The sequence below is a fragment of the Acinetobacter sp. Marseille-Q1623 genome, assembly GCF_902809895.1.
Taxonomy (GTDB): domain Bacteria; phylum Pseudomonadota; class Gammaproteobacteria; order Pseudomonadales; family Moraxellaceae; genus Acinetobacter; species Acinetobacter piscicola_A.
The window spans coordinates 288,358-519,043 of the sequence record NZ_CADDWG010000001.1; the positions used below are offsets into that span (position 1 = coordinate 288,358).

General features: G+C 37.7%; 201 protein-coding genes, 6 tRNA genes and 3 pseudogenes (2 of these 210 running past the window's edge). 104 read left to right on the forward strand and 106 right to left on the reverse strand.

The annotated features are described in order from the left end of the window. On the forward strand, positions 1-308 hold the 3' portion of the coding sequence (locus HUV91_RS01370; RefSeq protein ID WP_174492285.1) for a LysR family transcriptional regulator. It extends 625 nt beyond the left edge of the window; the window shows 308 of its 933 coding nt (coding positions 626-933); its start codon lies beyond the left edge, outside the window; the stop codon is at positions 306-308. Between the two features lie 176 nt (positions 309-484). Here the strand turns inward: HUV91_RS01370 and HUV91_RS01375 are convergent, their stop codons facing one another. Beyond that, positions 485-1,696, reverse strand: a complete 1,212-nt coding sequence (locus HUV91_RS01375; RefSeq protein WP_174492286.1) for an aspartate aminotransferase family protein — start codon at positions 1,694-1,696, stop codon at positions 485-487. 162 nt (positions 1,697-1,858) lie between these two features. On the opposite strand from HUV91_RS01375, the gene grxD reads away from it, so the two are divergent. Together grxD and sohB are read left to right on the forward strand one after the other, a co-directional pair. Further along, positions 1,859-2,200 (forward strand): Grx4 family monothiol glutaredoxin, encoded by a 342-nt coding sequence (gene grxD / locus HUV91_RS01380; RefSeq protein WP_130074744.1) that lies wholly within the window; start codon positions 1,859-1,861, stop codon positions 2,198-2,200. Between the two features lie 511 nt (positions 2,201-2,711). Then, on the forward strand, positions 2,712-3,674 hold the full coding sequence (sohB, locus tag HUV91_RS01385) for a protease SohB (RefSeq protein WP_174493568.1): 963 nt from the start codon (positions 2,712-2,714) through the stop codon (positions 3,672-3,674). A gap of 62 nt (positions 3,675-3,736) precedes the next feature. On the opposite strand, the gene HUV91_RS01390 is transcribed toward sohB, so the two are convergent. Next, the gene (locus tag HUV91_RS01390) at positions 3,737-4,381 is read right to left on the reverse strand and encodes a DUF2238 domain-containing protein (RefSeq protein ID WP_174492287.1); all 645 of its coding nucleotides are present in this window, start codon (positions 4,379-4,381) and stop codon (positions 3,737-3,739) included. Between the two features lie 178 nt (positions 4,382-4,559). On the opposite strand from HUV91_RS01390, the gene HUV91_RS01395 reads away from it, so the two are divergent. Both HUV91_RS01395 and HUV91_RS01400 read left to right on the forward strand, forming a co-directional pair. Continuing rightward, positions 4,560-6,737 (forward strand): Ig-like domain-containing protein, encoded by a 2,178-nt coding sequence (locus HUV91_RS01395; RefSeq protein WP_174492288.1) that lies wholly within the window; start codon positions 4,560-4,562, stop codon positions 6,735-6,737. Between the two features lie 88 nt (positions 6,738-6,825). Next, the gene (locus tag HUV91_RS01400) at positions 6,826-7,068 is read left to right on the forward strand and encodes a hypothetical protein (protein ID WP_130074747.1); all 243 of its coding nucleotides are present in this window, start codon (positions 6,826-6,828) and stop codon (positions 7,066-7,068) included. Positions 7,069-7,132: 64 nt separating this feature from the next. Here the strand turns inward: HUV91_RS01400 and purB are convergent, their stop codons facing one another. The 9 genes from purB to lipA form a co-directional block, all read right to left on the reverse strand. After that, positions 7,133-8,521, reverse strand: a complete 1,389-nt coding sequence (gene purB, locus HUV91_RS01405) for an adenylosuccinate lyase (protein WP_130074748.1) — start codon at positions 8,519-8,521, stop codon at positions 7,133-7,135. Between the two features lie 59 nt (positions 8,522-8,580). After that, on the reverse strand, positions 8,581-9,312 hold the full coding sequence (gene hflD / locus HUV91_RS01410; protein WP_130074749.1) for a high frequency lysogenization protein HflD: 732 nt from the start codon (positions 9,310-9,312) through the stop codon (positions 8,581-8,583). A gap of 30 nt (positions 9,313-9,342) precedes the next feature. Next, positions 9,343-10,479 (reverse strand): tRNA 2-thiouridine(34) synthase MnmA, encoded by a 1,137-nt coding sequence (gene mnmA, locus HUV91_RS01415; RefSeq protein ID WP_174492289.1) that lies wholly within the window; start codon positions 10,477-10,479, stop codon positions 9,343-9,345. A gap of 4 nt (positions 10,480-10,483) precedes the next feature. Then, positions 10,484-10,969, reverse strand: a complete 486-nt coding sequence (locus tag HUV91_RS01420) for an NUDIX hydrolase (protein ID WP_174492290.1) — start codon at positions 10,967-10,969, stop codon at positions 10,484-10,486. Between the two features lie 174 nt (positions 10,970-11,143). Then, positions 11,144-12,562 (reverse strand): amino acid permease, encoded by a 1,419-nt coding sequence (locus tag HUV91_RS01425; RefSeq protein ID WP_174492291.1) that lies wholly within the window; start codon positions 12,560-12,562, stop codon positions 11,144-11,146. A gap of 253 nt (positions 12,563-12,815) precedes the next feature. After that, positions 12,816-12,891, reverse strand: a tRNA-Glu gene (locus HUV91_RS01430). Between the two features lie 48 nt (positions 12,892-12,939). Further along, a tRNA-Glu gene (locus HUV91_RS01435) sits at positions 12,940-13,015 on the reverse strand. Between the two features lie 430 nt (positions 13,016-13,445). Further along, positions 13,446-14,633, reverse strand: a complete 1,188-nt coding sequence (locus tag HUV91_RS01440; protein ID WP_174492292.1) for a sensor domain-containing diguanylate cyclase — start codon at positions 14,631-14,633, stop codon at positions 13,446-13,448. Positions 14,634-14,965: 332 nt separating this feature from the next. Then, positions 14,966-15,979, reverse strand: coding sequence for a lipoyl synthase (gene lipA, locus HUV91_RS01445; protein WP_130074754.1), 1,014 nt, complete (start codon positions 15,977-15,979; stop codon positions 14,966-14,968). 194 nt (positions 15,980-16,173) lie between these two features. Here lipA and sthA point away from each other — a divergent pair, with 194 nt between their 5' ends. Together sthA and HUV91_RS01455 are read left to right on the forward strand one after the other, a co-directional pair. After that, a complete protein-coding gene (sthA, locus tag HUV91_RS01450) occupies positions 16,174-17,589 on the forward strand; it encodes a Si-specific NAD(P)(+) transhydrogenase (protein WP_130074755.1) in 1,416 nt (471 codons plus the stop codon). Positions 17,590-17,704: 115 nt separating this feature from the next. Beyond that, positions 17,705-18,805, forward strand: a complete 1,101-nt coding sequence (locus HUV91_RS01455; protein ID WP_174492293.1) for an AAA family ATPase — start codon at positions 17,705-17,707, stop codon at positions 18,803-18,805. Between the two features lie 50 nt (positions 18,806-18,855). Here the strand turns inward: HUV91_RS01455 and HUV91_RS01460 are convergent, their stop codons facing one another. Beyond that, complete coding sequence (locus HUV91_RS01460) at positions 18,856-19,719, reverse strand: pirin family protein (protein WP_174492294.1); 864 nt, start codon at positions 19,717-19,719, stop codon at positions 18,856-18,858. Positions 19,720-19,825: 106 nt separating this feature from the next. On the opposite strand from HUV91_RS01460, the gene HUV91_RS01465 reads away from it, so the two are divergent. Continuing rightward, positions 19,826-20,737 (forward strand): LysR substrate-binding domain-containing protein, encoded by a 912-nt coding sequence (locus HUV91_RS01465; RefSeq protein ID WP_174492295.1) that lies wholly within the window; start codon positions 19,826-19,828, stop codon positions 20,735-20,737. 200 nt (positions 20,738-20,937) lie between these two features. Here the strand turns inward: HUV91_RS01465 and HUV91_RS01470 are convergent, their stop codons facing one another. From HUV91_RS01470 to map, 3 genes are all read right to left on the reverse strand, one after another. Continuing rightward, positions 20,938-22,167 carry an MFS transporter gene (locus tag HUV91_RS01470; protein WP_174492296.1) on the reverse strand — a complete coding sequence of 410 codons (1,230 nt, stop codon included), beginning with the start codon at positions 22,165-22,167 and terminating at the stop codon, positions 20,938-20,940. Positions 22,168-22,482: 315 nt separating this feature from the next. Then, the gene (locus HUV91_RS01475; RefSeq protein ID WP_174492297.1) at positions 22,483-23,562 is read right to left on the reverse strand and encodes an OmpW/AlkL family protein; all 1,080 of its coding nucleotides are present in this window, start codon (positions 23,560-23,562) and stop codon (positions 22,483-22,485) included. Positions 23,563-23,895: 333 nt separating this feature from the next. After that, on the reverse strand, positions 23,896-24,723 hold the full coding sequence (map, locus tag HUV91_RS01480; protein WP_130074761.1) for a type I methionyl aminopeptidase: 828 nt from the start codon (positions 24,721-24,723) through the stop codon (positions 23,896-23,898). 230 nt (positions 24,724-24,953) lie between these two features. Here map and rpsB point away from each other — a divergent pair, with 230 nt between their 5' ends. Together rpsB and tsf are read left to right on the forward strand one after the other, a co-directional pair. Continuing rightward, on the forward strand, positions 24,954-25,706 hold the full coding sequence (rpsB, locus tag HUV91_RS01485; RefSeq protein WP_130074762.1) for a 30S ribosomal protein S2: 753 nt from the start codon (positions 24,954-24,956) through the stop codon (positions 25,704-25,706). Positions 25,707-25,848: 142 nt separating this feature from the next. Further along, complete coding sequence (gene tsf / locus HUV91_RS01490) at positions 25,849-26,727, forward strand: translation elongation factor Ts (RefSeq protein WP_130074763.1); 879 nt, start codon at positions 25,849-25,851, stop codon at positions 26,725-26,727. Between the two features lie 58 nt (positions 26,728-26,785). On the opposite strand, the gene HUV91_RS01495 is transcribed toward tsf, so the two are convergent. Next, positions 26,786-27,391, reverse strand: a complete 606-nt coding sequence (locus tag HUV91_RS01495; RefSeq protein ID WP_174492298.1) for a hypothetical protein — start codon at positions 27,389-27,391, stop codon at positions 26,786-26,788. 68 nt (positions 27,392-27,459) lie between these two features. Between HUV91_RS01495 and HUV91_RS01500 the strand changes: the two genes are divergently transcribed. Further along, positions 27,460-28,011, forward strand: a complete 552-nt coding sequence (locus HUV91_RS01500) for a DUF3465 domain-containing protein (RefSeq protein ID WP_174492299.1) — start codon at positions 27,460-27,462, stop codon at positions 28,009-28,011. A gap of 245 nt (positions 28,012-28,256) precedes the next feature. On the opposite strand, the gene HUV91_RS01505 is transcribed toward HUV91_RS01500, so the two are convergent. The 8 genes from HUV91_RS01505 to HUV91_RS01540 form a co-directional block, all read right to left on the reverse strand. Then, a complete protein-coding gene (locus HUV91_RS01505; RefSeq protein WP_130074766.1) occupies positions 28,257-28,703 on the reverse strand; it encodes a DUF962 domain-containing protein in 447 nt (148 codons plus the stop codon). A gap of 295 nt (positions 28,704-28,998) precedes the next feature. After that, the gene (locus HUV91_RS01510) at positions 28,999-29,610 is read right to left on the reverse strand and encodes a septal ring lytic transglycosylase RlpA family protein (RefSeq protein ID WP_130074767.1); all 612 of its coding nucleotides are present in this window, start codon (positions 29,608-29,610) and stop codon (positions 28,999-29,001) included. A 283-nt stretch (positions 29,611-29,893) separates the two neighbouring features. Beyond that, entirely contained in the window at positions 29,894-30,895 is a 1,002-nt protein-coding gene (mltB, locus tag HUV91_RS01515) for a lytic murein transglycosylase B (RefSeq protein ID WP_174492300.1), read from the reverse strand. A 656-nt stretch (positions 30,896-31,551) separates the two neighbouring features. Then, positions 31,552-32,400 (reverse strand): metal-dependent hydrolase, encoded by an 849-nt coding sequence (locus HUV91_RS01520; RefSeq protein ID WP_373687876.1) that lies wholly within the window; start codon positions 32,398-32,400, stop codon positions 31,552-31,554. A 265-nt stretch (positions 32,401-32,665) separates the two neighbouring features. Continuing rightward, positions 32,666-33,316, reverse strand: a complete 651-nt coding sequence (locus HUV91_RS01525) for a hypothetical protein (RefSeq protein ID WP_130074769.1) — start codon at positions 33,314-33,316, stop codon at positions 32,666-32,668. Between the two features lie 22 nt (positions 33,317-33,338). Beyond that, positions 33,339-34,151, reverse strand: a complete 813-nt coding sequence (gene queF, locus HUV91_RS01530) for an NADPH-dependent 7-cyano-7-deazaguanine reductase QueF (protein ID WP_174492301.1) — start codon at positions 34,149-34,151, stop codon at positions 33,339-33,341. After that, positions 34,151-34,924 (reverse strand): ABC transporter permease, encoded by a 774-nt coding sequence (locus tag HUV91_RS01535; RefSeq protein ID WP_130074771.1) that lies wholly within the window; start codon positions 34,922-34,924, stop codon positions 34,151-34,153. Before HUV91_RS01535 ends, queF begins: the two co-directional genes overlap by 1 nt. Next, a complete protein-coding gene (locus HUV91_RS01540) occupies positions 34,921-35,856 on the reverse strand; it encodes an ABC transporter ATP-binding protein (RefSeq protein WP_130074772.1) in 936 nt (311 codons plus the stop codon). The genes HUV91_RS01535 and HUV91_RS01540 overlap by 4 nt, the downstream gene beginning before the upstream one ends. A gap of 187 nt (positions 35,857-36,043) precedes the next feature. Between HUV91_RS01540 and HUV91_RS01545 the strand changes: the two genes are divergently transcribed. Together HUV91_RS01545 and HUV91_RS01550 are read left to right on the forward strand one after the other, a co-directional pair. Next, positions 36,044-36,119: transfer RNA gene (locus tag HUV91_RS01545), tRNA-Arg, on the forward strand. A gap of 78 nt (positions 36,120-36,197) precedes the next feature. Continuing rightward, complete coding sequence (locus tag HUV91_RS01550) at positions 36,198-36,917, forward strand: hypothetical protein (RefSeq protein ID WP_174492302.1); 720 nt, start codon at positions 36,198-36,200, stop codon at positions 36,915-36,917. Positions 36,918-37,249: 332 nt separating this feature from the next. Here the strand turns inward: HUV91_RS01550 and HUV91_RS01555 are convergent, their stop codons facing one another. The 3 genes from HUV91_RS01555 to HUV91_RS01565 all read right to left on the reverse strand — a co-directional run bounded on the left by HUV91_RS01555 (position 37,250) and on the right by HUV91_RS01565 (position 39,181). Next, on the reverse strand, positions 37,250-37,597 hold the full coding sequence (locus tag HUV91_RS01555; protein ID WP_130074774.1) for a hypothetical protein: 348 nt from the start codon (positions 37,595-37,597) through the stop codon (positions 37,250-37,252). A 204-nt stretch (positions 37,598-37,801) separates the two neighbouring features. Further along, positions 37,802-38,395, reverse strand: coding sequence for a hypothetical protein (locus tag HUV91_RS01560; protein ID WP_174492303.1), 594 nt, complete (start codon positions 38,393-38,395; stop codon positions 37,802-37,804). 84 nt (positions 38,396-38,479) lie between these two features. Further along, entirely contained in the window at positions 38,480-39,181 is a 702-nt protein-coding gene (locus HUV91_RS01565; RefSeq protein WP_174492304.1) for a PolC-type DNA polymerase III, read from the reverse strand. Between the two features lie 571 nt (positions 39,182-39,752). Here HUV91_RS01565 and lldP point away from each other — a divergent pair. The 4 genes from lldP (at position 39,753) to dld (ending at position 45,348) form a co-directional block, all read left to right on the forward strand. Continuing rightward, positions 39,753-41,423, forward strand: coding sequence for an L-lactate permease (lldP, locus tag HUV91_RS01570; RefSeq protein WP_174492305.1), 1,671 nt, complete (start codon positions 39,753-39,755; stop codon positions 41,421-41,423). A 31-nt stretch (positions 41,424-41,454) separates the two neighbouring features. After that, positions 41,455-42,198, forward strand: coding sequence for a transcriptional regulator LldR (gene lldR / locus HUV91_RS01575; protein WP_174492306.1), 744 nt, complete (start codon positions 41,455-41,457; stop codon positions 42,196-42,198). A gap of 3 nt (positions 42,199-42,201) precedes the next feature. Beyond that, entirely contained in the window at positions 42,202-43,356 is a 1,155-nt protein-coding gene (lldD, locus tag HUV91_RS01580) for an FMN-dependent L-lactate dehydrogenase LldD (protein WP_130074779.1), read from the forward strand. A gap of 294 nt (positions 43,357-43,650) precedes the next feature. Then, the gene (dld, locus tag HUV91_RS01585; RefSeq protein ID WP_174492307.1) at positions 43,651-45,348 is read left to right on the forward strand and encodes a D-lactate dehydrogenase; all 1,698 of its coding nucleotides are present in this window, start codon (positions 43,651-43,653) and stop codon (positions 45,346-45,348) included. Between the two features lie 52 nt (positions 45,349-45,400). Here dld and HUV91_RS01590 read toward each other — a convergent pair whose 3' ends face one another. Further along, the gene (locus tag HUV91_RS01590; RefSeq protein ID WP_174492308.1) at positions 45,401-46,402 is read right to left on the reverse strand and encodes a hypothetical protein; all 1,002 of its coding nucleotides are present in this window, start codon (positions 46,400-46,402) and stop codon (positions 45,401-45,403) included. A 91-nt stretch (positions 46,403-46,493) separates the two neighbouring features. After that, a complete protein-coding gene (locus HUV91_RS01595) occupies positions 46,494-47,318 on the reverse strand; it encodes a hypothetical protein (protein WP_174492309.1) in 825 nt (274 codons plus the stop codon). 241 nt (positions 47,319-47,559) lie between these two features. On the opposite strand from HUV91_RS01595, the gene HUV91_RS01600 reads away from it, so the two are divergent. Both HUV91_RS01600 and HUV91_RS01605 read left to right on the forward strand, forming a co-directional pair. Further along, entirely contained in the window at positions 47,560-49,593 is a 2,034-nt protein-coding gene (locus HUV91_RS01600; RefSeq protein WP_174493570.1) for an NADPH-dependent 2,4-dienoyl-CoA reductase, read from the forward strand. A gap of 98 nt (positions 49,594-49,691) precedes the next feature. After that, positions 49,692-49,781: transfer RNA gene (locus HUV91_RS01605), tRNA-Ser, on the forward strand. A gap of 64 nt (positions 49,782-49,845) precedes the next feature. Here the strand turns inward: HUV91_RS01605 and HUV91_RS01610 are convergent. Continuing rightward, positions 49,846-50,742: pseudogene (locus tag HUV91_RS01610) on the reverse strand (IS5 family transposase); the annotation flags it as partial. 77 nt (positions 50,743-50,819) lie between these two features. Here HUV91_RS01610 and HUV91_RS01615 point away from each other — a divergent pair. The 15 genes and pseudogenes from HUV91_RS01615 to HUV91_RS01680 all read left to right on the forward strand — a co-directional run bounded on the left by HUV91_RS01615 (position 50,820) and on the right by HUV91_RS01680 (position 73,186). After that, positions 50,820-52,556 (forward strand): ShlB/FhaC/HecB family hemolysin secretion/activation protein, encoded by a 1,737-nt coding sequence (locus HUV91_RS01615; protein WP_174492310.1) that lies wholly within the window; start codon positions 50,820-50,822, stop codon positions 52,554-52,556. A 31-nt stretch (positions 52,557-52,587) separates the two neighbouring features. Then, positions 52,588-53,115 carry a toxin-activating lysine-acyltransferase gene (locus tag HUV91_RS01620; RefSeq protein WP_174492311.1) on the forward strand — a complete coding sequence of 176 codons (528 nt, stop codon included), beginning with the start codon at positions 52,588-52,590 and terminating at the stop codon, positions 53,113-53,115. Positions 53,116-53,150: 35 nt separating this feature from the next. Further along, positions 53,151-65,549, forward strand: coding sequence for a hemagglutinin repeat-containing protein (locus HUV91_RS01625; protein ID WP_174492312.1), 12,399 nt, complete (start codon positions 53,151-53,153; stop codon positions 65,547-65,549). Between the two features lie 9 nt (positions 65,550-65,558). Beyond that, positions 65,559-66,002, forward strand: coding sequence for a hypothetical protein (locus HUV91_RS01630; protein WP_174492313.1), 444 nt, complete (start codon positions 65,559-65,561; stop codon positions 66,000-66,002). Positions 66,003-66,069: 67 nt separating this feature from the next. Next, on the forward strand, positions 66,070-66,444 hold the full coding sequence (locus HUV91_RS01635; RefSeq protein WP_174492314.1) for a hypothetical protein: 375 nt from the start codon (positions 66,070-66,072) through the stop codon (positions 66,442-66,444). Positions 66,445-66,639: 195 nt separating this feature from the next. Then, positions 66,640-68,008, forward strand: a pseudogene (locus HUV91_RS16560) (polymorphic toxin-type HINT domain-containing protein); the annotation flags it as partial. 113 nt (positions 68,009-68,121) lie between these two features. Further along, a pseudogene (locus HUV91_RS16710) lies at positions 68,122-68,538 on the forward strand (DNA/RNA non-specific endonuclease); the annotation flags it as partial. A 3-nt stretch (positions 68,539-68,541) separates the two neighbouring features. Continuing rightward, positions 68,542-68,988, forward strand: a complete 447-nt coding sequence (locus HUV91_RS01645) for a hypothetical protein (RefSeq protein WP_174492316.1) — start codon at positions 68,542-68,544, stop codon at positions 68,986-68,988. Between the two features lie 379 nt (positions 68,989-69,367). Continuing rightward, positions 69,368-69,565, forward strand: a complete 198-nt coding sequence (locus tag HUV91_RS01650) for a hypothetical protein (RefSeq protein WP_174492121.1) — start codon at positions 69,368-69,370, stop codon at positions 69,563-69,565. 70 nt (positions 69,566-69,635) lie between these two features. Further along, positions 69,636-69,971: a hypothetical protein gene (locus HUV91_RS01655; RefSeq protein ID WP_174492317.1), complete on the forward strand. Its 336-nt coding sequence runs from the start codon at positions 69,636-69,638 to the stop codon at positions 69,969-69,971. A 68-nt stretch (positions 69,972-70,039) separates the two neighbouring features. After that, positions 70,040-71,199 (forward strand): IS3 family transposase gene (locus HUV91_RS01660; RefSeq protein ID WP_174492318.1). Its coding sequence is split into 2 segments (ribosomal slippage): positions 70,040-70,286 and positions 70,286-71,199, totalling 1,161 coding nucleotides; the frame shifts between segments, so codons are not numbered across the junction. A 12-nt stretch (positions 71,200-71,211) separates the two neighbouring features. Beyond that, entirely contained in the window at positions 71,212-71,427 is a 216-nt protein-coding gene (locus HUV91_RS01665) for a hypothetical protein (protein WP_174492319.1), read from the forward strand. Next, positions 71,424-71,864 carry a hypothetical protein gene (locus tag HUV91_RS01670; RefSeq protein ID WP_174492320.1) on the forward strand — a complete coding sequence of 147 codons (441 nt, stop codon included), beginning with the start codon at positions 71,424-71,426 and terminating at the stop codon, positions 71,862-71,864. The genes HUV91_RS01665 and HUV91_RS01670 overlap by 4 nt, the downstream gene beginning before the upstream one ends. 143 nt (positions 71,865-72,007) lie before the next feature. Beyond that, positions 72,008-72,463 carry a hypothetical protein gene (locus HUV91_RS01675; RefSeq protein ID WP_174492321.1) on the forward strand — a complete coding sequence of 152 codons (456 nt, stop codon included), beginning with the start codon at positions 72,008-72,010 and terminating at the stop codon, positions 72,461-72,463. A gap of 111 nt (positions 72,464-72,574) precedes the next feature. Beyond that, the gene (locus tag HUV91_RS01680) at positions 72,575-73,186 is read left to right on the forward strand and encodes a hypothetical protein (protein ID WP_174492322.1); all 612 of its coding nucleotides are present in this window, start codon (positions 72,575-72,577) and stop codon (positions 73,184-73,186) included. Positions 73,187-73,322: 136 nt separating this feature from the next. On the opposite strand, the gene HUV91_RS01685 is transcribed toward HUV91_RS01680, so the two are convergent. After that, complete coding sequence (locus HUV91_RS01685; protein WP_174492323.1) at positions 73,323-74,255, reverse strand: helix-turn-helix domain-containing protein; 933 nt, start codon at positions 74,253-74,255, stop codon at positions 73,323-73,325. A 158-nt stretch (positions 74,256-74,413) separates the two neighbouring features. Here HUV91_RS01685 and HUV91_RS01690 point away from each other — a divergent pair, with 158 nt between their 5' ends. From HUV91_RS01690 to HUV91_RS01700, 3 genes are all read left to right on the forward strand, one after another. Further along, positions 74,414-75,652: an acyl-CoA dehydrogenase family protein gene (locus HUV91_RS01690; protein ID WP_217431184.1), complete on the forward strand. Its 1,239-nt coding sequence runs from the start codon at positions 74,414-74,416 to the stop codon at positions 75,650-75,652. Positions 75,653-75,763: 111 nt separating this feature from the next. Then, positions 75,764-76,627 carry a transporter gene (locus tag HUV91_RS01695; protein ID WP_174492324.1) on the forward strand — a complete coding sequence of 288 codons (864 nt, stop codon included), beginning with the start codon at positions 75,764-75,766 and terminating at the stop codon, positions 76,625-76,627. A gap of 213 nt (positions 76,628-76,840) precedes the next feature. Beyond that, positions 76,841-78,253: an aldehyde dehydrogenase family protein gene (locus HUV91_RS01700; protein WP_174492325.1), complete on the forward strand. Its 1,413-nt coding sequence runs from the start codon at positions 76,841-76,843 to the stop codon at positions 78,251-78,253. A gap of 130 nt (positions 78,254-78,383) precedes the next feature. On the opposite strand, the gene HUV91_RS01705 is transcribed toward HUV91_RS01700, so the two are convergent. Beyond that, on the reverse strand, positions 78,384-78,590 hold the full coding sequence (locus tag HUV91_RS01705; RefSeq protein ID WP_174492326.1) for a tautomerase family protein: 207 nt from the start codon (positions 78,588-78,590) through the stop codon (positions 78,384-78,386). A 21-nt stretch (positions 78,591-78,611) separates the two neighbouring features. Then, the gene (locus HUV91_RS01710) at positions 78,612-79,349 is read right to left on the reverse strand and encodes an SDR family NAD(P)-dependent oxidoreductase (RefSeq protein WP_130073063.1); all 738 of its coding nucleotides are present in this window, start codon (positions 79,347-79,349) and stop codon (positions 78,612-78,614) included. A gap of 108 nt (positions 79,350-79,457) precedes the next feature. Here HUV91_RS01710 and HUV91_RS01715 point away from each other — a divergent pair, with 108 nt between their 5' ends. Next, positions 79,458-80,366 carry a LysR family transcriptional regulator gene (locus tag HUV91_RS01715; RefSeq protein ID WP_174492327.1) on the forward strand — a complete coding sequence of 303 codons (909 nt, stop codon included), beginning with the start codon at positions 79,458-79,460 and terminating at the stop codon, positions 80,364-80,366. Here the strand turns inward: HUV91_RS01715 and HUV91_RS01720 are convergent. Next, the gene (locus HUV91_RS01720; protein ID WP_174492328.1) at positions 80,342-81,562 is read right to left on the reverse strand and encodes a Bcr/CflA family multidrug efflux MFS transporter; all 1,221 of its coding nucleotides are present in this window, start codon (positions 81,560-81,562) and stop codon (positions 80,342-80,344) included. The genes HUV91_RS01715 and HUV91_RS01720 overlap by 25 nt on opposite strands. Continuing rightward, positions 81,555-82,460 carry a 4-hydroxyphenylacetate catabolism regulatory protein HpaA gene (gene hpaA / locus HUV91_RS01725; protein WP_174492329.1) on the reverse strand — a complete coding sequence of 302 codons (906 nt, stop codon included), beginning with the start codon at positions 82,458-82,460 and terminating at the stop codon, positions 81,555-81,557. Before hpaA ends, HUV91_RS01720 begins: the two co-directional genes overlap by 8 nt. Before the next feature lie 435 nt (positions 82,461-82,895). Between hpaA and HUV91_RS01730 the strand changes: the two genes are divergently transcribed. Beyond that, complete coding sequence (locus tag HUV91_RS01730; RefSeq protein ID WP_174492330.1) at positions 82,896-84,164, forward strand: p-hydroxyphenylacetate 3-hydroxylase oxygenase component; 1,269 nt, start codon at positions 82,896-82,898, stop codon at positions 84,162-84,164. 14 nt (positions 84,165-84,178) lie between these two features. Further along, positions 84,179-85,120, forward strand: a complete 942-nt coding sequence (locus HUV91_RS01735) for a p-hydroxyphenylacetate 3-hydroxylase reductase component (protein WP_174492331.1) — start codon at positions 84,179-84,181, stop codon at positions 85,118-85,120. Positions 85,121-85,446: 326 nt separating this feature from the next. Here the strand turns inward: HUV91_RS01735 and HUV91_RS01740 are convergent, their stop codons facing one another. Then, complete coding sequence (locus tag HUV91_RS01740; RefSeq protein WP_130073068.1) at positions 85,447-85,839, reverse strand: DUF4440 domain-containing protein; 393 nt, start codon at positions 85,837-85,839, stop codon at positions 85,447-85,449. Between the two features lie 480 nt (positions 85,840-86,319). Between HUV91_RS01740 and HUV91_RS01745 the strand changes: the two genes are divergently transcribed. The 4 genes from HUV91_RS01745 (at position 86,320) to HUV91_RS01760 (ending at position 91,009) form a co-directional block, all read left to right on the forward strand. Beyond that, the gene (locus HUV91_RS01745; protein ID WP_130073069.1) at positions 86,320-87,678 is read left to right on the forward strand and encodes a spinster family MFS transporter; all 1,359 of its coding nucleotides are present in this window, start codon (positions 86,320-86,322) and stop codon (positions 87,676-87,678) included. Between the two features lie 142 nt (positions 87,679-87,820). Further along, positions 87,821-88,831 (forward strand): AraC family transcriptional regulator, encoded by a 1,011-nt coding sequence (locus tag HUV91_RS01750; RefSeq protein WP_130073070.1) that lies wholly within the window; start codon positions 87,821-87,823, stop codon positions 88,829-88,831. 83 nt (positions 88,832-88,914) lie between these two features. Then, on the forward strand, positions 88,915-90,021 hold the full coding sequence (locus tag HUV91_RS01755; protein ID WP_174492332.1) for an NAD/NADP-dependent octopine/nopaline dehydrogenase family protein: 1,107 nt from the start codon (positions 88,915-88,917) through the stop codon (positions 90,019-90,021). A 1-nt stretch (position 90,022) separates the two neighbouring features. Then, a complete protein-coding gene (locus HUV91_RS01760) occupies positions 90,023-91,009 on the forward strand; it encodes a 3-hydroxybutyryl-CoA dehydrogenase (RefSeq protein ID WP_174492333.1) in 987 nt (328 codons plus the stop codon). Positions 91,010-91,109: 100 nt separating this feature from the next. Here HUV91_RS01760 and HUV91_RS01765 read toward each other — a convergent pair whose 3' ends face one another. Next, positions 91,110-91,577 (reverse strand): MarR family winged helix-turn-helix transcriptional regulator, encoded by a 468-nt coding sequence (locus tag HUV91_RS01765; RefSeq protein ID WP_130073073.1) that lies wholly within the window; start codon positions 91,575-91,577, stop codon positions 91,110-91,112. Between the two features lie 146 nt (positions 91,578-91,723). Here HUV91_RS01765 and HUV91_RS01770 point away from each other — a divergent pair, with 146 nt between their 5' ends. The 10 genes from HUV91_RS01770 (at position 91,724) to HUV91_RS01815 (ending at position 101,899) form a co-directional block, all read left to right on the forward strand. Beyond that, complete coding sequence (locus tag HUV91_RS01770) at positions 91,724-92,833, forward strand: amidase (RefSeq protein WP_130073074.1); 1,110 nt, start codon at positions 91,724-91,726, stop codon at positions 92,831-92,833. Positions 92,834-92,852: 19 nt separating this feature from the next. Continuing rightward, positions 92,853-94,013, forward strand: a complete 1,161-nt coding sequence (locus HUV91_RS01775) for an acyl-CoA dehydrogenase family protein (RefSeq protein ID WP_174492334.1) — start codon at positions 92,853-92,855, stop codon at positions 94,011-94,013. Between the two features lie 35 nt (positions 94,014-94,048). Continuing rightward, positions 94,049-94,579: a nuclear transport factor 2 family protein gene (locus HUV91_RS01780; RefSeq protein ID WP_130073076.1), complete on the forward strand. Its 531-nt coding sequence runs from the start codon at positions 94,049-94,051 to the stop codon at positions 94,577-94,579. Positions 94,580-94,603: 24 nt separating this feature from the next. Beyond that, a complete protein-coding gene (locus HUV91_RS01785) occupies positions 94,604-95,881 on the forward strand; it encodes an aromatic ring-hydroxylating oxygenase subunit alpha (RefSeq protein ID WP_174492335.1) in 1,278 nt (425 codons plus the stop codon). A gap of 11 nt (positions 95,882-95,892) precedes the next feature. Beyond that, a complete protein-coding gene (locus tag HUV91_RS01790; RefSeq protein ID WP_130073078.1) occupies positions 95,893-96,378 on the forward strand; it encodes an aromatic-ring-hydroxylating dioxygenase subunit beta in 486 nt (161 codons plus the stop codon). A 9-nt stretch (positions 96,379-96,387) separates the two neighbouring features. After that, positions 96,388-97,125, forward strand: coding sequence for an SDR family NAD(P)-dependent oxidoreductase (locus HUV91_RS01795; protein ID WP_130073079.1), 738 nt, complete (start codon positions 96,388-96,390; stop codon positions 97,123-97,125). Between the two features lie 33 nt (positions 97,126-97,158). After that, positions 97,159-98,112 carry a PDR/VanB family oxidoreductase gene (locus HUV91_RS01800; RefSeq protein ID WP_174492336.1) on the forward strand — a complete coding sequence of 318 codons (954 nt, stop codon included), beginning with the start codon at positions 97,159-97,161 and terminating at the stop codon, positions 98,110-98,112. 56 nt (positions 98,113-98,168) lie between these two features. Then, a complete protein-coding gene (locus HUV91_RS01805) occupies positions 98,169-99,131 on the forward strand; it encodes a p-hydroxyphenylacetate 3-hydroxylase reductase component (protein ID WP_130073081.1) in 963 nt (320 codons plus the stop codon). Between the two features lie 499 nt (positions 99,132-99,630). Next, positions 99,631-100,914, forward strand: coding sequence for a Rieske 2Fe-2S domain-containing protein (locus tag HUV91_RS01810; RefSeq protein WP_174492337.1), 1,284 nt, complete (start codon positions 99,631-99,633; stop codon positions 100,912-100,914). A gap of 52 nt (positions 100,915-100,966) precedes the next feature. After that, entirely contained in the window at positions 100,967-101,899 is a 933-nt protein-coding gene (locus HUV91_RS01815) for a PDR/VanB family oxidoreductase (RefSeq protein ID WP_174492338.1), read from the forward strand. 150 nt (positions 101,900-102,049) lie between these two features. On the opposite strand, the gene HUV91_RS01820 is transcribed toward HUV91_RS01815, so the two are convergent. Both HUV91_RS01820 and HUV91_RS16530 read right to left on the reverse strand, forming a co-directional pair. After that, on the reverse strand, positions 102,050-102,955 hold the full coding sequence (locus HUV91_RS01820) for a helix-turn-helix transcriptional regulator (RefSeq protein WP_174492339.1): 906 nt from the start codon (positions 102,953-102,955) through the stop codon (positions 102,050-102,052). Further along, positions 102,948-103,466, reverse strand: coding sequence for a hypothetical protein (locus HUV91_RS16530; RefSeq protein ID WP_217431185.1), 519 nt, complete (start codon positions 103,464-103,466; stop codon positions 102,948-102,950). Before HUV91_RS16530 ends, HUV91_RS01820 begins: the two co-directional genes overlap by 8 nt. Before the next feature lie 558 nt (positions 103,467-104,024). Here HUV91_RS16530 and HUV91_RS01825 point away from each other — a divergent pair. The 11 genes from HUV91_RS01825 to hpaR all read left to right on the forward strand — a co-directional run bounded on the left by HUV91_RS01825 (position 104,025) and on the right by hpaR (position 115,069). Continuing rightward, complete coding sequence (locus tag HUV91_RS01825; protein WP_174492340.1) at positions 104,025-104,684, forward strand: fumarylacetoacetate hydrolase family protein; 660 nt, start codon at positions 104,025-104,027, stop codon at positions 104,682-104,684. A gap of 2 nt (positions 104,685-104,686) precedes the next feature. Next, complete coding sequence (locus HUV91_RS01830; RefSeq protein WP_174492341.1) at positions 104,687-105,451, forward strand: fumarylacetoacetate hydrolase family protein; 765 nt, start codon at positions 104,687-104,689, stop codon at positions 105,449-105,451. A gap of 15 nt (positions 105,452-105,466) precedes the next feature. Continuing rightward, on the forward strand, positions 105,467-106,927 hold the full coding sequence (hpaE, locus tag HUV91_RS01835; RefSeq protein WP_130073087.1) for a 5-carboxymethyl-2-hydroxymuconate semialdehyde dehydrogenase: 1,461 nt from the start codon (positions 105,467-105,469) through the stop codon (positions 106,925-106,927). A 53-nt stretch (positions 106,928-106,980) separates the two neighbouring features. Continuing rightward, positions 106,981-107,841, forward strand: a complete 861-nt coding sequence (gene hpaD, locus HUV91_RS01840) for a 3,4-dihydroxyphenylacetate 2,3-dioxygenase (RefSeq protein ID WP_174492342.1) — start codon at positions 106,981-106,983, stop codon at positions 107,839-107,841. Positions 107,842-107,862: 21 nt separating this feature from the next. Then, a complete protein-coding gene (locus tag HUV91_RS01845; protein ID WP_130073089.1) occupies positions 107,863-108,252 on the forward strand; it encodes a 5-carboxymethyl-2-hydroxymuconate Delta-isomerase in 390 nt (129 codons plus the stop codon). A 14-nt stretch (positions 108,253-108,266) separates the two neighbouring features. Then, positions 108,267-109,070: a 2-oxo-hept-4-ene-1,7-dioate hydratase gene (gene hpaH, locus HUV91_RS01850; RefSeq protein WP_130073090.1), complete on the forward strand. Its 804-nt coding sequence runs from the start codon at positions 108,267-108,269 to the stop codon at positions 109,068-109,070. A gap of 26 nt (positions 109,071-109,096) precedes the next feature. Next, entirely contained in the window at positions 109,097-109,897 is an 801-nt protein-coding gene (gene hpaI, locus HUV91_RS01855) for a 4-hydroxy-2-oxoheptanedioate aldolase (RefSeq protein ID WP_174492343.1), read from the forward strand. A gap of 11 nt (positions 109,898-109,908) precedes the next feature. Then, positions 109,909-111,357: an NAD-dependent succinate-semialdehyde dehydrogenase gene (locus HUV91_RS01860; RefSeq protein WP_130073092.1), complete on the forward strand. Its 1,449-nt coding sequence runs from the start codon at positions 109,909-109,911 to the stop codon at positions 111,355-111,357. 355 nt (positions 111,358-111,712) lie between these two features. Continuing rightward, the gene (locus tag HUV91_RS01865; RefSeq protein ID WP_174492344.1) at positions 111,713-113,086 is read left to right on the forward strand and encodes an MFS transporter; all 1,374 of its coding nucleotides are present in this window, start codon (positions 111,713-111,715) and stop codon (positions 113,084-113,086) included. Positions 113,087-113,237: 151 nt separating this feature from the next. Beyond that, positions 113,238-114,470 carry an OprD family outer membrane porin gene (locus HUV91_RS01870; RefSeq protein WP_174492345.1) on the forward strand — a complete coding sequence of 411 codons (1,233 nt, stop codon included), beginning with the start codon at positions 113,238-113,240 and terminating at the stop codon, positions 114,468-114,470. A gap of 170 nt (positions 114,471-114,640) precedes the next feature. Beyond that, the gene (gene hpaR / locus HUV91_RS01875; RefSeq protein ID WP_130073095.1) at positions 114,641-115,069 is read left to right on the forward strand and encodes a homoprotocatechuate degradation operon regulator HpaR; all 429 of its coding nucleotides are present in this window, start codon (positions 114,641-114,643) and stop codon (positions 115,067-115,069) included. Here the strand turns inward: hpaR and HUV91_RS01880 are convergent. The 11 genes from HUV91_RS01880 to HUV91_RS01930 all read right to left on the reverse strand — a co-directional run bounded on the left by HUV91_RS01880 (position 115,053) and on the right by HUV91_RS01930 (position 124,728). Beyond that, positions 115,053-116,258 (reverse strand): MFS transporter, encoded by a 1,206-nt coding sequence (locus tag HUV91_RS01880; RefSeq protein ID WP_174492346.1) that lies wholly within the window; start codon positions 116,256-116,258, stop codon positions 115,053-115,055. The genes hpaR and HUV91_RS01880 overlap by 17 nt on opposite strands. Positions 116,259-116,591: 333 nt before the next feature. Further along, positions 116,592-117,065: a cell envelope integrity protein TolA gene (locus HUV91_RS16715; RefSeq protein ID WP_372403277.1), complete on the reverse strand. Its 474-nt coding sequence runs from the start codon at positions 117,063-117,065 to the stop codon at positions 116,592-116,594. A 58-nt stretch (positions 117,066-117,123) separates the two neighbouring features. After that, the gene (tolA, locus tag HUV91_RS01890) at positions 117,124-118,575 is read right to left on the reverse strand and encodes a cell envelope integrity protein TolA (RefSeq protein WP_174492347.1); all 1,452 of its coding nucleotides are present in this window, start codon (positions 118,573-118,575) and stop codon (positions 117,124-117,126) included. A gap of 3 nt (positions 118,576-118,578) precedes the next feature. Next, positions 118,579-119,028 (reverse strand): protein TolR, encoded by a 450-nt coding sequence (gene tolR, locus HUV91_RS01895; protein WP_107007768.1) that lies wholly within the window; start codon positions 119,026-119,028, stop codon positions 118,579-118,581. Continuing rightward, the gene (gene tolQ, locus HUV91_RS01900) at positions 119,028-119,726 is read right to left on the reverse strand and encodes a protein TolQ (protein WP_130073099.1); all 699 of its coding nucleotides are present in this window, start codon (positions 119,724-119,726) and stop codon (positions 119,028-119,030) included. Before tolQ ends, tolR begins: the two co-directional genes overlap by 1 nt. Before the next feature lie 26 nt (positions 119,727-119,752). Continuing rightward, a complete protein-coding gene (gene ybgC / locus HUV91_RS01905; RefSeq protein ID WP_130073100.1) occupies positions 119,753-120,160 on the reverse strand; it encodes a tol-pal system-associated acyl-CoA thioesterase in 408 nt (135 codons plus the stop codon). Between the two features lie 452 nt (positions 120,161-120,612). Then, a complete protein-coding gene (locus HUV91_RS01910; RefSeq protein WP_174492348.1) occupies positions 120,613-120,873 on the reverse strand; it encodes a hypothetical protein in 261 nt (86 codons plus the stop codon). A gap of 248 nt (positions 120,874-121,121) precedes the next feature. Further along, entirely contained in the window at positions 121,122-122,126 is a 1,005-nt protein-coding gene (gene ruvB, locus HUV91_RS01915) for a Holliday junction branch migration DNA helicase RuvB (RefSeq protein WP_130073102.1), read from the reverse strand. A 45-nt stretch (positions 122,127-122,171) separates the two neighbouring features. Further along, positions 122,172-122,774 (reverse strand): Holliday junction branch migration protein RuvA, encoded by a 603-nt coding sequence (ruvA, locus tag HUV91_RS01920; RefSeq protein WP_174492349.1) that lies wholly within the window; start codon positions 122,772-122,774, stop codon positions 122,172-122,174. A 77-nt stretch (positions 122,775-122,851) separates the two neighbouring features. Next, positions 122,852-123,352, reverse strand: coding sequence for a hypothetical protein (locus HUV91_RS01925; protein WP_174492350.1), 501 nt, complete (start codon positions 123,350-123,352; stop codon positions 122,852-122,854). Positions 123,353-123,387: 35 nt separating this feature from the next. After that, entirely contained in the window at positions 123,388-124,728 is a 1,341-nt protein-coding gene (locus HUV91_RS01930; RefSeq protein ID WP_174492351.1) for a deoxyguanosinetriphosphate triphosphohydrolase, read from the reverse strand. 211 nt (positions 124,729-124,939) lie between these two features. Here HUV91_RS01930 and HUV91_RS01935 point away from each other — a divergent pair, with 211 nt between their 5' ends. From HUV91_RS01935 to HUV91_RS01955, 6 genes are all read left to right on the forward strand, one after another. Next, positions 124,940-126,079, forward strand: a complete 1,140-nt coding sequence (locus tag HUV91_RS01935) for a hypothetical protein (RefSeq protein WP_174492352.1) — start codon at positions 124,940-124,942, stop codon at positions 126,077-126,079. A gap of 482 nt (positions 126,080-126,561) precedes the next feature. Further along, entirely contained in the window at positions 126,562-130,398 is a 3,837-nt protein-coding gene (purL, locus tag HUV91_RS01940) for a phosphoribosylformylglycinamidine synthase (RefSeq protein WP_174492353.1), read from the forward strand. A gap of 80 nt (positions 130,399-130,478) precedes the next feature. After that, the gene (locus HUV91_RS01945; protein ID WP_174492354.1) at positions 130,479-130,931 is read left to right on the forward strand and encodes a hypothetical protein; all 453 of its coding nucleotides are present in this window, start codon (positions 130,479-130,481) and stop codon (positions 130,929-130,931) included. A gap of 164 nt (positions 130,932-131,095) precedes the next feature. Beyond that, a complete protein-coding gene (locus HUV91_RS16675; RefSeq protein ID WP_267313464.1) occupies positions 131,096-131,221 on the forward strand; it encodes a KGW motif small protein in 126 nt (41 codons plus the stop codon). A gap of 77 nt (positions 131,222-131,298) precedes the next feature. Further along, positions 131,299-131,796: a hypothetical protein gene (locus tag HUV91_RS01950; RefSeq protein WP_174492355.1), complete on the forward strand. Its 498-nt coding sequence runs from the start codon at positions 131,299-131,301 to the stop codon at positions 131,794-131,796. Between the two features lie 3 nt (positions 131,797-131,799). Further along, positions 131,800-132,243 carry a hypothetical protein gene (locus tag HUV91_RS01955; RefSeq protein WP_174492356.1) on the forward strand — a complete coding sequence of 148 codons (444 nt, stop codon included), beginning with the start codon at positions 131,800-131,802 and terminating at the stop codon, positions 132,241-132,243. Positions 132,244-132,279: 36 nt separating this feature from the next. On the opposite strand, the gene gltP is transcribed toward HUV91_RS01955, so the two are convergent. The 5 genes from gltP to HUV91_RS01980 all read right to left on the reverse strand — a co-directional run bounded on the left by gltP (position 132,280) and on the right by HUV91_RS01980 (position 138,721). Beyond that, on the reverse strand, positions 132,280-133,569 hold the full coding sequence (gene gltP, locus HUV91_RS01960; protein ID WP_130073111.1) for a glutamate/aspartate:proton symporter GltP: 1,290 nt from the start codon (positions 133,567-133,569) through the stop codon (positions 132,280-132,282). A 277-nt stretch (positions 133,570-133,846) separates the two neighbouring features. Further along, positions 133,847-134,965, reverse strand: coding sequence for an ABC transporter permease (locus HUV91_RS01965; RefSeq protein WP_130073112.1), 1,119 nt, complete (start codon positions 134,963-134,965; stop codon positions 133,847-133,849). Beyond that, complete coding sequence (locus HUV91_RS01970; protein WP_174492357.1) at positions 134,958-136,103, reverse strand: ABC transporter permease; 1,146 nt, start codon at positions 136,101-136,103, stop codon at positions 134,958-134,960. The genes HUV91_RS01965 and HUV91_RS01970 overlap by 8 nt, the downstream gene beginning before the upstream one ends. A 1-nt stretch (position 136,104) precedes the next feature. Then, on the reverse strand, positions 136,105-137,259 hold the full coding sequence (locus HUV91_RS01975; protein WP_174492358.1) for an HlyD family secretion protein: 1,155 nt from the start codon (positions 137,257-137,259) through the stop codon (positions 136,105-136,107). A gap of 13 nt (positions 137,260-137,272) precedes the next feature. Then, positions 137,273-138,721: a TolC family protein gene (locus HUV91_RS01980; RefSeq protein WP_228721862.1), complete on the reverse strand. Its 1,449-nt coding sequence runs from the start codon at positions 138,719-138,721 to the stop codon at positions 137,273-137,275. A 398-nt stretch (positions 138,722-139,119) separates the two neighbouring features. Here HUV91_RS01980 and serC point away from each other — a divergent pair, with 398 nt between their 5' ends. Next, complete coding sequence (serC, locus tag HUV91_RS01985) at positions 139,120-140,199, forward strand: 3-phosphoserine/phosphohydroxythreonine transaminase (RefSeq protein WP_174492360.1); 1,080 nt, start codon at positions 139,120-139,122, stop codon at positions 140,197-140,199. An 88-nt stretch (positions 140,200-140,287) separates the two neighbouring features. On the opposite strand, the gene HUV91_RS01990 is transcribed toward serC, so the two are convergent. From HUV91_RS01990 to pyrC, 5 genes are all read right to left on the reverse strand, one after another. Next, on the reverse strand, positions 140,288-140,440 hold the full coding sequence (locus HUV91_RS01990; RefSeq protein ID WP_174492361.1) for a hypothetical protein: 153 nt from the start codon (positions 140,438-140,440) through the stop codon (positions 140,288-140,290). 485 nt (positions 140,441-140,925) lie between these two features. Further along, positions 140,926-141,861 carry a hypothetical protein gene (locus tag HUV91_RS01995; RefSeq protein ID WP_130073117.1) on the reverse strand — a complete coding sequence of 312 codons (936 nt, stop codon included), beginning with the start codon at positions 141,859-141,861 and terminating at the stop codon, positions 140,926-140,928. Positions 141,862-142,060: 199 nt separating this feature from the next. Beyond that, positions 142,061-142,136 (reverse strand) — tRNA-Glu (locus HUV91_RS02000). A gap of 20 nt (positions 142,137-142,156) precedes the next feature. Beyond that, positions 142,157-142,816, reverse strand: coding sequence for a ribonuclease T (gene rnt / locus HUV91_RS02005; protein ID WP_130073118.1), 660 nt, complete (start codon positions 142,814-142,816; stop codon positions 142,157-142,159). Further along, positions 142,801-143,835, reverse strand: a complete 1,035-nt coding sequence (gene pyrC / locus HUV91_RS02010; protein ID WP_130073119.1) for a dihydroorotase — start codon at positions 143,833-143,835, stop codon at positions 142,801-142,803. The genes rnt and pyrC overlap by 16 nt, the downstream gene beginning before the upstream one ends. 570 nt (positions 143,836-144,405) lie before the next feature. On the opposite strand from pyrC, the gene HUV91_RS02015 reads away from it, so the two are divergent. From HUV91_RS02015 to epmA, 4 genes are all read left to right on the forward strand, one after another. Then, complete coding sequence (locus HUV91_RS02015) at positions 144,406-145,437, forward strand: L,D-transpeptidase family protein (protein ID WP_130073120.1); 1,032 nt, start codon at positions 144,406-144,408, stop codon at positions 145,435-145,437. 277 nt (positions 145,438-145,714) lie between these two features. Then, positions 145,715-147,022: a diguanylate cyclase gene (locus tag HUV91_RS02020; RefSeq protein ID WP_174492362.1), complete on the forward strand. Its 1,308-nt coding sequence runs from the start codon at positions 145,715-145,717 to the stop codon at positions 147,020-147,022. An 89-nt stretch (positions 147,023-147,111) separates the two neighbouring features. Then, on the forward strand, positions 147,112-148,179 hold the full coding sequence (locus HUV91_RS02025; protein ID WP_174492363.1) for a 4-phosphoerythronate dehydrogenase: 1,068 nt from the start codon (positions 147,112-147,114) through the stop codon (positions 148,177-148,179). A gap of 8 nt (positions 148,180-148,187) precedes the next feature. Next, the gene (gene epmA / locus HUV91_RS02030; RefSeq protein ID WP_416377012.1) at positions 148,188-149,159 is read left to right on the forward strand and encodes an EF-P lysine aminoacylase EpmA; all 972 of its coding nucleotides are present in this window, start codon (positions 148,188-148,190) and stop codon (positions 149,157-149,159) included. 129 nt (positions 149,160-149,288) lie between these two features. Here epmA and HUV91_RS02035 read toward each other — a convergent pair whose 3' ends face one another. The 13 genes from HUV91_RS02035 to HUV91_RS02095 all read right to left on the reverse strand — a co-directional run bounded on the left by HUV91_RS02035 (position 149,289) and on the right by HUV91_RS02095 (position 163,894). Then, positions 149,289-149,999, reverse strand: a complete 711-nt coding sequence (locus tag HUV91_RS02035; protein ID WP_174492365.1) for a hypothetical protein — start codon at positions 149,997-149,999, stop codon at positions 149,289-149,291. Positions 150,000-150,017: 18 nt separating this feature from the next. Then, a complete protein-coding gene (locus HUV91_RS02040; RefSeq protein ID WP_174492366.1) occupies positions 150,018-150,440 on the reverse strand; it encodes a hypothetical protein in 423 nt (140 codons plus the stop codon). An 11-nt stretch (positions 150,441-150,451) separates the two neighbouring features. Then, on the reverse strand, positions 150,452-150,661 hold the full coding sequence (locus HUV91_RS02045; RefSeq protein WP_174492367.1) for a hypothetical protein: 210 nt from the start codon (positions 150,659-150,661) through the stop codon (positions 150,452-150,454). Between the two features lie 56 nt (positions 150,662-150,717). After that, entirely contained in the window at positions 150,718-151,959 is a 1,242-nt protein-coding gene (locus HUV91_RS02050) for a multifunctional CCA addition/repair protein (protein WP_174492368.1), read from the reverse strand. A 79-nt stretch (positions 151,960-152,038) separates the two neighbouring features. Beyond that, on the reverse strand, positions 152,039-154,318 hold the full coding sequence (locus HUV91_RS02055) for an NADP-dependent malic enzyme (RefSeq protein ID WP_130073127.1): 2,280 nt from the start codon (positions 154,316-154,318) through the stop codon (positions 152,039-152,041). Between the two features lie 135 nt (positions 154,319-154,453). Beyond that, positions 154,454-157,312, reverse strand: coding sequence for an EAL and GGDEF domain-containing protein (locus HUV91_RS02060; protein ID WP_228721825.1), 2,859 nt, complete (start codon positions 157,310-157,312; stop codon positions 154,454-154,456). 161 nt (positions 157,313-157,473) lie between these two features. Continuing rightward, complete coding sequence (locus HUV91_RS02065) at positions 157,474-158,187, reverse strand: 16S rRNA (uracil(1498)-N(3))-methyltransferase (RefSeq protein WP_174492369.1); 714 nt, start codon at positions 158,185-158,187, stop codon at positions 157,474-157,476. Between the two features lie 138 nt (positions 158,188-158,325). Beyond that, the gene (metF, locus tag HUV91_RS02070) at positions 158,326-159,162 is read right to left on the reverse strand and encodes a methylenetetrahydrofolate reductase [NAD(P)H] (protein WP_174492370.1); all 837 of its coding nucleotides are present in this window, start codon (positions 159,160-159,162) and stop codon (positions 158,326-158,328) included. 186 nt (positions 159,163-159,348) lie between these two features. Continuing rightward, positions 159,349-160,731, reverse strand: a complete 1,383-nt coding sequence (gene ahcY, locus HUV91_RS02075) for an adenosylhomocysteinase (protein WP_174492371.1) — start codon at positions 160,729-160,731, stop codon at positions 159,349-159,351. Between the two features lie 391 nt (positions 160,732-161,122). Further along, the gene (locus HUV91_RS02080; RefSeq protein ID WP_174492372.1) at positions 161,123-161,632 is read right to left on the reverse strand and encodes a tetratricopeptide repeat protein; all 510 of its coding nucleotides are present in this window, start codon (positions 161,630-161,632) and stop codon (positions 161,123-161,125) included. Positions 161,633-161,930: 298 nt separating this feature from the next. After that, a complete protein-coding gene (locus tag HUV91_RS02085) occupies positions 161,931-162,317 on the reverse strand; it encodes a carboxymuconolactone decarboxylase family protein (protein WP_130073132.1) in 387 nt (128 codons plus the stop codon). 175 nt (positions 162,318-162,492) lie between these two features. Further along, positions 162,493-162,897: a hydroxyphenylacetyl-CoA thioesterase PaaI gene (paaI, locus tag HUV91_RS02090; RefSeq protein ID WP_174492373.1), complete on the reverse strand. Its 405-nt coding sequence runs from the start codon at positions 162,895-162,897 to the stop codon at positions 162,493-162,495. Between the two features lie 208 nt (positions 162,898-163,105). Further along, a complete protein-coding gene (locus HUV91_RS02095) occupies positions 163,106-163,894 on the reverse strand; it encodes a pseudouridine synthase (RefSeq protein WP_130073134.1) in 789 nt (262 codons plus the stop codon). A 453-nt stretch (positions 163,895-164,347) separates the two neighbouring features. Between HUV91_RS02095 and icd the strand changes: the two genes are divergently transcribed. Then, positions 164,348-165,601 carry an NADP-dependent isocitrate dehydrogenase gene (gene icd, locus HUV91_RS02100; RefSeq protein WP_174492374.1) on the forward strand — a complete coding sequence of 418 codons (1,254 nt, stop codon included), beginning with the start codon at positions 164,348-164,350 and terminating at the stop codon, positions 165,599-165,601. Positions 165,602-165,959: 358 nt separating this feature from the next. Beyond that, a complete protein-coding gene (locus tag HUV91_RS16720; protein ID WP_416377013.1) occupies positions 165,960-166,085 on the forward strand; it encodes a hypothetical protein in 126 nt (41 codons plus the stop codon). A 55-nt stretch (positions 166,086-166,140) separates the two neighbouring features. On the opposite strand, the gene HUV91_RS02110 is transcribed toward HUV91_RS16720, so the two are convergent. Next, on the reverse strand, positions 166,141-167,328 hold the full coding sequence (locus tag HUV91_RS02110; protein WP_174492376.1) for a YbfB/YjiJ family MFS transporter: 1,188 nt from the start codon (positions 167,326-167,328) through the stop codon (positions 166,141-166,143). A gap of 373 nt (positions 167,329-167,701) precedes the next feature. Here HUV91_RS02110 and HUV91_RS02115 point away from each other — a divergent pair, with 373 nt between their 5' ends. Further along, entirely contained in the window at positions 167,702-169,093 is a 1,392-nt protein-coding gene (locus HUV91_RS02115) for an L-cystine transporter (protein WP_130073138.1), read from the forward strand. A 69-nt stretch (positions 169,094-169,162) separates the two neighbouring features. On the opposite strand, the gene HUV91_RS02120 is transcribed toward HUV91_RS02115, so the two are convergent. Beyond that, positions 169,163-169,456, reverse strand: a complete 294-nt coding sequence (locus HUV91_RS02120) for a hypothetical protein (protein WP_174492377.1) — start codon at positions 169,454-169,456, stop codon at positions 169,163-169,165. A 231-nt stretch (positions 169,457-169,687) separates the two neighbouring features. On the opposite strand from HUV91_RS02120, the gene HUV91_RS02125 reads away from it, so the two are divergent. Together HUV91_RS02125 and HUV91_RS02130 are read left to right on the forward strand one after the other, a co-directional pair. Beyond that, positions 169,688-170,518, forward strand: coding sequence for a PhzF family phenazine biosynthesis protein (locus HUV91_RS02125; protein ID WP_130073139.1), 831 nt, complete (start codon positions 169,688-169,690; stop codon positions 170,516-170,518). Positions 170,519-170,670: 152 nt separating this feature from the next. Continuing rightward, a complete protein-coding gene (locus tag HUV91_RS02130; RefSeq protein ID WP_174492378.1) occupies positions 170,671-173,439 on the forward strand; it encodes a M16 family metallopeptidase in 2,769 nt (922 codons plus the stop codon). 117 nt (positions 173,440-173,556) lie between these two features. Here the strand turns inward: HUV91_RS02130 and HUV91_RS02135 are convergent, their stop codons facing one another. Together HUV91_RS02135 and HUV91_RS02140 are read right to left on the reverse strand one after the other, a co-directional pair. Next, positions 173,557-174,009 (reverse strand): DUF2726 domain-containing protein, encoded by a 453-nt coding sequence (locus tag HUV91_RS02135; RefSeq protein WP_130073141.1) that lies wholly within the window; start codon positions 174,007-174,009, stop codon positions 173,557-173,559. A gap of 57 nt (positions 174,010-174,066) precedes the next feature. Next, positions 174,067-174,142: transfer RNA gene (locus HUV91_RS02140), tRNA-Asn, on the reverse strand. A gap of 535 nt (positions 174,143-174,677) precedes the next feature. On the opposite strand from HUV91_RS02140, the gene mhpT reads away from it, so the two are divergent. After that, on the forward strand, positions 174,678-175,880 hold the full coding sequence (gene mhpT / locus HUV91_RS02145; RefSeq protein ID WP_174492379.1) for a 3-(3-hydroxy-phenyl)propionate transporter MhpT: 1,203 nt from the start codon (positions 174,678-174,680) through the stop codon (positions 175,878-175,880). A gap of 356 nt (positions 175,881-176,236) precedes the next feature. Here mhpT and HUV91_RS16535 read toward each other — a convergent pair whose 3' ends face one another. Then, the gene (locus HUV91_RS16535; protein ID WP_217431186.1) at positions 176,237-177,232 is read right to left on the reverse strand and encodes a helix-turn-helix transcriptional regulator; all 996 of its coding nucleotides are present in this window, start codon (positions 177,230-177,232) and stop codon (positions 176,237-176,239) included. A 234-nt stretch (positions 177,233-177,466) separates the two neighbouring features. Here HUV91_RS16535 and HUV91_RS02155 point away from each other — a divergent pair, with 234 nt between their 5' ends. Genes HUV91_RS02155 through HUV91_RS02170 form a run of 4 tightly spaced genes read left to right on the forward strand, consistent with a single transcriptional unit; the run spans position 177,467 to position 181,205 of the window. Then, positions 177,467-179,026: a circularly permuted type 2 ATP-grasp protein gene (locus HUV91_RS02155; protein ID WP_174492380.1), complete on the forward strand. Its 1,560-nt coding sequence runs from the start codon at positions 177,467-177,469 to the stop codon at positions 179,024-179,026. Between the two features lie 22 nt (positions 179,027-179,048). Continuing rightward, positions 179,049-179,657, forward strand: a complete 609-nt coding sequence (locus tag HUV91_RS02160; protein WP_174492381.1) for an alpha-E domain-containing protein — start codon at positions 179,049-179,051, stop codon at positions 179,655-179,657. Then, complete coding sequence (locus tag HUV91_RS02165) at positions 179,654-180,436, forward strand: transglutaminase family protein (protein ID WP_130073146.1); 783 nt, start codon at positions 179,654-179,656, stop codon at positions 180,434-180,436. Before HUV91_RS02160 ends, HUV91_RS02165 begins: the two co-directional genes overlap by 4 nt. Positions 180,437-180,470: 34 nt before the next feature. Next, on the forward strand, positions 180,471-181,205 hold the full coding sequence (locus tag HUV91_RS02170) for a proteasome-type protease (RefSeq protein ID WP_174492382.1): 735 nt from the start codon (positions 180,471-180,473) through the stop codon (positions 181,203-181,205). Between the two features lie 86 nt (positions 181,206-181,291). Here the strand turns inward: HUV91_RS02170 and alr are convergent, their stop codons facing one another. Then, entirely contained in the window at positions 181,292-182,365 is a 1,074-nt protein-coding gene (gene alr, locus HUV91_RS02175) for an alanine racemase (protein ID WP_174492383.1), read from the reverse strand. A gap of 303 nt (positions 182,366-182,668) precedes the next feature. Here alr and HUV91_RS02180 point away from each other — a divergent pair, with 303 nt between their 5' ends. Both HUV91_RS02180 and HUV91_RS02185 read left to right on the forward strand, forming a co-directional pair. Then, on the forward strand, positions 182,669-182,857 hold the full coding sequence (locus HUV91_RS02180) for a DUF4259 domain-containing protein (protein WP_174492384.1): 189 nt from the start codon (positions 182,669-182,671) through the stop codon (positions 182,855-182,857). Positions 182,858-183,336: 479 nt separating this feature from the next. Next, complete coding sequence (locus HUV91_RS02185; RefSeq protein WP_174492385.1) at positions 183,337-183,906, forward strand: hypothetical protein; 570 nt, start codon at positions 183,337-183,339, stop codon at positions 183,904-183,906. Between the two features lie 54 nt (positions 183,907-183,960). Here the strand turns inward: HUV91_RS02185 and dnaB are convergent, their stop codons facing one another. From dnaB to ppsA, 12 genes are all read right to left on the reverse strand, one after another. Next, positions 183,961-185,409 (reverse strand): replicative DNA helicase, encoded by a 1,449-nt coding sequence (gene dnaB, locus HUV91_RS02190; RefSeq protein WP_130073150.1) that lies wholly within the window; start codon positions 185,407-185,409, stop codon positions 183,961-183,963. A 177-nt stretch (positions 185,410-185,586) separates the two neighbouring features. Beyond that, positions 185,587-186,033 (reverse strand): 50S ribosomal protein L9, encoded by a 447-nt coding sequence (gene rplI / locus HUV91_RS02195; protein WP_065995237.1) that lies wholly within the window; start codon positions 186,031-186,033, stop codon positions 185,587-185,589. Between the two features lie 9 nt (positions 186,034-186,042). After that, a complete protein-coding gene (gene rpsR, locus HUV91_RS02200) occupies positions 186,043-186,270 on the reverse strand; it encodes a 30S ribosomal protein S18 (RefSeq protein ID WP_004719336.1) in 228 nt (75 codons plus the stop codon). Between the two features lie 11 nt (positions 186,271-186,281). Beyond that, on the reverse strand, positions 186,282-186,668 hold the full coding sequence (gene rpsF / locus HUV91_RS02205) for a 30S ribosomal protein S6 (protein WP_035267614.1): 387 nt from the start codon (positions 186,666-186,668) through the stop codon (positions 186,282-186,284). Positions 186,669-186,877: 209 nt separating this feature from the next. Further along, positions 186,878-187,480, reverse strand: coding sequence for an HAD family hydrolase (locus HUV91_RS02210; protein ID WP_174492386.1), 603 nt, complete (start codon positions 187,478-187,480; stop codon positions 186,878-186,880). 189 nt (positions 187,481-187,669) lie between these two features. Continuing rightward, the gene (gene cyoE / locus HUV91_RS02215) at positions 187,670-188,548 is read right to left on the reverse strand and encodes a heme o synthase (protein WP_130073152.1); all 879 of its coding nucleotides are present in this window, start codon (positions 188,546-188,548) and stop codon (positions 187,670-187,672) included. Positions 188,549-188,554: 6 nt separating this feature from the next. Further along, positions 188,555-188,884 (reverse strand): cytochrome o ubiquinol oxidase subunit IV, encoded by a 330-nt coding sequence (cyoD, locus tag HUV91_RS02220; RefSeq protein WP_065994860.1) that lies wholly within the window; start codon positions 188,882-188,884, stop codon positions 188,555-188,557. Beyond that, complete coding sequence (cyoC, locus tag HUV91_RS02225; protein ID WP_130073153.1) at positions 188,884-189,504, reverse strand: cytochrome o ubiquinol oxidase subunit III; 621 nt, start codon at positions 189,502-189,504, stop codon at positions 188,884-188,886. The genes cyoD and cyoC overlap by 1 nt, the downstream gene beginning before the upstream one ends. A 4-nt stretch (positions 189,505-189,508) precedes the next feature. Beyond that, positions 189,509-191,503, reverse strand: a complete 1,995-nt coding sequence (gene cyoB / locus HUV91_RS02230; protein WP_174492387.1) for a cytochrome o ubiquinol oxidase subunit I — start codon at positions 191,501-191,503, stop codon at positions 189,509-189,511. Positions 191,504-191,506: 3 nt separating this feature from the next. Further along, positions 191,507-192,559 carry a ubiquinol oxidase subunit II gene (gene cyoA, locus HUV91_RS02235; protein WP_130073155.1) on the reverse strand — a complete coding sequence of 351 codons (1,053 nt, stop codon included), beginning with the start codon at positions 192,557-192,559 and terminating at the stop codon, positions 191,507-191,509. 305 nt (positions 192,560-192,864) lie between these two features. Next, entirely contained in the window at positions 192,865-193,635 is a 771-nt protein-coding gene (locus HUV91_RS02240) for an RDD family protein (protein WP_174492388.1), read from the reverse strand. A 240-nt stretch (positions 193,636-193,875) separates the two neighbouring features. Next, positions 193,876-196,251 (reverse strand): phosphoenolpyruvate synthase, encoded by a 2,376-nt coding sequence (gene ppsA, locus HUV91_RS02245; protein ID WP_130073157.1) that lies wholly within the window; start codon positions 196,249-196,251, stop codon positions 193,876-193,878. 155 nt (positions 196,252-196,406) lie between these two features. On the opposite strand from ppsA, the gene HUV91_RS02250 reads away from it, so the two are divergent. After that, positions 196,407-197,243 (forward strand): pyruvate, water dikinase regulatory protein, encoded by an 837-nt coding sequence (locus HUV91_RS02250; RefSeq protein ID WP_111859556.1) that lies wholly within the window; start codon positions 196,407-196,409, stop codon positions 197,241-197,243. Positions 197,244-197,789: 546 nt separating this feature from the next. Here the strand turns inward: HUV91_RS02250 and HUV91_RS02255 are convergent. From HUV91_RS02255 to HUV91_RS02270, 4 genes are all read right to left on the reverse strand, one after another. Beyond that, positions 197,790-198,566 (reverse strand): M48 family metallopeptidase, encoded by a 777-nt coding sequence (locus HUV91_RS02255; protein ID WP_130073158.1) that lies wholly within the window; start codon positions 198,564-198,566, stop codon positions 197,790-197,792. Positions 198,567-198,674: 108 nt separating this feature from the next. Then, positions 198,675-198,980: a hypothetical protein gene (locus HUV91_RS02260; protein WP_130073159.1), complete on the reverse strand. Its 306-nt coding sequence runs from the start codon at positions 198,978-198,980 to the stop codon at positions 198,675-198,677. Positions 198,981-199,154: 174 nt separating this feature from the next. Further along, on the reverse strand, positions 199,155-200,474 hold the full coding sequence (locus HUV91_RS02265; protein ID WP_130073160.1) for an adenylosuccinate synthase: 1,320 nt from the start codon (positions 200,472-200,474) through the stop codon (positions 199,155-199,157). A 72-nt stretch (positions 200,475-200,546) separates the two neighbouring features. Beyond that, positions 200,547-201,713: an ATP phosphoribosyltransferase regulatory subunit gene (locus HUV91_RS02270; RefSeq protein WP_174492389.1), complete on the reverse strand. Its 1,167-nt coding sequence runs from the start codon at positions 201,711-201,713 to the stop codon at positions 200,547-200,549. A gap of 303 nt (positions 201,714-202,016) precedes the next feature. On the opposite strand from HUV91_RS02270, the gene HUV91_RS02275 reads away from it, so the two are divergent. Next, positions 202,017-202,589, forward strand: coding sequence for an RNA 2'-phosphotransferase (locus tag HUV91_RS02275; RefSeq protein WP_174492390.1), 573 nt, complete (start codon positions 202,017-202,019; stop codon positions 202,587-202,589). Between the two features lie 148 nt (positions 202,590-202,737). Here HUV91_RS02275 and HUV91_RS02280 read toward each other — a convergent pair whose 3' ends face one another. Further along, the gene (locus HUV91_RS02280; protein WP_174492391.1) at positions 202,738-203,973 is read right to left on the reverse strand and encodes a pyridoxal phosphate-dependent aminotransferase; all 1,236 of its coding nucleotides are present in this window, start codon (positions 203,971-203,973) and stop codon (positions 202,738-202,740) included. 220 nt (positions 203,974-204,193) lie between these two features. Between HUV91_RS02280 and HUV91_RS02285 the strand changes: the two genes are divergently transcribed. Further along, positions 204,194-204,376: a hypothetical protein gene (locus HUV91_RS02285; protein ID WP_173911279.1), complete on the forward strand. Its 183-nt coding sequence runs from the start codon at positions 204,194-204,196 to the stop codon at positions 204,374-204,376. A 358-nt stretch (positions 204,377-204,734) separates the two neighbouring features. On the opposite strand, the gene HUV91_RS02290 is transcribed toward HUV91_RS02285, so the two are convergent. The 3 genes from HUV91_RS02290 to HUV91_RS02300 all read right to left on the reverse strand — a co-directional run bounded on the left by HUV91_RS02290 (position 204,735) and on the right by HUV91_RS02300 (position 208,660). After that, positions 204,735-206,174, reverse strand: a complete 1,440-nt coding sequence (locus HUV91_RS02290; protein WP_174492392.1) for a sensor domain-containing diguanylate cyclase — start codon at positions 206,172-206,174, stop codon at positions 204,735-204,737. A gap of 226 nt (positions 206,175-206,400) precedes the next feature. Continuing rightward, positions 206,401-207,813, reverse strand: a complete 1,413-nt coding sequence (locus HUV91_RS02295; protein WP_130073166.1) for a GGDEF domain-containing protein — start codon at positions 207,811-207,813, stop codon at positions 206,401-206,403. Between the two features lie 64 nt (positions 207,814-207,877). After that, positions 207,878-208,660, reverse strand: coding sequence for a hypothetical protein (locus tag HUV91_RS02300; RefSeq protein WP_130073167.1), 783 nt, complete (start codon positions 208,658-208,660; stop codon positions 207,878-207,880). A 120-nt stretch (positions 208,661-208,780) separates the two neighbouring features. On the opposite strand from HUV91_RS02300, the gene HUV91_RS02305 reads away from it, so the two are divergent. The 8 genes from HUV91_RS02305 (at position 208,781) to HUV91_RS02340 (ending at position 217,391) form a co-directional block, all read left to right on the forward strand. After that, positions 208,781-209,683 carry a tetratricopeptide repeat protein gene (locus tag HUV91_RS02305; protein ID WP_174492393.1) on the forward strand — a complete coding sequence of 301 codons (903 nt, stop codon included), beginning with the start codon at positions 208,781-208,783 and terminating at the stop codon, positions 209,681-209,683. 73 nt (positions 209,684-209,756) lie between these two features. Next, complete coding sequence (gene uvrB / locus HUV91_RS02310; RefSeq protein WP_174492394.1) at positions 209,757-211,778, forward strand: excinuclease ABC subunit UvrB; 2,022 nt, start codon at positions 209,757-209,759, stop codon at positions 211,776-211,778. 123 nt (positions 211,779-211,901) lie between these two features. Continuing rightward, on the forward strand, positions 211,902-212,492 hold the full coding sequence (locus HUV91_RS02315; RefSeq protein ID WP_228257056.1) for a lipocalin family protein: 591 nt from the start codon (positions 211,902-211,904) through the stop codon (positions 212,490-212,492). A gap of 89 nt (positions 212,493-212,581) precedes the next feature. After that, positions 212,582-213,511, forward strand: a complete 930-nt coding sequence (rarD, locus tag HUV91_RS02320; RefSeq protein WP_174492395.1) for an EamA family transporter RarD — start codon at positions 212,582-212,584, stop codon at positions 213,509-213,511. 222 nt (positions 213,512-213,733) lie between these two features. After that, the gene (locus HUV91_RS02325) at positions 213,734-215,191 is read left to right on the forward strand and encodes a glyceraldehyde-3-phosphate dehydrogenase (RefSeq protein ID WP_130073172.1); all 1,458 of its coding nucleotides are present in this window, start codon (positions 213,734-213,736) and stop codon (positions 215,189-215,191) included. Positions 215,192-215,307: 116 nt separating this feature from the next. Further along, positions 215,308-215,793 carry a hypothetical protein gene (locus HUV91_RS02330; protein ID WP_228721826.1) on the forward strand — a complete coding sequence of 162 codons (486 nt, stop codon included), beginning with the start codon at positions 215,308-215,310 and terminating at the stop codon, positions 215,791-215,793. Positions 215,794-215,968: 175 nt separating this feature from the next. Further along, positions 215,969-216,706, forward strand: a complete 738-nt coding sequence (locus HUV91_RS02335; RefSeq protein WP_130073174.1) for an MFS transporter — start codon at positions 215,969-215,971, stop codon at positions 216,704-216,706. Positions 216,707-216,710: 4 nt separating this feature from the next. Beyond that, a complete protein-coding gene (locus HUV91_RS02340; protein WP_174492397.1) occupies positions 216,711-217,391 on the forward strand; it encodes a hypothetical protein in 681 nt (226 codons plus the stop codon). 73 nt (positions 217,392-217,464) lie between these two features. On the opposite strand, the gene HUV91_RS02345 is transcribed toward HUV91_RS02340, so the two are convergent. Next, the gene (locus tag HUV91_RS02345; RefSeq protein WP_174492398.1) at positions 217,465-218,322 is read right to left on the reverse strand and encodes an SDR family oxidoreductase; all 858 of its coding nucleotides are present in this window, start codon (positions 218,320-218,322) and stop codon (positions 217,465-217,467) included. A gap of 117 nt (positions 218,323-218,439) precedes the next feature. Between HUV91_RS02345 and HUV91_RS02350 the strand changes: the two genes are divergently transcribed. Next, positions 218,440-218,817: a winged helix-turn-helix transcriptional regulator gene (locus HUV91_RS02350; RefSeq protein ID WP_130073177.1), complete on the forward strand. Its 378-nt coding sequence runs from the start codon at positions 218,440-218,442 to the stop codon at positions 218,815-218,817. Between the two features lie 60 nt (positions 218,818-218,877). On the opposite strand, the gene prfH is transcribed toward HUV91_RS02350, so the two are convergent. Then, positions 218,878-219,468: a peptide chain release factor H gene (prfH, locus tag HUV91_RS02355; protein WP_174492399.1), complete on the reverse strand. Its 591-nt coding sequence runs from the start codon at positions 219,466-219,468 to the stop codon at positions 218,878-218,880. Between the two features lie 289 nt (positions 219,469-219,757). Between prfH and cgtA the strand changes: the two genes are divergently transcribed. Together cgtA and proB are read left to right on the forward strand one after the other, a co-directional pair. Continuing rightward, entirely contained in the window at positions 219,758-220,972 is a 1,215-nt protein-coding gene (cgtA, locus tag HUV91_RS02360) for an Obg family GTPase CgtA (protein WP_174492400.1), read from the forward strand. 23 nt (positions 220,973-220,995) lie between these two features. Continuing rightward, positions 220,996-222,129, forward strand: a complete 1,134-nt coding sequence (proB, locus tag HUV91_RS02365; protein WP_174492401.1) for a glutamate 5-kinase — start codon at positions 220,996-220,998, stop codon at positions 222,127-222,129. 67 nt (positions 222,130-222,196) lie between these two features. Here the strand turns inward: proB and HUV91_RS02370 are convergent, their stop codons facing one another. The 4 genes from HUV91_RS02370 to HUV91_RS02385 form a co-directional block, all read right to left on the reverse strand. Next, positions 222,197-222,844, reverse strand: coding sequence for an HAD-IB family hydrolase (locus tag HUV91_RS02370; RefSeq protein ID WP_174492402.1), 648 nt, complete (start codon positions 222,842-222,844; stop codon positions 222,197-222,199). Next, complete coding sequence (locus HUV91_RS02375; RefSeq protein WP_174492403.1) at positions 222,811-224,016, reverse strand: DUF1615 family protein; 1,206 nt, start codon at positions 224,014-224,016, stop codon at positions 222,811-222,813. Before HUV91_RS02375 ends, HUV91_RS02370 begins: the two co-directional genes overlap by 34 nt. A 213-nt stretch (positions 224,017-224,229) precedes the next feature. Next, positions 224,230-225,246 (reverse strand): YccF domain-containing protein, encoded by a 1,017-nt coding sequence (locus HUV91_RS02380; protein WP_174492404.1) that lies wholly within the window; start codon positions 225,244-225,246, stop codon positions 224,230-224,232. Between the two features lie 56 nt (positions 225,247-225,302). Further along, entirely contained in the window at positions 225,303-226,001 is a 699-nt protein-coding gene (locus HUV91_RS02385; protein WP_174492405.1) for a hypothetical protein, read from the reverse strand. 518 nt (positions 226,002-226,519) lie between these two features. Between HUV91_RS02385 and HUV91_RS02390 the strand changes: the two genes are divergently transcribed. After that, positions 226,520-227,164 carry an RluA family pseudouridine synthase gene (locus tag HUV91_RS02390; protein ID WP_174492406.1) on the forward strand — a complete coding sequence of 215 codons (645 nt, stop codon included), beginning with the start codon at positions 226,520-226,522 and terminating at the stop codon, positions 227,162-227,164. Between the two features lie 139 nt (positions 227,165-227,303). After that, complete coding sequence (rapA, locus tag HUV91_RS02395) at positions 227,304-230,141, forward strand: RNA polymerase-associated protein RapA (protein WP_174492407.1); 2,838 nt, start codon at positions 227,304-227,306, stop codon at positions 230,139-230,141. Positions 230,142-230,300: 159 nt separating this feature from the next. Here the strand turns inward: rapA and HUV91_RS02400 are convergent, their stop codons facing one another. Further along, on the reverse strand, positions 230,301-230,686 hold the 3' portion of the coding sequence (locus tag HUV91_RS02400; RefSeq protein ID WP_174492408.1) for a DUF3144 domain-containing protein. The gene runs 7 nt beyond the window's last position; 386 of the gene's 393 nt are visible here — the last part of the coding sequence; its start codon lies beyond the right edge, outside the window — the gene reads right to left on this strand; the stop codon is at positions 230,301-230,303.

Below are 230,686 nucleotides of genomic sequence, written 5' to 3' on the forward strand. Positions count from 1 at the left end.
TGGCATCGGGTGAAAGTGTAAATGTAGAAATGCAGAATCGCTTGCAAACCAATAATGTCTTTATTGCGAAATCTTTATGCCAAAATGGTCATGGTATTGCACGTATTTTATATTTAGATGTGCAAAAAGAACTTATGAATGGGACATTGGTAGAAGTATTACCAGATTGGAAATTACCAACCTTTACCTTAAATGCAATGACCTTAAAACGTGAACAACAACCGATGAAGATTCATCGTTGTTTAGATGCTTTGAAACAATATTTTAGCCAGTTACCGGGCGGACGCATTTATCAAGAAGCGTCTTAAGTATTAAATTTTTATATAATTAATGCAGTATAACAATACGATTAATGAATTAGCCGAGTTATTTGAATAGCTCGGTTTTTTATGTTTTTATTTATAAAATATCGAGATGAAAAAATGAGTATCAGTGCGATACTCATTTTGATGTGATCAAAATTTCAAATGTTGATGCTTGAAACTTATGCAATAAAGTTTTTGATTGCAGGCACTAAACGTTGAAGTAAATCATCAGCTTGTTCTTTGTTCATGTTTAGTGCAGGGAGTAAACGCACGACATTACCTGAAGTCACATTGATAATCAGTTTATATTCATCACGTGCAATGTTGACTAAATCACCACAGTCTTTTGGTAGTTGAATTCCAATCATCATGCCAAAACCACGAACAGTCACATTTTGCGCTGCAAGTTGACTACGGAATTGATCAACTAAATATGCACCAATGTTGGCTGCATTTTCAATGATATTTTCTTTTTGAATCAGATCAATGACTGTATAAACAATACGAGAACCTAAATGTGTGCCACTATAAGTTGAACCATGGTTGCCCGCAGTCAGCACACCCACACCACGACCTTGCGTCATCACTGCACCAATAGGAAAACCATTTCCTAGACCTTTGGCAGTTGTTAAAACATCAGGAATGATATTGGTATGTTGATATGCAAAATATTTACCTGTACGACCATTACCTGTTTGCACTTCATCGAGCATCATTAACCAATTATGTTGGTTACAGATATGGCGAATTTCTTCTAAATAGCTAAAGCCCTGAGGTGCAGTATTAACACCGCCTTCACCTTGAATCGGCTCAACCAAGATCGCCACAATATCGGGATGATTGATTGCAGCTTCTTCAATCGCTTCAATATCACCAAATGGAACACGGATAAAACCTTCAACCAAGGGTGCAAAACCTTCTTGAACTTTTTTGTTGCCTGTTGCAGACAATGTTGCAAGGGTACGACCATGGAAAGAGTGATCTGCGACAATGATTTTTGGATTTGCTACACCTTGCATATGCCCAAATTTACGTGCAATTTTAATTGCGCCTTCATTGGACTCTGCACCGCTGTTAGAGAAGAAAACTTCTTCCATGCCAGAAACTTCGGCAAGTTTTTGTGCAGCAGCAGTTTGCCAAGGGATTTCATAAATGTTACTGGTATGAATCAAGGTTGCAGCTTGATCTGCAATAGCTTCTGCTAAAACTGGATGTGCATGACCCAGACCGCATACTGCAATACCTGTTAAAGCATCTAAATACTCAGTACCATCTTCAGTATAAAGATAAGAACCTCGTCCTCGTACAAAGCTGATCGGCTGACGGCTAAATACAGGCATCAAATGCGATGGTTGATCAGGTTGTACCGGAGCGAGGGTAATGTTGTTCATGACTAACTCTTATCTGAGGAGTGAAAAATTAAAAGATTATATAAGCAAAATATGACACAGATTTAAAGTCTAAATACAAATAAAAGTGGAAATAATCTTGAAGACATACTCTTTGCGTTGGATTTAGGTATAATGCACGCAGATGAGTTGAGGATTTAATCAATGACTGAACAAGCGCGTGATACAGAAGCGTTAATTCGCGATCAAATTGCTAAACATGCTGTACTTCTTTATATGAAAGGTACACCACAATTCCCACAATGTGGTTTCTCTGCACGTGCGGTAGAAGCGCTTAGCCAAATTGGTCGTCCATTTGCTTATGTAAATATTTTGGAAAATCCAGATATTCGTGCAACTTTGCCACTAATTGCAAATTGGCCTACATTTCCACAATTATGGATCAATGGTGAGTTGATCGGTGGTAGTGATATTATGCTTGAAATGTTCCAAAATGGTGAGTTAAAACCATTGGTTGAACAATATAGCCCAGCACCTGAAGCTTAATTGTATTGAGCCAAAGTTGTTAAAAAGCACCGATTTCGGTGCTTTTTTATTGCTTATTTCTCGAGTGATATCGATCTTTTAATATTCTAATACCATTCAGTAAAAGTTAATTAATATAAATTTAAAGTTTGCATTGCCTTATCTTACAGTGAAAAGTTTAAATTCTTATGCGTAGGCGATGCCTTACTTTTCAGGGATGAAAAGTAACAAAAATCCTTTGTTAGACAAAGGGTACATCCATGTAACCCTTGTCTAACGGCGACATCCATGTCGCCTCACGATAGCATCATGCTGTTTAAGCAATTGGTGTAGAAAAGCAAAAGTGACTTAGTGATATGTAGTTAATTTAACAGATTAGTTTAAAATCAAATCTTTATTTAAAATCAAAAAGAGCAATATAGCGTGATGCAATTTCATTCACTGAAATTTTGCAAAATAGTCATTGAATTTATATCTATTTGACCACATCTTAATGGAAAAGCATTTTCTTATTTTAGAGACTAAAATTTATATGTTATTTCATTTACCTAAATTACCTGCTGAAATTCGTGTCAGTCATTTAAATACGCGTATTAATGAACAACGAAAAAAAATTGCGCAAACCACAGCATCGAAGCTTGAGCTTTTACAACTGAGCCAACAATTTGCTAAAGAAGCACGTGCACGTAAAAAAAATAATCAAAAGGTATATGTCTTAGACTTTAAAGGTGATGTACAAGCTTCAGCCGTTGAAAATTTACGTGAAGAAATCACTTTGATTTTAGCGACTGCAAAAGCAGGGCGTGATCGTGTAGTGTTACGCCTAGAAAGCCCAGGCGGAATGGTACATGGTTATGGTTTGGCAGCAGCGCAGTTGGTACGTTTGCGTGATGCAGGCTTCCATTTAACCATTTGTGTTGACAAAGTTGCGGCAAGTGGTGGTTATATGATGGCGTGTATTGCATCTGAAATCATTTCTGCACCATTTGCAGTGGTGGGCTCAATTGGTGTAGTTGCACAAGTTCCTAATTTTAATCGTTTATTAAAAGAACATAATATTGATTTTGAACTATATACGGCAGGGCAATATAAACGTACTGTGACCATGTTTGGGGAAAACACTGAAGAAGGTAAAGCGAAGTTTGAAGAAGAGTTACAGCAAACACATGCTTTATTTAAACACTTTGTTGAAAAATACCGTCCGCAACTGAATGTAGAAAAAGTTGCGACAGGTGAGCATTGGTATGGTGAGGATGCTTTAAATCTGAATTTGGTAGATCAGCTACAAACCTCTGATGAATATCTACTTGGTTTGTTGCCACAACACGATGTTTATGTGATTCAAACTCGCCGTAAGCCGACTTTGGGGGAAAAGTTAGGTTTACAAGCGGCGCAAGTGGTAGAGAGTTTGATTCCATCTGTAGTGAATAAATTGGTGGATACTTTGAGTAAAGCCAATGCAAGCTTAGTGCAAATGCGTGATCCAAAGCTTTAATCATCATTTATTTGATATGTTATTTATCAAAAAAGCCAATCTTTAAAAGATTGGCTTTTTCATTAGGTAGAAGTTAAAGGTGATCGGGTGGATTTGCAATAGATAATGAGACTGGTAAATATTGCTCCCACTGTTGCTAAGAACATATCTTTATGTGCATCCCAAATATCCCCTTGTTGCCCATTATAATTTTCAGCTTGTTCTGGAGATAAGCCAATCGCAATCCACCATTCAATCCATTCATACAACAGGCTACTTGCCATAATAAATTGGATCGTGATGAAAAGCAGAGCTTTAGGGCTTAAGTTAGGTAAGAAAACTTGAAATAAGCGGTAAAAAAAAGGATATAAAAAGAGTCCATAAACTAAATGAACCAAGCGATCATACATATTACGTTGCCAGCCCATGGCTTGATTTAAATCAAAATGAAAAATAGATTTAATCCAATCATTATAAGGTACGTATGAGTAGAGGTAATGTGCTGCTGAAACATGAATCAGTAAAAATAAGATATATAATAAAAATGAAGAATAACTGAGTCCAGTTTTTTTTAAACAAATCAACAGCATAATAAGCATTAATGCAGTACCGACCTGATGTAAAAGGTAGGATTCCAACTCTAAAGGTTGAATGCTCGCGATGATGATTGCAATTGCAAGTACCGCCAAAGTGAGCCAATGTTTTGTAGTTAATTTATAATAAATCATGTAGATTTTTTCTTGGTTCGATGTTCAGTAGTGTAATAAAAATTTAAATTAAGTGTAGATTTAAATTGAACTTAAATTAGATTTAATTGTTAAGTATTCACGTGTTATTGATTGTACTTTGTAAGGGCTTTTGTTAGCGTAAGCATTTATTTAAATTGCTGTTTTCAACGAGGATATAATGACTGGTATAGTCGTTTTAGATAAATCAACTTTAGTCACATTGCAAAATTCAGAAAATAAACATATTCTTTTAAATCAGCCATCTATTATTCGTTTAGGGTATACCAAAGAAAAAATTGCATCCGTTGAGCATATGGGTGATAAAGCTATAATTATTCTAAAAAATGGTGAAAAAATTATACTAGACAATTTTGTTCATCAAGGAAATGAAACACCTCACCAGATTTTACTCAGTAATACGCAAGGAATTTTTGAAGAGCTGGTCATCACTGCTCAAGGTTATCAGATAAATTATGATCCTAAACGAGTGATACAAGAACTTGAAGCAAGTCAAACTTATTTAGCACCTGAAAATATGAAAACATCACAAGTTGCTGAAGAAACCGTTGCTTGGTATGAAAAAGACTTAGTGAAACCTGCTTTAATTTTATTGGGTTTAGAGGGGATTTATCTAGCTGCATTTCATGACAATGATGATGACGGTCATGCAGCAAATACTGATCTAGTTGCACCTTCAGTCCCTACAGCAACTTTAGATTCTGATGGAAAAGTGGTTACAGGTAAAGCAGAAGCAGGGGCGATAGTTTATGTAAAAGATGTGTCAGGCAAGACACTTGGACAGGCAGTCGCTGATGCAGAGGGCAATTTTAAGCTCACTTTAGATCGCGACGTGATCAATAATGAAAAAGTTTTAATCTATGCAAAAGATGCAGCGGGCAATGAATCTCAAGTCACTGTGATTACAGGGACAAAAGACACCATTGCCCCTGATGCAGCACAGGTGCAAATCAATGAGACAGGCAGTATTGTATCTGGTCAGGCTGAAGCAGGCGCAAAAGTGTATGTCTATGATGCAGTAGGTAAAACAGTCTTGGCAGGGCCTGTCACTGTGGCTTCAGATGGAACATTTTCAATCTCTATAATACCTGCTTTAGCCACAGGTGCTGAAGCTAAAGTGGTTGTAAAAGATGCTGCTGGGAATGAGTCAGATGCAAGTACAGTGATTGTCGGGAAAGATACTTTAGCACCAAATCAGCCAAGTATTGAAGTCAATGCCCAAGGTGACCAAGTGACGGGTTATGCTGAGGCTAACAGTAAAATTACAATAAAAAATAGCCAAGGTGAAGTAATCGCATTTGCCACTGCTGATGATCAAGGCTATTTTACGGCTCAAATTAAACCTGCTTTAGCCAAAGATGAAACAGCAAATATGACTGTAACAGATGCGGCGGGCAATGCTTCGAAAGATTTGGTGATAAAAGTAGGAATGGACACGATAGCTCCTGATGCTGTGACTGCAAAGCTTAATGCCGAAGGTAATGAAGTTACAGGGCAAACGGGTGCCAATCAAAAAGTAGAAATTTATAATAAAGAAGGGACTTTAATTGGTTCGACTGTCAGTGATGCAGCAGGGAAATTTAGCATAACTTTAAAGAGCAGTTTGACAGATCAAGCGATTGCTCATATTTATACCTTTGATGCTGCAGGTAATAAGTCCGAAAGTACCCAAGTGATAGGTACAAAAGATACCATTGCACCCAATAAAGTGGTTTTAAAAACGGTCACAGATGATGTTAATGGGGATGGTGATCAAGGTAAAACCATTGCAAATCATGGAGAAACAGATGATGCACGCCCTGAGTTTGCAGGGACAGGTGAGTCTGGCGCCATAGTGACGATTTATGATAATGGTCAGGCAATAGCAACTGTCAAAGTGGAAAGTGGAAAATGGACATTTACCCCAAGTCATGATTTGGCTTTAGGTGAGCATAGTTTTACATTTACACAAATGGATGCAGCAAATAACAGTAGTGCGATGAGTGAAGCCTTTGGTTTTACAGTCATCGCAGCAGAAGCAACAGCGAAAATAGCATCTGAAACATATGAGGATGAACATGCGATTGCTGCAGTGTTAAAGAATGTCGCAGTCTTAGATATTGCACCTGAAAATCAATATTCTGAAAATGCAGCAGTGAATATTTCAAGCTTAATGCAACAAGAATCTGTATCTGAAAATCAAGACATTGAATCAATATTGCAAGATGTGCAGGCGGCGAAAATGGACGTGAATACAGTACAAGGTGCGATCTCAAATCCAAAGAGCGATGTTTTAGCACATATTCGATTCAATGCAGTGAGTGATGAGTTATTTATACCTGTACTTGGTTTGGGTTAAAGTTTAAATATGAGTAAGCGATGATTGACATTGTTTTTTCTACTTTTTAAACAGTATGTATGGCATTTCGTAGAATTAGGGATCATGTATGGCGGTTATTGAAGCCTTTATTGCGACGCAAAATTGTTATTTTAATTATGATTTTGAAGAGCTTGATCAACTCGATGGAGATTTTCCTGAAGAGCTTTTAGTGTCTTTACGTGGCATGCTCTATCGACATAAAATCCAATATCCAGATACGACTTATTTTATTTATTATAGTGATATATTGACGGGTGATGAATTAGAAAAAATGAAAGCAGATTGGATGCGTTATTGCCCATTACCATAGTGTATACACTATGATTGATAAAAAAAGCGAAGCCTAGGCTTCGCTTTTTATTTTTCTTAATCGATTAGATTTTAGAAATCAAATCTTTGATTTGTTTTGCTTGTTCAGCAGCATTTCCTGTATACGTTGCAGGAGTCATTTGGGCTAAACGTGCACGATCTGCAGCAGGAACGGCTTCAAGTTCATTACCATTGACAAAATCAACCATCATGTCACGTGTCATCGCTTGACCACGTGTTAATGCTTTTAATTTTTCGTATGGTTTTTCAACGTTATAACGACGCATAACGGTTTGAATTGGTTCAGCTAAAACTTCTTGAGCATGGTCTAAGTCTTCAAGAATACGTGCAGCATTTAATTCAAGTTTACCAATGCCTTTTAAGCAAGCTTCAAACGCGATTAAGCTTTGTGCCAAACCAACACCCATGTTACGAAGAACTGTAGAGTCAGTTAAGTCACGTTGCCAACGAGAAATTGGAAGTTTTTCACCAAGGTGAGCCAATACCGCATTTGCAATACCCAAATTACCTTCTGAGTTTTCAAAGTCAATTGGGTTAACTTTATGTGGCATAGTCGAAGAACCAACTTCGCCTTCTTTCAAACGTTGTTTGAAGAAACCTAAAGAGATATAACCCCAAACATCACGGTTAAAGTCAATTAATACGGTATTGAAACGACGTAAAGCATCGAACATTTCTGCGATATAGTCGTGTGGCTCAATTTGAGTTGTATATGGGTTAAATGTTAAACCTAGTGATTCAACAAATGCTTGCGAGTGAGCAGGCCAGTTGATTTCTGGGTAAGCAGAGTAGTGCGCATTGTAGTTACCTACAGCACCGTTGATTTTACCTAGAAGTTCAACATTGTTGAATTGTTTGATTTGGCGTGCAAGGCGGTAAGCCACGTTCGCCATTTCTTTACCCAAAGTTGTTGGGCTTGCTGTTTGACCATGTGTACGTGACAACATTGGTTGTTCAGCATGAGTTTCAGCCAAAGCAGCAATCGCATCGACAATTTGTTGCATAGATTCAACAAGAACAGCACGACCATTTTTGAGCATTAAAGCATGTGAAAGGTTATTAATGTCTTCTGAAGTACAAGCAAAGTGAATAAATTCACCTGCATTTTTAAGTTCATCAATATTGGCAATCTGTTCTTTTAAGAAATACTCAACGGCTTTCACGTCATGGTTCGTGGTACGTTCAATTTCTTTAATGCGGTTCGCATTGTCTTCAGAGAAGTTCGCAACAATTGCATCTAAAGCAGCATTTGTTGCAGCTGAGAATGGTGGAACTTCAGTAATTTCAGGACGGTTAGCAAGCGCTTGTAACCAACGCACTTCAACAGTCACACGAGCGTGGATTAAACCAAACTCAGAGAGGAAAGGACGGAGAGCATCACATTTGCTCGCATAGCGTCCATCTAATGGCGAAAGTGCAGTTAAAGCGTTCATAGAGATTCCTTAGACTTTGGAATTAAACGAAAAGCGAAAAAGATGCTGCTTCATTCAAGTTAGGTAACCTGATATTGAAGGCGAGCAAGGTCTTGAAGATCCTGTAGCAATTTACGTTTGCTAAAAATCATTGCCCAAGAACTACCACCGAGCTGACGCCAAAGGTGCGCCATTTGCAAACCTGTAAATAGACAAGCGCGAATACGATTGGTATGTGTAGGGTCTTTAAATGCTTCGGCATTACCACGCACTAAAATACGTGGATTGATTTGTCCTGCGGTATCGACATAGGTCTGTGCAAGATTAGCAATAATACTTGGATGAGTATAATCATTATCAAAAAAAGACAGCTGTTTTAAGATTTTTTGCTGAGATTTTTCAATGATTTCGACAAATTCGGGATTGCTATAAACTTTTTTTTCCAAGCTTAATAATGCCATGGCATAGGACATAGGCAGTTTAGCATTGGATAATTTTGGAATTCTTGACTTTGGTGCAGAATTAAAGGGTTGGGTAATGCTGCCTTCTAAGGTCTTTAAACCCAAAGAAATATCAGATAATTGATGAAAAAAATCTAAAGTTTTTGAGGATTGATTGTCTTGAGGGCGGATATTTAGGCTAGCTTTGATGAGTTGTTCAAAATAGAAATTACCACTTTCACCAATACTTTGACGTCCTGACATTGCAGTCATATGGGTGAGCTGTGTGGCTTGAAACACAGCTGCTAACGCCAAAGTTTTATTTTGGCGTGGATTCAAAGTTTGAGGCTGTTGAAAGGGTAGATCAACCATGCCTAAATTCCTTGCAGTTTGTTGAATGACTTAATCAATAAAATCAGGTTTTGGTGCATTGGTATGATGAATCACACCACCACCTAAGCAGACGTCATCTACATAGAACACGACGCTTTGACCTGGTGTGACTGCACGTTGTGGTTCATCAAACTCTACGCGTACACCATTGGGTGTAGTTGGGTCTTTAAACAAAGTACAGGTCTGATCAGGCTGACGATAACGTGTTTTTGCCGTACATTTAAAACCAGCTTCAGGAATGTCTTGTTCACCAGCGACCCAGTCAATCGCTTCAGACCATAAAATGGTGCTTTGCATGAGTGGATGTTCATGACCTTGACCAATCACTAAACGGTTATTTTCAATGTCTTTATGTAAAACGAACCATGCACCTTCTTCAGCACCTTTGAGACCGCCTAAACCAATCCCACCACGCTGACCGAGCGTATAGTACATTAAGCCATGATGTTCACCAACCTCTTTTCCTGTATCAAGGACAATTTTTCCAGGTTGAGCAGGTAAATATTGCTTTAAAAAGTCATTAAAACGACGTTCGCCAATAAAACAGATCCCTGTAGAATCTTTTTTCTTCGCAGTCGCTAAACCGAGTTCTTCAGCAATTTTACGTACTTGCGGTTTTTCAATTTCACCGACAGGGAACAAGGTTTTATTGATTTCACGACCATGAACCGCATGGAGGAAGTAGGTTTGATCTTTATTTTGATCTACACCACGCAGTAAGGGTGCATATTGTTCACCACGAGCGTTGGTTAATGTTTGACCACGACGACAATAATGTCCAGTCGCAATAAAGTCTGCACCTAAGTTTACGGCATGGTCTAAAAATGCACGAAACTTAATTTCTTTATTACATAAAATATCTGGGTTAGGTGTACGACCTGCGGCATATTCTTGTAGAAAATGCTCAAATACGCGATCCCAGTATTCCATGGCAAAGTTGGCTGTATGTAATTTGATACCGATTTTGTCACACACAGCTTGTGCATCGGCAAGGTCTTCCATTGCAGTACAATATTCCGTGCCATCATCTTCTTCCCAGTTTTTCATGAAAAGCCCTTCAACCTGATAACCCTGTTGAAGTAAAAGTGCAGCAGAAACAGAAGAATCTACACCACCCGACATACCGACGATGACACGTTGTTGCATAGGACTAGGCATCCAAATTTGAAATGAAAGGAGAGTTTTGATGCTCATAGATGAGCGAAAGTGGGTATTTTTGCCCAGAAAGTGCATCTTGTACAGCTCTAATCACCAATGGACTACGGGCGCGGGCTGACTCGATGAGTTCGTCAAGTGTCATCCACTTTGGTCCAACAATGCCTGTATCAAGCTCGGCTTCTGGGAAATAATCTAAAACATGGGCTAAAAAGCAAAATCTAAAATAGGTGCGGTCAGGAAACATCGGAGGCGTATACGTATACATACCGAGTAAAGCGTCTACTTCGACTGCATGACCTGTTTCTTCCATGGTTTCACGGATTGCTGCTTGGACAATGGATTCACCGCACTCGACATGTCCTGCGGGTTGGTTAAATACCGTATGTGTAACACCTTCCGTATGTTCTTCAACAAAAAGGAATTTTCCATCTTTTTCTACAACTGTAGCGACGGTAACATGAGGAGTCCAAGAGGTCATAACCAAAACCATGGGAAATAAAGCACTATTCTACAAAATTTAGGCGTTGATGGCTATGTTTGCATTCATTTGAAATGGTATTTAAAAATTACCAATTGATTGGTAGATAAAAAAGAGCAGAGGGTTAGTCTGCTCTAAAAGATTTAGCTAGGAAATAAATGTGCAAGAACATTATTATTCTGAGTCTTTATACAAATATGCATAACTTGCATAACAGCAAGTGATAAAAATTAAACAGCAGATAAAACCCACCACCATGTCAGGGTCGAATACCATACTGATACAAGTAATGAAACAGAACACAAAACCTAAAATCGGTACGATGGGAAATAACGGCGCAGCAAAACCTAATTCTTCTTTACGACGACCTGATTTATACCATTCACGGCGGAAATTAAACTGACTCCAACAAATACTCATCCACACGACGACCATCGTAAATGCCGCAACACCAAGTAAGTTTTTGAAAATGGTTTCAGGTGCAAAATGTTCAGACAATAAACCCGGTAATGCACCCAGCATAGTGACCATAACTGCAATATAAGGAATACCACGTGCATTCAGTTTAGAAAAAACAGTCGGCAGTTGTTTTTTTGCAGATAATGACCACATCATGCGAGAGGCTGCAAATAAACCTGAATTGGCAGCAGATAATAAGGCGGTAATGATGACGAAACGAATAATGTCTTCTGCATATGGGATACCAATATGATTAAAGACGGTGACAAAAGGACTACTGCTGACACCTTCTGCATTTAAACCTGCCATTTCATGCGGTAAGAGCGCACTAATCACAATGATTGTACCAACAAAGAAAATCAATAAACGCCAGATAGCAGTATTGATGGCTTTGGGAACATTTTTTGCAGGATCTTTAGTTTCACCTGCTGCAACACCAATTAACTCTGTGCCTGAAAATGCAAAATTAACAATCAGCATGGTGGTAAAAATAGGAATTAGCCCATTAGGAAACCAATCATTACCCGTTAAGTTGCTAAATAATGGCGCGGAACTATAACCTTCATAATTGACCAAACCAAAGATTGCTAACAAGCCTAATACAATAAAGGCAATAACCGTGATGACTTTGACCAAAGATAGCCAAAATTCAGACTCGGCAAACCAACGTGTTGAACTCATATTGAGACCAAACACTACGCCTGCAAAAATAATCGTCCATAGCCACATAGACACTTGTGGAAACCATTCCTGCATCAATAATGCTGCAGCGGTAAATTCAGTGCCTAGGGTTGCTGACCATGTGAGCCAATATAGCCATGTCACCGTATAACCTGTTGCAGGGCCAATATATTTTTGTGCATATGTTCCAAATGAACCTGATTCTGGCATATGCACTGCAAGTTCACCTAAACATAGCATCACCATATAGGCGATGATCCCACCCAAAATATAGGAAATAATGGCACCAATCGGTCCTGTTTGTGCAATAACTTCACCTGAACCTAAGAATAAGCCCGTACCAATGGCACCACCCAGTGAGATCATCACCAAGTGTCGCGTGCTCATAGCACGTTTTAATGGTGCAGAATGTCCTTGATTTGGAGCATCATGCTGTGTGTGAGGTGACTGCATAAAAGTAATTTAGCTAAATAACGAAGCGCAACATTGTAGGTGTTATTGATGCAGAGTTCAAAGAAGAATTGATAAAGTAAAGACAATTGTCATTATTGACAAAGAGGAGTTAGCACGATTATGAGTGAATAATCATTTGGAAATGCGAGAACATACACAAAGAATGAATGATTAAATTCATTGCGAGAGATTTAAAAATAAAAAAGCATGAATACTAGAATGCTTATGTATTAAGCACAGTATATTAGATATATGGCGACCCTACGGGGATTCGAACCCCGGTTACCGCCGTGAAAGGGCGATGTCCTAGGCCTCTAGACGATAGGGTCAATAAGATGAGGCGTACCTTTGAATTTAGAAACTAAACCATGAATTAATGGCGACCCTACGGGGATTCGAACCCCGGTTACCGCCGTGAAAGGGCGATGTCCTAGGCCTCTAGACGATAGGGTCGTTTCAGAGGTGGGCGTATATTAGGGTGGATATTTAAAAGTGTCAAATATTTTTCTGCATTTAAAATCAAAAAAATAAATAACTGTTTAAAAATAAAACAATATTCACAGCTTTAAAGCATTTGAGTTTAAAAAATACCTATTTTAGGGTGTCGTCTAAGTTGTGAGTGATACATCCATTGCTTATATATTGCATCAGTGACAACACTACACTTAAAGAATATGCTGTTGTTTTCAAGGTTTTATTCAGATATTAGTATTTTGTGGAACGACACGACTGCGTGAAAAATCTGAGCGCTTGATTGTTATTAGGTAATTTTTTGATTGTATGTGACCGATGATACCAAGCTTATCGGCATGTTTGCTTTTTAAGCAGATTCCTGTAACAAATGGATAAATTTTTATCGGTTTTAAAGGCAGATCGAAATTGGTTAAGTTAACGAGTTAGATAAAACCACTCGATCACGTCCCCTTTGCTTAGCAAGATACATTGCCTCATCAGCAACTGCAACCAATGATTCCCACGTACTATTTTGTGTTGGGATGCAGCAGTGTACACCCACGCTAATGGTGATATTTAATTGTCGTGTTCCATCTAAGTCCACCATGATCGAACGAACATGATGACATAGACGTTCTGCTAAAATATGTGCTTCATCTAATGTGGTATGAGGTAAAAGTAGAATAAACTCTTCACCTCCGTAACGGGCAGCTAAATCCATTTCTCGGCATTGTTGTCTTAATATTTGTGCAACGACTTGAATGACACGGTCACCTGCTAAGTGTCCATATTCATCATTAAATTTTTTAAAGTGGTCAATATCAATTACCATTAAAGACAAGGGGGTTAGCTGCTTGGATGCTTGTAAGGTCGCTTCTCGTATTGCTTCAACTAGCGTAGCGCGATTAGGGAGTTGGGTTAAATAATCAAGCCTTGCTTTATCTTCTTCAAGTGCGGCTTGACGGTCTCGAAGCATAATTAAAAAACCAAATGACATCACCACCATTTTTAAAAATAAAATTAGACAAATTGCCCACATCGCTAAAATATCTTGTGTAGAGGCTTGTATTGTAAATTCAGGATTTGGGCGAGCTGCTATAAACATAAGGGGGAGTATTGTGGCAAGATGAATTAAGGCACCACCGCTGACCAACAGCCAACCTGTACCAGGGGTCCGTGAGCGCATGCGAAATAAAACCAAAATGGTATATATGGTTTGTAATACGGTGATTACACTTTGCAGCATGTTAAACCATGCAATATTTTGGGGTAGACAGCTTATGGCTAAAGTAAGCGTGGCGAATATCGGAATTAAAATAACAGCACAATCACGATTCCATTGAGTACTTTGACAAAAGCGTTCTAAAGCGACTGTAAAGGTTGCAATCGCAAAACTGATGAATAATTTGGAAATGACAGGAATGACGAACCATTCCAATATATTTTGTAAAAGGAAACTGATGTAAGCAAAAGCATATAATAAAGTGCTTATCACAGCCCAAGACATGCCTTGTTTCCAATAGTGCTTGCCCAATGCCCACATCACCCATGACACTGTAAAAGCTGTCAATGCTGCCATACTAAATGCAGTTAAAAAATCAGGGGATGGTAGGTTCATTGTGCGACCTAAAGACACGAGTTTATAGAGCATATAATTTTACTTCATGTAATTTTTTTTTATAAGATAATGATTTTTTTAATTTTTATAATTTGATGCTGTTATATTTTATTGAAATTAATGTGATTTTCGTTGCAATAATTGATCAATTTTTTGCACTGCTGTTATATTCAATATGCATGTTTAGTCTTTCGCTGTGCGTATGGTATTTTGTGTCATAAATTGAAGTATTCAATCATTTTATTGTCAATAGCTTGATTAAATAATGTTGTTGATATCAAAAAAGCCCATCTTTTTAGATGGGCTTTTTATTTTAAGCTATATATTTTTAATTAAGCTTCAATAGTTTGCACTGCAATTTTCTTCGCAGGATCAGTCTTGCGACGTACTTGTGGAACAGGCTCACCATAATATTGACGGTCTGCAAAATAACTTGAACGCACCATTGGCGCTGCCCAAATGTTTCTAAAACCAAGCTTTTGACCATGTGCTGTATAACGCTCAAACTCTTCAGGCGTGACAAAACGGTCTATCGGTGCATGTTCTTTCGAAGGTTGTAAATACTGACCAATGGTCACATAGTCCACGCCATGTGCGTGAAGATCATCAAGCAAAGCAATGACTTCTTCTTCAGTTTCACCAATTCCCACCATCAAACCACATTTGGTTGGAATTTCAGGGCAGTATTCTTTAAACATTTTTAATAAGTTTAGAGAATGCTGATAGTCAGAACCTGGACGCATGGCTTTGTACAAGCGGGGTACAGTTTCAATGTTGTGATTAAATACATCAGGTGGACATTCAGTCATGATGCGTAAAGCCACATCCATACGACCACGGAAGTCAGGCACTAAAATTTCCAATAAAGTTTTAGGACTTAAAGCACGAGCTTCTTTAATACAATCGACAAAATGTTGTGCACCTCCATCGAGGAGATCATCACGGTCTACAGAGGTAATCACGGCATATTTTAAACCAAGATTGGCAATGGTTTCCGCCATGTGACGTGGCTCATCAGGGTCAAGTGCATTTGGGCGACCATGTGCGACATCACAGAATGGACAGCGACGGGTACAAATATCACCCATGATCATAAAGGTTGCAGTACCACCACCAAAACATTCAGGGAGGTTGGGACAAGCTGCTTCTTCACACACGGTATGTAATTTTTGAGCGCGAAGTGTTGTTTTGATACGCTGAACTTCATCAGGCGCAGCCATTTTCACCCGAATCCAGTCTGGCTTTCGAGGTGCTTCAACCGTTGGTACAACTTTTACAGGAATACGAGCAACTTTTTCTGCACCACGTAATTTTACACCCTGTTCAGGTTTACGGTTTTCTGACATATTCAACTTTTCCACTGTTTTTGACGGTAGGTATTTCGCTATATTATAGCGGAATTGGAAAATGAAAGGGTAAAAACACTATTCATTTTCTAAATGTAGTTATCACAGAATATATGCATGGGAAATACAGAAAATTATGTGAGTTTAGTTCATAATATACATTGCATATAGACAGAATTCGGAAGGAGCTTTGAATGCCACGTAAAAAAGAAGTCGTTAGTGGGAATTATGTGAAATACGATGCAGTCGTACTTGGCTCAGGTCCTGCTGGTGAAGGCGCGGCAATGAAGCTTGCTAAATCCGGTAAGCGTGTTGCAATTGTGGATGTGCGTGAGCAGTTGGGTGGTAACTGTACTCATGTCGGCACAATTCCAAGTAAAGCACTGCGTCAAACGGTATCGAGTATTATTCGTTACCAGCGTGATCCGATGTTTAAAAAGGTTGGGGATTGGAAACAATTCACCATGAAACAAGTATTGCGTAATGCACATAAAGTGATTCAACAACAAGTCGATACGCATTCACGTTTTTATGACCGTAATAATATTGATGTATTTCATGGTCAAGCCTATATTCAGGATAAAAATACAGTCATCATTTTTGGTGAAGATGGCATTAAAGAAACATTAGGTTATGGTCAATTGGTTGTAGCAACAGGTAGCCGTCCATATCATCCACAAGGTTTAGACTTTAATCATCCTCGTGTATTTGATTCAGACAAAATTTTAGACCTTGATTTTACGATTCATAAAATCATTATTTATGGTGCGGGTGTGATTGGTTGCGAATATGCATCGATTTTCATTGGTCTAGATCATAAAGTTGACTTGATCAATACCCAACATCAACTTTTAAGCTATTTGGATGATGAAATTGCTGATGCCTTGTCTTATCATTTGCGTGAACAAGGTGTATTGATTCGCCACAATGAGCAAATTGACCATTTAGAAACCTTTGATGACCATGTTGTACTGCATTTACAAAGTGGTAAAAAGATCAAAGCAGATGCGATTTTGTGGTGTAATGGTCGTTCAGGGAATACCGATGGCTTAGGTTTGGAAAATGTAGGGATCACACCAAACAGTCGTGGTCAGCTTGCTGTGAATGATCAGTACCAAACTGAAGTCGAAAATATTTATGCGGCGGGTGACGTCATTGGTTGGCCATCTCTTGCATCGGCTGCCTATGACCAAGGTCGCTGTGCTGGTTCAAATATGTCTGGTGAAAAAGACATTAAACCCGTGAAAGACATTCCAACAGGAATTTATACTATTCCTGAGATTTCATTCTTTGGTAAAACTGAAAGTCAGCTGACTGAAGAAAAAATTCCATATGAAGTGGGGCAAGCATCATTCCGTCATTTAGCGCGTGCACAAATTACGGGCGATACCGTGGGAGAGCTTAAAATCTTATTCCACCGCGATACTTTGGAGTTATTGGGTGTGCATTGTTTTGGTAATAATGCAGCTGAAATTATTCACATCGGTCAAGCCGTGATGCAAAGTGGAAACAACACCATTAAGTATTTTGTTGAAACGACATTTAACTATCCAACGATGGCTGAAGCGTATCGTGTAGCAACACTCAATGGTATGAATCGTTTATTCTAAAACGATTTTAAAATTTTTATATCGTATTTCACCCGTAAGTTTAGGCTTGCGGGTTTTTTATGAATTGAGTAAAACCATTAGCGTCTCACGAAAAATAGAAGATGTGCACAATACTATGACCATTCAATCTGTCATGATTCAAGGCTTTCGTTCAGTTCGCAAGCTTAACTTGCCCTTAAAACAATTAAATATCATCAGTGGTGCAAATGGTTGTGGCAAATCTAATCTTTATAAAGCGATGCGTTTGTTGCATGAAGCAGCCAATGGACGCTTATCACAAGCGATTGCTGAAGAAGGCGGGATTCAAAAAGTAATGTGGGCAGGTGGTCATCGAGCAGGAGATCGGGCGCAAGATCCAAAACGAATGATTTTAGCTGTAGACATGCAATATTATGAATATCAGATAGAAATCGGTTTTCCTGAGCCATTAATTAGTTTATTTGCTTTAGATCCATTGGTGAAAAAAGAAAACATTTGGTTGAGTGGCTATCAACGTCGCGGTATGAGTGAGCTGATGCAACGGGTTAATCAAGCTGCATTTTTAAAAAATGTTGAGGGTGAAAAAATGAGTTACCCGATGACGTTAACACAGGAAGATTCTATCTTTGGACAACTGTCTGATCCACATTTATATCCTGAAGTGTCACAAGTACGAGAAAGCATGAAAAATTGGCGTTTTTATCATGAGTTTTCGGTGAGTACTCATTCTCCGATGCGGATCCCTCAGGTGGGTATTCGATCACCTGTTTTGGCGCATGATGGTGCAAATTTGGCAGCGGCTTTTGAGACTTTACGAGAGCGTGGGCAAACAGAAACTTTATATGCGATATTAGAAAAAGCATTTCCTAATACTCAGTTTTATGTGGAAGAATTGGGTGGACGTTTTCAAATGATGATGAAGCGCGAGGGGATTTTGAGACCTTTGGAAAGTGCTGAATTTTCAGATGGGACATTACGCTTTTTGTGTTTAGCAGTGGCATTGCTGAGTCCACGCCCCCCCAACTTTATGGCATTGAATGAACCTGAAAATAGCTTACACCCTGAGTTGTTACCTGCGCTGGCGATGTTGATTGCTGAAGCGAGTCAGTTTACTCAATTATGGGTGACAAGCCATTCATCTGATTTGGCTAAAATGATTAGGCAATATCGTGAATTTCAACATATTGAGTTGGGTCAGAAAAATGGGGAAACGGTTGTTACAGCTGTATCAGGATGATAATCAACCTGCCAAGACAGGTTGATTATTTTATTACATTTGATCTAATTTTAAGCGAGTAAACCACGTTTAAAATCTAAAAATGCCTGTTGAATTTCAGCTTCAGAATTCATCACAAATGGCCCATGAGCAACAATGGGTTCATGAATGGGCTCGCCACTGGTGATTAAAATTTTTGCATCTTCGAGACACTCGATTGCAATTGAATCGGCATCATGGGTTAAATATACAGTTTGCATGCCTGAAAACTCTTGTTCATCAATTTTTACTTTGCCACTTAAAACAAAAATAATATTGTTCCAAAGGGGATTAAACTCAAAGTGTTCAACAGCATGTTGATTTAAACGCACATCTAACAGATTGATTGGGGTGAAAGTGTGAGCTGCCCCTTTGACGAAGCGTTGTCCATTCACATATTGACCTGCAATAACACGCACAATGCCATGGTCATTCGCAAGTTGAACTTCGGGAATATTTTGCTCAGTTAGCTCTTGATAACGTGGTTCAGTCATTTTTGTATGACTTGGTAAATTTACCCAAAGTTGTACCATATCTAAATCACCGCCTTTTTTGGCAAAATCTTTGGAATGATGTTCTTCGTGCATAATGCCTCGACCCGCAGTCATCCATTGCACTTCATTTTTGCCAATTTTACCTTGATTGCCTTTTGAATCATGATGTTCAAGTTCACCATCATAGACAATAGTCACTGTTTCAAAGCCACGATGCGGATGCATACCTACACCTCGCTGATGTGTAGTAGGTGTAAAAGCATATTTACCTGTATAGCCCATCAAAATAATAGGACTAGTGGCAGTGCTGATTTCGTGCATAGGTAACATTGAGTGGGTTGGGAAACCATCACCGACCCAGTTGCTACGATGACTGGTATATACTTTTTCAATAGTTTTCATTGTAGTATCCTCAAATCTATATTTCGCTTAATATTTATTATCGAGGTATAAAGACAGGATTAAAGAGCGAAAATAACAACAGATTTTTCTATTTATAGGATGATGAATGCAAAATCTCAATGACTATTACTATTTTGTTCAAGTTGTTAAATATCAAGGTTTTACAAAGGCGAGTGAAACATTGGGGATCACCAAGTCCAAACTATCTAGACGTATTTCAGATTTGGAAGCTCGTTTAAAAATTCGTTTGATTCAACGCAATACTCGACAATTTACAGTCACTGAGGTTGGGCAACAATTTTATCAATATTGTCTAAAAATCTTAGATAATGTGGATAACGCTGAAAATTTTATTCAAAGTACCTTGTCAGATGAGCCAACAGGTTTGGTGCGTATCTCATGCCCAATCGCATTGGTTGAAATGCCTGTGGGTGAGATGATTGCTGATTTTATGCAGACCAATACGCATGTACGTGTGGATTTGGTGGCAACGAATCGACGGGTAGATTTGATTGCCGAGGGAATTGATCTTGCGATCCGTGTCCGTAATACACCTTTAGATGATAGTGATTTGATTGTACGAGAATTGGATGCATGGGAACATGCTCTCGTGGCAAAGCCTCATTTGTTTCAACACCTGGCGATTCCACAAAGTCCAGAAGATTTAGCACAATTGCCAAGTATTGGTTTTCATGCAGCAAAAGCCATGTGGACATTACATAAATGTGGTGAGGCTAATCTTTTTCATGATATTGAATTTCAACCCCGATTGAAAACTGATAATTTTAGTGCAATGAAAGCCGCCGTATTAAAAGGGGTGGGTATTGCATCTTTGCCACGCGTATTTGTGCATGAGGAGTTAAAACAAGGGACTTTAATTGAATTATTACCTGAATGGCATTTACCAAAAGGTGTGATTTATATTGTTTATACTTCTCGTTTGGGCATGTTACCTGCGATAAGAGTGTTGTTGGAACATTTACTTACGGCGTTTAAGGACTTGAAGCTTGAGTCGTGAAGAGATTTAAAATTTATCAAAAAAGCCTGAATGACAGACACTATTTTATGTGTTTGCCATTCACATGATCATCTCAATGTGCACAAAATGCCATATTAAAATATTCAAAAAGTTCAGGCGTATTTAGCCAAAGCACTGCGGAAAGAGTGAATAAAAAAATTAGCCCAAGTGTGATGCTCAGTTTTAACCATGAAAATGCGTTAGTCATCGACCACAGACTCCTCATTGACAAAGAAATGAACCATTACCCCGAAAACACTCAAGACAATTGAACAAGCCCACATCATATTATAATTACCTGTTAAATCATGATTCAAGCCACCTAGCCAACCACCAAAAAATGAGCCAACTTGATGGGTGAAAAACACGATGCCACTGAGCATGGTTAAATATTTAACCCCAAACATATTGGCCACAATGCCGTTTGTGAGGGGAACCGTCGATAACCATAAGATGCCCATGATGATGCCAAAGCTATAAATCGTCCATATACTCAGAGGTAACATCAAAAACGCGACAATCGCGATACCACGCAAGCCATATAACCACATCAGTAAATGTGGTTTAGAAAATTTATCGCCTAAATAACCTGCACCATAAGTTCCCACGATATTAAATAACCCAACCAAAGCGAGGAAAACAGTACCATTAGAGGCATCAAAACCATGATCGACCAAATATCCAGGCAAATGAATGCCTAAAAATACCACCTGAAATCCGCATACGAAAAAGCCTAAAGCCAAAAATAAAAAAGGTTTATGTGAAAACGCAATTTTTAAAATTTGTTTAAATGTTAACGCAGGTCGAGTGATTTTTGAAACTGTAGCTGGGGCATTATACGTAGGTGCTTTAAGCATCCATGCTAAAGGAACGATGAATGCAACTAAAATAGCACTGATCACCAAGGCAGATGACCAACCCACATTCTTAATCAATAATAATGTGGTCGGGAGCATGATGAATTGCCCAAAAGAACCTGCGGCACTGGCGATTCCCATTGCCATGCCACGTTTACTTGGGTGTGCAGCACGTCCCACCGCAGACAATAAAACCGAAAATGAAGTGGCAGAAAGTGCAAGTCCAATAATCAATCCAGCACTTAGATCAAGCAGCCATGCTTCGGAGCTGACAGACATCAGTAGTAGACCGATGGTATATAAAACACCACCCACAGCGACCACGATTTTACTGCCATATTTGTCGGCTAATGCACCTGTGAAAGGTTGCACAGCACCCCATAGGAGGTTTTGCATGGCGATAGCAAGGCTAAATACTTGGTGATTCCACTGAAACTCATGACTCATCGGAACAAGATATAGCCCAAAACCGTGTCTCACACCTAATGACAAAGCGAGTATGAAAGCACTGCCAATCAGCATATAAATTAAGGGTTTAGAAAATTTAGTTTCATCAATAGTGTGTGCAGTCATACAACATCCATGGCATAAGGCTGAATAAATTGTATCGGATTCATCACTTTAAAACGACAAAATAAAAATTTAACAATCAATAAAATAAAGTTATCTAGAATATTATGTGGGTGAGGCAAGGGATTTAATTTTTACCTGCATGTATGTTTATCATTTAAGCGACTTTGTCGTGATTTGATTCTTTTAATTTTTCGATGAGATGGGCGTAGTGTAATCTTCTTTAGAAATGATCAGCCTAAGATGAGGTGAATTTTGCAATCAAAACGCCTCATCTATTCCTCTTATTTTGGTTAGATCATCTATTTATTCATAATCTTAGAAGCGATAACCTATTCCTGCATAACCTAAAATGGGGTTAATTTCGATATCGGTTTTAGCATTGATCAGTTCACCTAGTTTTTCATCTTTAACCGCAATGTTTGCTTCAGCGGTCAGTTGTGCATAACTCACAGAGCCCACTGCAAACCAACGATCATTAAAATCATAGGTAAAACCTACAGTGGCTACAGGTGCAATGACATCATTTGCATCCAAACTAACTTCAGGTTTTGCCTGACTTACTTTGCCATCAAGCGCTGCACCTGCTTGTCCTTGTTTAATATTTGCGATCATATGTCCTGCATCAATCAAATCTTTTTCTAGACTTGGATTCATTTCCAGTTCATTAAAATAGGCATACATCACACCTACACCAATATAAGGGCGGAATTTATTGACCCCTGTTTTGCCAAAATGATATTGCAACTCTGCAGCAGGTGTCCACGCTCGGGCTTCGGCAACTGCACCCCCATGATTTTCTAAATCAGTGATGAGCAAATTATTTTTCATATCAATTTGGGGCAGTGGAATGCCAATAACCTCAGGTGTCGCTGATGCTTCAAAAGGGGCATAAATTTTTCCTTTACCTTGAATGTCAACTTTTGGGGGAATACCTGCTTTCACTTCTAAGGAAATATGGTCAGTAAAAAAATAATTACTCATTAAGCCTAAAGTGGTGACATCATCTGCCTCCAAACCTGTTCCAGCACTTTCCCATTGACTTAAGCCATGGATTTCAGCCGTACCACTCAAAGCACCCGGCAAAGTATCCATGCCTAAACCATCTAGAAAATTGACAAAGATTGAAGATAAATTGGGGTCCATATCTGGATCCATATTGTTTTTGACGGAATCAATGGAGATATCCCCAACTTTGGATTTTTCACCTTCTTTGACAGCAGTATTGATTTGAATAGGCTGTGCTTTGCCTTGAGGCATGACGTGTAAAGCGCCTACCGATACGGAAAAACGCTTAAAGCCATCGCCATCTTTTAAGCTGAAATAAGGAGAATCGGCATAAGACCATGTTGAGAATAGAGGAATGCTACTCATAAAGCATAAAAGTACTTTTTTCATAAAATGGACTCCATGTCCGCTGTTACTCATTGTTATCAGCTTCATTATTTGATTGTTTTACGGCAGAAGAATGTTGCATTTAACAAGGACTTTATTTAATAAATGTTCTCGTTTTAGGGCTTTTGTTGATGAATCCCTTAATTTTTATAAGGCTTTGTAATGATGTTACAGTTAAATTACATTGTAAAATTCACATGATTATTTTTTTAATATTTTGAAAAATAGATCATTTAACCAATATACACACGCTAAGCAATAAAAAAGGTCACTTAAAAGTGACCTTTTTGACCTAGTGACGAGCAAAACTAGTCAATGACAATCGAATTGTTCAATTTATTGGCCAAAACGAGATAAATCTTCTTCAGGACGAGCAGTAAGCACTTCAATGCCTGTTTTAGTCACTAAAAGGGTATGTTCATATTGTGCAGATAAACTATGGTCTTTGGTAACGACTGTCCATTTATCGCCTAGAAGTTTAGTTTTCCAGTCGCCGCCATTGATCATTGGTTCAATAGTAAAGGTCATCCCTTCTTCTAAAATCATCCCAGAGTTTGGCTGACCATAGTGCAGCACTTGTGGTTCATCATGGAAAACTGTACCGATCCCATGACCGCAATATTCACGTACCACTCCAAAACGCTCTGACTCAACATATTTTTGAATCGCAGCGCCAATATCACCAATCGTTGAACCAGGTTTAACTGTTTCCATGCCTTTATACATGGCTTCTTGTGCCACTTTACATAAACGTTCAGCAAGAATAGATGTTTCACCGCCCACGATATACATCATGTTGGTATCGCCGTGATAACCATCTTTAATGACAGTGACATCAATATTTAAAATGTCACCTTTTTTCAAAATTTTTGATTCTGACGGAATACCATGACAGACCACATGATTCACTGAAGTACAAATCACATGTTGGAATGCAGGACGACCAGGTGCTGCACCATAGCCTAAACATGCAGGAATGGCATTTTGTTTATTGACAATCCAGTCATGACAAATCGTATCCAATTCAAGTGTCGATACACCTGGTTTGATATGCGGTTTGATCATATCCAGAATTTCGGCTGCAAGTCGTCCCGCCACACGCATTTTTTCAATTTCATCTGCGGTTTTGATTAAACGACGGGGAGCTTCGTAAGTACTGTTCATGATCTTTAAAAACTTTTGGAAATTTGTATGTGACTATGGTATAAATAGCCGCCCAAATTATCAAATGCTTTTCGTTACTTTCTCAATGAAAGTCAGACGGGAAAATTGATTAGGGTAATTTAAAAATCCGCACATATGTCGACACATTGCTCTGGGTGCCTTTGTTTTTTAAACCTAGGTGGAGAATGCGGACATATGGAGGCCTAACCCAAACTTTTAAGGTAAAGAAAATGGCAGATTACAACGTAAGTATGCGTGACCTTCTTCAAGCAGGCGCGCACTTTGGTCACCAAACTCGCTTCTGGAACCCAAAAATGCGTCAATACATTTTTGGTGCGCGTAACAAAATTCATATCATTAACCTTGAGCACACTGTTCCTGCGTTAAACGATGCTTTGAACTTTGTTAACAACCTAGCTAGCAAAAAGAACAAAGTATTATTCGTTGGTACTAAACGCGCTGCTTCAAACATCATCCGTGAACAAGCTCAACGCGCTGGTCAACCCTATGTAGATCACCGTTGGTTAGGTGGTATGTTGACGAACTGGAAAACACTTCGTCAGTCAATCAACCGTCTAAAAGACCTTCAAACTCAATCTACTGACGGTACTTTTGCTAAGCTGACTAAACGTGAAGCTTTAGAACGTACTCGTGAAATGGAAAAACTTGAACGTGGTCTTGGTGGTGTTAAGAACATGGGTGGTTTACCTGACGCATTGTTCATCATTGACGTTGACCACGAAGCGATTGCAATTAAAGAAGCTAAGAATCTTGGTATTCCTGTAATCGGTATCGTTGATACAAACTCTAATCCAGATAACGTAGATTTCGTTATTCCTGGTAACGATGATGCGATCCGTGCTGTAACGCTTTATGCGTCTGCTATGGCTGATGCGATTATTGCTGGTAAAGAATACGCTCAAACTCAAGCAAATGCACAAGCTAAAGGCGAAGAAGCTGCTAAAGAAGCGCCTGAGGCTTAATGCGTTTTTGACGCAGGCTTGTCATTTTTGCGACATGTAATGGTGGCAAATTAAGCGTCGAAACAGCAAAACGGCCCAGATTTCATGTTTGGGCCGTTTTTGTTAACAGAATTCAATTTTCTACCGTATTTAGGAGAACAACATGACTGCAGTTACTGCGAGCATGGTAAAAGAATTACGTGACCGTACTGGTCTTGCAATGATGGAATGCAAAAAAGCATTAACAGAAGCAGACGGTGACATCGAGTTAGCGATTGATAACCTTCGTAAATCAGGTCAAGCAAAAGCAGCTAAAAAAGCGGGCAACATTGCTGCTGATGGCGCAATCACAATTGCTCAAGAAGGCAACAAAGCACTTCTTTTAGAAGTAAACTGCCAAACTGACTTCGTTGCAAAAGACGAAAACTTTGCTGGTTTCTCTGCAAAAGTTGCTGCTGCTGCTTTAGCTGCAAACGAAACTGATGCAGCTAAAATTGCTGAATTGAAACTTGAAGATGGCCACACTGTAGAAGAAGCGCGTATTGCACTTGTTCAAAAAATCGGTGAAAACATCCAAGTTCGTCGTGCAACAATTGTTGAAGGTGAAAACCTTGCAGTTTATAAACACGGTTTACGAATCGGTGTTGTTGTGTCTTACACAGGTGATGCTGAAACTGGTAAAGGTATTGCAATGCACGTTGCTGCGTTCAACCCAGTTGCTGTAAATGCTGAAGGTGTATCTGCTGATCTTATCGCAAAAGAGAAAGAAATTGCAGAAGCGAAAGCGATTGAATCTGGTAAGCCAGCAAATATCGTTGAAAAAATGGTGACTGGTTCAGTTGAAAAATACTTGAATGAAGTTGTTCTTGAGCGTCAAATGTACGTGATTGACAATGAGAAAAAAGTTGCTGATGTATTGAAAGCAACAGGTACTACAGTTGCTCAATTCGTTCGCTTCCAAGTAGGTGAAGGTATTGAGAAAAAAGCAGAAATGAGCTTCGCTGACGAAGTTGCTGCTGCTCAAGCTGCTGCTGCACAATAATTTTACTATTTCAGTAAAATGAAGGAACCCCTCAACATATGAGGGGTTTTTTATGCATTCATGTTTGGTTTTTTAATAAAGATTCAAAGGAATAATCTTGCTGATGTGTATGATAGTAAAGTGTGACATCGCTATTGTCATAGATCATTTTGAGTATTTTTTCTAATTTAGATAAAGTTTCAAAAGTCGCCTGACTTAAAATAAAATCAATATTTTCCCCATGCTCAATCACAAGAACGCTTAAATCATGCTGAAGAATATCTGATGTAATATTATCGATTGCAATCGCATATTGTTCTTCAAAACTCAGCTCATCATCGTCAAAAAATGAAGCATCATATTCTAATTCATTCAAGTCAATTAACGCATGATCAGTATGATCTTTAAACTGTTCAATATAGGAAAATATGTCTTTTAAAATATTTGAAACATTATATCCTGATGATTTTACTATTGTTAACTTTTTAAAATCTTGTTCTAAAAGCCAACTGAAATTTGAAAATTCACAGCTCGCAATGATTTTCTGAGAACATTCATAATTAGTTTTCCAATCCATCAACCATGTGCTGCTACTGTCTTTAGGGTCTATTTCAGGAAAATCTTTAATTCTTAGTTCTGGGAAAATTTCGATGAGTATTGTTCTTAATTGTTCTTGTTCAGACATTTGGCTTTCTCATTGTTATGGAAGTTTATATAATTTGGGCAATATTTTTTAGCATAGAATGATTGTAGATGGCAAATAAGACCAATCTAAGTATCGGCGCGGCGATCGCAGTTCTTGTTGCAGCATATTTTGGAATTGATTTAAAACAAGATCAGCAAAATCCTTCTGCTACAAGTGCTGAAAATGCGCATTTAGAAGCACAAAATTTGCAAAAACCACAGCAACAAGCGGTAAATCATCAAAATTCTAGTCAAATAAATGCGACACAAAGTAGTCAAAATCGACATGGCTTAGCGGTGATTCAAAAATCTTTTGAACGCAAACTCAGCAATGTTCAAGTTCAGTCTGAGGGTAAAGTCAAAACCGTATTGCGTGATGATCATGAGGGTTCACGGCATCAAAAATTTATTTTGACTTTAGATAACGGCTTAACCTTACTTGTTGCACATAATATTGATTTAGCACCACGATTGGAAAATTTGAAGAAAGGTGATCTTGTTGAATTTTTTGGTGAATATGAATATAGCCCGCAGGGTGGGGTGATGCATTGGACTCATCATGATCCACAAGGTCGTCATGAAGATGGTTGGTTAAAACATAATGGTCAAATTTCTCGTTAATTTGCAAATGCAGTAACAATTTTTTGCTGTGATACGAGATGCTGTAAAAATAAAATGTCGTACTCAATATCTAATTTTTTTATATTATTTTGCACTTAGATGAAGACAATTGAGTCAGTATATTCTAGAACATGGAAAATCAAAAATAAGCCTGAGATTATTGCATTTTTGATCGCTTATTCGTAGTTTTTTATCAAAAACAAAGGGTAAATTCACTGGTGAAATTTCCCCCTTGTTTATTTGCGCTAAAAAGCCAGTTTTTGGCGACTTTTCCACTTTGGTAGTACTTTACTTAGATAGGCGTCCATGCACCATACAGGGCCAATGAGAAGAAACTGGAGGTCTTTAAAAAATGATGGCTTTTTACCTTCTACTTTATGACCATAAAACTGACCAACCCAAGCCAAAATAAAGACACCGATATAAAATCCTGCACCAACAGGAAGTAAGTAAATGACCCAAGCCATGACTGCCACAAGAGCAACCATTGCGACGGCTAAAACTAAATCTAAGCGAGCATAAAAAACTAATGTGAGAACAATAATTAAAGCAGTCAGTAAGGCGCTAAAATGTGCAAGGATGCCAAGAATAGAAAAGAGGATCGCAGGGACACAAACCCAATGGATCATTTTATTGGTTTTATTTTGATGACTTTCACTGTATTCATCAAACCATTCGGTAATTGATTTCATATTGCACTCCGTGCGCTAGACTTCTTTCATTTATTTTTTAGTCACCATGAAAATATAGATGAGAAAAGACAAATGGTCAAAGGTCAAATGTGCAAAGTTTTGAGTCTTTTAAGCCAATGCAATTTATACACATAAAATAAGGCACTTTAAATATGAGAATAGGTGCTAAATCATGGCGAAGTGTTTTGTTTTAGAGAGCAGGAAAGAATTGAAATGCGGAATGAAATAAAAAATGCCATTTAATTAAAAAAGCCACAGGAGATGTGGCTTTTTCCGTTAAATGGGGAGAGCAAACTTAAGAGTTTGGACCATCCACACGTTCGATACTTACACGACCCGTACCAGAGTTGGTAATACCCAGACGTTTAGCAGCACCGTAAGACAAATCAAGTACACGGTTACCATGGAAAGGACCACGGTCATTTACTTTTACGACCACACTTTTACCATTGTCTTTGTTTGTGACACGAATGTAACAGTTTAACGGTAAGCTACGATGTGCTGCTGTGAGTTGATTCATATCAAATGTATCGCCACTTGCAGTCTTACGACCATGGAATTGACGACCATACCAAGATGCAACACCTGTTTGTGAGAATTTACGAACAGTATTTGATGCAACAGCATTTAATTTATCAATGACTGAAGGCTCGTCTTCTTGCACTTGAACTTTGGCTGCGAGTGTATCACGGCGGATTTTATCGCTAGAACGTTCAGTAATTGACAAACTGTTTAAGTTTGAAAAGTGTGAATTAAAGTTCGTTGAATCTTTGTTCACAACACGTGACGCAAGGCTTGAACTATCTGAATCGTTGTTTAAGTATGATGACTGGACCATTTCTGAGTTGACTTGCGTCATACCTAAACCCATGGTCAGGGCGATCATATATTTTAGTGAAGCATGCATTGTTTAACTCCTGGGAACCTTAAAATCTATTTTTGAACACTCAAAAATAAAAACTAAAGTCTGTAAATTTACTTTTGCAACCACATTTAACGGTAGGGGATAATATTCATGCAGTAACGAATGTGTCTACTAATATTTGATGAATAGTTACAAAAAGGACAAAAACTTACGAATTTTGATTAATAAATATACGTAATTGTAACTAATTATTTAAAATGGTTGTAAAACAACCATTTTAATGGAAAAAAATCTTGACTTATTTAAGCGGGAAGAAAATTAAGCCTCAGCGATTGACAATTTCTGTGCCTAAAAGCCATAAAGCAGTCGCATACATTCTGCTTTTGTTATAGGTCGTGATGACCTGAAAATTAGGGTAAGTAATGTAATATGCAGGCCCATAACTTTCTTGTAATTGGATGACATTGACCAGATCTAAATCATCAATTTTTACAATGGGGTTCATGGGTGCGATGCCTTGATTTTTCAGGACACCATAGGGTGTTGGCTGGGTTAAATCTTTCGCAATAATGGCATCAGGATTGTTTCCTGTGTAACGTGCTTGGAATGCAATGGGTTGATTTCGTTGCCAACCTTTTTGAGCAAGATAATTTGCGATTGAACCAATGGCATCTATAGCCGAATTTCGTAGGTCAACATGACCATTGCCGTCATAGTCTACGCCATAAAGAGGAATGTTGCTGGGCATAAATTGCGGATAACCTACAGCCCCTGCATAAGAACCCACAATCGAATTGGTGGGTACGCCATCTTTATAGGACCAAGCAATTAATGCAGAAAGTTCATCTTGGAAATATTGCGCACGACGTTCATAACCAAAACCTAAAGTTGCAAGAGCATCACGCGTGATAAAAGAGCCTTTATTTGCGCCATATCCTGTTTCAACCCCTAAAATTCCCAGAATAATGGCTTGTGGAACGCCATATTGCTGTTCTGCACGATTTAGGGTGTCGGCATATTGGTTTTTAAAGCGTACACCACGTTGAATTGTACCTTCTGCTAAAAAATTGGTTTTATATTGATACCAAGGTTTACTTTCACCTGGTCTATTCATAATGTTGATAATATTGGGTAAATTTCTTGAACCATTCATTGCCCAATCGACTTGTTCACTGCTCAGACCATAGGTTTGCATTGTTTTTAATTTAAAATTGTTATAGTTCGGATCATTGGCAAAGTCATTTGCTTGACAAAAACTGGTAATAGATAATGCAGCCGCACAGAAGCCAATATTTCTTACTTTCTGAAAAAGCCCAAAATTTAACATGAAAGATAATTTCCTAATTTTCTATGGGTATAAATACGTGTAAATGTGAATGGACATCACCATACCAAAAGTCGCTGATAATGTAATGCTTTGTATGATCAAGATCATGCTAAAAACAGCATAATGAAACGACTTTTGCTAACATATCATTACCGCAGTGCTCATTTACAAATACATAAACAAAACATGACAAAGTCCATGCATCTATCAGCATATTTTTGTGAATTATGAATATACGATGATTTAAATGCTAAATTTATGAAAATTATATGAAAAATAGAGAATATTGTTTAAAATAACGACATTGATTCATGATATTTATCAAGATTCTTATTTATTGAGCGATAAAGTATGTATAAGCTCTGATTTAAAAATGTAATAGTTGAATATTTGGTAAAATATTGTATTTGTATTATGCAACAGCATAAAATTTCATACTTTCATTGAAGTTAAATCTTTTCATTGATGTGTATTGGATATGGATATTTTATTGATCGTTTAATAGAATTTATTTTGCTAATAAGTCGTCTGATCAAATGTGCATGTTATAAAAGTCAAAAAATTAAATACCAACTCAAAATTGTACTTCAATCAAAAGTTGCGCCTTGCAAAAATAGATTGAAATAAAAAAAAATCAAGAGTTTAGAGCTTAAATTTTAATTGGGGTAGAGTAATTGACGTCCCATATCTAATAGATGTTGTTGGTCAAGTTGTTGGGGATGAAAGTCCTGATCATAAAATGCGATATATTCAGGAAATAATCGTATCATCATCAAGCATAACTCACTCAAAGCTTTGATATTTTTCATGAGCTCCACGGGTCGATGCAAGCTATGTTTACGATCTTGCCACAGTAGGTCTGCAGTCATCATGGCTGTGCCACTGATAAAGCCAATACTAATGGTACGCATACTTCTACGACGCTGTGCCAAATGATTAAAAATTGTTTGATAGACATCAAAAGCCACATGTTTATGCTCAATTTCTTCAATAGCATGCCACAACCACAGCTGTTGCATATTTGCAGATAAACCTTTAAACATAACTTCAGGGTGTTTGAGCATATAACCTGCCATCAGCGCAGTAAAATGTTCTAAAGCCACGGTTGCAGCCAATTGACGGCGTTGACTGAGCGTTCTTAAACGTTGCATTTCTTTGTTTAAAGCGGCCTCATACTTTTTTAGATGATAATGTTTAGATTGCACCGCAGCATTAAATTGTTCGTGTGCTTGGGCATGATGTGCTTCTTGACCAATAAAAGCTGAAATATCGGCTTGTAGCTGCGGATCTTCAATTTGATCACGTACATTTCGTACAGTTTCAACAAAAAAGCGTTCGCCTTGTGGAAAGGTGATCGAAAGTGCAGTGAGAAAGTGTGAGATTAAGGTGGCATCAGTATAGTGATGTTGTATCGATTGGGCATTAAAGCGCGTTTTACGGATTTGAATTGCAGAACTTAAACGCTGTTGGTATTTTTGCGAGTTTTGAGCCATATTTTTAAGCATCAGTTCACCTATAACATTTTTGTTTTACTGTAAATGTATGGATTGACTTCTTGATCTGTTTTAATTTGCCATGATTGTTTCATTAAGCATTGGCTATAACTTTTTATTTGTAGCAGTATTGGGTAAATTTGCTGAGCTTCTCTATATGACTGAGTTTACCTATATATAGTATAGATAAATTGGAGGCATAAAAAATGCCCTCATAAAAAGAGCATTTTTTGAGAATAGCTTAACTTTGTAAAGCAAGACTTATTGCTAAAAAGACTTAGTTAAAGAACAAAGTATCGTGATATTCCGCAACAGCTTTTAATTCATCTCGGCTGAGATTCGGGATGAGTTTATTGATAGCAATATGCACCGCTTTAGTGACAGCAGCAGCACCGATGTCAGAGGCTTTACGCTTAATCATGCCAAGGTCTAAGGTTTTATTGAAATCAATCATAAAATGACGAATTGCAGCATCAGCAAACTGTTTATACAGTTCAGCTAAAGCTTCTTTATCGACTTTATTTCCTGCTTTAATTTCAGCAAAAGTATGTTTTAAGCTCGTGACTAAACTTGCATCGAGTGTCGTACCAATATGATATGCACCTGTTGGCGCTTTGAATAAACTACGTTCAGAAAACTCAATAGACTGACGAACTACATTATTGTCGGCTTTACTTAAAAGTTGTTTAAGTAAAACAGAAACTGTAGATTTGACATAACCTGCTAATTTTTCCGCCGTATCACGCTTTTCACTAGCAGGAAAGTGCTGCACTAGTTTTACGAGCAATGCATCTATAATTTCATCGTTAATTAATAGCGCAGTTTGGTCACGTAATGGGTACAGTGGTTCATTAGAATTTTTTTTCTCAATACCAGTCTGAATGTTCTTTAAAAGTTCATCAGAAGGTACAAAACCAAAAAAGGGCATGTTAAAACCTCAATGTTTTATCTTATTGTCTCGCCAATCGGATTGGGCTTGGCATCCATGATTCATCGGACACACGGCATGGATTAATATCTAAACCACCACGGCGCGTATAAGTTGCATAGACCATCAACTTTTCAGGTTGTAAATTTTGCCAAATATCGGCAAAGATTTGCTCCACGCATTGTTCGTGAAAACCGTTGTGCTGACGATAAGAGATAATATAAGCTAAAATGCTACGATAACAAGGTTTTTTACCGCGATAACGGATAAAAATCGTTCCCCAATCAGGCTGTCCTGTCACAGGGCAATTACTTCTTAAAAGATGTGAAAATAACTGTTCTTCAACAACTTTTTCTGAATCGTCCAGTTGCAATAATGAGGCATCAGGATGATTGACTAAGCAGTCAGGTTGTTGTTCATCTAGACAAATGCCTTGTGGTTGAGCAATGTCTAATTGATCGACTTGAAACAAGGTTAAAGTGACAGGCGCTTGCGCAGCATGTGATAAGTCTTTTTCTACAGTGTCAATAAAGGCTTGTTGAGAAGCAAACTGAGTAAAGTTCATACTGTTAAAATATAACTTTAAAGATTTTGATTCGATTAAAAATTCAGAACAAGCAGGCAAGGTCATCCGACCAATTGCAACTTGAGGGATGCCATGATCATTTAACCAAGAAATTTCAAAAATATGCCACCAATCTTTGCCTTTATAGATACCTTCTATATGTTTGTAGTTTTCACGTGCTTGGGCACGTGAAATAGGAAATAAAATATCAGGCTGATAGCTGGTTGGATAATTGGTTTCTTTACCTAAAAGAGAATGTTCAACAGTCATTATTCACGCATTCCTGAACCACGAGAAAGTAAATAGTACGCAATACCATACAGTACAGCACAGAATAATGTCACAACGATGAGTGATAAAGATACATTGACATCACTATGACCTAAAATGCCGTAACGGAACGCATTTACCATATAGACAATCGGGTTGATTAAAGAGAGATTTTGCCAAAATGGGCTTAAAGCACTAATCGAGTAGAATACACCACCCAAGTAGGTAAGGGGGGTGAGTACAAAGGTTGGAATAATTGAAATATCATCAAATGATTTGGCATATACCGCATTAATGAAACCACCTAAAGAAAATAGGAGGGAAGTAATAATGACGGTGTAGATTGTCACAAAAATATTATGAATGGCTAAGTCTGTAAAAAATAGGCTCATCATGGTGACAATCAAACCCACCAAGACCCCACGACAAACGCCACCAATCACATAGCCACACAGTACCATATGCAGCGGAACAGGACTCATAATGAGTTCTTCAATACTTTTTTGAAATTTTGCACTGAAAAAACTTGATGATACGTTGGCATAACTATTAGTAATCACGGCCATCATGATCAAGCCCGGTACGATAAATTGCATATAGCTGAAACCGCCCATTTGTCCAATACGAGAACCGACTAAGTTCCCGAAAATGACAAAGTACAGACTCATGGTAATCGCAGGTGGTAGTAAAGTCTGTGGCCAGATTCGCATAAAACGGCGAACTTCTTTATGTACAAGGGTAAAGAGCGCAACTTTTAATTGATTAAAATTCATTGCGCAGCTCCTTCAAGGTTTTTCTCTACCATTTTCACAAACAATTCTTCTAAACGGTTAGATTTGTTACGCATACTGCGCACACGAATGCCTTGAGCTTCTAACAGTTGGAATAAATCATTCATTGAATGTGCTTTGTCCATGGTCACTTCAAGTGTGACAGGATCAATCAAGTTAAATTTGACGCCAATAATGTCAATCTTGATCGGTTCAATGGCACTTTCTAAGTCAAAGATAAAAGATTCTTCATTGAGCTGATTTAAAAAGGCCTTCATTGAGGTGTCTTCTTTAATCACGCCTCGGTCGATGATGGCAATTTGACGGCACAACATTTCAGCTTCTTCTAGATAATGTGTAGTTAAAATAATCGCTGTGCCTTTTTCATTCATTTCAGTGAGAAAATCCCACATTGAACGGCGCAATTCGATGTCTACACCTGCTGTTGGTTCATCTAAAATCAATAATTTAGGTTCGTGCATCATGGCACGTGCAATCATTAGGCGGCGTTTCATACCGCCTGAAAGCATGCGTCCTTGGGTGTGTCTTTTTTCCCAAAGTCCCAATTTTTCTAAATATTCTTCAGCACGTTGTTGCGCAATTTTCTTTGGAATACCGTAATAACCTGCTTGTGTTACTAAAATATCAAAGGTTTTTTCGAATTGTCCAAAGTTAAATTCTTGTGGAACGACACCTAAACATTGTTTGGCTTTGGATGGGTTGGTATCTAAATCATGCCCGAAAATTTCAACTGTCCCTGAAGTTTTACGTGTAAGAGAGCTGATAATCCCAATCGTTGTTGATTTTCCTGCACCATTTGGTCCTAAGAGTGCATAAAATTCACCTTCGGGCACTGTTAAATTAATGCCTTTGAGTGCTTGAAAGCCGTTGCGATAAGTTTTAGATAAATCCCTTAACGTCAATGCATCAGTCATGAAATTCTCACATGAATTGGGGAGGGTATATTGTGAGCGAACTTGGCAAATAAACCAAGGGCATTACATGGAATTGTGCATTGCAGAAATAGAACATTGTATAAAGCTTAGACAGCAAGGCATGAGAATGGTAGATATATACTTTACCTCTGTTATTTTTTTGATATGATGTGCGCACTTCTTTTAAGCGCCCATAGCTTAACTGGATAGAGTACGGGTTTCCGAAGCCTGTGGAGTGAGTTCGAGTCTCGCTGGGCGCACCATTATAAAAAATTGCTTATTCAACTAACAATGACATGTAAATTTTATCCATAATTAAAATCACGCTAGGTCAAAATTTGATGAAGAAATTATGTTTTCTACTGTCTGCACTCACATTCTCAACACTTTCATTTGCTCAAGATTTAAGGTGTACACAGGATTATTCGAAGCTTGAACAACAAATTCAAGAGGAAGTTAAAATTATCCAAACAGGCACGATTGAAGACTTGATCAAACATTATCAAGCTACAGATTATGCTCAGGTTTTTCGGGCACAGCATGGTGGACAAGTATTTGATGGTGAAGATTGGATAGATGAAAAAACATATTTAGAAAATACAGAAGAAAGTTTTCATCTGCTCAAAGATGCTTATACTTCACAACATCTTCAGTTTCATGCCGCAAAAGCCAATTTTTTGGCAGCGTATGGTGAAGTCTGTGTGATTCCTATTTCTGCGATAGATCAGATTTACCAAGAAAAAATTTATTCGCAGTATGATGCAATTTTTGTACGAGATTTAAAAACCAATCAGTGGCGCAATTTAGTCTACAGTGGTGTGGAATTAAAAGCGGATATGGACGAGTTTTTTCCTCAATTATCGCAAAAAGTTAAACTGGCGGCTTTTACTACGGATGATGGTCAAAACTATGCGGATCTATCTGAAAAACTAGCCTATTTAATTTTTCCTAAAATCGGCATTGCCATGACCAAAGACATTGTACAAGGGGTGAAGCAAGAAACAGATCCCTTAAGACAGCGTTTAAAAGAAAATGGTTTTAATTTAAAAGGTTATTTTTAAATTTGCTGTCTAAATTAAATTATATTTTATCAACTTTAAATGCAATGATTTAAAGCTTGCAAAATTATAATACTCTATAAAATGTGATTCAATGAGATTTTGATAGAGTGTTCGTGCTGAAATGTTAAGCAATCTTGCGCACTTTGCGTGGTAGATTTATATTAAAACTACAGTAGATCATTAGGATGCTACGAAGAAGTTGGACAGATCAATGACAGCTTATTGAGTTTGCAACGTTTAGTTCAGATAAGAAATAGGCACTAGCTTTCCAACATACAAAGCTCGCAGCGATGCGAGCTTTTTTATTGCTCAGTTTTTACGATCAACGTCTTTTATGCATAATGCACTTCAACATCATAGCGGGCAAAATCATCAATGAGTTGCTGAATAAAATTTTCGGTTAAAGTTGAATTTAGATCTGCTTCGTTCATTTGATCATGTGTACTATCAAAATATTCAACTTTGAGTAATTGCCAAGTGAGTTCTTGTGGTGTTTGTTGAATATGTAATGTACGTAGTTGTAAATCATTAGATATTTGACGCGGGATGACATGGGTAATGGCAAGTTGAATTGGGGCTTTCTCTGCTGTATCTAAAAAAGTAATCACCCAATTTCCAACTTTACTCAACTGTGTTGGATTATCAAATGCTGAAAAGTGTAAGCAGTGTGTCGAATTCATAGCAATCATCCTTCTTTATCAAGCTTATAAAAGTTTCTGACTAGATTGTGGATCATGCTTAAGTGGTATAAATAGAATGATGTGTATATATAAATGCATATAAATTCTTTAAATACATGTTTTAAAAATAAATTTTAAATTTTATTGAGATGTAAAAGCTCTAGGCTAAGCGAAATCAACAATAATTTGTTAGTACACATCAGACTAAAAATGACGCATTGAGTAATTGATGGTTTGCAAATTTTTATTTAATTCTAGTGGGGAAATACGCGTTTCTTGTAAAGCTGTTAACCACTGCATTTGGCAAAGTTTTAAGGCTTGAGAATGTTCAGCATTTTCTATTTTTTGAATGAGTATTTTTGCCATCAAACCACAATTTTGGTGAAGGAGTTGAATCATCAGCTTTTTGGTTTCATAAAAATTTAATTTTGGCAAAATGATTTCATTTTCAAAGGCTAGGTTGACTTGGGCTGCTGAAGCAAGAGGGGCTTGTGAGCGTACAGGTATGTCTTTTGTTGCGGCATCTTCATGTTTTTCTTGAGGACGAACGATTTCTTTTATTTTGCGACTTTCTTGTATCTGTGTTTGGTTTTGGGTTTGAATATTTTGGATTAAGCCAAGTTGCTCTAAGTGTTGCAGCATCTCTGGTGTCGCAATATTTTGTTGTAATTGTATTGTTAATTTTTGGAAATCAGGTGTGCCAATTAAAAGTAAGAGTCGTCTGAGTTTTGGGCTTAAACCGAATAAGCGTTGTTGTAAAGCCTGTATACCAAGTTCAGTTTTTATATAATGTTTCATGTTGCTCTATCCCCCGAAAAGCAAACGTTAGGATAGAGCATCAAAATGACATTCAGGTGTCATTTTGATGACAAATACTATAATTTATAACGTAATAATTGCGTTATTTTCGAGTGCTTTACGCAGATATGGATCAAGGTCATCTTGTTTTAATAACCATTTTGTATAATCCGCAGGAAGTTCAGCAATCGCTGTACCACGATGTTTACCAAAATTAATGGTACGTGGAATACGTGCATCTTCAGATGCTGCAAATAGTTGTTCAATATTTTGAATATTTAGTTGATGGATAATATGCATCAAAATATTTGCAGTCAAAATAATATCTGCATCTGCACGATGTGCACCTTTGAGCATACTACGGGCTTTGTCACTGCCTTTGCTGATCTGATAAATTAATGCAGAAATATTATGTGCTTCAGCATTTGGCCAAACTAAACGTGCCAAGGCAAGCGTGCAAATCGCTTTGATCTTTGAGGTATCTACACCGCATTTTTCAATGGCGTGAATATCGTAATCAATATTATGACCGATGATATAGGTTGTTTCGGCAGGCAGGCTAAATGTTGAAAAATCAGGTTGACCCAGTAAATCAGACTCTAAAATATGATGTACAGCCATTGAAGCATAAGAAATTTTCTCATCGCCAATACTATAAAGCTGATCAAAAATTTGCTTACGGTCTAAACTGAGTTTACCTTGTTCTATTTGAATAGGTGCATAAGCAATCTCAATGGGTAAACCATTTAATGTATGGGTTTCTGTATCAAGAATAATGGCTTGCATAACCTATTCCACATCTATAAAAGTCAATTGGCTTACTTTAACATTCAGTTTTTCTTTATGCACAGTTTATTACGGCTTGCTTGCATCATTGAGTGAAATAATACCCAAAATACGAGTGAAATATAAATCAAAATAGCCTAAGTATTTCTAGTGAAAAGTGTGAAGAAACTTTTGGGTTAAGAGCAGATAAATCTATAGAAATTTTAGCCAAACCCTGTAAAAGTTAAAAAGTGGTTAACCAATTTTTTAGAATGCTGGGTGGATCTAATTTAGACAGAAAAATTAGACTAGACTAAAGTCTAATGTGTTGCGGTTTTTAATATTCAATATAAGAAAAATCAATAATTTATTATAGGATTTGTAAGATAAGACATTTAAAAATTAAGTATATATTGGTATGACCAATTTTTATATTTAATTTTATTATTGATCTTTTATTCTGCGATAAATTAATATTGGTCGATTCTATGGGTGTATATTAATTGTTTATTGAAAAATTGGTATGACCAATTTTAAGATTTTATCTATACATTTAGATCAATTTTAATGTTTTAGCAAGCATTTCAAGGAGATGACAATGCTTCAACAATGGCAACAGATTTATGATCCTATGGGCAACATCTGGATTTCCAGTGTGATTGCTTTGATCCCAATTATTTTCTTCTTTCTCGCACTCGCTGTGTTCCGTATGAAAGGAAGTGTTGCGGGCACAATTACAGTGGTATTGGCACTTTTAGTGTCGTTATTTGCTTATCAAATGCCCGTTGCAATGGCATTTGCATCAATGGTCTATGGCTTTTTATACGGTTTATGGCCGATTGCATGGATCATTATTGGGGCAGTATTTCTTTATAAAATTTCGGTGAAAACGGGGCAGTTCGATATTATTCGTTCTTCGATTCTGTCTATTACTGAAGATCAGCGTTTACAAATGCTGTTTGTGGGTTTTGCCTTTGGTACTTTCCTTGAAGGTGCGGCAGGTTTTGGTGCACCAGTAGCCATTACCGCAGCTTTGTTGGTTGGCTTGGGTTTTAAACCATTGTATGCCGCAGGTTTGTGCTTGATTGTCAATACAGCACCTGTGGCATTTGGTGCAATGGGGATTCCAATTATTGTGGCAGGGCAAGTTTCAGGTGTTGAAACTATGGAAATTAGCCAGATGGTGGGTCGTCAGTTGCCATTTATGGTGATTATCGTGTTGTTCTGGATCATGGCAATCATGGATGGTTGGCGTGGTGTGAGAGAAACATGGCCTGCGGTGATTGTCGGTGGTGGTTCTTTTGCTTTGGCACAATACTTGACTTCGAACTTTGTTGGTCCTGAACTGCCTGATATTACCGCAGCGATTGCAGCATTGGTTTCACTGACTATTTTATTGAAATTTTGGCAGCCAAAACATATTTTCCGTTTTGCCAATGAAGACAGCTCGATTGATGAAAATCTTGCTGCACAAAAACAGCAAAAATACAGCATTGCTCAGATTGCCAAAGCATGGTCACCATTTGCAATTTTAACTGCAATGGTGACAATCTGGAGCGTAAAACCGTTTAAGGATTTATTCACCAAAGATGGTGCACTGCATGACATGGTGATTTCGATCAAAGTGCCATTCTTGCATCAAATGATTCAAAAAATGCCGCCTGTGGTGCCTGAGATCAAAGACTACGATGCCATTTATAAATTTGACTGGTTGTCTGCAACAGGCACCGCGATTTTTATTGCTGCGATCATTACCATCATTTATTTAAAAATGAAGCCGAAAGATGCAGTCGTCACTTTTGCAGAAACAGTGAATGAATTGAAAATTCCAATTTATTCGATTGGGATGGTGTTGGCTTTTGCCTTTATTGCCAACTATTCAGGTATGTCTGCAACGCTTGCACTTGCACTTGCACATACAGGTCAGGCATTTACCTTCTTCTCACCATTTTTGGGATGGCTGGGCGTGTTCCTGACAGGTTCAGATACATCGGCAAATGCATTGTTTTCTGCATTGCAAGCAACGACAGCTCAACAAATTGGTGTACCTGAGGTTTTACTTGTTGCCGCCAATACCAGTGGTGGTGTGACAGGTAAAATGATTTCACCACAATCTATCGCAATTGCCTGTGCGGCAGTCGGTTTGGTGGGTAAAGAATCTGATTTGTTCCGTTTTACCGTCAAGCACAGTATTACCTTTACGGTGATGATTGGTATTATTATCACATTACAAGCCTATGTGTTCCCATGGATGATTCCATAACACGACGTTGAATGTGAGCTGAGGAAAGCAGATGAAAGTCTCTGACAAGATTGTACAAAATTTAAAGTTGTTGATTGAAGACAACAATATGCAAGTCGGAGACCGTTTACCTGCGGAACGTAAGCTATGTGAACAGCTCGAGGTATCCCGTTCCTCTTTGCGTGAGGCCATTCAACAACTGACCAGTACGGGCATGCTGGTCAGCAAAGTTGGAGCGGGAACATTTTTGCAACAGCTCCCAAGTCATTGGTCACAACATCAAATTGTTGAACCTTTGAGTGGTTTGATTGATGAAGATCCAGCTTATCGTTTTGATGTACAGGAAGCTCGAATGGTTTTGGAAGGTGGCACAGCATGGTATGCCGCACAGCGTGCCACCCCACAGGATTTGGAAAATATCCGTCAGTGCTATGACCAAATTACTTATTTTCAAGCATTGGGGGATGACCATCAGGCAGCCATTGCCGATGCCAAATTTCATTTAGCCATTGCTGAAGCCTCGCATAATCTGGTGCTGATTCAGATGATGCGTAGTCTCTTTGATTTGTTGCAATACAACGTGGTTTTGGGCAGACGTAAAGTCTATACCGAAGCCAAACGTTATGATCAGTTGCGTGATCAACACTTTCAAGTGATGGATGCAATTGAACGACAGGATGCCGAAGCTGCACGAGTTGCAGTCTGTGGACATATAGAATTTGTAGTACAGCAGGTACGTATGATTGATGAAGAAGAAGCTCGTCGTCAGCGTGCTAGCCGATTGAACAGGATATAAAATATGATTATTTCTTCTGCGAATGACTATCGTGAAGCCGCACGACGTCGTTTACCGCCATTCTTATTTCATTACATCGATGGTGGTGCCTATGCTGAATATACTTTAAAGCGTAATGTGGAAGATTTATCAAAGATTGCACTTAGACAGCGTGTACTCAATGACATGTCACAGCTCAGTTTAGAAACGAAGCTGTTTGATGAAACTTTGTCGATGCCTGTTGCACTCTCACCTGTGGGTTTAACAGGAATGTATGCACGTCGTGGCGAAGTCCAAGCTGCAGTGGCTGCAGATAAAAAGGGTATTCCTTTTACCTTGTCCACAGTGTCAGTTTGTCCGATTGAAGAAGTAACGCCTGCCATTAATCGTCCAATGTGGTTTCAATTGTACGTGTTACGTGATCGTGGCTTTATGAAAAATGCCTTGGAACGTGCCAAAGCGGCAGGTTGTTCCACATTGGTCTTTACCGTGGATATGCCTGTACCGGGCGCGCGATATCGTGATGCACACTCAGGTATGAGTGGTCCTAACGCTGCAATGCGCCGTTATATGCAGTCTTGTTTCCATCCACATTGGGCATGGAATGTTGGATTACTAGGTCGTCCGCATGACTTGGGTAATATTTCAAAATATTTGGGTAAACCAACAGGTTTAGAAGATTATATTGGCTGGTTGGGCAATAACTTTGATCCATCCATTTCATGGAAAGATCTTGAGTGGATTCGTGAATTCTGGGATGGTCCAATGGTGATCAAAGGGATTCTTGACCCTGAAGATGCCAAAGATGCAGTACGTTTTGGTGCAGATGGTATCGTGGTGTCGAATCATGGTGGTCGTCAGCTCGATGGTGTTTTATCTTCTGCTCGTGCGCTTCCGCCTATTGCCGATGCTGTGAAAGGTGATATTAAAATCTTAGCGGATTCTGGTATTCGCAATGGTTTGGATGTGGTGCGTATGCTGGCTTTAGGTGCAGATACCTGTATGCTTGGTCGTGCCTTTGTTTATGCGCTAGGTGCAGCAGGCGGTGAAGGTGTTTCTAATCTACTTGATTTGATTGATAAAGAAATGCGTGTGGCAATGACTTTAACAGGTGCCAACACCATTGCAGATATTACCTCTGATTGTTTGGTCAAGTTAGAGAAAGAGTTAGTAGGATAAATTTTTTTGATTTTTCAAATATATACTACATCTTTGTATTTGATACGCGTTAAGGTCATCCGCAACTGTTCGAGGCAGGATTATTTTAAAAGAAAATATTTCTGCGAGTTATTGGATGAAAAAGTGGTATTTAACGAGTTTTGCGGATGACAATGGTTTTGCCTACTTTTCCCGAAAGAAAAGTAGGTCGAACCGAAGGTTTATCCCTACATATAATTAATATTGAAAAGACTCCGCTGTAATGAATATTCGCCTCATTTTATTGAATGAGTATTTATGAATAGGATAGGGAAAATGCAAGCCAATTTTGATTCACAACACACCATCCAAAACCTCATTAACATCGTGGGTCAACAACACGTTCTGACGAGTGATCACGACACACGCCTATACCGCCAAGGTCGTCGCTATGGTTCGGGTCAAGTGTTGGCTGTGGTGGTGCCGGGGACTTTGCTGGAACAATGGCAAGTGTTGCAGGCTGCGGTGAATGCAGATTGTATTGTGATTATGCAGGCGGCAAATACGGGTTTGACGGGCGGTTCAACGCCATTTGGTGATGACTATGATCGTCCTGTGATTTTAATGAGTACTCGTCGTTTGGCAGGTATCCAAGTGATTAATGAAGGTCAGCAAGTGATTTGCTTACCGGGTGCGACATTAGATAAGCTTGAAAAAGATTTGGCACAATTTAACCGTGAACCGCACTCGGTGATTGGTTCATCGTGTATAGGTGCATCGGTTTTAGGTGGTGTGTGTAATAACTCAGGTGGTGCATTGGTACGCCGTGGTCCTGCCTATACTGAGCTTGCACTTTATGCACGAGTGAATGAGTCGGGCGAATTGGAGTTAGTGAATCATTTGGGGGTGAATTTGGGGCAAACACCTGAAGAAATTCTTTCTAATCTTGAAAATAAAAATTATCAAATCAAAGATATTATTAATAATTCAAATTGCTGTGCATCGGATCAGCGTTATTCACATGATGTGAAACAGGTCGATGAAAATACCCCTGCACGTTTTAATGCTGACCCGACACGTTTATTTGAAGCATCGGGTTCAGCAGGTAAAGTTTGTGTTTTTGCAGTACGTTTGGATACCTTTGAAAAAATTCCAAGCCAGGTGTTTTATGTCGGGACAAATTCACATGATGATTTGACTGAAATTCGCCGTTTCTTGCTAAAAGATTTGTTACGTCTACCGATTGCAGGGGAGTACATTCATCGTGTCGCTTATGATATTGGTGCAGAATATGGCAAAGACACGTTCATGTTCATTGAGAAATTCGGCACAGCAAAAGTGCCTGCTGCATTTGCCATGAAAGACAAAGTCGATGGTTATCTGGAAAAGCTACATTTACGTGGTTTATCCGATAAATTTTTGCAACTGGTCACGAAATTTATGCCAAATCATTTACCAAAACGGATGAATGAATTTCGTGATTTGTATGAACATCATTTGGTGATTCGTATTGAAAATCAAGATGTAGATCAGGTCGACAATTTCCTGAAAGATTATTTCAATAATAAAGCATCGGGCAATTATTTCCGTTGTACCGATGAAGAAGGTCGTAAGGCATTTTTGCATCGTTTTGCGGTGGCAGGTGCAGCCATTCGCTACCGTGATACCCATCGTTCAGAGGTGGAAGATATTGTCGCATTGGATATTGCACTACGTCGAAATGACCGTGAATGGGTGGAAACGCTGCCAAAAGAGATGGATGAGCAAATCATTCATAAACTCTATTATGGGCATTTTTTATGTCATGTGTTCCATCAGGATTATATTGTTAAAAAAGGCGTAGATCCTTTGGCAATGGAGCATGCAATGTGGCATTTACTTGATGACCGTGGCGCGGAATATCCTGCTGAACATAATGTCGGGCATTTATATGTGGCAAAACCCGCATTGAAAAACCACTATCAAAAACTTGATCCAACCAACAGTTTTAATGTGGGGATTGGGCAGACAAGTAAGTTAAAGCATTGGAAGTAAAAGATAATGAAAAGAATAAGAGATTTTAAAATCTCTTATTCTTGAGGGGAGATTAAAATTTAACTGTAGAAGCAATAGTTTGAGCTGCTTTAGCATTATACAAATGACATATGTTTTGTGTTGCAGCTATAACATAGTTGGCATATGCTTTTTCTTCAGCAGTTCCAGTTTTCAAATCATCTTGATAGCTTTTTAACCACTCATTCATATTGAATTCAAGACCTTTTGGTGTTAAGAACGCAGAATAATAGTTATTTTTATATAAAGCATAACCATATGGGGAATCTGAGTTTGTATTTTCTTTTAAGTAAGCAGTCGTATCCTTGAAGTTTCGTAAGGTTGTTGTCGTATCATTTTTAAATTCAAGCCAACCTTGAGCCAATTGATTTTGCTGTTCTTTATTTTTTAAATCAGCATCTAAATCTAAATATTCTTGAGTATTTGAAAATTCTTGTAGCTGTAGGCAACTTGAACCTTCAGGAAATTTTACTTTAGAAATATTGGCATATAAATCCAATAAGTAGTGTTTAACTGGGTATTTATCAGTTAAATTCCGAGTGATTGCATAGTAATCCGCAGGTGATAACACTTCTAAAAGATTTTTACCACTTAAATTTAAAGTTGTGTATTTCTGTGTATATTGTAGTCCTTTAGAACCAATACTTGAGTATGGGCTTAAAGTCCATTGTGTATTTGAAGCTTGAATGGTACCTGAGTAATGTCCTAATTGAGCATCTACAGGGGCATTAACTTCATCATAGAGACCATCACTTGTTACAGTTATACCTTTATACGAATGATAAGAAGGATCTGTACTGGTTTCTTTTGAATAAGCTTTACCATCTTTAACTGTTAAAACTTCTTTATCAATGAAATAGCCATCTTTCTGATCGGTATAAAAATCATAAGAAGTCCATTGCTGATTACTCGTATTTCCAGAGGTTTGGCCATTGCCAGATGATGATTGTGATGAATTATTTGAGCTAGATCCTCCTCCACAAGCAGTTAACATAATTGATGATAAGATTGTAAAAGATAATAGTTTTATTTTCATATATTTCTCAATTTTTTGATTTTAGTTGGTGAGTAAAAATCACTCAGGTTTATCTTATTCAAAATGTAAAAAAATACAATTACTCTTAAAATTATTTTTTTTGAATTTTGGACGAAATAAATCCCAAAACAAATGCACTGACAAAAAATACAATCGCTGAATACAGTAGAGAGTGACTGCTAAAATAAACGGTTAAAGTTGCTAAAACGACAATGGCAGTACATAGCCAAATTGCTAAACTTGAAGATCGCGTATCTTGTGTTGTCATAGAAGTAAAAATTTCTGAATTTTCAAAGGGATCGATCTGATTTTTAAGGTCTGATTCTAATACGATTGTTGGAGTTTTACCATAAAAAAAGTAAGACTGATCTTCAAAACGGGCAAAATCTTCACGCTGAAATTCTGCGAAATCTGAGTTTTGTGTTGTATTTAATTGATAGTTTTCAAGTTGTTGTAAGGGATGCAGTAAAAATTCAGCATCATCAGGATCTAAAGGCAAGCCACTGGTTCTAAGCAAAATATACTGAGGAAAATGCTGTTCGATCATTGCTTGAAAATCTGCAAAATAGCCTACATGTTCCACACCAAAAATTTCAAGAAAAACCGATTTTTGCTGTGCTAAATTAACTAAAGCCTGCTGCCGATCAATGACTAAATAGGCATAGTGTTCATCAAGAAATTCTTGTTGATATTCTTCGAAATCATTTTGGTGATGAATATCGTTAAAATCTAAATCTTCAATATATTTTGCCCAATGAAGATTGTCCTGTTTAAACAGCATGAACCATAAAATTGGAATAAAAGCATTTGCTTCAAGTTCAAAAGAAGCAGTCTGAAAAAAATCTTGCCATTGATTTTGGCTGCCTAAAGGCATATGACTAAAGCTTGAACTGGTTAAAAATACAGGATGGCTCATGATCTTGGATGCTCTATTTTTAAGTTTTATGATGATGTGATTTAGCCTAGCCTAACTTTATGATAAGAATTGTTGTAAAGCTGTAGGGTTCCGTATGCAAGAATCAGTTTTATTTTTATATATTGATGAAATTGACATTATCAACATGGAAAAAAATAGAAGTAGTCATCCTAAAATTTCTAAATTTCGATACAGTAGTATGCAACAAGTTGCAAAGCCAAATATTAAAAAAGGATGTGCCATGACAACTCGCTATGCCAATATTTTAAAACCGTTGCATTTAGGCTTTACCACCATTAAAAACCGTGTGGTTATGGGGTCAATGCATACAGGTTTAGAAGACCGTTTTTATAATTATCCAAAACTCGCTGCTTATTTTGGTGAGCGTGCCAAAGGTGGTGTGGGGCTAATTATTACGGGGGGGATTTCACCCAACCGTCAGGGGTGGTTGTTGCCTGCTGGCGGTACTATGAATACCTTGGGTGATATTGCGCCACACCGCTTGGTTACCCATGCAGTACATAAGCATGGTGCCAAAATTCTCATGCAAATCCTGCATGCAGGTCGTTATGGTTATCAACCTTTTGTGGTTTCATCAAGTCCAATCAAGTCCCCCATTTCGCCTTTTAAACCACGTCAAATGAGTGATCGTCTCATTTTAGACACCATTCAGGATTATGCCAAAACTGCAAGTTTGGCAAAAAAAGCGGGTTATGATGGTGTGGAAATTATGGGTTCAGAAGGCTATCTGCTGAATCAATTTTTAAGCCGTCATGTCAATCAGCGTGAAGACCGTTGGGGTGGGCCGATTGAAAACCGTATGCGTTTTGCCGTGGAAATTGTCAAAGCCATTCGTGAACAAGTCGGTGAAAAATTTATTATTTGTTTCCGTTTGTCTTTGCTGGATTTGGTTCATGATGGCAACACCATGGATGAAGTCATTACTGTGGCGCAAGCATTGGAAAAAGCAGGAATTACACTGCTAAATACAGGCATCGGCTGGCATGAAGCTCGTGTTCCAACCATTGTGACTTCAGTACCACGTGCAGCTTTTGTCGATTATACCGCTGAAGTGAAAAAACACGTTTCTGTACCTGTTATTGCATCAAACCGAATCAATATGCCTGATACAGCAGAAGAAATTCTGGCAGCAGGCAAAGCGGATATGGTGCAGATGGCACGTCCATTACTTGCCGATGCATTTTGGGTGAATAAAACGGCAACTAATCGTGTTGATGAAATTAATACTTGTATTGCGTGTAACCAAGCATGTTTAGACCACAGTTTCCAAAATAAACGGGCGAGCTGTTTAGTGAACCCACGTGCTGCACATGAAACAGAACTGGTCTATCTAAAAGCCAAAAAACCGAAAAAAATTGCGGTTGTGGGTGGTGGTGTAGCAGGCATGTCTGCAGCAACAATTGCGGCTGAGCGTGGACATCAAGTGACTTTATTTGAAGCATCGAATGAAGTTGGCGGACAATTTAACTTGGCAAAAGTGGTTCCGGGTAAAGAAGAGTTCCATGAAACTATTCGTTATTTCAAAGTTCAGATTGAAAAAACAGGGGTAGATTTACGTTTAAATACCAAAGTCAACCGTGAGCAACTTGAACGTGAAGGCTTTGATGAAGTCGTGATTGCGACGGGTGTGGTGCCTCGTGCATTAAAAATTGAAGGCAGTGATGCACCGCAAGTGTTGTCTTATGCGGAAGTATTACGTGGTGCACCTGTGGGGCATAGTGTTGCGGTCATTGGTGCAGGTGGGATTGGTTTTGACGTATCTGAGTTTTTATTGAAACCAGAACATCAACCTCAGCCACAACCTTTGGCAGACTGGCAACGTGAATGGGGTGTCGACTCAAATCCAAACTATATGACTGAAGGTGGGGCTGTTCCTGCTGAGGTTGAAGCGCCGATTCGCCAGATTTATCTCATGCAACGTAAAACAACCCCGTTGGGCATAGGCTTGGGTAAAACGTCTGGTTGGGTTCATCGTGCACAATTGAAAAAACATGCTGTGAAAATGATGCGTGGTGTGCAATATAAAGCTGTGACCAATGAAGGTCTATGGGTTGAGCTTGATGGTCATGACCAATTATTGCGTGTGGATACGATTGTTGTGTGTGCAGGTCAGGAATCAGTGAAAGATTTAGTGCCAACTGAAGGTGAAAATACCTTAGCAAATTATCATGTGATTGGTGGTGCTAAGTTAGCTGGTGAGTTAGATGCTAAGCGTGCAATCCGTGAGGGTGCTGAAATTGCAGCCAAACTTTAAGCAAAATCTTTGATTTTGATGAAACATTATGCATTTGAATGCTTTGGATGTAATTTTTACTTGTCAGAATTGAAAAAGCTCCGTATTATGGCGCACATGGAAGCGTGGCAGAGCGGTTTAATGCACCGGTCTTGAAAACCGACGAGGGTGCGAGTCCTCCGTGAGTTCGAATCTCACCGCTTCCGCCAAATATCTAAAAAAGCCCTTGTTTTTACAAGGGCTTTTTTATTGTCTATATATTTACCCCACAACCTACCCCAACTCCGTAAATTTATTTAATACGTGCCACACGTGCATGCATCTCATTGACTTGGCTTTGGAAATTTCTTGCACTCAGTTTATCGCCTGAGAAACACTGTTTCGTAAGATTTGATGCAATGCATTTTGGTTTCGACCAAACTTCGCCGATGATAGCCTGACCATTTTTTCCATAGTGTTCTCCCTAAACGTTTAACTGTTCGAAGTAATTCATTTAGCTCTAGCGAGCTGGTCTTTGTATCTTTCCAAAGTTTCGTATTTTTTCTTGGTGGAATCACCGCATGCGCTTGTCGCTCTGCGATGACCTGACGGCATTGCTTGGTGTCATAAGCCCCATCAGTATAGACCGAGTCAATCTGTTCTTCTTGTGGAATCTGATCCAGTAAATCACCAAGCACCTGTGAATCACTCACATTGTTGGTTGTGAGCTGAATAGCGCGTATTTGAAGGGTTTCAGCATCAATACCAATATGTAACGCCATTGGCGACGATATTCAGGCTGATGTTTTGTACGTTTCTATTAGCCTTCACCTAAAAACTTTAAGCCAGTAGAATCAACAAGTAGATGGAGACCATTACTGCTTTTTTGATAGTTAATCACAATATCAATATGCTTTTGTCTTCTACAAATAGTGGAATACGAATATCGCTGATATTCGGGGCTGTCCAATCTAATCCACAAAGTTTAATCAGACCTTGAACAAAGCCTGTGACCATACGTAAAGACAAACGGAATAGAGATTTAATCATCAGACAGCATTGGATAGCAACATCAGAATAGGTTTGATTTCGACCATGTTTGCCTTTTGGTTAAGCATACCATTGAGTTTTGGGATCAAACCAAATAGAAATATTTCCTCGATTTATTAATGCTCTGTTACATGTTGAATATTTATGTTTTGTGCTATTTACACAAGGTTATAAGTTTGCAACAATTTAATGTGATATAAATCATAAATTATGCTGTTATGCAAAATCTAACACAAAATAAAGTCACTTTAGCTATTTTTGTCGCAATCTTGGGCAATGTAACACACGCTGCCGATCCACAAAACATTGATGCAGACCAACAGATTAGACAACAGCAGCGCGATCAAGCCTTAGAAAAACAAATACAACCTGCACCCACCGTTCAAACAGGCTTAGATCAAAGCTTACAAAGCAAACCACAACTTCAATACTTAAAGTCACATAGCGAAAGTGTCTGTTTTGACATTAAAAAGTTTGTGTTGATGGGAGAAGATGCACGTCAATTTACCTTTGCGATGCGTTCAGTCACACAAGGTGAAAACAATATTATTGGGCGTTGTATTGGGGTACAAGGTTTAAATCAAGCCTTGGATTTGATTCAAAACAGTATCATCAGTCATGGTTATGTGACCACACGGATGTTGTTGCCACCACAAAATATCGCGTCTGGTGAAGTTAAACTGCAAGTTATTGCAGGAAAAGTAGATCAAATTCAATTTGCTCAAGGGACTTCAAAACGCGCCCATAAATGGAATGCATTGCCAGTGACGTCAGGTGATATTTTAAATATTCGTGATGTTGAACAAGGTCTAGAAAATTTTAAACGTGTTCCGACAGTAGAAGCAGATTTTAAAATAAAACCTTCAGAACAACGCAATGAACCTGGCTATAGTGATCTTGAATTGGCATGGCAACAATCCAAACCTTATCGTATTCACTTAGGGATTGATGATGCAGGTTCAGACTCAACAGGTAAATATCAAGGAACGGCGACACTCTCACTCGATAACTTGCTCACGGCCAATGACTTATTTTACGGTAGTTATAACCATGACTTAGGTGGTGGAGATGATGGCAAGCGTGGAACGGATGGTTACTATCTCAGTTATAGCATTCCTTTTGGATATTGGTTATTCACAAGTAGTTATAGTCAATCGGACTATAACCAAACTGTGGCAGGCGCGAGTGAAAGCTATGAGTATAGTGGTAAGAGTAAGCTGATCGGTGCAGATCTTTCACGTGTGCTTTATCGAGATGCAAAACGTAAGACGACGGCAACAGTGGGTGGGTGGTACCGTGAATCGCAAAATTATATTAATGATACAGAAGTAGAAGTACAACGCAGAAAAACAGCGGGTTGGAAAGCCAGCCTTGACCATACTGAATATTTATCCAATGCAACTTTAACAGGTAATTTGACCTACAAACGGGGCACAGGGGCTTTTAATGCCATGTATGCGCCAGAAGAAGAATTTGGTGAAGCATTTACCCATGTCGGTATTTTACAGGCCAATGCCAGTTTACAAGTTCCTTTCAAAGTCGGTCAGCAATCTTTGCAATACCTTGCGGAATGGCGCACTCAATACAGTAAAAAACCACTGACCCCGCAAGATCGCTTCTCAATTGGCAACCGCTATACCGTGCGTGGTTTTGATGGTGAACAAACCTTAATGGCAGATAACGGGTTTCTCATCCGAAATGAATTAAGTGGCTCGATTGCCAGGTTACCTATGCAATGGTACGTAGGTGTGGACTATGGTGAAGTGGGTGGAAAAACCGCACATGAACCAAATCCGCTTTTGGGTACAAACTTGATGGGGGTTGTTGCAGGACTACGAGGTCAAGTCTTGAAATCTGTGAGCTATGATGTATTTGTCGGTACACCGCTGAAAAAACCAGATCATTATAAAACAGACAATGTGACCACAGGATTTAGTCTGAATTGGATGTATTGATGGGTAACTGCCTTATTTTTAGGATATGTGTATGAAATTTGACGGAATTGATGTGATTTCACCTGCACTTTTTCCAAGTGAGCAGTGGAATGAAGCAGAGGTTTTAGGTGCAATGACATGGTTATGGTTTTTATCTGACAATTGTAAAAATTTAACTGTATCTGATATTGCCTTACATGTTTTACCGACAATAAAAAATCGCCAATTTGCAGTGTTTAGTCAAAACTCTCAGCCTTTTGGGTATATCTCGTGGGCAAATTTAGATGAACAGTCCGAAGCGAGATACGTTTCTTCTGAGTCTTGGATTTATACACATTCAAATTGGAATTGCGGTGATCGCATGTGGTTGATTAATTGGTTTGCACCTTTGGGGCATAGTGCTTTGATGAAAAAATTAATCGAAACGCATTTATTTCCTGATCATTGCTTTAGGGCATTTTACCATAAAGGATTAGTTGAAATTCCTAAGATTATGACTTTTAAGGGTAAATCTGTTTCAAAGTCAGATGTAAATCTTTGGGCGCAACAACATCCAATTTTAGCATCACGTAGCATTTAAATAAAATTTAATATTAAAAATTTAGGTCGAGCATCATGAATAAGAACCGATATCGCGTTATCTATAGCCAAGCCCGTGGTATGTTTATCGCAGTTGCTGAGATTGTAAAAAGCCGTACAAAGAATGCGGGTCAATCAGAAGGCAGTACGGCGATTGAAGAAGAAAATACAATAAGTTCTGTGAGCTATAAAAAAATCAATACGCTCAATTTTGCGGTGATCAGTTTACTCGGTGCTGTGATTTATACCGTACCCTTATCGAGTATTGCAGGCAGTCAAATTGTTGCAGACAAGTCAGCACAAAATTCACAACAAGCGACGATTCTTAATACCAGTAATGGTGTCACACAAGTCAATATTCAAACCCCAAGTGCAGGTGGCGTTTCTCGTAACACCTACACTCAATTTGACGTTGGGCAAGAGGGGGCGATATTAAATAACTCGCGCAATAATGTACAAACCCAAATTGGTGGATGGGTACAAGGTAACCCATGGTTAGCCAAAGGCGAAGCCAAAGTCATTCTCAATGAAGTGAATAGTAGTAACCCTAGTCAACTCAAAGGTTATTTGGAAGTTGCGGGTAAATCGGCACAAGTGGTGATTGCCAATCCATCAGGCTTAGTTTGTGATGGTTGTGGCGTAATTAATGCAGACCGCTTTACGCTAACGACTGGTCAAGCAGTGATGAACCAAGGCTATCTTGAATCATTCCGTGTACGTGAAGGGCAAGTGACCATCGAAGGTAAGGGCTTAAACGGTAGCCTCACGCCTTATACAGATATCTATGCGCGTGCCTTGCAAGTTAATGCAGGCTTATATGCCAATGAACTGAATACAGTGCTTGGGCAAAATAATATTTTGGTCAAAGACCAAGTTCAACCACACGTTACAGCGGTTACAGGTACAAACAATACCAATCCACCTGCCTCTGGTTTTGCCCTTGATGTAGGGCAATTGGGCGGGATGTATGCGGGTAAGATCTATTTAGTCGGTACTGAAAATGGACTCGGTGTACGCAATGCAGGTTCAATCAATGCCAGCACAGGTACTTTGACCTTAAATGCCAATGGTGATCTGACCAATACAGGCAATATCATTGCCAATAAAGATCAAATTGTTATCCAAGCACAGAATGTTATCAACAGCGGTAACATCAGTAGCACACAAAGCAAGATTCAAGTGGATGCAACAGAGATTCAGAATAGTGGATTGATTGCCACCAATGATGAATTGAAACTCAATGCACAAGCAAACATTAATAATAATGACGGTGTGATCAATGCGGGACGAATTGATTTTACTGCACAAAACCTGAGCAATGACAAAGGTCAAATCCAGCAAACAGGTCAGCAAAAACTCAATATCACGGCAAAAACTTTAGATAATAGCCAAGGTGTGATTGGACAAGCCACGCAAGATAATACCACTGGAACTCAAACAGGTACAACGACACCACCTGTTACAGACCCTGAACAAAATTCATCTGCACAAGATAGCAGTTCGATCACGGTTGCTGAGCCGACTGATATAACACCAAAAACATTTGATGCAGGTCAAATTCAAATTGCGCAAGACATTCGCAATGTGTCAGGACAAATTTTAAATAATGCAGATATCACACTAAAAGTTCAGGACAGTATTAAAAATAATGGCGGTGAAATCCAGCTACCTGAATTGCAGTTCAATGGACAAAACTTTGAAAATCAGGAAGGTAAATTTACAGCCAAAGTGATTAATATCACTGCACAAAATGCCAATAACCAAAAAGGTGAAATCAATGCGACAGAAAGCTTTGATCTTGTAGCACAACAACTCAATAACAATGAAGGGCGCATACAAAGTGCCAAAGCACTGAATTTAACAGCCAAGCAAATCGACAATAGCAAAGGTCAAATCCTCGCAACGGATGCTTTGGTATTGGATTCTGACAATACCAATAATACTGAAGGTGTCATTGCTTCAGTGAATAGCGATGCAACATTAAACATCACCAGTTTAAATAACAATAAAGGCGAAATTTCAGCGCAAAATGTACAACTCACTGGGCAAACATTAAATAACCAACAAGGTTCACTTCAAGCCAAAACAGGTGATTTGACCTTAAAAGTAGGTCAAATTGACAATGGTCTTGTACAAGATACAGCTGGCAACTTAATTGCAGCTAAAAACCTGAATATCACGGCACAACAGCTGAACAGTACTGGACAAATTTACGCTGGTGATACCGCAGATTTAGCAATTCAACAATTGCGGCAAGATGGACAATTGGCGGCACTGAATAAAATCAAGGTACAGTCTGACAATATTACGAGCAACAAAGATGCAATTTGGGCAGCAGGACTGGATCAAGACGGTAAACTGAGCAATAGCACTGCAACCCTGAATATCGATGCACAACAAGTGCAACTTGCAGGCACGGTTTTGTCGGGTGAGTCGATTGCAATCAATGCAGCACAAAATGCAAACTTGAGTCAAAGTGCTACACAAGCCAAAAATATTCAGGTCAATACCCAAACGCTTGATACATCGAATGCAAAAATCATTGCTGATCAACAACTTGATTTAACAGCGCAACAAAGTATCAATAATAAACAAGGTCAATACAGTGCTTCGCAAATCAATATTGATACGGCACAACTGAACAACGACCAAGGTTTGATTCAGCATACAGGATTAAATGATTTTATTTTAAATGTCGCAGATCGTATTGATAATAATGCGGGCAAGATCATCAGCAATGCCAACACAACTGAGATCAAAACTGCGAACTTAAATTCTGTTGGGGGTGAAATCCTGCATGCAGGTGATCAACAACTTAAAATCACTGCACAGAACCTACAAGGGCAACAAGGTAAAATCCAGAGTAACAGCAATTTACAACTCGAATTGGGTACAGCCAATTTAGACAATGCTACGACTGCTGCGCAGAATATTAACCTCAATGCAACGACACTCAGCCATCAACAAGGACAATTGATTCAAAGTGATGCCAATGGACAGTTGAATATCAATGTTGCGCAGAACCTTAATAATACTTCAGGTGTGATCAGCGGTGCGGGGAACGCTACCCTCAATACGGCTGATTTAAACAACCAACAAGGTGTGATTCAAACACTGACTGGCAAAGACTTGAAGATTAGGAGTCAAAAACTTGACAATCAGTCAGGCAAGATCATTGCAGGACGTGATGCCAATTTACAAGTGAGTGAACTGAACAACGATACGGGGACAGTTTATGCCGATGGCAAATTGGATATTGCTGCAACACAAAACATCAGCAACCAACAAGGCTTAATTGCATCACAACAAGCATTGACTTTAACTGGACAAAATCTCAATAACCAAAAGGGACAAATCCAATCTGAACAAAGCGATGTTACTTTAAAGCTCGCTCAAAGTATTAATAATCAGTCAGGCAGTATTCAATCTGCACAAGTCTTGAATATACAAAGCTCATATTTAGACAACCAGTCTGGGCAATTGATCTCGGGTGCAAATAGCCAACTGAACGTGGCAGAACTAAATAACCAAGCAGGTACGATTTATTCTAAAAAACTATTAGATGTGACTGCATCAGGTACAGTAGATAACAGTGCAGGCACGTTGGCTGCTGAGCAAAACCTCAATCTAAATTCACAACAATTATTGAATGATGCAGGACAAATCCGTTCAGAAAATGCCAATACCACGCTGAATGTGGCGAAAGATATTGCCAACAATACAGGTTTGATTGCAGCGGCAAAAGATTTAAATCTGACAGCACAAGACGTCTATTCACAAAAAGGTCAGCTGCAATCAGGGGCTAATGCCAACCTCCAAGTGAATCATTTAGACAATACAGAAGGTGTCGTTTACGCAGCAGAACAATTACAACTCAATGCTACAGGTCAGTTGAACAATAGCAAAGGTGTGGTAGCAGCAGAACAACTGGCTGATTTAACAGCGGATTCAGTGATCAATGATGCAGGACAAATCCGTTCACAGCAAGACCAGTTAAAACTGAATGTACAAAATGATTTAAGCAACCAAACAGGCGAAATTTCAGCAGCAAAAGCCATTGCATTAACAGCAAATAAGCTGAATAACCAAACAGGTAAAGTGATTGCGGGGACATCGCTCAATGCCACAGCTCAACAGATTGACAATACATCAGGGACAATTTACGCCCAAGATCAACTCAATCTGAATGTTGCAGATCAACTGAATAACCAATCAGGGATTATTGCTGCCAATCAACAAGTACAAGTTCAAGCGAAGAATTTAAACAACAATGCAGGCAAAATCCGTTCAGAGCAAAATCAACTGGATTTAAATGTACAGCAAACGCTGGATAACCAGTCTGCTGAAATCTTTGCAGGCAGCAATGCTAATCTGAATGCAACCACGCTGAATAACCAGCAAGGGACAATTTACGCTAAAAATCAGCTTGATTTAACGACAGGTCAACTGAATAACCAACAAGGGCAAGTCTATGCAGCGGGTGCTGCAAATGTCACGGTACAAGGTGATGTTCAAAACCAAAAAGGCGTATTGGTTGCAGGACAAACCCTAAATGTGCAAAGTGCTACCTTGGACAATACCGAAGGAACCTTACGTTCTGAACAAGCAGATCTAACAGTCAATGCACAAGGGCAATTGATCAACCAACAAGGTGATATTTATGCAGCACAGAATACGAGCTTAAATACACAAACTTTGGTGAATACTGCTGGACAAATTGCTTCACAAAATCAATTGAATATTGACACCAATCAACAACAACTGACTAACCAAAGCGGTAAAATCATTGCCAAAGTTGTCCATTTGAAAACTGGAACATTGGACAATCAAACAGGTTTAGTTCAAGGCGAACAATCGGTCAAAATCGATACACAAAATCATACATTGTTAAACAACAATTCAGGAACTCAGGCGGGTATTTTAAGTCAAGGAAGCCTTGATATTGCTAATGTTTCACAACTGGATAATGTCAGCGGTTATATTGCCGCAATTGGTACAACGAATATCACTGCGCAAAATCTGAATAACAATAATGGTCAAATCAACAGTCAAACAGATTTAAACATCCAACAGCAAAGTTCCGGTGGTCGTATCGATAACGTGGCTGGACAAATTCAGGCACAGCAAAATGTCAACTTGAATGCAAACACGATCAATAATACGGGGATGGGTAGCCATATTATTGCAGGTGAAAAACTCACTGCAACGGCCAATCAAGTTCTCAACTCACAAACTAAAGATGCAACTGTGCTGGGTGGATTAGACGCTAAAAATATTGAGATCAATGCATCTGTACTCGACAACCAATCAGGGGTGGTTCGTGCAACAGATCAAGCCAATCTAAACATCAGCACACAACTGAGTAACCAAGCAGGGTCGATCAGCAGTTTAAATAGTTTGAACATCGGTACAGCAGATAAAACCCTGAACGTGAACAACACGGGTGGTGAATTACTCGCAAAAAATCAATTAACGCTAAAAGCAAATGAGTTGATTAATAAAGGGAAAATCATCAGTGAAGGCAATGTCGATATTGATCTAAAACAAAGTTATACCCACACCAAAGATGATCAGATTTCTGCCAATGGTACACTGAAGTTAAATACTGACAATGATTTAGTGAATCAGTCTGAACTCACAGCGGGTCAAAAATTAGAACTCAGTGCTAAAAATATTAACAATGAAGCAGGAGCAACGATTTCATCGAATGAAACGCATTTAACTGCACAAGATACCGTCCATAACCAAGGTTTGATTAACGGTGAGTTGACGCATATTCAAGCGGATCGTGTGTGGAATGATGGTGCGCGTATTTATGGTACGCAAGTTTCAATTCAAGCCAATACCTTAGACAATAAATCTAATACTGCAGGTACAGGCGCAGTGATCGCATCGCGTGGTGATATGGATTTAGGCATCCAAACCTTAAACAACCAATCAGGTGGTGTGGTTAAGGAAAGCGCACGTGATAATGCTTTGATCTTTAGTGCAGGGGATTTAAATGTTGGTGGAAGTTTAGATGCAAATTTAAAAGCTCAAGGTAGTGCTGAGAAGCTTTACAACGGCAGTGCGGTGATTGAGTCATTGGGGGATATGTACCTAGGGTCGAAAAATATTCAGAATGTAAATGAAAATCTCGTGATCAATAAAGAAGTCGAGAAAAGTCGAGAAAATATTACAGAATATGGAGATGATAATAATCGTTGGGATTCAAGTTTAGTTCGTTTTACAAACGCAGATGAAGCAGATAATGCAGTATTAATTGTTCCTAAAGCAGGCAGTACAAATGAGACAGAAAATTTCGGAGGGAAGAATAGTAATGGAGAGGATTGGTTTAGATATGAATTTACGCGATTGCAACTTGAGGATGAAATCGTAACGACTAGTCCTGCTAAAATTATTGCAGGTGGGAATCTGAGTTTTACGCCAGGCGCTCAATTTTTAAATAAAGACAGTCAAGTTCTCGTTGGGCTTGCAATTACCAATGGAATCCAGTCAATTCAAAATGATGCTACAGCATTAAGACATATCGTCAGAGTGGATGAAGCAACGAATAAGAAAACTTATCATACTGTAGAATATGGTGGAAAACTTAATGATAAAAAGAAGAATATAGAAGAATCAAGAACACCTATTACGCCGGCTGATATCATTACAACGCCAATCAAACTGGGCGTTGTTAAAGAATATACCCAAAGTCAAAGTGTTGATCCTACAGAAACTGTAAATACTCAAACAGTTCAACAGCAGATACAAGATGCGAAAAAAGTTGATCAAACTCAACTCACAGCACAACAAATTCAAAATCAATTGCTCAATGTGGGAAGTGGTCAGGCAATATCTGAATTGGCCAACACATTACAAAAACCGAACTCACCTGATCAGTTGAAAGTAGATTCAAAAGAAAATACTGATATTGATACACAACAAAAAAATGTTGATGCAGTGAAGAGTGATCAAATTGCTGATGTTAAAAATGATGCTTCTAAAGTGAATCAGTACAATGATGTGACAGTCAGAACGATTGCACAGGACTATTTAACATTGCCGAGCAATGCATTGTTTAGCACCAATAAAGATAGCCAAGCAACATTCCTTGTAGAAACTGATCCTAAATTTGCTGACTATAAAAACTGGTTGTCATCTGACTATATGTTAGAGGCACTAGGATTAGATCCTGCAATGCAACAAAAGCGTATAGGGGATGGTTTCTATGAACAACGCCTAGTACAAGATCAGGTTGCACAGCTCACAGGTTTCCGTTTCTTGGAAGGATATGGTTCAGATGAAGAACAATATAAGGCATTAATGAACAATGGTTTGTCATTTGCAAAACAATATGGTTTACGACCAGGCATTGTATTAAGTGAAGCGCAAATTGCACAGTTGACCAGTGATATTGTGTGGTTAGAAGAAAAAACAGTCAGACTTGCAGATGGAACCACAACTAAAGCACTTGTACCACAAGTCTATGTAAAAGCCCGTGTTGCAGACTTAAAAGGTGACGGCACTTTGCTCACAGCGAATTCAATAAAGCTGGATGTGCAAGGGGATGTGATCAACTCAGGCACGATTGCAGGTAGACAAGCGCTTGTCCTTAATGCCAATAATGTTGAATTATTAAATGGAAGAATTCAAGCAAATCAAGTTGGGTTATCAACCAAAAATGATTTAAATATTGTTGGTGGGCAGATACAAGCGAAAGATCAAGTTGTATTAGATGTTGGTAAAAACTTTACATTGCAAAGTTCAACACAAAGTAGCTCGAATGACTTTGGTAAAAGCCAATCAACATATACAGGGATTGATCGTATTGCAGGCATTTATACAACTGCTTCACCGTCCCTCATTCCAAATGTAACTGCCTTAAATAGTGAAAATTTAAAAACAACGATTTCAATACGTGTGGGTGGTGATACTAATATTAGAGGGGCGGAAATTGGTAATAAAACTGGCGGTACGAATATTACGAGCCAAGGTCAACTGAACGTTGGTGGAGTCTCAACTTCTACGAATGACAGAGCAACCACGGATGCTCATAACTATAGTTACATTTCCAAACAGCAAGATATAGGGTCAACGATACAAGGCGTTGGTGATACTCGTTTACAGGCTGAGAATATCACAATAAAAGGCTCACAGATTTCAAGTGAACAGGGTTCAACAGTACTTTCTGCTCAAAAAAATATAGATATAGTAGAAGGGCGAAAAACTTTAGATTCTGAACAGGCGAATCGAACGGATTCGAGTGGCTTCTTAAGTCATAAAACCACACAGACGCACGATCACTTAATCACGGATGAAGCCATTGCAAGTAATATTGCAGGGAAAAATGTGGTTATTGATGCCAGCAATGTTAATATTCGTGGCAGTAAAGTTGTATCGGATGATCTGACTCAAATCCAAGCGAAAAATAATATCGACATTACCGCAGCTGAAAATCGTTATTCGCAAAGTTCTGAAAGTTCAGTTAAAAAGTCTGGCTTAACAGCTAGCCTCTCTGACGGCGTAGCAAGTGTCGGATATGGCAAGTCGAGCAATCAAAATAAACAGGACAATCAATCGACTTCACTGACGCAAAGTCAAATTATTAGCAAGGCAGGTAATACCAATATTCTGGCAGGTAAAGACCTAACCGCAGAAGCAGCGATCTTAGGTGCAGGAAAGGATTTAAATCTGCAAGGTGCAAATGTAAATTTAAATGCTGGATATGAAACAACAAATCAGCATTCTGAAGCACAAAGCAAAAATTCAGGTGTATCCGTTGGTTTAACGTATTCACCACTAACGGCTGCAGCTTCAACTTATAAAAAGAATACAGATAACAATCAATATTCAGACAGTGCTGTAGGCAAAGTGATGTCACAGGCAGATGCGATAGACAAAGCCACTCAAGCAGCGATGACCCCAATCGTCCTGACAGCAGGAAGTCATAAATCGAATCAGACCAGTGACTACAGCACCAATACGGCGGTTGTTACACAAGCCTCAGCGCAAGGAAATTTAAATATCATTGCCACTGAAGGCAATATCAACAGCCAAGGTGCACAACTTTCAGCAGAAGGTGATGCTTTACTGCATGCTAAAGATAATATCAATCTAAGTTATGCCACAGATCAGGAACAACAAACAGCGAATAGCAAACAAAGTGGTTTTAGTATTGATAACCGAAACATGCTTGCGCCTGCAGGTGTTTATAACAATAAAAATCAGGGCAATGGCAATATTGATAAAGTCACAGGTACTCAATTGTCATCGGGTGGTAAAACTACATTACAAACTGAAACGGGTGATATCAATATTCTCGGAAGCTCAGTGGCAGCAACGGGTGATGTGAATCTCAATGCCGCTCGTGACGTCAACATTAAGTCTACTCAGAATAGTCAAAGTCAGAATGAAAGTAGTTCCAATAAAGGTATTGGTAGTGCTCAGATTTCAGATACAGAGCAGTTCTATGGCTATATGAAAGGTCAGAGTAACAGTAGCAGTAACGATGTAGAGCAACAACGCAGTCAGGTTGGTAGTCTTGAAGGCAATGTTAATATCCACGCAGGTAATAATTACAACCAACAAGTTGCAGATATCGTTGCGAAAAAAGATATTAATATTGATGCTAAACAAATCAATGTATTAGAAGACCACAATATTGGTCAATCAAGCAGTTCAGCCGATGATCTGAAAGTCGGAATATTCAAGCGAATCAGTTCCCCAATTTTAGATTTATTAGGTTCTGCGGATAAAGCAAGTGAAGGAAATGCCGATGACCGTACTCAGGCATTACAAACCTTGGCGACAGGTGCTCAAGCCTACCAAAGTTATAGTGATATCAAAGGTGGCGCATTAATTAAAGCGGAAGCAGGTATCGGCTTTAGTACCAGTGAAAGCGAACAAGCCAACAGTTATGCAACTTCACAGCAAAACAAAATCAATGCAGGTGGAAATGTAAATCTGACCAGTACAGAAGGCGACATCCACCTACAAAATACCCAAGTCAAAGCAGGCGATACCATCAGCCTAGATTCAGCCAAAGATATCTTACTTGAATCAGGACAAAGCCAAGAAAAAGCAGAGGGTTCCAACAGCAATGCAGGCTTGAGTGTAGGTGTGGGGGCATCGGCTGGTGCACAAACAGGTGTGTATATCTATGGTGAAGCAGGCTATGGTAAAGGTAGTAACCATACTGATAATAACACGCATGAGATGACCACACTTGAATCTGACCAGCTTAGCATCAAGAGTAAAGGCGATACCACGTTAAATGGTGCGCAGGCGAAAGCAGATCGGATCGATGCAGATGTGGGTGGAAAACTGAGTATCATTAGCCAACAAGACCGCATTGACCAAAGTACAGAGCAAACAGGTATAGGTGGACGAGTACAGGCTTCATTGGGTACAGCATGGCAAGTTTCAGGGAACTATAGCAACAGTGAAGCCAATGGACAATCCAACAGTGTTAACCAACAATCAGGATTATTTGCAGGCGAAGGCGGTTACCATGTCAAAGCTGACAGTGTGGATTTAAAAGGTGGTGCGATTGTTTCTACTGCAAGTAAAGACAAAAATGATCTCACTGCGAACAGTCTGACCTTTAGCAATATTGAAAACCAAAGTGCTTATGATGCGACGACAGTTGCTTTGTCAGGAGGCACTAAGCTTGGTCAATATGGCGGTGAAACTTCGCAACCGACGAGTAATGAAAACTGGCGCAATAGCACAACCTTTAGCCCAAGTCTGCCACAGCATGAGTCGGACAAAGACAGCAGTACCACTTATGCTACTTTAAGTGAAGGTAATATCACCATTGGTGGTAAAGCTACAACGGCAGAGCAGTTAGGCATACATAGCGATATTGCGACTGCAAATAAAAAAGTGGATACCCTGCCAAACTTACAGGATATTTTAGACAATCAAAAAACTGTAGCTGATGCGACTTCCACAATTGCGGCAGCATCACGGACTTATGCGCAAGATCAGATTAAAAATGCAACTGCGGAAAAAGAAACGATTGAAAATTCAATTAAAGGAGAATTAAGTGCTGAGGATTTAGCGATTGTAGAAAAAATGAGCCCGGTTGAGCAGGGTAGATATTTTTCTCAATATTCAAATTATGTGGTTGCATCATCTAATGAGAAAGCTGTAACTGCAAAGTGGGGTATGGGAGGGGATAATAGTCGTGCATTGAATGCAGTTACGTTGGTGATTGCAGGAGCATTAGGTGGACAAACAGATGTTCAAGTTGCAAGCAATGCCTTGGCACCATATGCATCACAATTAATTGGTCAAACCTTTGGACATGGTGAGGACAAGAACACCACTGCGCAAATGGTCAGCCATGCGATCTTAGGTGCAACGCTTGCTTATATAAATGGAGGTAATCCAGCCGCAGGTGGAACAGCTGCTGTAGCGAGTGAGGCAGCAGCGAATTACTTTGCAAAACAATATGATGACGGTAAAACTGCGATTAACCCGAAAACTGGTGAGTTTGATCCAAATCTTTTACATGAAGGAGTGAAGTCGAGTATACGAGATTTGACTGCTGCAATTGCAGTCGCCGTTGGCGGAACTGTAGGTGATTCAGTATTTAATGCTCAGTTGAGTGGTGTGGTAGGGCAGAATGCTGTTGAAAATAATGAGTTTTCTATAGTTAGTCAAGGTGTAAATAAGACTCTAGCTGAGAATAGAAAGAAAAAAGAAATTCAGGATAAATTGTTAGCGGCGTGTAAAAATCAGAGTTGTATTATTCCAATACCTGAAAAGGATTTGGGAGATAAGGCTATGGGAATTATAAACGATTTAACAGTTCGTCAAATAGCCGCAGCTTTAGGAGCAGAATATGATCCATTGTCTAGAGAAAAAATTACACCTAAAGAACGAGTAGATGCGAAAGTTGCAATGTTAGGTTTAGGTTTTTCTAAATCATTATCTGGGCCAATAAAACTGACTGAAGAAGCTATAGTTGCATTGGAGGTGAAAATAGGTAAAGTTGGTACACAAAAACTTTTGGGATTACCAGTACCTAAATCTAGTCAACTAATCAATATGGATAAAATGGATCCCCATGAGATTGCTCAAGCACAGTCTATCATTAATTTAAAAGGTGGTATTTTTGAAGGAACACCAAGAAAACGATATCCTGGAATTGATGGATGGTTAAATGGTGTACCTGTTCAACTTAAAGAAGTAACAGGAAATAGTTTAAATTCTATTCAAAAAAATATATTAAAAGCTGATGCAAGTTTGAAAAAGCATGGTTATGAACAAGCCGAACTGTATATAGATGCAATCCAAACTCGTATTAGTCGAGAGCAGTTAAATGATTTTATAAAAAAAGGGACTCCTATTAGTAATGTACTTAATGAGGGGGCAGTAAAATCTATCTCTATTAATACAAAAGATGGTTGGTTGATTATTAATAGAACTAATATGATTAAGTAGGGATGTAATATGATTTCTTTATCAATACCTTGTAATAAATATGTAAGTTCTGAAAAATTATTTCAATTAATTTCATTGAAATTAGTGGAAATGAATATGGCTGAAATAATCTTGAAATTTGATGGTAATTTACTATATATTGATTCATTTGAGGCTAGAGTTTGGATAGATATCTTTAATATAGAAACAACTTTAAGTGATTTAAAAGATACGGCGTTGGGTGAATTATTAATTTTAAGTAATTTTCCTGATAAAAATGAAGATGATGTTTTATATAAATATATGTATGATATTAGTTCAAAAAGTAGGGATTTTGAAACATTAAACATCATGAATAAATTAGCTTTTTTATTATCGAAATATGAAAATAGTTTTATATTTGATGATAATGGATTATTGGGTGCTAATAAAGGAATATATTCTCCAGAAGAAATGATGGAATTTATTAAATAGTTCTATAGTCGTGGCTTAAATGTAGCTATCCAAAGATGACGCTGTTATTTCTAGGAATTATAAGTAAATGTTAACGGTTAAAGTAAATTTTGAAAATAATTTGTATACAAAGATGTTGTTGGAAACTAGAGATAATCCTTGCTTATGCAAAATTTATGAAAATTTTGAAATAATCTTTTTTGAATCTATTCCAGAAATGACAGGGATAGTAAAAGAATGGAATATTAAAGATATTGATGAGCGAGTTCCAGCAGGTGTTGGCGGAAAATATATACATTATAAATATGGTTTAATAACGATTAGTCATCAAATTGATGATCTCTATATTATTGAATCTCTTAAGATGTTTGTAAGAGGAGAAGGATGGATTGATGTCATTGCAAATAAAGAATATGTTGACCTTATAGAAGAAGAGGAGCCTGACTGGCTTAAAAAATTATAAGTAATTGTTGGACTGTAAATTATCTCGTTCAATATGTGGTTATAGTTAAAGCGTTGTTGCATTACATACACAATAAAGCCCTGAAAGCTTAGACTTTCAGGGCTTTATGCCATCAAATTACAAGTGACTAATAAGCGGTTTTTCCAACCCTAAACGTAACATCAGAATACTTAAATCTTGCCCAATATTTATGCATATGCCGCTGAACTTGCCAATGAAAAGGCAGTTACCAAAGAATGGGGCATGGGTGGCGATAGCAGTCGAGCTTTAAATGCTGTGACCATCGCTATCACAGGTGCATTGGGTGGACAGACTGACCTACAAACAGCTAGCAATGCACTTGCACCTTATGCAGCACAAGTGATTGGTGAAAAGTTTGGTCATGGTGAAGACAAGAACACCACCGCGCAAATGGTCAGCCATGTGATCTTGGGTGCAACGCTTGCTTATGTGAATGGTGGCAATCCCGCAGCAGGAGGTACAGCTGCGGTTGCGAGTGAAGCAGCAGCGAATTACTTTGCAAATCAATATAAAGATGATTCACGCTATCAGAATGAGAAAGGGGAGTTTGTTCCGAATTTATTACCTGAAGATGTGAAAACACAAATCCGAGATTTGACCGCTGCAATTGGTGCTGTAGCAGGTGGAACAGTAGGGGATTCAGCATTTAATACACAGCTTGCGGGTGTAGTTGGGCAGAATGCGGTGGAGAATAATGTGGACTCTCCTGCAGATTATAAAAATGCACAAGCAAATGCTCGCCAATTATATAAGTCTGCGTGTGCATCAGCAGGGTTGAGTGCTGGTTCAGCAGCATGTGGTCAATTTTTACGTAATCAGACAGTTGTTATTTTAAAGAGGGCTGGAAATTTAACCTTGGATTTTGTTCCTATTATTGGGGACATCAAAGGCTTTGTTGAAGCAAAATCTGTAGGAGATTATGTATTTGTAACAGTCGGTATTGTACCCTTAGTTGGTGATGCTGCACAAAAATATTATAAAGCCCAAAAAATGTTTAAAGAAGCAAGCGAAGTTCGTGATGTGGCTAAGATGAAGGCTGCAATGAATGATGCTGTGCAAGCTTGTTCAGGAGGGGCTTGTTTTACAGCGGGTACTCTAATTGAAACAAGTGAAGGTTTTAAAGCGGTAGAGCAATTTGAAGGTGGTGAGTTTGTTTGGGCAAGGAATGATGCTACTTTAGAATATGGCTATCGTCCTGTTATCGCAACAAGAGTGACTGCTGAACAAGCAATTTTTGAAGTTGTTATTCAAAATAAAACCGGAAAAACTGAAATACTTGAAACGACAGCTGAACATCCGTTCTGGATTAAGGATTTTGGTTGGTTAAAGGCGTCATTACTTCAATCAGGTATGACTTTACTGGATCGGAATAATGACGAGTTAACAATTGTTAGCCAGACCTTGATCCCAAATAAAGTTGAGACTGTTTATAACATTGAAGTTGATGGATTCCATACCTATCATGTAGGTGAGTTGGATACATGGGTTCATAATGCGAATTGCTGTGAGATTAAAGTTCCTAATAGCCCAATTAAACCAACTACACAAACACCATCTACGATTACAAAGATAGATGGCAAATATTTTGATTTGAAAGCTGGGCAGAAAGGTGATTGGAATAAGATTGCCAATAAACCTGAAGCAAATTCAATTTATAAGTTTGACAATGGTTATACTTACAAAACAGATGCCAATGGTCGTGTAAATAATGTAGAAGCCAATTTGAAATTGGAAGCTAATGATCGGAATGGCCATCAACAAAGAGTTTCAGGAAGAGGGGATCGATTAGGTACTGATCATGGAGGTCACTTAATTGCTTCTATGTTTAAAGGTCCAGGTGAAGGGATTAATATCGTTCCGATGGATAAGAAGTTTAATGGCTCTAGTGGTGCTTGGTATGAACTTGAAAAAGATTGGAAAAAGGCTTTGGAAAGTAATCAATCAGTCAAAGTAAATATTACCCCGATTTACTCTGGAACAAATAAGCGTCCAATATCATTTGTTGTTCAACAGGAGATAAATGGTATTAGATTAAATTTGCGAACTTTACAAAATACGGCAACAGGAAAATAGTATATGAATGATCAAGAAATATATCAAAAAATAGGTGAGATTTTATGGTCAATAATGCCAAAAGATGCCACTGTAATATATTTTACAGGAGATATATATCCTGAGCATTATTCAGGGGGAGCTAGATGGTTATTAAAAAGTGGAAAAATTGATACCTTTTCGTTTGGAGATATGGGGGCTTATGAAATTGAAAACAAAATATGTGGATTAATGTCAGAATTAAGAGAGTTAGATATGTTTCCTGAAAAATGGACACATTATAAAATTACCTTAACTGACGAGGGTAAATTTAATACGGAATTTGCTTATATTCCTGAAGAAGATAGTTGGGTCAGTCTTCATATGAGAGGAATTAGTGATCTAACTGAAGAAGAGTGGGAAAAAGATTACTCTCAAATTCCAAGAGAATTATGGGAAGAGAGAGTTAAGTTGAAGAATGAGAAAAAATGATTTCGATAAAAAGCCTTGAGTTCGTCTCAGGGCTTTTAATTTACGGAAAATAGTGTATTGCCTCGTTCCATATATGGTCTCTTCCTAATTCCATGATTAGATAGCTAAAGTGTTGTTACACATACACAATAAAGCCCTGAAAGCCTAAACTTTCAGGGCTTTATGCCATCAGATTACAAGTGACTAATAAGCAGTTTTTCAACCCTAAACGTAACATCAGAATACTTGAATTTTGCCCAATATTTATGCATATGCTGATGCGCTTGCCAATGAGAAGGGAGTTATAGCTGAATACGTTTCTATGACTACATGATAATTTAATTTTAATATTTAAATATCAATATCTTATATAAATTAAAATGTAACCTATAGTTCAATCTTGCTATACCAAAGAATAGGTATTGGTGGTGATAGTAGTCGTGCTTTAAATGCGGTGATGATCGCCATTACTGGTGCATTGGGTGGTCAGACTGACCTACAAACAGCAAGTAACGCACTTGCACCTTTGCCTCGTTCCACCCCTTACGAAGTATACTTCTCAGGTGGAATGCCAAACAGGTTGGCATATGATTTATAAAAAAATTCAATTTTAGAATGAAACTTATCCATGTTAAATTATTCAAAATTTAAAATAATAATAGTCACTTATGGCACGCAGTCGATATAAATTTAAAGACAGTCAGCATCCTTATTTTATGACATGTACGATTGTGCATTGGTTACCTATATTTTCAAGCCGATATACAGCAAAAATTATTATGGACAGCCTAAAATTTTTACAACAAGAAAAAGTGAAAATATATGTTTGGGTCGTGCTAGAAAACCACATACATTTGATCGCCCAAAGTGACAACATCTCTCAAGATATTGCACGATTTAAAGCATTTTCAGCAAAACAAATTTTGGCATATTTAACGGAGCGAAATGCCAAAACCCTATTAGATCAACTCAAATATTACAAGAAGAGTTATAAGGGTGAATGATCCTAGCCAAAATAATGGACAATGATTCCCTCTAAAGATAGCGTAACGTTAACTTTGGAGATGTAAAAATGGCTAAACGCTTTAGTCCAGAATTTAAACAACAAGCAATTGATTATGCACTTTCAAACTGGTACGAATCTGTGGTTGCTATCGCCCAGAAATTAGGTGTGGGTTATTCAACATTAGATAAATGGATTCGTGAGACCAACCCCACTGGTTCCAGCAAAAGACAGCTCTCGCCAGAACAACAGCGTATTTTCGATTTAGAAAAAGAAGTCAAACAACTCAGGGAAGCTAATGATATTTTAAAAAAGGCGCATGTGTACTTCCTGACAGATCATGCCAAGAAAAGTACACGGTAATCCAAGGCCTAGCTGTGACTGAAATTACGGTTTCTTCTGCCTGTAAATGCCTAGGTGTCAGCACTTCGGGCTACTATGCTTGGCGAAAGAGACAGATTTACGTCAATCAGAAGTACACTGATTTAAAAGCTGTATATTGGCAACACCATGCTCGCTTAGGAGCACCTTCATTGGTGCACGACATGCATGATTTAGGTTACTGCATGAGTGAACGTACAGTTGGAAGGATGCTGAAAAAGCTAGGATTACGCAGTAAAATTGCTCGTAAATACAAGCATACGACAGATTCAAGTCATCGACGCCCAACAACACCAAATTTGTTAGATCGACAGTTCACTGTCACTGAGCCGAATAAGGTTTGGACAACAGATATTACTTATATTCGAACCAATGAAGGCTGGTTATATTTATGCGTGCTACTCGATCTATTTAGCCGACGTATCGTTGGTTGGCAGACAAGTACACGAATAGATCGTCAATTGGTATGTGATGCGTTTAACTACGCACTTGCACGTCAGGGCTATCCAACAGGTTTGATGGTACATTCGAACCAAGGCAGCCAGTACTGTAGTCGTGATTTTAGGGCTTTATTGCTGAGCAATAAAGCGATTCAAAGTATGTCACGACGAGGCAATTGTTGGGATAAAGCAGTAACAGAAAGCTTCTTCCACACACTGAAAGGGCATGTGATACATGACAGTGTATTTTCTACGAGGAAAGAGGCGAATTCGGTCTTGTTTGAATATATTGAAGTTTACTACAATCGAATCAGAAGGCATTCAGCAAATGGCTGGTTAAGCCCTGAAGCCTTTGAACAAAAATATTTTAAGAATTTAGAGGGATCGTCTGTCCACAACACTGTCTAGGATCATATTTAGATGGTGATTTACCAAGTGATACGGTGTATTTTGGTCAAGATTTTTTCTGGTCCTGGTATTTATTACCTTGATAGGAATGAATATGCAGCATTTAAAATATTGAAAATCAATAAAGGTGATTTAGATAAAGCTATGCTTCAATTGAAAATGCAGTTTAAACAAAATCCTGAAGCTGCTAAAAAAGCAATTGAAGTTTATAAGGAAATTTTTAAATGATGAGTTCATTCGGTGTTATAGTTAAGGAAGTTGTTTCTAATGAATATATAAGAAAATTTAGCTCTTTTATATTTAATGTCACTTCGGATAAAATATTGATACTTTCAAGTGGTGAAATTGAATCTTTTTTTATGATGGAGGAAGGTGAGTTTATTAAAGCTGGTTATGATAAATGTATATATTGTACTATTATCTATCTTGAAGGTGATGTTTTTTTGCAGCTTAATTTTAATAATAGCATTCCTAAAGAGGTTGATTTTTTTTATATAAAAAATCGAATAAATCATTGGTCAAAATTAAATGGAAATTTTTTTTATATCGAAGATATTAATACTCCTTGGTATGAAGATGTATATATTGAAATATCTAAATTTGATATAAAGAAAAAAATATTGCTGGAAGATAAAGAAAATAATATAAGATTTATTGATATATGAGTGCCGTAGTTGAAGTAAATATTTGTTGGTAGTGATGGTTAAATGTGGTATTCACCAAATCATTATGGTGACATTAGACCAGATATGAGTAAACCAATCTCATCTACGAATAAACCTTATGGCAATACATGGAGAAAACTGAAATGATTAATCAAAAACTATATGGATTATTTTGTGCTGAGAATTGTTATATTGAAGATGAATTTGTTATTAGGATTGATAATAAATTCAATACTATTTATGAAATTTATTCTTTTTTTGGTAGTCAAATATATAAAAAGTATAAATATATAAACTCTATAATGCCAGATAGAATTGGTTTTTTTGGGGGAAGCCCTGATGGTTTTTCTGATTGTTTAACTGAGTTTTTAAGTCAGAGTAGTAAAGGTGCAGTTTTACGAATAGAAATTATTGATAAAGGTTATGAAATTTCAGAAGAAGAGATTTATATTTTTTTATATATTTTGTCTAGTAGTATGGTCAGTTATGATTCCAAATTAAGAGTATTAATTTCAAAAGAAATATTAGATATTTATTTAAAAGAATCAAAACGATTAATTGATCTAGATACTGATCCTAATGATTTTGTGCAGTATTAAATGCTAGTTATTGCCTCGTTCCATCCTTGTAGGGTGGAATGCCAAATAGTTTGGCGTATGATTTATAAAATTCATTTTATATTAAAGAGGTAAATAAAGGTGTTGTTAAACATGATTGATAAGAGAGTATTAATAGATTTTTTTGCATCTAAATGTTCAGAAGTTAAAAGCGTAAATATGGATGAGGTAGATGATTTCTTACAACTAAATAATATTAAAATACGTTCTGATCATCGTGATTTTCTTGTTAATTTTGGTAATAGTTCAAATTTAATAACTGGATACTTTGGTGATTGTACATTTAATCGATTTAAAAAATATAATTCGGAACCGCTAGAATATTTAGATGGTGATTTACCAAGTGATACAGTTTATTTTGGTCAAGATTTTTCAGATGAACCTATTTGTATATTGAATAGTGATGGTGGGATATATAGCTATGATGGTGAAGAAATTTCAATGTTGTATTATTTAAATGTGGATAGTTTTATATTTTCTTGTTTGATTAACAATTTGTTTTCAAATAATTTTTTTGAAAAAAGTACTAGTGATATGAAGATTGGAGATACTCGAGAGTTTGAAATTGAAAATAGTAAGTATAAATTAAAAGATTTAGAAACTTATGAATATAGATATTATTTAAAAAAAAATGAGCTTATAGTTTTGGATTATAGACAGGGGTATGTGAATAAATATTTTAATCATTTATTAGATAGCTTGTAATGGAGTAAATGTTTCATTCCATCGCTTTGATAGCAATGATCAGTTTGATGAACATTTGACAAATAAGCGCTAAGGTGAAATGTGCAATGGTAAAATGCTAATTTAAAAATATATTCTCTAAATGAAAAATATAATTTTATAATTGATTCTTGAAATAGTTTTTAGGTGTTTCATTGAATTTTTTCTTGAAAACTTTATAGAAGTTTGAAAGATCATTAAATCCACTTTTATAAGCAAAGTCAGTGATATTTCCATGATCACCTTTCATATATTCAAAAAATATTTTTAATCGAATATCCGATATGGTTTTACTTAAACTTAGCTCTTCTCTTTCAAAGAGTTTATATATATTTCTTTCTGAAGTATTAAATGCTTTTGCAATATCATTGCAACGTAAATTATGATTTTTAGCATTGATTTCAATGAATTTTAAAATATTGTTTAGTAAGTGGTTTTCTTTAATATGTATGTTTTCAAAGTTAGATAGAATTAAATCAATGGTTGTTTTAGTGATGATAGTATTGGTTTTTTCGGATAAATCTTTTCCTATAATTTTCTCTAGCGTTAAAATGTTTTCATATAAAATAAAGCCATCAGGCGAATTAATATTATCAATGATTTTAGATAATGGAATCATGCAATTTAAAGCATGATCTAGGGGTATTCTTAAAGATAAACTTTCCCAATTATTTTCAAATTGTTCAATTTCATAAGGATAACGAGTATCAAGTATATAAAGGTCACCAGCTTGTATATGCGTTACCATATTATTTTGTTGGATGCAGGCAAGCCCTTTTTTTTGTAAATTGAAAAATAAATAATGATCTTTAGTATGTGATATTTCAGATTCTGTACGGTGAATTTTCTGTTTTTGGGAAGACAATGAAGAAATAATCAACCCTTCAGATAAACTTTGAGATTGAATTTCACACTTAAAATCCTTTTTATCTAATGTTGTTTCAGGTCTTAAGTCTGTAAAAGCATCACACAGCATTTCTCGCCAAAATAAAAACTGTTTATTTGGGACGAGGTCAAGATTACTCCACGTTTTAAACATTTTATTATCCATAAATTTTAACCCAATCCTTTTGGGAAGCAAATTTGATGCCATTATTAAAATAAATTTGTTCAGAATTTACCAAAAAATAATGCGGAATTTGCCAAGCAAAAAAAACCTATATTCTTAATGATTACATTACAACATTGATCAAATTAAGGACAATAGTCGTGTTAAAAAATCTATCAAGTCAGCAATTAGAACTAAGAAATCGATCAAGACAATTCGCCAATGATGTATTAAGTCAGGTGAATCCTGCTATCAAATCATTACACACATCGAGAGAGCGCTTTTTGGCAACAGCCCCTTTTTACGAATCTTTAGTGAAAGAAGGTTTTTTATTTAACATGATTCCACAACCTTTCGGTGGTGGTGCAACCAGTTGTTTAGACATGGCTGTCATGGCAGAAGAGTTTTATGCGGTCGATTCCAATGTTTCATTGACTGCTTTTGCAAGTATTTTGGGGCTTTCTCCTATTTTTATTGCAGGTAATCCTCAACAAGCTGAAAAGCATTTGAGCATATTCTTGAAAAAAGAGGGTAAGCCAATTGCAGCTTTTGCTTCCTCTGAACCAGGTGGTAGTGCCAATGTAAATGCACCTCGACCTGCAGTAGGTTTGAGTACGCGTATTGACGCTGCAAAAGATGGTTGGGTGCTGAATGGCTCAAAACAATGGGTGTCAAGCAGCTGTGGCTGGGACAATAAAGGCGCTGATTTACTGTGTGTTTCAGGCCGCTCTGAATTGAGTGAAAGCGATGATCCAGAAGTTTCAATTGTGATTTTACCCAAAGAAAATATCAACATTGAAGTGGAGGACATCTTTGAAACGGTTGGACATACTGCACACATCACACCGCGTATTTCACTTCATGACTGTCATATTCCAAAGGATTATTTGCTTGGAAATTTAGGGCAGGGTAAACAAATTATTGAGCAAGCCTTTACGGCAACAGCGGCATTAGTCGGTGTTTTTGCCGTAGGTTTAATGCGTGCAGCCTTTGATTTCACGTTGAATTACGCCAAGTCCGAAAACAAAGGCGGTTTACATCGAATTTTAGATTATCAAGCAGTGGGTTATGCACTGAGCGACGCAAAAATGCAAATTGAGGCTGTGCGTGGTTTGGCTTATCGCGCATGTATTGCACAAGATAACAATGAAAAAGGTGCGCATGAATTGGCATTGTGTTCAAAAGTGTATGGTTCGGAAACCGCTGTAAAAATGATTACAGATTTGATGCGTGTGGTTGGTGTAGATAGTTATAACAAGGACTTACCTCTGTCACGTTACCTGATGGATGCATTGGCGTTGCCATTATTCGATGGAGGCAATATGGGCGTACGTCGTAATCAATATCATCAAATTTTAATGTCAGACTCATACAACAGTTTGGATACCTTGTTGGAGTGATCAATCGCATGTAAGGACATAGAATCAAACAAGTTTAGGAGGCTTAAAGGAAGCCTCCTAAGCAACAAATGAAATAAAACAACAATGATATTCACATCAAGGGAAAAGATTATGAATAGACAAATGCTACATAAAGGACTGCTAACAGCTCTGTTTTTATTGCCGCTACAAGGACATGCTTTGGATATTGATGCGCAGGATTATCGCCGTGCGCCTAATGGAACCAATATTTTTTTGCTGTATGGGCAATATGCAAATCGAGATGCTTATTACGCAGGCAGTGATAAAGTTAATAATGGGGAACTGGAATCACAAATCGGAATTGGTCGTTTTGTGCATTATTCCGAAATTGGTGGTATCAAAATGGCTCAACAGTTTCTTGTGCCTTTTGGTAAATTAAAAGCATCTGGTGATAGTGCGGCTTTAGGAGAATCATCGGGTGTTTTAGGCGATATCATTTTGGCCAATACTTTTTGGTTGATTGATAAACCACAGGATAAATACCTTGGTTTTACGCCTTTTTTTAGCTTTCCTACAGGCAGTTATAAAGACGAAAATGCTTTAAATATTGGCGAAAATCGTTTTAAAACCATACTCCAAGCCAGTTATTTACAGTATTGGAATGAAAAATTTGGTACCGATTTAACTGCAGATGTGACCTTTTATGGTGATAACAAAGATGATGTCAAAGGAAGAATTGAACAGGATATGGGATATCAGTTACAAGCTGATGTTTTCTATAATTTAAATCCTAAATTTACTTTGAGTGCAGGCGTGTCTTATATGGATGCAGGGGATACGACTGTTCAGGGTATTGATCATGCTGCGAGCACGCAGTCTAAGCTATGGGCAGGTACGACTTATAATATCAATCAACGTTCAAATGTGTTGATGACTGTGGGCCGTGATATTGATGTTGAGAATACCTTTAAAGAAAATTTTCGTTTTAATTTCAGATATGTCTACATCTTTTAAAGGTTTATTTTAAATGATTTTGGTCTGAAAATTAAATCACTGGGAACAACTTATTCTTAGGGCAGAATTAATTTTAACATATCAACTCACAATATATGACTAAAAAATACTGTAATAATATGCATTTAGTTAATATGTTAAGTAGATAGGAAGGCTTTTTCTAAATAATAGAAGAGTTGGGAAATATTATTTTATATAAGGATTGGAAAAACAATGAATACTGATCTCCTCATTCATGGTGAACGAATTCAGGGTGCAGGTGAAGCTGTGGCTGTGCTTAATCCAGCAACTGAAGATATCATTACTCGCGTAAATTCAGCGACAGCAGCGCAAGTACAACAAGCGGTTAACGCTGCAAAAACAGCATTCCAAAGTTGGAAAAATACTGATGATGAACAGCTTAAAGCAAATTTACTGAAAATTGCTGCAGGTATTGAAGCAGAACGGGACAGTCTTGCGGCCTTAATTACACAGGAGCAAGGTAAGCCTTTATTTTTAGCCAACGCAGAGGTGCATTTAGGTCTGCAATGGATTCAATATATTGCGCAGCTTGATATTCCCATAGAACATTATACGGAAGCCTCAGGCAAACAAATTCAGGTCTTTAATCGTCCATTGGGGGTAGTGGCTTCAGTGACGCCTTGGAACTGGCCATTTATGATTGCAATTTGGCATTTGTTGCCTGCATTGCGTACCAAAAATACAGTGGTCATTAAGCCGTCAGAATATACGCCGTTAAGTACCATTCGTTTGGTGGAAATTATGAATTCAGTATTGCCAAAAGGTGTGTGTAATATTGTCTTAGGTAAAGGTGATGTAGGTAAATTGTTGACAGAACATCCTGATGTGAACAAAGTTGTTTTCACAGGTTCTACTAAAACAGGAAAATTCATTTTAGGCAGTTCAGTAGACACTTTAAAAAGTGTTGTATTAGAACTCGGTGGAAACGATGTCGGTATTGTTTTGAATGATGTGAATGTGGATCAAGTTGCAGAGAAACTTTTCCAATCATCCTTCTTAAATGCAGGGCAAACTTGCGCATGCCTAAAACGTCTTTATGTGCATGCGGATATTTATGATGCATTGACCCAAAAAATTGCTGCGATTGCAGACCAGCAAACGGTAGGAAATGGTTTGGATCAGCAAACCAGCTTTGGGCCTGTACAAAACAAGATGCAATATCAGAAAGTCAAAGACTTGCTTGCAGACGCGTTAGACAAAGGTGCAAAAGTTTTAAATGTAGGCGCAAAGCATCCCGAAAAAGGCTATTTCATTTCACCGACAGTGGTTGTCGATATTCAAGATGGTGTGGCTTTGGTGGATGATGAGCAGTTTGGTCCAGTGCTGCCAATCGTAAAATATACAGATATTGAACAAGTATTACGTGTAACCAATCAAAGTGAGTTTGGTTTAGGTGGCTCTGTTTGGAGCAATGACTTAGACAAAGCGCAAAGCATTGCAGCACGTATGCAAACGGGTTCTGTATGGGTGAATAGTCACGGCGATTTATCACCTGAAGCTGCGTTCGGTGGTTGGAAACAGTCAGGTTTAGGTTATAGCTTTGGCTTGGGAGGTCTGTTGCAGTTTACCCATAAGCAATCGATTCATGTGAGTAAATTGGGATAAGCAATCGTTCCAGATGAACTTTTCATAATCACTACATGAGTGAATCTAGCTAATACAAGTATGAGGGCTAAAAAGAGAGTGGGGAAACCACTCTCTTTTTAGTATGATTTAGAATGCAGTTTAAAACTGATCAATCTTGCTTGGATTGCAAAATTTCACTCATCATTTTTCCGCCGACACCCCAATTATTGGTATTGATTTCATCAATGATGACATCGACTGTTTCACGTGGTTTATTTAAGACTTGAACCAATAAATCTGTCGCACCTTCAATCAGTGCTTTCTTTTGTTCTATACTCATGCTCTGATCTGTGACTTTGATATTAACGATTGGCATTGAAGACTCTCCTTATTGAACTTACCAAACACCTGAAGTAGAACCACCATCGACAGGTAAAATCGTGCCAGTGACAAAGCTAGAATCTGTAAGATATAGAACCGCATTGGCAATATCAGCAGGTTGTCCAACTTGATGCATCGGAGACATGCCTTTTAAAGCATTTCTCACTTCTTCATTTGCACCATGCATCGGTGTTTCAATCAGACCAGGAGCCACAGCATTCACTTGAATATTCAGTGGAGCAAGCTCTAAAGCCAATCCTTTGACTGCGCCATTTAAGCCACTTTTGGTTAAAATTGGGAGTAATGCAGGTTGCTTCGCATTGGGTTGAATTGCTAAGGCTGCTGTAATCACAACAAGTTTTCCACCAATTGTTGCCATATTTTTAGCAACAGCTTGAGAGATATAGATAAAACTGCGTAAATTGATATCAATCATACTGTTGATATCAGTTTCACTATATTCCGTTACGGGCTTACCGATAAAAATACCTGCATTATGGACAACAACATCGACGCGTGAAAATTTTGCTTGAGCAAATTGGAAAAGCTCTTCTACCGTTTTTTGTTGAGAAATATCTCCTGCAAGATAGTGAAAGTTTTCAGCATTGCCTAAGGCTTTATGTGCATTGACTAATTTATCAAGATTTAAACCTGTACCAATCACGTTGTCACCACGATTTATATATGTTTTGGCAATTTCAAAACCAATACCACCTGAAGCACCTGTGACAATCACTGTTTTTTGACGATTCATTTTCAACTCTTTACTGATGTATTTAATACAAATGTACGCTGAAGAGACAGCTTGAAAAATTGTCAATTTTGCATTTAACTTATTACATAGTGTAATGAATAAAATAAAATGAACCGACATTTCGATGATTTACAAATTGGTAGTTTAGAAATTTTTTGTTTAACTGTAGAGCTAGGAAGTTTTACAGCGGCAGCAGTGTCGTTAGGGTTGACGCCTGCGGCTGTCAGTCGGTCGATTTCACGTATTGAGGAACGTCTCGGGGCAAAATTATTTGTTCGAACAACAAGGCAATTGCGGGTCACAGAGGAGGGTAAGAATTATTATTATCATTGTAGAAAAGCACTTGAATATTTAATTGATGCAGAAAGTTTGATTGCTGGTAAGCAGCAAGAACTATCAGGAACGTTGCGTATCAGTGTCCCGACAGCCTATGCTCATTATAAATTACTACCTAATTTGTATCATTTTTCTGAGCAATATCCAAAGCTTAAGTTTGAAATTCATGTCAGCAATCAAAATGTTGATTTGATTGCACAAGATTATGATCTCGCGATTCGAGGAAATTATTTACCTGACTCTGGTCTTATTGCTCGCAAGTTGGAAGATGCCGCACTCTGTATTGTTGCGACACCAAACTATTTAAAAAAACATCCTGCACCTTTACACCCAAGGGAATTAAAAGATCATGAATGTATTCAATTTGAAATTCCGAGCACAGGTAAATCAGCAATGTGGACATTTTATGAATCAGGTGCTGAAATTTCTGTTGCAGTTCAAGGACGGATGTTATGTCAAGATGATTATTTATCGACTTTAACTTTGGTCAAAACAGGGGTTGGATTAATGCAAGTCTATCGGTTTACCGTTGAAAATGAGTTAAAACAAGGGAGTTTGGTCGAGGTCTTGCAGGAGTATAATCAGACCTCAAGACCATTTTATTTGCTCTATGCACAAGCAAAGTATCAACCTTTAAAAGTAAGAGTATTTATGGATTACCTCTTGAGTTCAGTGTATTGAGCATCTAATGAATGCTCTTTATAGCCTCGACAAAATAAATATAGACTGATCGAGCAGAGTAATCCAGCAATACAAATCACTAAATTCATTGCAGTGGGATCATTATTGCGAAATAAAAGACTGACGATATAGCTTAACAATGCGCCCATGAGAAATTGCAGCGACACTGCTAGACCCGATGCTGTACCTGCTTGTTGTGGCAAAAGTTTAAGCAGATTGGCAATAGAATTGGCACCAATCGAACCTGTGACGCCAACGAAAATCATTAAACCAGGAATTAAAAACTGTACGGATGTCAGTTTAAACAGAGTAATGGTTGCTAAATAAAGACCTGCGATCGCTGAAATTATTGACATGATTTTTAATAATTGAAATGCGGTATAGCGACGTAAAGCTCGACTATTGATGCTGGTAAAAATAATGATTGAAAAGATATTCAGCGCAAATAAGCCTGAATACTGTTGTGGACTAAACCCATAATAATGAATAAATACAAAAGAAGACGCTGTAATGTAGGCAAACATGCCACCAAATGAGAAGCTATTACATAGTATAAAGCCCCATGCATAACAATTTTTTAAAACGCTCAAATAGTTGTCTATCAAACTCATCTGAATGCGCCTTGGTGGCGGTGCATCAATTTGAAAATTCACCCAAACCATACACAGTAAAGAATAAATGAATAGAAAAATAAAAATACCCGTCCAATTAAAATATTGAATAATGATTGCGCCTGCAAGTGGAGCAACGAGAGTCGCAATCATAGTAATAATATGCATGAGCGAGAGTATTTTAGGAATTTCTTGATTGTTAAATAAATCTCGAACAAGGGCACGTGCTAATACAGATGCGCTCGCGCCTCCCATTGCTTGCAAAAATCGAAATAAAAGTAGCTGTTCAATATGCTGTGAAAAAATACAGCCTAAAGTTGCGAATACGTACAGTACCATCCCAATTAATAACAGCTTTTTTCGACCGAAACGGTCTGAGAGTGGACCATAAATCAGCATGCCGATACTAAAACCCAATAAAAAAATGGTGATGGTTTTCTGTGTTGCTGCGACAGTTGAATTTAAGTCATGTGCAATTGATGGTAGTGCTGGAAGGTACATGTCAATTGATAAAGGTCCAAATGCGACTAAGGCACTGAGTAGTACAATCAGGAGCTTAGATTGTTTCTTTATAAATTCATTCATATGATTCATCAGATGTATTTAGATGGTGTTGACGATAGTCTGAAGGGGGCATCCCTGCATGCCGAATGAAAAAACGACTGAAATAGGCTGGATCTTTAAAACCCAATTCATAACAAATTGAATTAATGGATGAGTCTGAAAAAATTAACAATCGTTTTGCCTCTTGCATCAGCCGATAGAAAATTAATTTTTTAGACGAAATATTGGCGATTCGACGACATATGTCATTCAATCGAGTTTCTGTAATCGCTAATTTTTCAGCATATTGCTGTAATGACCAATGTTCATTAAAGTGATTTTCAACCAACTGGTTAAATTGACGGAAAAATTTAAGATCTCCATTGTTATTATTGAGCTGCGGCGTAGTGACATCGTTAAAGCGCATAATCTGAATAAAAATCAAACTCACTAAACTTTTTAAAGCAGCTAATCGATTAGATTTATTGTGCTTAAATTCAATTTCAATATCATCAAAATAGCTTTGAAGTTGTTGTAAATCGGCATGATAGGATGGGTCTAAAGATTGTGTTGAAATGCATAAAGGTGCGACATGCTGAACTTTAAGTTCATTGTGTAATAAAGGCCAAATGATATTCTGCTGAACAGTTAAAACATGTCCTTCACAAATGGGGTCAGTGATAAAAGCATGTACGACCGAGGGCGGGGTCATAAAGCAAACGGGAGCATCATAGACATATTTCACATCATCTAAAAACACTCGTACAGAACCTTTGGTCACGAAGTGAATTTGAAAATAGCCATCGTGACGATGAGCCAATACATTCAGCCCAAAAAATTCTTGTAGCTTCACCAGTTCTTCATAATACACATCCGAGTTAATGTACTTTTGATCGTACACTTCACCCAATTTAATATTGGGAATATATGACTGACTCATACCTTTTGTTCCATAAATAGTATGATGAATATGATTTATTCAATGAGCATACCATGCTCGTTGATAAGTTAATATATTCATTATTACCCTAATTTCTAATCATAAGTACAAATCAAGAAAAGTTATTCAGCATTTAATTTGATCTGTATAAATTAATTTATGCATATTTTTATTTTTTCTATATGTAAAACAATAAATTATGAACTGATTTTTTTAATTTAAAAGTTTTTAAGTGGAAAAAAAGCACTTATATTTCACTTAGAGATTTTTTATAAAACCATGGAAAGTACAAATTTAAGTTGGGAAAATACATTAAGTTTGCAGAAATAATCCTGAATAATAGGTTTAAATCATCAACATATTGGATGTTGATCAGCAATAAAGGATAGAGCATGTTCTAAATGATAAAGAGCATGCGTATAAGGAAAATAAGTTATGGAAAATACAATGGATTTTAATACCAGTATGGTGAGCACTGAGCCGAGTGACTCGACTCAAAGTGAGATTAAGATGTTTTATACAGAAGCAAAATCTGTGTCATCTGAAACGCCTATGTTGGAAAAAATAAAACAAATTTTGCCACAAATTGCAGCGAATGCTGAAAAAGCAGAGCAACTGCGTCAAGTCCCTGACGAAAATATTGCGCTGCTCAAAAGTATTGGATTACATCGTGCATTTCAACCCAAAGTATATGGTGGTTTGGAAATGAGCCTGCCTGAATTTGCAAATTGTATTGTGACGCTTGCAGGTGCATGTGCGGGGACGGCTTGGGCATTTAGTTTGTTATGTACACACAGCCATCAAATTGCAATGTTTCCAAAGCAATTACAAGATGAAATTTGGTTAGCAAATCCTGATGCAACAGCAAGTAGTTCCATTGCGCCTTTTGGTAAAGTTGAGGAAGTCGAAGGTGGAGTGAAACTGTCTGGCGACTATGGCTGGAGCAGTGGATGTGACCATGCTGAATATGCCATTGTCGGTTTTAATCGTTTTGATGCCGAAGGTCAAAAAATCTATTCATTTGGTGTGATTCCTCGTAAAGATTATGTCATTCATGACAATTGGTTTGCAGGTGCGATAAAAGGAAGTGGCTCAAAACAATTACAGATCCGAGATTTATTTATTCCTGAATATCGAATTCAAAAAGCCAAAGACATGATGGAAGGAAAGTCGGCAGGATTTGGTTTATATCCAGACAGTAAAATATTTTATTCTCCATATCGTCCATACTTTGCCAGTGGTTTTTCTGCAGTCAGTTTGGGTGTTGCAGAACGTATGTTGGAAGCATTTAAAGAAAAACAAAAGACCCGAATCCGAGCATATACAGGTGCAAATTTAGGTGCATCTACGCCTGCGCTCATGCGTTTGGCTGAATCAACGCATCAGGTGGCTGCGGCACGTGCTTTCTTGGAAAAAACATGGGAAGACCATCGTGTACATGGGGAAAATAAAATTTATCCAAACGCAGAAACATTGGCATTTTGGCGTACCAACCAAGCCTATGCTGTGAAAATGTGTATTGAAGCAGTCGATCGTTTATTTGCTGCAGCAGGTGCAACCAGTTGGTTAGATGGACAAGAATTACAGCGTTTATTCCGTGATTCACATATGACAGGGGCACATGCTTATACTGATTATGATGTATGTGCACAAATTTTGGGTCGTGAGTTGATGGGTCTTGAACCAGATCCAACGATGGTTTAAGTGGAGTAATGTCAATGAACTCAATGAATATTCAAATCGAGACTGGCTTCGACTCAAAAGCTTTTCGCCGTGCACTGGGTAATTTTGCGACGGGTGTAACTATCATGACCGCACAAAATGAACAAGGTGAGAAAGTCGGTGTTACAGCCAATAGTTTTAACTCTGTTTCACTCGATCCACCGCTTATTTTGTGGAGTATAGACAAACGATCTTCAAGTTTTGCCGTTTTTGCTGAAGCGACACATTTTGCTGTAAATATTTTATCTGCTGATCATATTGAGCTATCAAATCAATTTGCTCGTTCAAAAGACGATAAATACGCTAAGGTAGACTTTGATTTAGGGGCAGGCAATGCACCTTTATTAAAAGAATGTTCAGCAGTATTTGAATGCGAGCGTTATGACATTTTAGAAGGTGGAGACCATTGGATTATTCTTGGGCGAGTGGTGAATTTTCAAGACAATGGTCGTTCACCGTTGCTGTATCATCAAGGTGCATATTCTTCAGTATTGCCACATCCGAGTTTAAATGCGAAAGCTGAAAATGACGCGGAGATTTTCCCAGGTCGTTTATATAACAATCTGTATTATTTATTAACTCAAGCGGTTCGCGCCTATAGTAACGATTATCAACCCAAACAATTAGCATCAGGTTTTAGAACCAGCGAAGCGCGTATGTTGCTAGTTTTAGAAAGTAAAACAGCAACCTGTAAAGATGATTTGATTCGTGAGGTGGCTATGCCGCTGCGTGAAATTGAACAGGCAGCTGAAATCTTAGTACGTAAGGGGTTACTTGTAGATACAGGTCATGCTTATGAATTGACTGAAAAAGGCATAAAAACTGCTCAAATGCTTTATCATATTGGTGAAAGTCATCAAGAAGATGTCTTTGGTCATTACTCTGAACAAGACAAAGCGCTATTCAAAAATATGTTGAAAGATCTGATTGGGATTTAGCTGCAATGGGCATTGGATTATTTCAGAATAGCGCATTAATCCATTGCCTAAAGGATACATCATTTATTGTTCTCTTCAACGTTGATATAAAACTACACACTGAGTTAAAAATATATTGTGTAAGTTAAAAGAGTCTAGAGAGTAATAGGATATGACAAGCTAAAGTAGAGTGAGAAGAGGTAATTGTGCTTTAGCTTGTATATTTATTGGATTACCCTTGTGGGGAAAATCTATATTTAAAGTATCAATAAACCCTAATATTTTACTTTAAATAAATGAGTTGAGTCATTGATTTAAAATAGAATAAATACTGTGTTGATACTCAATTAAGATAAAAATGTTTCTTGTAGGTAACGCCAAAGCATTTTGCCATTAATCTCTTCAATGAGAGCACAAGAACGACGAATGAGTATGCCTGATTCTTTCGTATGTTTTTCAGTATAGGTTAATACGATAGTGTGTTCGGATTGTGAAATAATTTCCTCATCATAGATTTCGATTTTAATATCGGGCATTTTACTTTGATTGTTTGCAAATAATTGTTTAACTTCATCAAACTTAAATTTTTTTCCTGCTGCACCAACCATTTCAAATTGTTCAGAAAAATATTGATTCAATTGTGCTAGATCTTGTTCGGCATGGCGTCCACTAAAAATTTTTTCGATAAGTACATGCATTGTATGAATACTTTCGATTGCCTGAGTTGCTGAAAGAGCCATATATATTTCCTTATGAGAACAGTTAAAAAGAATTGTTTTAGATAATAAATCAAAATTCCATGTAAATTTCAATAATAATTTTATCGATTTATATTTTACTCATTGAGATAGGATATATTAACCTTTTAAGTTTTTGATTTTATTTATTAATAAAGGACAAAGTTATCCAATTAACTCGACTCCTAACAAACATTTTAAATGTTAAAAACATGACTTTGATTTTGGAGGGGGAATCACTCAGATGTTTAGGTGAATTAAAAATCAGATGGAAGGTATGAAATTATACTTAAAAAGATATTGAAAATTACATATAAAAATGAATATATTTTTATTGCTAGTTTTCAAACTAAAGCATTAGTGATGGTTTATTTGAGTTTGATCATTAATCTGATGATGAAAAAGAGTGTGAGTAAGAATTTTTTATGCAAATAAAATATCAACTTATAAGGAATATAAGTTGCCATATAAGGATAAAGCGATATGAATAATTCGACTTATAATCAAGATCAAGATAAACCCATATCCAAGATATCGAGTACTTATGCATGGTACGTTGTTTTACTTTGTATGTTGGCGTATATCTTTTCTTTTATAGATCGTCAAATTTTAGCGTTGATGATTGAACCCATTAAAGCAGATCTGAATCTAACAGATACACAATTTAGCTTATTGCATGGTCTGGCATTTTCGCTTTTTTATGCATTTATGGGAATACCTTTAGCATATTTGGCGGATCGATTTTCACGCCCCAAAATTATTGCGGTTGGTATTATTTTCTGGAGTTTTGCAACAGCATTATGTGGCTTGAGTAAAAGCTTTATTCAATTATTTTTTAGCCGAATGGGAGTAGGTGTGGGTGAAGCTGCTTTATCTCCATCTGCATACTCAATGTTTAGTGATCTATTTTCCAAGGAGAAGTTGGGTAGAGCAGTCGCTGTTTATTCGATCGGCTCTTTTGTCGGAGGTGGTGTTGCATTTCTTGTTGGAGGGTATGTCATTGGTTTATTAAAAGATATGACATTAATCCAAATTCCTGTTTTTGGGGCAGTGAAGGCTTGGCAAATGGCTTTCATTTTGGTTGGACTGCCTGGTGTTTTTATTGGTTTATTATTTCTTCTTACTGTTCGTGATCCTAAACGCAAGGGGCAGCGTTTGGATGCTCAAGGTCAAGTTGAAAAAACATCTATACGGGAAACATTCAAATTTATTAAAAAGCATGGAAAAACATTCACTTGTCATTATTTGGGTTTCACTTTTTATGCTATGGCGTTGTATTGTTTGATTAGTTGGTCACCTGCATTCTTTATGCGTAAGTTTGGCTTAACTCCAACAGAAGCAGGGTATATGTTGGGGACAGTTTTATTGATTGCGAATACATTAGGTGTTTTTTGTGCAGGCTGGCTCAATGACTTTTTTATTCAAAAAGGGCGTCAAGATGCACCAATGATTACAGGAGTAATTGGTATTGTGGGTTTAATTTTACCATTAATCGCCTTTACTCAAGTTTCTCAACAATGGTTAGCGGTGACTTTACTTGCGCCTGCGATGTTTTTTGCATCTTTCCCAATGCCAATTTCAACGACTGCTATGCAGATGTTGGCACCCAACCAATTACGCGCTCAAATTTCTGCTGTATTTCTTTTAATTAGTAATTTAGTTGCAGTCGGGATCGGGACAACTTTGGTTGCCTTAATTACAGACAAGATATTTGAAAATCCATTAATGGTGGGTTCTTCTTTATCCATCGTTGGAGCTTGTTCATGTGTTTTAGCTTATATTTTATTAAAGAAAGGTTGTGTTGCATTTAGTAATAGTATGCAAGAAGAACATTCTACTTAAAATATTTTTATTGACATGATGCATTGGAAAACACTCCTCTAGTGTTGAGTGTTTGTCCAAGGTATTTGCATGGTTGGATGCAGAAGCCTGCTCAGTAAAATAATGAATGTTATTCAGTTATTTGCAAGTATGGAGTATTGTGATGAAAAATGCTTTAAATTTAAATCACTTGCATTATTTGGATGAATGTTTATTGTTTAGTTCAGATGACTATCAAACCATTAAAGATCAAATCAGTCATTATCTATGCCCGCATGAGTTTGATGTAGATGGAGCGCGTGATTTAAATACGAGGTTGAATGGTTTCTGTTTTGGTCATTCAGCTTTATATGATCTGAAATATAGTACATCTGTTGTGATTACGATTGATCAAACATCACAGAATTATTTATTTCGAATAACTTTGGAGGGGCAGTGTCAGGTGGGTAGTCAGCATCATCCTGTGTTGCAATCGGTAGGGATCATGACGGTCACTCATCCTAATCAAGCCCATCGGATTGTCACAGATCAGTGTTGTCGAAATATTATTTTAAAGTTAGCAAGAGAGGATGTTGAAACTCAATTATTTAAAATGTTAGGTGCAAGTCGACAGGAAATGGTGATTTTTGATCAGGCATTGTCCTGTACCAACGAGGGGATGAGTTCGATTGTTGAAACATTAAATTATTTATGTCATGCCTATTATCATATTGAAAATTGGAGTTTTATTTCAGAGAGTTTTACACAATATCTGATTGAACTCATTTTATTGAAAGTCCCTAATAATTATAGTGAGCAGTTAAATGCACAACGTTTAAATGTATTGCCGCATTATTTAAAAAAAGCACAACACTATATTGATGAAAATATTAAAAATAGCATCACTCTTGCAACCTTAAGTGAATATTGCCATGTATCGATCCGTACTTTACAAAAAGGTTTTAGTCAATATTTGCAGCAAACACCAATAGAATACATACGTGATCAGCGGCTCGCTGTCGTGCATCATGCCTTACAAGAAGCAGCTTCATCTCTCACTGTAACAGATATCCTTTTGCAATATGGTATTCAAAGTATGGGGCATTTTTCCACATTGTATAAAAAGCGTTATGGATGTCTGCCATCACAAACTTTAAAACAACAACTTTATGAGAAAGAAGCAACATCTGCGTAAATGGAATGCTTTGTGCGCATTTGGATGAGCGTGCGGCCTTTATATCTTCTATGCTGATTTTATTCATATCAGGAAGATGAAAAATGAAAATTACAGTACTCGGGGGTGGACATGGGTGTTATGCAGCGGCGGTGGATATGGCCGAGAAAGGTCATGATGTGGTGTTGTGGCGTCGTGACCAAGATGCATTGATTGAACTTGCTCAAGCCAAGATAATGAATATTAAAGATTTTAAAGGTAATCGTTCTGTCTCTGTGGGTTTTGAAAATAGCCAAATTAATTTATCAGTGGATTTGCAGCAGGCAATTCAACATGCCGAATTGATTATTATCCCACTTCCTGCGACGACACACTTAGAGTTGTCAAAACAAGCCGCTCCTTATTTTAAAGATGGTCAAGTGGTTTACTTACCTCCTGCAACATTTGGAACATTTATCTTCGCAAAAGCAGTCCACGATAGTGGAAATACTGCAAAAGTTGCTTTTGCAGAAACGGGTACTTTGCCTTATTTGGTACGTAAACACGGTATAAATCAAATTATCGTCAGTGGTTATGCGACGCGTTTACCCACGGGCGTATTTCCAAGTCAATTTGCAGAACATGCATTTAAAATTTTAAAACAGGCTTATCCAAGTATAGAGCCAATTGAAGATGCTTTAAGTGGCGCATTAATGAATGCAGGACCGATTATCCATCCACCATTGATTATGATGAATGCAGGACCACTTGAGCATTTTGAAACATGGGACATTCATAATGAAGGGACACAACCTGCTATTCGTCGAGTAACTAATCAATTAGATGCAGAGCGTATGCGGGTACGTGAGGCTTTAGGATATGGTGCACCGCATTTTCCACTCTCAGATCACTATAATAAGGAAGGTGAAGGTGATGAGTGGATGTATGGTCGTGGAGCTCACGGTAAGTTGACTGATAGTGGTGATTGGAGAGAAGACATTAATCTGCAAACGCATCGTTATATGCTCGAAGACACACGGTTAGGTTTATCATTTTTAGTTTCAGTAGGTCGTTGGGCTGGTGTTAAAACACCGATTGCAGAAGGCCTACTTAGCCTTGCTTCAGCGATTACAGGTCGTGACTTATATGCAGAAGGTCGTACTTTTGATCATTTGGGTTTGGCGACAAAGTCAAAACAAGAAATGCAGCAGATCTTGCAACAGGGGCTGTGAAATGAATAATCTTCAACAGGTTGCAGTACTTGGTGCGGGGCGTATGGGGAAGGCAATTGCGATTGCTTTTGCTTATGCAGGTCTTCATGTGAAATTAATTGATGCAAAACAACGTTCGGAGCAAGAATTTATACTGTATCAGCAACAGCTTGAGCAAGATCTTGAACAAGAATTAATGTTATTACAAAGGATTCAATTTGTACAAGCAGATCAAATTGCAGAAATTAAACAAAAGATTCAGTTGGTCGCAAAAATGGAATCGACTGAGTTTTTGAAACAGTGTGATTTAATTATGGAAGCTGTACCCGAAAAAATACACACTAAACAAGAAATTTTCAGTTGGTTGGATCAGTATATTTCTCCCCAATGTATTGTTGCTTCAACCACATCAACATTTTTAGTGACTGATATTGCGTTGATGTTGTCACATCCTGAACGTGTGATTAATGCACATTGGTTAAATCCTGCATATTTAATTCCTCTGGTTGAGCTGAGTCGTTCTGAGCAGACCGCAGACGAAGTTGTGGTTGAACTTAAGATGTTTTTAACAACAATAGGTAAGATTCCTGTGGTTTGTAATGCTAAAGCAGGTTATATCGTACCAAGGATTCAGGCATTAGCAATGAATGAGGCAGCACGTATGGTTGAAGAAGGGGTGGCATCTGTTGAAGATATTGATATTGCGATCCGCACGGGGTTTGGTTTACGTTTTTCTGTTTTAGGTCTCCTTGAGTTTATCGATTGGGGTGGTGGTGATATTTTGTATTATGCTGCGCAATATTTACAAAAAGAGCTGGGTGAGCGGTATCAAACACCCAAAATAATTGCTGAAAATATGCGTAATAATCGAAATGGCTTAAGAGAAAAGCAGGGTTTTTATGATTATGCAACGAAAGATATTGAGGCATATAAATTATCGGTACTCAAGACTTTTGCAGAACGCATTGCAACAGCAGGTGTAAAACCAAAATTTAATTGTCTCTCATAAGTCATTCGCTTATAGAGATGTAAATGATGATTTTATTTGTTGAAAAAACCATTGTCTTGACAATGGTTTTTTAGTGTTTTTTGAATCTAGTGTGTTGATTTTAGCTTGAAGGCATGAGATCAAATATTTTTTGTAGCTGAGAATTTAAAAGTTTTAATTCATCTTCTTCAAATGCGTGCAAAATCCCTGATAGTGTCACCTGACTAATTAAATTAATTTGTTCTACCATCGCTAAACCTTTTTCGGTGAGTTTCACCATTGAAATCCGCTCATCTAGCTCAGAAGAAAAAACTTCAACAATTTGATCTTCCACCAAGCGATAAACGGCTTTAGTTGCCGTTGTGAGTTTAAGTGTCGATAAATTTGCAATGTCTGTAATACTTGCCTGCCCCAAAGCGTTGGTACTGAGAATGATTTTACGTCGAGTATTGTCAATTCCTAATTTTTTGATTGATTTTTCAATAAGCTGTGAGTATTTCCCATTCACTTGTGAAATCCAGAAAAAAGGATAGTTTTTTAAACTTGCAGGTTCATTATTTGGTAGAAACTGTTCTAAATTTTGGAGCATAGTATTAATTTAGTTAAAAAAAATAATATTTTCAATTATACAAAAAAATAAGAAAAAAACTTAGATTTTAAAATAAAAATAACTTGACAATTACATGGCTTTTTCTATTATTGTATTTATATAAATAAAAATACATGGAAAAGTGAATGAATATTATCGCAGAAAAAATGCAAATAGGATCAGGAAAATTCACGGTGATGGTGAAAGATTCTATAGATATTCAAGGTTATAAAACAAAATCAGGTAGCCGTTCACTTGAAAATAGTGCTGTGGCTCAGGTACATGCTCAAGTCATCAAAAATCTTTTGGCACATGATTGCACTATCACGGCAAAAACCAATCTACACGAACTTGCATTTGGAATTACAGGGATTAATCATGCATTGGGCACACCGATTAACCCTAAGTACCCGGAGTTGATTCCTGGTGGTTCTTCAAGTGGTTCAGCAGCAGCCATTGCAGCTCATTTGGCAGATTTTACGCTAGGCACAGATACAGGTGGTTCTGTACGTATGCCAGCAGCATGTTGTGGTGTATATGGACTTAAACCGACTTTTGGTCGAGTGAGTCGTAAAGGTGTACATCCTGAACATAGTTCATTGGACTGTGTGGGACCCTTTGCAAATTCGGTGGAAATGATTGAAACCGCAATGCAATTTATTGATCCTAGTTTTCATGCGATGACACAGGATGATTTACCTCAACTGGCTATTTTAAATGTTCAGGCAGATGTTGTTGTTCAAGACACAATTCAAGATTTTTTAAAAAAAGCTCAAATGCAGCTACCCACTGTAGATATAAAGACTTTCAATTCAGCTTATGACGCAGGCATGCAAATCATCAATTATGAAAATTGGCAAGCCTATGGTGAGTTAACAAAAACAGGTTTGATTGGTGCTGACGTACAAGGGCGTTTATTAAAAGCTGCAGATACAACATTGGTTCAAGTAAAACAGGCAGAAAAAGTGAAAGCCCAATTTACTCAAGAAATCGATGCCTTACTTGAAAAATATGATGCATTGCTATTACCCACTTTACCTCAGATTCCCCCACGCGTTATCGATGCAGAAAATACCGTAGCATTTTTGAATTTAACTGCATTAGTTCGTCCTTTTAATCTATCTGGACATCCTGCCATCACTATTCCGTTGGAAACAAAGCAAGGTTTACCTGTAGGGCTGCAAATTATCACTAAAAGATCTGCAGACGAGCAATTGTGTGCGATTGCAAAATTTATTGTTAACGCAGCACATTAAAGAAACAAGGAGTTAGCGAATGAATGATTTATCTAAAGTGTTTAACTCTGATCAGAGCGGTGCTGTTGATATTCTCTGTCAGGAAATACGTGAACGTGCAGTGACAGGAGAGTTTGATGATCAGGCTTATGTCAGTCAGGATATTATTGAAAAACTAAAAAAAATTGGTGTTTATCGTGCTTTGGTACCAAAGCGATTTGGTGGTATGGAAGTATCACCCAGTGAATTTTGTCAATTAATTGAAAAATTATCTATGGCAGATGGTTCTGTGGGATGGGTGGCAAGTTTCGGTATGAGTCCAGCTTATCTGGGGAGCTTACCTGAAGAAACACTTAATATTTTGTATAAGAACTCACCAGATATCGTATTTGCTGGTGGTATTTTCCCTCCGCAACCTGCAGAAATTACGGACGAAGGTGTTGTTGTTAAAGGTCGCTGGAAGTTTTCAAGTGGTTGTATGGGAGCAGATATTGTCGGTGTGGGTATTTCTCCACGTAAAGATAATGAAGCGCAAGGTTTACCACGGATGGCTGTGATGCCAGCTAAAAAAGTAAAAGTCGACATGACTTGGGACACAGTGGGGCTAAAAGGTACAGGTAGCCATGATTTAGTTGTGGACAATGTACTTGTGACCAAAGCGTGGACATTTATTCGTGGAGAGCCATCAAAACTGCCTGAACCCTTTTTTAAATATCCTTCATTGTCTTTAGCCACCCAAGTTTTAACTGTCGTCGGAATAGGTGTCGCAGCAGCAGCTTTGGAAGAGTTTAAATTGCTGGCACCTGGTAAATCTTCTATTACAGGCGGTGCTGAAATCGCAAATCGTCCTGTCACACAATATGAATTTGCACAATCTGAAGCGGAATTTAAAGCTGCGCGCACTTGGTTTTATCAAGCCATGGATATTGTTTGGCAAGAAATTTTAGCGGGTAATCAACCTACGGAACAACAAATCAGTGATATGCGTTTGTCATGTACTCATGCGGCACGTGTCGCAGCACGTGTTGCACGCAAAATGCAAATGCTCGCAGGTATGACCGCAATTTACTCAAACAATATATTCAGTCGTTTTGTGAACGATACTAATGTTGTCACACAGCATGCTTTTATGGGAGATGCAACTTTATTAAATGCGGGTTCCATTAGTTTTGGTTTAAAGCCAACACCTGGTTATTTATAAGTTTGTATGGCAACAGATGAAGTGAGTATTGCGTGATGAATGAAATGAATTTGACAGCTATTCTAGCGCGTTTAAATCAACTAGAAGCCGAAACTGCTATTCGAAATTGCATCAATCGTTACATGGAAATTTGTGATGGCTTGGATGCTAGTACTGACCTAAATGAATTAATGGATTTATTTGACCAAAACAGTATTTGGGAAGGTATTGGTGAAAAATATGCGAAATCATTTGGACGTTATGAATCATGGCAAGACATCTATGCCATGTTCAAAAGCTATACGCAACAACAATCGCATTTTGTTATGAATGCTCATTTTGTGAGTTCGGAGCAAATTTATGTTGTAGAGCAGCGAGCTCGAGCTTCATGGCTAATGTTGCAAACCTCTACTTTTCGTGATGGGCAAAGCCATCTTAATGCAGCCAAGTTGACCATCAAATTTCAGCAACAAGAGGATGGGACTTGGAAAATTAAACATTTTCAGACTGAAAATATTTTTAGTCGCCCTATATCACACTGGAATAGCACTGCCGAATTGCCAGTACCAAACCAGAACGAAGCTTAGAATCAATTGATAAGGATCATGGATATGAACAGTATTATTCCAATGCACAATGCTGAACACGATTATAACGAACTTGTACAAAGTGATCGTGCCCATACTTCACTTTATAAAGATGCACAAATCTTTGAAGATGAAATGGAAAAAATTTTCTATAAAACTTGGGTTTGGGTAGCACATGCCAGTGAAATTCCAGATGCAGGCAGTTATAAAACCATGAATATTGGGAAACAACCTGTCGTAGCAGTACGAGACCGAAAAAAGAAAGTGCATGTGTTATTAAACCGCTGTCGTCACCGTGCTGCGACAGTGTGTGAACATAAAAAAGGTAAGACCAATAGTTTTGTTTGTCCATATCACGGGTGGAGCTATGCACTTGATGGTAGTTTACGTGGTGTACCATCTCCTGAAAGTTATGGTGACTGCTTAGATAAATCAGAGTTTCCATTAATCAGTCTACGTGTTGAAGAATACAATGGGATGATTTTTGCTTCATTCAACCATGATATTGAACCCTTGGAAGATTTCCTTGGTGGTGCAAAAAAATGGATCGATTTGTTTATGAAACAAGGAGCAGGTTATCCGATAAAAGTTCTTGGTGAGCATCGTTTTACATTCCCAGGCAATTGGAAAATTCAGCTCGAAAATACGACGGATGCATATCATTTTCCATTGGTACACAAATCATTCCTGAGTTCTGTTGATGAAAAAACAGAAGAGCTATTTAACTTTGAAAATCAACCAGGTTTTGTTGAAGACTTAGGTAATGGTCACAGTGTGATGGTGATGATTCCAGAATTGGTTGATTTAGATGAAGAGTTGATGGAGCGTCCGATTCAAGAGCGTTTTGAAGACTTAGCACAAGCGCTACGTGATGAAGGTCATGAAGAACTTGAAGTACGTCGTATTGTCCGTGCAGTTGGTGGTACAGGCTTTAACCTCAATATTTTCCCGAATATTGCATGCTCTATGGCGTTCTTCCGTGTGATGCAGCCAATTTCTGTAGAAAAAACCGAGATTCACCATTCTGTAATTACGATGGATGGCGGTCCACAAGTGGCGAACCAATATCGTTTACGTTTACATGAGCATTTCCAAGGTCCGTTTGGTTTCGGTACACCGGACGATGCGGAAGCATGGGAGCGTGTACAACACGGTGCAAATGCAGGGAATGATTTATGGATCATGTTGAACCGTGGCTTACCGGGTGAAGTGAAAACTGAAGATGGTGTAAAAAGCGATGTAAGTGCAGAAACGGGAATGCGCGCTGCTTATCAGCAGTGGAAAAAGTTGATGACGGCTTAAGGTGGAATAGCATGAAAATTGATTTAAATTTACTCAATGAAGTAACGGCTTTTATTTGGGCTGAAGCAGATATGTTGGATCATTCTGAGCATCATGCTTGGTTAGATTTATGGAATGAAAAGGGTGTTTATATCATTCCGATTGATCCAACATTGACGGATTACGAAAATAATTTGAACTATGCTTATGACGACCATCACATGCGCAAACTACGTGTTGAGCGTTTAGAAAATGGTGAAGCGATTTCAACGGCACCTAAGGCCAATACTGTACGTAGTGTATCTCGTGTGCGTATTTTAAAAGATGAAAATGGTGAAATTATTTTACGTTGTGCACAAAACTTACGTGAATTTCGTAAAGAAAATTTAAAACATTATACCGCTGATGTCACTTTTCATTTAGTACGTGATGAAGCACAAGGTTTTAAAATTAATCGTAAAATTATTAATTTAGTTAATTCTACCGATACTTTAGCGGGTATCAGTTACATTCTCTAGGAGAAAAAAATGAAACAAGTTGTTTTAGTGACGGGTGCCGCTTCAGGTTTAGGCAATGTCATTGCAGAATATTTCGCAGCTCAAGGGCACCAAGTGATTTTATCAGCAAGTACATTGGAAAAAGCTAAAACTGCTCAAGGAAAAAGCCAATTTGCTGAAAACTTATTTCCATTGAAATTAGATATATCTGTCGAAGCAGATTTTCATGCAGCAGTGCAGTGGATTGAGCAAAAATTTTCAAAACTAGATGTTCTAATTAACAATGCAACTGTGACTAAGGCAACGCCTGTACTTGAAATTACTGCTGCTGACTTTGACTGGGTAACACAAGTCAATCAGCGTGGTACGTTCCAAGCATGTCAGATTATTGGTCAATATATGGCTGACAAGGGATATGGTCGTATTGTCAATATGGCGTCTTTAGCTGGGCAAAATGGGGGAACTGCAACAGGTGCGCATTATGCAGCCACTAAAGGCGCCATTGTGACCTTAACCAAAATTTTTGCCAAGGAATTCGCAGCCAAAGGTGTAACAGTGAATGCGATTGCACCTGGACCAATGGAATCTCCTATTGTGCATAGTGTGGTTTCAGATGAAAAGATGACCCAATTTATCCAAAATATTCCAGTGAAAGCATTGGGAAGCATGGAGTTTATTGCGGAAACTTGTGCTTTGTTGGCGAGTCCAACTGCTGCATTTGTGACGGGAGCAACTTGGGATATCAATGGCGGATTATTTATGCGTTAAGCCTTGAGCTGATGCATTGTTGGGAGATAAAAAATGACTACACTTTATGATGTCGTTGTTAAAAACCGCCATGTAGAAGGGGGAAATGTTGCTGTCATGGAATTTGAGTCAGCAACTGCTTCTGCATTGCCGAAAATTGAAGCGGGTGCACACATTGATGTATATCTACCGAATGGTATGGTGCGTCAATATTCATTGTGCCAAAACCCAGATCAGCAAGGTATTTTTCGTTTAGGCATTTTACGTGATCCTGAATCACGTGGTGGATCAGTTTCTGCATTTGATGATCTCAAAGATGGGATGCAGATACAGGTGAGTGAGCCCAAAAATTTATTTCCTTTAGCTAAAGCGAAACATTCTGTTCTGATTGGTGGTGGAATAGGAATTACGCCATTAATCACTATGGCATATCAATTGGCACAAGAGGGTGCATCATTTGAACTACATTACTGTGGTTCAAGTCCTGAACGATCTGCTTTCGTTGACGAGCTTAAGCAAGGTCAACTTGCTGAGTTCACAACCTTTCATTTTAAATCTGAAGGTGCAAGCCACCGTGAGTTTTTTGAATCCGCAATTCAAAATATTGATGCAGAAAGCCATATTTATACCTGTGGTCCAAATGGATTTATGGATTGGGTGATTAATTTAGCAACTACTCAACATTTTCCTGAGCATCAAATCCATAAAGAATATTTCCAAGTAGATGTGGAAACAGGTGGTGATGCATTTGAAGTTGTTGCGCAACAAAGTGGCAAAATTATCATGGTGAATGCTGAAGAAACGATTTTACAGGCATTAGCACGTGAAGGCATTGAAATAGAAATGTCATGTGAGCAAGGTGTATGTGGCACGTGTATGTGCGATGTGATTGAAGGTGAGCCTGATCATCGCGATGTGTATTTTACCGATGAAGAAAAAGCCAGTAATGAACAAATTCTTGTATGTTGTTCACGTTCAAAATCTGCACGTTTAGTGCTTGATATATAACTGATGAACGACACTAGATTCTAGTAGGAATTGGATTAAAGCTTGAGGAGACAATAATGAATACATTACCAGCCAAGGAAACAGCAACAATAGATCCAATAAAATTCCGTCGAGCACTCGGCAACTTTGCGACAGGTGTCACTATTATGACTGCGCAAAGTGCAACAGGAGAAAAGGTGGGTGTTACGGCAAATAGTTTCAACTCTGTTTCGTTGGACCCTGCATTAATTTTATGGAGCATAGATAAAAATTCATCTAGCTTTCATGTGTTTGAGCAAGCCACACATTTTGCTGTAAATATATTATCGGGTTCGCAAATTGAGTTGTCTAATAAGTTTTCACGCCGAAATATAGATAAATACGAAGGAACAAGCTACCGTGAAGGGGTAGGTTCAGTACCTATTTTAGATCATTGTTCTGCAGTTTTTGAATGTGAACGTCATCAGATTATAGAGGGAGGGGATCATTGGATCATCATAGGAAAGGTGGTTGATTTTCATGATGAAGGTCGCAGTCCGCTCGTTTATCATCAAGGTGCATACTCAGGTGTTACGCCACATCCATTGTTACAGGTGAAGGATACTGTAGAGCCAACAGCGGATAGTGTAGGTGAAATGCATCATGGTCATTTATATCGCAATGTTTGCTACCTGATGAGCCGCGCTTTTAAATTTTATCAGAATGATTATATTCCTAAGCAGTTAGTTACAGGCTTTAGAACAAGTGAGGCTCGTTTATTACTCGTTTTGGGCAGCGGTACTTCGTCTAGTAAAGCTGATTTACCGCGTGATATTGCTATGCCAATGCGTGAAGTAGAGCAATCCGCAGCAATTTTAGCAAAAGAAGGTCTTTTAACTGAACAGGATGGTTTTTATCTTTTAACTGAAAAAGGGAAAAAGACAGCACATTATCTTTTTGATATTGCAGACAGCCATCAAAATGATGTATTTGAAAAATATCCAGAAAGTGAAAAGGAAATTTTCATTAAAATTTTAATGGATATTGCTGGTGTTGTATGAAATGTATTCCGATAAGTGTTTTAGGCGCTTATCGGAATTCAAAATTAGATCTTTTAAGTCGGGTGAGGTGTACTATTTTATATAGGCATATCTCACAAGCTTTATTTGATGGATTTTATAATTTTGGCGTTAAATTTGACTGCAGAAATTTTTACTTTTTTACTGATGTTAAGCTTCGAAAGCATATATTTACCTCACGAAGTGAAAGCCTCTGTTTTGCATAACCATTAATTTATTCCCCTTATTAATATTTAGAAATAATATGCTCGAATAAAAAAATAAATTTTTAAAGGAAAGAATGGTTTAATTTAAATCAAATGATCAAAAAAAATATTTAAATATGTATTTATAAAACAATATTTTATATTTACTTTTAAATGTGGTATTAATTATTAAAAAGTCTCCATTTGTTAAAAAGTCTCATTCAGCAGTCTATAGGTGAATTTTTCATAGACTTGTAATTTATAGTGATTAGACATTGACAAAGGAGCTAGTCATTATGCTTACCAAAGAACAAAATGAGTTAATTACGGATGTAAGTCCAGGTTCAGCATTAAACAAATATTGGAAAAGATTTTGGTTACCTGTATTACGTGGTGCTGCGCTCGAAGCAGGCGGCACACCTAAAAAGGTAGAAATGCTGTGCGAAAAATATGTGGCTTTCCGTGGTGACAATGGCAAAGTAGGTTTTCTTTATGAAGCGTGTCCACACAGAGGTATTTCCTTGGCGATGGGGCGTAATGAAAACAACCGTTTGACCTGTATTTTCCATGGTTGGAGTTTCGACGCAGAAGGAAACTGTACCAATATGCCTACAGAAAAAGACCAATCTTTCTGTAGCAAAGTCAAAGGACAAGGATTCCCCGTAAGGGAAGCGGGTGGAATCGTATGGGTATATCTCGGTGAGGGTGAGCCGCCTAAATTTAATGATTATGCATTTACTCAACTAGACAGCATTCATGTACGTCCACGTGCATCTTATAATGAAGCGAATTGGTTCCAAAATGTTGAAACATTAATGGATTCGGCGCACATTAATTTACTGCATAACGATTCAACTGCAAATGCAGATATTCCACAACATGGTTTACAACTGACAGCTGGAAATAACACACCAAAATATACTTTTGAACCTCGTCCATACGGTCTACGTTCTTATTCACTTCGTGAAAATCCTACGGGTAATCAAGATTATCTGCGTGTGACTGAGTATGTTGCACCAGGAACCGCTTTTATTGGGACAACAGATGCAGAAGCAGGTTTTGTGATCATGGTGATCCCTGTTAATAATACGCGTAGCTTACAGTGGTATGTGTATTGGGATGCTAGACAACCGATTAATGATAATCTTCCTGATTTCTCTATGGATGGTACGGATGAAGACGATGATAACTTTGCTGCTTCACGTCAAGGCTTGCCATTTTATGGACAAGACCGTGAAGCAATGAAAGCAGGCAAAAGTTGGACTGGTGTTCCAGGGGTAATTTTTGAAGATTATGCCGTTGCTGAAAGTATTCCGATTGTAGACCGTACTCGTGAATTTTTAGGGAGTGGTGACTTAGCCATTGTTCGTACTCGTCGTATTTTATTAGAACGAATTAAATTATCTACTGAAGATAAAGAATGCGTTTTTGCAGATGAAATAGATTATCGTTCATTACGTGCCTTGGCTGATTTAATTCCAAAAGGTGCAGACATCAAAGAACATGCTTATGCACGTGAAGCTGAGCGTCGTATTAAATTATATCCTGCGGATGAAAAAACAGAGGAAGCAACAGCTTAAATAGCGGGTTGATTTGTGTTTTTTCACTCAATATTTAGGTAGGAGTAAAGTTATGGAGCGACTAAAGGTTAGAGTAAAAACAATTACTTATTTAGCCGATGGTATTTTGGGTTATGAGTTTTCTGCTGTGGATGGTGTGCAATTGCCATCATTTTCAGCTGGGTCAAATATTGATTTAATCGTAGAGGGTATTCCTGTTCGTAGTTACTCTCTATATAACAACTTTGATGTGACTAACACATATAAAGTTGCGATCAACCGCGATGAAAACAGTCGTGGTGGCTCAATTGGATATCAAAATAATCTAAAAGCTGGACAGATTATCGAAATTTCTGAACCACGTAATAATTTTGAATTTCATGGCGACAAAGATGAAATTGTGTTTATTGCGGGGGGAATTGGGATCACTCCAATCCTTTCGATGATTGAACAAGTCAAGACCGATCATTGGAAGCTCTATTACTTTGCTCGTGCTCAGGATAAATGTGCTTTTTTTGATGAATTAAAAGCACAATATGCGGATCATGTTGAAATTATTCTTAACTCAGAGGGTACAAGTAAACGGATTTCGCATGTTTTTGAAGCACATTCTCCTGAAAATACAGAGTTTTATTGTTGTGGTCCAAAGGCGATGATTGATGATTTTAAATCTCATCACACATCGTACCCATACTGCTATTATGAATCATTTGTTGCAGAGCATGAAGCATCAACAGAAAACTCCTATACTGTTGAGTTGCGTAAAAGCAATAAATTGATTGAAGTGGTGCAAGGAGAGACCTTGCTTGATGCTTTGTTAAAAAATGGTTGTGATGTGATGAATTCTTGCCGTGAAGGGGTTTGTGGTGCTTGTGAAACACTAATCCTAGAAGGAGAAGCAGATCATCGAGATTCTATTTTAACCGATGATGAAAAAGCAGAAAATAAAACTATTTTCCCATGTTGTTCAAGTGCAAAAGGCAAGCTGCTTGTCCTTGATATTTAAGCCATGTATTTGAGGCTGGATCAGATTATTTTTTATTATTAAAAGATATCTGATCTAGATGATATGGTAGTAATGCTCCTAAGCCCAAATTTGAAAGAGAGATTTTAGTATGGAGGATATTGGGCTTAAATTTTTGAGCTTAGATCAGCACTAAAGTTTTTCTTTGGGATTTTGTTGTAGATATTCTTTTAAAGATATACCCATATGCTTTTGAAATAAATAATTAATCTTATTTATATTTTCAACCCCAGAGTTTTGACAGACTTGATCTATCGGCTGACCTGCTGCAAGTAACTCTTTGATAATACTGAGGCGTTTATGACTCAGAAAATTGTAAGGCGTTGTTCCAAAAGTTTTTTTAAATTCACGAAATAAATGTGAGCGTGACCAATTCATCGTGTTACAGAAGTCTTCGATATTAATTTTAGACATGTAATTGTGTTCTATAAATTCTTGTAATTTTTTGACCTGAAAAGAAGTAAAACCTCCTGTGATGACATTTTTTTCTTGAAAGTTATCTAAATATTTGTCTTTAAGATGGGCAAAGCATTCCTGATACATTTTTAAAATAAAGGTTTTTCGTTCTTCGCTATTTTTATAAGATAAAATCATTTTGAATAGACCTTCAACCCAATTATCTTTAATTCCATGTAATTCATTGTTTTGTAGGGCATGTGCAATTTCTTCGGGATTAAAGGCCACAATGTCTTTCCAAAAGTATAAATGGGCATAGCGTAGTTTATTATAGAGATTCCACTCATAACTATTTAAGCCATAGAGCGCGATTGAATTGAATTTAACGTTATTGTGTCCAATCACATTATTTCGTACACGAATGCTCCCTGTAATATGAAAGGTCAAGCAGATTTCTTCTAATTGAGGTTCAATCAATTTGATGTTGTTGGTTTCCCAAATTGCAAAAATGGGTTGCTCACCAACAAAAATACTTTCTAATAAGGTAGCATTGGGATTATTTAAGATGGTTTCAAAAGCAGTTTTACCTTGACTGCTGACTAATTGGGTCGCTGGGAGAGAAGAATCGTTGAGATTATCCATTATCATCCTTGAGATCAATATTTAAAACGATCATGATGGTGGTGTAGCATAATGTTTTATTCGAAACTGTTTTAGGATTCATGTCTGTATTGAGGATAAAATCGACAAAAATAAGCTGGATCTTTAAAGTCCAATGGCTAAGCGATACTCCAGATGGGCAGTGAGGTTGTACAGAATAAACATTTTGCCGCATGAATTGTTCGTTGAGCAATATATTTTTACAGGATTGACTTATTAAATGCTTGAATAAATCATTTAAGCGTAAATCACGGATATACAATATGTTGCTGTATTCAGATACACACCGATGTTGATCATAATACAGTTCAAATAAGTTTGAAAACTGTAAAAATAGAAATTGATCATCTATGTCGTGTGCTGTAGAGCCCTTGTGTTTGGAAAATGAGCCAATAAAAGCGAATAGCTGTTTTAGGGTTTGATTGAGAAAATTAATCTCAGCATGTGCTTTATTTTTTTGTATTTTATTAATAAATTCAATATATTGCTCCATGCCTAACCAAGTCTGTGCATCAGTCGTTGTTAAATTTTCAAGTGATACAGAGCATGCGCATAATACCCTAATGTCATTATATATCGTCGCAATTTGTAACCATAATGTTTCTTCAATCTATATATATAAGCCTGATGTGAATGTATCGGTTTCGTTTGAGGTGCTATAGTTTGTTCTGCAGGGGATGAAAATTAAAGCCCATTTCCATATGCATATCACTGTTTATTGAGCATTAAGTCTGGTTTAAATGGTTTGAAAATAAAAATGTCAATAATATAGTAGTCAGCATGCAAAGTAATGTTGTATAGATCTAGTGCATGTAAAGGATTTGGAAAAGATAGAAAAACTTCGTTATTTATGCTCTGGTGACAGAATTTTCAAAACATAAATTTATATATTTATTGATTTTCATGCGTTTACACCCTTTGGAAACATGATTTTTACAATAATATGTAAAAAGCACTTGCAAATCGTTAATATATTAACTATAAAGTTAATATGTTAACTAAATTGTTTCTTGTCTAGTAGGGAACACTGGAATTTAAGTCGAGAACATAAATGAATGATCTGAACCAAATTGTAAAACAAGGGAATATTTTTGGTATTGCTTTGAATTATAAAAACCTGTACAGCACATTGCAGGCACAATTTAATGAAAAACCTTATGTAAAAGAACCCATTAAACCAGTTCTTTTTATTAAGACACCGAACACACGTAACCAATCAGGTCAGCTTGTGGTTAAGCGTGTGGGTGAGGTTTTACAAGCAGGCGCTGCGGTCGGTATTGTGATTGCAAAAGCAACAAGTCGTGTCAAACAGGCAGATGCCAATGATCATATCGCAGGCTATGTGGTGATCAATGAGCTGAGCTTACCTGAAGATAGTTACTATCGTCCTGCAATTAAAGCAAAGTGCCAAGATGGCTTTTGTGTCATAGGCGATGTGGTTGCTCAAGACCAAGTCAACAATGTTGCAAATTTAGAACTGCGTGTCTATGTCAATGGTGAGTTAAAACAGACAGGGAATACTTCGGATTGGATTCGTAGTCCTGAGCAAATCATTGAAGAAATTTCAGATTATATGCCGCTCAATGAAGGTGACATTATCATCACAGGTACACCATTGGGTCGCCCTGCTTTATTAAAAGGTGATGTGGTTCGTGTTGAAGTGGATCAATTGGGTGCTGTGGAAAATACCGTTCAGGAACAGGGAGTGTAATCATGAAAACTGCACGTATTCGTTATAACAATGAAGTTTTAAATGTTGAAGTTCTTGATGATTTACAAGTGAAGTTAGCTTCAGGTGAAGTGTTGACTGAGCAACAAGTGGAATGGCTTCCACCTGCACAAGGGACGATGTTTGCACTCGGTTTAAACTATGCAGACCATGCGCGTGAATTGGCTTTTGAACCACCGAAAGAACCCTTGATCTTTATTAAAGCACCGAACACGTATACGGGTCACAACAAAAATACATGGCGTCCAGACAACGTGGACTATATGCACTATGAATGTGAATTGGTTGCGGTGATTGGTAAAACGGCAAAAAATGTCAAACGTGAAGATGCGCTAGATTATTTAGCGGGTTATACCTTGTGTAATGACTATGCGATTCGTGACTATTTAGAAAATTATTATCGTCCAAACTTACGCGTAAAAAACCGTCATTCAACGACACCAGTTGGACCGTACATCATTGATGCTGCCTCAGTACCGACACCAAATAACTTAAAACTGCGTACCTGGGTGAATGGTGAACTTCGTCAAGAAGGGACGACTGCAGATATGATTTTTGATGTGCCATTTTTAATTGAATACATCTCATCATTTATGACTTTACAACCAGGCGACATGATTGCGACAGGGACACCAGAAGGGTTGTCAGATGTAGTCCCAGGGGATGAAGTTGTGGTTGAGATTGAAGGTGTGGGGCAGTTACGTAACCACATTATTTCTGAAACAGAATTTTTTGCACAAAACGCATAAGAGAAGGAATTTGACATGATTAAGCATTGGATTAACGGTAAAGAAGTTGAAAGCCAAGAAACATTTACCAACTATAACCCTGCAACCATGGAAGCGATTGGTGAAGTTGCAAGTGGCGGACAAGCTGAAATTGATTTAGCCGTTGCAGCAGCAAAAGCGGCAGCACCTAAATGGGCAAGAACGCCTGCCAAAGAACGTGCACGTTTGATGCGCAATTTGGGTGATTTAATTGACCAAAACGTAGCAAAAATTGCAGAGTTAGAAACGTTAGATACTGGTTTGCCGATTCATCAAACCAAGAATGTATTGATTCCACGCGCATCGCATAACTTCAACTTCTTTGCGGAAGTGTGTACCCGTATGAACGGCCATACTTATCCTGTGGATGATCAATTTCTAAACTACACATTACATCAACCTGTGGGTGTATGTGGTTTAGTATCTCCGTGGAATGTCCCGTTTATGACGGCGACATGGAAAACTGCACCATGTTTAGCATTGGGTAATACTGCTGTACTCAAAATGTCTGAACTTTCTCCAATTACGGCGAATGAATTGGGACGCTTAGCACTTGAAGCGGGTATCCCTGAAGGTGTATTTAACGTTGTACAAGGTTTAGGTTCTACTGCGGGTGATGCACTTGTTAAACATCCTGATGTCCGTGCTATTTCATTTACAGGTGGTACAGCAACAGGTCGTAAGATCATGGCCAATGCGGGTCTGAAAAAATACTCTATGGAGCTTGGTGGTAAATCTCCAGTGCTTATTTTTGAAGATGCTGACTTAGAACGCGCTTTAGATGCAGCATTGTTTACTATTTTCTCCTTAAATGGCGAACGTTGTACTGCGGGTAGCCGTATCTTTATCCAAGAATCGGTTTATGATGAGTTTGTCAAAGAGTTTGCGCGTCGTGCTAAAAATATCATTGTCGGTGATCCGCAAGATCCGAACACACAAGTGGGTTCAATGATCACGCAAGCACACTATGACAAAGTCACAGGCTATATCAAAATTGGTCTTGAAGAAGGCGCAAACATGGTTGCAGGTGGTTTAGAGCGTCCTCTGAATTTGCCAGCGCATTTACAAAAAGGGCAGTTCATTCAACCGACGGTATTTGCTGACGTAGACAACCGTATGCGTATTGCACAAGAAGAAATCTTTGGCCCTGTCGTGTGTTTAATCAAATTTAAAGATGAAGCCGATGCGCTTCGCTTGGCCAATGATACCGAATATGGTCTGGCGTCTTATATTTGGACACAAGACATTACCAAAGCACATCGTTTAGCGGCAGGCATTGAAGCAGGTATGGTGTTCATCAACAGTCAAAACGTGCGTGATCTTCGTCAACCATTTGGTGGTGTAAAAGGTTCGGGTACAGGTCGTGAAGGTGGTGAATATAGTTTTGAAGTATTTACCGAGCTTAAAAACGTCAGTATTTCAATGGGTACACATCATGTACCAAAATGGGGTGTGTAAACGCCCCCTTCGGGAAATAAATACAGTATTTTAAAATTTCAGGAAGAAAGAATATGGGTAAGCTCGCTTTAGCTGCAAAAATTACACATGTACCGTCCATGTATTTATCAGAATTGCCGGGACCGACCAACGGAATTCGTCAGGCAGCCATTGATGGACATAAAGAAATAGGTCGCCGTTGCCGTCAGTTAGGTGTCGATACCATTGTGGTCTTTGATAGTCACTGGTTAGTCAATAGTGCCTTTCATATCAATGCTGGTGCACATTTTGGTGGTGTCTATACCAGTAATGAACTACCACATTTTATTCAAAATATGGAATTTGATTACGATGGTAATCCAGAACTTGGTCAGTTGATGGCTGAGGAAATCTGTAAAACAGGGATTCGTGCCCAAGCGCATAATATTGAAAGCTTAGAATTAGAGTATGGCACATTGGTTCCGATGCGCTATATGAACCAAGATAAGCATTTTAAAGTGGTCTCTGTTTCTGCATTTTTAACTTCACATGATTTACAAGACAGCCGTAAATTTGGTGAAGGTTTGCTCAAAGCGATTGAAAAATATGACGGTACAGTGGCGGTATTTGCTAGTGGTTCATTATCACATCGTTTTATTTGGGATCGTGAATATCAGCGTGGTATGGATGAATATACCCGTGAGTGGGATCGTCAAGTCGACAAGCATGTGGTAGGCATGTGGGAACGTGCGGAGTGGAAAGAATTTACTAACATGTTGCCTGAATATGCAGAATACTGCTATGGCGAAGGCGGTATGCATGATACAGCAATGCTGCTTGGACTCTTAGGTTGGGATCAATACGACAAAGCTGTAGAAATTATTACACCTGCATTTCCAAGTTCAGGTACAGGGCAGATTAACGCGATTTTCCCACTGCCTGATTCAATGGCTTAAATCATAAAAAGGAGATTTTTGATGCCACATTTTATTGCGGAATACAGTGCAAATTTAGAAGATGCTGTTGATTTTCAGGATTTATTCGAGCAAGTGAATAATTTCTTAGGTGGCACAGGAATCTTCCCTTTAGGTGGCATTCGTAGCCGTGCAATTCGTATGGATAAATTTCGAATGGCAGATGGTTTACATGATTACGCCTTTGTCCATATGACCTTAAAGGTCGGTTCTGGGCGAGATTTAGAAACCCGACAGCGTGTTGCAACAGCATTATTTGAAAAAATTGAAGCATTTTTTCAGCCATTGAAAGATCAGCGTTTATTGGCGATTTCTTTTGAAATGACAGAACTTGATCCTGTTCTTAATTTTAAATCCAATAATATTCACCAGTTTTTAAAAAATAATGGCTAGATAAGGATATCGAGATGTTAGAGAAAGCAAAAATTCAGGAACTTGCGTTACAACTGGATCAAGCAGAAAAATCAGGTACGCAAATGCGTCAGTTTTCTTTGCAATATCCTGAGATCACCATTGAAGATGCCTATGCAATTCAAAAAGCATGGGTGGCGCATAAAATTGCCAATGGGCGTAAATTGGTTGGGCACAAAATCGGTTTAACTTCACGTGCGATGCAAGTGTCATCGAATATTACCGAACCTGATTATGGCGCATTATTAGATGATATGGTCTTTGAGGAAGGCTCTGATATCCCGATGTCACGTTTTATTGTGCCACGTGTGGAAGTAGAGTTAGCGTTTATTTTAGGTAAGCCACTTTCAGGGCCAAACTGTACGATTTTTGATGTGTTGGATGCGACAGATTATGTTATTCCTGCCATCGAAATTATTGATGCACGTTTACACAATGTTGATCCTGAAACTAAAATTACCCGTAAAGTATTTGATACCATTTCTGATAACGCAGCCAATGCAGGTATTGTTTTAGGTGGTCGTCCAATTAAACCGAATGAACTCGATTTACGTCGTATTTCTGCGATTTTATACCGTAATGGCGTGATTGAAGAATCGGGTGTATCCGCTGCAGTACTGAATCATCCTGCTAAAGGCGTAGCATGGTTAGCCAACAAATTACATCCTTATGGTGTGACCTTGGAAGCAGGACAAATTATTTTAGGCGGTTCGTTTACCCGTCCTGTGGCTGCACAAGCAGGTGATACTTTTCATATTGATTATGACCAACTGGGTTCAGTGGCATTTCGTTTTATGTAATTGCGTATTCAGTTGAGGTATAGATCATGTTAAATCCGAAAAATACATTTAAACAAAAGCTTAAAACACAACAACAGATTGGCATGTGGGTCGGTTTAGCAAATAGTTACTGTGCAGAAATTGCTGCCAATGCAGGCTATGATTGGTTGTTGATCGATGGTGAACATGCACCAAATGACATTCGTAGTATTTTAGAGCAGTTACAGGTGATAGCACCCTATGCAAGTCAGGCCGTTGTACGCCCTGTGACAGGCAGTGTACCCCTCATTAAACAATTGTTAGATGTGGGTGCACAAACTTTACTGATTCCGATGGTTGAGTCAGCAGAGCAGGCAGAGCTGATGGTTAGTGCAACGCGTTACCCACCTGAAGGTATTCGTGGTGTGGGCGCAGCATTAGCCCGTGCATCACGTTGGAATAATATTGCTGATTATTTGCAACATGCCGAGGATGAAATTTGTGTTTTAGTGCAAATTGAGTCGAAAAAAGGTTTAGAAAATTTAGATGCAATTTTAGCCGTTGAAGGTATTGATGGCGTCTTTATTGGTCCAGCTGATTTATCCGCTGCTCTAGGCTATCGTGGCAATCCGAGTCATCCTGATGTACAACAGATTATTGTCGATACCATTGCAAAAATTCGACAAGCAGGCAAAGCGGCAGGTATTCTATCTGCAGATGAAAGTCTTGCAAAACAATATTTAGCGTTAGGTACAGAGTTCGTTGCAGTCGGTGTAGATACAAGTTTGTTAATGAAGTCAATGAAGCAACTTCTTGGTAAATTTAAAAACATTGAAGAAAAAGCACCACAAGGACCGAGCGTCTATTAAGGAGAATGTAGATGCAATTGTCAAATTCAGCATTATTGAAAAACCAAGTATTTATTGATGGTCAATGGGTTTCTGCTACAGATCAAAAAACTTTTGTGGTCACTGATCCTGCAACAGGTGAAGAAATTGCACGTGTACCATCGGTCACGACTCAACAGGTAGAACAGGCTGTTGAAGCAGCAGATGAAGCACTTAAAACGTGGAAACTAACTACAGCAAAAGAGCGTTCACTTTTACTTAAAAAATGGTATCAATTGATGATCGATCATCAAGAAGATTTAGCGATTATTTTAAGTACCGAGCAAGGTAAATCGATTACCGAAAGTCGTGGTGAAATTTTGTATGGTGCGAGTTTTATCGAATGGTTTGCCGAAGAAGCTAAACGTACTTATGGCGATGTGATCCCACACGATAAACAAGGTCGCCGTTTGGTGGTGATTCGTCAACCTGTGGGGGTGGTGGCTGCCATTACACCGTGGAATTTCCCCAATGCCATGATTACTCGTAAAGTCGGTCCAGCCTTGGCTGCGGGTTGTACGGTAGTGATTAAACCAGCATCAGAAACACCTTTATCTGCATTAGCTTTGGTGGCTTTGGCTGAACAAGCAGGTATTCCAAAAGGCGTTGTCAATGTCGTGACAGGCAGTGCACGAGAGATTGGTGCGGTGTTAACTTCTCATCCTGCGGTGAAAAAAGTGTCATTTACGGGTTCAACACAAATTGGCAAATTGTTGATGGAACAGTGTTCATCCACCATGAAAAAAGTCAGTATGGAACTAGGTGGAAATGCACCTTTCATTGTGTTTGATGATGCTGATTTAGATCGTGCTGTTGAAGGTGCGATTGCCTCAAAATTCCGTAACAGTGGTCAAACCTGTGTCTGTACCAACCGCCTTTTGGTGCAAGACAAAGTTTATGATGCCTTTATTGAAAAATTAGCTATTGCGGTGAAAAAATTGAAGGTTGCACCTGCATTTGAAGAAGGGGCAGAACAAGGGCCTTTGATTAATGAAAAAGCAGTTGAAAAAATTCAGGAACATATTGAAGACGCAACATCAAAAGGGGCAAAAATTGTGGCGGGTGGTCATCGCCATGCTTTAGGTAAAACATTCTTTGAGCCAACCATTTTAGCGGATGTTACACCTGAAATGTTGGTGGCAAACGATGAAACTTTTGGACCATTAGCACCTGTTTTTAAGTTCTCTACCGAAGAGCAAGCCATTCAAATGGCAAATGATACTGAATTTGGTTTGGCTTCTTATTTGTATACTCAAAATTTAAGCCGTGCATGGCGTATGGGCGAGGCACTTGAGTATGGTATGGTGGGCATCAATGAAGGCATTATATCCACAGAAATTGCACCATTCGGTGGGATTAAAGAGTCTGGTGGAGGTCGAGAAGGATCTAAATATGGTATTGAAGACTATATGGAACTAAAATATATGTGTATGGGAATTTAATAGTTTTTTAAATATTTTAAGTAGTATTTTTAAAGCTTAAATCACTCTGAATTAACACAAAAATTCTCTATATATGAGAATTTTTGTGTTTTAATCGTGATTAATTATTAAAAATAAAATTATTAAATATTGCGTATATTTAGTTAATATGTTAAATATATTATTCGCAACCATATACCTTGAACGGATTTTAAGTGTATATGTTGAGTTTTAGAAAAGGGCAGAATTTTTATTTAATTATATAGTTAATATATTAATTAATATTAAATTCTTAGATTTTTAGGTTCGTACGGCTTATTAAACAAGACGACCTATTAATGAAATGGAATATCTGAAAAGGATATGGGAGAAGGAAATGACAACATCATCAGTATATGTTGCTCCTACAGATAAAATGACCACAGATGAAAAGAAAGTTGCATTTGCAACGATTATTGGGACAACTGTCGAGTGGTATGATTTTTTTATTTACGCAGCTGCCGCAGGTTTAGTATTTAAAACTGCATTTTTTGCACCAGCAGGTAATGCACTAGGTACTTTATTGGCTTTTGCAACTGTTGGCTTAAGTTTTCTATTTCGTCCATTAGGCGCATTTTTAGCAGGCCATTACGGTGACAAATATGGTCGTCGTGTGATTTTGGTCTTGACTCTTGTTTGCATGGGGTTATCTACAGCATTGATTGGTTTATTGCCGACTTATGAAACCATTGGTGTAATGGCACCAATCTTGTTATTGATATTACGTATTTTACAAGGTTTGTCGGCAGGTGGTGAATGGGGCGGTGCAGTATTGATGGCTGTAGAACATGCACCTACCCATCGTCGTGGACGTTTTGGTTCATTTCCACAAATTGGCGTGCCATTAGGTTTATTACTTGCATCTGGTATGTTTGCATTGATGAGTGGCGTGATTGCACCAGGTGATGCATTCATGGAATGGGGATGGAGAATTCCATTTTTATTCAGTATTGTCTTATTGTTTGTTGGACATTGGATTCGCCGTACAGTAGAAGAAAGCCCAGTCTTTGAAGAAATTAAAGAGCGTAAATCTGCATCTGAAACACCAATCCTTGACTTATTTAAAAAACACTCAACACTATTATTTCTAACGGCTTTATTGTTTGCAGGTAATAGTGCTGTAGGGTATATGACGACAGGTGGTTTTATTCAAAACTATACAACCAATCCTGATGGTGCTTTGCATATGGCACGTACGCCAATTTTGATGTGTGTGGCATTATCAGCAGCAGTTTGGTTGTTATTTACTTGGGTCTCAGGTGGATTATCAGACAAAATTGGGCGTAAAAAAACTTACATCATTGGTTGGATCATGCAATTGGCAGGTGTATTGGCATTATTCCCATTAGTGAACATGGGGACAGTGGCTTCCGTTGCTGTGGCATTGAGTATTTTATCCATGGGAATTGGTTTAACGTATGGCGTAATGTCTGCATATTTTTCTGAATTATTTCCTGCATCGATTCGTTTCTCGGGAGTATCTATTGCCTATGCTATTGGTGCAATCTTAGGTGGTGCATTCTCTCCTTTAATTGCAACATGGTTGATTGATTTGACAGGGAGTACTGCTTCTGTTGCGATTTATCTTTCTGTGATGACCTTGATCGGTTTAGTTGCAACATTATCTTTACGAGACCGTACAGGTATTCCATTAGGCCCTGATCATGAAGCGGAACAAGCTGTTTCTCCAGTAGTCTGGCATAAAAAATAATTTTTAATCAATTCAGGGGTGATTATGCTAATAAACTTAATATGTTAATTATATTTTATTGGCATAATAATTTTAGAAAAGGAAATCTATTGTGTTTGTGCATAAGTGAAAGTTTAAGTTTCACTTAAAAACATAGTAATAAGGATAGATTATGAATAAGAAAATCATCGTTTCATGCATTTGTGTTGCGCAAGGATTAGTGCTAACAAATGCTCATGCTGACTTTATCAAAGATTCAGAAACGACATTACAATTACGTAACTTTTATGTTGATCGAGATTACGATGGTAATGTGGTAAAAGACCATGAAAACTGGTCACAAAGTGCAAGCCTGATTGCGAAATCAGGCTATACCGATGATGAGCTTGTGCAAGTCGGCTTAGATGCATCTATACGCTATGCGGTACGTTTAAATGAAGATAAACATGCACCAAATTACATTATGCCGTATGACCCTGTCACTCAAACGCAAGACCCAGACCAACTAAAATTGGGGGGAACGCTGAAACTGAAAAAGAGCAAGTCTGAGTTAAAAATAGGTGAAATTATTCCTAAAAACCCAGTACTACACACAGATGAATCTCGTCAATTACCGACCACATTTTTAGGTGCGGTATTTGAAAGTAGTGATATTCAAGATACGAAACTTACACTTGGGCATATTACCAAAGTAAATGCACGTGATGATGATCATTATAAAGACCTCAGCTTAACCAATGGTAAAATCGTGGCTCATAGTGATGGCTTTAATATGTTTGGTGTCGAACATAAATTTACCCCGCAAATTACTGGTACTTATTTTTATGGTGGTTTAGAAGATATTTATAATCAGCACTTTGCTGGTGTTACATATCAACCAAAGTTTTCAGATAATTTATCATTGCGTTCAGATTTGTATTATTTTAATACAAGAGACACAGGGGACAGTGCAGCAGGAAAAATTGATAATGATGTGATTTCAACGCTGAATGTACTGACGTATGGTAACCATAAATTTGGTTTGGGTTATCGTCAACAATTTGGCGAAACAGGATATCCTGCATTAAATGGTTGGGTACCTCAACTTTACCTTGCCAATTGGACGGTTTCAGTATTTTCTAAGCCGAAAGAGCGTTCATTTCAGTTCCGTTATGATTATGATATGAAAGGTATTGGCTTGGATGGATTAAACTTATTATTACGTTATTACACAGCAGATAATGCACATGTAGGTGAAATTCGTGATGGTAAGGAAGATGAATTGGATGTGTTATTGTCTTATAAAATCCCTGAAACTTATATTAAAGGGCTAAATTTCCAATGGTTATATGCGAAAGCAACAACTGATTTTGGCCCTGATTTTACAGAAAATCGTGTTGCATTGACTTATAATTATAAGTTTTAAGATATCCTAAAACATCATTAGGGAAATAGCCACTATTTCCCTTATTTTTGAATGAAATTGCTTTATTTAATTTTTATAAATTGATCTATATGATTATTTAGAGTAAATCCAAGATATATTTCAGATCTGAAAATGTTAAAATTAATTGTGTTTATTGAGAAAATGACTTCATGAAAAAAATTCGTCCTTCATTAACCTTAGCGCTTTTACAGGCAAGAGAAGCGGCAATGTCTCATTTTAGACCTGCTTTAAATGAAAGGGGTTTAACGGAACAACAGTGGCGAATTATTCGTATTTTGTACCAATATGGAACTTTAGAAAGCAATCAACTTGCTGAATTGGCTTGTATTTTAAAACCTAGCCTAACAGGAATTTTAAACCGGATGATCGAACAAGGGAATATCCAAAAAGACAAAGATATTCATGATCAACGAATCAATTTGATTAGTTTAACTGATGCTGGAAAGGAATGCTTTGAACTACAGGCAACCAAAATGGAAGCATCATATAAAAATATTCAGGAACAATTTGGACCTGAAAAAATGCAACAATTGATGGAATTGTTAAATGATTTATCTAAGATCAAAATGAATTCTTAAGAGCTTTGTTTTGAAAGAAACACACGCATAAATAGATCGTTAAAATCGCACAAAAGCCAAGCATAGTGTATTTTGCACCGAAGAAAGAGGCAATGAAACCCGCTGCCAATCCACCTAAAGCATCAAAGCCAAAGCGGGTAGATGTATAAATTGAGACTACGCGCCCTCGAAACTCTGCGGGTGTATTTTTTTGAATGAGAATGTTAGTGGAAACATTGGCTGTGGAAATGCCAAAACCTAATAAAAATAATGCAATATAATACGAAAATTGTAGATTGAGCGTGCCAAGTAAGAGCAGCCCAATCGCACAAAACCCCATGTTGTATTGAATGCGAGTTCGAGTTTTTTCAAAGTTTTGTGTTTTGGCTAAAATTAAGGAAGAAATCAAAGAGCCAATACCTGCCATTCCCCATAAATAGCCCAAAGTGGTCTCATTGCCTTTTAAATAGTCCTTTGCAAATACAGGAATGAGTGCCACATAGCTAGATGCTGTGAGATTTAATACAGCAATATTTAGCATCATTTTTCTATATTCTTTATTTTTAAAAACAAAGCTATAACCTTGTAGAAATACTTTTTGTATATTCTCCGTTACACGGTGAACCGCTACATTTTTCATTAAGAGCAATGCAATGATTAAAAATAAATAGGAAACAGCATTAAAAATAAAACAGGTCAAGGCATTGCTGACAGCTAAAATCAAACCTGCAATAGGTGGACCAATGAAACGGCATGCATTAAAAATCATGGCATTTAACGCCAATGCATTGGCAATATTACTTCTATCATCAACCAAATCACTGATAAATGACTGCCGTAAAGGAGTATCAATTGCAGTTAAAACACCCAATAAAATCGATAATGCCAAAATGCCAAGCTGATTTAATAGACCCAAATAGGTCAAAACTGCTAACAGCAGTGCTTGGATCAGAAAAAGAAATTGAACAAAAATCAATGCCTTTCTTTTATTGAGTTTATCTATGACTGCACCCACAAATGGACTCACTACTAGTTGTGGTGCTAAAGCAAAAAAAGCAATTAAACCCAATATAGAGGCTGAGTGGGTTAATTCATACGCAAGCCAAGCAAGAGCAACTTGTTGTATCCATGTCCCAAGTGTAGAAAACGTATGTCCAATAAAATAATTTCTGAAATTAGGATAACTTAAACTAGAAAATATGGATGACATATTATTTGGGGACTTGAAATTAAATTAACATGTTAACTGATTTGTGAGGGTATGAATATTAGAATTTATGTAAATTTTAGAGCGCGTTAAATGAAATTGATCAGTTCAACCTGCAGATCAACGAAAGGTGAATCTACCTATAGTTTTATTTTAAAATAAAAGAATTAAAATGGGAATTAAATCAGGGTTATATCATCAACTGATATCTGATATTTAATGATTTAAACACGCATATTCGTTTATTTTCTTATAACAGGATATTGATTTGCAGAATAATGTGATTTTTTGCAAAAAATAATCAACCCGATCGAAGTCAGGTTGATTTTTACCTGATTATTTTACAGTAAAGCTTGCTGTAAAACTGCGTGCTTCACGCCGTGCATCAGGGTCTGACGGCATTGGGAAGGGTGCAGCTGAGTAAACGGCTTGTACTATGCTTTCTTTTAGCATTGGATCAGAGGCATTTACAAGAATAATAGAAGATACAGCACCACTTTCGGTTAAAATAATACGAGCAGTTGCTTTTTGCGCCGAAAGACCTACTGGTATGCTCCAAGCATTATGAATTTTATTTACAAAATCACGTTTGGTAGAAGGTACGATTATTTGAGTTTCAGCTTTTTTATTTACTTCCATAGCTACATTTTCTGTAGTTTGATTTTTAGTTTGGGTTGTAATATCGGACTCAATTAGATTAGATGTATCCAATAGCTTAGAGTAATTCATTTGAGTGAAGTGATCAGTGCTACAACTCTGGATTAAAAATGCTAAAGATAAAATAAACAATACATATTTTTGAATATTCAATATATTTGTCCTGAGATACTAAAAAGAAACCCTGCCGAAACAGGGTTTAATTTCTAAATCATTTTGTTGATGTAAATGTTGATGTAATAACTAAAGCTTCTCTTCTTGCATCAGGGTCTGAAGGCATAGGGAATGGTGCAGCATTATTGATAGCTGATTTAATACTAGCGTCTAATACTTCATCACCACTAGATGAAGTGATGACTATGGATTTAACAGAACCTGATTCAGACAAGGTAAAACGGACTGAAACCCTTTTACCAGTAGTATTATTTGGAACTCTCCATGCTGACTGAACTCTATTTGTAAAATCACGTTTTGCAGAAGAAGCAATTTTTTTCGCTTCAGCACGTTTAGCTGCAGCTTCTTCTTTGGCTTTTTGGGCAGAAGATGCTTTTGCTTCAGCAGCAGCTTTTTCTTTGGCGTCTGCATCTGCTTTACGTTTTGCCTCTGCGTCAGCTTTGGCTTTTTCATTTGCCTCTTGTTTAGCTTTTGCAGCAGCGTCAGCTTTGGCTTGGCGTGCTTTTTCGGCAGCCTCTTGTTTGGCTTTTGCAGCAGCATCGGCTTTGGCTTGACGCGCTTTTTCGGCAGCGTCTTGTTTGGCTTTTGCAGCAGCATCGGCTTTGGCTTGACGTGCTTTTTCGGCAGCCTCTTGTTTGGCTTTTGCAGCAGCATCGGCTTTGGCTTGACGCGCTTTTTCGGCAGCCTCTTGTTTGGCTTTTGCAGCAGCATCGGCTTTGGCTTGACGTGCTTTTTCGGCAGCCTCTTGCTTGGCTTTTGCAGCTTGCGCAGCCTTTTCTTGTGCTAATTTTGCTGCACGATCTTGACGTGCTTTTTCAGCAGCATCGGCTTTGGCTTTTTCATTTGCCGCTTGTTTAGCCTTTGCAGCAGCATCAGCTTTAGCCTGACGTGCTTTCTCATTGGCTTCTGCTTTGGCTTTTTCCGCAGCTTCACGTTTGGCAGCGGCGGCAGCTTCTGCTTTAGCTTTGGCATTTGCTTCAGCCTTCGCACGTTCAGCTTCATTTTTTGCTTGGCGAATTTTTTCATTCGCCTCTTGCCGTGCTTTTTCAGCTTCAGCAGCCTTTAAGCGTGCGGTTTCAACGGCTTTGGCTTGTGCTTTTGCTGCATCTGCTGCCGCTTTTTGTTCAGCTTCAGCGGCTTTTGCCTCCGCTGCTGCTTTTTGCATGTCAACTTTAGGCGTTGGTGTGGGAAGAGGTGGAGGTGTAATTGGAATATTGGGTGCATCCACGACAGGTTCCGCAGTTTGCTGTATATTTTCAGCAATATGCGTGTCTGCTGTTTCAACTGAATCTGAGATTTCTAAAGGTTCAGCTTCTAGCGGTGGGATGTCCTCAGGCTTGACCAATACAGTTTTGATCTGCTTCGGTGGTTCAAGTGGTTTACTCATGCCAAGAAAAAGTAAGCCAACAATTGCCACCACATGGACACCAATGGTGAATCCAAGTGCAATCGCAGTTTCTTTCGATTGTGGCTGATTAAAATCTTTCATAGCTTACTTTAATGGCTCTGTGAGTAATCCAACTTGATTGAGTCCAGCTTCTTGTAATGCAGACATCAGGCTCATAACATCGCCATAAGGGCGAGATTTATCACCATTGACTAAAACACTAAATTTTTGTTGTTTCGTTTCTGAGTCAGTTTGTGCTTGGGTTAAAATTTCTTTTAATTGCTCCAAAGACAATGACTCATTTTTATGTGTATCATCTTTGAGTAAGTATTGCCCGTCTTTATCTAAAGTAACAATGGCTAGCGTTTCTTTGGACTCAATAGGTGTACTGTTCGCTTGAGGTAAATCAACATCAATTCCTGTGGTGATCATGGGTGCTGTGACCATAAAGATCACCAAAAGAACTAACATGACATCAATATAAGGAACGACATTCATATCGCTCTTTAACGGTTTTTTGACGCGCTCAAAGCGTCCCGAACGTTGAATTGCCATTAGTCATTTTCCTGTGTTGAACCCACAGACTGACGTTGTAATAGCGCCACCATTTCTTCAGCAAATAATGCACGATCAGAATAGATTTCCTCACCTTTGGCTGTGTAATGGTTAAATGCCAAAACCGCAGGAATCGCAGCAAAAAGACCAATTGCAGTTGCAATTAAAGCTTCAGCGATGCCTGGTGCAACGGTTGCTAAAGTCACTTGGTCGACTTGTGCAAGACCAATAAAGGCATTCATAATTCCCCAAACGGTACCAAATAAGCCAACATAAGGTGCAACAGAACCAATACTGGCTAAAGCACTTAAGCCTTGTTCTAAGCGACCTTGATCACGGCTTAAACCGACACGTAAAATTCGTTCAGTTCCTTCAATCATTGGAGCTGTGTCTGCATGGCGTTTTTTTAATTTTAAAAATTCACTGAGACCTTGATAGAAAATATCTTCTAAACCATCACGCTTAGAGTTAAGTTGAGCATTGTTATATAAGGTGTTTAGTTCTGCACCAGACCAGAAGATTTTTTGAAAATGATCATCGCCTTGGCGGGCTTTTTTATAGCCCATATGTAACTTGGCAATGAGATACCAACTAAATAAAGACGCGAGTACCAAAACCAGCATGACCAGTTGTACCACAGGACTTGCTTGTAAAATTAAATCAGAAACGTGAAGAGAAGATTCGAGTTGAGTTGCCATAGTTACATGTGCCAAGTAAATTTTTTTTATTCGTGAGCCAATTCTTTTTGAATCAACTCGCGGATTTCATCAGGAATACGACGAGGTTTCATTGCTGTACTTAGACATGCTAATTCTACCTCACCAGAAGCAAGCATGATTTCACCACGATAAATATTTTGTTGCAATACAAAAGACGTTGCTTTACACGAAACTACACGAGCTGTAACAGTAATTAAATCATCCATGAGGATCGGGCGCATATATTTCACATTTATTTTATGCACCACAAAGTGATAGTCTTTTTGATGCCAATAATGATCAATGCCTGATGCCCGTAGCCATTCAGTACGGGTACGTTCCATAAAGCGGATATGATTGGCATGGTATACGATCCCACCTGCATCAGTGTCTTCAATATATACACGGATTTGAAACTCAAATTTGTTTGCCATGACCATTTCCAATTTATACATTTACAATGAAATAAGCATTTGCATTTTGATGTAGTTTAATTGATTGAAAACTATACAAAACGAAGTGCTACAATGGTTTGCAGTTTAGCATTCTGATTTTATTGTCCAATGGCACAAGATTTCAATGCTTAAAAAAATTCTCATTTGTACGATGTTCAGCCAAATATAAAATTTGGAGGATTATTTTTATTTAGGGGGGTGGATGTTAATAGATGCAATGTATTGCCGATGTACCATAGCAGATTCTGACGTATTTCTATGCAACAATTATATTTTGTTTTATGTATATAAATCAGTATAGAAGAATCAACCTATACCTAAAAATGCATCATTGTTAAGTCATGAAAATAAGCAGTTAAAAAAAGAATATACGATGTATATGGTCTGCTTCGTATATTCTTTTTAGGTGAGTAAATGGTGTTAAATATAAATTAACCTAATGATTTCGAAGATAAATATTTTTCTGCATACTCATTGGTTAAGCGTTCTTTTTCAGATTCCGATAAATGTGGATTATTTAAAATTTTATTGATTTCAATATCAAACTCAAGCAAATCATCTGCAATTGATTGTTGAGGAGGAATAGGCGTTGCTTCTAGATGAATTTGATTTGAACGATGATAACGGTAAAATAAAAAAACAAAAATAAAAAAACTAATAGAAATAATCATGATTATTGGAAAGTTTAGCATGTGTATGCTCCTTTTTTATATTTGTGCAAGACTATTTGAAAATTTGATTTAAAAGATTGTTAATTATAATTTAATAAATGGGTGGAGTGTTATTTTTTTGTAAGAAAACGACGACTAGCTGAATGAACTACACTTTATTTTTTAATAAAAAAGCATTAATAAATTCAAATGCTAATGTTACATAGGTTTTATAGTCTTAAAAACTGAAGAAGCCTGTATACAGGCTTCCGATGAAAGATTTGATATAATCAGTTCTTGGGTTCGGGTGGTGTCAGACCAAACTGCAAATAGGCTTGATTGGTGGCAATCCGTCCACGTGCAGTACGCATGACATAACCTTGTTGAATCAAATAAGGTTCAATCACATCTTCCAAGGTTCCAGAGTCTTCCGCCATAGCGGCAGCTAAAGCTTCTACACCCGCAGGACCGCCATCAAAACGTTCCAATAACATACTTAAATAACGACGATCCAATGTGTCTAAACCATCTTTATCGACATTGAGCATATCTAAAGCGCGTTGCGCCATTTCCTGTGTGACTTCGCCTGTACCTTTGACTTGTGCGTAGTCACGGACACGACGTAATAAGCGATTTGCAATACGAGGTGTACCCCGTGCACGACGAGCAATTTCTTTTGCACCATCGGAAGTTGTAGGTACATCCATAAGAGAGGCAGAACGTGAAACAATATGGGTCAAATCTTCAACCGAATAAAACTCAAGTCGTTGCACAATACCGAAACGATCACGTAAAGGCGAAGTCAGTAAACCTGCGCGTGTTGTTGCAGCAACGAGGGTAAATGGTGGTAAATCCAGTTTGATGGAGCGTGCCGCAGGTCCTTCACCAATCATGATATCGAGTTGGTAGTCTTCCATCGCAGGATAGAGAATTTCCTCAATGACAGGGGATAGGCGGTGAATTTCGTCAATAAAGAGTACATCACCTTCTTCGAGATTGGTCAGCATGGCTGCCAAATCACCCGCACGCTCCAATACAGGACCCGAAGTGGATTTGAGATTTCCTCCCATTTCACGGGCAATAATATTGGCGAGTGTGGTTTTACCTAAACCCGGTGGTCCAAAAATTAAGGTGTGATCAAGGGCTTCGCCTCGTCCGCGCGCTGCACCAATAAAAATTTCCATTTGCTCACGCACCACAGGCTGACCAATATAGTCATCGAGTGAAGTTGGACGAATGGCGCGATCAAAATGATCTTCGGGTTTTTCAGAACCACTGATTAAACGGTCTTGCATTGGATGATTAATCTAACTCTTTATCTTTAATGTATCAGGATTGACTTATTTATTCATTGACTTCAAAGCGGCACGGATGATATCGCTTGCTTCAGTAAAATCACCTTTGGCAGCATTAACCAGCTTTTGTGCTTCCGCAGGTTTATAACCCAAAGATTGTAAAGCGGCTTCGGCTTCTGCAACAGCAGAGTTGCCTGTAAATTGAATTTGTGTGGTACTTGTACCGCTTGCCACAGCACCTGTAGAAAATGCTTTAAAACGATCACGTAGCTCGATCATTAAGCGTTCAGCAGTTTTTGCACCAACACCCGGAACTTTAACCAAGGTTTTAACATCGCCATTTTCAACGGTATGAACGAGCATTTCCACACTTAAAGTTGAAAGAATACCTAAAGCCATTTTAGGACCAACGCCATTTACTTTTAACAAAGTACGGAAAATGATTTTTTCTTGTTGGTTTAAAAAGCCGTAGAGGAGTTGTGCATCTTCACGGACGGCTAAATGTGTCCATAATGTGACTTTTTGACCTTTTTGCAGTTGGCAAAAAGTCGAAAGTGGCGTGTCGATTTCATAGCCCACACCATTAACATTTAACAGTACGGTGGGTGCTTCTAATGCAAAAACTTCACCAATAAGACATCCGATCATTGAGTTTGTTCACTTATTTTGTTCATGGTTGAATAGTAGATGCCATTTGCTCTAAACGCAAAAAAATCATTGCTAATTTACAGACAAACACTTTTTTCAGATTTAAATTCTATATACCAACTATTTGCAGTTTTGATGTTGGGTCGGTAAATGCAGCTCAGGGTATGGTTTTTTTCTTGAATAAAAATCATGATTCCAACATTCTTTTTTTCAACCCAACCATTTTTCTTGAATTTAGGAATATAAATTTGTTCAAATTCTATGATGCTGAGTTCATTTTGAGGAATAGTAATTTTCAATGTATGGTTTTTACCATGTGGACCTCCTAGTGATAATGAGAAATTTACGTTATTAGGAGTATGAATAAACTTTGGAAAAATACTTAGTGCCTCGTTATATAATGTAAGAAAAATATCAGGCTTACCCTTTAAAATTTGTTCGATTGTTTGATCTACTACAGGTTGTTTATTCTCAGATTTTATATGCACTAATAAATAGAATGTACCAAAACATATAGAAAAAACTAAAGCAAATGGCAAAAGATAATAAACAAAAGGCGGAAGTTTTAGTTCATTCATTTAATCATATCCGAGATATTGAGTTTTCAATCGAATTAAAAGAACCCAACCTTATTGCCTTGTAGTTCTTGAGCCAAATTATACGCTTGATGATCTGAAAACTTACTCACAATATCCAAAACTTGCATAATATTGTCATAATGATCATCACTAAAACGTGCGCCAAAACGTTCTAAAATAGACATCAAACGTCCATCTTTAAAACTCAAAGTCTTATTTGGTGTAGTGAGTGGGATAAAGGCATCTAAAATATGTTGCAAACTTTGATGGGCAATGATTTCTAAACCCGACTTTTGCGGATGTTCAAAGATTTTTTCACGTGCTAAATTCTTTGCTTTTTCAATCCCAATTTCAATATCTTCAGCACAATACTGCAATAACGAACCTTTGAGCTGCCCTGAGAGGATTTGGAAATGGTTTTTAGCAAAAGCCGTGGTGACTTCATCAACTAAGCGTTTCATGACACGTCCACGCAAAGCCGCGATTTTTTGTTGCCAAGTGGTATAAGGCATACTCAACTCCGCAGGCACACCATAATCACCCAACAAATTGAGGAAAATTGGTTCAACTTCTTCATAAGACAGCATATTTAAAATAATGCCATCTTCTAAATCAATTAGTGCATAACAAATATCATCAGCCGCTTCTAACAAATACGTCAGCGGATGACGACACCATTGATATTCACCGAGTTGAATCAAACCGAGTTGATCTGCAATCTGCTTTAAAATTTCTTTTTCTGCTTGGTAGCAACCAAATTTAGCTCGTTTGTTGGCAGGTGTATTGCCTTGTGACTCGATGGTCTTAGATAGCCAAGGGTATTTTAAGTAAGCCCCTAAGGTTGCGTAAGTCAAACGCATACCCCCATCGTTGGGATGATAATCAATTTTAGTGAGTAAACGTAGACCTTGCGCATTGCCTTCAAACTGACGTACATCGGCTTGTTGTTCAGGGCTTAAATCTTTTAGAAAGTCGGTATGTGAAGCATCGTCAAACCATTCACGAATGGCATATTCACCTGCATGTCCAAACGGTGGATTTCCAATATCATGTGCCAAACATGCGCCTTGAATAATTGCACCCACATCGGCAGGAGAGATCCACATCGGGAGTTCATCTTGAATTTTTTCTGCCGCAAGCATGCCGAGTGAACGACCAATACATGATACTTCTAAGGAATGCGTAAGTCGTGTATGAATGCCATCGTGTTGCGTGAGTGGATGAACCTGAGTTTTACGATTCAGTTGTCGAAAACTTTGAGAAAATATAATGCGGTCATAGTCTTTATGAAATGGGCTACGTGCCTGTTCTGTACTTTGCTTTTTGCTGCCTAAACGAACTGTGGAAAGCAGTTCTAACCAACGCATTTGAGTCATTTATCATTATTCATTAATTACTTGTTTGCATCATGCCAAATTTACGGTGAATGTTCTAGGGGAGAGCGACATAAGTTGACTTGAATAAGATTAAAAACTCAATTTGAATTTTATTTTTTTAGATTTGAGGAAGGGTATTGATTTTGCTGATTTAAAATGTAGAAAGATCATGTTAGATTGTGACCTATTAAATACAATTACAAATTTTAAAATGAATAAATTCTATTTTGCGCTAAGTTTTGTACTCTGTTTTCCAATAACATCTGTAACTGTTGCACAATCAGTAGATGATATTGTCGCTCAAGCAGTAGCTGAGGCAGATCAAGCAAGTACAGCAACAGTCTTTCAAACTAATGAACATGTTACAAATGATCAGCTTTCACCCGAAGAATTAAAGACGATTATTGAGCTTAAATTTTCACCTGAAAAACAGTATGTAGAGCATTCAGAATTCAATGCTGAGAAAATTCAAAGCATTGAGGTTAAAGATTTAAATCCAGAAACACTCATCAAGGCTTTATATCCTTATGAAATAATAAAAAATCAAAATATAAATAACCAGGAAGTTTTAAGAAATAGACCTTTTTTTACAATCAGTGCAGAGATTCATCAATGGTGTGGTTGTACTGCACAGAAAACGACTTCAATCGAAAAATTTGTCATTGTTCCTCAAAAAGTGATTGAGTTTGAAAATATAACGCATGAAGCACGTTATTTAGTGCCTATTGAACATTGGAACGTCGAAAATGAAATGAGTGATGGCGCATTGTATAGCCCTACATTGGAATTGTTTTTATTTCAAAAAACGCCACAAGGAACTTATCAACTCATTACACGCACACCTGAGCATTATCAAGCACTCGAGTTGACAGGTGATTTTCATGCGTTTGAACTCATTGATCAAAGTTATGTTGACTTAAAAAATAATATGGGTTTGATTGGACAACAGCGATTAGGCAGTTTTATCGAAAATCGTTCAAAATATATGGGGGAAAACTTTTCGCAATGGAATATGATTTCTTTAAAGGAAAATGAGTGGATTCGAGCTTATTACGTAGGTGATGCTAGCCGTGATAATGTTTCATTTGTGTCCGACGCTGATCGAGCATATAAATTTTCCTCAGAATTGTCATTGAGTCGCGAGCAAAATAAAGATTATTTCCCCGTCAAAATCAAATATACCGGAAAGGTTTATGATTTGGCTTATGAAAAGTTAATGGATATGAATGATCAGTACGTATTTGAATATGAGCCCAATTATAAAGTCTATGTCTATGATCAAGCGACTTTGAAAAAGTTGTTACTTAAAGATCAAGAAAATCTTAAAATATTAGAAAATAAGAATCAGTAATTTATAGTTTTTTATTTTTGAAATTAAAATTTAATAAGTTGAAGAATTTTGGGTCAAGGTTATGGACCTTTTAGGGTTGAGAAAATTTATACCATATCCGAATATGGAAAGTTTGAATGTATTTTTTTAAGAAGATGCAAAATCAAATGGTTTTGAACATATCAATATTCATTTGGGTATGAGCCTGATGCAAATATTGACCCAGAAATTGCCTGTGGTGAGTTGTTATATAAAAAGAGTGACATCATTGCCAAAGAAGATCCGAAAACAGGTGAGTACACGTATTCAGTCAGGTAAATCAATTGTTACTAATCATGTTTGAACTTGAAAGTCAAAGTAAATAGCGCATTTTAAATAAAGAAAACTTAATTTTTTAAGCTGTAGATGACTAGCTGAAAATACGCTTTCACAGTAGAATATGCGCTCTCTTCAAGTCACATTGCGGTGGGTTGTCTAAACCTGCCCGTGGAGCCAAAAACAGCATGTTTATCATTGCCGGTGCACCCGCACATTCTTCTTTTAAGCAAACACAACTATTAACACGTTTATCGTCTATCAGTTCTGTTCAATCAATAGAAAGCCAATGGGTCTATCTGTTTGACCAAGCGCTCAGCGAGCAGCAACAGCAATCTGCGTTACAGCTTTTAAATGACGGTGCTTCATTTGACATTCGCCAAGCTGCAAGTGATGAAGTGCAAATTTTAGTGACACCTCGTGTCGGTACGATTTCGCCGTGGTCATCAAAGGCAACTGATATTTTTGCCAACTGTAATACGCCTGTACACCGCTTAGAACGCGGTGTTTTGTTTACTTTAAAGGGTATTTCTGAAGTATCAGATGCAGTTAAGCAAGTTCTACATGACCGTATGACAGAAAGCGTATTCAATCAAATTGATGACGCAACTGCATTATTCTCAGAAACTGAACCAAAACCGTTAAATGCCATTGATATTCTCGGTCAAGGTAAAGATGCATTAGTAAAAGCCAATTCTGAGTTTGGTTTTGCTTTATCTGATGAAGAAATTGACTACTTAGTTGCTGCATTTAATAAATTGGGTCGTAACCCACACGACATCGAACTGATGATGTTTGCTCAAGCGAACTCTGAACATTGCCGTCATAAAATTTTTGGTTCTGAATGGACAATTGATGGTGAAGTTCAACCATTGTCCTTGTTCCAAATGATTAAAAACACGTATAAAGAATCACCTACAGATGTCTTGTCAGCGTATAAAGATAATGCTTCTGTGATCGTAGGCTTTGACACACAACGTTTCTATCCGAAAAAAGATGAAGCGACAGGTCACCACGTTTATAAGTATAAAAGCCAAGCGGCTCACATTCTCATGAAAGTGGAAACACATAACCATCCGACCGCGATTGCGCCATTTGCAGGTGCAGCAACAGGTTCAGGTGGTGAAATTCGTGATGAAGGTGCAACAGGTCGTGGTGGTAAACCAAAAGCTGGTTTAACAGGCTTTACGGTTTCTAACTTAAATATTCCGGGCTTTGAACAGCCTTGGGAAGAAAACTACGGCAAACCATCTCGTATGGCTTCACCTTTACAGATCATGATTGATGGTCCTTTAGGTGGTGCAGCATTTAACAACGAATTTGGTCGTCCTGCGCTCAACGGTTACTTCCGTACTTTTGAACAAAATGTCAATGGCGATGTAAAAGGTTTCCATAAACCAATCATGATCGCAGGTGGTTACGGGAATATCCGTCCTGATCACGTTGAAAAAGATGCCATTCAACCGGGTGATTTACTGATTGTACTCGGTGGTCCTGCAATGCTCATCGGTTTAGGCGGTGGTGCAGCGTCTTCTGTAGACAGCGGTAAACTCGGTGAAAACCTTGATTTCGCATCTGTACAACGTGAAAACCCTGAAATGGAACGCCGTTGCCAAGAAGTGATCGATGCATGTTGGAGAATGGAAGACTTTAACCCAATCGTATCTGTACATGATGTCGGTGCGGGCGGTATTTCCAATGCAATGCCTGAACTCGTAAATGATCACGAACTTGGTGCAATCCTTGACTTGCGTAAGATTCCGTCTTTAGAGCCGGGTATGTCGCCAATGGAAATCTGGTCAAACGAAGCACAAGAGCGTTATGTATTGGCGATTCGTCCAAGCTCTTTAGAATTGTTTGAATCATTATGTGCACGTGAACGTTGTCCGTTTGCTGTATTAGGTGAAGCAACTGAAGCACGTCAGTTGACTGTCAATGATCCATTGTTTGACAACAAAGCTGTGGATATGCCAATGCAAGTGATGCTTGGTGGTACACCGCGCATGAGCCGTTCATATGAAACCATTGAGCGTAAAGGTGATGACTTCACTGCTGCGAAAGTAGTGGATTTAAAAGACGCAATTTTCCGTGTTTTGAAAAATCCAACAGTTGCATCTAAATCATTTCTTATCACCATCGGTGACCGTTCAATCACAGGTATGGTTGCACGTGACCAAATGGTGGGTCGTTGGCAAGTTCCTGTTGCCGATGCAGCAGTGACAACCACAAGCTTACAAGGCTACACAGGTGAAGCGATGGCAATGGGTGAACGTCCACCTGTCGCATTGTTAAATCCTGCTGCTTCTGCACGGTTATCGGTTGCAGAATCGATTTCAAATATCATGTCTGCAAAAATCGACCAAATCAGTGACATTAAATTGTCTGCAAACTGGATGGCGGCTGCAGGTCAGCAAGGTGAAGATCAGGCACTGTTCGAAGGCGTAAAAGCCATTGGTATGGAAATGTGTCCTGCACTGGGTATTGCAATTCCTGTCGGTAAAGACTCATTGTCTATGCGTACTACGTGGAATGATGAGGGCGAAAATAAATCGGTGACTTCGCCAATGTCAGGTGTCATCACTGCATTTGCACCTGTGACTGATGTACGTAAGACATTAACACCTGAACTTAAAAATGAAGATTCAGTGCTTGTACGTATTGATTTGTCTAAAGGTCAATTCCGTTTGGGCGGTTCGATCTTGGCTCAAGTGTATAAAGCGATTGGTTCTGTGACTCCTGATGTAGATAGTTTTGATGACTTCAAAGCTTTCTTTGCATTGGTACAAGACTGGAACAATCGTGGCTTGATCAAAGCGTATCATGACATCGGTGATGGTGGTTTACTCGCAACAGTTGCTGAAATGATGTTTGCTGCACGTCTTGGTGTGGCTTTAGAAGATCAATCAACTGAAAGTCTATTTGCCGAAGAAATTGGGGCTGTATTGCAAATTTCTAAAGCGGATTGGGCTGCATTGGCAGACGAAGTTGCAGCATCTAAATTAAAAGATGCAATAGCAGTGGTGGGTACGGTTAATGATACAGACACTTTAACTGTGAATGGTTTAAGTTTAAGCCGTGCTGAGTTACAACAAGCATGGACTGAAGTTTCTCATCAAATCCAACGCTTACGTGACAACGTAGAAACGGCAGATCAAGAATACAGCCTAATTGCTAATATAGAACATAAAGGTCTGATTGCATTACCAACATTTGACTTGAACGAGCCAATCGAAGCGCCGTACATTAATGAACGTCGTCCAAACATGATGATTTTACGTGAACAAGGCGTAAATGGTCATGTGGAAATGGCAGCTGCATTTGACAAAGTGGGCTTCAACACTGTCGATGTTCACATGAGTGATTTACTTTCAGGTCGTATTGATTTAGATGACTTTGAAGGTCTAGTGGCATGTGGTGGTTTCTCTTACGGTGATGTATTGGGCGCAGGTGGCGGTTGGGCGAAATCTGTATTGTTCAATCCAAAACTACGTGATCAGTTTGAGAAATTCTTTAACCGTGACAATACCTTCTCTGTGGGTATTTGTAATGGTTGTCAAATGCTTGCACAACTTGCGCCATTAATTCCGGGTGCAGACAATTGGCCACGTTTCCGCCGTAATACTTCAGAAATGTTTGAAGCACGTGTGGTGAATGTAAAAGTTGAAAAATCTCCATCGATTCTTTTAGAAGGTATGGAAGGTTCGATTCTTCCAATCGCTGTGGCACATGGTGAAGGTCGTGCAGAAACGTCTGCTGAAAACTTTGCATCGTTGAATGCAGGTAATCAAGTGATCTTACGTTATGTAGATAGCTTGGGTAATGCAACGCAACACTATCCATTGAACCCGAATGGTTCACCTGAAGCAATTTCAGGTGTAACTTCGAAAGATGGTCGTGCAACGATTATGATGCCGCACCCTGAGCGTAACTTCCGTGCAATTCAGCATTCTTGGAAACCTGAAGAATGGACTGAGGATGGTGCATGGTTACGTATGTTCCGTAATGCCCGTAAGTTTATTGGTTAATTGATCCATTCAATTTGCTATAGAAAAGCCCCGAAAGGGGCTTTTTTATGCATAATACATAGATAAAAAGGATGAATATAATGAAAATAAAGCACATGCTTTCTATTATTTTAATGTGTGGGCTATTACAAGCTTGTTATCCTGTTTATAAAACTATTCGGACTCCTGTTCAAGTTGAAGTCGTTGATGAGCAGGGGAAAGCGATCAAAAATGCAAAAGTTGTGATGGAAACCACACAGCGTCCAGCACATGTTATGCCTGTTTTTAATCGTTTATTTACAGATGCACAAGGTAAAGTTGAGTTCAAAAGACAAAGAAAATGGGCAATGGAAACTTTATTCATACATGGTTTTCAGGTCTATAGTTGGAATCTATGTATTTCAAAACAAGGTTATGAAATGCCTAAATCAATTGATTTGAAAAAGCAAAATGGAAAGTTTATACGTATTAGCTTGAAACAAAAAAAAGTCATAAAAACTGAAGCAAATGAGTGCTTTGATGAAACGATGGATCCAACACAGATGGCTTATTAACATCGGGTTTCCATTAGAGATGAATGAAGATTGAATATGTATAGGTATTTAAATTGTTACACTTCAAAACTTGGTTTATTTTTTGCTTAATTTACATTGTTTTTATATAGACAGATTTTGCTCCAAAACTTATCAATTCAATAAAGAATGAATGAGGTGCTAAAATGATTAAAACAGTTAATGATCAAAGTATAGATCGTATTGTATTGCGCCAAAAAGGATGGAAATGGTTTGCAGTCGTTTTAGGATTGCAAATGTTAATCATCATCACTGCTTATATATTGGCATAATTTTTTAAAATCACAAAAACCACAGATTTGTGGTTTTTTATTGGCTATAATTTATTGAAAATTAAAAAGGTCTTTCTATGTTAAGAATAATATTGGCATTTGTATGTCTTTGGACAACGCAATTTACAACAGCGAAAGATATAAAAATTGAAAGTCTGATTAATCGCCAATCCATAAACTGTGAAATGACCAATCCTATGATCAACTTTATAAATGATGTGAATCAGCAAAATAAAAAACATATTCAAGTAAATAAAGCTTTGCAAACAGTACAGTTGGATAAAAATAAGTATTTAGGAGTGCAGGGCTACCAACATTATAAAACCAAGAATGTAGATCAAGATGACTTTGCCGTAAATATGCAAGTATATGGTGTAAAGCTGATTAAAATTGCGCTGCAAGGAATACGTACTGTAGAAAGTGAATCAGGTGCTTATTATTTTATTTTCGAGGGTAAACCGTCTACTGTGACGTATCACATACGCAAGGCAATGGCTAATGACTGGAATATTGAGAATACTTTACAAGAAACACCTCAGGGGAATTCCAAGTTAGTATGTGTCTATGCAGGTTAAAGCATGAAGAATGCACTTTTATTTATCATTTTAGCGTTAGGATTGACAGCGTGTTTTCCTGTTTATAAAAAATTAAAGCCTGAATTTGAGGTGAATGTCGTTGATGAAAATGGTCAAGCAGTAGCAAATGCGCAAATTATTTTACTTACAGAGGTTCATCCTGCGATAAATATCATAGCAAAGATTCAAAAATTGACAGATGCACAAGGAGTAGCAAAATTTTCAGGACAACGAGAATGGAAAGTTGAGAGTCTAATGATACATGGTTCGCAATATTATCATTGGTCGATTTGTGTGCGAAAATCAGGCTTTATCACTCAAGGTATGATAGATGCAGATCAAAGCAAGATTAAAGTTGTTTTATTGCCACAGAAAGCAGATATTTTGTTGAGTGAGAGTGAAAAAGTATTACAAGACACAGTTGATATTTTATGTGCTATAGAATAAAAAACCACCCGAAGGTGGTTTTTTTGATCTTAAAAATTAATGTGTTGCATCAAAGTTATAAGATTTTTGCTTTTCTGTATCGAACTGACCTTCCCATTTACTGATGACAAGAACAGCAAGTGCATTACCAATGACGTTTAATACAGTACGTGCCATATCTAAAATACGGTCAATACCTGCAATAAATGCTAAGCCTTCAAGTGGAATACCGACACTACCGAGAGTTGCCAATAGCACAACGAAAGATACACCCGGTACACCAGCAATACCTTTAGATGTAATCATTAAGGTCAATACCAAAACAACTTGTTGAGTAAGCGTTAAATCAATACCGTAAAGCTGTGCAATAAAGATCGCAGCAATACTTTGATAAAGTGTTGAACCATCTAAGTTAAATGAATAACCGATTGGAACAACAAAACTGGTGATTGATTTCGGCGCACCATAAGCTTCCATTTTTTCCATCATACGTGGTAAAACGGTCTCAGAGCTTGCAGTTGAATACGCTAGAATCAATTCATCTTTTAAGATTTTGATAATGGTCCAAATACTGAAACCACAGAATTTTGCAACAAAACCAAGCACGATAAAGATAAAGAAGAAGATTGCACCGTAAACTAATAATGCAAGTTTAATGAGTGGGACTAAAGAACTAAAGCCAAAGTTAGCAACGGTTGCAGCGATCAAACCGAAGACACCAAATGGTGCAAACATCATGATCATGTGCGTAACTTTGAACATGGTTTCAGAAACAGCTTTCAACACATCAATTAGTGGTTGTTTGGTTTCTTTAGCCAAAGAACCTAAGCCAATACCGAATATCACAGCAAAGAAGATGATGGGCAACATATGTCCATCATTCATTGCCGCAAAAATATTAGACGGAATCAATGAAAGAACAGTATTGACCAAGCCATGAGCATGCTCACTAACTTCTTGTGTGGTCTGTTGATATTGTGAAATGTCAGAAGTCGTTAACTTCGACATATCAATTCCAGCACCAGGTTGGAAGATATTTGCTGCAACCAAACCAACGATGATGGCTACAGTGGTAATCACTTCAAAGTAGACAATGGTTTTAAAACCCAATTTACCTACACTTTTGGTATCCCCAGCATTTGCAATGCCCAAAATCAGCATAGACAGCACAAGTGGGATCACAATCATTTTGATAAGATTAATAAAAATCTTACCTAATGGTTGTAAAAAATTCGCAACAATATCATCACGTATTTCAGGAGAATTGTGCAAAAATGCCCCGACGATAACACCGAGGAAGAGCGCAATAACAATTTGCCAAGCTAGGCTAATTTTCATTTTCTTCATACTGAGCCCTTAAAATTCAGATTTTGGCGAAAAAGTAAAACTCTATGAAACACACACAAAAAATCCCCCGACAAGAACTGTGGGAGTTGTATTTAGGGGCTTTTGAGCGTTTAGAGTATTTCGAAAATGCTGTATTTTGCGCTTATTTAAGTAGTGAGCATAATTTTTTTATGTAAATTTGTTATCAATTGCATAAAAATAATTCAGTTTTATTTAATTATTCAATTCTATTTGTAAGATTAATTAATTTTATAAATTATAGTTTGGCTTTCTATTCTTATTTTTTATACATATAAGCGACCCGATAAAAAGCTAAAACCAATAAAATCAATGCCAAAGTGCTTAAATAAATCAGTTTAGGCATGATCAGAGCGAAGGGGACACCCATTTGATTAAGTTGAATAAACAGATTAATGCCTTGTGTAGAAGGTAAAATATGTGAAAAATATTGCATCCATGTCGGCATAGCAGAGATCGGCCAAGCTGCACCAGACAATAAAAATAATGGAATAGAAGTAAATACCAACAGATGCCCTGCACGCTCAGACACGTCCAAAAAGCTTGCAAGCAGCATCGCAAGTCCAATCACACAACTGAGATAAATTGGAACAGCAATCAGCATTCCTGTGAAATTTCCACCATGGGGATAATCATACAGCCAATAGGTAAAACCAAATAAATAAAAACAGCCTAGGCAACCAATGGTGAGTGCTGCAAAATAAATTCCGCAGAACTCACTGAGCGATGCACGCCAAAATTTTTCACGATAACCTGCAATGAGCATGCACAAGCCAAGTAAAATGGTTTGGTGAATGATCAATGGAGCTATGGCAGGGAAAATATAACTGCCATAGCCTGAAAGAGTATTAAATAAAGGAATTTGATGGATTGAAAGTGCAGCTTTAAAATGCGAAATTTGTCCAAATTTTGCAGCATGTTCAGCAAGTGTATGTTCGATGGATGTTGCTAAACCTAAACCGATTTGTTTGGTTTTTAAAAAATATGCTGCACTAAGATAAAGTCCAATCCCGCCTGTTTCACCGCGTGCAATGCTATTCGATAAATTTTGAGGTAAATACAAAATCCCATCGGCTTTTTGTTGCTGTAGCAAGTGTTTTGCTTCTTCAAAATTACCTGTGATGTCTTGAACTTTCACATTGGGACTTTTATAGACTTGGCTAATAATGGCATGCGTTAAATAACTTTGTTCTTCATCGACAATCACAATAGGCAATGCTTCTGCTTGTTGTGCTTTGTAAGCGGTTGGGTAGAAAAAACTATATAAAAAAATTGACAATACCATTGTGGTTAAAATTGATGAATTTGCTGCAATATTCTTAAAAGTTTGTAGATAATCACGAAAAAGCTGCTTTAAAAAGTTGCTGAACTTAGACATGTGCAGCTCCTTGTGATGATTTCTGTGTCATTTTTTTCAATAAGATTGCCGAGACGAAGGCATAAAAGATGCAATATACAACAAGGATCAGTAGTGGAATGAGTGAAATACTGATTGGGCTACCAACCACCCATTGTTCAGTTTGTAGTTTTGCATAAGGCGTGTAGGGAATAATATTCGCCCAAAATTGTGTGAAAATAGGGGCATTATTTAATGGTAATGTCACACCTGCAAAACTCAGAGATGAACCGCCATATACAGCGATAAATCCAAAACTTTTCGACAAATTTTGTGTTGCAAGGACCACCGTGGTACTGATTAAGGCATAAGCCAAATAAAACAAAAATTGCCCAATCAAAATGGGCCACACTTGACCCGCTACAAACCAACCGCGGATTTCAATGAGCCAAAACATCCAAAGCCATGTCCAAGCACTAAAAATGAAAACATAGACTAAATTTTTTGCCAAAATTGCGTGTAGAAAGCCTTGATGATGCCGCCATGTTGAAATGCTTTTAGATTTGAGTTCCTGTCCTACAGCAAATGCGACACAACAACATAGCAGCAAATGCAAGATTGCAGGAATCATAAAAGGTTCTAAATAAAATTCGTAACTGAGGTCTGGATTATATAAAGGAGAAATTTTAATGCTGGCTGTGGGGACATTGGCATAGGGAAGTGTATTTGCCAAATAAGTGTTTTTACTAAAATCTGCCACACCTTGTAAAGTCGATACTAACATGGCTGAAGAAATCGTATTGCCAATACTAAAATAAGACTGATTAAAGGCAATGCTAATACCAGCATCTTGTGCTTGTACGAGACGTTGTTCAGCACCCTCAGGAATATGCACATAGCCCCACACTTTGGTCTGGTTAATCAACTTTTCGATATCATCGACATTGTCAGAAACTTCATAGATTTGTAGTGTGCTGCTATGACTTAAATATTTTTCAATATTTAAACTGAGCTGGCTATGATCCTGATCAATGATTGCAATGGGTAAATGTTCTGCTTTACCTGTATAAAACATGCTGGCAAATAAAATCAGTAAACACAGTGGGGCAAGCGTCACCAGTGCGAGATCCCATTTATGACTGATCAAATAGCGCAGTTCACGCAACATGCAGGCAAACATATTATTGTTGCTCTGGTAGCTTAAAAATGACACTCATGCCAATTTTTAGGTGATCAATCTTTTCCACAGGAAGTAACTTTATTTTAAAACTACGTACATCATAACCTCCTGTTTGACGTGTATTTTTGATGGTGGCAAATTCTCCTTCAGCATCGATACTTTCGATTTTAAAATGGGCAGTTCGGTTTAAAGCAGGAATAAATCCTTGTAGCATTTTGCTCTGATAAACTTGCGCATATTGGTCTTCACGGACATTTAAACTGACCCATTGTTCATCGGTTTCAAGCAAGCTTACGACAGGTACACCCATTGCAACGAGTTCAGAAGGTTTACCATAGATTTTAGAAATTGTACCTGATGAGGGTGCGCTTAACGTGGTTTCAGCTTCTAGTGCATTGGCTTCTTTTACCGCAGCTTGGGCGATTTGCACTTGTGCATCGGCACTCGATTTTTGTTGTGTGGTACTGCCACGTTTGGCACGTGCATATTGTTGATAAGCAGCTTCAGTCATTTGATGAGAGGACTGTGCTGCAGCATGCATTTCATCTCTGCGTTGACCGGAAATAACCCCTTCGTTAAATAAGTTTGCACCACGTTGATAAGTGGTATATGCGAGCGCTTCTTGTGCTTTTAAAGCCTGCCAGTTGGCATATAAACTGTCGATATTTTCCTGTTGTGAGCCACGTTCTGCGGTGGATTGTAAAGCCAATGCCGATTGTAATGTTGCCAGTGCTTGTTGTTTTTTCGCTTCAATTTCAGGACTGGTTAAACGCACCAAAACCTGACCTTGTGTGACATTTTGCCCTTCTTTGACCAAAATTTCTTCGATACGGCTCGGAACTTTAGTGCTGATATGGATGGTTTCAGTTTCTACTCGACCTTGTACATCAATGGTTTTCGGTTGATAAGCTTTCCATAAACCAAAAGCAATCAAGCCGAGAAGGGCAATCAGAAGAATTAAACCGATGATCAATAATGGTGTTTTTTTCGCTGCCTTTTCAGTAGATGTTGTTTGTACTGGTGTGGGGTCAGCATGTATTTGCTCTGATTGTGCGTTATTTGGTACTGTTAAATCTGGATGCTGTTCAGCAGTCTGTTCTATAGCTGCATCGGTCTTTGCAACTTTATCAAGTTTTGGGTCATGTTGTTGTGTCATTATTTTCCCCATTTTAGCGAATATAGTCAGTATTGGATTGGTTTACATAAGTTTTAAACTGATCAATAGAGCCATGACTCTGTAAAAGTGTGGCTAAAGACATCACGTATTTATAGGCATTGATGGCCATTTCTGTTTGAAGGGCGCTGAGTTGATTTTGTGCATCAATGACTTGTGTAGCTGTACCCATAGCTTCTTTAAAAGATAAACTTTGAATGCGTAGGTTTTCCAATGCTGCTGCTTCATTTTGACGTAATAATTGTTGATTCATTTGTGCTGTTTGCATCGCCTGATAGGCACTATAAATCACATTTTCAATTTCTTGTTTAGTACGAGCCGTACCGAGTTCGGCTGCATAGCGCTGTAGTTCAGCTGCTTGTACATTTTTATTTTTATCAATCCCTGAAAATAAATTATAGCGAGCAGCCACGCCTACAATCCAATTTTGATCTTGGTCTAAACTATATTCGCCAAAAGCAAAAACAGTCGGTTTTTTCGCTGCTTGTTGCAGTTTGATATTTTCATCTGCTAAGCGCATATCCATTTGCATTTTTTGTACTAAATGAGAACTTTGCGGATAAGATGCTAATAGTTGATCAATATTCTGCTGTTGTGAACGGTTAATAAAAAGAGGTGTGGTGAGTTGATCAACCGATGATTTATTCAGTAAATTCTTTAACTGAAATTGACTGGTCGCTAAGTTCGCTGTGGCATTCTGATCGGCACGAGTTGCATTATTTTTAGCAACTTCAAATTGCATACGTTGCCCTTTGCTAATAAAACCTTGCCTTTCAAGTTTTAAAGCATTGTTATAATGTTGTTGCATTGCATTTAAATTAAAAGCACTGGCATTGTGTAATTGTTGTTGTAATTGCACATTAAAATAAGCCTGAATTATTTCAAAGCGTTGCGTATCTTGTTGTTGCTTACTGTTGAGTTGGCTGCGTTCTGCTTTGAGATTGGCAATATTTTTGGTGGTGGTGGTTAAGCCACCCGTATAAATGGGCATCATCACTGACACGGTTGGGCGTATGGTCTCATCTTCCATCACCACATGAGTGCTATCTGGAATTAAACCAATACCATTATGAATGCCTTGATTTAAACCTTCTTTTAAAGGGTCTGTGATGGTGTTGGGTATATTCTGCTGTGTTTGCCATTGATCTACTTTTTCATTTACACCATAAGACAATGTTTGTTCTAAATTATTTTTAACACCATCCAAAGGAATATCTGTTTCTGCATGAAATTTATAGACACGTACATTTAAGTCTATACGAGGTAAGCCGATATTTTTCACAGCATCCGCTTGTAATTTTGAGGCCTGATCTAATGCTGTATTGGCTTGAGAGGTATATGAATTTTCAAGTAAATACTGTTCAGCTTGAGCATAGCTAAGATTCTCTGCATATGTCGGGATCGCTAAACTTAAATTGAGTACACATAAGCAACCCAATTGCATCGATGCATATAACATTTTTTTAGGATAATACGTCGTTAATTTCATCTGCAAAATCGTCAGTATTTGTTTAAATTTAAAACTATTCTAACCTTGAATGACTAGAATAAATAATCTAAAAGCAACATTTATCATGTGTAATTTTTGTAGTTAAACACAAGTAATATATAGATCATTATGATGCTTATTCACCACAATAGCGAGAATGGCTTGGAAAGATCAAAATAATAAGTCGAGTCATCATATTGTGAAAAAATAAGCAGTTGTATTTTTCTTATTGAAATATCAACTCTAAATTCAGAAACATATTGAAAGATTGACTAACAAAGCTGCTGCAACAAAGGGCGATTTGTGGTTAAATGCGCCTATTTCATTCGTTTCACTTTAATAAGGGAAAAATCATGCGCGCGTACAATTTCTGTGCTGGTCCTGCTGCATTACCTACTGCCGTTTTAGAAAAAGCTCAACAAGAGATGTTAGATTGGCGTGGTAAAGGCTTATCCATCATGGAAATGAGTCACCGTAGCAAAGACTATGTGGCTGTCGCTGAAAAAGCAGAAGCAGATCTTCGAAAATTAATGAATATTCCTGACAACTACAAAGTGTTGTTCTTACAAGGTGGCGCATCATTACAGTTCTCTGCGATTCCTTTAAATCTATTGGGCAAAAACTCAAAAGCAGATTATATCCATACGGGCATTTGGTCTGAGAAAGCGACCAAAGAAGCACAGCGTTATGGTGAGATCAATATCATTGAAGCAGGAACAAGTATTAATGGTAAATTAGCCATTGCTGATCAAAGCCAATGGAACTTATCAAATGATGCTGCTTATGTGCATTATGCAGATAACGAAACCATTGGCGGAATTCAATTTGCCAATATTCCTGAAACAGATAAACCATTAGTGTCTGACTTTTCTTCAAGTATTTTGTCTGCACCATTAGATGTGTCTAAATTTGGTTTAATTTATGCAGGTGCGCAAAAAAATATTGGTCCAGCGGGCTTAACGCTTGTCATCGTACGTGATGACTTATTAGATCAAGCAAAACCTGAAATTCCAAGTTTATTGAAATATGCGTCACAAGCGAAAAATGATTCAATGGTGAATACACCTGCAACCTATGCATGGTATTTATCAGGTTTAGTTTTTGAATGGTTACTTGAGCAGGGCGGTGTGGATGCCATGCATCAAGCCAATCTTGCTAAAGCTAAATTACTTTATGGTTATATCGATTCAAGCGATTTTTATGCAAATCCAATTGCAGAACAAAATCGTTCGATCATGAATGTACCATTTACTTTAGCAAATGCTGATTTGGATAAATTATTCTTGAAAGAAGCTGAAGAAAATCATTTGCTTAACCTTGCTGGTCACCGTTCAGTAGGTGGTATGCGTGCAAGTATTTATAATGCTGTACCATTAGAAGGCGTACAAGCATTGGTTAACTTTATGAATGACTTTGCAAAACGTCATGGTTAATTGATTGAATTAACCATTCAAAAACATCAAGTTAAAAAAAAATCCCGCATTTCATTTGCGGGATTTTTTTTACATATTCTTGAAAAATTTAAGTTGTTGGGAAGATCCCAAAAATATGAAAAATAATGGCAGCTAAAAATATGCCTAAGACAAAAAAGCAACATGCGCCTTTATCCCAAGGTAAACGAAATCCACTATTTTGTTGAATGAGATGGGGTGATTGTTCAGGTATAATTTTCATCACTGAGCCTGGATTTTAAATTATTGTTAAATCTATCGGTTCGGGCTATTTGTAACATAAAAAAATGTGCAAATAAAGTGCTTATTTATCTGAGTTTTAAAATCAATGCTGCTTTATGCCAAAATAATGATGCAATACTCTTCATTTAAAATGTGTACACATATTTATATGGCGTATGTGAATGTCTAAAAATATATTTATTTTATGAAAGATAAATCTTTAGTTTTAATTATTTTAATTTAAGTTTTTGAAAAATATGTTGTTTATTTTTATATTTAGATGCGACAAATGATCTGATACGTTGATGAATAGGTGTTAAAAAATAATACTGTAGCGTTATCAAGATATTTTGTTCTTGTCTTTTTTTAACATAAAATAAACAATAAAATTAAGCATTGATATTGATGAATTCTGTCCATGATCTTACATAATTATATTAAAAAGCCCAAATCTAGTCTGGGCGTTTTAATTCAATTGGCATCAGATTAAGCATTTTTAGTTTCAGTATAAATATTGGCCTGAATCCAAATATTGCCACGGATATATTGTCCAATTGCAAAATCTTTATATTCAGGATTTTTTGTAGCGATTCGTACTAAAATTGCAGGCTGATTTTCTTCTAAAATCAAAGTAACGTCATAAAGTGTATAGTCTTGCTGCATAAATTGCATGTGGGTTTTGCCCACGACTTTTCCTTGAAACCACGCCTCATCTTCTTGACCTAATGTTTCACCGTAGAGATAAGCCACCATTTTTGAAAAATCGACCGTCACAGGCTCTTTGTCTGCTTCTGTTTTAGGCTCCCACGCATCTAAGAGTTCTTGTAGATTCTCAGGAGCTACGCCATTATTTTCAGATAAAATATCGTTTAAAGCACGATGGTGTTTAATTGAAGCAGGATCATCAACCACGATTTGTTCGTGATCAGAAACTTTTTCTAACTCATATGCCCATGCATTGAGTTGAACTTGATAACTCTGTGATTGTTGATAATGCGCATGGTTAACACTATAAAGGCTGTCAAATGCATAGACGGTACTTTGACCGAGTTGGAGTTGTAAAACGGCTTGTGTGTTGGTTTTACAGGTAATAATACGGTCAATTTTAGCTTGGATGGAATAAGGACTTTCAAAACTTGGAAAAGCTGTTTTAACGGCTTTAGGTTTATTATTTTCTACAGCAATAATTTGACTGACTTGGATTTTTTCGCCATTTGGTCCTTGGATGAGCCACGCACTTTCATCCATCTCACATTCTTTTTGGCATAAACCCATCGGCATCACAGGTGCATCTAAAGCAAGACCTAACCATTTTGGTACTTCTGTAGTGGGGTTGTCCGTGAGTAAACTCCAATGTTCAACATGACTACCGAAGTTCTGATCATCAATGGTAATTATTTCAGGTCTGTTTTGATTGTTCATATCATTTCATTTATGCAAAAAGCTTGTCTTGTTCTATTAAATCGAGGGTGATTGCTATTTTTCAAGTCCTGAAATGTAAATTCATCATTCAAAGCAGTGATTTATTGAAATTTGGAGGTAAAAATAGTGCATAAATCATGCAAATGTAAATATGTGAAAATAAAATTGAAAAGTATTTTAAATGCTGAAGCAAAATAGATGGCGACCCTACGGGGATTCGAACCCCGGTTACCGCCGTGAAAGGGCGATGTCCTAGGCCTCTAGACGATAGGGTCGTTTAGAAGATGGCGCTATCTTATTGATCCGCCATCAAAGTGTCAAGTAGATGAGGAGACAGTTTGTTCAAAATATAACAAAACAGTTCAGCCGTCTTTTGCGTATCATATAAAGCAGAATGCGCTTCCTTACCGTCAAACTCGATTCCTGCTTGGATGCATGATTTTGCTAATACCGTTTGCCCAAACATCACAGCACTTAAAGTGACTGTGTCAAAAACAGAAAAACTATGGAAAGGATTCTGATTTTTAGTCCCTGTGCGAGCAATTGCTGCTTTGAGGAAACCTAAATCAAAATGTGCATTGTGCCCAACAAGTACAGCATGTGTGCATTGCTGCTGACGACGAACTTCATTCACGGCCTTAAACATACGTTTTAATGCTGTTTTTTCGTCTTCAGCCATCGCAATGCGCATTGGATTCGAAGGATCGATCCCAATAAAGTCTAATGAACGCCGATCTAAATTTGCACCTTCAAAGGGGTTGATGTGCGCATGATGCGCTTCACCTGGTACAAATTCACCCTCGGCATTATAGATGATTGGAATACATGCAATTTCGAGTAATGCATCTGTATCGGCGTTAAAACCTGCTGTTTCAACATCAACGACGACGGGTAAAAAACCACGAAATCGTTGTGCAATTACAGGCTGTATTTCAGTTGTCACACTTTTCTCCATTGAATGGTCTTACCCGCATACAACGGAATAATTTTTTCGCCATCCAAATAGTCAAAACTTTCAGGAATCACTTGATCTTCTTTTACAAGTGTAATGGTTTCAGTATTTCGAGCTAAACCATAAAAATCTGCACCAAAATGACTTGCAAAACCTTCTAAACGTTCGATTTTATTCACTTGGTCAAAGGCTTGTGCATACAGTTCAATCGCTGTTGGTGCACTATAGCAACCTGCACAACCACATGCATTTTCTTTGGCATTTTTAGAATGTGGTGCACTGTCAGTTCCTAAGAAAAATTTAGGATTACCGCTCGTTGCAACTTCTAATAAAGTTTGTTGATGTGTTTGACGCTTTAAAATAGGTAAGCAATAAAAGTGGGGTTTAACACCACCAACTAACATGTCATTGCGATTAAATAATAAATGCTGTGGGGTAATGGTTGCTGCAACATTACGATCTTGTTCAAGCACAAAATGCGCTGCTTCACTGGTCGTAATATGTTCTAGAACCAATTTTAAGTTTGGAAACTGTCTTAATAATGGTGCGAGGACCTCATCAAGGAAACGTTTTTCACGATCAAAAATATCAACGTGATTATGTGTAACTTCGCCATGTAACAATAACGGAACTTGATGTTCTTCAAGTTGTTCGATGACTGCATATACTTTGCGAATGTCACTTACACCATTATCTGAATTGGTGGTTGCACCTGCAGGATAAAGTTTAATGGCATTAACATGTGCTGAGTCTTTAATTTTTTTAACTTCAGAAGGTTCGGTATGGTCGGTAAAATACAACACCATACGTGGGTCAAAAGTTAAACCTTCAGGGACGTGCGCCATAATACGCTCACGATACGCCAATGCCTCTTCAACTGTTTTTACAGGAGGAACAAGATTTGGCATACAAATCGCACGTGCGAATTGACGAGCTAAATCTGGAACAGTACGTTTTAAAGCAAGTCCATCACGTAGATGTGCATGCCAATCATCGGGCTGAAGAAGAGTAATCGTGTTCAAGGCAGTTCTTACTGAAAAATAAGGTAGATGATAATCCATTCCAACTAAAATGGTAACCGCTATTTTGGACTTGCTAAAAATCAAACCGATTTGTAGGTCTTAAACAGATATTTTTTAATCAATCTGTAGTTGTTGGTTGATTATATACGCTGAGTTTTGAAAATAACCATGATATATAAGATGACAGACATACAATTATATTGAAAACAATGGAAAAATGTTTAGATAGAGTACGTATGATTTTATATCAAAACTTTATATTTAATGATCGCAAAAATTAGTTGATTTTTGAATGATAAAAAAGTGAAATAATCGTTCACTTTTTACTTAATAAAGTGTTAAATATGTCGCACTTTTGTGGTGTTTTTGATTTGGGTGATTATTGTGCTTTTTTGAATATTTAGTACAATTAACAAATTGATATTAAATAAAATATTTTAATAAGTTTTACTTTGAATAAAGTATACTATATTGATAAGGTATTTTAGAAAATTGATCCTATATACTGCATATAAGTAGCTAAAGATTTGTTTTTTAATATTTTAAAATGGGATGAATAGAGAGTAAAAAATGCGCCAAACTGTGCCATTCATCATGTTACTTACATGCTTCACGATGTTGAATTCATCTGCTTATGCAACAACAGGCAATACAGCACAAGATGAGAAGAAAACAACACAAGTCAAACCTGCTGCAACTGTGAGTTGGAGTAAAGATGCGATTAACAATGCAGTATGGTCTGCACAACTGGCACGCGGGCAATATCCTGCTTATGCGCGTGCACAGGTGATGCTGAATAATTTGCATGCGTCACCTGGTCCGATTGATGCAAAAAGTGGTAAAAATTTTTTAAAAGCCATTTCCGCTTATCAACAGATGAATGGTCTAGAAATTACAGGTGTGTTAAACCAAACAACTTGGAATAGCCTTGTTGCACGCCAAAAACAGCCAGCATTTATTGAATATAGTATTACTGCGCAAGATCTCAAAGGTCCTTTTGCCAAAAGTATTCCGCGTAATTATGCATTACAAGCCAAAATGAAAGGGTTGTATTACACGCGCATTACTGAGTTATTGGGTGAAAAATTTCATATCGATGAAGATTTTCTAAGACAAATCAATCCCAAAGCTAATTTTAATCAAGTAGGGCAAAAAATTATTGTGCCTAATGTGCGTAATGATTTACCAGATGATATTACTTTGATTGTTGCACATAAAGGCGCACGTCAACTTTACTTATTTAACCATTTAAATCAGTTGGTGGGCTCTTTCCCTGCCACAATTGGTGGTGCAGATACGCCTTCTCCGAAAGGAACGCATAAAGTCGTTAAAGTGGCTGCAAATCCATACTATGGTTATTCACCTAAAAACTTTGTGCAAGGTGGCAATAAAAAGCCTTTGACTCTACCACCCGGTCCAAATGGTCCTGTTGGCAATATGTGGATCGCATTGAGTAAGCCATCTTTTGGGATTCATGGTACTCCCAATCCGTCCTTAATTTCGAAAACAGCATCACATGGCTGTATTCGCCTGACCAACTGGGATGCAAATGATCTAGGGCGAAAAGTACAAGAGGGCGCTGTGGTTAAGTTCTTGGAATGATTAAGCTGTTGAATGATGTTGAGATATAGAGGTATTCATATACCTCTATTTTTCTTTTAAAACCACTACATTGGTTAATATTATTTAATTATTATTTAAATTTATTTTTATAAAAAATGTGATTTATATTTTGTTATAATTTAAAACTGTGATTTATTTTTTATTTTTGTATTATATTCATGTTTTCATTGTATTATTTATAATGTTAATCTTAAGGGGAGATGATTTTATTGATCGTTAAAAAATAAAATATAAGATAATGGAATGTATAAAATAAATGGATAATCAATTAGAAGGTGGTGGAGCAAACATTCAAGCATTAACACGACAACGTGAAGAATACGAGTGCTTACTCAAAAAACAAACAAAATGTATGATGTCTCTTTTTTCTAAAACGCTAGAAGATAAATTTTGGAAAGATCGGGAAGAACGTTTAACAAAGTTAATTATACGTGCATTTTTTCCAGCAACAATTTGCTATTTTTTATTTGAAGTCATCAGCTTACCTATTAACTATTTTACTACAGAAGCGATTTATCGAAAGCATGATGTATTGATGACACTTATTTCCTATACCACAGGTTGGATTGCCTTACTCACTGTATATTTGATGGCAAAGCATCCTATTTGGCGAGCCTATTATTGTTATGTCGTAACAGCTGTGGTCATTGTTGGGCTGAGTATTGTACAAGTCGTTTTATTTTCGACGCAATCAGGCGCTATGACATGGCGCGGCACATTAATTATCATTTTTGCATTAATGTTTGCTTATATTTGTTCAGGTTTGCGTCCAAGTCATACGTTTATTGCAGGTATGGTGTCCGCAGGGATTACGTGCCTTTGTCTATGGATGATAGGAAAGTATATTCCACAATGGGTTTTGTTTAATGTCTTGATTTTGGGAAATTTAGTCGGTTTAGGACTTGCCGTTTTGACTATTTCTACAGATCGAATTCGTTTTTTACAGTCCATTATCATTGGTTTAGATAAGAAAATATATGCGGCTTTAAATCAGCATTTAATGCGTTTAAGTCATCAGGACACTTTAACTTTATTGGATAATCGTAGGAGCTTTGAACAAAAATTTGCACAGAGTTTATATCAAGCCAGAAAGCGGCATCGCCCTTTGGCATTATTGTTTATCGATGTTGATTTTTTTAAATTGTTTAATGATCATTATGGGCATCAACAAGGCGATATTGCATTAATTTCGGTAGCTGAAGTTTTAAAAAGTAATATTCGAGAACAGGATATTGCGATCCGTTACGGAGGCGAAGAGTTTATCATTTTATTAAATAATTCTACTGCTCAAGCTGCGATCAATGTGGCACAAAGATTATTAGAACAAATTCGTAAACAAAAAATTCTGCATCAATACTCTAAGATTTCTGAGTATTTAACCATTAGTATCGGGTTAACGTTATATACAGGAAAAGAAAATATTTTAGGAAAAGATATTTTGAAGATTGCAGATAATGCTTTGTATCAAGCGAAAAAACAGGGAAGAAATCAGTACGTTTTTATGCCCATCAATGAATATTGTTATGATTCGGATGTGAATAATCACTCACTGCAAAGTTTCTAGCATAATTCTGTTTGATATTGCACGGTATTCACATAGTCAGTGTTCTTACAAAGCGTTATCATAGTTGTACTATTGCATTGGAATGAATTATGAAAATTATTGCAGATGAAAATCTTGCATTTACAGATTACTTTTTTTCAGAATTTGGGGATATTCAACAAGCAGCAGGGCGTACTTTGAAACATGAGGATGTGAAAGATGCTGAAGCGTTGTTGGTGCGTTCTGTTACAAAAGTGAATGCGGCTTTGATTCAAGATACTGCAATTAAATTTGTTGGTAGTGCCACGATTGGTACAGATCATTTAGATATTTCAAGCTTAGAAAAGCATCATATTGCCTGGTCAAATGCGGCAGGATGTAATGCTCAAGCTGTGGCAGAATATGTGATCACAGCATTATTGAATCTTAACCCACAATTTTTAGATCAGGGTAAACAGTTTACTTTGGGTATTATTGGTTTGGGGAATGTTGGTTCACGTTTGGCGTATATGGCCCAACTTTTAGGTTGGAAAGTGATAGGCTTTGACCCATTGGTTCAGCATGAGAATATTCAACACGTTGCACTCGAAGACTTATTAAAACAAGCCGATGCTGTGACGACACATGTTCCCCTGACTAAAACAGGTGAGCATGCGACTTATCATTTAATCAATGCTGAAACTTTGGCAATGATGAAACCTGAGACAATTTTGATCAACTCAGCGCGTGGTGAAGTGGTGGAAGAAGCAGCTTTGATTGAGGATATTCTCAACACAGGGCGCAAAGTTGTACTTGATGTATTTGAACATGAACCTGAAATTTCAGAACGTCTTTTAGATTTAATTACGATTGTTACACCACATATCGCAGGTTATAGCTTGGAAGGTAAAGCACGTGGTACACAGATGATTTATGAGGCATTTTGTAAAACCTTTGGTTATAGTGCTTATAAAAAATTTGAGTCGCAGTTACCTGTAAGTGAACAATATTTTTACGGGAATAATATTAAAGAAACACTGAAAAAATACCTAACGACGATTTATGACATTTCAAGAGATGATGCAAATTTAAGGGCGACGTTGAAGGAGGGTAAGGTTGATCAAAAAGCCTTTGATCATTTACGTAAAACCTATCCTTTACGCCGTGAATGGGCTGCACATGGTGGGCCAAAAGCATGAGTGAGTCTATGGTGAATTATCAACCGACCTGTGATTTAAAAGCACTGAAAGCACGTGCAAAAATGTATGCTCAGATTCGTCAGTTTTTTACCGAGCGTGATGTATTAGAAGTTGAAACGCCTGTTTTATCACAAGCCGGAGTAACCGATGTTCATTTAGCATCCATTCAAGCGCAACGTCATGTCCAAGGTAAAAAACAAACGCATTATTTACAGACTTCACCTGAATTTGCTATGAAGCGTTTACTGGCAAGTGGCAGTGGGGCGATTTATCAAATTTGTAAAGTATTCCGTGATGATGAGCATGGACGTAAACACAATAGCGAATTCACGATGCTGGAGTGGTACAGACCTGCATTTTCATTGAAAGATTTGATGCTTGAAGTGACTGATTTATTAAATATCGTTTTGGCACAGCGTTTTAGCGAAGTTCGTCCAACCATTTATAGTTATAAACATGCTTTTATGGATCGTTTGGATCTCAATCCACTCAAAGCGACTTTGCAAGAGTTGAAAGATGCTTGTCGCCGTGTAGGTCTAAATTTAGATTTGGGTGATGATCGCTTAGGTTATATCGACCTATTGTTCTCGCACATGGTTGAGCCGAGTTTAGGTTTTGATACACCCGTTTTTTTAACGGATTTTCCACCTGAATTAGCTTCGCTTGCAAAGACACGTACCGATGAAGATGGTGAATTGGTTGCTGCTCGCTTTGAGCTTTATATCGAAGGTTTAGAGCTGGCAAATGCTTATGATGAGCTGATTGATGCAGATGTATTGCGTGGGCGTTTTAAGGCAGATAATGATGAACGTGAGAAGCTTGGTTTGCATGTGATGCCAATTGATGAATATTTACTAGCAGCTTTGCCAGATATGCCTGAATGTTCAGGAATTGCTTTGGGTATAGACCGTTTGTTGATGGTGGTGCAAAATCAGATGCAGCTAGAAAAAGTGGTGAGTTTCACAGCGGATGTGTCGTGATTGAATAAATGAAAACATGTCTGATTGATGGAATTGGACATGTTGATTTAAAAAATAAGATTTTATTTTTATTCAATATGATGATGGGAATGATTGTAGTCTAAGGTGGTATTTCAGCCATTCATAATTTTATGAATAAAAATTAACACACAAAATTTGATTCGAACCATCAAAATGTAAAATCGTATCATTACCGTCAGTAAAAAATTCATATCCTATAATTGAACCAATCACTTTAAAAGTATCTGCGTGATTAATTTCAGGCATTTCATAATGATTCAAACGACCTTTTAAAGTATTTGTGGTTTCATCATAAACGATAGGGCTTGTCTTATTCCCATTAGACCAGTCATCAATAACAGCTCTGAATGTGCCAAACTCTTGATTTAATTCAAAGCAAAGTTTGTTAATAGAAAATTCATAAAACGTTTGTAAATAGTAGTCTAGATCAAAATCATCATGTGTTTTTAAATTTAGATTCCGTTTTTGTTGGTCAATATAGACTTCCGTTTTTAATTTACTTTTCAAATATAATTGACCATTGTGTGTGAAATCATTTTGCAAGTCATGGAAAATATTTTTCGCATGTTCAAAGCCTTGATATAACTTTACATCACCATGAAATTTATATTTATGATCGATAATTTCAAATAGGGTATATTGGAAAGTATTATGTTCAGTTTCAAAATTTTCATTCATCCATAACCCATTGGAAGAAATAAAATGAAAAATTTGATTTGGATATTGATCAAGTATGACGCTACATAAAGGATAGAAAATTCCTTTTAGTGTTTCATCAGTAAAGACGTCGTTAAAGTTGGGATATAGTTCTATTTTCATTTATTTTTACCTTTTGAATTAGATATTTATCAGCTTTTGTAAGAAATTATCTTCTTTAGATAGAAATTCATCAACTGAATGATTGTAAGAGTATGCTGTAAAAATATGGTTTAATATCAATAAAATAATGTCTTTAGTCAATATTCTTGTTTTAGTCAATTTTGCAAAAGCTTCGGATATTTCATTTAAACTCAAACAATATTCACCTTGTCCAATTTCAATCATTTCTAAAATTTCAGGTTGAATTTGATCAATGGAAAAAGATGATTTTGTAATTAAGTTCTCTAAATCATCTGCAACTTGCTCTAATACATCAAATGGATAGTTGCGTTGATAACGAATTGCATATTGAATGAGTGGCTGACGTAAATGTTCAAAATTTTCAAGTTTAGAAGAAGAAATGATTTGCCCGATCTGAGTCCCAGCAACAAAATTTTCCATTTTTCTATTCCTTAATTATTTTGCATATAGTGATTTAGAAATGACTCTGGAACAGCAATCGTTTCATAAAAACGATTTAAATGATCAATAAACTCAACCTCATAGGCAATCTCTAGTTCATGATTATGAATGAATAAAATAGTCCCTATTGTACCTGTAGGAATATTTTCAAAAGCCTTGATCGTTTTAACGACTTGCAATTCTTTAAATTTAGCAATCATTTTTATAAAAGTATTGATTAAAAAGTTAGAACCCTCCCATCACTGAGAGGAGTTATTTAAACCGTATGACTATGATGCCCTAACTCATGCTTTAACTGCGCAATTGCCTCAATCCGTTTTTGAATGAGCATTTCACCAATATCCGCACCTTTGATCTCAGGGGGTAAGTCAGAAGCCTTGATGGTACGAACACGTTGCGTGATTTTCCATAAAAACTCCGCTTGTTGATAATCACGATCTTCCATACCTAAGCGACCTCGTGCATCACATTCACAGGCTTGTAAAAATGCTTCGACACGTTCGGGACGGCGTAAAACATCCAAACGTTGTAACAAACGCCATAACGTACCAGCTTTTAAGGTAAATGCCTGATGACATTTTAAATGCTCTTTACATACTGCTAAAGCCAGTTGCTTAATCTGTGTCGGTACTTTTAAGCGGTCACATACTTCAGTCACAGGCGCAATACCACGTTCTTCATGTTGAATGTGACGAGGTAATTCATCCTTCGGAGTTAATGCTTTACCCAAGTCATGTACAAGTACGGCAAAACGTACATCCAAAGAGTAATTGGCTTTACAGGCTTGTTGCAAAGACATCATCGTATGAATTCCACAGTCAATTTCAGGATGATATTCAGGGCGCTGAGGGATACCAAATAATGCTTCAATTTCAGGGAAAAGAATTTTTAAAGCACCACAATCACGTAAGACCTGAAAATAAACATCAGCATGGTTTTCCATTAATGCACGAGAGGTTTCTTTCCATACGCGTTCAGGGGTAAGTGCTTTTAATTCACCTGACGCTGCTAATTGACGCATTAATGCTAAGGTTTCATCGGCAATTGTAAAGCCATACTGTGCATAACGCGCAGCAAAACGAGCAACACGTAATACACGTAAAGGATCTTCGGCGAAAGCTTCTGAAACGTGGCGTAAAATTTTATGATTTAAATCATCTTGACCGTGATAGGGGTCAAATACTTGTCCTGCATCATCCATTGCCATCGCATTGATGGTGAGATCACGGCGAATGAGGTCTTCTTCTAAGGTGACAGAGGGGTCGGTAAAAAACTCAAAACCATGGTAGCCATGTCCCGCTTTTCTTTCCGTACGGGCGAGGGCATATTCTTCTTTTGATTCGGGATGCAAAAACACAGGAAAATCTTTGCCCACAGGTTGATAACCTTGAGCAAGAAGTTGTTCAGGTGTTGCACCAACAACGACATAATCTTTTTCGTGATAGGGATGTCCGAGTAAATGATCTCTGACGGCACCGCCTACTAAATAAACTTGCATGAAAAAACCTCTATTCTTCAAGCCATGATGCTACAGAATAGAGGTTTTCTCAAGTCACAAGATGTGAGTAAACGTGCAATTAAAGAGCAGCTTTCTCATTTTCTTGAATTTCAGCAACCGTTAATGCAGTCATATTGACTAAACGGCGAGTTGTCGCAGTTGGAGTCAAGATATGTACTGGTTTCGCGGCACCAAGTAAGATCGGGCCAATCGTGACATTATTACCTGAAGTTGATTTTAACAAGTTGAATGAAATGTTTGCTGCATCAAGATTTGGCATGATCAACAAGTTTGCAGAACCTTTGAAGCGTGAGTTCGGGAATGCAAATTGACGAATATTTTCATCCAAAGCTGCATCGGCATGCATTTCGCCTTCAACTTCAAGCTCAGGTGCGATTTCAGTCAAGATTTCAAATACTTTACGCATTTTTTGTGCGCTAGGATCATTTTGATCTGAACCAAAACTTGAGTGTGACAATAAAGCAACGCGAGGAGTCATACCAAAACGACGAACTTCTTCAGCCGCTAAAATGGTCATTTCAGCAAGTTGTTCAGCAGTCGGATTCGTATTTACATAGGTATCAGCAATAAATAAGTTGCGATCTTCGAGCATTAAAGCATTCAAAGTAAAGAAATTATTACGCCCCTCTTTAAGACCAATGATATTTTTAACAAAGTCTAAGTGAATGTCATAGCTTGAATAGGTACCACATAACATGCCATCAGCTTGTCCAAATCTGACTAACATTGCTGCAATCAAGGTTGAACGACGGCGTGATTCACGTTGTGCGTATTCAGGTGTTACACCTTTACGTTGCATGATACTGTAGTATTCGTCTGCAAATTTTTCATAATCAGGATTGTTTTCTTGATCAACAATGGTGATATTGACACCATTTTCAAGACGCAAGCCTAATTTTTTGATATTCGCTTCAATGACTGCGGTACGACCCACCAAAATTGGTTTCGCTAAATCTTCATCTACTGCAATTTGCACAGCGCGAAGCACACGTAGATCTTCACCTTCTGCATATGCAATACGTTTAGGGTCAGACTTTGCTTGAGCAAAAATTGGCTTCATCATGAGTGCAGAGTTATAAACAAACTCAGACAAACGTTGACGATATGCAGAAAAATCTTGGATTGGGCGGCTAGCAACACCAGAGTCCATTGCTGCTTGTGCAACAGCTGGCGCAATTTCAAGAATTAAACGTTGATCAAGTGGGCGTGGAATTAGATAATCACGACCAAATGATGCAGATTTTTCACCATAAGATGCAGCATCTGCCTCAACATGTGCCATACGTGCAATTGCATGTACACAAGCAATTTTCATGTCTTCGTTAATGGTGGTTGCACCAACATCCAAAGCACCACGGAAGATATAAGGGAAACAAAGTGCATTGTTCACTTGGTTTGGATAATCCGAACGACCAGTTGCCATAATCACATCAGGACGAACTTCATGTGCATGTTCAGGCAAAATTTCAGGATCTGGGTTTGCTAATGCAAAGATGATTGGATCAGCAGCCATCACTTTAACCATCTCTTTGGTTAAAATACCTGCGGCAGAAAGACCGAGGAACATATCTGCATCGGTAATTACGTCTGCAATTTGGGCGCCATCAATATCTTGTACATAACGCTTTTTAGACTCATCTAAGCCTTCACGTTTAGTGGTTAATAAACCACGTGAATCGGCGACAATGATATTTTCTTTCTTCGCACCTAATGCACAAAGTAAATCTAGGCAAGACAGGGCAGCAGCACCTGCACCAGATGCAACGATTTTAATTTCATCAATTTTTTTACCATTGAGTTGTAATGCGTTTAAAAGTGCAGAACCTACAATGATTGAAGTACCGTGTTGGTCGTCATGGAACACAGGAATATTCATGCGTTCGCGAAGTTTTTGTTCAATGTAGAAACATTCAGGCGCTTTAATATCTTCTAAGTTGATACCACCAAATGTTGGCTCTAAAGCGGCGACAATGTCTACAATTTTATCAGGATCATTTTCAGCAATTTCGATGTCAAATACATCTACGCCTGCGAATTTTTTAAATAATACACCTTTACCTTCCATTACAGGTTTTGAAGCTAAAGGACCAATATTTCCAAGACCTAAAACAGCAGTACCATTACTGACAACAGCGACTAAATTTCCACGTGCAGTATAAAGTGCAGCTTTTGATGGATCTTTCTCAATTTCCAAACATGGCGCAGCAACACCTGGAGAATAGGCAAGTGCAAGATCATGTTGGTTAACGAGTTGTTTGCTAGGCGTGACACTGATTTTCCCTGGGTTTGGGAATTCATGGTAATAAAGGGCTTGCTGTTTTAGTGATTGATCGTCCATTTACATCTCGTTTGTTACAGTGTACCAGCGGGAGCTGGTGATTTTGGCTAAATTTTCTTGAATATACCATTTGTTGAGCAATACGGACAGTCAGAAAACCACCTTTTTCAATAAGAAGTATATGTCATATCTATATTAAGCATCATAAACTGAAGCAAGTTTGAATTTTAACAGATAATCAAGACATTCCTGTGCAGAGAGCGGTTTTGAATAATAATAGCCCTGTATAATATGACATCCATGTTTTTTTAAGAAATTGATTTGTTCAATGGTTTCAACACCTTCAGCAACAATACTCATCCCCATGGCTTGACCCATCGCAATAATCGCACTCACAATGGCTTGATCTTTTTCTTGTTCTATTTTTGAAATAAATATTTTATCGATTTTTAACGTATCAATGGGATAATTAGTCAGATAGGCTAATGATGAATAACCTGTACCAAAATCATCCAATGAAATCGAAATATGACGCTGTTTAATTTGTTGTAATAAGTTAAGCACATTATCTGATTTTGCAATGAGGGAAGATTCAGTGATTTCAAGTTCTAACATATCACCTGAAATTTGATATAGCTCTAATGCTTGATCTATATCCTGAATGAGTTCACCACGATGAATTTGCTGCGCGACTACATTCACTGACACACGTAAGAAATCGAAGTTTAAATCTTGCCAAATACGAATTTGTTTACATGTTTCGAACAGTACAAAGCGCCCAATTTCAGTAATCAGGCTAGATTCTTCTGCGATAGGTAAAAATAGGTCAGGCGTGATTAATCCAAGTTTAGGATGTTGCCAACGAATAAGTGCCTCAAAACCGTAAATTTTTTCAGTTTTTGTACAAATTTTGGGTTGATAATATACAAGTAGCTCTTTATTTTTCAGTGCTTGTCTGAGGTCACCTTCTAAGTTCAAACTTTTTTGTAAAAGTTGAGAATTTTTGCTGGTATAAAAATATGCCGTATTACCCCCTAAACTTTTTGCTTCCGCCAATGCTTGTTCAGAGTGGCTATTGAGTGTATCAACCTGACGACCATGTTCTGGATAAAGGGCGATGCCTAAAGAAATTGAAATAAAATGCTCCTGATTTTGGATATTAAATGGATGTTCAAAAGCAGTTAATAGTTTTTTTGCAATTTGATGAATATTTTTTTTATTTTGTCCATAATTATAAATGATCGCAAAATCATCATTATTTAAATACGAAATTAATAATGCATCAGGACAAGATTGTCTTAATCGTTTGGCACAGATTTGTAGTAAAATATCTCCCGCTTGAGTACTTGCAAACTCATTAAATGAACGGAAACGATCAATATTAATACGGATAACTGCAAGGTTTTGTAATAAATTATTAGGGTCTGTTAAATGATGATGTAATTGTAAATTAAAGTAAAAACGGTTAGGTAAATCAGTTAATAAATCATAATTCTCTAAATAAGAAACACGTTGTTCTTGTTTTTTGCGTTCAGTTAAATCAGTAATAATACCAATATAGTGAATAACTTTGTTTTTCTCATCATTTACAGCATTAATATGAATCCATAGTGTTAAATTCTTTCCTGTTAAAAATTCAATTTGCAACTCTCCATCATATTCACCATCATTAACTAATTGTTTTGTAATGTCAAAATGTTGCTCAATAATTTCTTTTTTATTATTTACAGTGATATCAAATAGATGTTTACCCATTAAATTATTTTGACTATAACCAATGAGTTTTTCAAAATAAGGGTTCACTTCTAAATAGCATAAATTATTGTCAAGTACAAAAATACCTTCGGCGACATGTTTAAAAACATTTGCTGCAAGTTTAAGTTGTTCTTGATCATTTTTCTCTTTTTGAATATCACGGTGAATACCCACCATACGAATCGGTTTATAGGAGATTGGATGTCGAGCAATGACCTTACCTGTATCTTGAATCCAACACCATTGATCGTCTTTTTTGATGCGATAACGTGCTTCGAAACGTTCAGACTTACCTCGTAGATGTTGTCGCATTTGATGTTGATAATGTTCAAGATCATCAGGATGAATGAGAGAATCAATTTGAGTATGATGTTCATCAAATTGATTGAATAAAATTTTATTTTTAGTATCAAAAATCTCAATCGTACGTTTTTCGATATTCCATAACCACGAATTAATGCGCGCAGTTTCATGTGCAAATGCTAAATTGGCTTGATGGTTTTCTAGACGAGCATTAATTTGATGAATATCAAAGGTACGTTCTTTTACTTTTTGCTCGAGGAGTTGATTGTTGAGTAATAATTCATTTTGCATCTCAGCAGATTTATCAATTTCATGTTTTAATTTGTTTTGTAATTGATTTGTGTCTTGTATTTGTTGTTTAAATTTAATGAGTAAATTATCATAATCGAAAGAAATTAATCCTAGTTTTTGATGTAGTTTGTGGGTAATAAAACCAATAAGCAAAATAAATAATAAAATAAGATTGAAAGTAAGTTGATAATAAGTATTTAATGGATTTGTAATGATAAAATTATAGAGTAAGCAGGGCGTGATGGATGGAATAAGTAAAAATAAAAAGTAACGAAAACGACAACTCAAATAAAAAATCGCAGTGATTGATGTTAAATACACTAAAATAGTTGATAAAATAAGCAAATGTGTTTCTGTAATTTGAGGTGTATCTAGAATGACATAATAATGTAATGTAAAAAGACCAAAACCTAAGCTACATCCTACAACTAAACAGATCAACTGACATAATGTATCTAAATTAAAGCTATTATAAGCTGCTGTATTTAAATTTGAGCGGATGAATAACCAAGAAGCGCCCAGAAAGAGGCTAACAATAATGCTCCAAAGTGTAAATGAGAATGATAATTCTTCAAAATAACTATAATAGATACTCTGGTTATAGACAATAATGGCAAATAGCCATACAAGAAAACGTTGCAAAAGAATGGCTGCACTTTTAACTTGTGCAGCATATAAAAGTTCATCTTGAACATCTATGACCATTCCTAATGCCTTTTTCTTAATATGGATATTTTTTTAACTTTGGTTTTGTATATAACATTTAATATTACTTAAATATTCCATTCTAAAACATGTAAATTACTTATATTCTTTGGCGAAATCAATAGTTTTTGCGATACAACTCACAAAAAAAGTGACAAAATTTATTGAAATTTATAGTTTAAAATAGACAGTGCAACGACGGGTGCCGTTTCAGTTCTGAGTACACGCTCTCCTATACACCAATTAGTAAAACCATTTTTGTTTGCAAGTTGGATTTCAGTTTCACTTAATCCTCCTTCAGGACCAATAAGAAGTACTAAATTTTTAGTTGAATTTTCAAGTATATCCAACTGTTCTTTATTTGGGGCAAGCACTAACTTTGTTGTTGGTAACTCAGTTTTGAACCATTGTTCTAAACTGATTGGAGATAAAATTTTGGGAATAATATTCATTCCGCATTGTTCACATGCTGCAATGGCAATACCTTGCCAATGATCCAATTTTTTCTGATCACGGTCATATTTAAGACGCATTTCACAGCGTTCTGAAGTTAAAAGCTGAATTTCAGAAACACCGAGTTCTACAGCTTTTTGAATGGCATAATCCATACGATCCCCTTTACTCATGACTTGACCGAGTAAGGTCGTAAAAGCAGGAGTACGGTTATTGGGATTAAATGCATTGATGGAAACAGAGGCTGATTTCTTGGAAATATCTGTTAGTATCACTTCATATTCGCCACCTTGTCCATTGAAAAAAGTGGCTTTTTCACCGGCTTGTGCACGTAAAACTTTTACCCAATGATGAAAAACTGTTTCAGTCAGTTCAACCGTAGTATTTACAGCTAAATCAGTTTCGATATAAAAACGGGGCATTTGGTTTTACTCTCAAAATAGGTGAAATAAAAAACTTCTTTCACTTTTATCCCTCATTCAGTTTCTCTCGCGCTTCATTGAAATAGATTTCAATTTGCTCAGGGAAAAAGAGATTAGGTATGAAAGAAGTTTAAAAACTTATGCTAAACCAAGATCTAGCACAAGTTGGCGGTTGGGTTCTGTGTGGTTCATGGTGTAGAAGTGCAAACTTGGGGCACCACCTGCAATGAGACGTTCGCAGAGTTTAACAACGACTTCATGACCAAAGGCTTTGATTGAAGCGGTGTCATCACCATAAGTTGCGAGTTGTTTACGAATCCAACGTGGAATTTCTGCACCTGTACCATCTGCAAAACGAATCAAATTGCTTGCATTGGTAATTGGCATAATGCCGGGTGCAACAGGAATATCCACACCTTCTTTTTGAATGCGATCTACAAAATAGAAATACGCATCTGGATTAAAGAAGAACTGCGTCAGTGCTGCATTTGCACCTGCACGAGCCTTGTCACAAAAGCGCTGAATATCTAAGTCAAAGCTGTCTGCTTGAGGATGCATTTCAGGATAAGCTGCAACCTCGATATGGAAATGATCACCTGAATGTTCACGGATAAAACGAACCAAGTCAGTTGCATAAGGTAATTCACCTAAGCCCACTTGACCAGAAGGTAAGTCGCCACGAAGTGCAACAATACGGTCAATGCCTTGTGATTTATATAAATCAAGTAATTCAGCAATACGTTCTTTACTGTCACCTATACAAGAAAGATGTGGAGCAACAGGTGTGCCTTTACCATTAAAGTCATTTAATGTAGACAATGTGCGTTCACGAGTCGAACCACCTGCACCATAAGTCACAGAGAAAAATTCTGGATTTAATAACTGAAGTTCTTGATGAACAACTTTAAGCTTTTCCGCACCAGCATCAGTTTTGGTTGGGAAGAACTCAAAGGAAATCGGGACACGTTTCGTCATGTTTAAGTCCTTTTTTATAAATACTTTTTATTTAAAAAAAATCCCCTCATCCTAACCTTCTCCCTGAGCCATATATGGCGCAAGAGAAGGGACTTTTACAATGAAGAGTTCCCTCTCTTGCGCTTAGCTTCAAAGCAGTGCTTGAAGTACGCTCAGGAGAGGGTTAGGGAGAGGTATTTATAAAACTTAGTATTTATAAGCTTCAGATTTAAATGGACCTTCAACAGCAACACCCAAGTAATCTGCTTGCTCTTGAGTTAATGTTGTTAATACACCACCAAAACCTGCAACCATTGCCGCAGCAACTTCTTCATCTAATTTTTTAGGAATAAGTTCTACGCGGATTTTTGCCGCTTTTTGGTCTTCAGGAAGATCAGCAAATTTTTCAGCAAATAAGTGCATTTGACCGAGTACTTGGTTCGCAAAAGAACCGTCCATTACACGTGATGGGTGACCTGTTGCGTTACCAAGGTTTACCAAACGACCTTCTGAAAGAAGGATTAAATAATCGTTTTCATTTTCTGTACGATACACTTGATGTACTTGTGGCTTCACTTCAACCCATTTGTAACCACGTAAATAGTTGGTGTCGATTTCAGTATCGAAGTGACCGATGTTACACACAACTGCACCCGCTTTTAAGCTGTCTAACATCGCAGCGTCACATACGTGGTAGTTACCCGTTGTTGTGACGATCAGGTCAGTGTTTTGAAGAAGGTCAAGGTTGATGTCTTCTTTCTTGCCAGTTTGTACGCCGTTTTTGTACGGAGCAACAACTTCGTAGCCGTCCATGCATGCTTGCATTGCACAGATAGGGTCAACTTCAGTGACACGTACAATCATGCCTTCTTGACGAAGAGATTGTGCAGAACCTTTACCCACGTCACCATAACCGATTACAAGCGCACGACGACCAGATAAAAGCATATCTGTACCACGTTTGATTGCATCGTTTAATGAATGGCGGCAACCGTATTTATTGTCATTTTTAGATTTAGTCACAGAGTCATTTACGTTGATCGCAGGAACTTTTAAAGTACCATCACGGTGCATTTCATACAGACGTTGAACACCTGTTGTTGTTTCTTCGGTAATACCGTGGATTTTTGCAATCACTTCAGGATATTTTTCATGAACAAGTGCAGTTAAGTCACCGCCATCATCCAAAATCATGTTGGCATCCCAAGGTGTGCCGTTGACATTAATTTGTTGTTCTAAACACCAAACGTATTCTTCTTCAGTTTCGCCTTTCCAAGCAAATACAGGAATACCTGCAGCAGCAATTGCAGCAGCAGCGTGGTCTTGCGTAGAGAAAATATTACAAGATGTCCAACGAACTTCTGCGCCTAATTCAACCAGTGTTTCAATGAGAACAGCAGTTTGAATGGTCATGTGGATACAGCCAAGAATTTTTGCACCTGCAAGTGGTTTTGCAGCAGCATAACGCTTACGAAGACCCATTAAAGCTGGCATTTCTGCTTCAGCAAGTTTGATTTCTTTGCGACCATAGTCTGCAAGTGAAATGTCAGCAACTTTATAATCTGTAAATGAAGCATTAACCGCGTTCATCACGATCTCCTTAATAAAAATAAAAATTGATCAGTATGTTCGCGGATGCCGTTGTTAGTATATCTGAATAGAATACCGATGGTCGAGCCTAGCGATCTTACATTTAGTGCCTGTAAGAAAGTCGCAGCATCCCTCGACTGTGGCGTATTGTACTTGGAAATTGCTTTGATTCCAATGTGATCTTGTTGCTTTATTCATCGAGCTGTATCTCAATGCCTAATTTTGTAAGCTGATATTAGATAGCTTCTTCTATTCTTTGAAATCACAATGTTCGTTCTGTTAAATTATGTCTTTCATTATATTTTTGAATTAAGCGATCAGTTTAATCTTGAAGCTTTTTGATCAGAATGAATAAGCTCATTGAAAAACATATTCAATGAGCCTATTACCTTTATTCTGCAGCTTGCACTTTTTCTGCCCAAAAATCAGCTTTTGCTTCATTAATATCCACACCCAAACCATGTTCATAAATGGCGACAAGATCACGCATGGCTTGTACTTCGCCAAGTTTAGCGGCTTGTTCTAGCATTTCGATGGATTTAAGCACATTTTTTTCTACCACATCACCACGGCGGTAAAAATTGGCTAATTCAAAAATGGCAGCAGGGTGATTGTGTTTAACAGCTTGTTCTAACCAACGATGTGCATGTTCAAAGTAGGCTTTCGCTTCTTCAGGATCTTCTTCTAACATGTCTTTTGCATAGACTGCATAGCCTTCGCCCAACCAGTACATCGCTTCAACATGCCCCAATTGTGCGGCTTTGAGTGCCCATTCTTCTGCCAATTCAACATGTTCATCTTTTTCACTTTGCATATAAATTTCAGCAAGTTCAAATTGAGCATTACGGTTGCCAGCCATTGCACGGTTATATAATTCAGTTGAAATAGGGAGATCAGACATATTCAAAAATCCAAAGCATTAGAGCGTTATAGCCTAAAAGGTTACCACAAAAAGCCAATCCGAAGATTTGCATCATTAATAGAATGAGTTGGATCATTGAAGACTAAAAATTAAGATCATGATCATAGTCACCTTTGGACGATTCTGAAGTAATTTTAAGTCAGATAATGAAACCCTCTATAAAGATATTGACTCATTAAATGATGTGTATTTTGGGGGCTTAAAACTACAATTTAGATTTAAAATATATAGTTTATGAAGGCTAGATTGGAACTAGCCTTATTCTGTTATTTCTATTCTATTTAGTTTGTGAGTATTCATTAATTACTTCGAGTGCCGCACGAAAAGCTTCTTGCGTGGCAGGTGCTCCACAATAAGGAAGGCTATGCAACAGAACTTCTTGGATTTCTTCAACAGTTGCTCCATTGTTTAAGGCGCCACGCACGTGACCTTTTAATTCAGTTGGGCTTTTTTGCGCCGTTAAAAAAGCAATGGTAATGAGAGAGCGATATTTACGTGGTAACACGCCTTCACGTTGCCAAGTAGAACCCCATGCATGTTCATTAATCCAATCTTGTAAAGGTTGTGTGAAAGGCACAGTATTTTCTTGTGCACGTTTTACAAAACTTTCGCCCATGACTTCTGTGCGAACTTTTAAGCCATTTTCATAATCTTGTTGTGACATTGACCTTGATCCTGATCATTTAATAGTATGTGCTATAGCCTAAAGCTTTTTATACAGAAAACCATAAGCGGAACGTCTAAGTTCAGAAAACTATTGTACTTGAGTGCTGTAAAAAAGCTCAAAGGTTTACCGCAATATTGAGTGATCTGTTCTGTCTTATCTGCTTTTGGTCATATTAAGTGTTTTGAATCTTCTTGACCATGCGTGATACACCTCGAAATTCTGCAATAATTTCATTGTGTTGGTTGGTAAGCGTAATATCGTAAATTTCAGAACGACCGCTAGGGGCTTTGAATAGCGCTTTTGCAGTTAATGTATCGCCGACTTTTGCTGGTTTTAAATAGCTAATCGTACAATGTTGCCCAACCGCAGTCGTTTCAGAATTACAGGCAACCGCAAATGCACCATCTGCAAGCGTAAAGATGATACCACCATGGCATGTTCCATGTCCTTGCGTGTGTTGAGTCGTAATGGTTAAGGAAAGCTGTGCTGTTTTATGTGCATAGTGATCAAGATGAACACCTAAATTTTGCATCACGGCATCATTTTCAAAAACATTTTTTTGCAAATCCTGTGTCATATTAAAATCCTATTAGTGATACTTAATTATTTTTAAATATAAAATAATGTATCATAAATAACATTTTGCTAGCGCTAAGACAAGATGAATAGCTGCTGAAATTTAGAGGATTGAAAATCGATGTATTACAATGATGATCAAAATATGGGCTTATGGGAGTGAGAAAATTAAAAAAGCCCACTGTGTGAGCTTTTTAAAAGCTTAAAAATTAACGTCCGTTACGCCCCCGACCACGTGGTGCTTTAGTGTTTGGACGTGTGGTGCCATTAGTTTTACGTTTTGGTCTTTCACTTTCATCCATCTGCCAAATACGCTTTGTCCCTGACTTTTTCACAGAGCCATCTTTATTTTTACGAACCATCGGTTTACCGCCTGTACCACCCGGTTTTTTCACATAAGAACGTGAACGATAAGGTTCTTCCGCAGGTACATTTTGAAAGTCAGGATATAAAAGAGGTTCGATTTCTTTAGTTTCCCCTGGTTGTAAAGCCATTTGTACTAAATCAATCGCACCAATTTTCGTCCGAATTAAACGCAAAGTTGGAAAACCCACAGCCGAAGTCATACGACGAACTTGGCGGTTACGACCTTCACAGATTGAAATTTCAATCCAAGAGGTTGGAATATTGGCACGGAAACGTACAGGAGGATCACGCTCCCATAACCATGCTGGTTGCTCAACTTTTTCAGCTTTAGCAGGCAAAGTCATACCATCTTTGAGTTCAACACCTTGACGCAGTTGCTCTAAAGCTTCATCAGTCACGTCACCATCGACTTGAACTAAATAGGTTTTAAATTTTTTATTGGCAGGGTTGGTAATATATTGGTTGAGTCCGCCGTGATCGGTAAGAAAGACCAAACCTTCTGAGTCCATGTCCAAACGACCTGCCAAACGCAAAGTCGAATCTTGGACGAAGTCAGACATGGTCATGTGGGCTTCATCTTTACGGAATTGGGAGAGAACCCCATAAGGTTTATTGAGAATAACAATTTTCATAAAATTAACTGTTTAAATAGAAATATCGTGGGGTATGAACGAGGTGAACCGTTGACTTACCCATTTAAAAAAGGGGCGTGGGAGTGCGGAAAAATTGAAGCCCACAGAATGTTATGGATTATAACAGAATTAAATTTGATGCTCTGCACATTTCTCTATAGATATTTGCTCTTAGAAAGGCTTGACTTAAATAGACATGAGCAATTTGGGGCTATAAACCCTGATGTGATATTGAATTTAAAATAAAAATGATCATAGAAATAGACGTGAATTGAGATCAATGTAAAAACAATGTATTTCATTCAATAGAGAAATGTAGTTATTCCTGATATAAATCTCAAAAGTATGCAAATTCGATTAATCTGTTATAAATAAACACAGATGGAACAAATCGTTTCTGAGCAATTATTTTTATTTTACAAATGCTAATTATAAAAAGGGAGCACCTGCACAATGGGTTATCAAAAGATCGTTGTACCTGCGGATGGCAGCAAAATTACAGTTAATGCAGATTTATCCTTAAATGTTCCCAATCATCCCATTATCCCATTTATTGAAGGCGATGGTATTGGCGTCGATATTACCCCAACCATGAAAAATGTGGTGAATGCAGCCGTACAAAAAGCTTATGGAAGTAAACGTTGCATTGAATGGATGGAAGTGTATTGCGGTGAAAAAGCCAATAAAATTTATGGCACTTATATGCCAGAAGAAACTTTTGAGGCCTTGCGTGAATATGTAGTCTCAATCAAAGGGCCTTTGACTACTCCTGTTGGCGGGGGAATTCGCTCGTTAAATGTAGCATTGCGCCAAGAATTAGACCTCTATGTCTGTGTACGTCCTGTACGTTGGTTTAAAGGTGTACCATCACCAGTACGTCATCCTGAATTGACGGATATGGTTATTTTTCGTGAAAATTCAGAAGATATTTATGCAGGCATCGAATGGCAAGCTGATTCACCTGAAGCGAAAAAAGTCATTAAATTTTTAAAAGAAGAAATGGGTGTTACAAAAATCCGTTTTGAGGAAAATTGTGGTATTGGCATTAAGCCTGTGTCTAAAGAGGGTACACAGCGTTTGGTGCGTAAAGCCATTCAATTTGCCATTGATCATGATAAGCCGAGTGTGACGTTAGTTCATAAAGGCAATATCATGAAATATACCGAAGGTGCATTTAAAGAGTGGGGCTATGAACTTGCGATTGAGCGTTTCGGTGGAGAGCTAATCGATGGTGGTCCTTGGGTGAAAATTAAAAACCCTAAAACGGGTAAAGATATTGTCATTAAAGATGTGATTGCCGATGCCTTTTTACAGCAAATCCTGATGCGCCCTGCAGATTATTCAGTGATTGCAACCTTAAATTTAAACGGTGACTATGTTTCTGATGCCTTGGCTGCAGAAGTGGGAGGAATCGGGATTGCACCAGGGGCAAATATTGGTGGTGCAATAGCTGTATATGAAGCCACACACGGCACAGCACCAAAATATGCAGGTCAGGACAAAGTGAACCCAGGTTCAATCATTTTGTCTGCAGAAATGATGCTGCGTGATATGGGGTGGATTGAAGCTGCTGATTTGATTATCAAGGGTATTTCAGGTGCAATTGCAGCGAAAACTGTGACTTATGATTTTGAGCGTTTAATGGAAAATGCTACATTGTTACGTTGTTCTGAGTTCGGAAATGCGATCATACAACATATGGATTAAGATTTAGAACGCAAACAGAGCCTGCAAAATTTGCGGGCTTTTTATTGACGCTGAACTTGTAGAGATAGATGATCAATTGGATTAAGTCTTTCAGTGATTTAAAACTAAGTAATTTAAAAATAATCAGATCAAGCGATGAAGGGGAGGTGATGATGTATGATTTTATGTTTGAACAAAATTTTAGAAGTTCTGTGTTTATTGGAAAATATCAATTTAATGCGATGAATTTACATCGAGTGCGATTGAATCAGCTGAATTAACAGGTTTTACATGGGTGAAGAGCAATTTACGCGGTGCGTTTATTGCTCAGTCAGAATTTAAAAATTGCCATTTTATTGGTGCGAATTTGCTTACACTGATGATCAATGACTGTCATTTTGAAAATTGTATTTTTGAGAATTGTGTGATGAAACATATGCAAATCATCAAAACAAATTTTGTGAATTGTGACATAGATTCGCTGCTTGATTTAGATTTTATGTAGGAAATAGATGAAATATTTCCTACACAGTTCAAATATTTTTGGATCAGAAAATCTCTTAATGCTGTGTATATTTAGGCAAAGTAGTTCGTGAACTATAGACAAAAAACTGTACCGTTCCCAATAATAAAACTATTGCCGCCAAAACAAATTGTTGATGATAAGACACACCAAAATGTTGCAAAGCACTAAAACATAAACCACCAATCAATTGCGTCAATGCAAAACATAAAGTCGCCATACTCCATAGTTTTTTATATGCTCCACCATATAAATGCATAATAGTATAGGAGGTCAAAAATACCACCGCAGGATTCAGCAGACCTGTAAAAAATGATGAGGTATAAGTCAATATAGGGTGAATATTGAACACCGCAATGATAATTGCAATCACATAAGCGCTATATAAAAGTTTCAAAGCACTAAAATGCCCAAACTTTCGTGCACAGAGATACGCTGTCACCGCACCTAAGGCACTACCTGAACCGTATAAAATCCAATTTAAATTAATATGATATAAATCAAGACTCAATGTATTCCTTAAATAGTCAATCCAAAATAATGAGTGTGGTACATAGGCAAAAGCACTGCATGAATAGACGATCAATAAGCAAAAATACATGCCATCAATGATGCTACCTTGTTGTGTCACTGCCTGAATACGGCTTAAATGCTGTTGGAAAATGTTGAGCAAATTAGAAAGAATGAAGCAAATAAATAAGGCAAATGCAAATAAAATGAGCCATGCCATCTGTGTGGAGATACGGTCTAAAAATGGCATAAATAAAGTTGCTAACAGCACCCCAATGCCAATACCACTAAAACCAATAAAATTAATTTTTAAGCGATCTTGAGCAGCACAACATTGCACAACAACACTAGGTGCAAGAATCATCAGCAAACCACCACTGATGCCTGAAATCGTACGCCAGACGATATACCAAAGCTTGGGAAAGTCAGCAAAGGCACAGCTTAAAAGACTCATTGTTCCGGTAAAAGCAGCGTAGCGTAGATATTTTGCCATGCTTTGATTTTGTGGTAATTTCATCGCAACAAATGCACCAATCAAATAACCGAATAAATTGGCACTGCCCAAAATACTGGCAAAATTTGTTGTCCATTCATAACTTTCGCGCGTTGAGGGTAATAGGGCTGTGTAGGAAAAGCGAAATAAGCCGATGCCTAGGCATGTACTTAAGCACAGGAAAAGGCTGAGTTTAATTTTACTAATCTGAGTGTCATCCATGCTATTTTTTATCTTTCGGTCAATATTTAAACTCACCCTAAATCTCTTCGTGGTACTTGGCAAGTCATAAACATGATTTATTTAAAGGATATTTCTGTTGTACATGAACGGAGCATCAATGGTGTGAAATATTCATTTCTTTCAATGTAGAAAAAATGTGATTGCGGTTTGAGTTTTATGTTAGATTTTTTGCGTGATTTATTTTATTTTCAGAAAAGCTTAGCAATTTTTTAGATATATAGTCGAATATATTGATATTACAAATAATTCATCTGCCAATAAAAAGTACAGTGTTATATATAAAAGTGCTAAAAAATCATGGCTACAGCTGAATTGCAATATAATATGGCAGTACGAAATTTTGGAAAATTAAATGAATTATCCACTCGTTTTGAATATTTTAATATTCTTAGCTCTCATTTATTTACTTTCACAAACCCGAAAAACCGACTGGAGTTTAGCCAAAAAGGTTTTTGCTGGTTTGTGTTTAGGTGTCGTTTTTGGCTTAGCATTACATTGGATCTATGGCGCACAACCTGAGATTTTAGCTGAATCTATTCAGTGGTTTAACATTGTAGGTAATGGTTATGTGAAACTTTTACAAATGGTGGTGATGCCGTTGGTCCTGGTTTCAATTTTAAATGCGGTAATCAAATTACATGATGCCTCATCGCTCGGAAAAATAAGTATTTATAGTATTGGTACTTTATTAACTACAACATTTATTGCAGCATTAGTGGGAGTATTTGTTACTAATTTATTTGGGTTAAGTGCAGCAGGTTTGATACAAGGTACACAAGAAACAGAACGTTTAGCCAAAATTAATGCCGAATATGTCGGTAAAGTAACCGATCTGAATGTTCCTGATTTTATTCTTTCTTTTGTTCCAACTAACCCTTTTGCCGAAATGACAGGTGCACATCCGACTTCAATTATTAGTGTGGTGATTTTTGCGACTTTTTTAGGTTTGGCAGGTATTCAGCTGATCAAAGATGCACCTGAGAAAGGGCAACGTATTGTCACCGCCATTGATACTTTACAAGCATGGGTGATGAAACTTGTACGTTTGGTGATGTTACTGACTCCTTATGGCGTATTTGCTTTAATTACCAAAGTCGTTGCCAGCTCTAAAATGGTGGATATTATTAATCTGGGCGGATTTCTTGTTGCATCCTATCTTGGATTGGCAATCATGTTCGCTGTCCATGCGATTATTTTAACTTTGACAGGAATTAATCCGCTGCGATTCTTTAAAAAAGTATTACCCGTGTTAACTTTTGCGTTTACCAGTCGTTCAAGTGCAGCAAGTATTCCTTTAAATATTGAAGCACAAACACAACGTTTGGGTGTGCCTGAGTCGATTGCCAGTTTTTCAGCATCTTTTGGGACCACGATTGGTCAAAATGGGTGTGCAGGTTTATATCCTGCTATGCTTGCGGTCATGGTCGCGCCAACAGTGGGGATTAATCCTTTAGATCCAGTGTGGATTTTGACGCTGGTTTGTATCGTCACTTTAAGCTCGATTGGGGTTGCGGGTGTAGGTGGTGGTGCAACATTTGCTGCTTTGATTGTATTGCCTATTATGGGCTTACCTGTGACTTTGGTTGCATTACTGATTTCAATTGAACCTTTGATTGATATGGGACGCACAGCATTGAATGTCAATGGTTCAATGACGGCAGGTATGGTCACCAGCCAATTTATGGGGCAAACAGATCAGGCTATTTTGAGCAATGATGCTGATTTGGAATTATCAAATCGTTAAACTTTTGCGTTAAAATGACTAGAATATAAAGTCATTTAAGCCCGTGGAGCATCAGTAAATGAGTGAAATTTACTGATGCTTTTTTGTGTGTACTGCATTACACTGCGCCAATTCAGCAGATTTATAACTCCAAATTTGACCGTGAGTATTTTTATAAAATCGCAAGGGTCCTGTATGTCTTACCAAACCTTGACATGCTTCAAGTGATAACTGCTCACCAAAAGAACCTGTCACACGACACACACTGCCATTACATTTCCATAGTAGCTTTGCATGATTTTGCATGACGACCGTTACTTGTCCTTTATAGCGAGTTCCTGCCATCCATGTGGTATTTTTTGCATGGACAATGGGGCTAATCATAAAAAGACTCAGTATTAAACTGAGTATTAGATGATGGATTATTCTCATAAAATATCTACTATTTTACCAACAATACTGAGTTATAACATTGATTGATCTCTAAAGCAGCGGCTGATTATGACAATAAGTTTAAGTGCATAGGACTTAGATCTGTATCTATTTAAAAACAAATGTTGTATCTGTATTCATTTTTGATTTGGCTTAAAATAAGTGGAAATGAGGAGTTTTACCATGAAAATGTACCAAGTCGATGCTTTTAGCCAAAACTTATTTAAGGGAAATCCTGCTGCTGTATTGGTCTTAGATGAGTGGCTAGAGGATGCTTTGATGCAGAATATTGCTTTAGAAAATAACTTAGCAGAAACTGCTTTTATCAAAAGAATTGATGACAGTCATTTTGAAATACGTTGGTTTACTCCGGTACTTGAAGTTGATTTTTGTGGGCATGCGACTTTAGCATCTGCATTTGTATTATTTAAAGATTATACCGTTGAAAAAACTATTCATTTTCATGTTAAAAATCTCGGAATATTTATCATTGAGCAAGCTGAAGATGGCAAAATCAAAATGAATTTTCCGATTCGTGCAGCACAACCGCTAAAGGATTATCCAGACTTACTTCATCATGTTATTGATCAGCCTATTCAAGCGGTGTATGAAAATGCACAAGCATTTATTTTAGTGCTTGAATCAGCACAAGCGGTCATTGATGCTGTGCCAAATTTAGTTGCTATCCAAAAGTTAGCAGAAAGTTATAAAGTAAGTACCACGATTACTGCACACGAAGATCAGCCTGATGTCACCATTACGGCCGCATCTGATCAATATGATTATGTTGCACGTTATTTTGCACCTCATAAAGGCATCAATGAAGATCCTGTGACTGGTTCTATGCATACAGGTTTAGCCCCGTTATGGGCTGAAAAATTAGGCAAAAATCAACTGATTGCTTATCAAGCATCTGCACGAGGCGGACAACTATATTGCAAAATTTTGGATGAAAATCGTATTGAAATTTCAGGCTATGCCAAACTATATATGCAGGCAGAGCTTTATATTTAATCTGAATTTAATTGTCGTGTAGCAAGAATAGAACAAAAGCCGTTGAAAAAAACGGCTATGTTTTCAAAAAATTACTGTTTATTTGTTTCAGGCTTTTTTAAGATAAGCTATCCATAAGTTTTTAAAATTTCTCAAAAAAATCTGGAATTTCTATGTTAATGCGGTTCAAAAAACTCACTTTATCACTTTGTTTGTTGGGAATCAGTGCAACAGGCTTTGCACAAACGGTTTTAGTTAAAACTGAACATAATATTGAAGAATATAAGCTCGACAACGGCTTTCGGGTGTTATTGGCACCCAATGATAAAGAGAGTAAGGTCTTTGTGAATACTGTGTATTTCACAGGTTCTTTAAATGATCCCAAAGGCAAAGGCGGTTTAGCACATTTACTTGAACATTTGGCATTTAAAGGCACAGAAAATGTCAAAGGCGAAGAATTTCAGCGCCGTTTAGACCGTTATACCTTAATGACCAATGCAAGTACGGATTATTATTCAACAAAATATACCAATATCGTACGTCCTGAAGCGGCTGCTTTAAATGAGATCATTTATTTAGAAGCTGAACGTATGGATAAATTAGTTCTACAAGAAAAATATGTACCGTCTGAAATTAACATCGTCATGCGTGAGCGTGAAGTGCGTATGGATCAGCCTTTTGCGGTGTTGATGGATCAAATGTGGAAAGCCGCCTATGGTAATCAGTCCTTAGGGCGTTTACCTATCGGTGATTTATCTGAATTACAATCGATTAAAATGAATGAGTTAAATAAATTTTATAAAGATTGGTATGCACCGAATAATGCAGTGATGGTGATTTCAGGTAAGTTTGATAAAGCCGAAGTGTTAAAGCAAATTGATAAAAACTTTAGCCCGATTCCTGCACGTGCCTTACCACAGCAAGCGCAAGTTCCGCTGTTAGATTCTGCGGTCGTGAAAAGTCGCCAATTTTTAGTACAAAAGGGCAGTGATTTAGCCAAGTTTAATATCTATATGAATGGGAAAAACCAAGCGATTCAGCCAGCACTTGCACTAGCGCCTTATTTATATACCTTACAACCCAGTGGTCATTTATATTCCAATATGGTGGAAACAGGCATTGCCACCAATGTGCAATCGACCACATGGTTAGATGATGACTTTAACTTGGTCTTTATGGGGGCAATTTATTCACCAAAACATGATGAAAAACGCATTAGTCAATCTTTGATTTCAGAGATTGAAAAAAATCCCAGCTTTACTGAGGTTGAGTTAAAGCGCGTAAAAAATCTTATGAAAAATGCCCAAGATAATCTGCTGAGTAGTGCCACTTCTGTCGGTTCTATGCTGAGTGAATATGTGGTGTCTTCGCATGGTGATTGGGCGCAATATTTTAAAGATCAGCAAGCGATTCAAGCCCTAACCGTAGAGCAAACCAATAAAACGTTGAAAGAATTTTTAAGCGCACAACATCGTTTTAGCGGTGACATTCAACCGACACCTGAAGCACAAAAGAAAGCCTTGGAACAGAAACAAAGCACTGAAAGTAATAAAACTTTAGATCAGCAAATGGTTGCAGAAGAACCATTAAAATCAGTCGATGAATATAAAAGCGAAGTTGCTGACTATGTAAAAACGTCTCAGCAATTGTTAAATCAAACTGAGCAAAAAATTCAGCGTGGTACGCTAAAAAATGGCATGCAATATGCGTTATTTCCAACCACAACCCGTGATGACAAAACGTATGCCACAATAAATATCGGTTTTGGTACAGCGGAATCTTTATTTAATAAAGATGAAATTATTGAATTTACATCTTATTTATTATTAAGAGCGTCGGATAAATATAGTTTGCAAGACATTGCCGATAAATCGATTGAAGCAGGTGGCTTGGCGACAGCAACTTCGGCAGACAATGGGATTCAGATCCAAATTTCAGCGAAAAGTGAAAAATTTGATGACTTTTTCCAATATATTGTTGAGGTGTTGAAAAATCCTAAATTTGAACAATCGCAGTTTGATTTGATTAAATTACAAAGTTTAGCCACTTTAGATCGACCTTATACTGAGCCTGAAACAGTGGCAGCTTTGACTATTTCTCGTTTATTAGAAACCTATAAAGCGGGGGATTTACGTTATCACTATGAACCTGAGCTTGCAAAAAAACAAATTAAGGCAATGACCAATCAGCAAGTGAAAGATTTGTATAAAAAATTCTTTGCAACGCAACATGCCCAAATTGCGATTACAGGTAAATATGATGCAAAGCACATTGAAAATATTTTGAATCAGCAACTTGGAAATTGGAAAAGTAAAGAAAAATATGTGCGTTTAAGTGGCGATTTTGATCAGTACAAAGCACAAAAAGTACATGCTTTATCAGAGCAACGAGAGTTTGGTAATTATCAAAGTATTTTAACGATTCCTGTTGGCGCATATCATAAGGATGCTCCAGCTTTGATTGTATTGGACAGTATTTTAGGTGATTCACAACTGTCTTCACGTTTAGGTAAAGAATTACGTGAAAAGAATGCTTTGGTATATGGTTTTGGTAGTCAGTTACAACTAGATGATGTGGTTGACTCGGGTGCAATTAAAGTTGAAGCCAACTATACAGCAGGTAAATCCGCACAAGTTTCACAAGTGATTCATCAAGTCTTTACTACACTTTTAAATCAAGGTGTAACCGAGCAAGAAGTGGAAGCAGCCAAAGCACGTATTATGAAAAAACGAGTCACTTCACTTGAAGATGATCGTATTATTCATCAAATGCTTGTGCCACAAATGCAAAACCAAAAGACTTTAAAAGATCGGGCGATACGTGATCAAGAATTTGCTCAGTTAAGCAAAGCGGATATTGATGCGGTGATTAAAAAATATATCAAATTAGATCAATTGGTTGAAGTCATGGCAGACCAATATGGCACTGCGCAAAAGCCTTAATTAAATGAAATAAATATTCTCTCCTTGTAAAGCACTGAAATATGCTTGATCAATGAGAGTTTTTTATGTATTGAGTCATGAGCTCAAAGTTATATACGATCCACGATCGGGTTGCCTTTATTGTATATTTTTAAAATCTTTTCTTAATTGTTGCAAGGTTGGAATTTGGGTATATCGGAACACGATATAACCCGCTTCATGCAACATGTCATCGCGTTCTGCATCTCGTTGCTCTTGTCCGATGTGGCTTGGGTCATCCAACTCAATAATTGCTAAAACTTGAAAATGATCATTCACAATCACAAAGTCAGTGACTTTACGATTAAAACGAGCACGAAACTTATATTGTTTACTGGTCAATAGCGCACTAAAAGCAACTTGAGCCAAGATATGATATTGGGGGAAGGCATCTTTTAAACGCACAAACATTTTTTGTTCAAAATGGGTAAGAATAGGTTTTGAATAATATTGTTGTTTTTTAAATAAATGGTGACCAAAACAAATCATGAAAAAAGCGAGGCAAGCAGCACAGCCGATAACAAAAAATACAATTTCATGTAAATCAAACATAAAAGACAATCTTAAAAAAGAAAAAACCCACTCAATCTAGAGTGGGTTTTTAGAATTTGGCTCTCCAACCTGGGCTCGAACCAGGGACCTGCGGATTAACAGTCCGTCGCTCTACCGACTGAGCTATTGGAGAATCTGAGACGCATTTTAGTGATGGAACTGAAGATGGTCAAGGGAAATATGCAATATTTCCCTATAATTACTTGCGTTTGATATAAATTTAACCATTTCAAGGGGTTTATAGACAATGGCGGTGAAAAATTGGCTGAAGAATTGGTTTTAAATACAAATTCGAATGAGATGAGGATTATTCTTACGTTGTTCTAAGAATATCGTGGAGAATTTATTGAAAAAATTATTGCAATCGTCATGACAACGTCGATGAACTTGCAATTCATCAACGAAAAGTAAGTGTATAGATTTTATCTATGGCTCAATTAGTGAAAGCTTTTATTTGAATAAGTATTTGAATCATAATATAAATATATCTATTTATTTGTAATAGCGATTAATAATTTAATTTTTAAGTCTTATTTATTTGAAAAATTAGGCTATTTCCTACGGCAAATCCGACCATTGTCGTGCTATGTCTTCTTGGGATTTGATTCCACAATAGCCGAGCAAATCACTTAGGTATTCGGTTTGTTCACTATTGATGGAGATCAATCATGGCACAACAGTCAAGAAAGGTGCAAAAAATACTCACTGTATTTTTATGTTTCTGGGTCGCATTTTTTGAGGGATTCGATTTACAAGCACCTGGCATCGCTGCAAAAGGAATCGCAGCGACATTTGGTTTAGACCAAGTACAAATGGGCTATGTCTTTAGTTTAGGTGTTTTTGGAATGCTTTTTGGGGCATTCTTTGGGGGACGCATCGCAGATTATTTAGGGCAAAAGAAAGTATTGATGCTATCTATTGCAATTTTTGGTGTGTTTTTCAGCTTATCTGCACTCGCGCCCAATTTAGAAGTTTTATATATTTCACGTTTTGTAACGGGTTTAGGTCTAGGGGCAGCAATGCCGACGATGATTTCAGTCGTAGGGGATGAAGCCACTGAGACGAATCGAGGCAAATTAAATAGTCTCATGTATTGCGGTTTGCCTGTCGGTGCAATTTTTGTGGCAGGGCTCGCCATTTTCTTTCCAAATATACAATGGCAAACGATTTTCTTGATTGGTGGAATTACCCCTCTGATTTTGCTTCCATTTATGGCAGTGATTTTAAAGGATAAAGTAACATCAGCGGAAAATGTTACAGTAACAGCAGAACCTGTTCCAGCCATGCACGAGATTTTATTTAAAAATAATACTTATAAACAAACATTGCCATTGTGGGTGAGCTTCTTTTTCACCTTAATGATTAATTATATTTTAATCAGTTGGTTACCAAATTTATTGATGGATCAAGGTTTAAGTAAAAGCGAAGCATTTACGGTAATGTTAGTATTCCAAGTGGGTGCTGTCATTGGAACCTTAGGACTTGGATATTTACTAGATCGTCTTAAATTGTGGCAAATGGCTGTGATTATTTATACGGGTTTATTTGTTGCTGTTTTGATTTTATTTACCACACATTCGCTGGCGCTGTTGATTGTAGCAGGGGTGTTGGGAGGTATGTTTTCTACGGGTGGTCAGTCAATTTTATATGGTATTTCCCCAATTTTTTACTCACCTGCTGGCAAGGTAACGGGCGTGGGGAGTGCAATTTCTCTTGGACGTTTGGGGGCAATGACAGGACCATTATTAACAGGGAAAATTCTAGCTTTAGGCTTAGGAACGACAGGTATTTTAATCGCAAGTGCACCAGGCATTATTTTATCTGCGGTCGCAGTGACAGTACTCTCACGTTATAAAGCCAAGCAAAAGTAATTCATGGATTTTGCAATGTTGAGTGAATAGTGATCATGAAAATGGTCACTTTTTTATTTGTAAGATAAAAATATCAGGATAATTGTTTAAGATAAATTAAGAATAGAATTTCTAAATTGGTTATTTCACAATCAAAATAAACTCGGCTAAATTAAAATTACATTCAAACGAGAGGTAACAGACATGACAATGAAGAGCATTCGATTTAATACAGGCGATTTAGCTTGCTGATATTCAGGCGCTATTTTTCATTCTCCAATATTTTAAATGCAAGTATCAAATGAAAATTTGAAACTCGCATCTTTTAAAACAAGAATAAATTAAGAATATTGAAGAGCCTGCGGGGGCTCTTTTTTTTATTCTATTTCATGCACTGCATTAAACACTTCTACAGGTTCAATACGAATCAATTTTTTACCAAAACTCCTTAGCCACCAAACCAATTGTGAGGTGAAAGGAACAACCGCGCTGACTTCGTAAAGTTCATCATTGAGCTTCTTCACTTTTTGTGCCTTACTCAGCTGGCTCTCAGTAAAATATTGAGCATCATCTTCATGCATGACCAATTTTAATTCAATATTTTCAGTGGGTTTATTGAAATTAACACGGAAACCCAATGCGCCTGAGTCAATATAGACATCAATATCAAAATCCACAGGATGCAGGGCCCGGCTGTCTAAAACATGTGCTGATTTAAAACGATGTAATGCAAAAGTTTGCACTTCGGATTTGTCATGACGGGTACAGATCAGGTAAATAATGGCTCCTTTTTGCACCAAGCCAAGTGGATTTAAAATATAGGTTTTCTCTTCACCTAGATGTCCACGCGCACGATAAACGCATTCGATTTGTTTGTCTTGTAATAAACCTTCATAAATCGCTTGTTGTGCTTGACGTTCGACCATTGGGGGAATCACAGGTTGATTGGCAGGGACGATGCGTACTCGGTTAACCCACTGGCGCACATTATTTTGTGTGGAAAGACTCCGCCGTGCGAGATCAAACCATGGATTCATTTCTTCGATCAGACTCGGTGGTAATAAATGGTTAAGATGTTCTTCAACCATCATAAAGGTCACTGCCTGTGAACTGGTCATGTGCGGTAAGCTCTGAATCGGTGCATCTGAGCGCCAACGCCAACCTTGTGGCACTGTTTTGTTGTTTTCGATTGGAAAGCGTTGTGAGATTTGATTCAAGTCACGTTGAATGGTACGTAAGCTGATTTCAATACCTTCACGTTCTAAAGTTTCTTGCAATTCACGGGTGCCCATCCATTTTCCAGTAGAAAGGCGAGATAAAATTTGCCACTGACGGTACAGGCTGTTTGAAGTTTCTTTTTCTTGGGAAGACATAATCCGATTACGAAAATAAGTGAATGAAAGATAAAACCTGAATAACAATAGAAAATATCAGCTCGTTAAGCAAGGCTTATCCCTAAAAAGTCTGTCTATATTTTGAAACAAGTTCATGCAAAATTGCACTTGAGTCTGTAAATAAATGCTGAATAAATAATCAATGTGTTTTGTCTATTTGGCATTGTTTTTGCTACTAAAAAGTAACATTTTATAACAAAAGTAGAGGTTTATATGTTTAAAGAAGATCACCCTACAAATTCAAGTCTTGAACATTTTGCACTGCCTGTAGAGGCATTAGACAATTTAGAAAAACAAACTACTTTGGATGTAAACATAGCATCCATATATCAAGGCAAAGCTTTATTGGCGCAAATTCAAACCCAATTTTTTAACGAATTGACAGATGATGTACATTTGTCGGTTGAGATCCGTCAAAAATTAGAAGCTTGGTTAGCACAACATAGTTTATATGAATTGCATCAACTCAATGATTTGTCTAAGTCTCATTTTATGTATCACGGCATCACATTTGCAGTTTATAGCGAGTCTGAAAATATTGAACGTACCATTCCATTTGACTTGATCCCACGTATTATTGCGAAAAAACAATGGGTTAAAATAGCAACAGGCTGTACGCAGCGGATTCAAGCATTGAATTTATTTTTAGATGATATTTATCATCATGCTGAAATTCTAAAAGCTGGAATTATTCCAAAACTACAAGTGTTTAGTCATGAAGCATTTCAACCCCACATGTTGAATTTTCAAGTCAAAGGTAAAGTGTATAGTCAAATCAGTGGTGTGGATTTAGTACGAGATCAAGCGGGTGAGTTTTATGTGCTGGAGGATAATTTAAGAACACCTTCAGGCGTATCTTATATGCTTGAAAGTCGTAAAATTAGCCAAAAGATCATGCCTGAATTGTGTCAACTTAATTTACAAGGTATTGAGCATTATCCAAATTTATTAAAGCAAATCTTGGCCGAAAGTGCTTATGTCGACTCACCTTGTATTGTGGTTCTTACCCCAGGTCGTTTTAACAGTGCCTATTATGAACATGCTTTTTTAGCAAGGGAAATGGGTGTTCCTTTAGTAACATCAAGTGATCTTTATGTTGAAAACGACAAGGTTTATGTGAAAACAGTCCGAGGTAAACAACGAGTTGATGTAGTTTATAGGCGAATTGATGATGCCTTTCTTGATCCATTGTGCTTTAAACCTGAAAGTGTATTAGGTGTGGCGGGACTCATGTCCGCATATTTAAAACAACAGGTTGTAATTGCCAATGCACCTGGTACAGGTGTTGCTGATGATAAATCGATTTATCCTTATGTGGATAAAATGATTGAGTTTTATTTAGGTGAACAAGCGATTTTAAAGAATGTTCCAACCTATTCATGCCGAGATCCACAACATTTAGATTATGTTTTATCGAATATGGAGCGTTTAGTGGTCAAGGAAGCACAAGGTTCAGGTGGGTATGGGATGCTCATAGGTTCTCAAGCTACTGATGTTGATATTGCTTGTTTTAAACAAAAGTTGATTGCTGAACCACATGCTTATATCGCTCAACCTATTTTAGATTTATCTATTTCGCCAACATTGACAGAAGATGGTATTGACGCACGTCATGTTGATTTACGTCCTTTTATTTTAAGCTCGCCTGAACGGACAGAAATTGTACCTGGTGGTTTAACGCGTGTCGCGATGCAAAAGAACTCATTGGTGGTTAATTCTTCCCAAGGTGGTGGAATTAAAGACACGTGGGTATTGGATCAATTGCATAACTGACACTCACCTGAGGAGAATAACAATGATTTTATTAAGCAGTAATGCACAACATATTTTTTGGTTAGGACGCTATTTGACACGCATTCAATATGCATGCAGTTTATTTCCATTTACAGAAGATGAATCAGCAAGGCACTATGCCCATGCATTTTGTCTGCCTGCGTTTGATGCATGTTCATTAAATGAATTGATTTTAGACCCAGAACAACCGTTTTCATTTCACCAACAATTTCAAAATGCCAAGAATAATATTCATGATTTACGTGGCGTATTGTCCGCCCACTGTTTTGCTGAATTGAATCAATTGTTACGACAAGCTGAAAATCATGCGGGTTATATTTGTGATGTTGCTGCTGAGTGTAATGATGTGCTTGAAGCAGAAGCTGATGAAGATATCTTTATGTTTTTCTGTTTAGGTCAAAAAGTGGAACAATTAGATCGCCATATTCGCTTACAACAAAACCGACAAGCCGTATTAACAGAATTAGATGTGTTGATTGAACAATTCAGGGTGTTGGGATGGACAAGTTTAGCTGCAGCTTGGCAACAATTAAAAGAGAAGCCTGATTGTAATCATTTTTATCATTTTAGCGACCACATACAAAACCTTTTTGAGATGGATGCCGCATGAAACTTATGATCAATCATCAGACCTATTACCAATATACTGCACCTGCAAAAAACAGTATTCAGTATATTAAAATGATGCCACAGAGTAATCGGCATCAGGAAGTATTGCATTGGAATATCAGTGTTCCTGGGCAAAATACTTGTCAAAAAGATCAGTTTGATAATATGTGGATGACTGCAACACAGCATTTTGAATATATGGACTTGATGATTATGGCGCAAGGTGTGGTGGACATTGATGAACATAATTTGTTTGGCATAGACACACCATTGGATCCGATGCACTTTTTACAAGTGACCCCATTTACGCAGTGTTCATCTGAAATGTTGCAATTTGCTCAGCAATATGTGACTCATATTAATGTGCAAAATTTACAGCGTTTAGCGGCAGCGATTTTAAATGAAATGCCATATATGCCTGCGACAACTACAGTGAGGCATCAGGCAAGCGAATCTTTTGCTGCAAAACAAGGTGTTTGCCAAGATCATAGCCATGTATTTATTGCGATGGCAAAGGCATTGGGGGTGCCCGCACGCTATGTCTCAGGCTATTTGTTTGTCAATGATCAGGCACACTTAGCGAGTCATGCATGGGCAGAGGCTTTTATTCAAGGAAAATGGTATTGCTTTGATGTGAGTAATCAAATTTTTCAGCCAAGCTCACATATTTATATCGCAACAGGACGAGATTATTGGGATGTTGCTCCTGTACGCGGGGTACGTTCATATGGGGGAGTCGAGTCGATGCATTCTATTGTACAAGTCTTGGCTTGTGCCTAAAATCTGTATCAGTAAGAAAAAATAAGGAAGATCTATGACCTATTGTTGTGCGCTCCGTTTAAAAGATGGCTTGGTCTTTATCAGTGATACGCGAACCAATGCAGGCGTCGATCATATTTCTGTTTATCGAAAATTGTATACCTTTGGAGTTGACGGTGAGCGTTTTATTTGTATTCAGACTTCAGGTAATTTAGCGACAACACAAGCAGTGATTGGGCATTTAAATAATCATTTAACCTTAAAACAAGAGCCGAATCTCTATAGCGTCAATACCATGTTTGATGTGGCCGGTTTGGTTGGACAAACTTTGCGTAAAGTCATTGCTGATGTAACAGAGGATACACAGGAACAGAGTAACTATTTTTGTAGTTTATTGGTCGGTGGTCAGATTAAAGGTGAAGAGATGCAGCTTTATAATATTTACCCACAAGGTAATTTTATCTCTGCGACTAGTGATACGCCTTATTTTCAAATTGGTGAAAGTAAGTATGGTAAACCAATTTTAGACCGTGCTTTAAGCTATGAAATGCCTTTAGATGAAGCCTTGCGTTGTAGCCTTATTTCGTTTGATTCAACGCTACGTTCAAATGTCTCAGTGGGTATGCCATTAGATAGCTTGGTGTATCAAAAAGATGCTTTTAATATTCCGCAAGGGAAACGAATCAATGAAGAAGAGCCTTATTTTCAGCATATTAGTAAGCAATGGTCAGAAACTTTGAAAAAGGGTTTACAGGATTTACCAAAACCAAATGAGGATTTTTTTCAGTAACTAAAAATATTCTAAACTTAAACTTTTTACTGAAAATTGTGAAGAAAAATCCAAGCATTTGCTTGGATTTTTAAGTCAATAAATATTTAGATTTTCTTACGAACAGGGCGGTTACTTAGGCGACAGAGTAATTCATAACCAATTGTACCATTGGCTTCTGCGACATCATCAACCCAACGATTTTTACCCCAAAGTTCAACTTGGGTTCCTAAAGGTGCATTTAAACCCGTAATATCGATCGCAATCATATCCATGGCAACACGACCAATCACTGGAGTGAGTTTCCCGTCGATTGCGACATAATTTTGCTTTGGAAATGCGCGTGGGTAACCATCGCCATAACCAATTGAGACAATGGCAATATCCATGTCTGTTTCGGCAATAAAGGTAGAGCCATAACCGACAGATTCACCAGCTTGAATCGAGTTTAAAGCAATAATTTCAGCTGTAAAAGTCATCACTGGTTTGATGTCTAAGTCTTGGACAGACTGATCTGCAAAGGGTGATGCACCGTACAGCATGATGCCCGGACGAACAAAATCAAAATTAAGCTCAGGCCATTTAAAAATAGCAGCAGAGTTACAACAAGACCCCATGATGGGTGCACAGGCTTCTTTTACATGGAGAAATTGATTTTTTTGTTGTTCATTTAAAGGGTGATTTTCAGCATCTGCATTGGCAAAGTGCATGGCAAGTACACAGGTAAAACCATCGGCTTTGAGTGCGTTGATAACGTCAATAATTTCAGCTACTTTAAAACCTAAACGATTCATTCCGCTATTCAATTTGACCCAAACTTTTAAGCCTTTAGCAATATAGGCATCTTTTTGAGTGCGTAACCAGTCCAATTGTTCTTGCTGATGTACGATCACTTCAATGTTATTTTCAACCACCACTGCCATTTCATCGGCACTAAAAATACCTTCGATTAAAGTAATGGGCTGTTGATAACCCAACGCACGAATTTCTAAGGCTTCTTCAAGACAAGCAACACCAAATGCATCTGTTTCAGCGAGGGCGGCTAAACAGTCTTTTATGCCGTGCCCATAGGCATTGGCTTTGACCATACTGACAATTTTAGCAGTTGGGGCAAGTTGTTTAACACGGTTTAAATTATATTGCAGAGCTTCGCTATCAATATAAACTGTTGCTTGGCGCACCCTGATTACTCCTTCAGGAAGATGAAAAACATAAACGTGCAGTCAAAGCTGCACGTTTTTTGAATGATCAGATTGAATCTTTCTACTAGCGTCTATTGTATGCCGTTCATTATGAAATAAACATCAACATTTATGTTTTTGATGATCTCCATGTTTTATATCGGGAAAATAGAAAATCATTTATCTATCATCACCATGATTTTACGTTTGCTTAAATAAATAAAACGCTTGGCTCTATTGTATCCGTTGATTTTTTATTACGCTATCAATTTGAAAATACATCATTATATATGAGGAATAAAAATGGGCGCTTGGTCACACGAACCGTTTGGAAATGATGAGTCTGTTTTAGCCCGTGTTTTTAATCGTGCAATTGAAAATCAAAAAGATTATTTAGAGGCAGATGAAGCTTCTGTGATTGTGGCTGCTGCTGAAGTTCTGGCTAAATTATTAGGTAAAAGAACACAAGACAATGCTTCAACAGCAAGTTGATGAATGGAGGAGTTCTATCCGGTTTCAACTCTCTGTAGAAGTATTAGAATAGGCGCAAACTGCATTAGATTTGGTTTTAAGTGATGACTCAGAATTAAATGAACTTTGTTTGGGGTGAAATCGAAAAATTATATTGTTAGGCGTAATAGTGTGGAGCGTCTAAAAACAGCTTTATCAATCTTGTAGATATAAAAATCGAATGGGAAATCATCAGGCTGTTAACACAAGGCGATAAAGCATTTTTAGATGAAATGTTGAAAATGGCTGATGCAGTATGTGTATAATGATCGATATTGGATCAAATTTTTGAAAATATGGACAATGCTGGAATGCGGAGTTTGGTTTTTTATTTATAACGATAAAACATTGATCTGAATAACTAAAATTTTTATAAAAATAGAGTCTACTTTATGCAGCTTTATATTTTGTTAGTTTTTTCATTGTTTACGATATTTTCAATACAACAAAGCATGGCTTGTATGCCGCATACTCCAAAGGATGTTTTTATCGCACGTTTCCAAGCCTCTCAAGCTGTACAGGGGGATTCAAGAAGTTTTACAGTTCAATTGAGTGCAGATCAATTTATTTTTCGTTCTTGGATTGATCAATTTAACTATGCAAAACCTACACAATGGCAAAGTACATTTTCTAGTCAAAATATTAAAAAGGACAGTTTGATCATAGGTTTAGCCTATACTCCCGATGGCGCTAAACCTGAGCAATATCAAATTGCTTCATTTGCAACTTTGAGTTGTGCTCATAATCAGCTCAGTGTTTCTAAACCCGTGCAGCCGTTTTTAGCTTGGAATCGACAGACAGCAAATTGTGCAATTGGGGATCGGAAAACGATTGGTATCTTAGACGGGTTTATACAATACGATCAATCGCATTACTTAGCACAACTTCAACAAAAATATCCAACATGTGAACAACTCAATAAAGCATTTCCACCGCTAAAAATGAATGAAAATATTCAGCATCCTCAATCATTTTTAAGTTTTAAACGATGGTGGAAAGACTTTGTAAATAAGTTGCAGTCACTGTTTTAAAGTGAAGATTTGAAAAAATAGGTTTAAAAAGTAAGCAAGATTTATGCTTCATTTTTACTCTTCATCATCATATTGTGCGTAATATTCAGGTGATAAATTACTAAAACGGGTATATTGACCTTCGAAAGCCAAACGAACAGAACCAATAGGGCCATTACGTTGTTTACCAATAATAATTTCCGCGGTGCCTGCTTCTTTTGATTCTTTGTTATAAACCTCATCACGATAAATAAACATAATCAAATCGGCATCCTGCTCAATCGCACCTGACTCACGTAAGTCTGACATGACAGGACGTTTGTTTGGACGGTTCTCTAAAGAACGGTTGAGCTGTGACAATGCGATCACTGGACATTGCATTTCTTTCGCCAGTGCTTTTAAGCTTCGTGAAATTTCACCGATCTCACCCACACGGTTATCACCCATGCCAGGCACTTTCATCAGCTGAAGGTAATCGACCATGATACAGCCAAGCTTACCGCCATGTTGTTTGGCAATACGTCGTGCACGTGCGCGCATTTCTGTTGGGGGTAGGGCAGAAGAGTCATCGATATACAGATGCTTTTCTTGCAGTTGTAAAATGGTTCCTGTGACTTTTGACCATTCATCACCATCGAGTTTACCTGCACGTAAATGACCTTGGTGGACTTTACCGTATGAGGAAATCAAACGCATGGCGATGGAGTCGGCAGGCATTTCCATTGAAAAAACGAGGGCGGGTAAATCACAGTTAAAGAGAACACTTTCGACCAAATTCATGGCAAACGTGGTTTTACCCATCGATGGACGTGCTGCCACGATGATCATGTCACCTGCTTGCATGCCCGAAGTTTTATTATCAAGTTCAACAAAGCCTGTTGTTAAACCCGTGATATTACCTTCGAGTTGAGAAAGTTCATTGAGTTTGTCAAATACATCTGCTACAACCGAAGTAATCGGCTTTGGACCTTGTGCTTTGGCATTGTTATTATGTTGTTCAGCAATCGAGAAAATATTAGTTTCAGCTAAATCTAAAATTTCACTGACTTCACGACCTTTGGTGTCATAAGCATTTTGTAAAATTTCATTGCCCACTTTAATCATATTTCTTAAAGTCGCAAATTCACGAATTTTAGTGGCATAAGTTTCTAAGTTATAGAAACTTGCAGGAGAGTCTGCCATTAATTGAACAAGATATTCTTCACCACCAATCGCTTCGAGGAGATTTTGTTTGATTAGCCAGTCATTGACCAAAACGGCATCATAGGGTGAACCATCTTTGTTGAGTTGTTCAATGGCACGAAAAATATATTTATGGCGAGATGCATAAAAGTCATTTTCATGTAAAACATCACTGACTTGTTCAAACGACTCAGCAACGGTCATGAGTGCCGCAAGTACCGCTTGTTCAATGGCTAAATTATGCGGGGGCGTGCGAAATTCTTTGAGTTGTTGTGATGCCTCGGTAGATTTTGCATCTTTGTTAAAAGGAGTTGCAGAAGCTTTGGCTGGTGCCTGAGACATAGCGTGAGAACCTTTGGTCAAATGATTAGTCAGTTTGACTGTATTTATTCAAAATAGGCTAAGAGCATAACCTAAATAGGGTCATAAATGGGATATAAACTACGAAATAAAAAAGAGGTTAAAACGTGTAGATAAAAAAAGAGCATACTAAAGTATGCTCTTTTTTTTGGTACGAAATTACTCAGATACGATAGTAACGAGAACTTCTGCAACAACATCGTGATGCAATTGGATTGCGATGTTGAATTCACCAGTGTTACGAAGTGCACCGTTTGGTAAACGAACTTCTGCACGGTCAACTTCAAGACCAGCATTTGTTAACGCGTCAGCGATGTCGCGCGTACCGATTGAACCGAATAATTTACCTTCGTCACCCGCTTTCGCAGTGATTACGATATTTACTTCGTTCAATTGGTCAGCACGAGCTTGAGCAGCAGCTAATACTTCAGCTTCTTGTTTCTCAAGTTCAGCACGACGTGCTTCAAAAGCAGCAGTATTTGCTTCAGTCGCAGCAACTGCTTTACCTTGAGGGATCAAGTAGTTACGGCCGTAACCAGCTTTAACTGATACTTTATCGCCTAATTTACCAAGATTTTTAATACGTTGTAATAAGATAATATCCACAGCTCAACCTCACTTATGATTGTCAGTGTAAGGAATCAACGCTAAGTAGCGAGCTTGTTTAATCGCAAGCGCTAATTGACGTTGGTAACGAGCTTTAGTACCTGTAATACGGCTAGGAACGATCTTGCCATTTTCAGTGATGTACTGTTTTAAAGTGTCGATATCTTTGTAGTCGATGTACGTAACGTTCTCAGCTGTAAAGCGGCAGAACTTGCGACGACGGTAAAAACGTGCCATGTGTGTTCTCCTTATGCTTCAGCAGAGTCTTGAGCTTGTTGTGCTTCTTCACGTTGAGCTTTACGCGCACGTTTTTCTTCAGCACTCTTAGCCAATAAAGACTCTTCAGTGATAGCGTTTTCACGACGAATAATAACGTTACGAAGAATAGCATCGTTGTAACGGAATAATTCTTCCAATTCGTTAAGCGTAGTTTGATTACATTCAACGTTCATTAAAATGTAGTGCGCTTTGTGAATTTTGTTAATTGGGTAAGCCAATTGGCGACGGCCCCAATCTTCAAGACGGTGAATTTGACCTTCAGCATCTTTAATGTGAGAGATATAGCGTTCTACCATACCTACCACTTGATCGCTTTGGTCTGGGTGTACCAGAATTACGATTTCGTAGTGACGCATTGTCAGCTCCTTACGGTTTATGCAGCCCCATCCAAATATGAATGAAGCAAGGAGTCACAACTGAACTGTAAACAGACAGGTTGTGTCGCAAAATTTGCGAGGGCTCATTATAGGAAAGTTTGCTATTAAATACAAATGAATCGTGAAATATTTATCAATACATCGTATTGAAGTGGAGAAAATATAAGTTAATGTCTTTTCCTTAGGTTTTATAAATAGTCGTTTAAAACATCATGTAACGTTTGACCATTTTTACGGTCAATTAATTTGGCAGACATCCCAAAGGCTGTTGGACCTTGAATATCCGCCAGTGGTGTATCACCAACAAATAAAACCTCTTCAGCTGTGCATTGAAGTTGATCTATAAAATATTGATAAATGGCAGGATCTGGTTTGCAAGCATGGACTTCATAACTCCATGCATATATGTCAATCTCTGTAATCAATGAACGAATGTGAATCCCATAAGGAGTTGCTGAATTGGAACACAGCACGATTTTATAACCATTTTCTTTTAGCTGGTTTAAGGTGGGAAGGGTATCTGCAAAAAGTTCAATTTGCGCTAATTCTGTCTGAAGTTCAGTATTGAGTTCATCTAAAAATGCTGGTGGAATTTGATAACCTAAATGTGTCGCAATGTCTTGAAAATCACTATTTATAGACATGACGGTGACAGCATCGCTTATTTGTGATGTATGTCCTTGCCTGTGTAACCATTGAATGAATTTTTTATAAGGGGATATTTTCTGTTTTATTCTAGCGAGTGTGCCAAAAACATCGAAAGCAATGACTTTGATCTGGTTTTGTGACATTGGATTGATCCTCTCATTTTATTGATATTTTATTTTCCAGTGTTTATATAAACTAAAAGACTTAGGGGGGCTTTGGAAGTTATTTTCAAGTGTGATTTATTGATGTATTTGAATTGATAAAAAAGAAAGGCTGAGTTTCTTTTGGTAAGAGATTACATTGATAAAAAAGATAGAGTGACCTCTATCTTTTTAAAACAGGGGTAAATGTGGTGCAGGGGAGGTGTAAGTAAAACTAAAGCTAAAACTTAAAGCCGTAATCAAAATTACTGAATATAAGAAATAACGTTTTGCCCAAACTTGGTCATTTTCAGCTTTGAAGCCAATAATCGACAGATAGACCCAATATGCAGACATCGCATTAAAGATAATCAAGAAGAAAATATTGGTATAGCCAAAACAATATAAACCATTCAACACCGCAGCAAACAAAATCACATAAATCAAACTTTCAACTTTAGTGCGATAAATTGAACGTGCCACAGGAAGGATGGGAACACCTGCATTTTTATAGTCATCAAAACGGTAAACTGCAATTCCCCATGAATGTGGCATTTGCCAAAGCGCATAAGCTAAGAAAACCAGTAGCGCAGCAACATCAAATTCATTTGAAACAGCGGTATAACCGATTACAGGAGGACTTGCACCAGAAATACTGCCAATCACAGTTTGGTGAATGGTTGTACGTTTTGTCCAAAGACTATAAAAAATCACATAAACGACAAAGCCCAATACCGCAAAGCCAAATGCGTAGGCGTTGACAAAAAACCACAACAAGCCAAAGCCTAAAAGACCTAAAACTGCTGAAAAGATTAAAGCAATTTGTGGGCTAATGGTTTTTTTGACTAAAGCACGGTTCATCGTGCGTTGCATTTTTTGGTCAATGTCTTGGTCAATGACATTATTCACTACACAACCTGATGCAACCACCAGTGTTGTACCGAGTAATGTAATGAGAAGTAAGAGGAAATCTACAGAACCTTGAGCGGCTAAGAAGAAGCCGCCCAAAGTGGTAACGAAGTTACCGAAGAGAATTCCTGGCTTAGTCAGGAATAAATACTTCTTCAACATGACACCCTAGAGCATCATGTTTGAATGTAAGTAGTTCATGATCCATACAGAACCAATCAGAAGAACTGCGATACACAAGATTGTGTAAATGAATGCAATTACGTTCCAACGTTGTTCTGATGAAGAGTTCATGTGCAAGAAGAAGACTAATTGAACAAGAACCTGTGCTACAGCTGTAATCGCAATGGTCGCTACAATTGCACCACGACCGAAGTCAGCTGGATGCATTGCCATATAGAATGGAACAATGGTCAGTAATACAGAAACAATAAAACCAATCGTATATTGTTTCACATTACCATGTGAAGCACCTGCAGAATTATGATCGTGACTCATTAGATAACTCCCATTAAGTAAACGACGCTGAATACACAGATCCAAACGATGTCAAGGAAGTGCCAGAACAAGCTTAAGCAAGCAAGACGACGTGTATTTGGTAGAGTCAAACCATTTTTCTTGATTTGAATCATTAACACGAGCATCCATACCAAACCAGAAGTCACGTGAATACCATGCGTACCCACTAGAGTAAAGAACGCAGATAAGAACGCACTCGTGCTTGGACCATGACCAGCATGAACTAAATGATTAAACTCATAAAGTTCCATACCGATAAAAGATGCACCAAATACCCAAGTAATTGCTAGCCAAGTTAAAACTTGACCTACATTTTTCTTGTATGAAGCAAGTACTGCAAAACCAAAAGTCACAGAAGAGATCAAGAGAGCAAAAGTTTCAGTTAAAACGAAACCTAAAGACTCACCAAATAAATCTTTTGGACTTGGTGTTCCAGGTGGAATATGACTGCTTAATACAGCGAACGCGATGAAGAGTGTACCGAATAAAATCAAGTCACTCATCAAGTAGGTCCAAAAACCAAAGACAGTGATGTCGGTATCATCGTGGTGATGATGTTCATCATGTCCATGGTTATCGTGATGAAGTACTTCAGCCATCGTCTTAGTCCTTCTTCAAGTGTTTTTCAAGTAAAGCATAACGTTCATTTTCGATACGTTCTACTTCAGCAGCAGGTACATAGTAATCCACTTTTTTCGTAAATGAACTTACGATGAAACTGATTACGGCACCTAAGAAAGTTGCAATAACAAGCCACCAAATGTGCCATACCAAAGCTAAGCCCATTACTGTGATGAACATTGCTATCACAAAGCCAGCAGCTCGGTCAGTTGGCATATGAATGTCTTCATATTTCGTAGGACGTGCATATGCTACACCATTTTCTTTGTCATTCCAGAAAGTATCAATACCATTGATCTTAGGAAGTTGCGCAAAGTTATAGAATGGCGCAGGTGATGAAGTAGACCATTCAAGAACACGACCATCCCATGGGTCACCTGTGTGGTCCATGTTGTTTTCGCGTTGTAAGAAGCCCACAACAATTTGCATAACGAAGCAGAAGATACCAATTGCAACAAGGACAGAACCAAAGAATGCAATTGCAAGGTATGGATCCCATTCAGGGTTGTCATATGTATTCAGACGACGAGTCATACCCATGAAACCAAGGATATAAAGTGGCATGAATGCAAAATAGAAACCGAAGAACCAGAACCAGAAAGAAGCTTTGCCCCAAGTTTCATTTAACTTCCAACCAAACATTTTTGGCCAGTAGAAAGTGATCCCTGCGAACATACCGAATACCACACCACCAATAATTACGTTATGGAAGTGAGCAATCAAGAATAATGAGTTGTGTACTAAGAAGTCCGCTGGTGGAACAGCCATTAATACACCAGTTAAACCACCGATACCGAAAGTCACAAGGAAGCCAAGTGTCCAGTACATTGGTGATGTAAATGTAATACGACCTTTATACATGGTGAATAACCAAGAGAAGATTTTCACACCTGTAGGGATCGCAATAATCATGGTCATGATACCGAAGAACGCGTTAACGTTGGCACCAGCACCCATCGTAAAGAAGTGGTGTAACCATACCACGAACGCAAGAACTGTGATCGCGATAGTCGCATATACCATTGATTTGTAACCAAACAATGTTTTGCGAGAGAATGTTGAAACGATTTCTGAGTAAATACCAAAAGCAGGTAGGATCAGAATATATACTTCTGGGTGACCCCAAGTCCAAATCAAGTTCACATATAGCATTGGGCTACCGCCAAGCTCATTGGTGAAGAAATGGAAATCGAAGTAACGGTCAAGCGTTAACATTGCAATTGTTGCAGTTAACACAGGGAAAGATGCAATGATCAATACTGCTGTACAAAGTGCAGTCCAAGTAAAGATCGGCATATCCATAAGACCCATGCCAGGTGCACGCATTTTGATGATGGTAACAAAGAAGTTAACACCTGTTAAAAGCGTACCTAAACCTGAAACCTGAAGTGCCCAGATATAGTAGTCAACCCCAACACCAGGAGAATATTGAATACCTGAAAGAGGAGGATAAGCCATCCAACCTGTTGCAGCAAATTCACCCAATACAAGTGATGCCATCATCAGACCCGCAGCACCAGCAAATAACCAGAAGCTTAAAGAGTTCAATAATGGGAATGCAACGTCACGTGCACCAATTTGTAAAGGTACAGTGATGTTCATCATACCAACAACAAGACCCATTGCTACGAAGAAGATCATGATCACGCCATGCGCGGTAAAGATCTGGTCGTAATGGTCAGGATGTAAGTAACCTTCACCGCCACCTTTTGCAAGGAACAGTTGAAGACGCATCATGATCGCATCCGCGAAACCACGCACAAGCATGACAACAGATACGATAATATACATGATACCAATTTTTTTATGGTCTACAGAAGTGAACCAAGTATTCCACAAGTAGCCCCATTTTTTAAAATAGGTGATACCACCAAGAAGCGCAGCAGCACCGATTGCCATGATGATCATGGTCACCAGTACGATAGGCTCTTGATAAGGGATCGAGTCCCAGTTGAGTTTACCGAATAATACAGACATGTCTTATTCCTCTACTGAAGCAGTTGCATGTTCAGCATTAACATGTTCAGCGCCCGCTTGCGCAGAATGATCTGCACCGTGGTAGTTGCTCATGTATTTATTGATAATGCTTTCGAACAAATTAGGCTCAACTGAAGAATAGTAAGTTACAGGATACGGCTTAGTAGGGAATGGACCTTTACGTTCAGCTTCTTCTGCAAGTGCTTTTTCTTCTGGAGTATGCGCATTTTTGACCATGTTCTCAATCTGATGTTTTGAACGGTCACCATCTTTAAGCGCTGCAAACTCTGCTGCATCTAAAACAGTTTTTTGTTGAGCTTCAGGATTAATTGAAGTTCCTTGACCTGTTTTAACTGCTTCTACCCAGCTGTTGAATTCTGGTTCAGTAACAGAATGAGCCAAGAAGCGCATTTGTGTGAAACCATAACCACTATAGTTAGAAGAGAAACCACGATATACGCCAGTTTCATCAGCTAATACGTGTAACTGAGTTTGCATACCTGCCATTGCATAAATTTGACCTGCTAACTTAGGAATGAAGAAAGAGTTCATTGTAAAGTTAGAGGTAATTCTAAAGTTAACTGGCGTTTTTTCAGGGAAACGAATTTCGTTAACAGTTGCAATTTGTTGTTCAGGATAGATAAAGATCCATTTAAACTGTTCAGCAATAACTTGAATAGTTACAGGCGCTTTGTCAGATTCGAGCGGACGGTATGGGTCATATTTATGTGAACCCCACCATGTTAAATACGCAAGAATACCAATAATAATTACAGGAACACCCCATACTACAATCTCAATTGCAGTTGAATGTGCCCATGTAGGTTTATAGTCTGCGTCTTTATTCGATGCGCGATATTTCCAACCAAACCACAATGCCATAATGATCGAAGGAATTACAACCAATAGCATTAAATAGATCGCAGTCATCATCAGGTTACTTTGACCTTCAGCAACTGGACCTTTAGAGTTTAGAAGTACCATATCACCACCACACCCTGTTAAAAGTGCGGCAATCGTAGATAAAGACAATACAGCTAAAATCGTTTGTCTCATTTTACAACCTCGGTGAAGAGTCCCATTCCCTATTAAATATGGGATAGCGATTAAAGTGTCGCATGATTGAAAATGACTATTAATTACAAATAGTAAACATTCTCAATGATCTGACACCCAGACGTTGTAGGGCATTATGCCTCATATCAACAAACTTAGCTATATGTAAAAAGGCTTTAAATAACTGTAACAAAAACCAATTTTTTTACTCGGATTTATTTGTTTATCTAGTATTTTGTATTTTCAAATCAAAGCTATAGCATTAAAAAAGGATGCATTTGCATCCCTTAAAAAAAACTAAAAAATTATTGCTTAATGACTTTGGTCTTAACTAACTTATCATGTAAAGTTTGTCGTTTTTTACTGAATGCGAATAACAAATCGACAATCGCAAATAAACCTAAAAAGCGATAAATCACAATAAACAAAATCGAACGTAAAACGAACACGCGTAAAAAGCTGACCTTTTCATTGCTTTCTTCATCGACAATTTTAATTTTTAATGCTTTTTTACCAATGCTTTGTCCGGATTTTGAAAGAAAATAAGCTTGTACTGCTAACATGATAAAAATATAACCAAACATTGCAATCCATGCTTGATCAGGGAAGAGTGCAAGCATTTGCGATTGGATTTCCAAAACTTGGTTGACATCATTGCTTTGTGCTTTGCTTAGCATTTGGTCTTGCAAGCTAGTAAGCTTTTGAATTTCGGTGGTGTTTAAAAATAAGCCTAAAATAATTGATGTGGGTAACCAAAGTAAAAGGTCAATAATTTTGGCAAAAAAACGAGAATGCAATGGTGCAAGTTCAACATTTTGCTGTGTTTTGCTAGATTGGGTTGGTGTAGACGTATTTGAAAAAGGCTCAGTTTTATTCAATGAAATAGGAGCCGTATAACCTACAGGTTCATAAACAAGTTTACCTTGCGTAAGTTCACCCAAAGCTTTCCATTCCGTCATTCCTTGATGCCAAGCCAAATCGGTGAGTAAGATTTGTTGGTCGGCAAGCATTTGGTTGACTTGCTCTAGTGTATATGGTCCAGCCTGTTGATTATTTCTCGCCAAGTAAATTTGCATAAAGCGTCATTCTCAAAAAATCTAAAACGTAAAAATTGTAGATAAATAGGTATATCGTAGCATTAAATTAACCCATCTACTTTTTTGAACCCTTATGTATACTCGATTTTTCACCTGATGAAAATTAAATTTACATCAAATTTAAAATATCGATGAAAAATAAAAAAATTTACTAGAACTTATTATTTATGTTTACACATAAAAAAAGACCCTACGAGAGGGTCTTTTTATTGCGCTTAATTAAGCTTTAGATTTTTCTTCAGCAAGGAAGAACCAAGTGTCGAGCACTGAGTCAGGGTTCAATGAAACTGATTCAATACCTTGTTCCATGAGCCATTTTGCAAGATCTGGGTGATCAGAAGGACCTTGACCACAGATCCCTACATATTTACCTGCTTTACGACATGCGTGGATTGCCATAGAAAGTAATACTTTCACAGCAGCATCACGCTCATCAAACAAGTGAGATACGATACCAGAGTCACGGTCTAGACCAAGTGTTAACTGAGTTAAGTCATTAGAACCGATTGAGAAACCATCAAAGTGTTCAAGGAATTGTTCAGCCAATAATGCATTGGTTGGTAATTCACACATCATGATCACTTTAAGACCATTTTCACCACGTTTTAAGCCATTTGCAGCCAATAATTCAATCACACGTTTCGCTTCGTTTACTGTACGAACGAAAGGAATCATGATTTGAATGTTGGTTAAGCCCATTTCGTCACGTGCTTTTTTCAACGCACGGCATTCAAGCTCAAAACAGTCACGGAAGTTGTCTGATACATAACGGCTTGCACCACGGAAGCCCAACATTGGGTTTTCTTCTTCAGGTTCGTACAATTTACCGCCGATCAAGTTCGCATATTCGTTAGATTTAAAATCTGACATACGAACAATGACAGGTTTGTCAGCAAATGCAGCAGCAAGTGTAGAAATACCTTCAACTAATTTTTCAACATAAAATTCGATCGGTGAAGAGTAGCCCGCAGTACGTGCCATAACAGCAGCGCGAGTTTCACGAGGTAAGCTGTCAATGTTCAACAACGCTTTAGGATGCACACCGATCATACGGTTGATGATGAATTCTAAACGCGCTAGACCAATACCTGCGTTTGGAATTTGTGCAAAGTCAAATGCACGGTCAGGGTTACCGACGTTCATCATTACTTTAAATGGAAGTGCAGGCATAGACTCAATTGAGTTACGTTGAATTTCAAAATCTAATGCACCTTCATAGATAAAGCCAGTATCACCTTCAGCACAAGAAACAGTCACTTCTTGACCATCAGTGAGGACTTCAGTTGCGTTACCACAGCCTACAATCGCAGGAACACCTAATTCACGTGCAATAATTGCAGCGTGACAAGTACGACCACCACGATTCGTTACGATTGCAGCAGCACGCTTCATCACTGGTTCCCAGTCTGGGTCAGTCATGTCAGATACAAGAACGTCACCTGGTTGTACTTTGTCCATTTCTTTAATAGACGTAACAATACGCACTTTACCAGAACCGATACGTTGACCGATTGAACGACCTTCACAAAGCACTGTACCTTTTTGTTTAAGTAGGTAGCGTTCCATTGTGCCAACATTTTCACGGCTTTTTACTGTTTCAGGACGCGCTTGAACGATATAGATTTGACCGTCATCACCGTCTTTCGCCCATTCGATGTCCATTGGCGCTTTATAATGCTCTTCAATAATGAGGGCTTGTTTAGCCAATTCTTGAAGTTCTAGATCATTTAAAGCAAATTGTTGACGTTCAGCTTTTTCAACGTCGACCACAACAACAGATTTACCTGCAGCACCTTCTTCACCATAAATCATTTTTTGGTGTTTAGAGCCAAGGTTACGACGGATTACTGAATGTTTACCTGCACGTAGAAGTGGTTTAGAAATATAGAATTCGTCAGGGTTGACTGCACCTTGTACTACCATTTCACCCAAGCCATAAGAAGCTGTGATAAATACAGCTTCACGGAAACCAGACTCTGTATCCAGTGTAAACATGACACCTGCAGCACCTGTTTCAGAACGTACCATGCGCTGAACACCTGCAGATAATGCAACAATGTCATGTGCAAAGTTTTGGTGTACACGGTAAGCAATCGCACGGTCATTATAAAGTGATGCAAATACTTCTTTGATCGCGATCAGAACGTTGTCGATTCCACGGATGTTTAAGAAAGTTTCTTGTTGACCTGCGAATGAAGCATCAGGCAAGTCTTCGGCAGTTGCAGAAGAACGTACAGCAACGGCAATGTCTGGATTACCATTTGAAAGTGCAGTGAAAGCTTCACGGACTTCTTGTTCAAGTCCCGCTGTAAGTGGAGTATCTACAATCCATTGACGAATTTTTGCGCCTGTTTCAGCAAGTGCGTTTACATCGTCAACATTTAATGTCGCAAGTTCAGCATTAATTTTAGCATTAAGACCGCTTTGCTCTAGGAATTCACGATAAGCGTCAGCAGTTGTTGCAAATCCACCAGGTACGGATACACCAGCATTTGCTAAATGACTGATCATTTCTCCAAGTGAAGAGTTTTTACCACCCACGATCTCAACGTCGTGTTTCCCTAGTTTTTCTAGACCGATTACGCGTGCTTCCAAAGTTGTTACTCCACTTATGCAGTATTAATCACTATTTTGGCGTGAAATTATAACAAAAAACTCAGCTTTTTGATTCAACTAAGTCATAGTCATGTAAGATGGGCATTACTATAAAGATTATACATCGCTAAGACAAATGTTTGAGGAGATTTTTAATGTCAGAAAGTAACCAAATAAAGCGTAGCGTTTTTTTTATTTCTGATGGTACTGCGATTACTGCTGAAACCCTTGGGCACTCATTGTTAGCACAATTTCCTCATGTCAAGTTTGATATACATATTATTCCATATATTAGCTCTGAAGAAGCAGCCATGAATGTGGTAGAGGAAATCAATATTCGCGCAGAAAAGGACGGTCAACAACCTTTAGTTTTTGATACCTTAGTTGACCCTTATGTGCGAGATATTATTAATACTGCAAATGCTGTAAATCTTGATGTTTTTGAAGGACTTATTAGTAAGTTGTCAGATGTTTTGGGGACACAACCTACAACTTTAGTCGGACAAACCCATGCGGTGACCGATTCTGAGTCCTATAAGGCGCGTATTGATGCTGTGCATTTTGCTTTGGATAATGATGATGGTGCCCGCACTCGCCACTATGATAAAGCAGATTTAATTTTGATCGGTGTATCCCGTTCAGGTAAAACTCCAACCTCAATTTATTTGTCATTACAATTTGGAATTCGTGTTGCAAATTATCCACTTACGGAAGAAGATTTGGATGATAATCGCTTGCCAGCAGTGCTGAAAGAGCATAAACATAAGCTATTTGGGTTGATGATTGATGCTGAACGTTTGGTTGCAATTCGTACTGAACGTAAGGCAAATAGTCGCTATGCAAGTTTTTCACAATGTCAAATGGAACTACGTGCAGTTGAAGGAATTTACATTTCTGAAGGAATTAAATACTTAAATGTATCAGAAATGTCAATCGAAGAAATCTCGACGCGTATTTTACAGATGACAGGTTTGAAACGTAGAATTGTTTAAATAAAATACAATTTTATGGTTATTTTAGGTGGAAAAAGCTGAATGTAAATTCAGCTTTTTTGATTAAAATGATCAATTTTATAATATAAAATTTCTATTAATTTGAGTGTGAAAATTAACTTTTTGAGGTATTTTTTGTTTAATAAATAGGCATTTTATGTCAAGAATCTCGGTAAGTTTAAAGTGATATTACTTAAAAAAATAGCTCATAATTATATAAGAAATGGTATTAGTATTATTTATTATGATATTAAGTATCACAACTATTTAAAATCTAAATAGTGAAAATCGCAAAATAGAATCATTTTTGTATATTAAATACACAATTTTTTTAAAAAGAAATTATCTAAAATAAGTGTTGTAATTTTTTGATGCGATAAAAAATCATTTTTTAGCCCATGTCCAATGGTATTAATTCTCATGAAGCTGTATTGAAAGATAATAATGAGCTGATTACATCAATTTATGTGCAAAATCCTCATTAAAAAACCGAGCAAAAGAGGCTCGGTTTTTGTAAAAAGCAAAGTTTCTATCTTGAGTGGATCATTAACGTTTGTTGTAAATTGCTTGTGCCGCAGGTAGGTTTTCACGCATTGCAGCGATACGTTGAGCGTTAGATGGGTGGGTAGATAAGAATGATGCACCACCTGCACCTTCTAATTTATTCATTTTTTCCCAAAGTGTAATGGCAGCTTGCGGGTTATAGCCTGCTTTTGCCATCAGCATTAAACCACCTTGGTCGGCACGACTCTCTAAGCTACGTGAATAAGGTAAACCCACGCCAACTTGTGAGCCTAATTGTGCTGCAGCTGTACCAAGTTGACCTACACGATCACCTGCTGCACTTAAGCCAATTTGTAAGGCTAAATCAGTCAATGCTTGCGCACCAATTTTACTTTTTGCATGTTCTTCTAAGGCATGAATCATTTCATGTCCCATGACAGCTGCAATTTCAGCATCGGTGAGTGCTAATTTATTGACAATGCCTGTATAAAATACAACTTTACCCCCTGGGGCAACATAAGCATTGACTTGGTCTGATTTGAGTACAGCCAATTGCCAATCAAATTTTGTCCCTGTTTGGTTCATTTGATCTGCATAAGGTTTTAAACGTAAAAATACTGCATTGATACGTTTGTAGGTCGAGGATGATGTATCCAATGTCTTATTGCTGCGTGCTTCTTGCACAGTTTTATTAAAACCTTGCGTTGCTGCAACATTGAGTGTTGCGCTATCGGCACCTGCCATATCAGCCATGGTGGTACAGCCAGAAAGCGAAATTAAACCTGCTGCACAAATGCCCATCATGAGTTTATTATTCATTATAATGTGCTCCAACAAATATAAAGTAATAAGTATGATTATATTGATTTTAGCTGTGAACGAGTATGTAAAATTGCTTCATAATCATAGTATTTGTGTAAATTTCACTTATAAAAACTGAATTATTAACCAATACACTAGGCATAGGGCATCAAGGACGAAATAGAATGTGCATAGGGGTTTAATTTTTTCATTTAGATTGGGCTTGTTGCGATGAAAAAAGATGATGCTGTTTTGAATGAGAATAATCGGAATCAAAAGGCATGCTAATGAAATCGTTAAACTTAACAGAACATTTTGAATAATTTCAGGGTTATTGGTTTGTGCTTGGATGATTAACATCGCCAGTGTTGGTGCACCCCCGATGGCAAAGAGGGATGAATAAAAAATGGTTCCTGAAATATTTTTTTGCATTCCATATTCTCAAAATTTTAGTAGGGGAAAAATCTGATTTAAGATTTATTGTAACAAGCTCATGCGTAGGATATAAGGCATAGAGCGCCTAACTTTAGTCTTGAATTTTCACATATTTTTATTAAGGCAAAAAAAGAGCCTCATAGAGAGGCTCTTTTTAAAAACTGATCTGTATTAAGCATCAAATGGATGACGTAATACGATTGTTTCATCGCGGTCAGGACCAGTTGATACGATGTCGATTGGGCATTCGATCAATTGTTCAATACGTTTGATATAGTTGATTGCATTTTCAGGCAATTGATCAAGTGATTTTGCACCGAAAGTAGATTCAGACCAACCTGGCATTGTTTCATAAATTGGTTTTAAAGTTTCAAATGCAAGCGCATCAGAAGAACCCACACAACCAGAGTCAGCAGCTTCATAACCTACACAGATTTTTACTTCTTCTAAACCATCTAAAACGTCAAGTTTAGTTAAGCAAATACCAGAAAGTGAGTTTACATCAACTGAACGGCGTAAGATTTCAGCGTCAAACCAACCACAACGACGTTGACGACCTGTAGAAGCACCAAACTCAGCACCTACAGTACCAAGATGTTTACCAATTGCATCGCCGACATCGTTCGCAGCATCATAAACCAATTCTGTTGGGAATGGGCCTGAACCAACACGTGTTGTGTAAGCTTTAGTAATACCCAATACATAGTCAAGGTGCAAAGGACCTAAACCAGAACCCGAGCTTACACCACCCGCAGTTGTATTTGATGAAGTTACATATGGATATGTACCGTGGTCCACGTCAAGAAGTGAGCCTTGAGCACCTTCAAACATCACGTTTTGACCATTTTTACGGTAGTTGTGCAATTCAGTTGTGACATCAATCACTAACGGAGCAACCACTTCACGCCATTGGTCACAAAGTGCAAGTACATCTTCAACTTTAACCGCTTCAACACCAAAGAATTGAGTTAACTGGAAGTTATGGTACTCAAGTAATTCTTCAAGTTGTGCTTTAAGATGTTCGCCACCACGGACTAAATCTGCAACACGGATCGCACGACGAGCAACTTTATCTTCATACGCAGGACCAATACCACGACCTGTCGTACCGATTTTCGCATTACCACGTTTTTTCTCGCGTGCTTGGTCTAACGCAATGTGATGCGGAAGAATCAAAGGACAGTTTGGAGAAATACGTAAACGCTCACGAACAGGAACACCTTCTTTTTCAAGAATGTCCATTTCTTTGATCAAAGCTTCAGGAGAAAGTACAACACCATTCCCAATTAAGCACAGTACGTTTTCACGTAAAATACCAGATGGAATGAGGTGAAGAACTGTTTTCTTACCACCTACGACGAGCGTATGACCTGCGTTATGTCCACCTTGATAACGAACAACCGCAGCCGCCTGATCTGTGAGCAGGTCAACGATTTTACCTTTACCTTCGTCGCCCCATTGGGTACCAAGTACCACAACATTCTTGCCCATAATAGCCTCATTACATCATGCTGTTAAAATTGAAAACCACACACCAATGACATGAATATTGGTGTGAAGCGATTAAATTTGTTCGACTTTCCATTCACCTGCAACATTCACTAACTGATGTGTTGCATTGGGAACTGATGTTAAGTCATCTTCACCTAATAACTGGATTACGCTTAGACCGTTGTGACGTACTTGTGCAATTGCGGCAAGTAGAGCAGTGTCTGTGCCTTTAGGTGCAACAACTTGCTTCATTGCTTGGAATTGACCTGCGCTGAGTGCATATAAGTCACACGAGAAACCTGTTGCAGGACGTGCACGACCAAAGTGCTCGCCAATACCATCATAACGACCGCCCTGTGCTAATGGTGCAGCACGATTTGGTGCATACACGGCATACATTAAGCCTGTGTGATAATGATATGAGCGTAACTCAACAACATCGATGCCGATGTGAAGATTTGGCCAGCGTGCTTGAATTTGTGCTTGTGTGGTTGCGAGTGCATTGAAGGCTTGCTTAAATGCTTCGTCTTGTAAAATTTCAGCACTTAAATTGCTTTGTAATGCAGTTAAATCACTTGCATAACGACCTAAAGCATAAAAATCTGAACCGAATTTTAATGCTTGGGTAAATTCGGCAAGTTCTGGGAGTGCTTTACGTTGATATAAATCTGAAAGTTGACGCTCAGTGGTTTTGCTCAAATTGGCATGTTTCACTAAACTGCGGAATAAACCGACATGCCCTAAATCGAGATGAACACCTTCAACTAAATTTGCGGTTTCGATCAAACTGAGCATGACATCGATCATTTCAACGTCCGCGTCAATGCTGTCCGAACCAAATAACTCTGCACCCAACTGAAGTGGGGCACGTGTGGTATTAAAACCCTGTGGTTTAGTATGAAGTACTGTTCCTGCATAGCAGTAACGAGCCACACCTTCTACTGGATGTACATGCGCATCAATACGAGCCACTTGTGGTGTCATATCGGCACGCACACCAAGTAAACGACCTGAGAGTTGGTCGATGACTTTAAAAGTGGCTAAGTCTAAATCTTGATTCGATTCTGAAAGAGAAGAGAGAGATTCGATGTATTCGATAAACGGCGTGTACACCAATTGATAACCTCGAGAAGCGAGGAAATCTAAAGCGCTACGGCGCAAAGTTTCAATTACTTGCGCTTGCTCTGGTAATACATCAGCTACACCATCAGGTAATAACCATGTCTCTGAAATGGGCATGTTGTAAACCTAAATCCTGTCAGCGCGGAAGTAATCCGCATAAAAAAATCGGGAGCACACCCGATTTCTCTTATTTTAGCACGATCATTGTTGCTCTGCATTAGACTTTTGCAGAAAAGATGCTTTTCGGTGCTAATTAAATCTTTTTTGTGTGTAGAAAATTGATATTTTAAATTTTATATATATAAAATTTGAAATCTTTAATGTTCGAATTTATGGTGTGATAGTTAATCACTTTAGACTGTTTACTCAACTAATAATGTGTCATAATGACACTATATTATTAAAAATTGCAAATAAAAAATGAAACCGAACGAAAAAGTGATTCGACAACGCAGTAAATTTTTAAGCCTTGTCCTGCGTCATCAGCCTGCAAGTATTGGTATACAACTCGATCGCGAAGGTTGGACAGACATCCAAATTCTCCTCAGTCAAATGAGTAAGCATCGGCAAAAAATGAGTTTTGGTGAATTACTTTATATTGTGGAAAATAATGATAAAAAGCGCTTTCAATTTTCCGCAGATGGTCAAAAAATTCGCGCAGTGCAGGGACACTCTTCTGCACAAGTACAACGTGATTACAACTCTATTACTCCGTCCGATGTGCTTTACCACGGCACAGCAACGCGTTTTGTTGAGTGCATTTTACAACAGGGTTTAATCGCAGGTACCCGGCATCATGTGCATTTATCTGCAGATTTAGTCACTGCTAGGAAAGTCGGTCAACGACATGGCAAAGTGGTGATTTTTCAAGTTGATAGCATTCAAATGTATCAAGATGGCTTCAAATTTTATCAAGCTGAAAATGGTGTTTGGTTGACTGAGCATGTACCCGTCAGCTATTTAAAAATATTAGACAATGACTTGAGCAAATGATCTCATTAAAAAGAGATTGAAATTTTTATCTCATTAGCTGTTGAGTGGTATTTTTGATTTTTGAACAGCTAAAATAATTTTGAATGAATGTTCTTTATGTAATAAAAAATCCGCCAACGTTGACGGATTTTTTACTTAAATCTTTAAATTATTTTGCAGCTTTTTCAGCAGCAATTGAAGCAATCGCAGCGTCTACGCCTTCGATTGAGTCAGCAGCTTTCTTGATACGTGCAAGCGCATCTACAAGAACTTCGTCTGCAGTTGCATAAGAAATACGCATATAACCACCTAGACCGAACGCATCACCCGGAACAACGGCAACACCAGTTTCTTCCAATAACCATGCAGAGAATTCTGTGCAAGATTTTAAACCTTTGGCACGAATCAATGGACGGATGTTTGCATAGGCATAGAATGCACCATCAGCAGGAAGGCAAGTAATACCGTTGATGTCGTTTAAGCCTTTAACCACTAAGTCATGACGACGTTTGAATGCTTCAATCATTGGCTCAAGAACGTCTTGAGGACCATTTAATGCAGCTTCAGCAGCAACTTGTGAAATTGAAGTTGGGTTTGAAGTTGATTGTGATTGGATTTTTTTCATCGCACCGATGAGCTTAGCAGGGCCCGCTGCATAACCAATACGCCAGCCTGTCATTGCATATGCTTTAGATACACCGTTAAGCACGATCACGCGGTCGTAAAGGTCTGGTGCAACAGTTGCAATGTTATAGAACTCATCATCCCAACGGATTGGTTCATACATATCATCAGACGCAACCATAACTTCAGGGTATTTACGTAGAACGTCAGCTAAAGCAAGTAATTCTTCTTTAGTGTAGATCATACCTGTTGGGTTAGAAGGGCTGTTTAGAACCACTAAACGAGTTTTGTCAGTGATTGCAGCTTCTAATTGAGCAGGCGTAATTTTGAAACGTTGTTCTTCACCACACTTCACAATAACAGGCACGCCTTCAGCGATGATCACCATATCAGGATAGCTTACCCAGTAAGGTGCAGGGATGATCACTTCATCACCTTTGTTTAACAAAGCAAGTGCCAAGTTAAAGAAAGATTGTTTACCACCACAAGACACCAAAATTTGGTTTGCAGCGTATTCTAAGTTGTTATCACGTTTTAATTTCGCAATGATTGCTTTTTTAAGGCCAGGCGTACCGTCAACAGCAGTGTATTTGGTAAAACCATTATTAATCGCTGCAATTGCTGCGTCTTTGATGTGTTGTGGGGTATCAAAATCAGGTTCACCAGCGCCCAAGCCAATAACATTCTTGCCAGCTGCTTTGAGTTCAGCAGCTTTATTGGTCACAGCAAGCGTTGGAGACGGTTTGATGGCATTTACACGATCAGAGAGACGTACGTCCACGGCAGTATTCCTTCTTATAGGGATTTAAAAATAAAAAGCACATTATCATAGCTTAAAAAGCTGCTTTGAGTCGCCCGAAATTTAAGCAAATTCGCCAAATAATCACGAAAATCAAACTTTAATGTATCAATAAAATACAAATGAATATGAATGTGGATGAGAACTCGCATCATTTCTAAAATTTTCGTACAATATGCACAGTTAAAATTGAGTGAATCTGATGAGCACCCAAAATACTCCCAAGAAAAAAGCTGTGGCAAAGTTACCTTTCCCAGTGAAACAAGCCAATGATGCCAAGCCAGCAGATGAGGATGTGGAGGGCATGCGCCCAAAACCACAACAATATGCAGATCGGACATGGATGCCACCGCGTGGTACACGCCGTTCGATGGGTAAGCGTTAATAAAAAACAGGCAATTGCCTGTTTTTTTTATCTATGATTTTTTACTCTCCGTAATGATATTCGATATTTAATTTTTTTTTAGCTGCTATTTTAGTTGTGTTTCTCGTTGGTCTGAGCTGTGATGGGTTGATCAGGAGAAATGAGTGAATGTTCGAGGCTTTGTGATCGTTGGTTATTTCCCTTTTGAGATTTTAGTTGATCATATTTAACCTCAATCAAGGCTTGAATCATATTTTCTTGACGAGGTGTGATGAGTTGAACAGAAGTATTTCAAATTATTCAATAAAATAGAAACAACAGACAAGGTTTCATGACTTTTATTTTCATTTTTAAACTACATTCATATAGAGCATATAGTTTAGGGGATGAGGTTTAAATTTGCATAATATGCTTTTTTCTTTTGATACATAAAATGATCGGCACGTTTAAGCATGTGTTCAATGGTTTCGGTGTTTTGTGTTGTCGCATAGCCAATCGCAATATTAATCGGTTGAGAGGCATAATATTGATTATCAATATTGAGTAATTCTTTAACAATTAACTTTTGATTTTTAACCATTTCCTCATCTGCACCTGCCATTAAAATAACGAATTCATCGCCACCAATGCGTGATGCTGAGAATGGGGTATTGGTAATCGCACGATTTAAAAGATTACCCATGCGACGCAGTTGTTCATCACCAACATCGTGTCCAAATTCATCATTGATATATTTTAAGCCATTCATATCAATGAAAATTGCAGAGACTGGGCGAACTAAACTGCGTTCTAAACGGTTAATTTCTTCGGTATAAAAAGAACGATTGGTCAGTTTGGTGAGTACATCATGTTTACCTAGATACTCTAAGTAACTTTCAGCTTTTTTACGCGCTGTAATATCTGTCAGGGCGAGTTGCACTAAACCCCAATTGTCTTCATAACCAGGAAAAACGGTAAATTGCAGCAACACATGACGAATAGAACCATCTAAAGCATAATTGATGGCTTCACGCTGATGATGAATATTGCCATTCCAGAGCTCGATGAGTTGTTCACGAAAAGTTTGGTGCATTTCTTTAGATAAAACTTTATGTAAATTTTTAAATAAAGTGTCTTTATCTGGGGCTTTTAATAAATCTAAAGTAGCTTGATTGACATCAAGTAAAATAATGTCATCGACACATTGATTAATAAAATCTGCATGTACATCTAAAAAAGTGACAAAATCGTCAATTCCGAGTCTACGTAATTGGTCAAGTCGCATTTTAACTCGGCTAAAATCTTCTACCCATAAGGACGTTGGGGAATAAATAAAACGTGACTCTGCCAAACGACGATTTTTTTCTTCTAAACGACACGCATTTTGATAGTCGCTAATGTCTTCTGTGGTAAGTAAAACACGTGATAAATCGTGTTGTGCATCGGGTAAAACCACACCACGTAGTTTGATGTCTAATTTTTTACCTGAAATGGTATAATTGGTGGTCGTACTTGAAAATTCTGTTTCACCTTGCCATAAAGCGACAAGCTCTGAAATATGTGAAGGAAACATTTCTTGCTGAAAAATAATATGTAAATTTTCACATAAATGTTGTTGATCTTGCGCTTCAAAAACCGCTAAGGTTTTAGGGTTGACTTGTAAAATTTTAATTTTATGGGCGCATTGGGTCACCCGTTCTAAATCTTCTTCTAAAAAAGCTTTTAAATCTGTGATGCCTTGCTCTTGCCAAATTTCAAACTGTTTTTTAACGTCACTATAGTCTTCTAACCACATAGGAATAGGTGAAAGATTAAAAATTGATGATTCTAAAATCTCCATTTTATATTCCTAGTAATTGAATGAGTTTGTTGAGTGATGTTGGAAATATATCATTAATTATAATGTGATAGCAAAGAACTTTAGAGTGAAAAATGAGGTTTAAGCCTCATTTTATTAAAGTTATATGGTTATATTTAATTGATATTAAATTTATATTAACAATTTGTTTAGAATATATTTATAATCAACATAGTGTGAAAAATCACATAACAAACTCATGTAAAATTCAAGAACGATAATTTTGATAATACTGATTTTTTTGTTCATACATGTCTAAGTCGGTCATACGGACTAAATTTTCAATATTCGGCTCGGCATCTGTACATCCAATACCTGCAGCAACACTGATTATGGTATGTTCATGCAGTCGATTATCTTCGTTAATATAATCCTGAATTTTTTCAAATAATTGATAAGCCATGCTGGCCGTGGCTTGTGGCATTAAAATCACGAATTCATCTCCCCCAATGCGAGAAATAGAATAAGCTGTATTTTCCGTAGCTTTACGTAAAATATTGGCAAAACGTTTTAACAATAAGTCACCACAGTGGTGACCTTTAAGGTCATTAATGGTTTTGAGTCCATTAATATCTAAATAAATACATGCAGTTGGGAAAACTGTTTCGTGTTGTAAGCGTTTTATTTCAGCATTAAAAAAGTTACGGTTATATAACTGTGTGAGTTCATCGCGATGACTCATAAATTCTAAATATTCTTCAAGTTGTTTACGTGCGGTAAAATCGGTATAGGCGATTTGTACCGTATCCCATGTGTGATGTGCATTTGGGAAAATCATAAATTGTTCACGCACATGAATGGTTTTGTCATCTAAGGTTTTATATTCACAGTCACGTTCTAAATGGTAATGTTCTTGCCATAAATACAGGAGTTCATTTTGAAAATGCTGTTTGCTATTTTCATTCAACAATGTATGTATGTTTTGATAAAAATGCTGTTTACTGCTGGCATGAAAAAGATTTAATAAAGCTTGATTGACATCAATAGAACGAATGTTTTGGAAGCACAGCATTAAAAAATCAGGCTGTTGTTGTAAATAAAGCTCTAAATTTTGAACACCTTGGGTCTGTAACTGAGTAAATAATGTTTTGATCCCGCTATAATCTTTGACCCAAAGTGCCGTAGGTGAGTGAATAAATAATGATTCCGCAAAACGGCGTGCATTTTGATAGTCAGATACATTTTCAGTCGTGAGCAATAAGCGTTCCCAACTGTCTTCATAACCCGGTAGAACACTGGCTTTAAGCAAAATATCAATTTGTTTACCTTTGCAGGTAAAGTTAATTGAAGGGCAGATGCATTGTGCTTCTTTATTCCAAAGAGCAACAAAGAATTTGACTTTTTCAATGCTAATTTTTTCGTAATGCAAGCGTGCAAAACTTTCTAAGATTTCATTTAAATCTGCTGCATCATACAACTCTAAAGTACTTTGATTGACCTGAATAGTCTTGATCACCCTCAAACAAGGTTGTAAACGTTCAGGGTCTTCTAATAAATATTGTTCTAAATCTTCAATACCTTCATCTTGCCATTGTTGGAAGATTTTTTTGACCGCACTAAAATCTTGAATCCACATTGCCATGGGAGCTAAGTTGAAAATGGATAAATTAATCTCTCCCATCGTAAAACTCCTTTAAATTTGTATGATTCAAGTGATATAAAAATTATGTAATAAAAGTAAATAACTATTTTTGAGCATGGTGCGCTGCCTTGGGAGGCATGATCGCTTTTTGCCCTTGCCAAGCTTCTATGAAATCATGTTCATTGATATTATACAATTCTAAAATTGCTAAAATAACACCTCCTAGTGTTTTCGTTTCATCACTGCGTAAGTCTAATTCTAAAACATGTTTATTGTTAAGTGTATTTAAAATATCACTAATTTCATAGCTACGATCACGCCCATTACTGTCGGTTGGGTACATTGGGGTATTGATCACGATTTGTGCTAATGCTTTTTCAGCTTCACTAAGATCTAAAGCTTGTACGGCTTGCGCAATATCTTCATTAAAAATAACAGAACTTTGAATAAAAGACTGCAATACATGTTGGTTGAGTTTAGGCAGTGTTTTTTCGACAAAAGGGCGAAAAGATATTGGAAAAATAACATTGTGTGAAATGCCTTTAAACATTGGGGCAATTTCTTCAACTTTATAACCAGCAACCCCACAGCCAACCGCAGTCACAAAATATTTGGTTTTAAGATGATTTTTGGTATAAATTTTAAAATCTTCAACATAATGTTGTATTTGTGATAAGGGCATTTGTTGTAAATGCTCATTCATGGTTGGAATGGCAAAACTTTGACCTGCCCAACCTCGTCCTACACCTTTGGTGGCTCCAAAATGATGGAGTGCGATTTTTGCTGCACCACCTTGATGTGTACCTGCCATATTACTGCCAAAAACAAAAACCGTATCTTCAGGTAAGTTTTTAATAATACTTTCATCATGATATTGATAAGTCATTTTGCTATAATTCCATAATATGGCTATGCTTCATGTTGCAATTGAATTGCGCAATGGTCAAGTGATCTGATGATGATATTGAAAGAAAATAACATATTGAAAATAAAAAAGAGACATGAAATGCGAACTGATTCATATTCTCAACTCGGTTTTAATCGAGATGATTTTGCCATATTGATTGATGCTGAGAACAATAACCGTTTTGGTGTACCTATTCAGATTATTGAGTTTTTAGGAGAAGATGCTGAAGCATCTGTACATTTTAAACAACTTGGGCAAAACAATAAGCGCATTCTTTCTGAACAATTAAGGCTTGAATACTTTGCATCGAATGCAGGGACTTTGGCTGAGTTTTATCGTGATTATCTGCAATATTTACAAGAGATTGCAGATAAAGGAGAGGTTGACGCTATTCTTCAAGCGGCGACATTATTTTATACATGGGCATTTCGAGGGACTGAAGATTGTATGCAGGCAATGGGGTTCGCCCTTGAATATTTTCAGCGTGCAAGTGAGCAAGGTGCTGCCGAAGCCAGTTATCAGTTGGCTGAGATGTATCGACGGATTATTAATCCCGATTATGATCTGTATTTTCAGCATCATCGTGAGAAAAATTTACAATATTATTTACGTCAAAGTGCGCAGCAAGGGCATTGTATCGGGCAATATCAGTTGGCTTATAGCTTCGAGTATGGTCAACATGGCTTTACCCAAGATGATGGAAAAGCATTATATTGGTATCAACAAGCTGCAGATCAGGATAATCCACAAGCTTTAAATAATTTAGGTGATAAATACGAACGAGGAAAAGGCGTCAAACGAGATTATACACAAGCTGCTCATTATTATCAGCGTTCGGCAAATCATGATATTGTCGAAGCAATCTATAATTTAGGTCGTCTATATTTGCGTGGTTTGGGTGTGGAGAAAGATGAAGTGAAAGGGCGAGCGTTACTGACCCAAGCAGCAAATCGTTATTATCTACCCGCGCGACGCAAGTTAAAAAGCTTAGATAAAAAGTAGCGTAACGTGATATTGTATCTAGCAACTTTGCCCTCATAATAAAGGCATTGTCATTTGATGCCGAAGTATTTATATGCAAGAAGGTCAACCTTTTCAACTTGTCACTCATTATCAACCTGCGGGTGATCAGCCACAAGCAATTCAAAAATTAGTGGATGGTGTCAATAGAGGCTTGCATGATCAACTTTTGCTTGGGGTAACAGGTTCTGGAAAAACCTATACCATGGCAAATGTCATTGCACAAACGCAGCGTCCAACCATTGTCATGGCACATAATAAAACCCTTGCTGCACAGCTATATGGTGAATTTAAAGCATTTTTCCCCAACAATGCGGTGGAATATTTCGTCAGTTATTATGACTATTATCAGCCTGAAGCTTATGTGCCATCGTCTGATACTTTTATCGAAAAAGATTCTTCAATTAATGATCATATTGACCAAATGCGACTTTCAGCAACCCGTGCATTATTGGAGCGTCGAGACAGCATTATTGTGGCATCAGTTTCAGCGATTTATGGTTTGGGTGATCCAAATGCCTATATGAGTATGTTATTGCATGTCGTACAAGGGGATCGGATTGCTCGTGATGACATTATTCGCCGTTTGGTCGAAATGCAATATACCCGTAATGAACTTGAGTTTTTGCGTGGTACATATCGTATTCGGGGTGAAATTTTAGATATTTTCCCTGCGGAATCGGACCAGCATGCCATTCGTATTGAACTGTTTGATGACGAGGTCGATTCAATTCGTTGGTTTGATCCTTTAACTGGAAAAATGGTGCGTAAAGTGCCACGTATTACCATTTATCCAAAAAGCCATTATGTAACACCTAAAGATAATTTGCAGCGTGCAATTGGTACTATTCAAGAAGAACTGAAGGAACGCCAAGCTTATTTTAAGGCGCATGATAAATTACTTGAATTACAGCGCATCGAGCAACGTACACGTTATGACTTAGAGATGATGCAACAGCTAGGTTATACCAATGGCATTGAAAATTATTCACGGCATTTATCGGGACGTGCATCAGGCGAGGCTCCACCGACTTTATTCGACTATGTACCTGAAGATGCATTATTGATTATTGATGAGTCACATGTCACCGTGCCACAGATCGGTGCAATGTACAAAGGTGACCGTTCACGTAAAGAAAATTTGGTCAATTATGGTTTTCGTTTGCCCAGTGCATTGGACAATCGTCCAATGAAATTTGAAGAATGGGAAAGAATTGCGCCAACGACCATTTATGTCAGTGCCACACCTGCCAAATATGAACTTGAAAAATCAGAGCAAGTTGCTGAGCAAGTGGTGCGTCCAACAGGACTGATTGATCCTGAAATTGAAATTCGTCCTGTATTAACCCAAGTCGATGATGTTTTGTCGGAAATTAATATTCGCAAAGATTTGAATGAGCGTGTTTTAGTTACGACATTGACCAAACGTATGGCAGAAGATTTAACTTCTTATTTGAAAGAATATGGGATAAAAGTAGCTTATTTACATTCTGATATTGATACTGTTGAGCGTGTAAAAATTATTCATGAGTTACGTTCAGGTGTGCATGATGTTTTGGTCGGGATTAACCTGTTACGTGAAGGTTTAGATATGCCAGAAGTGTCTTTGGTTGCTATCTTAGATGCTGATAAAGAAGGTTTTTTACGTTCTGAACGATCATTGATTCAAACCATTGGTCGTGCAGCACGAAATGTCAAAGGTAAGGCGATTCTATATGCAGATCGGGTGACAGATTCGATGCAAAAAGCGATCGATGAAACGGAACGCCGTCGTAATAAACAAATTCAGTTCAATGAACAGCATGGTATCGTACCACGGAGTGCAGTACGTCAAGTGATCAAAGAGATTGATACAGGTGAAGTGTTAGATGACGATCAAATCGATGAAAAAATTATTGATCAAGCACAAGTGATGAATGCAGATGAGCGGCATTTATTGTCTAATCCAAAATTACTCGCCAAACACATTGCTAAGCTTGAAAAAGAAATGTTAAAAGCGTCGAAAGAATTACAATTCGAGCAGGCTGCTCGAATTCGTGATGAAATCGTGCGTTTAAAAGCCTTGATGTTACAATAGTCGAACTCAGCTTTACTTGGATTGTGGCTTTGATGGAATCAGAAGATACATAAAGCTACAATTTAAGCTTAAATTTATGATTATTTTAATAATTATTATTCTGAATAAATGTGAGGATAGCGTGTGAATTTAATCAAAAAAATACCCATAATCTGTCCTAAAAATAGCCAAATATTTTTACAGGGTATACTGTTGGCAAGTGTAGCAATGAGTTCATCATTGTATGCACAAGACCGTTCGCTACCCACTGTACCCCGTGTTGAATTAGATAAATATTTAGGGCTTTGGTATGAAATTGCACGTAAGCCATTATTTTATCAAAAAGATTGTCATAAAAATGTCACTGCACGTTATACCATTAATGAGTATGGTAATGTTGAAGTCGATAATCGTTGTCTCAATCGAGAGGGCAATGAATTACGCTCTTTGGGTGAAGGTTTTGTGAGTAATGCACCGTACAATTCTAAGATCAAAGTCAGTTTTTTACCCGAAACCATTCGTTGGATGCCTTTTGGGCGTGGCGACTATTGGATTTTAAAAATAGATCCGCAATATCAAATGGCACTGGTGGGTGAGCCTAAGCGTAAATATCTTTGGGTTTTGTCGCGTACACCACATCCTGACGAGCAAAAAGTCACGGAGTATTTACGTTATGCACAAACCCTCGGTTTTAGTATCAAAGATTTAGTGCGCTCTGAGCAAACGCAACCTTAGTTTTAATTGAATTATTTATATTTGAATGTGCCATTATATGGGTATAAATATGCTTATAATACCTCTGTAAAATAAATGAGAGGTGATAGATGTTTAAAGGTGTTGCATTATCCATTTTGGCATCGATCACTTTTGGGGTTTTATATTTTTATAGTCAGTTACTTCATGTTTTTGATAGTCAACAAGCCTTTGGTTGGCGCATCATTTCTACTTTACCTTTTTTAACACTTTTTATGTTTTATAGTGGTGATTGGCAACATGTTAAAACCATTTACCAACGCATTATTGATCAACCAGCGCTATTACTCATTTTAATGATGACTTCAGCTTTAACCTGTTTTCAACTGTGGTTATTTTTATGGGGGCCGATGAATGGGCGCGGGCTACAAGTATCATTGGGCTATTTTCTATTGCCGCTGTTTTTGGTACTGATGGGGAGCGTCTTTTTTAAGGAAAAATTATCTAAGTTGCAAATACTGGCGGTACTGTGTGCAGGATTTGGTGTTGGACATGAAATTTGGCGTTTAGGCAGCATTGCATGGGAAACCATGGCAGTCGCAGTAGGTTATTCATTGTATTTCCTGATTCGTAAGCATATTCAAACGGATAATTTGGGTGGTTTTTGGTGGGATATTCTCATTTGTATGCCTGTCGCAATTTATTTGGTACAAATCGGGCATACGCCTTTTCTGATGTTTGCTGAGCGTTGGTATTTATGGCTTGTGGTGGCAGGTTTGGGTTTACTTAGTGCGATTGGTTTAGGCAGTTATATTTTAGCGAGTCGTTATTTGCCTTTGGTGTTATTTGGTTTGCTGAGTTATTTAGAGCCTGTGTTGTTGGCATTGGTCTCTTTGGCGTTGGAAGAAAATATAAGCCAAGATGAATGGTTAACTTATATTCCAATTTGGTGTGCAGTGGGGATATTGGTCATCGAAGGTAGTCTACATTTGTATAAACAAAAGCGAAATGCGCAAAATTTAAAAAGAAATGTTGAAAACGTAGAGCAACGCCTCGGATGAAGTAAGTTAGGCTTTGTTATGGTAGATGTATTTAAATATGTGATTTGATGATTAAAATGAGAAATCATTAAAATAATGACAACTATTTTGTAAAATTATAATGAATATACAACAAAAAGTACTTTGCTTGATCAGCTTTCGATTCATTCTTTGACAGAATTCCATTACAATGTTGGGGTTTTTAAACTAAGTCTAGATATACATAAAATAGAGGACGTATCTGTGAGCAAAGACACTATCATCGCCCTACACGCAGAGCATCAAGGTCGTTGGAAAAACCGCGAAGAAATCGCGGAACGTATGATTGCTTTAATTGGGCAATTATACCGTGAAAAAAATATTGTCACTTCTGTTTACGGTCGTTCTTTAGTGAACCGTTCAGTGATTCAGATTCTTAAAACACATCGTCGTACACGTGTGTTAGATGTTGAACTTTCTGTCGTTCAAACTTTCCCAATTTTAGAAGCTTTGGCAAAAATTGAAAACATTGGTTCTGCTGAGGTTGACTTAGGTAAACTTGCAGTTGAATTTAAAGAAAAAGGCGGCGATGTTGACGCATTTGTTGCAAACGCTGTTCAATCATTAGCGGGTAATGCTGCATCTGTAGAACCGAAAGATGTTGTTCTTTATGGTTTTGGTCGTATCGGTCGTATCCTTGCACGTTTAATCATTAGCCAATCTGGTTTGGGTCGTGGTTTAAACTTAAAAGCAATCGTTGTACGTAAATCATCTGACGGTGACTTAGAAAAACGTGCGTCTTTATTACGTCGTGACTCTATTCATGGTCCATTTGCAGGTACAATTTCTGTAGATGAAGAAAATGAAGCAATTATTGCAAATGGTAACTTCATTAAAGTGATCTATGCATCTAGCCCTGCTGAAGTAGATTACACAGCATACGGTATCGAAAATGCATTAGTGATTGATAACACAGGTAAATGGCGTGACAACGACGGTCTTGCACAACATTTACAATGCCCAGGTGCTGCACGCGTGATTCTGACTGCACCAGGTAAAGGTGACATGAAGAACGTTGTATTTGGTGTGAACCAAGCAGATATCTTAGATGAAGACAAAATCATCTCTGCTGCAAGCTGTACAACCAATGCAATTACACCAACATTAAAAGTATTGCATGACAAATACACCGTGATTAATGGTCACGTTGAAACAGTTCACTCGTTCACAAACGATCAAAACTTAATTGACAACTATCATAAAGCTGATCGTCGTGGTCGTGCTGCAACATTAAACATGGTGATCACTGAAACTGGTGCTGCAAAAGCGGTTGCAAAAGCATTGCCTGCACTTCAAGGTAAATTGACAGGTAATTCTGTACGTGTACCTACACCAAACGTTTCTCTTGCAATCTTAAACTTAACTTTAGATAAAGAAGTTGATCGTGAAGAAGTGAACGAATACATTCGTCAAATCTCAATCAATTCAAACCTTCAAGGTCAAATTGGTTATACAAATTCGACAGAAGTTGTATCGTCTGACTTTATCGGTTCGCGTACTGCAGGTGTATTTGATGCGCAAGCAACAATTGCTTCAGGTAACCGTTTAACTGCATACATTTGGTACGATAACGAAGTGGGTTATAGCTGCCAAGTATTGCGTATTGCTGAACAAATGGGCGGCGTAAGCTATCCAAAAGTTCCTGCTGAAACAAATGCTTAATTTGTAAATTAGCACTAAAAAAGAGTTTCTACGGAAGCTCTTTTTTATATCATTAGAATGAATGTAATTACATTAAAAAACTTTTGATCAATCATTTTAAATAAAAAGGAAATATGATGAAAAATATTATTGCTATGATAATGCTTGGCGGAGTGGGTTTTACAACGTTCTCTCATGCAGCTGCAAATACAACTTTGGATTTAACTCCATATTTACAAGATCGTTTTGAAAATAATTGTGCGGTTCGGTCAGACTACGATTTGCATAAAGCCACTATAAAGGATCAAGAAATAGTACAAATTCTAAAAAAACAAGTCACTAAAGAAGAGTTTGAAGAGCATCAAACCTATACTAAAACGATTTATACCCTTAAAAATACCGTTTACCAAGGTTTAACTGTAAAGAAAATTGAATTTTCATGGGGGAAATCTCGTACTTTAAGTGAATTTTTATATTTCGATCTTTCTACACCAGCGGCAAAACAACAATTTAATAAAATTAAATGGAATAAAAATCAACAAGCAGAAGGAGCAGGCTTAGTGATTGCTAAAGATGGTAAGCTTACAACAGTACAATGTTATTGGTCTGAAGTTTTTCACTAAAACAAGGCCCCCATTATTTATAATGATGAATAATGGGGTAAAGTAAAAAAATGAATATAATTAGATTGTTTTATGCACAAATAGACATTTTATACACACAATAAAACGATAAAAATATCACATTTATGGATAAAATAATGATAAGTAAAACAAATGTTGAATTTAAGGATAAATTTTGCAAATTAAGCATATTGTCGGTGGTCTATTTTTTATTGTCTGTGCTGCAATTTGCGGTGTAGCCATTGCGATTTGGGTATTTAAAAATTTTAATATTTACATTCCACTTGAAAACCAAGCCGTCAATATCGACTTGAAAGAACCTTTACAAGCCAAAGTTAAAATTCATGAGGCTTTAGATGTCGATGTGACGGGACGTGTGAATGCAGAAATTCCAATTAATGAAAATTTAAATTTACCTGTAACACAGGCTCTTACACCTCATGTGTATTTTGATAATATTGTTCCAATTCAAACCACAATTCCTGTTAAGGAAGTGTTGAAAGTCGACCAAAATATGCCGATTGACACTAAAGTTCAGGTTAGAGTGATGGGGCGAGATATTACTTTACCATTGAAGGGGATTATTCCCATTAAAATTGAGGTGCCGATTGACCTGCAAGTGCCTTTAAATCAAAGAGTACATTTAAAGTTTGATGCCCCTGTACGGACAGTGCTCAAAGAAAATTTGAATATTCCACTGCAAGCGACTTTAAAAACCAATATCCCGATCCAAGGACATCTCAATGTACCAATCAAATCAAGTTTGGATGCAACTGTAGATGTAAAAAATACTCTACCTGTAAAAATTCAGAAGGGTGATTTAAAAATTCCTTTAAATAGTATTCGACTTTCTCAACATGAAGCAGAAAATATCAAAGCTGTAAGTCCAGCTCCTGAGTCTGCAAAGGAGTAAGTCCATGGCTGCGTTTTTGACTGTGCGTAATTTGCTGATCAGCTTTATTTTGATTGTGCTATTGGTGGCGGCTTTATTTTGGCTGTATTTAAATATGCAAGCGTCTTTGCAGGTTTCAGCTCACAATGCAGAAATTCAACTCTCTAATGAGTTACCTACACAAATTCATGTCGGCAATTATTTAGAAACCCAAGCCATGGGGCAATTAGATACAGAATTGAATATTGACCGTAAGCTTCAATTACCTTTAAAAGGGCGTTATGCAGCAGATTTAAGTTTTGTGGTGGAAACGCCAATTTCAGTAGATATTGATTACCAAACTAGTATTAAAATTAATACCATCATGCCTTTAGATGCTACAACAGATCTAATTTATCAAAGTAAATTATTACCAAAATTTCCAATCAAGGTGGATATCCCGATACAACTTGATGTGCCATTTCATCTTAAACGAACGTATCAATTACCGATTAAGATTATGTTTAGCGGGCAAGTTTTTTTTGAATTTAATGAGATGTTAAATGTTTATGTGAAGCATAAATTTAAACCTATGTTAAATATTAATGACCCAATGACCATGAAAAAAATCGCCAAATTCAATGCAACGATGTACAACAGCAAACGCCAATCATTGGCAGATTTAGATTTACAGATCAATTTGCCTGTAAAAAATATTCACCCATAACTGAGTCAAAATCACAACCAATACGCCCTTACTAATCGAGGGGTATTGGTTGTTTTAAGATACTAGATATGATTTAGGCTTTAAAGAGTGCTTGGATTTGATCTTGAATAGGTGTTGTTTTACGTCCAATTAAATGTTCTAAATCTTGGCTTTGACTATACATTGCACCTTTTGCTGTTTGCACATCTGCATCCACAATGACATCCACCAAAGCAGGAGCTAAACCTGCAGCATTTAAGGCTTGGGTATAATCTTGCGCACTGATATTTTGATAGCTGACAGGTCTATTTGCTGCTTGCGAAATATAGCTTGCAAGATCTGTTAATGTAAAACTTGCTGAGCCTGCTAATTCATAAGTTTTATGCTCATGTCCGACACTGGTCAAAACTTTGGCAGCAGCTTCAGCATAATCTTCACGGGATGCTGAACTGATTTTTCCATTTTCTGCACTGCCATAAAGTATGCCTGATTCAGCAGTGTGTTGCACATTTGCTAAATAATTTTCACTATACCAATTGTTTCTTAAAAATGTGAAAGATAAACCACTTTCACGGATCAATTGTTCAGTTTCACGATGTTCCTGCGTTAAACCGAGCGGATTGCTATCGGCATTTAACAAACTTGTATATGCAATATATTGAACATTGGCTTGTTTGGCTGCATCGATGATCGCTTTATGTTGTGGTGTGCGGCGACCAATTTCATTGGCAGAAATCAGTAATAATTTATCGATACCAATTAAGGCAGGTACCAGTGTTTCAACGTGATCATAATCAAAATGACGAAGTTCAATGCCTTGATTTTTTAAATCTTGAGCTTTTTGTTGGTTACGCACCAAAGCCACAATATTTTCAGCTTGTGTGTGTTGAAGTAATGCCTTGATGACTAAGGTACCGAGTTGACCAGTTGCGCCTGTAACTGCAATTTTCATATTTTCACCATTTTAGTTGTGTGTTTTTTAAACTTGGTGATATGATCTTAAACCTATAACTAACAAATTGTAAGTACGTACCTAAAAGTAAGTTATTTACCAAATGGAGAGATTTTGATGAGCGCTTATGGTCATAGTGATTTGATTGGTGAAGTTTTATCCAGTGAATGTCCTTCCCGTGAAATTTTAGAGCATGTGACAAGTAAGTGGGCTGTGCTTATTTTAAAGAGTTTAAGTGAAGGGGTATTGCGTTTTAGTGAACTGCGTAAGCGTATAGAAGGGGTGAGTGAAAAAATGTTGGCACAAACACTGAAAACTTTGGAACAAGATGGGTTTATTTTGCGGACGGTTTATCCTGAAGTGCCCCCCAAAGTAGAATATCAATTGACTTTCTTGGGGGCACAAGTGGCTGAAAAGTTAAATTATTTGATTGCGTGGATTGAGCGTAATTTACCCGAAATTTTGCAGAATAAACAAAACCTTGTCCAAGCCTGAGTACATTCATATTGCGCTCTATTCGTTTGTTTAACTAGTATATGCTGCAAGTGATAACGTTTATTTTTTAAAGCTGCGTATCGGATTGCCACGTTCAATCAAAGCATGTTGCTGATGTTGTACTTGCTTCTGATTTTCTTTGGTGCTTTCACTATGCTGTTGAAGTTTGAGCATAATCAGTTCTTTCGCTAAACGTTTGTTGGCATGTTGACTGCGCTCAGACATGACTTTTACGCTGATGCCAGATGCAATATGTGTGGCATGAACAGCAGAATCGGTGGTATTGACATGTTGTCCACCTGCACCTGAGGCGCGACAAGCTTGGAAGTGAATCATGTCATCCGTAGGAAGTTGTTGTGGTGTGTCAAATTGACTAATGCCCACAAACCAGTTTTTACGTTTATGCTGTGGACGAATTTTACTTTGAAATGTCCATTGAATTGTACCAAGCCACGTATTTAACCATATTTGTGCATCTTCAGGAACATTACATAATATAGAAGAATAACCCTGTTGGGTTTCATGAGATTCAAGGATTTCAAAAGCTATTTTTTGATTTTTTGCTTCTTTTTGCATTTCTTGAAGCGTGTATTTTACAGCAAGCTCACATTCTGCAGGTCCAAGTGCAGCACTTATTTGCACGATCGGCAATCTTTTTTCCTTATCAGTGTGAATTTTCATTGGCGATTTTACGCACAATTAAATGTGCTGTCAAAATGGAGTTGGAAAGTGAGCAATGGTGTAAATTTAATCTTATGAAATCATTTGAAAATGCAAATTATGCATGCGAGCTAAACTGTATTTGTATGAATTTAAGAAATTTATGTCTTAACTTTCATAAAATGAATCAAATTTAAGGTTTTGCTGAATAATACTATTCGAGAATTTTTTCAAAATATGGCAGAATATGCGGTTTTAAAGATTTTAGAGGATTGGCAGCATGCGCTTTGTTGATGAAGCAGTCATTACCGTAGAGGCTGGCGACGGTGGCAATGGCGTAGCTAGTTTTCGCCGTGAAAAGTTCGTACCGTTTGGTGGTCCAGATGGTGGTGATGGTGGTCGTGGTGGTAGCGTTTATATCGAAGCCGATGACAACACCAGTACACTTGTAGATTATCGTTATACCCGTAGATTCCGTGCTGAGCGCGGTAAGAATGGTGCGGGTGCAAACTGTGCAGGTCGTAGTGGTGAAACAGTTACGCTAAAAGTACCTGTAGGAACAACCATTGTTGATACTGAGTCAGGCGATATTATCGGTGACTTGGTTGAAAATGGTCAAAAAGTTTTGGTTGCACAAGGGGGTGATGGTGGTTTAGGCAACACCCATTTCAAATCATCAACCAACCGTTCTCCACGTAAGTGTACACATGGGATCAAAGGCGAGTTTCGTGAAATTCGTTTAGAGCTGAAAGTGTTGGCAGATGTAGGCTTACTGGGTATGCCAAACGCAGGTAAATCGACGTTTATTCGTGCAGTATCGGCAGCGAAACCAAAAGTTGCAGATTATCCATTTACCACGATGGTGCCAAACTTAGGTGTAGTCGATGCAGACAGTCATCGCTCATTTGTTATGGCGGATATTCCAGGATTGATCGAAGGTGCGGCAGAAGGTGCAGGTTTAGGGATCCGTTTCTTGAAACACTTGGCACGTACACGTATTTTATTACATATCGTAGATGTGCAGCCGATTGATGGTTCTGACCCTGCTTATAATGCTAAAGCAATTTTGGAAGAATTGAAAAAATTCTCTCCGACATTGTCAAAGTTACCGATTGTGTTGGTGCTGAATAAACTTGACCAAATCGCTGAGTCTGAACGAGAAGAATGGTGTAATCACATTCTTACAGAATTACAGTGGGATGGACCTGTATTTAAAACTTCAGGCTTAACGTCTGAAGGGACAAAAGATGTTGTGTATTACTTAATGGATCAAATCGAACAACAACACGAACGTGAAGTTGAAGATCCTGAATATGCAGCAGAAATCAAAGCTTTCCGTGATCAGCTTGAAGCTGAAACACGTGAGCAAACAATTGCTGCAAAAGAAGCTTATCGTGAAATGCGCCGTCAACAACGCCTTGCAGGCATATTGGGTGATGACGACGAAGATGACGATGGTGATGATGGCGAAATGGAAGTGTATTACGTACGTTAAGCAAACGTACAACTGAGGACAAGATGATAGAAGTGGTAGATGGGCAACGTCAGCTCAAGGCTTTAAAACGTATCGTTGTTAAAATCGGATCATCTTTACTCACAGCGAATGGGCAAGGTTTAGATTTGGATGCTATTTCGCATTGGGCGAAACAAATTGCAGATTTACACGATGCAGGACATGAAATTATTCTCGTGTCATCAGGTGCTGTGGCTGAAGGTATGGTTCGCATGAAGCTAGAGAACCGACCCACCGATCTACCCAGTCTGCAAGCTTGTGCTGCCATTGGTCAAATGGGTTTAATCCAAACTTGGTCAAGCGTTTTGGAAAATCATGCCATTCAAACTGCGCAAGTGTTACTGACCCATGATGATTTGGCAGATCGTCGTCGTTATTTAAATTCATGTGATGCTTTACAACATCTGATTGACTGGCGTGTCATTCCTGTGATCAACGAAAATGATACGGTTTCCACTGATGAAATTCGTTTCGGGGATAATGACACGCTTGCGGCAATGGTTGCAGGGCAAGTGCATGCGGATTTACTGATTATCTTAACCGATCAGCAAGGGATGTTTGACTCTGACCCTCGTTCTAATCCAAATGCAAAATTGTTCCATACAGTTCGTGCAATGGATGAATCGCTGTTTGATATGGCAGGCGGTGGTGGTAAGTTTGGTCGTGGTGGTATGTTGACCAAAGTACGTGCGGCACGTTTGGCTGCAAAATCAGGCTGCCCAACGCTGATTGCGAGTGGTGAAAGTGACAATGTACTTGCTCGTTTAATGTCGGGTGAGTTGTTGGGTACTTTATTCATCACCGATGATGATCGTGTAACGGCACATCAACAATGGTTAGCGGCACATTTGCAAACAGCAGGGCGTTTGGTTTTGGATGATGGTGCTGTTAAAGCCATTAAAGAAAATCATCGTAGTCTGTTACCTGTAGGTGTAAAAGCGGTAGAAGGGCATTTTGATCGTGGTGATGTGGTGGAATGTGTCGATACACTTGGACATCGTGTTGCGGTGGGGCGAGTGAATTTTAGTTCTCGTTCGGCTGAAATCGTGAAAGGCTTAGCTTCAGATAAAGTCCATCAGGTGTTAGGTGAAGCACGTTCTTTGGAAATGATTCATCGCAATCATATGGCGATTTATTAAAACCTATTGTCTTAAAGATATGATTAAGGCTTGATTCTAGTAAGGAGTCGAGCCTTATTTGATTTAATTAAGCCAATTTCATTTTATTCTCTAAACTGGGTAACTGTGTATCCTCACCCACCATAAATTTATAATCTGCCAAACTTAACATCTCTAAATCCTCAATGCTATTGCCATAAGCATAAATTTTATCATATTGATCTAGATCATATTTTTCTAAAATTCGGATTTTTTTCTGCTCGCTACTACAATCAAGTGTGGAATAATTCCCCGTATATTTTCCAGCAACGATTTCTGTTTGAGTACAGATCAAATCAATATCTAGTAGATGACAAATGACTTCTAAGTAAATATCGACAGAAGCCGAAACTAAAACAATATGATCACCTTGTTCTCGGTGCTCTAATAACTGTTGATAAATTTTAGCATCAAGTTGTCCTATCAACTGATAGGCATATTCTTCGGCAATATCTTGAATTTCTGAAGCCTTGGCATCTTTAAACATGGCTTTAAATAACTTATTTCGCATTGAGTGTGCTGGGTAAATATTTAAATAATAAGCCTGAATCCAAGGTAAAATTTTAATGCCTTGTTTGACGATGTGACGCTTTTTTAAAGCATAGAAAATGAACCCTGTGAAACTGTCTTTTTTGCACAAGGTTCCATCAAAATCAAATAAAGCTAATCTCTTATACGTTTTGCTCTTTGCATGCATGTTTCATAGCGTCCATTTACACGACTTGCATACCAGTTGGTATTGTAATCACGACTGAGTTTAGGGCCTGAAATCACCACTTCAGGCATGATTGCATACATTGGCTCTTTGCCTGTTTCTTCTTTATACAGTTTTGAAATGGCAATATAAGTCTGCGTTTTTTCAAAGCCTTTTTCTTTCTCTTTTTTTAGGTCATTACGTAACTGACGCGGTGTCACTAAAATATTATTTTTCGCAAATAAACTGATAATGGTTTTTTCAGTCGTGGTTGTTGCTGCCCGAGGGTTGCCATTTTTATCATAAGAGAGTAAATCACCATCTAAAGCTAAATCAGCATCGGCAAGTTTATCAACCATTTTTTGAAAAGCAGCATTTCGACTTGAATACATACCTGAATTGTAGTCAGCAAAACGATAAATCGCTTTATCATAATCTGCAGGGTATAACATGAGACGATGAATGCCATAATATAAACCGCCATATTCTGTATAGAGGTCATCACGTAATTCATTGGTGCTCATACTACTGCGTTTGTTATCTTTTGCATAATTGATATGGACTTGCATTGAACCCAATGTGGTGATTGGATTCATTTTTTCACCAATATCTTGTCCCACCAATTTTGCTGCACCTGTTAAAGCACTGACATGATAATGCTTGGCCATATACGCAAAAATTTCACGATACAACACGTCTAAGTCTTTTTCAGTTCTGACTTTACGCATTTGTTTGAGATAGTTGTCTTCAGGTGTTGGTTGGGTTTTGAGTACTTGTTCAAAATAAGTGGCAACGGTACCACCAATCGTTTCACCGAGTTTATCTTCAAATTTTTCATTTAAACGCGTTGTGACTTCTTTTACAGCTTTGTCGCCTAAGCCTGGTACAACAGGATTGGCAACAAAATTTGATTCCTGATCAACGACGGCGATCATGGTACAAACATTGTCTTTGGTAGTTGGAATATTGAGTTCTTGGGAAATATCAAACATATCTTTTGCCCAAGAATCACGGTTTTGGACACGATTAGGAATTAATTTTCGGATTTGCTCGCTTTCAAGTTGTGGCTCATCATCGCCAAACCATGAGCCTTTCCCACATGCAATCAGACTGATGGAAATTGATAAAATACTGAAAGATTTAATAAAAGTTTGCGATAAACTGGAATTTTTCATAGCGATGAAAATGCACTCAGAAAGAGATGAGCTAAATAGGTTCTAGCAGTATACTATGTCGAATGAAAAATGTAAGAAAATATATGTATAACAATTTTGAATGAACTCAGAAGCGAAATATGTATTCAAATAAATTTCACATGCGTGATTGTATGAGAAACCAATCTTTAATTTGTATGTATCACATTGGAAAAATAATATCATGGTTTTTATTTAATGATTGCTTCTGCGGTACATGATGCTGTCATCATAAGCACTGAGAACTTTTAAAACTTGCCCATGACTAGTGTGTAAAATCGCTTGTTGATCTGTATAAGTCGTGCCATCTTTGGCTTTTGCCATTTGGTGCGCAGGAGGAATCAGTAGCCAAGTTTCTTGGTCTTTGAGTAATGGGTGTAGTAATAAACTCAATTCAGTACCTTTCGGGTAGTCAATTCCACCCAAATGCATTTCATTGGCAAGCGTACCATTTTCTATACCCAGCACTTTATGATGTGTATCTAAATAGACTGTAGCCCATTCTAAGGACATATTTTTATAGTGGGTGATTGGATTTTTAATCTGCCACAGATCTTGGGCGATGAAGCCATCGGGATATTTCGGATATTGACTGCGTTGAATCTCTGCTTGAGCCTGCAAAGTGATGTGTTTCAGTTTGACAGAATGGGCCAAAGCGCAATATTCCAAACCTGAAATATGGGCTTTTTCATCCAAATAGACTTTCATATAATTTTCAAGCTTACATTGCCAACCTTCGACTTGATCTGTGCCTTTACCACGTAAAGTAATTGAACGATCATCAAACATTTCTAACTCAAATCCTCTGGGGATTTGTACATTATCAATTTGGAAATTGCCAAAAGCCACAGGGGTAGGAAAAGCCGCTTCACGAAATGAATTTAAATTGTTGGGTTCGAATAAATACAGCTCTGTGCCTGTAGGCATGGGAATGCCTAAAATGGTTTGTGGTGCAGTCAGCGTTTTATAGGTTGCTTCATGTTCAGTTTGACTTTCACGTTTTGCTGTTTCAACTAAAAAAGCGAGTCCAAACGCAAGCACTACACATAAACAACTACTGACAAATAAAGACTGTATAAAAATATTGCCATTTTTAAGTTTTATACGGCATTGTTTACTGAACACTAGTCCAATGGCAAACAGGCAAAAAACCAAACTGCCAATTGCTGCAACTAGAAAAATCCACAAATATGCAAATGAAAAAGGAATCATAAATAGATGGGCATGATGCAGGAAATCTGATGATCATCCTGCATAGATTTAAGGGATTAATCAAATATTTTATGAATGGCTTGGAAAGGTAAAGTCACCACATCAAATGCGACAGCAAATGGGAATAACATCAGTTTATTTGCGGCATTGCTGCTTGCTTGAGAATAGTCCTTTTCCTGTGTTTGCGTATAAATACTAATGCGATAAGGTTTACTCAAGGCTTTGAAAGAGTCACGGTTGCTTGCAGCAGGGTAGACCACACCTGCGAGTTTAATATCGAAACAAAAACGTTGTGCCTTTAAGCGCTGATCACTTGAGTTGGTACATTCTGCGGCACCATTTTCAATGAAAAACTCTCGGTCAGCTTTGCTGACATCTTCAGCGAGTTTAATATAAGACAGATCCAATGAACCTGAAAAATTTCCATCATTTTTTGCTGAGTAAAAGTCGAGGGAACGGGTGACTTGAATGTTTTTCGGGTCAAGGGCTGAGATGACTTTAGCAAATTTTGCACCGCCGTGTGTAAGGACATAGTTATATTGTTGACCCACAATGACAATGCTGTCTTGTGGAATGTTGGGGAGTGCTTGTGCAGGCTTTCCAAAAGCAACAACATAGTCATTAATTAAGACATTTTTAACAGTTTTGGTGCGAATGCCATCATCTTTATCAAGAAGGGTTGCTGTTGCACAGCCTGTTAAAATGCTAGATGTGCCAAGTGCAAGTGCAACAAGAGAATTTTGGATCAACTTCATTATTATACTCATCAGTTTGTTCTAACCTATTTATAGCAGCTCATGGTGAATCAAATAAGTTTGAAAGATGCCAAAATTTGCTATAAATAAGCCAGTTTTGAGCATTTTTTATCAATTTCTTGGCAAAAGATATGATTTTGTCTCTGGCTGTTCATATGTTTATTGCATCAAAGCACAATAACGATATTGATGCTTTTGTTTGTCATACGATCTTTTTGTGTGGAAGTAATCAATGATTTTCAAAATTTTTTCAAAGGCTATTCAATCAAATTTTTGATGTCGTTGTGATGTTCCTATGATGCATTTTTATTTTTATGGTGTGAAAGCTTAGGATATTTTAAAACTATTTTTTATTGTGATAGCAGCAATTAAAACCCTGTAGAGACTTAAAAGCATTTTCTATTTTTTAGATGAGGAAAATTGACGTAATCAATCGAAAAAACGAAAATATTCATTGTATTTTTAGGCTAAGATTCTTATCATTGCCTGCTTGTTTGCACGATCAGCGGAATTGAACCTTGAGTAATTTTCTTACCGAACACCTGATACATCGTGATGAAGATTTTATGGTGATCGCAAAACCAGCAGGTATACTCACAGTTCCCGGAAAAACAGCAGATTTACAAGATTGTGTGATCAATCGCTTATTAAAAATAGAACCCAAAACTTTACTGATCCATCGTTTAGATCGTGATACTTCAGGCATTTTAGTGTTTGGACTGTCTAAATGGGGGCAAAAAAGCATTTCTCGTCAGTTCCAAGAACGTCAAACCTCAAAAATTTATCAAGCTGTTGTGGCTGGACATTTACAAGGTCAAGGGATCATCGATGTCCCTGTGGTCTATGATCCAAGTCGTCCTCCTTTACATATTGCTGACCCTGAGCACAATAAACCTGCCATTACTGAGTGGCAGGCAATAGAACATTTTGAAATACAAGAACAGCCTGTCACGCGTGTCAAATTAACACCGATTACAGGACGTTCTCATCAACTGCGTGTACATTTACAGTTTTTAGGTCACCCCATTATTGGTGACACGTTATATGCAACAGTTGAGCAACAAGCGCTCATGCCACGTCTGTGCCTACACGCAGAACAGCTGCGCTTTCATCATCCTAAAACAGAGGAGCCTGTACAATTTCATTGTCCTGTGCCTTTTTAGGTTGTTTTATTAATCAAGATTGAAAATGCTCATTATTTTAGTGGGCTTTGTGTCAAAAAGTATTGCGTAATGGGGTAAAACTTTGTTCAAATATTCTCCTGATTTGAGCAACTGTTTTCAGTCCTAACATGAGATAAAGGTGGAAAAATTGCAACAATTTGCTATAGGTCAACGTTGGTTATCTGATACAGAAACAGAACTTGGTTTAGGTGTTTTAATTGACGTTGATGAGCGTTCAATTAGCATTCTCTTTCCCAAAAGTGACGAAACACGTGTTTATGCACGCAACAACGCACCTTTATCTCGTATTGTTTTTAATGCAAATGATGAGTTGCAAGATCAAGAAGGCGTGACTTGGACTGTCGAGTCGGTTGAAGATCGTCATGGTGTATTGCGTTATGATGTCATGCGTACACTTGCGGACGGTACACAAGAACGTAAATCACTCAATGAAACCCGTATTGGGGCATCTATTCAGCTTTCAAAACCGCTTGATCGTTTGCTTGCAAGCCAAGTCGATTATAAAGAATGGTATGACTTGCGTATTGAAGCGATGCAAATGCAAGCCAATATGCAAAATTCTCCTTTACGTGGCTTGATTGGCGCACGTGTCGGGTTGATTCCACATCAGCTTTATATCGCCCATGAAGTCGGTAAACGTTTTGCACCGCGTGTCTTACTTGCCGATGAAGTGGGTTTGGGTAAAACCATTGAAGCAGGTTTGATCATTCACCAACAACTAAAAACGGGTCGTTCTGAACGTATTTTGATTTTGGTGCCTGATTCATTGCAATATCAGTGGATGATTGAAATGCGCCGTCGTTTCAATTTGAATTTTTCATTGTTTGATTTGACGCGTACTGCTTCGATCAAAGAACATGATCCTGAACTCAATCCATTTCTCACTGAACAATGCATCATTGCCTCTGTTGACTTGATGATCGACCATGATGATTTGCGTGAGCAAGCGATTGAAGCAGGTTTCGATTTACTTGTGGTCGATGAAGCACATCATTTGATGTGGAGCGAAGAAGAAGGTGGTAATGATCGTTATGACCTTGTTGAAGAATTTGCTGAAAAAACCGCAGGCGTTTTATTGTTAACAGCAACACCTGAACAATTGGGTGTAGAAAGTCATTTTGCACGTTTGCGTTTACTTGATCCACAACGTTTTAGCTCGCTTGATCGTTTCTTAGATGAAGAAGAGCAATATCATCATACTGCGAAAATTGCAGAAGCATTGATGTCTGATCTGCCGCTTGAAGCTGAACATTTGGCTGCGGTAGAGACTTTACTTGGTCATGCGATTGAAGATCAACCTGAACAACGTTTCCGTGCCATTCATGAGTTGTTAGACCGTCATGGAACAGGGCGTATTTTATTCCGTAATACCCGTGAAGCAATTCAAGGTTTCCCTGGTCGTGACTGTCAACCTGCGCCACTTCCTGCACCAGAAAATTGGTCGAAAGATGGTAAATTACGTGAACAAATGTGGCCTGAAGAAGCTCAACTTGATGGGGCTTGGATGGAAACTGACCCACGTGTAATGTGGTTGATGGAGCGTTTACGTACAGATTTAAAACATAAAAAAGTATTGCTAATTGCACGTAGTGGCCCTGTGGTTGAAGCTTTGGAAAATGCTTTACGTATCCATGCTGGGATTCGTACTGCGATGTTCCATGAAGGTATGAGCCTACTTGAGCGTGATCAAGCCGCAGCTTATTTTGCTGAAGATTCTTATGGTGCACAGATTTTACTTTGCTCTGAAATTGGTTCAGAAGGACGAAACTTCCAGTTTGCTTCAGATTTAGTCTTATTTGATTTGCCTGCAAACCCAGATGTACTCGAGCAGCGTATTGGTCGTTTAGACCGTATTGGTCAAGAAAACCGTATTCAAATCCATGTGCCTTATTTACTCGGTACCGCACAAGAGCGTATGTTCCGTTGGTATAATGAAGCATTGAATATTTTCAGTAATATTTCACCAACTGCACAAACCTTACAAGAAAACTTTATTGTTGACCTTAAAGATTGTTTATTGACCGATAAAGGTCAAGCATTTGAAGATTTACTTGAAGCTGTAAATGTACAACGTCAAGCGCTTGAAGATGAACTGCAAGAAGGGCGTGACCGTTTGCTTGAGTATAATTCTTGTCGTCCAATGGTAGCACAAGAGATTGTCAATGCACTTGAAGATTACGATGATAATACCTTATTGCCAATGTTTATGAAGCGCTTTATGGCATCTACAAACATTGATTTTGATGAGCAAAGCAATGGCACGGTGATCATCAAGCCAACGGATCAAATGCAAGTGCAAGGCTTAGACATTGATGAAGAAGGGATGACCGTTACTTTCTACCGTGACCAAGCACAAATTCGTGAAGATGCACAATACATCACTTTAGAGCATCCATTTACTGAAAGCGTGATGGAAATGATCCGTACACAATCTTTTGGTAGTACCAATGTTGCTGTGCTTAAATCAGCGGCTTTACCACAAGGTTCAGTTCTGCTTGAAGTGTGGTTTAAAGTTGATGTTGTTGCACCTAAGGCCTTGAATTTACCTTCAAGTTTGCCAAAGCAGTTGATTCGCGTATTGTTAAGTGAAAAAGGTCAGGATCTATCCAATAAAATCGCGCCTGAAATTTTAAAACCTTATTTACATCATTTAGATAGTAATAGTTGTCGTCAAGTGGTGAAAGCACGCCGTGAAGTGATCGAACAGCGTTATGCACAGGCACTTGAGCTTGCTAAAGGTACATTACCTGAGCTGAAACAACAAGCCAAAGAAATTTATGGCAGTAAATGGCAATACGAGATTGACCGTTTGACTTATTTAAAACAGTTCAATCCAAGTATTCGTGAAGATGAAATTAGCCGTTTGCAAAAACTGCAAAAAGAAGGTTTAGACTTACTTGAAGGCTTGGCTGTAACGCCAGAAGCGATCCAAGTATTGGTTGTGGTTAAGCCTTAATTCTATCGGATTGATCAATGATCTAAAAAGCTCCTTCGGGAGCTTTTTTATTTTTCATCGACGATGAGTATAAATAGTCGATCTATAGTGACTGATGATTTAGAGTTTTATAAAAAAGCCCTGCATGGTGCAAGGCTTTTCAATAATATAAGAACGAAATTAATGATGATCGTGATCATGTTTATGTGTATGAAATTCTTCATTTTTACGGAAACGTAAATAATTTTCGAATTGTTCACAATATTCATCATAATTGTCTTCTAACATCATTTGAAACTGTTGAAGAATATAAGACATCACTTGTTCTTTCGCATCACGCATTTCGTTGCCATCTTTAAAGGTATTGGCTGCTACCCAAGTGTTAAAGCGGGCAGTACCAAACAACATCGCTGCACTCACTTGTCCACGTAACTCATTTGGATCAGGCTTTTGCCCTGTAGGCGGACGACAAAACTCATTGGCTTGCTTAATAAATTCGTCAGCACGCTCAAAAAAAACCGCATTTAACGCTTCTTCTTCGGTGACATCCGTAGCATCAATTTTTT

Bases quoted from the DNA above. Each gene is read 5' to 3' on its own strand.
- HUV91_RS01375 (WP_174492286.1), bottom strand. From the start codon at position 1,696: ATGAACAACATTACCCTCGCTCCGGTACAACCTGATCAACCATCGCAT.
- grxD (WP_130074744.1), top strand. From the start codon at position 1,859: ATGACTGAACAAGCGCGTGATACAGAAGCGTTAATTCGCGATCAAATT.
- sohB (WP_174493568.1), top strand. From the start codon at position 2,712: ATGTTATTTCATTTACCTAAATTACCTGCTGAAATTCGTGTCAGTCAT.
- HUV91_RS01390 (WP_174492287.1), bottom strand. From the start codon at position 4,381: ATGATTTATTATAAATTAACTACAAAACATTGGCTCACTTTGGCGGTA.
- HUV91_RS01395 (WP_174492288.1), top strand. From the start codon at position 4,560: ATGACTGGTATAGTCGTTTTAGATAAATCAACTTTAGTCACATTGCAA.
- HUV91_RS01400 (WP_130074747.1), top strand. From the start codon at position 6,826: ATGGCGGTTATTGAAGCCTTTATTGCGACGCAAAATTGTTATTTTAAT.
- purB (WP_130074748.1), bottom strand. From the start codon at position 8,521: ATGAACGCTTTAACTGCACTTTCGCCATTAGATGGACGCTATGCGAGC.
- hflD (WP_130074749.1), bottom strand. From the start codon at position 9,312: ATGGTTGATCTACCCTTTCAACAGCCTCAAACTTTGAATCCACGCCAA.
- mnmA (WP_174492289.1), bottom strand. From the start codon at position 10,479: ATGCAACAACGTGTCATCGTCGGTATGTCGGGTGGTGTAGATTCTTCT.
- HUV91_RS01420 (WP_174492290.1), bottom strand. From the start codon at position 10,969: ATGACCTCTTGGACTCCTCATGTTACCGTCGCTACAGTTGTAGAAAAA.
- HUV91_RS01425 (WP_174492291.1), bottom strand. From the start codon at position 12,562: ATGCAGTCACCTCACACACAGCATGATGCTCCAAATCAAGGACATTCT.
- HUV91_RS01440 (WP_174492292.1), bottom strand. From the start codon at position 14,633: ATGAACCTACCATCCCCTGATTTTTTAACTGCATTTAGTATGGCAGCA.
- lipA (WP_130074754.1), bottom strand. From the start codon at position 15,979: ATGTCAGAAAACCGTAAACCTGAACAGGGTGTAAAATTACGTGGTGCA.
- sthA (WP_130074755.1), top strand. From the start codon at position 16,174: ATGCCACGTAAAAAAGAAGTCGTTAGTGGGAATTATGTGAAATACGAT.
- HUV91_RS01455 (WP_174492293.1), top strand. From the start codon at position 17,705: ATGACCATTCAATCTGTCATGATTCAAGGCTTTCGTTCAGTTCGCAAG.
- HUV91_RS01460 (WP_174492294.1), bottom strand. From the start codon at position 19,719: ATGAAAACTATTGAAAAAGTATATACCAGTCATCGTAGCAACTGGGTC.
- HUV91_RS01465 (WP_174492295.1), top strand. From the start codon at position 19,826: ATGCAAAATCTCAATGACTATTACTATTTTGTTCAAGTTGTTAAATAT.
- HUV91_RS01470 (WP_174492296.1), bottom strand. From the start codon at position 22,167: ATGACTGCACACACTATTGATGAAACTAAATTTTCTAAACCCTTAATT.
- HUV91_RS01475 (WP_174492297.1), bottom strand. From the start codon at position 23,562: ATGAAAAAAGTACTTTTATGCTTTATGAGTAGCATTCCTCTATTCTCA.
- map (WP_130074761.1), bottom strand. From the start codon at position 24,723: ATGAACAGTACTTACGAAGCTCCCCGTCGTTTAATCAAAACCGCAGAT.
- rpsB (WP_130074762.1), top strand. From the start codon at position 24,954: ATGGCAGATTACAACGTAAGTATGCGTGACCTTCTTCAAGCAGGCGCG.
- tsf (WP_130074763.1), top strand. From the start codon at position 25,849: ATGACTGCAGTTACTGCGAGCATGGTAAAAGAATTACGTGACCGTACT.
- HUV91_RS01495 (WP_174492298.1), bottom strand. From the start codon at position 27,391: ATGTCTGAACAAGAACAATTAAGAACAATACTCATCGAAATTTTCCCA.
- HUV91_RS01500 (WP_174492299.1), top strand. From the start codon at position 27,460: ATGGCAAATAAGACCAATCTAAGTATCGGCGCGGCGATCGCAGTTCTT.
- HUV91_RS01505 (WP_130074766.1), bottom strand. From the start codon at position 28,703: ATGAAATCAATTACCGAATGGTTTGATGAATACAGTGAAAGTCATCAA.
- HUV91_RS01510 (WP_130074767.1), bottom strand. From the start codon at position 29,610: ATGCATGCTTCACTAAAATATATGATCGCCCTGACCATGGGTTTAGGT.
- mltB (WP_174492300.1), bottom strand. From the start codon at position 30,895: ATGTTAAATTTTGGGCTTTTTCAGAAAGTAAGAAATATTGGCTTCTGT.
- HUV91_RS01520 (WP_373687876.1), bottom strand. From the start codon at position 32,400: ATGCTTAAAAATATGGCTCAAAACTCGCAAAAATACCAACAGCGTTTA.
- HUV91_RS01525 (WP_130074769.1), bottom strand. From the start codon at position 33,316: ATGCCCTTTTTTGGTTTTGTACCTTCTGATGAACTTTTAAAGAACATT.
- queF (WP_174492301.1), bottom strand. From the start codon at position 34,151: ATGACTGTTGAACATTCTCTTTTAGGTAAAGAAACCAATTATCCAACC.
- HUV91_RS01535 (WP_130074771.1), bottom strand. From the start codon at position 34,924: ATGAATTTTAATCAATTAAAAGTTGCGCTCTTTACCCTTGTACATAAA.
- HUV91_RS01540 (WP_130074772.1), bottom strand. From the start codon at position 35,856: ATGACTGATGCATTGACGTTAAGGGATTTATCTAAAACTTATCGCAAC.
- HUV91_RS01550 (WP_174492302.1), top strand. From the start codon at position 36,198: ATGAAGAAATTATGTTTTCTACTGTCTGCACTCACATTCTCAACACTT.
- HUV91_RS01555 (WP_130074774.1), bottom strand. From the start codon at position 37,597: ATGAATTCGACACACTGCTTACACTTTTCAGCATTTGATAATCCAACA.
- HUV91_RS01560 (WP_174492303.1), bottom strand. From the start codon at position 38,395: ATGAAACATTATATAAAAACTGAACTTGGTATACAGGCTTTACAACAA.
- HUV91_RS01565 (WP_174492304.1), bottom strand. From the start codon at position 39,181: ATGCAAGCCATTATTCTTGATACAGAAACCCATACATTAAATGGTTTA.
- lldP (WP_174492305.1), top strand. From the start codon at position 39,753: ATGACAATGCTTCAACAATGGCAACAGATTTATGATCCTATGGGCAAC.
- lldR (WP_174492306.1), top strand. From the start codon at position 41,455: ATGAAAGTCTCTGACAAGATTGTACAAAATTTAAAGTTGTTGATTGAA.
- lldD (WP_130074779.1), top strand. From the start codon at position 42,202: ATGATTATTTCTTCTGCGAATGACTATCGTGAAGCCGCACGACGTCGT.
- dld (WP_174492307.1), top strand. From the start codon at position 43,651: ATGCAAGCCAATTTTGATTCACAACACACCATCCAAAACCTCATTAAC.
- HUV91_RS01590 (WP_174492308.1), bottom strand. From the start codon at position 46,402: ATGAAAATAAAACTATTATCTTTTACAATCTTATCATCAATTATGTTA.
- HUV91_RS01595 (WP_174492309.1), bottom strand. From the start codon at position 47,318: ATGAGCCATCCTGTATTTTTAACCAGTTCAAGCTTTAGTCATATGCCT.
- HUV91_RS01600 (WP_174493570.1), top strand. From the start codon at position 47,560: ATGACAACTCGCTATGCCAATATTTTAAAACCGTTGCATTTAGGCTTT.
- HUV91_RS01615 (WP_174492310.1), top strand. From the start codon at position 50,820: ATGCAAAATCTAACACAAAATAAAGTCACTTTAGCTATTTTTGTCGCA.
- HUV91_RS01620 (WP_174492311.1), top strand. From the start codon at position 52,588: ATGAAATTTGACGGAATTGATGTGATTTCACCTGCACTTTTTCCAAGT.
- HUV91_RS01625 (WP_174492312.1), top strand. From the start codon at position 53,151: ATGAATAAGAACCGATATCGCGTTATCTATAGCCAAGCCCGTGGTATG.
- HUV91_RS01630 (WP_174492313.1), top strand. From the start codon at position 65,559: ATGATTTCTTTATCAATACCTTGTAATAAATATGTAAGTTCTGAAAAA.
- HUV91_RS01635 (WP_174492314.1), top strand. From the start codon at position 66,070: ATGTTAACGGTTAAAGTAAATTTTGAAAATAATTTGTATACAAAGATG.
- HUV91_RS01645 (WP_174492316.1), top strand. From the start codon at position 68,542: ATGAATGATCAAGAAATATATCAAAAAATAGGTGAGATTTTATGGTCA.
- HUV91_RS01655 (WP_174492317.1), top strand. From the start codon at position 69,636: ATGGCACGCAGTCGATATAAATTTAAAGACAGTCAGCATCCTTATTTT.
- HUV91_RS01665 (WP_174492319.1), top strand. From the start codon at position 71,212: ATGGTGATTTACCAAGTGATACGGTGTATTTTGGTCAAGATTTTTTCT.
- HUV91_RS01670 (WP_174492320.1), top strand. From the start codon at position 71,424: ATGATGAGTTCATTCGGTGTTATAGTTAAGGAAGTTGTTTCTAATGAA.
- HUV91_RS01675 (WP_174492321.1), top strand. From the start codon at position 72,008: ATGATTAATCAAAAACTATATGGATTATTTTGTGCTGAGAATTGTTAT.
- HUV91_RS01680 (WP_174492322.1), top strand. From the start codon at position 72,575: ATGATTGATAAGAGAGTATTAATAGATTTTTTTGCATCTAAATGTTCA.
- HUV91_RS01685 (WP_174492323.1), bottom strand. From the start codon at position 74,255: ATGGATAATAAAATGTTTAAAACGTGGAGTAATCTTGACCTCGTCCCA.
- HUV91_RS01695 (WP_174492324.1), top strand. From the start codon at position 75,764: ATGAATAGACAAATGCTACATAAAGGACTGCTAACAGCTCTGTTTTTA.
- HUV91_RS01700 (WP_174492325.1), top strand. From the start codon at position 76,841: ATGAATACTGATCTCCTCATTCATGGTGAACGAATTCAGGGTGCAGGT.
- HUV91_RS01705 (WP_174492326.1), bottom strand. From the start codon at position 78,590: ATGCCAATCGTTAATATCAAAGTCACAGATCAGAGCATGAGTATAGAA.
- HUV91_RS01710 (WP_130073063.1), bottom strand. From the start codon at position 79,349: ATGAATCGTCAAAAAACAGTGATTGTCACAGGTGCTTCAGGTGGTATT.
- HUV91_RS01715 (WP_174492327.1), top strand. From the start codon at position 79,458: ATGAACCGACATTTCGATGATTTACAAATTGGTAGTTTAGAAATTTTT.
- HUV91_RS01720 (WP_174492328.1), bottom strand. From the start codon at position 81,562: ATGAATGAATTTATAAAGAAACAATCTAAGCTCCTGATTGTACTACTC.
- hpaA (WP_174492329.1), bottom strand. From the start codon at position 82,460: ATGAGTCAGTCATATATTCCCAATATTAAATTGGGTGAAGTGTACGAT.
- HUV91_RS01730 (WP_174492330.1), top strand. From the start codon at position 82,896: ATGGAAAATACAATGGATTTTAATACCAGTATGGTGAGCACTGAGCCG.
- HUV91_RS01735 (WP_174492331.1), top strand. From the start codon at position 84,179: ATGAACTCAATGAATATTCAAATCGAGACTGGCTTCGACTCAAAAGCT.
- HUV91_RS01740 (WP_130073068.1), bottom strand. From the start codon at position 85,839: ATGGCTCTTTCAGCAACTCAGGCAATCGAAAGTATTCATACAATGCAT.
- HUV91_RS01745 (WP_130073069.1), top strand. From the start codon at position 86,320: ATGAATAATTCGACTTATAATCAAGATCAAGATAAACCCATATCCAAG.
- HUV91_RS01750 (WP_130073070.1), top strand. From the start codon at position 87,821: ATGAAAAATGCTTTAAATTTAAATCACTTGCATTATTTGGATGAATGT.
- HUV91_RS01755 (WP_174492332.1), top strand. From the start codon at position 88,915: ATGAAAATTACAGTACTCGGGGGTGGACATGGGTGTTATGCAGCGGCG.
- HUV91_RS01760 (WP_174492333.1), top strand. From the start codon at position 90,023: ATGAATAATCTTCAACAGGTTGCAGTACTTGGTGCGGGGCGTATGGGG.
- HUV91_RS01765 (WP_130073073.1), bottom strand. From the start codon at position 91,577: ATGCTCCAAAATTTAGAACAGTTTCTACCAAATAATGAACCTGCAAGT.
- HUV91_RS01770 (WP_130073074.1), top strand. From the start codon at position 91,724: ATGAATATTATCGCAGAAAAAATGCAAATAGGATCAGGAAAATTCACG.
- HUV91_RS01775 (WP_174492334.1), top strand. From the start codon at position 92,853: ATGAATGATTTATCTAAAGTGTTTAACTCTGATCAGAGCGGTGCTGTT.
- HUV91_RS01780 (WP_130073076.1), top strand. From the start codon at position 94,049: ATGAATGAAATGAATTTGACAGCTATTCTAGCGCGTTTAAATCAACTA.
- HUV91_RS01785 (WP_174492335.1), top strand. From the start codon at position 94,604: ATGAACAGTATTATTCCAATGCACAATGCTGAACACGATTATAACGAA.
- HUV91_RS01790 (WP_130073078.1), top strand. From the start codon at position 95,893: ATGAAAATTGATTTAAATTTACTCAATGAAGTAACGGCTTTTATTTGG.
- HUV91_RS01795 (WP_130073079.1), top strand. From the start codon at position 96,388: ATGAAACAAGTTGTTTTAGTGACGGGTGCCGCTTCAGGTTTAGGCAAT.
- HUV91_RS01800 (WP_174492336.1), top strand. From the start codon at position 97,159: ATGACTACACTTTATGATGTCGTTGTTAAAAACCGCCATGTAGAAGGG.
- HUV91_RS01805 (WP_130073081.1), top strand. From the start codon at position 98,169: ATGAATACATTACCAGCCAAGGAAACAGCAACAATAGATCCAATAAAA.
- HUV91_RS01810 (WP_174492337.1), top strand. From the start codon at position 99,631: ATGCTTACCAAAGAACAAAATGAGTTAATTACGGATGTAAGTCCAGGT.
- HUV91_RS01815 (WP_174492338.1), top strand. From the start codon at position 100,967: ATGGAGCGACTAAAGGTTAGAGTAAAAACAATTACTTATTTAGCCGAT.
- HUV91_RS01820 (WP_174492339.1), bottom strand. From the start codon at position 102,955: ATGGATAATCTCAACGATTCTTCTCTCCCAGCGACCCAATTAGTCAGC.
- HUV91_RS16530 (WP_217431185.1), bottom strand. From the start codon at position 103,466: ATGGAGCAATATATTGAATTTATTAATAAAATACAAAAAAATAAAGCA.
- HUV91_RS01825 (WP_174492340.1), top strand. From the start codon at position 104,025: ATGAATGATCTGAACCAAATTGTAAAACAAGGGAATATTTTTGGTATT.
- HUV91_RS01830 (WP_174492341.1), top strand. From the start codon at position 104,687: ATGAAAACTGCACGTATTCGTTATAACAATGAAGTTTTAAATGTTGAA.
- hpaE (WP_130073087.1), top strand. From the start codon at position 105,467: ATGATTAAGCATTGGATTAACGGTAAAGAAGTTGAAAGCCAAGAAACA.
- hpaD (WP_174492342.1), top strand. From the start codon at position 106,981: ATGGGTAAGCTCGCTTTAGCTGCAAAAATTACACATGTACCGTCCATG.
- HUV91_RS01845 (WP_130073089.1), top strand. From the start codon at position 107,863: ATGCCACATTTTATTGCGGAATACAGTGCAAATTTAGAAGATGCTGTT.
- hpaH (WP_130073090.1), top strand. From the start codon at position 108,267: ATGTTAGAGAAAGCAAAAATTCAGGAACTTGCGTTACAACTGGATCAA.
- hpaI (WP_174492343.1), top strand. From the start codon at position 109,097: ATGTTAAATCCGAAAAATACATTTAAACAAAAGCTTAAAACACAACAA.
- HUV91_RS01860 (WP_130073092.1), top strand. From the start codon at position 109,909: ATGCAATTGTCAAATTCAGCATTATTGAAAAACCAAGTATTTATTGAT.
- HUV91_RS01865 (WP_174492344.1), top strand. From the start codon at position 111,713: ATGACAACATCATCAGTATATGTTGCTCCTACAGATAAAATGACCACA.
- HUV91_RS01870 (WP_174492345.1), top strand. From the start codon at position 113,238: ATGAATAAGAAAATCATCGTTTCATGCATTTGTGTTGCGCAAGGATTA.
- hpaR (WP_130073095.1), top strand. From the start codon at position 114,641: ATGAAAAAAATTCGTCCTTCATTAACCTTAGCGCTTTTACAGGCAAGA.
- HUV91_RS01880 (WP_174492346.1), bottom strand. From the start codon at position 116,258: ATGTCATCCATATTTTCTAGTTTAAGTTATCCTAATTTCAGAAATTAT.
- tolA (WP_174492347.1), bottom strand. From the start codon at position 118,575: ATGAAAGATTTTAATCAGCCACAATCGAAAGAAACTGCGATTGCACTT.
- tolR (WP_107007768.1), bottom strand. From the start codon at position 119,028: ATGGCAATTCAACGTTCGGGACGCTTTGAGCGCGTCAAAAAACCGTTA.
- tolQ (WP_130073099.1), bottom strand. From the start codon at position 119,726: ATGGCAACTCAACTCGAATCTTCTCTTCACGTTTCTGATTTAATTTTA.
- ybgC (WP_130073100.1), bottom strand. From the start codon at position 120,160: ATGGCAAACAAATTTGAGTTTCAAATCCGTGTATATATTGAAGACACT.
- HUV91_RS01910 (WP_174492348.1), bottom strand. From the start codon at position 120,873: ATGCTAAACTTTCCAATAATCATGATTATTTCTATTAGTTTTTTTATT.
- ruvB (WP_130073102.1), bottom strand. From the start codon at position 122,126: ATGCAAGACCGTTTAATCAGTGGTTCTGAAAAACCCGAAGATCATTTT.
- ruvA (WP_174492349.1), bottom strand. From the start codon at position 122,774: ATGATCGGATGTCTTATTGGTGAAGTTTTTGCATTAGAAGCACCCACC.
- HUV91_RS01925 (WP_174492350.1), bottom strand. From the start codon at position 123,352: ATGAATGAACTAAAACTTCCGCCTTTTGTTTATTATCTTTTGCCATTT.
- HUV91_RS01930 (WP_174492351.1), bottom strand. From the start codon at position 124,728: ATGACTCAAATGCGTTGGTTAGAACTGCTTTCCACAGTTCGTTTAGGC.
- HUV91_RS01935 (WP_174492352.1), top strand. From the start codon at position 124,940: ATGAATAAATTCTATTTTGCGCTAAGTTTTGTACTCTGTTTTCCAATA.
- purL (WP_174492353.1), top strand. From the start codon at position 126,562: ATGTTTATCATTGCCGGTGCACCCGCACATTCTTCTTTTAAGCAAACA.
- HUV91_RS01945 (WP_174492354.1), top strand. From the start codon at position 130,479: ATGAAAATAAAGCACATGCTTTCTATTATTTTAATGTGTGGGCTATTA.
- HUV91_RS16675 (WP_267313464.1), top strand. From the start codon at position 131,096: ATGATTAAAACAGTTAATGATCAAAGTATAGATCGTATTGTATTGCGC.
- HUV91_RS01950 (WP_174492355.1), top strand. From the start codon at position 131,299: ATGTTAAGAATAATATTGGCATTTGTATGTCTTTGGACAACGCAATTT.
- HUV91_RS01955 (WP_174492356.1), top strand. From the start codon at position 131,800: ATGAAGAATGCACTTTTATTTATCATTTTAGCGTTAGGATTGACAGCG.
- gltP (WP_130073111.1), bottom strand. From the start codon at position 133,569: ATGAAGAAAATGAAAATTAGCCTAGCTTGGCAAATTGTTATTGCGCTC.
- HUV91_RS01965 (WP_130073112.1), bottom strand. From the start codon at position 134,965: ATGTCTAAGTTCAGCAACTTTTTAAAGCAGCTTTTTCGTGATTATCTA.
- HUV91_RS01970 (WP_174492357.1), bottom strand. From the start codon at position 136,103: ATGTTTGCCTGCATGTTGCGTGAACTGCGCTATTTGATCAGTCATAAA.
- HUV91_RS01975 (WP_174492358.1), bottom strand. From the start codon at position 137,259: ATGACACAACAACATGACCCAAAACTTGATAAAGTTGCAAAGACCGAT.
- HUV91_RS01980 (WP_228721862.1), bottom strand. From the start codon at position 138,721: ATGCAATTGGGTTGCTTATGTGTACTCAATTTAAGTTTAGCGATCCCG.
- serC (WP_174492360.1), top strand. From the start codon at position 139,120: ATGCGCGCGTACAATTTCTGTGCTGGTCCTGCTGCATTACCTACTGCC.
- HUV91_RS01990 (WP_174492361.1), bottom strand. From the start codon at position 140,440: ATGAAAATTATACCTGAACAATCACCCCATCTCATTCAACAAAATAGT.
- HUV91_RS01995 (WP_130073117.1), bottom strand. From the start codon at position 141,861: ATGAACAATCAAAACAGACCTGAAATAATTACCATTGATGATCAGAAC.
- rnt (WP_130073118.1), bottom strand. From the start codon at position 142,816: ATGGAGAAAAGTGTGACAACTGAAATACAGCCTGTAATTGCACAACGA.
- HUV91_RS02015 (WP_130073120.1), top strand. From the start codon at position 144,406: ATGCGCCAAACTGTGCCATTCATCATGTTACTTACATGCTTCACGATG.
- HUV91_RS02020 (WP_174492362.1), top strand. From the start codon at position 145,715: ATGGATAATCAATTAGAAGGTGGTGGAGCAAACATTCAAGCATTAACA.
- HUV91_RS02025 (WP_174492363.1), top strand. From the start codon at position 147,112: ATGAAAATTATTGCAGATGAAAATCTTGCATTTACAGATTACTTTTTT.
- epmA (WP_416377012.1), top strand. From the start codon at position 148,188: ATGGTGAATTATCAACCGACCTGTGATTTAAAAGCACTGAAAGCACGT.
- HUV91_RS02035 (WP_174492365.1), bottom strand. From the start codon at position 149,999: ATGAAAATAGAACTATATCCCAACTTTAACGACGTCTTTACTGATGAA.
- HUV91_RS02040 (WP_174492366.1), bottom strand. From the start codon at position 150,440: ATGGAAAATTTTGTTGCTGGGACTCAGATCGGGCAAATCATTTCTTCT.
- HUV91_RS02045 (WP_174492367.1), bottom strand. From the start codon at position 150,661: ATGATTGCTAAATTTAAAGAATTGCAAGTCGTTAAAACGATCAAGGCT.
- HUV91_RS02050 (WP_174492368.1), bottom strand. From the start codon at position 151,959: ATGCAAGTTTATTTAGTAGGCGGTGCCGTCAGAGATCATTTACTCGGA.
- HUV91_RS02055 (WP_130073127.1), bottom strand. From the start codon at position 154,318: ATGGACGATCAATCACTAAAACAGCAAGCCCTTTATTACCATGAATTC.
- HUV91_RS02060 (WP_228721825.1), bottom strand. From the start codon at position 157,312: ATGGTCATAGATGTTCAAGATGAACTTTTATATGCTGCACAAGTTAAA.
- HUV91_RS02065 (WP_174492369.1), bottom strand. From the start codon at position 158,187: ATGCCCCGTTTTTATATCGAAACTGATTTAGCTGTAAATACTACGGTT.
- metF (WP_174492370.1), bottom strand. From the start codon at position 159,162: ATGACGAAACGTGTCCCGATTTCCTTTGAGTTCTTCCCAACCAAAACT.
- ahcY (WP_174492371.1), bottom strand. From the start codon at position 160,731: ATGAACGCGGTTAATGCTTCATTTACAGATTATAAAGTTGCTGACATT.
- HUV91_RS02080 (WP_174492372.1), bottom strand. From the start codon at position 161,632: ATGTCTGATCTCCCTATTTCAACTGAATTATATAACCGTGCAATGGCT.
- HUV91_RS02085 (WP_130073132.1), bottom strand. From the start codon at position 162,317: ATGTCACAACAAGATTATGAAAATGGCTTAAAAGTTCGCACAGAAGTC.
- paaI (WP_174492373.1), bottom strand. From the start codon at position 162,897: ATGACACAGGATTTGCAAAAAAATGTTTTTGAAAATGATGCCGTGATG.
- HUV91_RS02095 (WP_130073134.1), bottom strand. From the start codon at position 163,894: ATGAAAATTGTTATTCTCAATAAACCTTATGGGGTTCTCTCCCAATTC.
- icd (WP_174492374.1), top strand. From the start codon at position 164,348: ATGGGTTATCAAAAGATCGTTGTACCTGCGGATGGCAGCAAAATTACA.
- HUV91_RS16720 (WP_416377013.1), top strand. From the start codon at position 165,960: ATGATCAATGACTGTCATTTTGAAAATTGTATTTTTGAGAATTGTGTG.
- HUV91_RS02110 (WP_174492376.1), bottom strand. From the start codon at position 167,328: ATGGATGACACTCAGATTAGTAAAATTAAACTCAGCCTTTTCCTGTGC.
- HUV91_RS02115 (WP_130073138.1), top strand. From the start codon at position 167,702: ATGAATTATCCACTCGTTTTGAATATTTTAATATTCTTAGCTCTCATT.
- HUV91_RS02120 (WP_174492377.1), bottom strand. From the start codon at position 169,456: ATGATTAGCCCCATTGTCCATGCAAAAAATACCACATGGATGGCAGGA.
- HUV91_RS02125 (WP_130073139.1), top strand. From the start codon at position 169,688: ATGAAAATGTACCAAGTCGATGCTTTTAGCCAAAACTTATTTAAGGGA.
- HUV91_RS02130 (WP_174492378.1), top strand. From the start codon at position 170,671: ATGTTAATGCGGTTCAAAAAACTCACTTTATCACTTTGTTTGTTGGGA.
- HUV91_RS02135 (WP_130073141.1), bottom strand. From the start codon at position 174,009: ATGTTTGATTTACATGAAATTGTATTTTTTGTTATCGGCTGTGCTGCT.
- mhpT (WP_174492379.1), top strand. From the start codon at position 174,678: ATGGCACAACAGTCAAGAAAGGTGCAAAAAATACTCACTGTATTTTTA.
- HUV91_RS16535 (WP_217431186.1), bottom strand. From the start codon at position 177,232: ATGTCTTCCCAAGAAAAAGAAACTTCAAACAGCCTGTACCGTCAGTGG.
- HUV91_RS02155 (WP_174492380.1), top strand. From the start codon at position 177,467: ATGTTTAAAGAAGATCACCCTACAAATTCAAGTCTTGAACATTTTGCA.
- HUV91_RS02160 (WP_174492381.1), top strand. From the start codon at position 179,049: ATGATTTTATTAAGCAGTAATGCACAACATATTTTTTGGTTAGGACGC.
- HUV91_RS02165 (WP_130073146.1), top strand. From the start codon at position 179,654: ATGAAACTTATGATCAATCATCAGACCTATTACCAATATACTGCACCT.
- HUV91_RS02170 (WP_174492382.1), top strand. From the start codon at position 180,471: ATGACCTATTGTTGTGCGCTCCGTTTAAAAGATGGCTTGGTCTTTATC.
- HUV91_RS02180 (WP_174492384.1), top strand. From the start codon at position 182,669: ATGGGCGCTTGGTCACACGAACCGTTTGGAAATGATGAGTCTGTTTTA.
- HUV91_RS02185 (WP_174492385.1), top strand. From the start codon at position 183,337: ATGCCGCATACTCCAAAGGATGTTTTTATCGCACGTTTCCAAGCCTCT.
- dnaB (WP_130073150.1), bottom strand. From the start codon at position 185,409: ATGTCTCAGGCACCAGCCAAAGCTTCTGCAACTCCTTTTAACAAAGAT.
- rpsR (WP_004719336.1), bottom strand. From the start codon at position 186,270: ATGGCACGTTTTTACCGTCGTCGCAAGTTCTGCCGCTTTACAGCTGAG.
- rpsF (WP_035267614.1), bottom strand. From the start codon at position 186,668: ATGCGTCACTACGAAATCGTAATTCTGGTACACCCAGACCAAAGCGAT.
- HUV91_RS02210 (WP_174492386.1), bottom strand. From the start codon at position 187,480: ATGTCACAAAACCAGATCAAAGTCATTGCTTTCGATGTTTTTGGCACA.
- cyoE (WP_130073152.1), bottom strand. From the start codon at position 188,548: ATGTTGAAGAAGTATTTATTCCTGACTAAGCCAGGAATTCTCTTCGGT.
- cyoD (WP_065994860.1), bottom strand. From the start codon at position 188,884: ATGAGTCACGATCATAATTCTGCAGGTGCTTCACATGGTAATGTGAAA.
- cyoC (WP_130073153.1), bottom strand. From the start codon at position 189,504: ATGGCTGAAGTACTTCATCACGATAACCATGGACATGATGAACATCAT.
- cyoB (WP_174492387.1), bottom strand. From the start codon at position 191,503: ATGTCTGTATTATTCGGTAAACTCAACTGGGACTCGATCCCTTATCAA.
- cyoA (WP_130073155.1), bottom strand. From the start codon at position 192,559: ATGAGACAAACGATTTTAGCTGTATTGTCTTTATCTACGATTGCCGCA.
- HUV91_RS02240 (WP_174492388.1), bottom strand. From the start codon at position 193,635: ATGCAAATTTACTTGGCGAGAAATAATCAACAGGCTGGACCATATACA.
- HUV91_RS02250 (WP_111859556.1), top strand. From the start codon at position 196,407: ATGTCAGAAAGTAACCAAATAAAGCGTAGCGTTTTTTTTATTTCTGAT.
- HUV91_RS02255 (WP_130073158.1), bottom strand. From the start codon at position 198,566: ATGAATAATAAACTCATGATGGGCATTTGTGCAGCAGGTTTAATTTCG.
- HUV91_RS02260 (WP_130073159.1), bottom strand. From the start codon at position 198,980: ATGCAAAAAAATATTTCAGGAACCATTTTTTATTCATCCCTCTTTGCC.
- HUV91_RS02265 (WP_130073160.1), bottom strand. From the start codon at position 200,474: ATGGGCAAGAATGTTGTGGTACTTGGTACCCAATGGGGCGACGAAGGT.
- HUV91_RS02270 (WP_174492389.1), bottom strand. From the start codon at position 201,713: ATGCCCATTTCAGAGACATGGTTATTACCTGATGGTGTAGCTGATGTA.
- HUV91_RS02275 (WP_174492390.1), top strand. From the start codon at position 202,017: ATGAAACCGAACGAAAAAGTGATTCGACAACGCAGTAAATTTTTAAGC.
- HUV91_RS02285 (WP_173911279.1), top strand. From the start codon at position 204,194: ATGAGCACCCAAAATACTCCCAAGAAAAAAGCTGTGGCAAAGTTACCT.
- HUV91_RS02290 (WP_174492392.1), bottom strand. From the start codon at position 206,174: ATGGAGATTTTAGAATCATCAATTTTTAATCTTTCACCTATTCCTATG.
- HUV91_RS02295 (WP_130073166.1), bottom strand. From the start codon at position 207,813: ATGGGAGAGATTAATTTATCCATTTTCAACTTAGCTCCCATGGCAATG.
- HUV91_RS02300 (WP_130073167.1), bottom strand. From the start codon at position 208,660: ATGACTTATCAATATCATGATGAAAGTATTATTAAAAACTTACCTGAA.
- HUV91_RS02305 (WP_174492393.1), top strand. From the start codon at position 208,781: ATGCGAACTGATTCATATTCTCAACTCGGTTTTAATCGAGATGATTTT.
- uvrB (WP_174492394.1), top strand. From the start codon at position 209,757: ATGCAAGAAGGTCAACCTTTTCAACTTGTCACTCATTATCAACCTGCG.
- rarD (WP_174492395.1), top strand. From the start codon at position 212,582: ATGTTTAAAGGTGTTGCATTATCCATTTTGGCATCGATCACTTTTGGG.
- HUV91_RS02330 (WP_228721826.1), top strand. From the start codon at position 215,308: ATGAAAAATATTATTGCTATGATAATGCTTGGCGGAGTGGGTTTTACA.
- HUV91_RS02340 (WP_174492397.1), top strand. From the start codon at position 216,711: ATGGCTGCGTTTTTGACTGTGCGTAATTTGCTGATCAGCTTTATTTTG.
- HUV91_RS02345 (WP_174492398.1), bottom strand. From the start codon at position 218,322: ATGAAAATTGCAGTTACAGGCGCAACTGGTCAACTCGGTACCTTAGTC.
- HUV91_RS02350 (WP_130073177.1), top strand. From the start codon at position 218,440: ATGAGCGCTTATGGTCATAGTGATTTGATTGGTGAAGTTTTATCCAGT.
- cgtA (WP_174492400.1), top strand. From the start codon at position 219,758: ATGCGCTTTGTTGATGAAGCAGTCATTACCGTAGAGGCTGGCGACGGT.
- proB (WP_174492401.1), top strand. From the start codon at position 220,996: ATGATAGAAGTGGTAGATGGGCAACGTCAGCTCAAGGCTTTAAAACGT.
- HUV91_RS02370 (WP_174492402.1), bottom strand. From the start codon at position 222,844: ATGCATGCAAAGAGCAAAACGTATAAGAGATTAGCTTTATTTGATTTT.
- HUV91_RS02375 (WP_174492403.1), bottom strand. From the start codon at position 224,016: ATGAAAAATTCCAGTTTATCGCAAACTTTTATTAAATCTTTCAGTATT.
- HUV91_RS02380 (WP_174492404.1), bottom strand. From the start codon at position 225,246: ATGATTCCTTTTTCATTTGCATATTTGTGGATTTTTCTAGTTGCAGCA.
- HUV91_RS02385 (WP_174492405.1), bottom strand. From the start codon at position 226,001: ATGAAGTTGATCCAAAATTCTCTTGTTGCACTTGCACTTGGCACATCT.